Source organism: Glaciimonas sp. CA11.2 (genome assembly GCF_034314045.1).
Classification (GTDB): Bacteria; Pseudomonadota; Gammaproteobacteria; order Burkholderiales; family Burkholderiaceae_D; genus Glaciimonas.
In genome coordinates, this window is record NZ_JAVIWL010000001.1 from 922,741 (window position 1) to 1,153,426 (window position 230,686).

At 49.2% G+C, this 230,686-nt stretch carries 189 protein-coding genes, 5 tRNA genes, 3 rRNA genes, 3 pseudogenes and 1 riboswitch (2 of these 201 running past the window's edge); of the genes and pseudogenes, 87 read left to right on the forward strand and 113 right to left on the reverse strand.

The window, feature by feature from the left end; genetic code table 11:
* The 5 genes from RGU75_RS03925 to mpl form a co-directional block, all read right to left on the reverse strand.
* Positions 1 to 442, reverse strand: the 5' portion of a protein-coding gene (locus RGU75_RS03925; RefSeq protein ID WP_322240214.1) for an energy transducer TonB. The gene continues 458 nt to the left of window position 1, outside the view; 442 of the gene's 900 nt are visible here — the first part of the coding sequence; its start codon is at positions 440 to 442; the stop codon falls past the left edge of the window.
* Between the two features lie 34 nt (positions 443 to 476).
* The gene (locus RGU75_RS03930; protein ID WP_322233200.1) at positions 477 to 2,645 is read right to left on the reverse strand and encodes a ribonuclease catalytic domain-containing protein; all 2,169 of its coding nucleotides are present in this window, start codon (positions 2,643 to 2,645) and stop codon (positions 477 to 479) included.
* 295 nt (positions 2,646 to 2,940) lie between these two features.
* Positions 2,941 to 3,510 carry a chorismate--pyruvate lyase family protein gene (locus RGU75_RS03935; RefSeq protein ID WP_322233202.1) on the reverse strand — a complete coding sequence of 190 codons (570 nt, stop codon included), beginning with the start codon at positions 3,508 to 3,510 and terminating at the stop codon, positions 2,941 to 2,943.
* Entirely contained in the window at positions 3,510 to 4,103 is a 594-nt protein-coding gene (locus tag RGU75_RS03940; RefSeq protein WP_322233204.1) for a YqiA/YcfP family alpha/beta fold hydrolase, read from the reverse strand. The genes RGU75_RS03935 and RGU75_RS03940 overlap by 1 nt, the downstream gene beginning before the upstream one ends.
* Entirely contained in the window at positions 4,100 to 5,596 is a 1,497-nt protein-coding gene (mpl, locus tag RGU75_RS03945; protein ID WP_322233205.1) for a UDP-N-acetylmuramate:L-alanyl-gamma-D-glutamyl-meso-diaminopimelate ligase, read from the reverse strand. Before mpl ends, RGU75_RS03940 begins: the two co-directional genes overlap by 4 nt.
* A gap of 174 nt (positions 5,597 to 5,770) precedes the next feature.
* On the opposite strand from mpl, the gene RGU75_RS03950 reads away from it, so the two are divergent.
* From RGU75_RS03950 to RGU75_RS03995, 10 genes are all read left to right on the forward strand, one after another.
* Positions 5,771 to 6,490: a hypothetical protein gene (locus RGU75_RS03950; RefSeq protein ID WP_322233207.1), complete on the forward strand. Its 720-nt coding sequence runs from the start codon at positions 5,771 to 5,773 to the stop codon at positions 6,488 to 6,490.
* Positions 6,487 to 7,014: a TlpA disulfide reductase family protein gene (locus tag RGU75_RS03955; RefSeq protein ID WP_322233209.1), complete on the forward strand. Its 528-nt coding sequence runs from the start codon at positions 6,487 to 6,489 to the stop codon at positions 7,012 to 7,014. Before RGU75_RS03950 ends, RGU75_RS03955 begins: the two co-directional genes overlap by 4 nt.
* A 166-nt stretch (positions 7,015 to 7,180) precedes the next feature.
* A complete protein-coding gene (aroQ, locus tag RGU75_RS03960; protein WP_322233211.1) occupies positions 7,181 to 7,618 on the forward strand; it encodes a type II 3-dehydroquinate dehydratase in 438 nt (145 codons plus the stop codon).
* A gap of 116 nt (positions 7,619 to 7,734) precedes the next feature.
* A complete protein-coding gene (gene accB / locus RGU75_RS03965) occupies positions 7,735 to 8,184 on the forward strand; it encodes an acetyl-CoA carboxylase biotin carboxyl carrier protein (RefSeq protein WP_322233213.1) in 450 nt (149 codons plus the stop codon).
* Positions 8,185 to 8,378: 194 nt separating this feature from the next.
* Positions 8,379 to 9,749 (forward strand): acetyl-CoA carboxylase biotin carboxylase subunit, encoded by a 1,371-nt coding sequence (accC, locus tag RGU75_RS03970; RefSeq protein ID WP_322233215.1) that lies wholly within the window; start codon positions 8,379 to 8,381, stop codon positions 9,747 to 9,749.
* A gap of 8 nt (positions 9,750 to 9,757) precedes the next feature.
* Positions 9,758 to 10,693 carry a 50S ribosomal protein L11 methyltransferase gene (gene prmA, locus RGU75_RS03975; RefSeq protein WP_322233217.1) on the forward strand — a complete coding sequence of 312 codons (936 nt, stop codon included), beginning with the start codon at positions 9,758 to 9,760 and terminating at the stop codon, positions 10,691 to 10,693.
* A gap of 2 nt (positions 10,694 to 10,695) precedes the next feature.
* Complete coding sequence (locus tag RGU75_RS03980) at positions 10,696 to 12,183, forward strand: DUF3426 domain-containing protein (protein ID WP_322233219.1); 1,488 nt, start codon at positions 10,696 to 10,698, stop codon at positions 12,181 to 12,183.
* Between the two features lie 129 nt (positions 12,184 to 12,312).
* Positions 12,313 to 13,254, forward strand: coding sequence for a carbohydrate kinase family protein (locus RGU75_RS03985; protein ID WP_322233221.1), 942 nt, complete (start codon positions 12,313 to 12,315; stop codon positions 13,252 to 13,254).
* A 215-nt stretch (positions 13,255 to 13,469) separates the two neighbouring features.
* Entirely contained in the window at positions 13,470 to 13,796 is a 327-nt protein-coding gene (locus RGU75_RS03990) for a hypothetical protein (RefSeq protein ID WP_322233223.1), read from the forward strand.
* 93 nt (positions 13,797 to 13,889) lie between these two features.
* On the forward strand, positions 13,890 to 14,438 hold the full coding sequence (locus RGU75_RS03995; protein WP_322233225.1) for a peroxiredoxin: 549 nt from the start codon (positions 13,890 to 13,892) through the stop codon (positions 14,436 to 14,438).
* Positions 14,439 to 14,646: 208 nt separating this feature from the next.
* On the opposite strand, the gene RGU75_RS04000 is transcribed toward RGU75_RS03995, so the two are convergent.
* On the reverse strand, positions 14,647 to 15,879 hold the full coding sequence (locus tag RGU75_RS04000; protein WP_322233227.1) for an MFS transporter: 1,233 nt from the start codon (positions 15,877 to 15,879) through the stop codon (positions 14,647 to 14,649).
* A 314-nt stretch (positions 15,880 to 16,193) separates the two neighbouring features.
* On the opposite strand from RGU75_RS04000, the gene RGU75_RS04005 reads away from it, so the two are divergent.
* Positions 16,194 to 17,024, forward strand: a complete 831-nt coding sequence (locus RGU75_RS04005) for a helix-turn-helix transcriptional regulator (protein WP_322233229.1) — start codon at positions 16,194 to 16,196, stop codon at positions 17,022 to 17,024.
* A gap of 64 nt (positions 17,025 to 17,088) precedes the next feature.
* On the opposite strand, the gene RGU75_RS04010 is transcribed toward RGU75_RS04005, so the two are convergent.
* A complete protein-coding gene (locus RGU75_RS04010; protein WP_322233230.1) occupies positions 17,089 to 17,697 on the reverse strand; it encodes a glutathione S-transferase N-terminal domain-containing protein in 609 nt (202 codons plus the stop codon).
* A 304-nt stretch (positions 17,698 to 18,001) separates the two neighbouring features.
* Between RGU75_RS04010 and purB the strand changes: the two genes are divergently transcribed.
* Positions 18,002 to 19,369 (forward strand): adenylosuccinate lyase, encoded by a 1,368-nt coding sequence (gene purB, locus RGU75_RS04015; protein WP_322233232.1) that lies wholly within the window; start codon positions 18,002 to 18,004, stop codon positions 19,367 to 19,369.
* A 196-nt stretch (positions 19,370 to 19,565) separates the two neighbouring features.
* Here the strand turns inward: purB and RGU75_RS04020 are convergent, their stop codons facing one another.
* Positions 19,566 to 21,392, reverse strand: coding sequence for an ABC transporter ATP-binding protein/permease (locus RGU75_RS04020; protein WP_322233234.1), 1,827 nt, complete (start codon positions 21,390 to 21,392; stop codon positions 19,566 to 19,568).
* Positions 21,393 to 21,717: 325 nt separating this feature from the next.
* Positions 21,718 to 22,635, reverse strand: coding sequence for a LysR family transcriptional regulator (locus RGU75_RS04025; protein ID WP_322233236.1), 918 nt, complete (start codon positions 22,633 to 22,635; stop codon positions 21,718 to 21,720).
* Positions 22,636 to 22,828: 193 nt separating this feature from the next.
* Here RGU75_RS04025 and RGU75_RS04030 point away from each other — a divergent pair, with 193 nt between their 5' ends.
* From RGU75_RS04030 to RGU75_RS04040, 3 genes are all read left to right on the forward strand, one after another.
* The gene (locus tag RGU75_RS04030) at positions 22,829 to 24,127 is read left to right on the forward strand and encodes a citrate:proton symporter (protein ID WP_322233238.1); all 1,299 of its coding nucleotides are present in this window, start codon (positions 22,829 to 22,831) and stop codon (positions 24,125 to 24,127) included.
* A gap of 128 nt (positions 24,128 to 24,255) precedes the next feature.
* Complete coding sequence (locus RGU75_RS04035) at positions 24,256 to 25,590, forward strand: acyclic terpene utilization AtuA family protein (protein WP_322233240.1); 1,335 nt, start codon at positions 24,256 to 24,258, stop codon at positions 25,588 to 25,590.
* An 11-nt stretch (positions 25,591 to 25,601) separates the two neighbouring features.
* Entirely contained in the window at positions 25,602 to 25,910 is a 309-nt protein-coding gene (locus RGU75_RS04040; RefSeq protein ID WP_322233242.1) for a hypothetical protein, read from the forward strand.
* Positions 25,911 to 26,048: 138 nt separating this feature from the next.
* Here RGU75_RS04040 and secF read toward each other — a convergent pair whose 3' ends face one another.
* From secF to queA, 5 genes are all read right to left on the reverse strand, one after another.
* Complete coding sequence (gene secF, locus RGU75_RS04045; RefSeq protein ID WP_322233244.1) at positions 26,049 to 26,993, reverse strand: protein translocase subunit SecF; 945 nt, start codon at positions 26,991 to 26,993, stop codon at positions 26,049 to 26,051.
* Positions 26,994 to 27,112: 119 nt separating this feature from the next.
* On the reverse strand, positions 27,113 to 28,972 hold the full coding sequence (gene secD, locus RGU75_RS04050) for a protein translocase subunit SecD (RefSeq protein WP_322233246.1): 1,860 nt from the start codon (positions 28,970 to 28,972) through the stop codon (positions 27,113 to 27,115).
* A gap of 438 nt (positions 28,973 to 29,410) precedes the next feature.
* Positions 29,411 to 29,758 carry a preprotein translocase subunit YajC gene (yajC, locus tag RGU75_RS04055; protein ID WP_322233248.1) on the reverse strand — a complete coding sequence of 116 codons (348 nt, stop codon included), beginning with the start codon at positions 29,756 to 29,758 and terminating at the stop codon, positions 29,411 to 29,413.
* 182 nt (positions 29,759 to 29,940) lie between these two features.
* On the reverse strand, positions 29,941 to 31,068 hold the full coding sequence (tgt, locus tag RGU75_RS04060) for a tRNA guanosine(34) transglycosylase Tgt (RefSeq protein ID WP_322233250.1): 1,128 nt from the start codon (positions 31,066 to 31,068) through the stop codon (positions 29,941 to 29,943).
* 143 nt (positions 31,069 to 31,211) lie between these two features.
* Positions 31,212 to 32,279 (reverse strand): tRNA preQ1(34) S-adenosylmethionine ribosyltransferase-isomerase QueA, encoded by a 1,068-nt coding sequence (gene queA, locus RGU75_RS04065; RefSeq protein WP_322233252.1) that lies wholly within the window; start codon positions 32,277 to 32,279, stop codon positions 31,212 to 31,214.
* A 214-nt stretch (positions 32,280 to 32,493) separates the two neighbouring features.
* Here queA and recG point away from each other — a divergent pair, with 214 nt between their 5' ends.
* The 4 genes from recG to RGU75_RS04085 all read left to right on the forward strand — a co-directional run bounded on the left by recG (position 32,494) and on the right by RGU75_RS04085 (position 37,344).
* The gene (gene recG, locus RGU75_RS04070) at positions 32,494 to 34,620 is read left to right on the forward strand and encodes an ATP-dependent DNA helicase RecG (RefSeq protein ID WP_322233254.1); all 2,127 of its coding nucleotides are present in this window, start codon (positions 32,494 to 32,496) and stop codon (positions 34,618 to 34,620) included.
* Between the two features lie 223 nt (positions 34,621 to 34,843).
* Positions 34,844 to 35,791 (forward strand): LysR substrate-binding domain-containing protein, encoded by a 948-nt coding sequence (locus RGU75_RS04075; protein WP_322233256.1) that lies wholly within the window; start codon positions 34,844 to 34,846, stop codon positions 35,789 to 35,791.
* Positions 35,792 to 36,084: 293 nt separating this feature from the next.
* Entirely contained in the window at positions 36,085 to 36,939 is an 855-nt protein-coding gene (ubiA, locus tag RGU75_RS04080; protein WP_322233259.1) for a 4-hydroxybenzoate octaprenyltransferase, read from the forward strand.
* An 81-nt stretch (positions 36,940 to 37,020) separates the two neighbouring features.
* Positions 37,021 to 37,344, forward strand: coding sequence for a DUF883 family protein (locus RGU75_RS04085; RefSeq protein ID WP_322233261.1), 324 nt, complete (start codon positions 37,021 to 37,023; stop codon positions 37,342 to 37,344).
* Positions 37,345 to 37,476: 132 nt separating this feature from the next.
* On the opposite strand, the gene proC is transcribed toward RGU75_RS04085, so the two are convergent.
* Positions 37,477 to 38,301, reverse strand: a complete 825-nt coding sequence (proC, locus tag RGU75_RS04090) for a pyrroline-5-carboxylate reductase (RefSeq protein WP_322233263.1) — start codon at positions 38,299 to 38,301, stop codon at positions 37,477 to 37,479.
* Between the two features lie 114 nt (positions 38,302 to 38,415).
* Positions 38,416 to 39,117, reverse strand: coding sequence for a YggS family pyridoxal phosphate-dependent enzyme (locus tag RGU75_RS04095; RefSeq protein WP_322240216.1), 702 nt, complete (start codon positions 39,115 to 39,117; stop codon positions 38,416 to 38,418).
* 151 nt (positions 39,118 to 39,268) lie between these two features.
* On the opposite strand from RGU75_RS04095, the gene RGU75_RS04100 reads away from it, so the two are divergent.
* From RGU75_RS04100 to RGU75_RS04110, 3 genes are all read left to right on the forward strand, one after another.
* Complete coding sequence (locus RGU75_RS04100) at positions 39,269 to 40,312, forward strand: type IV pilus twitching motility protein PilT (RefSeq protein ID WP_322233265.1); 1,044 nt, start codon at positions 39,269 to 39,271, stop codon at positions 40,310 to 40,312.
* Positions 40,313 to 40,373: 61 nt separating this feature from the next.
* On the forward strand, positions 40,374 to 41,510 hold the full coding sequence (locus RGU75_RS04105; RefSeq protein WP_322233267.1) for a PilT/PilU family type 4a pilus ATPase: 1,137 nt from the start codon (positions 40,374 to 40,376) through the stop codon (positions 41,508 to 41,510).
* Positions 41,507 to 42,004 (forward strand): glutathione peroxidase, encoded by a 498-nt coding sequence (locus tag RGU75_RS04110; protein WP_322233269.1) that lies wholly within the window; start codon positions 41,507 to 41,509, stop codon positions 42,002 to 42,004. Before RGU75_RS04105 ends, RGU75_RS04110 begins: the two co-directional genes overlap by 4 nt.
* Before the next feature lie 76 nt (positions 42,005 to 42,080).
* On the opposite strand, the gene RGU75_RS04115 is transcribed toward RGU75_RS04110, so the two are convergent.
* The 6 genes from RGU75_RS04115 to RGU75_RS04140 form a co-directional block, all read right to left on the reverse strand.
* Positions 42,081 to 42,800 carry an MIP/aquaporin family protein gene (locus RGU75_RS04115; protein ID WP_322233271.1) on the reverse strand — a complete coding sequence of 240 codons (720 nt, stop codon included), beginning with the start codon at positions 42,798 to 42,800 and terminating at the stop codon, positions 42,081 to 42,083.
* A 62-nt stretch (positions 42,801 to 42,862) separates the two neighbouring features.
* On the reverse strand, positions 42,863 to 44,365 hold the full coding sequence (gene glpK, locus RGU75_RS04120) for a glycerol kinase GlpK (protein ID WP_322240217.1): 1,503 nt from the start codon (positions 44,363 to 44,365) through the stop codon (positions 42,863 to 42,865).
* A gap of 131 nt (positions 44,366 to 44,496) precedes the next feature.
* Positions 44,497 to 46,047: a glycerol-3-phosphate dehydrogenase gene (glpD, locus tag RGU75_RS04125; RefSeq protein ID WP_322233273.1), complete on the reverse strand. Its 1,551-nt coding sequence runs from the start codon at positions 46,045 to 46,047 to the stop codon at positions 44,497 to 44,499.
* Positions 46,048 to 46,400: 353 nt separating this feature from the next.
* The gene (glcF, locus tag RGU75_RS04130) at positions 46,401 to 47,651 is read right to left on the reverse strand and encodes a glycolate oxidase subunit GlcF (RefSeq protein ID WP_322233275.1); all 1,251 of its coding nucleotides are present in this window, start codon (positions 47,649 to 47,651) and stop codon (positions 46,401 to 46,403) included.
* Positions 47,652 to 47,856: 205 nt separating this feature from the next.
* Positions 47,857 to 48,909, reverse strand: a complete 1,053-nt coding sequence (gene glcE, locus RGU75_RS04135; RefSeq protein WP_322233277.1) for a glycolate oxidase subunit GlcE — start codon at positions 48,907 to 48,909, stop codon at positions 47,857 to 47,859.
* A gap of 76 nt (positions 48,910 to 48,985) precedes the next feature.
* Positions 48,986 to 50,485: an FAD-linked oxidase C-terminal domain-containing protein gene (locus tag RGU75_RS04140; protein WP_322233279.1), complete on the reverse strand. Its 1,500-nt coding sequence runs from the start codon at positions 50,483 to 50,485 to the stop codon at positions 48,986 to 48,988.
* A gap of 52 nt (positions 50,486 to 50,537) precedes the next feature.
* Between RGU75_RS04140 and RGU75_RS04145 the strand changes: the two genes are divergently transcribed.
* On the forward strand, positions 50,538 to 50,732 hold the full coding sequence (locus tag RGU75_RS04145) for a hypothetical protein (RefSeq protein WP_322233281.1): 195 nt from the start codon (positions 50,538 to 50,540) through the stop codon (positions 50,730 to 50,732).
* Between the two features lie 57 nt (positions 50,733 to 50,789).
* Here the strand turns inward: RGU75_RS04145 and RGU75_RS04150 are convergent, their stop codons facing one another.
* On the reverse strand, positions 50,790 to 51,677 hold the full coding sequence (locus RGU75_RS04150; RefSeq protein ID WP_322240219.1) for a LysR substrate-binding domain-containing protein: 888 nt from the start codon (positions 51,675 to 51,677) through the stop codon (positions 50,790 to 50,792).
* Positions 51,678 to 51,869: 192 nt separating this feature from the next.
* On the reverse strand, positions 51,870 to 53,279 hold the full coding sequence (locus RGU75_RS04155) for an FAD-binding oxidoreductase (RefSeq protein ID WP_322233283.1): 1,410 nt from the start codon (positions 53,277 to 53,279) through the stop codon (positions 51,870 to 51,872).
* Between the two features lie 123 nt (positions 53,280 to 53,402).
* Between RGU75_RS04155 and RGU75_RS04160 the strand changes: the two genes are divergently transcribed.
* Positions 53,403 to 53,960 (forward strand): cob(I)yrinic acid a,c-diamide adenosyltransferase, encoded by a 558-nt coding sequence (locus RGU75_RS04160; RefSeq protein WP_322233285.1) that lies wholly within the window; start codon positions 53,403 to 53,405, stop codon positions 53,958 to 53,960.
* Between the two features lie 270 nt (positions 53,961 to 54,230).
* Here the strand turns inward: RGU75_RS04160 and dxs are convergent, their stop codons facing one another.
* The 3 genes from dxs to RGU75_RS04175 all read right to left on the reverse strand — a co-directional run bounded on the left by dxs (position 54,231) and on the right by RGU75_RS04175 (position 57,320).
* The gene (dxs, locus tag RGU75_RS04165; protein WP_322233287.1) at positions 54,231 to 56,102 is read right to left on the reverse strand and encodes a 1-deoxy-D-xylulose-5-phosphate synthase; all 1,872 of its coding nucleotides are present in this window, start codon (positions 56,100 to 56,102) and stop codon (positions 54,231 to 54,233) included.
* A gap of 4 nt (positions 56,103 to 56,106) precedes the next feature.
* On the reverse strand, positions 56,107 to 56,976 hold the full coding sequence (locus tag RGU75_RS04170) for a farnesyl diphosphate synthase (RefSeq protein WP_322240221.1): 870 nt from the start codon (positions 56,974 to 56,976) through the stop codon (positions 56,107 to 56,109).
* Positions 56,977 to 57,059: 83 nt separating this feature from the next.
* Positions 57,060 to 57,320 carry an exodeoxyribonuclease VII small subunit gene (locus tag RGU75_RS04175; RefSeq protein WP_322233289.1) on the reverse strand — a complete coding sequence of 87 codons (261 nt, stop codon included), beginning with the start codon at positions 57,318 to 57,320 and terminating at the stop codon, positions 57,060 to 57,062.
* 387 nt (positions 57,321 to 57,707) lie between these two features.
* Between RGU75_RS04175 and RGU75_RS04180 the strand changes: the two genes are divergently transcribed.
* Together RGU75_RS04180 and RGU75_RS04185 are read left to right on the forward strand one after the other, a co-directional pair.
* Positions 57,708 to 58,826, forward strand: a complete 1,119-nt coding sequence (locus RGU75_RS04180) for an aromatic ring-hydroxylating dioxygenase subunit alpha (RefSeq protein ID WP_322233291.1) — start codon at positions 57,708 to 57,710, stop codon at positions 58,824 to 58,826.
* A gap of 507 nt (positions 58,827 to 59,333) precedes the next feature.
* Positions 59,334 to 60,200 (forward strand): sulfurtransferase, encoded by an 867-nt coding sequence (locus RGU75_RS04185; RefSeq protein WP_322233293.1) that lies wholly within the window; start codon positions 59,334 to 59,336, stop codon positions 60,198 to 60,200.
* A 141-nt stretch (positions 60,201 to 60,341) separates the two neighbouring features.
* Here the strand turns inward: RGU75_RS04185 and RGU75_RS04190 are convergent.
* Positions 60,342 to 61,196, reverse strand: a pseudogene (locus RGU75_RS04190) (dienelactone hydrolase family protein).
* A gap of 243 nt (positions 61,197 to 61,439) precedes the next feature.
* The gene (gene polA, locus RGU75_RS04195) at positions 61,440 to 64,241 is read right to left on the reverse strand and encodes a DNA polymerase I (protein WP_322233295.1); all 2,802 of its coding nucleotides are present in this window, start codon (positions 64,239 to 64,241) and stop codon (positions 61,440 to 61,442) included.
* 12 nt (positions 64,242 to 64,253) lie between these two features.
* Here polA and RGU75_RS04200 point away from each other — a divergent pair, with 12 nt between their 5' ends.
* The 4 genes from RGU75_RS04200 to RGU75_RS04215 all read left to right on the forward strand — a co-directional run bounded on the left by RGU75_RS04200 (position 64,254) and on the right by RGU75_RS04215 (position 67,680).
* Complete coding sequence (locus tag RGU75_RS04200) at positions 64,254 to 64,994, forward strand: TIGR00730 family Rossman fold protein (RefSeq protein ID WP_322233297.1); 741 nt, start codon at positions 64,254 to 64,256, stop codon at positions 64,992 to 64,994.
* A 345-nt stretch (positions 64,995 to 65,339) separates the two neighbouring features.
* The gene (locus tag RGU75_RS04205) at positions 65,340 to 65,810 is read left to right on the forward strand and encodes a hypothetical protein (protein WP_322233299.1); all 471 of its coding nucleotides are present in this window, start codon (positions 65,340 to 65,342) and stop codon (positions 65,808 to 65,810) included.
* Between the two features lie 137 nt (positions 65,811 to 65,947).
* The gene (locus RGU75_RS04210; protein ID WP_322233301.1) at positions 65,948 to 66,904 is read left to right on the forward strand and encodes a homoserine kinase; all 957 of its coding nucleotides are present in this window, start codon (positions 65,948 to 65,950) and stop codon (positions 66,902 to 66,904) included.
* Positions 66,905 to 66,909: 5 nt separating this feature from the next.
* Positions 66,910 to 67,680, forward strand: a complete 771-nt coding sequence (locus RGU75_RS04215) for a BPSS1780 family membrane protein (RefSeq protein ID WP_322233303.1) — start codon at positions 66,910 to 66,912, stop codon at positions 67,678 to 67,680.
* A 63-nt stretch (positions 67,681 to 67,743) separates the two neighbouring features.
* Here RGU75_RS04215 and RGU75_RS04220 read toward each other — a convergent pair whose 3' ends face one another.
* Positions 67,744 to 70,026, reverse strand: a complete 2,283-nt coding sequence (locus RGU75_RS04220) for a UvrD-helicase domain-containing protein (RefSeq protein ID WP_322233305.1) — start codon at positions 70,024 to 70,026, stop codon at positions 67,744 to 67,746.
* Between the two features lie 291 nt (positions 70,027 to 70,317).
* Between RGU75_RS04220 and RGU75_RS04225 the strand changes: the two genes are divergently transcribed.
* Together RGU75_RS04225 and RGU75_RS04230 are read left to right on the forward strand one after the other, a co-directional pair.
* Positions 70,318 to 71,556, forward strand: coding sequence for an MFS transporter (locus tag RGU75_RS04225; protein WP_322240223.1), 1,239 nt, complete (start codon positions 70,318 to 70,320; stop codon positions 71,554 to 71,556).
* 169 nt (positions 71,557 to 71,725) lie between these two features.
* Complete coding sequence (locus tag RGU75_RS04230; RefSeq protein ID WP_322233307.1) at positions 71,726 to 72,226, forward strand: Dps family protein; 501 nt, start codon at positions 71,726 to 71,728, stop codon at positions 72,224 to 72,226.
* A gap of 87 nt (positions 72,227 to 72,313) precedes the next feature.
* Here the strand turns inward: RGU75_RS04230 and thiE are convergent, their stop codons facing one another.
* The 5 genes from thiE to thiC all read right to left on the reverse strand — a co-directional run bounded on the left by thiE (position 72,314) and on the right by thiC (position 76,977).
* Positions 72,314 to 72,940: a thiamine phosphate synthase gene (gene thiE / locus RGU75_RS04235; RefSeq protein ID WP_322233309.1), complete on the reverse strand. Its 627-nt coding sequence runs from the start codon at positions 72,938 to 72,940 to the stop codon at positions 72,314 to 72,316.
* Positions 72,941 to 72,994: 54 nt separating this feature from the next.
* Entirely contained in the window at positions 72,995 to 73,840 is an 846-nt protein-coding gene (locus RGU75_RS04240) for a hydroxymethylpyrimidine/phosphomethylpyrimidine kinase (RefSeq protein WP_322233311.1), read from the reverse strand.
* Complete coding sequence (locus tag RGU75_RS04245; protein WP_416186849.1) at positions 73,837 to 74,643, reverse strand: thiazole synthase; 807 nt, start codon at positions 74,641 to 74,643, stop codon at positions 73,837 to 73,839. The genes RGU75_RS04240 and RGU75_RS04245 overlap by 4 nt, the downstream gene beginning before the upstream one ends.
* Before the next feature lie 211 nt (positions 74,644 to 74,854).
* Positions 74,855 to 75,055: a sulfur carrier protein ThiS gene (gene thiS, locus RGU75_RS04250; RefSeq protein WP_322240225.1), complete on the reverse strand. Its 201-nt coding sequence runs from the start codon at positions 75,053 to 75,055 to the stop codon at positions 74,855 to 74,857.
* An 8-nt stretch (positions 75,056 to 75,063) separates the two neighbouring features.
* Positions 75,064 to 76,977: a phosphomethylpyrimidine synthase ThiC gene (gene thiC, locus RGU75_RS04255; RefSeq protein WP_322233315.1), complete on the reverse strand. Its 1,914-nt coding sequence runs from the start codon at positions 76,975 to 76,977 to the stop codon at positions 75,064 to 75,066.
* A gap of 98 nt (positions 76,978 to 77,075) precedes the next feature.
* Positions 77,076 to 77,194: riboswitch (TPP riboswitch) on the reverse strand.
* A gap of 250 nt (positions 77,195 to 77,444) precedes the next feature.
* Between thiC and RGU75_RS04260 the strand changes: the two genes are divergently transcribed.
* Together RGU75_RS04260 and RGU75_RS04265 are read left to right on the forward strand one after the other, a co-directional pair.
* Positions 77,445 to 80,264 carry a valine--tRNA ligase gene (locus RGU75_RS04260; protein ID WP_322233317.1) on the forward strand — a complete coding sequence of 940 codons (2,820 nt, stop codon included), beginning with the start codon at positions 77,445 to 77,447 and terminating at the stop codon, positions 80,262 to 80,264.
* Between the two features lie 130 nt (positions 80,265 to 80,394).
* Positions 80,395 to 80,841: a DUF2147 domain-containing protein gene (locus RGU75_RS04265; RefSeq protein ID WP_416186781.1), complete on the forward strand. Its 447-nt coding sequence runs from the start codon at positions 80,395 to 80,397 to the stop codon at positions 80,839 to 80,841.
* A 158-nt stretch (positions 80,842 to 80,999) separates the two neighbouring features.
* Here RGU75_RS04265 and RGU75_RS04270 read toward each other — a convergent pair whose 3' ends face one another.
* From RGU75_RS04270 to RGU75_RS04315, 10 genes are all read right to left on the reverse strand, one after another.
* The gene (locus RGU75_RS04270) at positions 81,000 to 81,842 is read right to left on the reverse strand and encodes a 2-keto-4-pentenoate hydratase (RefSeq protein WP_322233319.1); all 843 of its coding nucleotides are present in this window, start codon (positions 81,840 to 81,842) and stop codon (positions 81,000 to 81,002) included.
* Positions 81,843 to 81,937: 95 nt separating this feature from the next.
* Positions 81,938 to 82,396 carry a YaiI/YqxD family protein gene (locus RGU75_RS04275; protein WP_322233321.1) on the reverse strand — a complete coding sequence of 153 codons (459 nt, stop codon included), beginning with the start codon at positions 82,394 to 82,396 and terminating at the stop codon, positions 81,938 to 81,940.
* Positions 82,397 to 82,430: 34 nt separating this feature from the next.
* Positions 82,431 to 83,489 carry a Holliday junction branch migration DNA helicase RuvB gene (gene ruvB, locus RGU75_RS04280; RefSeq protein ID WP_322233323.1) on the reverse strand — a complete coding sequence of 353 codons (1,059 nt, stop codon included), beginning with the start codon at positions 83,487 to 83,489 and terminating at the stop codon, positions 82,431 to 82,433.
* Between the two features lie 129 nt (positions 83,490 to 83,618).
* Positions 83,619 to 84,197 carry a Holliday junction branch migration protein RuvA gene (gene ruvA / locus RGU75_RS04285; RefSeq protein ID WP_322233325.1) on the reverse strand — a complete coding sequence of 193 codons (579 nt, stop codon included), beginning with the start codon at positions 84,195 to 84,197 and terminating at the stop codon, positions 83,619 to 83,621.
* Between the two features lie 855 nt (positions 84,198 to 85,052).
* A 5S ribosomal RNA gene (gene rrf, locus RGU75_RS04290) occupies positions 85,053 to 85,165 on the reverse strand.
* A gap of 178 nt (positions 85,166 to 85,343) precedes the next feature.
* A 23S ribosomal RNA gene (locus RGU75_RS04295) occupies positions 85,344 to 88,226 on the reverse strand.
* A gap of 359 nt (positions 88,227 to 88,585) precedes the next feature.
* A tRNA-Ala gene (locus RGU75_RS04300) sits at positions 88,586 to 88,661 on the reverse strand.
* Positions 88,662 to 88,682: 21 nt separating this feature from the next.
* Positions 88,683 to 88,759: transfer RNA gene (locus RGU75_RS04305), tRNA-Ile, on the reverse strand.
* An 89-nt stretch (positions 88,760 to 88,848) separates the two neighbouring features.
* Positions 88,849 to 90,381: ribosomal RNA gene (locus tag RGU75_RS04310) — 16S ribosomal RNA — on the reverse strand.
* Together the 16S, 23S and 5S rRNA genes with 2 tRNA genes alongside form the textbook arrangement of a ribosomal RNA operon.
* A 532-nt stretch (positions 90,382 to 90,913) precedes the next feature.
* Positions 90,914 to 91,690 (reverse strand): enoyl-CoA hydratase, encoded by a 777-nt coding sequence (locus RGU75_RS04315; protein WP_322233327.1) that lies wholly within the window; start codon positions 91,688 to 91,690, stop codon positions 90,914 to 90,916.
* Positions 91,691 to 91,933: 243 nt separating this feature from the next.
* On the opposite strand from RGU75_RS04315, the gene RGU75_RS04320 reads away from it, so the two are divergent.
* Positions 91,934 to 92,371: a universal stress protein gene (locus tag RGU75_RS04320; protein WP_322233329.1), complete on the forward strand. Its 438-nt coding sequence runs from the start codon at positions 91,934 to 91,936 to the stop codon at positions 92,369 to 92,371.
* A 138-nt stretch (positions 92,372 to 92,509) separates the two neighbouring features.
* On the opposite strand, the gene RGU75_RS04325 is transcribed toward RGU75_RS04320, so the two are convergent.
* Together RGU75_RS04325 and apaG are read right to left on the reverse strand one after the other, a co-directional pair.
* Positions 92,510 to 93,745, reverse strand: a complete 1,236-nt coding sequence (locus RGU75_RS04325; protein ID WP_322233331.1) for a murein transglycosylase A — start codon at positions 93,743 to 93,745, stop codon at positions 92,510 to 92,512.
* Between the two features lie 246 nt (positions 93,746 to 93,991).
* On the reverse strand, positions 93,992 to 94,366 hold the full coding sequence (gene apaG / locus RGU75_RS04330; RefSeq protein ID WP_322233333.1) for a Co2+/Mg2+ efflux protein ApaG: 375 nt from the start codon (positions 94,364 to 94,366) through the stop codon (positions 93,992 to 93,994).
* A gap of 205 nt (positions 94,367 to 94,571) precedes the next feature.
* On the opposite strand from apaG, the gene rpe reads away from it, so the two are divergent.
* The 7 genes from rpe to RGU75_RS04365 all read left to right on the forward strand — a co-directional run bounded on the left by rpe (position 94,572) and on the right by RGU75_RS04365 (position 102,900).
* On the forward strand, positions 94,572 to 95,246 hold the full coding sequence (gene rpe / locus RGU75_RS04335) for a ribulose-phosphate 3-epimerase (protein ID WP_322233335.1): 675 nt from the start codon (positions 94,572 to 94,574) through the stop codon (positions 95,244 to 95,246).
* Positions 95,243 to 95,959 (forward strand): phosphoglycolate phosphatase, encoded by a 717-nt coding sequence (locus tag RGU75_RS04340; RefSeq protein ID WP_416186782.1) that lies wholly within the window; start codon positions 95,243 to 95,245, stop codon positions 95,957 to 95,959. Before rpe ends, RGU75_RS04340 begins: the two co-directional genes overlap by 4 nt.
* A gap of 238 nt (positions 95,960 to 96,197) precedes the next feature.
* The gene (gene trpE, locus RGU75_RS04345; RefSeq protein WP_322233337.1) at positions 96,198 to 97,712 is read left to right on the forward strand and encodes an anthranilate synthase component I; all 1,515 of its coding nucleotides are present in this window, start codon (positions 96,198 to 96,200) and stop codon (positions 97,710 to 97,712) included.
* On the forward strand, positions 97,712 to 98,275 hold the full coding sequence (locus RGU75_RS04350) for an aminodeoxychorismate/anthranilate synthase component II (RefSeq protein WP_322233339.1): 564 nt from the start codon (positions 97,712 to 97,714) through the stop codon (positions 98,273 to 98,275). Before trpE ends, RGU75_RS04350 begins: the two co-directional genes overlap by 1 nt.
* A gap of 194 nt (positions 98,276 to 98,469) precedes the next feature.
* A complete protein-coding gene (gene trpD / locus RGU75_RS04355; protein ID WP_322233341.1) occupies positions 98,470 to 99,507 on the forward strand; it encodes an anthranilate phosphoribosyltransferase in 1,038 nt (345 codons plus the stop codon).
* A 59-nt stretch (positions 99,508 to 99,566) separates the two neighbouring features.
* Positions 99,567 to 100,370 carry an indole-3-glycerol phosphate synthase TrpC gene (gene trpC, locus RGU75_RS04360; protein WP_322233342.1) on the forward strand — a complete coding sequence of 268 codons (804 nt, stop codon included), beginning with the start codon at positions 99,567 to 99,569 and terminating at the stop codon, positions 100,368 to 100,370.
* 139 nt (positions 100,371 to 100,509) lie between these two features.
* On the forward strand, positions 100,510 to 102,900 hold the full coding sequence (locus RGU75_RS04365; RefSeq protein WP_322233344.1) for a GspE/PulE family protein: 2,391 nt from the start codon (positions 100,510 to 100,512) through the stop codon (positions 102,898 to 102,900).
* Positions 102,901 to 103,111: 211 nt separating this feature from the next.
* On the opposite strand, the gene RGU75_RS04370 is transcribed toward RGU75_RS04365, so the two are convergent.
* The 3 genes from RGU75_RS04370 to RGU75_RS04380 form a co-directional block, all read right to left on the reverse strand.
* A complete protein-coding gene (locus tag RGU75_RS04370) occupies positions 103,112 to 104,140 on the reverse strand; it encodes an aldo/keto reductase (RefSeq protein ID WP_416186783.1) in 1,029 nt (342 codons plus the stop codon).
* Complete coding sequence (locus tag RGU75_RS04375; protein WP_322233346.1) at positions 104,127 to 104,558, reverse strand: MerR family transcriptional regulator; 432 nt, start codon at positions 104,556 to 104,558, stop codon at positions 104,127 to 104,129. Before RGU75_RS04375 ends, RGU75_RS04370 begins: the two co-directional genes overlap by 14 nt.
* A 317-nt stretch (positions 104,559 to 104,875) precedes the next feature.
* A complete protein-coding gene (locus RGU75_RS04380) occupies positions 104,876 to 105,607 on the reverse strand; it encodes an SDR family oxidoreductase (protein ID WP_322233348.1) in 732 nt (243 codons plus the stop codon).
* A 200-nt stretch (positions 105,608 to 105,807) separates the two neighbouring features.
* Here RGU75_RS04380 and RGU75_RS04385 point away from each other — a divergent pair.
* Positions 105,808 to 105,883, forward strand: a tRNA-Cys gene (locus tag RGU75_RS04385).
* Here the strand turns inward: RGU75_RS04385 and RGU75_RS04390 are convergent.
* From RGU75_RS04390 to RGU75_RS04440, 11 genes and pseudogenes are all read right to left on the reverse strand, one after another.
* Positions 105,881 to 107,197 carry an MFS transporter gene (locus RGU75_RS04390; RefSeq protein ID WP_322233351.1) on the reverse strand — a complete coding sequence of 439 codons (1,317 nt, stop codon included), beginning with the start codon at positions 107,195 to 107,197 and terminating at the stop codon, positions 105,881 to 105,883. The genes RGU75_RS04385 and RGU75_RS04390 overlap by 3 nt on opposite strands.
* A gap of 109 nt (positions 107,198 to 107,306) precedes the next feature.
* Positions 107,307 to 108,446, reverse strand: a complete 1,140-nt coding sequence (tcuB, locus tag RGU75_RS04395; RefSeq protein WP_322233353.1) for a tricarballylate utilization 4Fe-4S protein TcuB — start codon at positions 108,444 to 108,446, stop codon at positions 107,307 to 107,309.
* Positions 108,433 to 109,863, reverse strand: a complete 1,431-nt coding sequence (gene tcuA, locus RGU75_RS04400; protein WP_322240233.1) for an FAD-dependent tricarballylate dehydrogenase TcuA — start codon at positions 109,861 to 109,863, stop codon at positions 108,433 to 108,435. The genes tcuB and tcuA overlap by 14 nt, the downstream gene beginning before the upstream one ends.
* Before the next feature lie 82 nt (positions 109,864 to 109,945).
* Positions 109,946 to 110,869: pseudogene (locus RGU75_RS04405) on the reverse strand (LysR substrate-binding domain-containing protein).
* Between the two features lie 205 nt (positions 110,870 to 111,074).
* Complete coding sequence (locus RGU75_RS04410; RefSeq protein ID WP_322233355.1) at positions 111,075 to 112,130, reverse strand: alpha/beta hydrolase; 1,056 nt, start codon at positions 112,128 to 112,130, stop codon at positions 111,075 to 111,077.
* A 138-nt stretch (positions 112,131 to 112,268) separates the two neighbouring features.
* Positions 112,269 to 112,940, reverse strand: a complete 672-nt coding sequence (locus RGU75_RS04415) for a carboxymuconolactone decarboxylase family protein (RefSeq protein WP_322233357.1) — start codon at positions 112,938 to 112,940, stop codon at positions 112,269 to 112,271.
* A 245-nt stretch (positions 112,941 to 113,185) separates the two neighbouring features.
* Entirely contained in the window at positions 113,186 to 115,354 is a 2,169-nt protein-coding gene (locus RGU75_RS04420; RefSeq protein ID WP_322233359.1) for an EAL domain-containing protein, read from the reverse strand.
* The gene (locus tag RGU75_RS04425) at positions 115,351 to 116,946 is read right to left on the reverse strand and encodes an ATP-binding protein (protein WP_322233361.1); all 1,596 of its coding nucleotides are present in this window, start codon (positions 116,944 to 116,946) and stop codon (positions 115,351 to 115,353) included. Before RGU75_RS04425 ends, RGU75_RS04420 begins: the two co-directional genes overlap by 4 nt.
* Entirely contained in the window at positions 116,947 to 117,510 is a 564-nt protein-coding gene (locus RGU75_RS04430) for a heme NO-binding domain-containing protein (protein WP_322233363.1), read from the reverse strand.
* 429 nt (positions 117,511 to 117,939) lie between these two features.
* Positions 117,940 to 118,368 (reverse strand): hypothetical protein, encoded by a 429-nt coding sequence (locus RGU75_RS04435; protein ID WP_322233365.1) that lies wholly within the window; start codon positions 118,366 to 118,368, stop codon positions 117,940 to 117,942.
* Between the two features lie 224 nt (positions 118,369 to 118,592).
* Positions 118,593 to 118,898 (reverse strand): hypothetical protein, encoded by a 306-nt coding sequence (locus RGU75_RS04440; protein WP_322233367.1) that lies wholly within the window; start codon positions 118,896 to 118,898, stop codon positions 118,593 to 118,595.
* Between the two features lie 1,093 nt (positions 118,899 to 119,991).
* Here RGU75_RS04440 and RGU75_RS04445 point away from each other — a divergent pair.
* The 4 genes from RGU75_RS04445 (at position 119,992) to istB (ending at position 127,030) form a co-directional block, all read left to right on the forward strand.
* Positions 119,992 to 121,767, forward strand: coding sequence for a putative bifunctional diguanylate cyclase/phosphodiesterase (locus tag RGU75_RS04445; protein WP_322233369.1), 1,776 nt, complete (start codon positions 119,992 to 119,994; stop codon positions 121,765 to 121,767).
* A gap of 1,839 nt (positions 121,768 to 123,606) precedes the next feature.
* On the forward strand, positions 123,607 to 124,560 hold the full coding sequence (locus RGU75_RS04450; RefSeq protein WP_322233371.1) for a nucleotidyltransferase domain-containing protein: 954 nt from the start codon (positions 123,607 to 123,609) through the stop codon (positions 124,558 to 124,560).
* 164 nt (positions 124,561 to 124,724) lie between these two features.
* Positions 124,725 to 126,248: an IS21 family transposase gene (istA, locus tag RGU75_RS04455; protein WP_322240175.1), complete on the forward strand. Its 1,524-nt coding sequence runs from the start codon at positions 124,725 to 124,727 to the stop codon at positions 126,246 to 126,248.
* A gap of 11 nt (positions 126,249 to 126,259) precedes the next feature.
* Positions 126,260 to 127,030: an IS21-like element helper ATPase IstB gene (gene istB / locus RGU75_RS04460; protein WP_322232626.1), complete on the forward strand. Its 771-nt coding sequence runs from the start codon at positions 126,260 to 126,262 to the stop codon at positions 127,028 to 127,030.
* A gap of 16 nt (positions 127,031 to 127,046) precedes the next feature.
* Here istB and RGU75_RS04465 read toward each other — a convergent pair whose 3' ends face one another.
* Complete coding sequence (locus tag RGU75_RS04465) at positions 127,047 to 127,193, reverse strand: hypothetical protein (protein WP_322233373.1); 147 nt, start codon at positions 127,191 to 127,193, stop codon at positions 127,047 to 127,049.
* Between the two features lie 11 nt (positions 127,194 to 127,204).
* Here RGU75_RS04465 and RGU75_RS04470 point away from each other — a divergent pair, with 11 nt between their 5' ends.
* The 3 genes from RGU75_RS04470 to RGU75_RS04480 all read left to right on the forward strand — a co-directional run bounded on the left by RGU75_RS04470 (position 127,205) and on the right by RGU75_RS04480 (position 131,647).
* Complete coding sequence (locus RGU75_RS04470) at positions 127,205 to 127,633, forward strand: hypothetical protein (RefSeq protein ID WP_322233375.1); 429 nt, start codon at positions 127,205 to 127,207, stop codon at positions 127,631 to 127,633.
* Between the two features lie 226 nt (positions 127,634 to 127,859).
* Positions 127,860 to 129,329, forward strand: coding sequence for a metallophosphoesterase (locus RGU75_RS04475; protein WP_322233377.1), 1,470 nt, complete (start codon positions 127,860 to 127,862; stop codon positions 129,327 to 129,329).
* Positions 129,326 to 131,647 carry an ATP-binding protein gene (locus RGU75_RS04480; RefSeq protein WP_322233379.1) on the forward strand — a complete coding sequence of 774 codons (2,322 nt, stop codon included), beginning with the start codon at positions 129,326 to 129,328 and terminating at the stop codon, positions 131,645 to 131,647. Before RGU75_RS04475 ends, RGU75_RS04480 begins: the two co-directional genes overlap by 4 nt.
* Before the next feature lie 199 nt (positions 131,648 to 131,846).
* Here RGU75_RS04480 and RGU75_RS04485 read toward each other — a convergent pair whose 3' ends face one another.
* Both RGU75_RS04485 and RGU75_RS04490 read right to left on the reverse strand, forming a co-directional pair.
* The gene (locus tag RGU75_RS04485; protein ID WP_322233381.1) at positions 131,847 to 132,602 is read right to left on the reverse strand and encodes a hypothetical protein; all 756 of its coding nucleotides are present in this window, start codon (positions 132,600 to 132,602) and stop codon (positions 131,847 to 131,849) included.
* A gap of 84 nt (positions 132,603 to 132,686) precedes the next feature.
* Positions 132,687 to 133,112, reverse strand: a complete 426-nt coding sequence (locus RGU75_RS04490) for a hypothetical protein (RefSeq protein WP_322233383.1) — start codon at positions 133,110 to 133,112, stop codon at positions 132,687 to 132,689.
* Positions 133,113 to 133,400: 288 nt separating this feature from the next.
* On the opposite strand from RGU75_RS04490, the gene RGU75_RS04495 reads away from it, so the two are divergent.
* The 11 genes from RGU75_RS04495 to RGU75_RS04545 all read left to right on the forward strand — a co-directional run bounded on the left by RGU75_RS04495 (position 133,401) and on the right by RGU75_RS04545 (position 151,236).
* On the forward strand, positions 133,401 to 133,664 hold the full coding sequence (locus RGU75_RS04495) for a recombinase family protein (protein WP_322233385.1): 264 nt from the start codon (positions 133,401 to 133,403) through the stop codon (positions 133,662 to 133,664).
* 566 nt (positions 133,665 to 134,230) lie between these two features.
* Entirely contained in the window at positions 134,231 to 135,133 is a 903-nt protein-coding gene (locus RGU75_RS04500; protein ID WP_322233387.1) for a WYL domain-containing protein, read from the forward strand.
* The gene (locus tag RGU75_RS04505; protein ID WP_322233389.1) at positions 135,120 to 135,710 is read left to right on the forward strand and encodes a DUF1819 family protein; all 591 of its coding nucleotides are present in this window, start codon (positions 135,120 to 135,122) and stop codon (positions 135,708 to 135,710) included. The genes RGU75_RS04500 and RGU75_RS04505 overlap by 14 nt, the downstream gene beginning before the upstream one ends.
* Positions 135,707 to 136,285, forward strand: coding sequence for a DUF1788 domain-containing protein (locus RGU75_RS04510; RefSeq protein WP_322233391.1), 579 nt, complete (start codon positions 135,707 to 135,709; stop codon positions 136,283 to 136,285). The genes RGU75_RS04505 and RGU75_RS04510 overlap by 4 nt, the downstream gene beginning before the upstream one ends.
* A gap of 14 nt (positions 136,286 to 136,299) precedes the next feature.
* Positions 136,300 to 139,938: a BREX system P-loop protein BrxC gene (gene brxC, locus RGU75_RS04515; protein WP_322233393.1), complete on the forward strand. Its 3,639-nt coding sequence runs from the start codon at positions 136,300 to 136,302 to the stop codon at positions 139,936 to 139,938.
* 22 nt (positions 139,939 to 139,960) lie between these two features.
* Positions 139,961 to 143,599, forward strand: a complete 3,639-nt coding sequence (pglX, locus tag RGU75_RS04520) for a BREX-1 system adenine-specific DNA-methyltransferase PglX (protein ID WP_322233395.1) — start codon at positions 139,961 to 139,963, stop codon at positions 143,597 to 143,599.
* Complete coding sequence (locus RGU75_RS04525; RefSeq protein ID WP_322233397.1) at positions 143,592 to 144,707, forward strand: PDDEXK nuclease domain-containing protein; 1,116 nt, start codon at positions 143,592 to 143,594, stop codon at positions 144,705 to 144,707. Before pglX ends, RGU75_RS04525 begins: the two co-directional genes overlap by 8 nt.
* On the forward strand, positions 144,704 to 147,313 hold the full coding sequence (gene pglZ / locus RGU75_RS04530; protein ID WP_322233399.1) for a BREX-1 system phosphatase PglZ type A: 2,610 nt from the start codon (positions 144,704 to 144,706) through the stop codon (positions 147,311 to 147,313). Before RGU75_RS04525 ends, pglZ begins: the two co-directional genes overlap by 4 nt.
* Positions 147,314 to 147,321: 8 nt before the next feature.
* Positions 147,322 to 149,376 (forward strand): protease Lon-related BREX system protein BrxL, encoded by a 2,055-nt coding sequence (gene brxL, locus RGU75_RS04535; protein WP_322233401.1) that lies wholly within the window; start codon positions 147,322 to 147,324, stop codon positions 149,374 to 149,376.
* Positions 149,377 to 149,592: 216 nt separating this feature from the next.
* The gene (locus RGU75_RS04540) at positions 149,593 to 150,315 is read left to right on the forward strand and encodes a hypothetical protein (protein WP_322233403.1); all 723 of its coding nucleotides are present in this window, start codon (positions 149,593 to 149,595) and stop codon (positions 150,313 to 150,315) included.
* 723 nt (positions 150,316 to 151,038) lie between these two features.
* The gene (locus tag RGU75_RS04545) at positions 151,039 to 151,236 is read left to right on the forward strand and encodes a hypothetical protein (protein WP_322233405.1); all 198 of its coding nucleotides are present in this window, start codon (positions 151,039 to 151,041) and stop codon (positions 151,234 to 151,236) included.
* 48 nt (positions 151,237 to 151,284) lie between these two features.
* Here RGU75_RS04545 and RGU75_RS04550 read toward each other — a convergent pair whose 3' ends face one another.
* The 13 genes from RGU75_RS04550 to petA form a co-directional block, all read right to left on the reverse strand.
* On the reverse strand, positions 151,285 to 152,241 hold the full coding sequence (locus tag RGU75_RS04550) for a reverse transcriptase family protein (protein WP_322233407.1): 957 nt from the start codon (positions 152,239 to 152,241) through the stop codon (positions 151,285 to 151,287).
* A 63-nt stretch (positions 152,242 to 152,304) separates the two neighbouring features.
* Positions 152,305 to 152,613 carry a helix-turn-helix transcriptional regulator gene (locus RGU75_RS04555; protein ID WP_322233409.1) on the reverse strand — a complete coding sequence of 103 codons (309 nt, stop codon included), beginning with the start codon at positions 152,611 to 152,613 and terminating at the stop codon, positions 152,305 to 152,307.
* A 1,150-nt stretch (positions 152,614 to 153,763) separates the two neighbouring features.
* The gene (locus RGU75_RS04560) at positions 153,764 to 154,036 is read right to left on the reverse strand and encodes a hypothetical protein (protein ID WP_322233411.1); all 273 of its coding nucleotides are present in this window, start codon (positions 154,034 to 154,036) and stop codon (positions 153,764 to 153,766) included.
* Between the two features lie 13 nt (positions 154,037 to 154,049).
* Positions 154,050 to 155,060, reverse strand: a complete 1,011-nt coding sequence (locus RGU75_RS04565) for a type IV secretion system protein (RefSeq protein WP_322233413.1) — start codon at positions 155,058 to 155,060, stop codon at positions 154,050 to 154,052.
* A 394-nt stretch (positions 155,061 to 155,454) separates the two neighbouring features.
* A complete protein-coding gene (locus RGU75_RS04570) occupies positions 155,455 to 156,378 on the reverse strand; it encodes a hypothetical protein (RefSeq protein ID WP_322233415.1) in 924 nt (307 codons plus the stop codon).
* 2 nt (positions 156,379 to 156,380) lie between these two features.
* Complete coding sequence (locus RGU75_RS04575; protein WP_322233417.1) at positions 156,381 to 156,614, reverse strand: plasmid-related protein; 234 nt, start codon at positions 156,612 to 156,614, stop codon at positions 156,381 to 156,383.
* A gap of 287 nt (positions 156,615 to 156,901) precedes the next feature.
* Positions 156,902 to 157,945, reverse strand: a complete 1,044-nt coding sequence (locus RGU75_RS04580) for a site-specific integrase (protein ID WP_322233419.1) — start codon at positions 157,943 to 157,945, stop codon at positions 156,902 to 156,904.
* 97 nt (positions 157,946 to 158,042) lie between these two features.
* Positions 158,043 to 158,118, reverse strand: a tRNA-Thr gene (locus RGU75_RS04585).
* Between the two features lie 25 nt (positions 158,119 to 158,143).
* Complete coding sequence (locus tag RGU75_RS04590; RefSeq protein WP_322240236.1) at positions 158,144 to 158,653, reverse strand: ClpXP protease specificity-enhancing factor; 510 nt, start codon at positions 158,651 to 158,653, stop codon at positions 158,144 to 158,146.
* A gap of 194 nt (positions 158,654 to 158,847) precedes the next feature.
* Positions 158,848 to 159,459 carry a glutathione S-transferase N-terminal domain-containing protein gene (locus RGU75_RS04595; RefSeq protein ID WP_108442713.1) on the reverse strand — a complete coding sequence of 204 codons (612 nt, stop codon included), beginning with the start codon at positions 159,457 to 159,459 and terminating at the stop codon, positions 158,848 to 158,850.
* Between the two features lie 85 nt (positions 159,460 to 159,544).
* Positions 159,545 to 160,309, reverse strand: a complete 765-nt coding sequence (locus RGU75_RS04600) for a cytochrome c1 (protein ID WP_322233424.1) — start codon at positions 160,307 to 160,309, stop codon at positions 159,545 to 159,547.
* An 18-nt stretch (positions 160,310 to 160,327) separates the two neighbouring features.
* Positions 160,328 to 161,734 (reverse strand): cytochrome bc complex cytochrome b subunit, encoded by a 1,407-nt coding sequence (locus tag RGU75_RS04605; protein ID WP_322240238.1) that lies wholly within the window; start codon positions 161,732 to 161,734, stop codon positions 160,328 to 160,330.
* Entirely contained in the window at positions 161,734 to 162,354 is a 621-nt protein-coding gene (petA, locus tag RGU75_RS04610) for a ubiquinol-cytochrome c reductase iron-sulfur subunit (protein WP_322233426.1), read from the reverse strand. The genes RGU75_RS04605 and petA overlap by 1 nt, the downstream gene beginning before the upstream one ends.
* A 296-nt stretch (positions 162,355 to 162,650) precedes the next feature.
* Here petA and mscL point away from each other — a divergent pair, with 296 nt between their 5' ends.
* The 3 genes from mscL to RGU75_RS04625 all read left to right on the forward strand — a co-directional run bounded on the left by mscL (position 162,651) and on the right by RGU75_RS04625 (position 164,665).
* On the forward strand, positions 162,651 to 163,055 hold the full coding sequence (gene mscL / locus RGU75_RS04615) for a large conductance mechanosensitive channel protein MscL (protein ID WP_322233428.1): 405 nt from the start codon (positions 162,651 to 162,653) through the stop codon (positions 163,053 to 163,055).
* 270 nt (positions 163,056 to 163,325) lie between these two features.
* On the forward strand, positions 163,326 to 163,940 hold the full coding sequence (locus RGU75_RS04620; protein ID WP_322233430.1) for an RNA polymerase sigma factor: 615 nt from the start codon (positions 163,326 to 163,328) through the stop codon (positions 163,938 to 163,940).
* Positions 163,940 to 164,665, forward strand: coding sequence for an anti-sigma factor domain-containing protein (locus RGU75_RS04625; protein ID WP_322233432.1), 726 nt, complete (start codon positions 163,940 to 163,942; stop codon positions 164,663 to 164,665). The genes RGU75_RS04620 and RGU75_RS04625 overlap by 1 nt, the downstream gene beginning before the upstream one ends.
* Before the next feature lie 128 nt (positions 164,666 to 164,793).
* Here RGU75_RS04625 and clsB read toward each other — a convergent pair whose 3' ends face one another.
* From clsB to RGU75_RS04720, 19 genes are all read right to left on the reverse strand, one after another.
* Complete coding sequence (clsB, locus tag RGU75_RS04630) at positions 164,794 to 165,957, reverse strand: cardiolipin synthase ClsB (RefSeq protein WP_322233434.1); 1,164 nt, start codon at positions 165,955 to 165,957, stop codon at positions 164,794 to 164,796.
* Between the two features lie 166 nt (positions 165,958 to 166,123).
* Entirely contained in the window at positions 166,124 to 166,942 is an 819-nt protein-coding gene (locus tag RGU75_RS04635; RefSeq protein WP_322233436.1) for an endonuclease/exonuclease/phosphatase family protein, read from the reverse strand.
* A gap of 45 nt (positions 166,943 to 166,987) precedes the next feature.
* The gene (nudB, locus tag RGU75_RS04640; protein ID WP_322233438.1) at positions 166,988 to 167,455 is read right to left on the reverse strand and encodes a dihydroneopterin triphosphate diphosphatase; all 468 of its coding nucleotides are present in this window, start codon (positions 167,453 to 167,455) and stop codon (positions 166,988 to 166,990) included.
* A 309-nt stretch (positions 167,456 to 167,764) separates the two neighbouring features.
* Positions 167,765 to 169,570: an aspartate--tRNA ligase gene (gene aspS, locus RGU75_RS04645; RefSeq protein ID WP_322233440.1), complete on the reverse strand. Its 1,806-nt coding sequence runs from the start codon at positions 169,568 to 169,570 to the stop codon at positions 167,765 to 167,767.
* 141 nt (positions 169,571 to 169,711) lie between these two features.
* Positions 169,712 to 170,335 carry a DUF502 domain-containing protein gene (locus RGU75_RS04650; RefSeq protein WP_322233443.1) on the reverse strand — a complete coding sequence of 208 codons (624 nt, stop codon included), beginning with the start codon at positions 170,333 to 170,335 and terminating at the stop codon, positions 169,712 to 169,714.
* A gap of 77 nt (positions 170,336 to 170,412) precedes the next feature.
* Positions 170,413 to 170,823, reverse strand: a complete 411-nt coding sequence (locus RGU75_RS04655; RefSeq protein ID WP_322233444.1) for an FmdB family zinc ribbon protein — start codon at positions 170,821 to 170,823, stop codon at positions 170,413 to 170,415.
* Between the two features lie 136 nt (positions 170,824 to 170,959).
* The gene (locus tag RGU75_RS04660) at positions 170,960 to 172,042 is read right to left on the reverse strand and encodes a spermidine/putrescine ABC transporter substrate-binding protein (RefSeq protein WP_322233446.1); all 1,083 of its coding nucleotides are present in this window, start codon (positions 172,040 to 172,042) and stop codon (positions 170,960 to 170,962) included.
* Between the two features lie 81 nt (positions 172,043 to 172,123).
* Positions 172,124 to 172,927, reverse strand: coding sequence for an ABC transporter permease (locus RGU75_RS04665; RefSeq protein WP_322233448.1), 804 nt, complete (start codon positions 172,925 to 172,927; stop codon positions 172,124 to 172,126).
* A 6-nt stretch (positions 172,928 to 172,933) separates the two neighbouring features.
* On the reverse strand, positions 172,934 to 173,887 hold the full coding sequence (locus RGU75_RS04670) for an ABC transporter permease (RefSeq protein ID WP_322233450.1): 954 nt from the start codon (positions 173,885 to 173,887) through the stop codon (positions 172,934 to 172,936).
* Entirely contained in the window at positions 173,884 to 174,975 is a 1,092-nt protein-coding gene (locus RGU75_RS04675; RefSeq protein WP_322233453.1) for an ABC transporter ATP-binding protein, read from the reverse strand. The genes RGU75_RS04670 and RGU75_RS04675 overlap by 4 nt, the downstream gene beginning before the upstream one ends.
* 265 nt (positions 174,976 to 175,240) lie before the next feature.
* On the reverse strand, positions 175,241 to 175,873 hold the full coding sequence (locus RGU75_RS04680) for a methyltransferase domain-containing protein (RefSeq protein WP_322233455.1): 633 nt from the start codon (positions 175,871 to 175,873) through the stop codon (positions 175,241 to 175,243).
* 218 nt (positions 175,874 to 176,091) lie between these two features.
* Entirely contained in the window at positions 176,092 to 177,672 is a 1,581-nt protein-coding gene (ubiB, locus tag RGU75_RS04685; RefSeq protein ID WP_322233457.1) for a ubiquinone biosynthesis regulatory protein kinase UbiB, read from the reverse strand.
* A 193-nt stretch (positions 177,673 to 177,865) separates the two neighbouring features.
* Positions 177,866 to 178,507 (reverse strand): sterol-binding protein, encoded by a 642-nt coding sequence (locus RGU75_RS04690; RefSeq protein WP_322233459.1) that lies wholly within the window; start codon positions 178,505 to 178,507, stop codon positions 177,866 to 177,868.
* A gap of 265 nt (positions 178,508 to 178,772) precedes the next feature.
* Positions 178,773 to 179,696: a Tim44-like domain-containing protein gene (locus RGU75_RS04695; RefSeq protein WP_322233461.1), complete on the reverse strand. Its 924-nt coding sequence runs from the start codon at positions 179,694 to 179,696 to the stop codon at positions 178,773 to 178,775.
* Positions 179,697 to 179,716: 20 nt separating this feature from the next.
* Positions 179,717 to 180,451, reverse strand: a complete 735-nt coding sequence (gene ubiE / locus RGU75_RS04700) for a bifunctional demethylmenaquinone methyltransferase/2-methoxy-6-polyprenyl-1,4-benzoquinol methylase UbiE (RefSeq protein WP_322233463.1) — start codon at positions 180,449 to 180,451, stop codon at positions 179,717 to 179,719.
* Between the two features lie 192 nt (positions 180,452 to 180,643).
* Positions 180,644 to 181,201 carry a phosphonate degradation HD-domain oxygenase gene (locus RGU75_RS04705; RefSeq protein ID WP_322233465.1) on the reverse strand — a complete coding sequence of 186 codons (558 nt, stop codon included), beginning with the start codon at positions 181,199 to 181,201 and terminating at the stop codon, positions 180,644 to 180,646.
* A gap of 187 nt (positions 181,202 to 181,388) precedes the next feature.
* Complete coding sequence (locus RGU75_RS04710; RefSeq protein WP_322233467.1) at positions 181,389 to 181,820, reverse strand: DUF971 domain-containing protein; 432 nt, start codon at positions 181,818 to 181,820, stop codon at positions 181,389 to 181,391.
* 69 nt (positions 181,821 to 181,889) lie between these two features.
* Positions 181,890 to 182,315 carry an HIT family protein gene (locus tag RGU75_RS04715; protein WP_322233469.1) on the reverse strand — a complete coding sequence of 142 codons (426 nt, stop codon included), beginning with the start codon at positions 182,313 to 182,315 and terminating at the stop codon, positions 181,890 to 181,892.
* Between the two features lie 2 nt (positions 182,316 to 182,317).
* Positions 182,318 to 186,334: an FAD/FMN-binding oxidoreductase gene (locus RGU75_RS04720; protein WP_322233471.1), complete on the reverse strand. Its 4,017-nt coding sequence runs from the start codon at positions 186,332 to 186,334 to the stop codon at positions 182,318 to 182,320.
* 434 nt (positions 186,335 to 186,768) lie between these two features.
* On the opposite strand from RGU75_RS04720, the gene RGU75_RS04725 reads away from it, so the two are divergent.
* Complete coding sequence (locus RGU75_RS04725; RefSeq protein WP_322233473.1) at positions 186,769 to 186,924, forward strand: hypothetical protein; 156 nt, start codon at positions 186,769 to 186,771, stop codon at positions 186,922 to 186,924.
* A gap of 84 nt (positions 186,925 to 187,008) precedes the next feature.
* On the opposite strand, the gene RGU75_RS04730 is transcribed toward RGU75_RS04725, so the two are convergent.
* The gene (locus tag RGU75_RS04730) at positions 187,009 to 187,500 is read right to left on the reverse strand and encodes a YqaA family protein (protein WP_322233475.1); all 492 of its coding nucleotides are present in this window, start codon (positions 187,498 to 187,500) and stop codon (positions 187,009 to 187,011) included.
* Between the two features lie 229 nt (positions 187,501 to 187,729).
* On the opposite strand from RGU75_RS04730, the gene ilvA reads away from it, so the two are divergent.
* From ilvA to rapZ, 6 genes are all read left to right on the forward strand, one after another.
* Complete coding sequence (gene ilvA / locus RGU75_RS04735; RefSeq protein WP_322233477.1) at positions 187,730 to 189,256, forward strand: threonine ammonia-lyase, biosynthetic; 1,527 nt, start codon at positions 187,730 to 187,732, stop codon at positions 189,254 to 189,256.
* 351 nt (positions 189,257 to 189,607) lie between these two features.
* A complete protein-coding gene (gene queF, locus RGU75_RS04740; protein WP_322233479.1) occupies positions 189,608 to 190,444 on the forward strand; it encodes an NADPH-dependent 7-cyano-7-deazaguanine reductase QueF in 837 nt (278 codons plus the stop codon).
* 288 nt (positions 190,445 to 190,732) lie between these two features.
* Complete coding sequence (locus tag RGU75_RS04745) at positions 190,733 to 191,278, forward strand: hypothetical protein (RefSeq protein WP_322233481.1); 546 nt, start codon at positions 190,733 to 190,735, stop codon at positions 191,276 to 191,278.
* A gap of 116 nt (positions 191,279 to 191,394) precedes the next feature.
* Complete coding sequence (locus tag RGU75_RS04750) at positions 191,395 to 191,871, forward strand: PTS sugar transporter subunit IIA (RefSeq protein WP_322233483.1); 477 nt, start codon at positions 191,395 to 191,397, stop codon at positions 191,869 to 191,871.
* Positions 191,872 to 192,194: 323 nt separating this feature from the next.
* Positions 192,195 to 193,145 carry an HPr(Ser) kinase/phosphatase gene (gene hprK, locus RGU75_RS04755; RefSeq protein ID WP_205323068.1) on the forward strand — a complete coding sequence of 317 codons (951 nt, stop codon included), beginning with the start codon at positions 192,195 to 192,197 and terminating at the stop codon, positions 193,143 to 193,145.
* A 239-nt stretch (positions 193,146 to 193,384) separates the two neighbouring features.
* On the forward strand, positions 193,385 to 194,260 hold the full coding sequence (gene rapZ / locus RGU75_RS04760) for an RNase adapter RapZ (protein ID WP_322233486.1): 876 nt from the start codon (positions 193,385 to 193,387) through the stop codon (positions 194,258 to 194,260).
* Between the two features lie 78 nt (positions 194,261 to 194,338).
* Here rapZ and mutY read toward each other — a convergent pair whose 3' ends face one another.
* Entirely contained in the window at positions 194,339 to 195,448 is a 1,110-nt protein-coding gene (gene mutY / locus RGU75_RS04765; protein WP_322240240.1) for an A/G-specific adenine glycosylase, read from the reverse strand.
* 320 nt (positions 195,449 to 195,768) lie between these two features.
* Positions 195,769 to 196,590 (reverse strand): bifunctional DNA-formamidopyrimidine glycosylase/DNA-(apurinic or apyrimidinic site) lyase, encoded by an 822-nt coding sequence (gene mutM, locus RGU75_RS04770; RefSeq protein ID WP_322233487.1) that lies wholly within the window; start codon positions 196,588 to 196,590, stop codon positions 195,769 to 195,771.
* A gap of 393 nt (positions 196,591 to 196,983) precedes the next feature.
* Between mutM and RGU75_RS04775 the strand changes: the two genes are divergently transcribed.
* The 9 genes from RGU75_RS04775 (at position 196,984) to ychF (ending at position 208,199) form a co-directional block, all read left to right on the forward strand.
* Positions 196,984 to 198,777 carry a tetratricopeptide repeat protein gene (locus tag RGU75_RS04775; RefSeq protein WP_322233489.1) on the forward strand — a complete coding sequence of 598 codons (1,794 nt, stop codon included), beginning with the start codon at positions 196,984 to 196,986 and terminating at the stop codon, positions 198,775 to 198,777.
* A gap of 35 nt (positions 198,778 to 198,812) precedes the next feature.
* Positions 198,813 to 199,529 (forward strand): outer membrane lipoprotein LolB, encoded by a 717-nt coding sequence (locus tag RGU75_RS04780; protein WP_322233491.1) that lies wholly within the window; start codon positions 198,813 to 198,815, stop codon positions 199,527 to 199,529.
* Positions 199,530 to 199,641: 112 nt separating this feature from the next.
* Complete coding sequence (gene ispE / locus RGU75_RS04785; protein ID WP_322240242.1) at positions 199,642 to 200,505, forward strand: 4-(cytidine 5'-diphospho)-2-C-methyl-D-erythritol kinase; 864 nt, start codon at positions 199,642 to 199,644, stop codon at positions 200,503 to 200,505.
* A gap of 79 nt (positions 200,506 to 200,584) precedes the next feature.
* Positions 200,585 to 200,661, forward strand: a tRNA-Gln gene (locus RGU75_RS04790).
* A gap of 231 nt (positions 200,662 to 200,892) precedes the next feature.
* Positions 200,893 to 201,846, forward strand: coding sequence for a ribose-phosphate pyrophosphokinase (locus RGU75_RS04795; protein ID WP_205323061.1), 954 nt, complete (start codon positions 200,893 to 200,895; stop codon positions 201,844 to 201,846).
* Between the two features lie 121 nt (positions 201,847 to 201,967).
* The gene (locus RGU75_RS04800; RefSeq protein WP_322233493.1) at positions 201,968 to 202,588 is read left to right on the forward strand and encodes a 50S ribosomal protein L25/general stress protein Ctc; all 621 of its coding nucleotides are present in this window, start codon (positions 201,968 to 201,970) and stop codon (positions 202,586 to 202,588) included.
* A gap of 281 nt (positions 202,589 to 202,869) precedes the next feature.
* A complete protein-coding gene (pth, locus tag RGU75_RS04805; RefSeq protein ID WP_322233495.1) occupies positions 202,870 to 203,454 on the forward strand; it encodes an aminoacyl-tRNA hydrolase in 585 nt (194 codons plus the stop codon).
* Between the two features lie 1,227 nt (positions 203,455 to 204,681).
* Positions 204,682 to 206,487, forward strand: a complete 1,806-nt coding sequence (locus tag RGU75_RS04810) for an autotransporter outer membrane beta-barrel domain-containing protein (protein WP_322240244.1) — start codon at positions 204,682 to 204,684, stop codon at positions 206,485 to 206,487.
* A gap of 620 nt (positions 206,488 to 207,107) precedes the next feature.
* Complete coding sequence (ychF, locus tag RGU75_RS04815; RefSeq protein ID WP_322233497.1) at positions 207,108 to 208,199, forward strand: redox-regulated ATPase YchF; 1,092 nt, start codon at positions 207,108 to 207,110, stop codon at positions 208,197 to 208,199.
* Between the two features lie 279 nt (positions 208,200 to 208,478).
* On the opposite strand, the gene RGU75_RS04820 is transcribed toward ychF, so the two are convergent.
* The 8 genes from RGU75_RS04820 to RGU75_RS04855 all read right to left on the reverse strand — a co-directional run bounded on the left by RGU75_RS04820 (position 208,479) and on the right by RGU75_RS04855 (position 216,613).
* A complete protein-coding gene (locus RGU75_RS04820) occupies positions 208,479 to 209,120 on the reverse strand; it encodes an FHA domain-containing protein (protein ID WP_322233499.1) in 642 nt (213 codons plus the stop codon).
* Positions 209,121 to 209,308: 188 nt separating this feature from the next.
* The gene (locus RGU75_RS04825) at positions 209,309 to 210,133 is read right to left on the reverse strand and encodes a Stp1/IreP family PP2C-type Ser/Thr phosphatase (protein ID WP_322233501.1); all 825 of its coding nucleotides are present in this window, start codon (positions 210,131 to 210,133) and stop codon (positions 209,309 to 209,311) included.
* 444 nt (positions 210,134 to 210,577) lie between these two features.
* Positions 210,578 to 211,459, reverse strand: coding sequence for a succinate--CoA ligase subunit alpha (gene sucD / locus RGU75_RS04830; protein ID WP_322233503.1), 882 nt, complete (start codon positions 211,457 to 211,459; stop codon positions 210,578 to 210,580).
* A 96-nt stretch (positions 211,460 to 211,555) separates the two neighbouring features.
* On the reverse strand, positions 211,556 to 212,746 hold the full coding sequence (gene sucC / locus RGU75_RS04835; RefSeq protein WP_322240246.1) for an ADP-forming succinate--CoA ligase subunit beta: 1,191 nt from the start codon (positions 212,744 to 212,746) through the stop codon (positions 211,556 to 211,558).
* A gap of 70 nt (positions 212,747 to 212,816) precedes the next feature.
* Entirely contained in the window at positions 212,817 to 213,449 is a 633-nt protein-coding gene (locus RGU75_RS04840; RefSeq protein ID WP_322233505.1) for a DUF2889 domain-containing protein, read from the reverse strand.
* Positions 213,450 to 213,819: 370 nt separating this feature from the next.
* Positions 213,820 to 214,311: a recombination regulator RecX gene (gene recX / locus RGU75_RS04845; RefSeq protein WP_322233507.1), complete on the reverse strand. Its 492-nt coding sequence runs from the start codon at positions 214,309 to 214,311 to the stop codon at positions 213,820 to 213,822.
* 272 nt (positions 214,312 to 214,583) lie between these two features.
* The gene (gene recA / locus RGU75_RS04850; protein ID WP_322233509.1) at positions 214,584 to 215,708 is read right to left on the reverse strand and encodes a recombinase RecA; all 1,125 of its coding nucleotides are present in this window, start codon (positions 215,706 to 215,708) and stop codon (positions 214,584 to 214,586) included.
* A gap of 329 nt (positions 215,709 to 216,037) precedes the next feature.
* Positions 216,038 to 216,613 carry an XRE family transcriptional regulator gene (locus tag RGU75_RS04855; protein WP_322233511.1) on the reverse strand — a complete coding sequence of 192 codons (576 nt, stop codon included), beginning with the start codon at positions 216,611 to 216,613 and terminating at the stop codon, positions 216,038 to 216,040.
* A gap of 395 nt (positions 216,614 to 217,008) precedes the next feature.
* Between RGU75_RS04855 and kbl the strand changes: the two genes are divergently transcribed.
* Both kbl and RGU75_RS04865 read left to right on the forward strand, forming a co-directional pair.
* Positions 217,009 to 218,217 (forward strand): glycine C-acetyltransferase, encoded by a 1,209-nt coding sequence (gene kbl, locus RGU75_RS04860; protein WP_322233513.1) that lies wholly within the window; start codon positions 217,009 to 217,011, stop codon positions 218,215 to 218,217.
* A gap of 13 nt (positions 218,218 to 218,230) precedes the next feature.
* A complete protein-coding gene (locus RGU75_RS04865; protein WP_322233515.1) occupies positions 218,231 to 219,178 on the forward strand; it encodes an NAD-dependent epimerase/dehydratase family protein in 948 nt (315 codons plus the stop codon).
* 151 nt (positions 219,179 to 219,329) lie between these two features.
* Here the strand turns inward: RGU75_RS04865 and RGU75_RS04870 are convergent, their stop codons facing one another.
* From RGU75_RS04870 to RGU75_RS04880, 3 genes and pseudogenes are all read right to left on the reverse strand, one after another.
* Positions 219,330 to 220,826 carry a M81 family metallopeptidase gene (locus tag RGU75_RS04870; protein WP_322233517.1) on the reverse strand — a complete coding sequence of 499 codons (1,497 nt, stop codon included), beginning with the start codon at positions 220,824 to 220,826 and terminating at the stop codon, positions 219,330 to 219,332.
* Between the two features lie 50 nt (positions 220,827 to 220,876).
* Positions 220,877 to 221,086, reverse strand: a pseudogene (locus RGU75_RS04875) (Zn-dependent hydrolase); the annotation flags it as partial.
* Positions 221,087 to 221,392: 306 nt separating this feature from the next.
* Complete coding sequence (locus RGU75_RS04880) at positions 221,393 to 222,712, reverse strand: aspartate aminotransferase family protein (RefSeq protein ID WP_322233519.1); 1,320 nt, start codon at positions 222,710 to 222,712, stop codon at positions 221,393 to 221,395.
* Positions 222,713 to 222,938: 226 nt separating this feature from the next.
* Between RGU75_RS04880 and RGU75_RS04885 the strand changes: the two genes are divergently transcribed.
* On the forward strand, positions 222,939 to 224,357 hold the full coding sequence (locus RGU75_RS04885; RefSeq protein WP_322233521.1) for a PLP-dependent aminotransferase family protein: 1,419 nt from the start codon (positions 222,939 to 222,941) through the stop codon (positions 224,355 to 224,357).
* Here RGU75_RS04885 and RGU75_RS04890 read toward each other — a convergent pair.
* From RGU75_RS04890 to RGU75_RS04900, 3 genes are all read right to left on the reverse strand, one after another.
* The gene (locus RGU75_RS04890) at positions 224,354 to 224,548 is read right to left on the reverse strand and encodes a hypothetical protein (protein WP_322240765.1); all 195 of its coding nucleotides are present in this window, start codon (positions 224,546 to 224,548) and stop codon (positions 224,354 to 224,356) included. The genes RGU75_RS04885 and RGU75_RS04890 overlap by 4 nt on opposite strands.
* On the reverse strand, positions 224,515 to 225,507 hold the full coding sequence (locus RGU75_RS04895) for a Tim44-like domain-containing protein (RefSeq protein ID WP_322233523.1): 993 nt from the start codon (positions 225,505 to 225,507) through the stop codon (positions 224,515 to 224,517). The genes RGU75_RS04890 and RGU75_RS04895 overlap by 34 nt, the downstream gene beginning before the upstream one ends.
* A gap of 397 nt (positions 225,508 to 225,904) precedes the next feature.
* Positions 225,905 to 226,246, reverse strand: a complete 342-nt coding sequence (locus tag RGU75_RS04900) for a hypothetical protein (RefSeq protein ID WP_322233525.1) — start codon at positions 226,244 to 226,246, stop codon at positions 225,905 to 225,907.
* A 435-nt stretch (positions 226,247 to 226,681) separates the two neighbouring features.
* Between RGU75_RS04900 and RGU75_RS04905 the strand changes: the two genes are divergently transcribed.
* The 4 genes from RGU75_RS04905 to RGU75_RS04920 form a co-directional block, all read left to right on the forward strand.
* Positions 226,682 to 227,398: a response regulator transcription factor gene (locus tag RGU75_RS04905; protein WP_322233527.1), complete on the forward strand. Its 717-nt coding sequence runs from the start codon at positions 226,682 to 226,684 to the stop codon at positions 227,396 to 227,398.
* Positions 227,399 to 227,407: 9 nt separating this feature from the next.
* On the forward strand, positions 227,408 to 229,006 hold the full coding sequence (locus tag RGU75_RS04910; protein ID WP_322233529.1) for a sensor histidine kinase: 1,599 nt from the start codon (positions 227,408 to 227,410) through the stop codon (positions 229,004 to 229,006).
* 263 nt (positions 229,007 to 229,269) lie between these two features.
* Positions 229,270 to 229,602, forward strand: coding sequence for a DUF4212 domain-containing protein (locus tag RGU75_RS04915; protein WP_322233531.1), 333 nt, complete (start codon positions 229,270 to 229,272; stop codon positions 229,600 to 229,602).
* Positions 229,592 to 230,686 carry the 5' portion of a sodium:solute symporter family protein gene (locus RGU75_RS04920; protein WP_416186784.1) on the forward strand. 957 nt of this gene lie beyond the right edge of the window, so 1,095 of the gene's 2,052 nt are visible here — the first part of the coding sequence; its start codon is at positions 229,592 to 229,594; its stop codon lies off the right edge, out of view. The genes RGU75_RS04915 and RGU75_RS04920 overlap by 11 nt, the downstream gene beginning before the upstream one ends.

Here is a 230,686-nt window from a genome sequence, read left to right on the forward strand (position 1 = left end):
CCGGCGTAAGCTCATTACCATCCTCTGTCGGCACGGCATCTGTACGGCTATCCTGAGATGTCGTTTCCGGAACCGAAAACAATGCCGCGCTCTGCATCTGTGACAACATTTGCTGCTGCTTTTTCTCTAGCGCCGCGATCCGGTGATCGGCGGTGTTGAGGCTGTCGCCATCTTCTGTTTTCAGCATATCCGGTAACGGCGACTTGGCACGACCAGCGTCGGCGTTACCACCTCCATCCAGATTTGCTTGCGCCAACGCCTCCGCTTTCACCGGCGCACTCTGCGTTTTGGCGTTCACGAGAATCACTTCTAGTGCTGGATCAGTTGGCCTGACCTTAGCCGATGCTGGCAGCGTAAAGCGAACGGCCAGCAGCGCCCCGTGCACTAAAACCGAAATAGCGATGGCGATATATAAAACCAGATTTTGAGAAAATGGTTTCACGCGCAGCAAGATTGGGCGTCCGGTCGTCAAAAGCTTAAGGCTTCATGTCGGTTGAAGCAGCGCTGCCCGCAACCACATCTGCTTTGGCATCAGTTTCCGCATCGACACCATTGACCGCGACATCTGTAACTTCACGGTCATCAATACTATTGATATTACCGTCCTCCGCGGTTCCCTCACCCTCTTTTTCTATTCCCGAATGCTCGTTCGGCAAATCCATGGCCGCATTAAGTTCGTCCACCATTTCATCATCATCCGAGGCATCATTTGGATCGCCCTGTGCCGTGGTCGCGGGCGGCGTCAACACTTCCAGCAATCGTACCTCGATACTCAAATCGATTTCGTCCCAACGAATCAAATCAAGTTTTACCGACGCGCCCCGTGCAACTTGTGGCATACCAGGTAACTTGATTACTAAAGGTATATCAATCAGACGTAAAATTTCGTCCTTCAACACAACCGCTTCAACCTGCTTCACCTGTTCCTGGCCCAGCCAACGAAGACACCAATAGCGTTCCATCGTTGACTGAAAATCACCGTAACCCGCGTAGGTTGCATCGAAAGCCGAAACAATCGCGAACAAGTCTGCATCGCGCGGTTTGAATGGCGCCACCAGTGGCGCCGTGACGCCACTCTCAACGCACGCCAAAATCTGCCATTGATTCACAAGATCGGTATAACGACGCAACGGTGAAGTACTCCATGCATATTGGTCGACGCCCAATCCCTGATGAGGCGCGGCGTGGGTTACCATGCGCACCTGCATTTTTGTCGCCCAACCACCACTGCCGCCGCCCTGTGCACGATAAATTCCCGGCACACCGTGGTCGTTCATCAATTTTCCCCAAGTACTATTGGCAAAAATCATCAGTTCAGCAACGATTTTGTCGAGTGGTGCACCACGTTTGCGACGCGCAATCGTGACAACGTCGTCATCAACATAAAAATTGAAGTCAACGCGATTATTTTGTTCGGGACGGAGGCCGAAATTTTCTCGCTTCGCCATCCGACCTTGTTCGAGTACAGAAATCCATTGCCACAAAATGGCAATATCCGCTTTATGGGGATAGTCGCCTTCACCGCTCGCCAAGTTCTCTTCGGTCACCAGCATATCGAGCGTGTTGTGGCGTAAATTAGCGGAGATCGGCACCAATTCGGCTTTAGTTTCGGTGCTGATCAAGCGCCAGTCTTGCGGGTCCAGCGTTGCGTATAACGACAACGCCGGACAGTTCTTTCCCTCATCCAAGGAGAACGCTTCGACCAACGAATCGGGCAACATGGTTATTTTGTCGCCGGGCATGTAGACCGTTGACATGCGATGACGCGCGAGCGCATCGATGGCGTCATCACGTTTGATCGCCAGTCCGGGCGCGGCGATATGGATACCGATCCGTACATTACCATCCGGCAATGTCACAACTGAGAGCGCATCGTCGATTTCAGTGGTTGTTACGTCATCGATAGAAAATGCACGGACGTCAGCCAAAGGCAAGGTTGCCGCAGTCGTAATAGTTGGCACCGGAATTTCTGGAAACCCCACCCCTTTCGGGAAAAACTCAAACAGAAACTTGGAAAAATGCAGATCCTTTGGCGATGCAATACCGCCAACCGCCAGCATTAGACGCTGCGGTGTGGTTTGCAAGGAAACGCAAGCGGCATCAAGCGCCTTGTATTCAATACTGTTTTTATCTGGTTTAAATAACAGCTGCAGAGCCAACGGCTTCATTGCATCTGGCAACTGATTTGCGATCAATTGTTCGACATACTTAGCTTGTATCAGCGCTTGCTGTCGCTTTTTTTCGACGCCAGCCTGCGCGGCTTTAAGCGACGCTTCGGGTGCGGCCTTATAGCGCCCACGGCCCTTTTTATAAAAATATATCGGTGCCGAATGTAGGCAAATCAACAATCCGGCGGCTTCAGACGGTATTGGAGCGTGACCAAAATACTCGGCACCCAGCTCTGCAAAACCAAACTCTTCCTGACCGGCAACTTCCCATAGAAAATCAACATCAACTTCTTGTGCGATATGTTTTGCGTCATCGAGCAATTGTTGCGGCGTCGGGGCGCCAAACTGTATCAATACGTCTTTTGACTTAATTTTGCTGCGCTTTCCAGTAGGCAGTTCGACCTGATAAGCCTCGCCCTGCTGTGACAAAACAGACCCTGCTTTAAAGTCGCCGGACTCTTCAAAAAATAGATTCATTGATTACGATTCATTAATTACTTTAATTATGGATTCTGAATATTGCGGTGATAACTACTTTACTATTTGATACCGCCTACATTTAATAATAATTAGGACTGACAATTAGGACTGACGCAAGATGGCGCATTAGGTTTGCTATAACATCGGCACATCATCGACAGCACATAGTGACATGCTGCCGCACCCGTCTTGCGTAAATCCCGTATCTGTTTTCAATCGATAACGGCAAAGAACAACTTTTATCACTCTAAAAAAAGGTGATGATCAATAAAATAACGCCGTATTCATTAAACTAACCCGTTAAAACATTACGTAAAAATTTGATTTCCGGAAAAAACACTTCGGTCACCAGCATCACGCCGCCTTTACGACGAAACGTCGAACGCCGCGCAAATAGCGGAGTCGGCAGTGTTGCCAAACCAGTCGCCGCGCACATCCGACGGACCAAGGGATGACCACCATACAAACGGGCATATTGCAATTGTCCCCGCGCCACAAGAGGATCGCCAAACAGTGTGGTGCCTAATGAGCGCTCACCCAATGTGCCGAAAAAGGGCCACTCTGCAGTTGTCGCGCCCAATGACAAGACAGTATGACCTAACACCACAGGATGACCATCGCAGATTAGCAATACATCCCGCTCTTGCACCACTTGCCGCTGAGGCAACAAAATTGCAGCGCATTCGTCAGCAAGACACATTGCACGATGCTGATGCAAACGCTGCACTCGAAATTGCGTGCTGTTTGCCATTAACTTATAGGTCAGCGACGCGCGATCAATCAACCAGTCGCGCATCGACGCCGTTGGGTGAACACCATTTGGATGATCATGCCAATGCGCAAAACTCGGCGAGCGCGCCATCAGCGATCACTCGGCAAAGGAGGAACGTCTACTCCGCAAAACGTCAGTATGGCATCGGCATAATCCGCAAAGTCGCTGAGACCGTGATCACCTCCATTGATAATCAATTGCTTCGTCAATGGATAGTGATCAACCATTTCGTGCCAATCGAGAACCTCGTCGCCGGTGGCTGCAACAAGGAAATAGCGTGACGGCAGCGTAATTTTCGCCGAAACAAGCACTTCAAGTTCAGCAATATATTCGCGCTTGAATTCAAAAGGTGCGTCAGAGTGATACTGCGTATGCATACCCACATATTTTTCCAGATCGCGCGGCGGCTTTACCGCAGGATTGAGCAATACCGCCCGACAACCGGTCTGTTCGGCCAGCCACGTTGCATAAAAACCGCCAAGTGAAGAACCGATTACCGTCAGATCGCCTGGGTTGACGTGCGCGATACAAGCCTGCGCGAGTTGGATCGCAGCCTGCGGTGAGGCTGGTAATTGCGGACAGATATACTTGTCTTGCAGTCCTAAACTTTGTAGTCGCTCAGCCAGAAAACGCGCCTTAAATGACGAGGGCGATGAGCGAAAGCCGTGCAAGTAAAGGATCATGATCGCGCTGGAATGATCACTGACGCCGTGGCCGATGCATTGCCAGAATGTGGCGCTGACTCTGGCAAAGAGTGTGTACCCGGATTTGCCAACGCATCCAGGATTTTTTGATGAACACCGCCAAATCCGCCATTGCTCATCACCAATATCTGATCGCCCGGGTGTGCGGCCTGCGCAACCGCGCCGATCAATCGATCCAGCACGTCGAAAGCTTGCGCCTTATTGCCTAACGGAGCCAAGGCCTGACCGAGATCCCATCCGAGCGCTTCTTTGCCATCACCTTTGGCGCCATAACCAAACACCAGATCGGCATCAATCAAACTTTCAGGCAAAGTCTCTTTCATCGCCCCAAGTTTCATCGTATTGGAACGCGGCTCCAATACAGCCAAAATGCGGGCATTACCGATTTTTTTACGTAAACCTGCAATGGTGGTGGTAATCGCCGTCGGGTGATGCGCAAAATCGTCATACACAGCAATCTGATTGACGATGCCGCGCAATTCCATCCGGCGCTTCACGTTCTCAAACCGTCCGAGTGCCTTGATAGCCTGAACGGTTGGTACGCCAACATGGCGCGCTGCAGCAATCGCCGCGATCGCATTCATGCGGTTATGCTCGCCAGTCAGCGACCACACCACGGTTCCTTGGTGATCGCCGTTGAAAATCACGTCAAAGTTGCCATCCGTATGAGTGGTCAAGGACCAGCCCAGCTGCGTCGGGTTATGTTGGGCGGCTTGTGAGTCAATCCCGAATAACTCTTGCTCGCTCCAACAGCCACGCGTCAATACGCGCTGCAAAGCGGGTTCGCGCGCGTTGACAACTAATCGACCTATTCCAGGCACGGTGCGCACCAAGTGGTGAAACTGCGTCTCTATCGCGGCAAGATCGGGGAAAATGTCGGCATGATCGTATTCGAGATTATTCAGAATTGCAGTCTTTGCGTGGTAATGCACGAACTTACTACGCTTATCGAAGAAAGCCGTATCGTATTCATCTGCTTCGATCACAAAAAAAGGAGACGCAGACGTCTCGATCCCGTTACCCGATAATCGCGCCGAAATACCAAAATTCATCGGCACGCCACCAATCAAAAAGCCCGGATTGTAACCAGCATCTTCCAATATCCACGCGAGCATTGCCGAGGTGGTGGTTTTGCCATGCGTACCGGCAACGGCCAGTACCCATTTGTCGGCCAGGATGTGCTCACCGATCCATTGGGGGCCAGAAGTGTAAGGTAAACCGCGATTAAGAATCTCTTCCATTAAAGGATTGCCACGGGAGACGACGTTGCCTATCACGAACAAATCCGGTGTCAGTGCGGTCTGCTCGGCCCCAAAGCCCTGAATTAACTGTATCCCTTGCGCTTCGAGTTGCGTACTCATTGGGGGATAGACGTTCGCATCGCAGCCTGTGACTTTATGTCCGGCTTGTTTTGCGAGAACGGCCAAACCGCCCATAAAGGTGCCACAAATACCCAGGATATGGATGTGCATTCTAAAGTGTCAACATTCGTAAAAGAAGAATAGTGAATTTTACCTGACACGCCAGCGCCGCCGCTAAAAGTCGAACGCGTATTTATCAATTATGCTTAAGTGACGCTTGTTTACACCGCTATTTCTTGGCGACCGCAAATGAGGTCTAGCAAGAAATCAGTAGCGAATAACATTATGATGATTGCTATGGCTTACAAAAAATCCTCTGAATTTAATCCATCGCATCAACTAAGATCAGAAATTGCCGTCGCCGCGGCACGTTTGATTGCAGAGGATGGGGCAGATTACGCTAGCGCCAAGCGAAAAGCCGCGCAACAGTTACTGGGCAATAGGCGAATTGATAGTGATTTCATACCAAATAATAGTCAGATAGAAGAGGAAGTGCGTTCATATAATGCATTGTTCTTGGCTGAGACCCAGCCCGTCAGGCTATTGCATTTAAGAAAAATTGCGATTGAGGTAATGTCTGAACTTTCGGCCTTTTGCCCTTATTTGACCGGGGCAGTGTGCAATGGCACCGCTGGCGAACACTCTGATATCCATTTACAGTTATTCGTTGATAGTCCTAAAGATGTGGAAATTTACCTGCTTAATAAAAATGTGCAATTCACTGTGTCCGACCTGGAGAGCGATAACCAGACCGAAAAACGCCATCGCCATCATACGGGTAACGATCCAGCTGAAATTCTTCATTTTGCCTATAAAAACGAGAGTATACACTTAGCGCTATATGAAAGTAACGCCTTACGCGGTAGTATCAGGCCGAGCCGAACACACTTATCGCGCAGCGACCGACTGGATCTGGTTGCAGCACGCTTGTTGCTTGAACAACAAATTGGCATTACTACAGAGCAAGTAAGAGCCACACTTTCAAAGACAAACGATACCGAATGAAAAAAAAATTGTTCCTATATATACCGATTGCGATCCTATTTTGCGCTATCGGCGTCTATTTCAATCTTCAACGACTGACACCATCTCCTCCTCAAGCGCCGGCTGTTGCTAATCTATTCGCTCAATCGATGGCAGACACTAGCGGTAAGCAAACGCCGTTATCCCAATGGAAAGGGAAACCGCTCATAGTGAATTTTTGGGCGACCTGGTGCGGCCCTTGCGTCGAAGAAATGCCAGAATTGAATGCATTACGCACTGAACTTGTTAAAAAAGATATTCATGTGATTGGCGTCGGTATTGACTCACAAGAGGCGATCGCTAAGTTTGCTGAGAAATATAAAATTACCTATCCTTTATATGTTGCAGGAACAGACGGCACATCTCTCTTGCGACAATTTGGTAATGCCGCTGGCGGATTGCCATTTACCGTATTGATCGGCGCTGACGGGCAGGTAAAAAAGACTTACCTTGGAAGCATTAAATTTGATGAATTACGCAAAGATTTGTCATTATTGCAGCACTAAATAGTTGATTATTAGCAATTAAAATAACTATCGTCTGCGCTGAGATAATTGGGATTTATGGACGCGAAAAAATAAACCCAATCGAACCATAACAAAATTCCGCTTGCCAGTTAAAGTCATTTAACGGCAAAATGCGCCCAACGTCGTCAAACGAAGCACGATCTCCATGGCAAAAAATTTACTTCTCCTCAATGGTCCTAACCTGAATTTGTTGGGCACGCGTGAGCCAGAAGTCTACGGATCAACTACGCTAGCAGATATTGTGCTCGCAGCGCAGGCTCAAGCAGCCGATGCTGGTGTTCGCCTGGCGCATTTTCAGAGCAACCACGAAGGTGCGCTGATTGATCGTATCCATGCCGCAAAAGCTGAAGGGGTAGATGCTATTGTTATCAACCCCGGTGGACTGACACACACCAGTGTTGCATTGAGAGATGCATTATCTGGCGTGGCAATACGCTTTGTGGAAATGCATATTTCCAATATTCACCAACGAGAAGAGTTTAGGCATCACTCTTATCTATCAGGCATTGCCGTTGGCGTCATCTGCGGGTTGGGCGTAGAGGGTTATCGCATCGCGATTTCGTTCGCAATCGATCAACTTTAGGCTTACAAACATTAATTCGTACCAAACGGATGGTTCTGCCTACTAAAAAACAAGAATGGCAGTAATTCATTCGTTAACACTTTTTATTCTTAAAACATACACTGAAGGATTGCATTATGGATTTGAGAAAACTTAAAACGTTAATCGACCTAGTCGCTGAATCGGATATCGAAGAGCTGGAAGTCACCGAGGGTGAAAGCAAAGTACGTATTGTTAAGTCATCGCACAATCAGGTCGTGATGATGCAACCGCAAGTTGCTCAACAACCGTACCAGGCGCAAATGGCGGCACCAGTCAGCGCGCCAGCGGTAGAAGTCCCTGCGGTCCCAGAAGGTCACATCGTCAAATCACCTATGGTCGGCACGTTTTATCGTTCGTCAGCTCCAGGCGCGGGAGTATTTGTAGAGGTCGGCTCGGAAATCAAGGAAGGCGAAACGTTGTGCATCATTGAAGCGATGAAGCTGCTGAATGAAATCGAAGCCGACGTTTCTGGTGTGGTGAAAAAAATTCTGGTGGAAAATGGCCAACCGGTAGAATTCGGTCAACCTTTGTTTATCATCGGTTAAGTTCGCGCCAACGGAGAGTTTATTCGGGAGAACCGAATAAACTTGCGGACGGCATTGAGCATGATACCGGCGTATTTATGTAGACAGCGGCTCTTCTCAGAAGTGTCGTCGTACGCCTTTCACGCATCTGCCGCCCGAACGCTTGATATCGTTCGAATTAACGCTTAAATACTAGCCACGGAATACCATTTACTATGTTTGAAAAAATTCTCATCGCCAATCGCGGCGAAATTGCTTTGCGAATCCAGCGCGCATGCCGCGAAATGGGCATCAAAACCGTGGTGGTCCACTCAGAAGCTGACCGCGACGCCAAATATGTGAAGTTGGCAGATGAATCAGTTTGTATCGGCCCCGCACCCTCAAGTCTTAGTTATCTAAATATGCCAGCGATTATTAGCGCGGCAGAAGTAACTGATGCTGAAGCAATTCATCCCGGCTACGGTTTCCTATCCGAAAATGCCGATTTTGCTGAACGTGTTGAACAATCCGGTTTTGTCTTTATTGGACCGCGGCCAGCAAATATCCGCTTGATGGGCGATAAAGTCTCCGCCAAACAAGCAATGATCCGTGCTGGCGTGCCATGCGTTCCAGGTTCAGAAGGCGCACTGCCAGACGATCCGAAAGAAGTAATTAAGATTGCTCGTAAAGTCGGTTATCCGGTCATTATTAAAGCATCAGGCGGTGGTGGCGGACGCGGTATGCGTGTTGTCCATACGGAAGCAGCATTGGCTAATGCCGTCACGATGACAAAAACTGAAGCTGGCGCAGCTTTCGGCAATCCAGAAGTCTATATGGAAAAATATCTGGAAAATCCGCGTCACGTGGAAATTCAGATTTTGGCCGATCAGTATAAGAATGCCATTTGGCTCGGTGAGCGCGACTGCTCCATGCAACGCCGCCACCAAAAAGTGATTGAAGAAGCACCAGCACCGGGCATCCCGCGCAAAGTCGTTGAAAAAATTGGCGATCGTTGTGCCGAAGCCTGTCGCAAGATGGATTATCGCGGCGCTGGGACGTTTGAATTTTTGTATGAAAACGGTGAGTTCTATTTCATCGAAATGAATACACGCGTCCAGGTTGAACATCCGATCACCGAAATGATTACCGGTGTTGACATCGTTCAAGAGCAAATTCATATCGCTGCAGGCGAAAAATTGCGGTATCGCCAACGCGATATTCATCTGACCGGTCATTCGATAGAATGTCGCATCAACGCCGAAGATGCGTTCAAGTTCACGCCATCGCCGGGTAAAATCCTCACGTGGCATGTCCCGGGCGGCCCTGGAATTCGGGTTGACTCGCATGCATACGCTGGCTATTACGTACCGCCACACTATGATTCAATGATCGGCAAGGTGATCTCATACGGCACTACCCGCGAACAAGCGATCAAGCGCATGCAAATTGCGCTCTCCGAGATGGTAGTCGAAGGTATTAGCACCAATATTCCACTGCATCGTGAGTTAATGATCGATGCGCGCTTTATTGAAGGCGGTACCAACATCCACTATCTGGAACATAAACTGGCCGAAAGACCGGATTTACCTAAACCTGAAAAGAAGTAAGGCTGCACATGAGCTGGACCGAAATTGTTATAGAAGTAGCGCGCAGTCACGCTGAAGCGTTGTCAGACGCATTGATGGAAGCTGGCGCATTATCGGTCTCAGTGGAAGACGCGGACGAAGGCACGGCAGCCGAACAACCTTTGTTCGGCGAACCGGGCATGGAACCGGAAGAAGCAGCATGGGAGCGGAGCCGTGTTGTCGCGTTGAGTGACGTCGACGTTGATCATGACGCCATTGTCACCGCCGCCGCATTAGCGTGCGGCTTGCAATCAGCACCGGAATACACGTTGCGCTCGGTTGGCGAGCAAGACTGGGTACGGTTAACGCAGTCACAGTTTGCTCCCATTCATATCGGTAAAAATATTTGGGTCGTGCCAAGCTGGCACGATGCGCCTGACGCAAATGGACTGATCCTGGAACTGGATCCCGGCCTCGCATTCGGCACCGGCAGCCATCCGACCACACGTTTGTGCATGGAGTGGCTAGAAACCCATCTTGGCGAACAAAAGGTGGAGTCTGTACTCGATTACGGATGCGGCTCAGGTATTTTGGCGATGGTAGCTAAAAAACTCGGCGCAGCGAGCGTCATTGGGGTGGACATTGATCCCCAGGCGATCGTGTCCGCGAGCGACAATAGCGCCCGTAATCACTGTGATATTAATTATTATTTGCCAGATGATTTCGTGAAACGCGCAGGACAAGAGACATTCGACATCGTCGTGGCAAACATTTTGTCAGGTCCGTTACAGCTGATGTCTGCGATGTTGTGCGCGCGCATTGCACTTGGCGGCAGCCTCACGTTGTCAGGCGTTTTAGCAGAGCAAGCACAGGACGTCATTGCGGCTTATGCACCGTGGATAGAGCTGACGGTCTGGCGCGAGCAGGATGGCTGGGTTGCATTGTCGGGCACTTTACCGACAGTGTCAGCTGGATTACCTAGGTAATTATGGCGCTGGCGACGCGATGCCCCCATTGTCAGACCACCTTTCGGGTCGCTAATGATCAATTGAAATTGCGCGCAGGGTTGGTCCGATGCGGCTCCTGCCGTGAAGTGTTCAATGGCATCGAACACTTGGTAAGGCCAGACCATTCAGCGCCGACCGAAATCCCTATAAGCCTAACAGCTAAAGACCATAGCGATCCGTCTCAAACGACGCCTGCATTTCAGGCCTCAACAGCTTTTCCAGATCGCACCACATTTTCAGCACCTGCGCCAATTGCTCCAGAAATAGTACTGACAAAAACCTCTTCCACTGCCATCGCCAACAGTAAGTGGTTTGGGCCGCTGGAACGTCGTCCAGTTTATTTACCTGATTCAGCACAACCGCCGTCGTCGACTTCTGAATATCTGTCCTCGGCGCTTTCGTCAACGCTATACTCTCCGCCAACTAAACCTCTCGCATTCACAGAGGGCGTGGAAGGCCATCCGTTTGAGCCAACGTTTGCGCCATCTTCAGATCAGGACGTTAAGCCAACCGAAGTAGAAGCGCCAGGCGAAGCGACCCCACAAGTTGGGGTTGACGTTCAGCATACAACTTCTGCGACTAGCAGCATAAAATTACCAGATGTGTGGCATCGTCTTCAGACCAACGAACCAGATCTAAGTGGAATAAATAGTCCGGTCGACGAGGAAGACCCGTTGCAGCGGATGACCTTATTTCAGGTAGCCTCTGGCAATTCGCCTCATGCTGAAAACGTATTCTTGCCGGACGGCACAGATACTGCTGAAGATGAAGAGCTTGATCGACTGATTGACGAGCTGCAAAATAGGCACTGGAATGGAAAAAAGAAGAATCCGCCAGAGCCAACCATTGAGAGTGGCGTAGACGTTACTTTCAAGGGCCGCAGCAATGAAACCAGTCAAGAAAACCCGCGCCAGGCCGACCAAGGCATGCACGATGTCCTAGCAGAACCGCGATTTATGCAGCAAGCAAAACGCAAACAGCGTGTCGGCGGCGTGGTTCGGACCTTCATGTGGATCGCTAGTGTGATCCTGACCGTTGGCTTGATTGGACAAACGGGTTATCGCTATCGGGATCAACTCGCGGCAAGTGTCCCCATGCTCAAACCATTACTGCAGAGCGCATGCGGCAAATTTGGATGCCAGATAAACTTACCAACCAGCATCGACGATATATCGATCGAATCTAATGAACTGCAATTAATCGCGCCTGCGCGTAATCTGTTTGCCTTAACATTGCTGATGCGTAATCGCAGCAGCACGGCGCAAGCTTGGCCAACAGTCGAACTGACATTGAATGACGCTAGCGAAAAAGCGATAGCGCGACGTGTCTTTGCGCCAAGCGACTATCTAACGACCGTGGCGGATACAGCAGATGGATTCCGCCGTAACACCGAACATCCCGTCAAATTGACGTTTGAACTGTTACAGTTAAAGCCATCCGGATATCGGGTTTACCTCTTTTACCCATAGTTTCTGCGCGTCAACTACCAAATTTTAAAGTGGGTATTCTGATCTATTTTCGGCATTATTGCTAAACTGATTACCGAACTGATTTACAACCACATTCCAACCGATTTCTCCTTATTCTGAAAACCACCTATGACATCCCTCATCTCCGGTTCATTAGCTTACGACGTCATCATGCAATATCCGGGCCGCTTTGCGGATGCCCTTCTGCCGGATCAATTGCATAAAATAAACGTGTCCTTTTTAGTACCCACCATGCGCCGGGATTTCGGCGGGTGCGCTGGCAATATTGCTTACAATTTAAAATTGCTGGGTGGCGAACCATTGATCATGGCGACCGTTGGCAATGATGCGGCCCCCTATCTGGAACGGTTGAAACAGTTGGATATTTCATGTGCCGGCATTCGCACCATCGACTCCATCTACACCGCACAATGCTTTATCACCACGGATGCAAATAACAACCAGATTACCGCTTTCCACCCAGGCGCAATGACGCACTCACACGAAGTGACCATGGCTGATTTAAGCACGCGTAGCGCTATCAAATACGCCATCGTCGCACCGGATGGTCGTGACGGGATGCTGCAACATGCTGAGCATGCGGTATCACATGGCATTCCGCTGATCTTTGATCCAGGCCAAGGTATGCCCATGTTTGACGGCGCGGAGTTGCGGCGTTTTATTGATTGGGCAACCTACATTGCGGTCAATGATTACGAGGCTGAATTACTGACTTCACGGACAGGTCTGTCGCTGTCACAAATTGCTGATCAAGTAACTGCGCTGGTGGTGACACGTGGCGAGTTAGGAGCGGATGTCTTTACCGGTGGCAACAAAGTCACGATTCCTTGCGTGGAGGCTGAACGCTTGCTAGATCCGACCGGATGCGGCGATGCTTTCCGCGCCGGAATATTATACGGACTTACAACGGGTATGGACTGGCCTACGATTACGCGACTGTCCAATTTAATGGGTAGTATAAAAATCGCGGAGCAAGGACCGCAAAATCATGCTCCAACTCGCGCAGAAATCGATGATCGTTTTCAAAAGGCATTTGGTTACCAATTGTAAAATGATAATCAAAGTTTAACCGGAAATCATGAGGGCGCTCATAACCCGAAGCTAAATTGCGCTTAAATAGCTACTATTTAAGCGAAGATCAGAATATTTCGCCCCTTATCGTGGTTCATTGCATTTTTTTCATTGTTAAGATCAATAAAAGCCGCTTATGAACTTCACCTGTCGTTCCGCGTCCAATATTGCATCACGACAAGGAAGCAGGGATCATGAAAAAAATTCTTTTATTAGGCGCCGTGGGCGCAATGCTGCTACTCGCTGGCTGTGTTGCCGTCCCTTATGACGGTTATGGAAACTCCGGCTACGGTTATGGCGGTGGCTATACGCCTTATGGTGCGGTAGATGGCGCCTATGTCGGCGGGGGCCCCGTTTACGCAGCACCAGCAGTATCGTTAGGGTTCGGATACTCTAACTTTGGGTACAGCCCGTATCGCTGGGGTAACGGTTGGCATGGTGGTCGCGGCGGCGGATGGGGTCACGGCGGGCGCGGTGGAGGTGGACGTGGCGGAGGCGGTCATTGGGGCGGCGGACGCTAAGAGTCTCCGCAGCAATCAAAATCCAGTCGACAAAGCAACGTTAAGGCCGCATGATAACCAATACTTTTAATGGTTATCTCTAAAGGAATTGACATGAGACGATGGATTGCCGCACTAGCTGGACTTGTGGTGAGCGCGACTGTAATCGTGTCTGCGCTGGCAGCACTGAAAGTTGGCGAAAAAGCGCCCAACTTCACCACCGATGCATCTTTGGGTGGCAAGGTCTTTACTTATTCTTTAGCCAATGAGCTGAAAAAGGGGCCGGTCGTATTGTATTTTTATCCCGCGGCATTCACTAAAGGCTGCACGATTGAAGCCCACTTGTTTGCTGATGCAACCGATAAATACAAGGCTCTCGGCGCGACTGTAATCGGTGTTTCCAACGACAATATTGACACACTCAATAAATTTTCTCTCAGCGAATGTCGTAGTAAATTTGCTGTTGCAGCCGATACTACCCAAAGCATCATGAAGTCATACGACTCAGTTCTGCTATCCAAGACCAGTTATGCCGATCGCGTATCTTATGTTATTGCCCCGAATGGCAATATTATTTACGAATACAGCAGCTTGAGCCCTGAAAAGCACGTTGAAAATACAATGCAGGCATTGCAGCAATGGGTCACGAACAATAAAAAATAATTTAACGTTGAGTATTGTTGCTAAAGCATACAAAAAAGCGCGCTTACGATGAGTAAGCGCGCTTTTATATTTCTAGCTTCCAAATCTGCATAAAGGTAATAGCTTCAGGTGTGGCTATCGACAGTCGTAAATTGACAATAATCTTGCTTCTCATGCCAATTATTACTGTTGACATCCTGCTGTCGCGCCACCTTGAGCGGTTAGCTTTTTAGCTAGCCACCGCTTTTTGTCTGTGCGCATCAAGATTAGGTAGAAAAGCCGCGAATAACCCAATCAAAGGGAGGAACGAACACACCTGATAAACAAAGTGAATATCGGTCATATCGGCTAATTTACCCAAAGCTGCCGCGCCAATCCCTCCCATGCCGAACGCAAATCCAAAGAATAAACCAGACACAGTACCAACTTTGCCCGGCACCAACTCCTGAGCGAATACCAAAATGGCTGAGAACGCAGAAGCCAGAATTAAGCCAATCACAACCGTCAAAATGCCGGTCCAGAACAAATTAGCATAGGGCAACATCAGCGTAAAAGGCGCAACGCCTAATATCGATACCCAAATCACCAACTTGCGCCCGACGCGGTCGCCGATTGGACCGCCCAGCATTGTGCCAGCCGCAACCGCAAACAAAAATATGAACAGATGCACTTGCGCCGACTGCACTGACAAATGAAATTTATCAATCAGGTAAAAAGTAAAATAGCTGCTCAAACTAGCCATGTAAAAATACTTAGAAAAAATGAGTAGCAGCAAAATACCAATTGAAAATAGTACTTTTTTGCGTGGTAAAGCAACGAAGACCTGATGTGCTTTGGCGCTCTTTTTTATCCGCCCCTGTTGTTTGTACCAGTTGCCAATTTGCCATAACACTGCAATGGCTAACAACGCCGCCAACGAAAACCAGGCAATGCTGGTTTGTCCGTGTGGAATAATAATCCATGCGGCCAGCAACGGTCCCATCGAGCTACCCGCATTGCCGCCGACCTGAAATATTGATTGCGCCAGACCGTGCCGCCCACCTGACGCCATACGCGCTACACGCGATGACTCTGGATGAAAGATAGATGATCCAGTACCGACCAGCGCCGCTGCGACCAATAACACCCCAAAACTTGGTGCCATTGCCAACGTTACCAACCCGACCAGCGTGAAACACATTCCTGCCGCCAACGAATACGGCTTTGGATGCTTGTCAGTGTAGAGACCAACCACTGGTTGCAAAATCGAGGCAGTAATCTGATAGGTTAAGGTAATAAGCCCGATTTCAGCAAAACTGAGGCTAAAGTTAGCCTTTAACAACGGATAAATCGCCAGAATCAGCGACTGAATCATGTCATTCAAAAAATGGGCAAAACTGATCGCGCCTAGAACGCGAAAGCCGGTTTTTTCCGAACTTTGCTCTTTCTGCGAAACGGGTAATTGATTGATAGCTGTTTGCATGGCGAGTAGAAAAAAGTATAAAAACTGATGGTGGAAGGCATAAGCTCAATAAGGCTTAGGGCCGACGGTGCCAGCAACTTGCCTCAACATTTGCTGACTTTGACTTAATCCTGATCTTGTTACGCTAATTTTCTCCCTGATAACTTTTGGATGGCCGGGCTTAACAACTCTGGTATCAGGCGAAAATCACTTTTAAAGCGAACAGATTACACCGCTACTCACTGCAGTGTAAGCAAAAACACGGCGACTGTTTTAAGATAAAATGTCATCTTCTATCGTATTTCTGCCATTCGCTCATACCGATTGCCACCATCATGCCAATTCCAATACTGACTCATACCGAGACAGACCTTAGAGATTCGGTGCCGGATCAACGTCACCCTGTTCGGATGCGAGCACGCGATCTTGCCGCATCTGCGGTATTGCACCCGCATATGCACGCTTGGGGTCAAGTCACATATGCGCCTGAAGGCACGCTTCGTGTTTCAGTCGGCAACAGCACGTGGATCGTACCGCCGCTTCGTGCAATCTGGATTCCTCCGCAAGTCGTACATGAAATCAAGACCATCGAGAAAGCACAGTTGCGTGCACTATATATCCATACCAGCGCCACACCATTTCAGGGTGATCAATGCATCGTTGTGGAAGTTTCCTCGCTGTTGCGTGAATTGATCGCTGCATTAACGTTAGTCGATGCTGACAAGGAGAGCGTGCGTGAATCGCTTCTAAGCCAACTTATTTTGAACGAACTGACGCTCGCAGAGACACAAGCGATTCGTGTCGCGTTACCGACCGAAAAACGCCTGGTGACGCTATGCAAGGCGTTGCTTAACGATCCAGGTTCTGCGATGACACTTGGTGATTGGGCACAACGGGTGGGCGCATCTGAAAGAACGTTAGCGCGTTTATTTGAGCGCGATTTAGGAATGACATTTGGACAATGGAGGCAGCAAATCAGGCTTGCGCACGCAGCACCGATGATCACCCGTGGCATGCCACTCTCTTTGGTCGCTGCCGAATTGGGCTACGCTAGCCAATCCGCATTTTCTGCAATGTTCAAGAAGACGTTTGGAGAGTCACCATCGACTTTTTTCACGACTAAAAAAAGTCAGCTACCCACTAAGATTAACCATCCGAATGAGTAGTCGAAATACTTTTACTCAGCTTTTTGCTGCGCCTTTACTGCACAATCACTGAGCTATGGTGTAATTATTGTGGCGCAGTATCTTTAAAAGATGGACGCTCTGATACTTTATCAACCAACTTCGCAAGCGTAGGATAAGTCTCGCGCCATTCGATTTCAGGAAATCTAAAGCTGATCCAGGCCAGTGCGCAACCGACAGCAACGTCCGCCAGCGTGTAATGATTACCTGAACAAAATGGCTTCTCGCCCAAACCGGCCGCCATCGCTTTCAATCCCGCATCAACCTTGCTGCGCTGACGCGCAACCCACGCTTCACTTTGATGTTCGACGGGACGTTGCAAGCGCTCCAGCCGCATTAAGATTGCCGCATCCGACACACCGTCGGCTAATGCTTCCCAGCATTTAACTTCAGCACGCTCGCGAGTGTTCACCGGAATCAATTTACCGACCGGGGTCAGGGTGTCGAGATATTCAACAATCACATGTGAGTCAAACATCGCGCCGCCATCTTCCATCACCAGGCACGGTACCTTGCCCAGTGGGTTGGATATCTGAATCGCGGTGTTATCAGACCAGACGTCCTCCAGGACAAAAGTATAGTCGAGTTTTTTTTCCGCCATGACAACGCGGACTTTACGCACGTAGGGACTACCTAGAGATCCGATCAGCTTCATATGCTACTTATAGAAATAATTGGCCCCGATTATAACTCGGGGTTTATCATTTTCGGCAACTCCCATCACTGGCCGACATGCAAAACAACAGATCATCACCCTCGCAAATGGTAAAATTCGACTCTGGTCGTGCCTGCGGCAATGCAGAAGTTGTTGGTTATCCTAGACTTCCGGATCACGCGCATCGCAGTAACATCGTACAGAACACGCAATAGCGATGGTGCTCGCTCAATTGACACCAATACAATAGTTTCGCCAAAGAAATTCTCGGCGCTTTGATTCACACTTTCTGATCTTCACTACCATGCCCCTTACCGCACTTTCTGCCTTGTCTCCGCTAGACGGTCGTTATGCCGCAAAAACCGACAAACTGCGCCCGATCTTGTCTGAGTCCGGCTTCATGCACCACCGTGTCAAAGTAGAAATATCGTGGTTGCAAGCTCTATCTAACGCTGGTTTTACCGAAATCAAACCGTTTTCGGCAATCGCAAACGCACAGTTGGATAGGATAGCCGCTGAATTTACTGAGTCAGACGCCGCGAGAATTAAAGAAATAGAAGCAGTCACCAACCACGACGTAAAAGCAGTGGAATACTGGCTTAAAGAGCAAGTCAAGGACGTGCCCGAACTCGTCGCAGCATCGGAATTCATCCATTTTGCCTGCACCTCAGAAGACATTAATAATACCTCCCACGGTATGATGTTGAAGGCAGCGCGAGACACTGTTTTGCTGCCATCGCTACAACAATTAATCGCCAAGCTCACCGCAATGGCGCACGAGAACGCCGAACTACCGATGCTGTCGCGCACGCATGGTCAACCGGCAAGTCCGACAACGCTTGGCAAGGAAATGGCAAACGTCGTCGCCCGCCTTCAGCGTGCCGCCAAGCGTATAGCTGATGTGGAAATACTGGGCAAAATGAATGGTGCAGTCGGCAACTACAACGCCCACCTTTCTGCCTACCCAACATTTGATTGGGAAGCATTCTCGAAAAATGTGATTGAACAACGCCTCGGCCTGATTTACAACCCCTACACAATTCAAATTGAGCCACACGATTACATGGCGGAACTGTTTGATGCGGTTGCCCGCACCAACACGATATTGCTCGACCTGAATCGCGATATTTGGGGCTATGTTGCCCTTGGTTATTTCAAGCAGCGCCTTAAGGCTGGTGAAATCGGCTCGTCGACAATGCCGCATAAGGTCAATCCTATTGACTTTGAAAACTCCGAAGGCAATCTGGGTATGGCCAACGCTGTACTCAAACACATGTCGGAAAAATTGCCGGTCTCGCGCTGGCAGCGTGACTTGACCGACTCCACCGTGCTGCGCAATATCGGTGTCGGACTTGGCTATTCGCTGCTGGCTTATGACAGTTGCTTGCGCGGCCTGAACAAGCTGGAAGTCAATCCATCCCGCCTGGCGGAAGACCTTGATGCAACGTGGGAAGTATTGGCAGAACCGGTCCAAACCGTGATGCGTCGCTATGGTATCGAAAATCCCTACGAGCAATTAAAGGAACTAACCCGTGGCAAAGGCATTTCCAAAGACGCATTGCGGACGTTCATTTTGACACTGGCCATTCCGCAAGAAGCAAAAGATCTTTTGCTGGCAATGACGCCAGCAAATTACATCGGCTATGCAGCTGAACTTGCGAAGAAGATTTAATAGAAACGTAGTTTAGGTTGCTGCGTTTCCCTTGCCCGACAAAAAAATGGCTACTTACGGTAGCCATTTTTTTCGACTTAATATTTTAGGACTATAAAAATAGTCGCACCATAAAAAGTATTTTGAAGCTCTTGACCCGGCGTAACCAAATCAAAAACAAAATCATTCGATTAAACTGACCGGGTGTGCAAACCCGTCAAACCACCGGTAGCAGCGGCGTTTCGGAAGCATCCAGCCAACCTTCCATCGCCCCGAGCCGCCATTTTCCACTGCCAAGCAAGACCAATTCCTGGGCGTGGAACATCGCTAAACTGCTCCTATGCCCAACGCTGACCATGATCAATTGCGGCAACGATTCGCGCATTAATTGATACATCGCATGCTCCAACCCTTCATCCATTGCCGAACTCGCCTCATCGAGAAAAACGACTTGCGGTCGACTCAATAACACGCGGCCAATTGCCAGCCGTTGTTGTTCACCTAGCGATAGTATTTGCGTCCAGTCAGCCGGATCATCGAGCCGCCCAATCAAATGTCCGAGTTGGCACTGGCGCAGCACTTCAGCTGCGCTATCATCGTTAAGCACAAGGTTTGGATAATGCAAGGCGGTACGCAGCGTACCCAAAGGAAGATACGGCTTTTGCGGTAGAAATAAAGCGTGCTCAACGTCCGGACGTACCACATCGCCCTCAACGTAAGGCCACAATCCAGAAACTGCACGCAACAATGTAGTCTTTCCGACACCCGAACGACCGCGTATTAGAAGCGACGACGCTGGCATCAAACTAAAACTTAGATTTTCTACCAACGCCACCTGCGTTGGCGTTTTGACCGTCAGCCCGTCGACGATAAACGCATTCTGTTGATAATCGATCTGAGCGCCCGGTAACTGTTGTGCGGCGTCGATCGAATCAAGGAAGCCTGTAAGGCGATTCATAATCGCCCGATAGCTTGCAAAATCATCATACGCATTACGGAAAAACGAAAGCGCATCCTGGACTTGCCCAAATGCTTGCGCCGTTTGCATCATGTCGCCCAACGTAATCTGTTTACTGAAAAAACGTGGCGCTTGAATGATTAGGGGAAACACTACCGCGATCTGACTAATGACGAGATTCAAGCCTTGAAACTTCAGGGATCGAGAAACGATCGCCCACATGTTGCCAATCAAATTGCCGAAACGGATACCCAACGTGTTGCGCTCAACATTCTCACCACGAAAAAAAGCGATACTTTCCGCATATTCGCGTATGCGGACCAATGCATAACGAAAATCCGCGTTAAATTTTTCGCTTAAGAACGCTAATCGCATCAATGGATGACCAACTTTTACTGCAAAAATTGTGGCGATCAGTACGTAAATATAAACCACAAATACCATGCCGCGCGGGATCTCAATACCAAACATTGCCAGCGCGCCAGACAAGCCCCATAAGATAATACTAAACGAGAAGAGTGAAACGACCGAATCCAGCACGCCCATCGATAAGGTCAGCGAACTTGACACAAAACCTTCTACATCCTGCTGAATACGTTGGTCGGGGTTATCGATTTTTTGCGCAACAAATTGTGTGCGGTGATAGGCTTGATTGGCCAGCCAGCGATCCACCAAATTGTTGGTAAGCCACACGCGCCAATGAATCAAAAAAGCCTGCCGCACATAAAAATTAACTAACACACGGAAAACGTGAACGGTAGCCAAGATGGAAAAAATCATCATCATGGCCCAAAACGTTTTGGCATCCAATTTTTGCAACGCACTGTAAAGACCGTTGCTCCAAAATGAAAATAGAACAGTCATTCGCACCGAAGAAAGGGTCAGAATAACAATCCCAACTAACCAGATTAATGGTTGCTTACTTCTTGCAGGATTAAAAAAATCCGCTGTTAGCCGGCTAAACTGTTTCCCCCAGGTTGTAAAACGCGCCAGAATCAGCACGATCAGGGTCAAGCAGATAATGCTGATAACGAAAGCCTTACTGATCCATATCAGGCTTTCCAGCAGCGCATTATTCCAATCCATCTTTACTCCTGTCCGCTAATCGCCAATTGGCGCATCATTTTTTTGAATATTGATTTACAACAATTCTGTACAAAAATCCAATGCCGACAATGCCAAACATTTTTTGGTGGATAGCGTTATGACGATAGGAGCACGCCTCAGTTCACGACCGATCTAATTATGCCTGTAGACTTAATATCTTGCTTTTTTATACGCTGGATCTCATTCAATAGATGTAACGGAGCGCTCTGGTTACGGCATGTCTTCTCGGCTAGCGCTACCATCATCTTCGCTGGATAATTGCCTGAAAGAGCCGATTAGCTAAACGGTCAGCGCAGAATCGAGATCATAGGTATGGATCTGGCAATGCAGGGTTTTGAAAGCTTGCCACGATCAAATCGAACATTCCCCGTGCGGCGATAGAGAGATTGCGATCCTTTTGTTTCACGATATATATCGGACGGATTACGCCCTCGGTTTCGACCGGAATCGCCTTCAGATTCAACTGTCGAAATTGGAATAAAGTGAGCGCAGGAACCAAGCTTATGCCCAAGCCGTGCTCGATTAGCCCCGCTACTGTCGCTAAATGCTCGACTTCGAATCCCGTATCGTTGACCGCTATATTGCGGATAAGAAGATCGACCTTTTGCCGCACGCTAGTGGACTTCGCCAGGTGAATCAAATCGCAGCCGGTTAAGTCGGTTAAGGCGATACTCGTTTTTTCCGCCAAAGGATGATCCCGTCGGCAAACGAGGTAAAACGGATCACTGCAAAGCGTTCTCGTCTCAAACTCCATCAAACGAGCGCCAGGTGCGGTCACCACCAGATCGACCTTTCCCAATCGCAACAATTCCAGACATTGATCGGATAGCGCGTCATAAAGCTGAACGCTAATCCCCTGAAATTGTTTTTTATACGCCGCAATCACCGCCGGTAAGCCATTGGCGGCCAACGATGGCAGTGCCGCCATGGATACCCGTCCTTTACGGCGAGCCACGTAATCGGCCATATCCGAAAATGCGGATTCGATATCAGCAACAAGACTGCGCGCCACTTCCACAAAAATTTCACCTTCTGCAGTGAGTGTGACGTTACGTGTATCGCGCTCGACCAGTTGCGTACCGACTGTCGTCTCCAATTTTTGAATCACCACGCTAAATGCCGACTGCGACAAATGGCATCGCTGCGCCGCCCGCGTAAAATGCCGGCACTCGTTGAGGGCAAGAAACGCGTGGAGTAACTTTGTGGAGATATTAGGCTGCATACGTTCGGCTCAACGATAGATTGAGAAAAGTTAGTGTTCGCTACACCCACCACTCGCATTTTGATTTGACGGTCAATTAATCTCAATTACCGATTAATTCATCTAAAAATCTAATTTTACAATATAAATAAAGCCATTCAGAATATACCCAAATGCTACCTAGATAAGCATATTTAAAAAACCTGGAGACAACATGCTGGCACTGCTCGGATTTATCACGATTATCGTATTGCTGACGATGATCCTCACCAAAAAAATGTCGCCGTTGGTGGCGCTTATTGCCATACCAATTATTGCCGCGCTGATCGGTGGCTTCGGGCTGGAAACCTCAAAATTCATTGTCGCCGGCATTACCAATATTGCGCCCGTCGCAGGAATGTTCGTATTTGCTATTTTGTTCTTCGGAATCGTCACTGACGCAGGCATGCTCGACCCCGTCATCAGCGGCATCTTGCGGGTGGTGGGAAGTCGTCCGACGCGCATTGTTCCCGGCACAGCGTTGCTGGCATTGCTGATCCATCTTGACGGCTCGGGCGCGGTAACCTTTCTGGTGACAATTCCAGCGATGCTGCCGCTGTATACGCGGCTTGGTATAGACAAACGGGTTCTCGCTTGTGTTGCATCGCTGGCAGCCGGCGTAAATTTTTTACCATGGACTGGCCCGATGATCCGTGCTTCGGCTGCGCTTCATATACCGGTAAGCGAAATTTTCACTCCATTGATACCGATTCAACTGATCGGTCTGGTATTTGTTTTCGGAGTGTCCTATTGGTTGGGCCGGAAAGAGGAAATCCGTTTAGGTCTGACCAACGGCGCGCCGATCGGATTTGTCCACAAGCATGAATTGACCGATCTCGAAAAGCAGATTCGTCGGCCTCGCAATTTCTGGATCAACATTGCACTAACAGTGATCGTCCTTGGCGTCATGATCAGCGGCAAGATTGATCCAGTGGTGATGTTTATGGTTGGCGTCGTCCTCGCGCTGATGATCAATTACCCGAACGTGGACATGCAACGCGCCCGCGTCGACGCACATGCTAAAGCGGCATTGCTGATGGCCAGCATTCTATTTGCGGCAGGCGTATTTACCGGCATCATGACCAAATCAGGCATGCTTTCGGCGATGGCAAAGGCAGCGGTCGCCTTGGTGCCACCCTCAATGGCGTCGCATATTCCTGTGGTGCTGGGATTGCTGTCGATGCCGCTCTCTTTACTGTTCGATCCCGACTCGTTTTATTTCGGCGTGCTTCCGGTAGTCGCGGAGGTCAGTCATATGCTGGGTGTGCCGCCGATCCAGGTGGCACAGGCGGCATTATTGGGTCAGATGACGACAGGATTTCCTATCAGTCCGCTGACACCAGCCACATTTTTGGTCGCAGGACTTGCCGGAATCGATCTGGCTGATCATCAAAAATACACGTTCAAATATCTATTTGCAGCATCAATTGTGATGACCATCGCTTGCGTTATTCTCGGGATTTTTCCGCTGTAACGTTAGGCCCAATGATGACCGTGACCAGTGTTATCTACGTTGGTATTTTTATATCGATAGTGCCGAATTAATAATGTCCACTTTGATGGCTGGCGTCCGAATACAGGCGCTAGGTGAAAGGAGAAATAATGAAACATATCCGTATTGGAGCCGGTGCTGGCTACTCGGGCGACCGCATTGAGCCAGCAATTGAACTGGCCGAAAAAGGCAATATCGACTATTTGATATTCGAATGCCTTGCAGAGCGCACGATTGCCTTGGCCCAACAAGCAAAAATGAAAGATCCTACGCTGGGTTACGATCCGCTGCTCGCAGACAGGATGCAGGCGGTATTGCGGATTTGCAGCGAAAAAGGGATCAAAATCATTACCAATATGGGTGCCGCAAACCCACTTGGCGCCGCCGCCAAGATTAAGGAGATTGCGTTATCACTGGGTTTGACCAAACTGAAAATTGCTGCGATTTCTGGCGATGACGTTTTGTCCATCCTTCAGCAAGGTCATTATGTAGACGAGAGTGGCAGTCCAGTGATGGCATTGGGCGAGCGCTTACTGTCTGCCAACGCTTATCTTGGCGCCCAACCGTTGGTGGATGCCTTGGCCCAAGGCGCAGACGTGATCGTCACCGGCCGTGTGGCCGATCCGGCCTTAGTTCTCGCACCGCTGATTCATGCGTTTGGATGGGAGATGGACGATTGGCATCGACTCGGGCAAGGTACGTTAGTAGGCCATTTGCTCGAATGCGCAGGGCAAATTACCGGTGGTTATTTTGCTGACCCAGGTTATAAGGACGTCCCTGACCTGGCACGGTTGGGCTTTCCGATTGGCGAGGTATCCGAGGATGGCAGCGTGATTATTACCAAGGTGGCTGGTTCTGGCGGGCGGGTCACGGCCGCGACATGCAAGGAACAACTGCTCTACGAAATTCATAATCCGGCGGCCTATTTGACGCCAGATGTCGTGGCCGACTTCTCTGCAGTAACGATCTCCGAAATCGGTACGGATCGGGTCGCCATTCATGGCGCGACAGGCCATCCAAAGACCGGCATGCTAAAGGTATCGATTGGCTACATCGATAGTTATATCGGTGAAGGACAAATGTCGTATGCCGGTCCCGGTGCCTTGGCACGCGCTCAATTCGCGCTAGATATTGTTGCTGAAAGATTGAAAACAACCGAAGTGAAAGTTGACGAAATCCGGTATGACTTAATCGGCGTCAATGCTATCCATGGCGCTGGCTTAAGTATGCCAGATTCGGAGCCGTACGAAGTCCGCATCCGCGTAGTAGCGCGTACCGACAGCCTGAAAGAAGCCATCCGCATCGGTAATGAAGTTGAGACTTTATATACCTGCGGACCAGCTGGCGGCGGCGGTGCAACCAAGGTGGCGAAAGATGTGGTTGCCGTGCGCTCAACGTTGCTGCCGGAGGCTTCGGTCATGACCTCTATTCACTATTCAGCATAAGGAGACCTGACATGAAGCTTCGCGATATTGCCCATTCTCGCGCTGGCGACAAGGGAGATATTTCTAACCTTTCGCTCATTGCTTATGATGGCAAAGACTATCCACTATTAGAAAAATATGTCACCGCCGAGGTAGTGAAAGCGCACTTCGCCGATATCGTATTTGGCGAAGTCGTCCGCTATATGCTACCCAACCTCGGCGCTATGAATTTTGTTTTGCAGAAAGCACTCGGCGGCGGCGTTACTCGCTCGCTAGCGCTTGATGCACATGGAAAATGCCTTAGTTCAGCGTTACTGAGTCTCAACATCCCTGACGCTTAAAGTGCTCAGTGGCCGCATAAATAACTGAGCAGTCATATCCATACTGATAATTGCAAAGACGTCAGCAACAGACGAAAAAAAGCCCCGTTTTTCTTAACGGGGCTGATCGGGAGTCAAACTGGGATTTCAAACTGACACTTAAACTACAGCGCCTTCAGTTTCATCTTTTTCTTTAATCGGCTTGATCAGATCTTCGCGCTTAACACCCAACCACATAGCCAGCGCAGCAGCGACAAATACCGAAGAATAAATACCAAACAGAATACCGATGGTCAGCGCAGCAGCAAAATAATGCAGCGTTGGGCCGCCGAATATCAGCATTGATAACACCATGATTTCGGTACTACCGTGAGTGATAATTGTGCGAGAGATTGTGCTTGTAATCGCGTGATTCAATACATCCGGCGTCGCCATTTTGCCGTATTTTCGGTCACGGAATGTCTCGCGAACCCGGTCAAACACCACCACCGATTCATTGACGGAATATCCCAATACGGCCAATACTGCCGCCAATACGGTAAGAGAAAATTCCCACTGGAAGAAGGCAAAAAATCCTAGAATAATCACCACATCATGCAAGTTAGCGATGATCGCTGCGACTGCGTATTTCCACTCAAAGCGAATCGCCAGATAGATAACGATACCAATAATCACGAACAGCAATGCCATCAAACCGTCATGTGCCAGTTCGTCACCAACCTGCGGCCCGACAAACTCGGTGCGTTTCAACTGAACGTCAGGATTCACGGCCTTCAACGCAGTCAAAACAGTCTCACTCTGTTGAGATGAACTGACGCCTTTTTTGGCTGGAAGGCGAATCAAGACATCCTGCGCAGTACCAAAACTTTGGATCTGATTGTCAGTAAAACCAATATCTTCGACCGTCTTGCGGATGCCGTCGATATTTGCCGGTTGACTGTACGTCAGCTCCATCACTGTACCACCGGTGAATTCGATCGATAAATGCAATCCTTTATGAAAAAGGAAAAACACGGCTAAGACAAACGTTAGCGCTGACACCGCATTCAAAATCAATGCGTGGCGCATAAACGGAATATCTTTTTTAATTCGGAAAAATTCCATCACAGACCTTTCAGTTCGACCGTGCCATCTTTCTAACCTGCACTGCAGGGAGTAAAAATTGGCACTCCGGTCATATCAACAATTACTTTAGCAATTTTTATCAGACAACAGACAAACAATTAATCGCCCGGCGTCCAGACTTTACCAATCGACAATGATGTCAGTTTCTTACGGCGGCCGTACCACAAATTGGCCAAACCACGCGAGAAGAACACCGCTGAAAACATCGAGGTCAGAATACCAAGGCAATGCACCACTGCAAAGCCGCGAATCGCACCTGAACCAAACGTCAGCAACGCAATACCGGCAATTAATGCGGTCACATTAGAGTCGAGAATGGTATGCCAGGCATGCTCGAAGCCCAAAGCAATCGCCGCTTGCGGTGAGTTCCCTTTGCGTAATTCTTCTCGTATCCGCTCGTTCACCAGCACGTTGGCATCAATTGCCATACCGAGTGTCAACGCGATCGCGGCGATACCGGGCAGCGTCAAGGTTGCTTGCAGCGTCGATAATACTGCTACCAGAAGCAACAGATTGACCGACAACGCAATCACACTAAACGCACCAAATAACAAGTAGTACGCGATCATGAAGATCGAGACCACCAGGAAGCCGTACATGGTTGAATCAAAACCTTTTTTGATATTCTCGGCACCGAGTTGCGGTCCGATGGTCCGCTCTTCAATAATTTCCATTGGTGCAGCCAGCGAACCAGCACGCATCAACAACGACAGATCGGCAGCCGCTTGTGGCGTACCCATGCCCGTAATCTGAAAGCTGGAACCCAACTCACTTTGAATTGTTGCTACCGTCAGGACTTCGCCCTTGCCTTTTTCAAACAGAACGACTGCCATCGCTTTACCGATTTTGTCGCGTGTAGCAGCGCGCATCTTGCGCCCGCCATCACCATTCAAATCAATACTCACCGCTGGCTGATGATTTTGATCAAACGACACAGACGCGTTAGAGATATAGTCGCCGGTCAGTACGGGATCTTTGTACAAAACCACCGGGGCGTTCTTGCCAATCTTGAACAATTCAGAACCAAACGGCACAGCGGCAGTTGCCTCGGTACCGCGCGTAACTGACTCATCGACCATCCGCACTTCCAGGGTGGCGGTACGACCAATAATGTCCTTGGCGCGCGCTACATCTTGCACACCCGGCAACTGCACCACGATGCGATCAGCGCCTTGGCGTTGAATGATCGGTTCGGCAACACCCAACTCGTTGACGCGCTTGGACAACGTCAGAATATTTTGCTGCACGCTCTGATCAGTGGTTGTTTTCAACACATCCGCTTTCAAGGTCGCAATCAGCTTTGGATCGGCACCAACTGGTCCATCGGTCAGCGTCAGCTCCGGCAATTGATCTGCCAGTAAGGTTTTTGCCTTGCCCAGAGTATCTTGATCGCGGAAACTGATTTCAATCGCATCACCGTTACGATCAATACCGCTATAACGTATATCCTTGTCGCGCAAAATGCTGCGAGCACTTGATTGCAAACCCTGAATGCGCTTGTTGGCGACCGCCTTAACATCAACTTGCATCAGGAAATACACTCCGCCGCGCAAATCAAGCCCAAGAAACATAGGGAACGCGTGAATACTTTGTAGCCATTGCGGCGTATTCGGGACCAGATTAAACGCGACGCTATAAGTTGGATCGGTCGGATCGGTATTTAATGCTTTTTCCAGTACGGTCTTAGCCTTGAACTGGGTGTCCGTATCCTTGAAACGCGCACGCACCGAGCCTTCGGCACCGGCATTATCAAAGATAACATTGAGGGGCGCCAGATTGGCTTGGTCCAGAACCTGTTCCACCCTCCCACTCAACGCACTATCTACCTTCAGGGTAGACTTTATGCTGCTGATTTGTACCGCAGGTGATTCGCCAAAAAAATTCGGCAGTGTGTACAGCACGCCAAACAACAGCGCGATGACGATCACAATATATTTCCAGATTGGATAGCGATTCATAGTGATTCAGCGTTTGGTGTGAGTCCGCAACTTGCAAAACGCAATTTGCAACATACTCGTACTACTAAAAATAATGCCCGATACCGATAGAAACGTCTGATAAAACAGACAGCGTCTCACTTCAGGAATCAAGGCGAGGATTCAAGGCGAAAAATTACTAAGAAAAACAAATTTTGTCGGTTTTTATGATCAATAGCGAAGCTATTGGCAAAACGGCAAAAATTTGGCTTTTCAACTTTTACGATTCAATACTCACATCCACAACCACTACTGAACCTGATGATATTAAGAACGCCTCACCGATAAAATCACAATTTATGAGAGCGAGCAATGGGTGAATAGTAAGCAACCACTATGCAACCAATAAACTCACGCTTAAAGCCCAAATCGTAAAATTATCAGTGAACGTTCTTATCACGCCAGCAATCAGCGAGGTGCTTACAGTGCTTTGATCGTGCCTTTAGGCAGCAATGTTGTCACTGCGTTTTTTTGCAGAGTAACTTCAGTGCCACTGGCGATTTCCAACGTCACGTAACCATCAGCGACTTTTACAACTTTACCCAGAATGCCGCCGGTTGTGACGACTTCGTCGCCCTTACCCAAAGCATCCATCATGGATTTTTGTTCTTTCTGACGTTTCATCTGCGGACGAATCATCAGGAAGTATAAAACGACGAACATCAAGATGATCGGCAGGAAACTAGTCAGATTGCCACCCAGACCAAAAGGGCCTGTAGATGCTGTGGCGGCGGGCGCAGTCTGCGCATGTGCAGTAGTAATAAACACGAGAATGCTCCTGATGGTTGTTTTAAAATAGCCTCGCATTTTAGCATTGGGCGGCCCAGGAATAGCATACTGCCTAAATACTAGGCAGATGCTTATGGGGCAACGCTGAGTGATTTGCGACTTCTCCCTCTTAATTACCTATTTTTTGCCAGTTTTTGGCACTTTTTTGCAGTATTTCTTCGTTAAACCCCGCGCGCGCGATCTGCATGAAATTGCTCTACAAATGCCGAAAATCCCCCGACATCGAGAGAATTACGAATGTTTTGCATTAAATCGAGGTAGTAATGCAAGTTATGAATCGTATTTAAACGCGCGCCCAGAATCTCCCCAGTGCGGTGCAAATGATGTAAATAAGCACGTGAAAAGTTTTGGCATGCATAGCAACCGCAGGTTTCATCAAGCGGTTGAATATCCTCTTTATAGCGCGCATTTTTGATTTTCACATCACCAAAACGCGTGAACAACCAACCGTTTCGCGCGTTTCGCGTCGGCATAACGCAGTCAAACATGTCAATGCCGCTTTGAACACCGGCCACCAGATCTTCCGGCGTGCCGACACCCATTAAATAATGCGGCTTGTTGGCTGGCAACTTAGGGCCGATATGTTCCAGTACGCGCATCATTTCTTCTTTTGGCTCGCCGACCGACAGACCGCCAATCGCCACGCCATGGAAATCCAGCTCGCTTAGACCCGCCAACGACTCATCGCGCAAATGTTCAAACATTCCGCCCTGGACTATGCCGAACAAAGCATTGGAGTTTTCGCCGCCAATGAACTCATCTTGCGAGCGCTTGGCCCAGCGCAAAGACATGCGCATCGACTCAGCTGCCTCAACTTGCGTGGCAGGACGACCGTCAATTTCGTACGGCGTACACTCATCAAACTGCATCACGATGTCAGAATTCAGGACTTTCTGAATTTGCATCGATACTTCCGGCGACAAAAATAACTTATCACCATTAATAGGCGATGAAAACTTGACACCTTCTTCGGTAATCTTGCGCATCGCCCCGAGAGAAAACACCTGAAATCCGCCGGAATCTGTCAAGATCGGCTTGTCCCAGCCCATAAATTTATGAAGACCACCAAACTTTTTGACGACTTCGATACCCGGGCGCAACCACAGATGAAAGGTATTACCCAAGATAATATGTGCGTCGATCTCTTTTAGTTCCAGCGGCGACATGGCCTTGACTGAACCGTATGTGCCGACTGGCATGAAAATCGGTGTTTCGACTATACCGTGATTGAGTTTAACGCGGCCTCGGCGTGCGTTTCCTTCAGTTTTAAGCAGCGTAAATTCAAGCATATGGATTCTCAATTGTATTTTTGGCACGCACTTTGGCACGCCTGACATCATCAAACGCGCCGTCACGCGCTTTGCATTTTATATTGCGGGCGATCACAGAACAAATGCTCTACAACGTAGCCCAGCATAAACGCAATATCATTTCATTTTTCGGCACCTTTACCGCTACTTCGCCGATAAGTAAGCAACATGGCATCGCCATAGCTAAAAAACCGATACTTTTGTAAAATCGCGTGCGCGTAAGCTGCCTTGATCACATCGTAACCGGCAAAAGCCGACACTAACATCAGCAATGTCGATTTCGGCAAATGGAAATTGGTAATGAGACGATCAACAGTCTTAAAGCGATAACCCGGCGTTATAAATAACGCAGTATCGGCACCGCCGGCCAGCAATTCACCGGTTTGGGAAGCTGATTCCAGCGCACGCAAGCTAGTAGTTCCCACAGCGACGACGTTACCACCAGCGGCCTTGGTCGCCCGGACTGCCTCCACAGTCGCAGAATCGATTGTGTACCACTCTGTATGCATTTTATGGTCGGCAAGGTTTTCAGTACGTACCGGCTGGAAAGTCCCGGCCCCGACGTGCAAGGTGACGTAGGCAAAACCGATGCCTTTTTCACGCAAACGCTCGAGCAACGCCAAATCGAAATGCAAGCCTGCAGTCGGCGCCGCTACGGCACCAGGTTGCTTCGCATAGACGGTCTGATAGCGCGTCTCGTCGAACGCGTCTGCCGTGTGCTCTATGTAGGGCGGCAACGGCAAGCGACCATGCGTCTCGATCAGTTCGAATACATCCGCTGGGAATATCAGTGTAAAAAACTCACCGACACGCTTGCCGACGGTGACGTCAAAAGCTTCAGCTAAACGTATCTGCGTCCCCGTTTGCGGCGATTTTGACGCGCGCACCTGCGCGTGCACGGTGCGGTTATCGATCACGCGTTCGACCAGTACCTCGACTTTGCCGCCAGTCGCTTTGACACCAAAGAAACGGGCTTTCAATACGCGGGTATCGTTGAATACCAATAAATCATCGGGTGATAGCAAATCCACCACATCCGTAAACTGGCGATCAATTAATGACGCACCATCTAATGCGCCAAACGATGCATCGTCAACATGCAATAAACGAGAGGCGCTACGCTCGCTCAACGGCAGTTGCGCAATCAATTCGGGTGGTAGGGTGAAATCGTAATCGGAAAGAGAATGCATACTTAACTAATAACTGAGTAAATAATAAGATTAAAAATATCCGATCTATCAACACTTAAGGTTTATGCACCTTACGAATGTGTCGAGTAGCCTTTACAATGGCACAACTCTAAGGACCAGGCGTTGCGCTTATATTGCATAAGTTTTGCATAAGTTCTGTATTAACCTCAAACAACCCGCTATTTTACGCCCAGCCGCCACATTTACGGCCTATATGCCTGAACCAACGCGAAAACCATCATCTGCCACCAAACTTCGTAAGCCCGCCAAAGCCCCTGCTGCGAGCAGGGAAACCAAGTTAGCACGCCTCGGCTTACGTACCGATATGGATCTGGTGTTGCATCTGCCAGCCCGCTATGAGGACGAAACCCAGGTCGTCACCATCCATCAGGCTAGTATGATGGGAACCACCGTCGCACAAGTCGAAGGCATTGTCAGCGCCTGCGACGTTCAATATCGGCCACGGCGCCAACTGGTTGTGACATTGGCAGATGACAGTGGTCAGTTGATGATGCGGTTTCTCAATTTTTACGGCAGCCAAATCACGCAATTGGCGGTCGGCACACGCGTTCGTGCGCGCGGCGAAATCCGGCACGGTTTTTTTGGTGCCGAGGTAGTCCATCCAACCTACAAAATCGTCCTTGAGGGTGCGCCGCTGCCAAGCGCATTAACGCCCGTTTATCCGTCAGGCGAAGGTTTGTCGCAACTTTTTCTGCGCAAATCAATCGCCGATGCCATGCAAAAAATAGAATGGCGTGACACTTTATCCCCGGCCCAGCTAAAAACCTATCAATTAGTCCCGTTTGAGCCAGCTGTCCGTTTATTACATAATCCACCGCCTGAAATTGACGAAGGAGCGTTGGCAGATCGTTCTCACCCTGCGTGGGTACGAATGAAATTTGATGAACTATTGGCCCAACAGTTGTCGCTAAAACGTGCGCAATTCGCACGTCGCGCCCAAAATGCGCGGGCGCTTCCGTTGATCGGCGCATTATCCGATGCTTTTTTAAAAACGTTGCCGTTCACCCTGACTGCCGCACAACAGCGGGTGATGGCAGAGATTCGCACCGATATCAAGGAGCCATTTCCGATGCAGCGCTTGCTTCAAGGCGATGTCGGCAGCGGCAAAACCGTGGTTGCCGCGCTAGCCGCTGCGCAAGCAATCGATAGCGGCTTTCAAGCAGTTTTGATGGCCCCGACGGAAATCCTGGCAGATCAGCATTTCCGTAAAATTGCTGGCTGGATGGAACCGTTAGGTATCAGCGTGGCTTGGCTAACCGGTAGTTTAAAGAAAAAAGAAAAACTCGCATCGTTGGTGCGCATTGCGTCCGGAGAGGCGCAATTGGTCATCGGCACGCATGCGTTGATCCAGGAAACCGTGCAATTTTTCAAACTTGGGCTAGTAATTGTCGATGAACAGCATCGTTTCGGTGTCGGTCAGCGCCTGACGCTAAGGCAAAAATCGACGACCGAAAGCAGTAATCCGGATGCCGTCGCATCCGAGGTAGTGCCACATCAATTGATGATGAGCGCAACGCCGATTCCGCGTACGCTAGCGATGACCTATTACGCAGATCTGGAAATTTCTGTCATCGACGAGCTCCCACCTGGACGCACCCCGATCGTAACCCGCAGCGTCGACCAGAATCGTCGTGAAGAAGTCATCCAACGCGTCCACGCCGCGGCACAGGAAGGTCGCCAGGTGTATTGGGTCTGCCCCTTGATCGAAGAGTCTGAGGCCTTGCAATTACAAACTGCGACGGATACCTATGCGATGCTGGTCGAAGCGCTGCCAGACTTGCAGATTGGCCTCGTGCACGGGCGTCTTAAGCCCGCCGAAAAGCAAGCTGTCATGGAGGCCTTCATAGCCGGTAATATTCACGTGCTGGTCGCCACAACCGTGATCGAAGTCGGTGTCGACGTACCCAATGCCTCTTTGATGGTAATCGAACACGCAGAGCGCTTTGGCTTGTCGCAATTACATCAATTACGGGGCCGGGTTGGACGTGGCCTCGCGGCCAGCGTATGTTTGTTACTATATCAAAGTCCATTAGGCCCGATTGCTAAGCAGCGTCTCATGACAATGAGAGAAACGACGGATGGCTTTGAGATTGCACGTCGTGATCTGGAAATACGCGGCCCTGGAGAATTTTTAGGAGCGCGTCAATCTGGACAAGCCATGCTGCGCTTTGCGGACTTGAGTACTGATCAATGGATCGTCGATCAGGCAAGCGCGCTCGCAGAGAGTCTTTTGCACCATTCAACGCCAGAAAACGTGATAACAGTCGAGGCACATCTGGCGCGCTGGCTTGCTGGCCGCGAAGATTTTTTGAAGGTGTAAAATCTGCTACGGTCACACGCCGTACAGTAACGTAGCGGCCATCGTATTATTGTCAGTTTTATTGTGCTGCTGCCCTGAATATATTGGATACGGTGTGCGACTTGATGCGCTGTTTGATGCATCCTTTAATGCACGCCTTGATGCCCGCTTGATGTACATCACGATGATGTCCCAATTATTCAATTGTAAAAAAACGTCTTAAAAAATATGCGAAGATAATGACATGACTCTAACCGAACTAAAATATATCGTCGCCGTAGCCCGCGTAAAACATTTTGGCCATGCAGCGGAAGCCTGCTTTGTCGCACAACCGACTCTGTCCGTTGCCATTAGAAAGCTGGAAGAGGAACTGGGTGTTGTGATTTTTGAGCGCGGTGGCAGTGAAATTTCCATCACGCCATTGGGTTTGCAAATTGTCGCGCAGGCCGAACGGGTATTGGAACAAACAGCCACCATCCGCGAGATCGCAAATCAAAATAAAGACCCGTTAGCTGGCCCGCTAAGACTTGGCATTATTTATACCGTTGGCCCTTATTTGCTACCGCCGCTGGTCAAAACCATGATCGACCGCGTCCCCCAAATGCCCTTGGTTTTGCAAGAAAATTTTACAGTGCGGCTGCTTGAATTATTACGTCAAGGGGAGTTAGACGCTGCCATCATGGCATTGCCATTTCAGGAGCACGGTCTGATGGTGCAACCGCTTTACGACGAAGAATTTGTCGTCGCGCTACCTAAGGATCACGACTGGGCCAGTCGTAAAAATATTAGTGCAGAAGATTTAAAATCAGAAACCATGCTGCTGCTTGGCAACGGCCATTGCTTCCGCGATCAGGTGTTAGAAGTGTGCCCGGAAATGTCTCGCTTCTCCACAACCGGTGACGGTATAGCCCGAACTTTTGAAGGTTCATCATTGGAAACAATCCGCCACATGGTCGCGTCCGGTATCGGCATCACTGCGTTACCACGTGCATCCGTGCCCGACATGGATACGAAAGAGGGTAACCTGCGCTACATTCCGTTTTCCTCTCCTCGTCCATCACGACGCGTCGTGATTGCGTGGCGCAAAAGTTTTACCCGACTTGCCGCAATCGAGTCAGTCCGGCAAGCGGTGCTGGCATGCGGTTTGCCAGGAGTGAGCTTTCTGCCAGATGAAAAAGTGATTGAGGGATGATTGCGGGTTAATCGCCACTTCAGAAACCATCGTTTAAATGGCAGCATCCGGCCAACTATTGGCTTACTAGCACGGAGTCTTTGGCCGACCATCAGGCAAACGGCACCAAGAGTAAAGCAGAATAAACGACATACCGACTGGAAAGTGTCACCGCTGGTTATGTAAGCTCTTTATTTATTTTTTGCATCATCAATATTTACCAAATAAAGAAACGACTGTTAGCGCGCCAGCATGTTCTTTATCTATCCAAACGCAAAGAGTGCAGATAGATAAAGACACCACGATTAGAAACCATGAACCGATTTAAACTTTACTGCCAACTCATCCGCATCGACAAACCCATCGGCATCCTGTTATTGCTGTGGCCGACTCTCATCGCTCTCTGGTTAGCGAGCGATGGCAAACCGGATTGGAAGCTAGTCTTGATTTTTGCAGTGGGCACGGTTTTGATGCGGTCCGCCGGTTGCGCCATCAACGATTATGCTGATCGCGATTTCGATAAACATGTTTCACGTACCGCTCTGCGCCCTTTAACAAGCGGCAAGATTGCCAGTTGGGAAGCATTGATGGTTGCGGCTGTGTTGGCTGTCGCGGCATTATTGCTGATCATACCCCTGAACACCTATACCAAACAACTCTCGGTCGTGGCCGTGATCATCGCTGGAACGTATCCTTATTTCAAACGTTTTTTTGCAATACCGCAAGCATATCTGGGTATCGCATTCGGCTTTGGCATACCAATGAGTTTTGCTGCCGTTCAAAATGCTGTACCACTACTAGTATGGATTTTGTTGATCTCAAATGTATTTTGGGCGATTGCCTACGACACTGAATATGCAATGGTGGATCGTGAAGATGATCTCCATATCGGCATAAAAACCTCAGCCATTACATTTGGTCGTTTTGATGTTTTAGCTGTGATGATCTGCTATGCCATCTGTTTTTTATTGCTGTTTTTTGTTGGCTGGCAGTACGGTTTGCGTGGGTGGTTCAGCGCGGGTTTATTGGTAGCAAGTTTGTTTGCAATCTATCATTACATTCTGATACGAGGTCGTGATCGAGCCCGTTGTTTCGCCGCATTCCGGCATAACAATTGGCTCGGTGCGGCACTATTTTGTGGCGTTGTACTTGACTATGCTTTACGATAATAAATCATACAATTATTCTAATTTTCCTATAGAACCATTTCGAATTAATTGTTTTGCTCACTCACATGAAAGAGGTAAATTATGGCTATTAATAACGAATCCATAAAAGACGGTCGCGAGAACTTAGGCGGCGGACTGAAATCTGTTATGCAAGATGCGCAAGACCTTATCGATGCAACAGGTGATCAGGTAGATGACCGTTTCAAAGTCGCCCGTGAGAAGCTGAAAGCAGCCTTACAGAGCGCAAAATCAGAACTCCCGAAAGTGACAAAAAAAGCGGTAGAAAAAAGCAAGCACGCCGCACATGTCACCGACGAATACGTTGGCGGGAATCCATGGAAAGCTGTCGGCGTGGCTGCGGCGATTGGTCTGCTGGCTGGCATCGTGATTGGTCGCAGCAAGTAAGAATTACATAAATTTTGGTAAAAAAAGGCGCAAACGAAAATCGTTTACGCCTTTTTAAACTGGGTCGGCCTTCCGGCAATCTTTCGTTAAGCTGTCCAGGAAGAGCAAAATATCCCTGTTTTTATCGCTTCGTTAATCACGCCCAAATTCTTCGCCTAACTCCTTGCCACGCAACGCTGCCGCTTTCGCTGCCTCGATGATGGACGCCTTTACTCCGCTCGCCTCCAAACTGTTTAAGGCTGCATAAGTGGTGCCGCCTTTTGACGTTACCCGCTCACGTAAAATCGACACCGGATCGGAAGACTCTACAGCTAACTGGGATGCGCCAACAAAGGTCGCAATCGCTAATGCGTTGCCTTGTTCAGGAGTCAACCCCAATTCCTGGGCCGCTTGCTGCATCGCCTCGATAAAGTAAAACACATAAGCCGGGCCGCTGCCGGAAATCGCGGTAACAGAATCAATCAACGCTTCATCATCCAGCCAAATAGTTGAACCAACTGCACACATAATCAAGTCGGCCATAGCGTGCTGCTGTGGGGATACTCCAGCGGTTGCGACCATGCCGGTAATTCCTTTACCGATAAGTGCGGGGGTATTGGGCATACAACGGACGATCGCATTGTGGCCATTTAACCAACGAGATAAATCCACAGCTTGAATTCCAGCAGCAATGGAAAGTATTAGCTGACCATTGACGTAAGGCAACAAAGCGGTAATTACCTGCTTCATTTGTTGCGGTTTTACGGCCAAAACGACAACATCACTGCCGCTGACGGTGGCATCGATTTCGGTCGATGTGGTGACTAAAAATCGCTGTGCAAGTTTTTGAAGCGCCGCAGAATTAACATCCACCACATGTATATTTACACCCTCGGTGACGGTCCCAGCCAAACCGCCAATCAAGGCAGTCGCCATGTTGCCACCGCCGATAAAGCTTATTTTTAGCTTCTGTTCCATCTTATTTCCCAATCATTATTAATAGGTGTTTTTTGTATAATATTGCGCATCAATCACAGCACGTGGTTTCAGCAACGATCTGGGCTGATCGATCATGATCGGCCAGAATCAGCATCAGGAATAATCCCGCTGCCCAAAAATAGCACTGCCAATACGTACAATCGTGGCGCCTTCTGCAATCGCGGAATCCATGTCAGCCGACATCCCCATTGATAAGGTATCCAATGCCAATCCGCCACCTTGTAAATGTTCAAATAATTCTCTCACCTGGCGGAATGCTGCGCGCTGCCGGACCACGTCGTCAGTAGCTTCCGGGATCGCCATCAAACCTCTTAACCTCAAACGGGGCAAAGCGGCAATGGCATGTGCTACGGTGAGCGCCTGATCGGGTGACACGCCACTTTTGCTAGCCTCACCGCTAATATTTATTTGCAGGCAAACATTCAACGGCACGCGTTCCGGCGGCCGTTGATCGGACAAACGCTGTGCAATTTTTTCACGCTCAATCGTATGGACCCAATCAAAATGCTCGGCAATAGGTCGTGTCTTATTGCTTTGAATTGGCCCAATAAAATGCCATTCAATACCGCTGGCCAATCCAGATGCACTGACCTTCACCATCTTGTCTAATGCTTCCTGCAGATAATTCTCACCAAAAGCACGTTGACCAGCGGCAATTGCCTCTAATACCGCTTCGGCACCAAATGTTTTTGATACGGCTAATAACGCCACGGTGTCGAGCGGACGCGACGCCCGGGTCGTCGCGTTCAGGATACTTTCGTGCACAGCTTGCAACTTCTGAGAGATTGAGGACATAATCGACTTGGTTGAATTTGCCGTTCGGCACATGGTCAAACGTAATACCCGTAAATACACTGCATTAATACTCATTCAAACGCGCCGGTACCGCGAGCGGACCAGCAACACTTTTCATCGTTAGCGAAACAAAATAGCTCAGGGATTATAAATGGACATTACCGAACTTCTGGCCTTTTCGGTTAAGAACAAGGCTTCCGACTTGCATTTATCTGCGGGGCTGCCACCAATGATCCGGGTAAATGGCGATGTACGCCGCATTAATCTGCCGCCGCTGGATCACAAAGCCGTTCACAGCATGATTTATGACATCATGAACGACGGCCAACGTAAAGTATATGAAGAAAATCTGGAATGCGATTTTTCGTTTGAAATTCCTGGATTAGCCCGATTTCGCGTGAATGCCTTTAATCAGGATCGCGGTGCGGCAGCGGTCATGCGGACGATTCCGTCCAAAATTCTTTCTCTTGAACAACTTAATACACCGCGTATTTTTACTGAGCTTGCGTTGAAACCGCGTGGTTTGGTGTTGGTTACGGGGCCGACCGGTTCTGGCAAATCCACTACGCTGGCAGCGATGGTTAATCACGTCAATGAAAACGAATATGCCCACATTCTGACGATTGAAGATCCGATTGAATTTGTTCATCAGTCGAATAAATGTCTGATCAATCAACGCGAAGTCGGGCCGCACACCCACTCGTTCGACAATGCACTGCGATCAGCATTGCGGGAAGATCCAGATGTCATTCTGGTCGGCGAATTACGCGATCTGGAAACCATCCGACTGGCCCTGACAGCGGCTGAAACCGGTCATTTGGTGTTCGGTACATTGCACACCTCTTCCGCAGCCAAGACCATTGACCGCATAGTCGACGTATTTCCGGGCGAGGAAAAAGAAATGGTGAGGGCGATGCTGTCTGAATCCTTGCAAGCTGTGATTTCGCAAACACTTCTTAAAACAAAAGACGGCACCGGTCGCGTCGCTGCCCATGAAATCATGCTGGGAACCCCAGCGATCCGTAGTCTGATTCGCGATAGCAAAATTGCACAGATGTATTCAACCATTCAAACGAGCAGCAACGTTGGCATGCAAACACTTGATAGTAATCTGACCGATCTGGTAAAACGCAATATTATCTCCGTGGCCACGGCCCGCGCTGCGGCGAAGACGCCAGATAATTTTCCAGGTTAGTATTTAAAAAATTACTCCTTATCCACTATTCGCACTATTTTTTTTGTTAGGCAAAAGTATTATGGAACGGGATCAGGCTACCAAATTCATGCACGACCTGCTGCGCTTGATGGTTAGTAAGCGCGGCTCCGACCTGTTCATCACAGCGGACTTTCCGCCAGCCTTCAAAATCGATGGCAAAATCACACCGGTATCGAATCAACCGCTGAGCACGGCGCACACGATGGAGCTCGCGCGCGCGATCATGAATGACAAGCAAGCAGCAGATTTTGAGGCGTCAAAAGAGTGCAATTTTGCGATTACCCCGACTGGAGTCGGACGCTTTCGGGTATCTGCGTTTATACAACAAGGACGCGTGGGAATGGTACTTCGAATGATCACCACGGAGATTCCAAACTTCGACGACCTTGGCTTACCCGAATCGTTAAAAGAAATCGCGATGACCAAGCGCGGTCTGGTGATCATGGTCGGCGCTACCGGATCCGGCAAATCGACCACGTTAGCGGCGATGATCGGCTTTCGTAACGAGAACAGTCACGGTCACATCATCACGCTGGAGGACCCGGTCGAATACGTGCATCCACACAAGAACTGCATCATCACACAGCGTGAGATCGGTGTGGATACTGAAAGTTGGGGCGTCGCGCTGAAGAATACATTACGTCAAGCGCCAGACGTCATTTTAATCGGCGAAATTCGCGACCGCGAGACCATGGATTATGCGATTTCTTTTGCTGAGACTGGTCATTTGTGCCTGGCAACATTACATGCCAATAGCGCGAACCAGGCACTGGATCGCATCATCAACTTTTTCCCCGAAGAGCGGCGCGCACAATTATTGATGGATCTTTCTTTAAATTTAAAAGGCGTCGTATCGCAACGATTAATTCCTCTGAAAAAGACCAAGGGACGCTGTCTTGCTGTGGAAATTATGCTTAATTCACCACTGATTTCTGAATTAATTTTTAAGGGTGATGTACTCGAAATTAAAGAAATCATGAAGAAATCACGTGAACTCGGCATGCAAACTTTTGATCAGGCGTTGTTCGATTTGTACGAAGCGGATAAAATTACCTATGAAGATGCGTTGCGCAATGCCGACTCGCTCAACGATCTTCGACTAGCCATCAAGTTACGCAGCAAAGATGCCAACACGCGCGACTTAAGTGCGGGCACCGAACATTTGGGAATAATATGAATCATCAACCGACCAACATCTACGATTTCGCCGTTGAGCGACTCGACGGCACACCCACAACATTGGCAGACTACCGCGGCAAGGTGGTACTCATCGTCAATACCGCCAGCAAATGCGGATTCACGCCCCAATACAAAGGGCTTGAAGAACTGTATGATAAATATCACTCTCAGGGATTTGAGGTACTTGGTTTCCCCTGTAATCAGTTCGGGTCGCAAGAGCCAGGAACCGCAGAGGAAATCGGTGCATTTTGCGAAAAAAACTTCGGCGTGAACTTTCCACTTTTCGCCAAAATCGACGTCAATGGAGATCACGCTGCACCGCTTTTCCAATATCTGAAAAATTCCGCGCCAGGCTTACTCGGAAGTGAAGGAATCAAATGGAATTTCACCAAATTTCTAATCAACAAAGACGGTACGGTATTTGATCGTTACGCACCACAAACAAAACCCGAAGCACTAACGACAGACATTGAAAAATTGCTGGCACTGTAAACTTACCAATACGATAAAAAAAGCGCAACCGAAAGGCTGCGCAAAGGGACTGCGGAGAGAACCTTTCACGATGGCTTTAATGCGTCATCGTAGAACCTAAACCATATAACAATGCCGCCAGGACGCCACCTGCAATGGAACCAAACACCGGCACAAAAGCATAACCCCAGTCACTGTCACGTTTGCCCGGGATGGGTAACAAAGCATGCATCAGACGCGGCCCCAGATCGCGTGCCGGGTTAATCGCATAGCCGGTAGTACCGCCTAACGAAACACCGATACTCATTACCAGCAACGCGACTGGCAACGCATCGAGCGCACCCAGTCCAAATTTTGGTGAAGCAATACTTAATACGCCAAATACCAGGACAAATGTCCCGACAATCTCGGATATCAAATTGCCAAAGATGTTGCGTATCGCTGGCCCCGTACAAAATACGGCGAGCTTGGTATCGCCATCTGTCGTCTGTTCAAAATGCTTTCGATATACTAACCAGACTAAAAAAGCACCCGTCATGCCACCTAACATTTGGGCCGCAATATATCCCGGCACACTTCCCCACGGAAATTTTCCGGCGACCGCCAAAGCGACTGTCACAGCAGGATTAAGATGCGCGCCGCTAGCCGAAGCTACGGTAAAAACACCGACAAAAACCGCCATTGCCCAACCAACAGTAATCACGATCAATCCGCCGCCATGACCTTTTGTTTTACTCAAGATGACATTGGCAACGACGCCATTTCCCAGCAAGACAACCAACGTTGTCCCCACAAATTCACCTAATAAGGGATGCATAGAAAATCTTTCGAATAACAAGGTCCGACATTGAATAGCGCAACGCCACCATAAATTATGTTTTAGGTACGATCATCGGCCCAAGCGATAGCGGCTACGATGGCACGTTGCCAGCCTTTGATATTGGCCTTGACCTCGTCAATCGGCATCTCGGAATGAAAGCGTTTGTCTAGCTGCCATTGACCGCGCACTTCGTCAATGCTGCTCCAATACCCGACAGCCAGACCCGCAAGATACGCTGCGCCTAGTGCCGTGGTTTCGGTGACTGTTGGGCGAACCACGTCGACGCCTAGAATGTCCGACTGAAATTGCATCAGTAAATTATTTGCAGTCGCGCCACCATCAACGCGCAATTCAGGAATAACAATTCCTGAATCCGCTTCCATGGCCTTTAATACGTCCATCGTCTGATAGGCGATACTGTCCAGCGCCGCGCGGGCGTAATGAGCGGAGGTGGTGCCACGCGTCACACCAAATACGGTGCCGCGTGCATGCGGATTCCAATGTGGCGCACCCAGACCGGCGAACGCTGGTACCAGATAGACACCGTCTGTATTCTTGACACTGCGCGCCAGACCCTCAACTTCGCTGGATTTTTTGATGATTCCTAACCCATCACGTAACCATTGCACGACAGCGCCGCCGATAAAAATACTGCCCTCTAACGCATAATTTACTTCATCACCGATTTTCCATGCGACGGTCGTGAGTAAGTTATTTTTGGAAACGATAGGCTTAGTGCCGGTGTTCATCACCATGAAACAACCCGTACCGTAGGTGTTTTTCACCATCCCCGGTTCTGTACACATTTGCCCGAACAGCGCCGCTTGCTGATCACCGGCAATACCAGCGATCGGAATTTCGGCACCGAAGCCTGATTTTTCAGTATGACCATACACTTCGCTGGATGATTTTACCGTCGGCAACATACTGCGCGGGACGCCGATAATATTCAAAAGTTCGTCGTCCCAATCCAGCGTATGAATGTTAAACAACATAGTGCGAGAGGCATTCGACACATCAGTAATGTGAAGTTTGCCACGCGTCATATTCCAGACTAGCCAGGTATCAACAGTGCCGAACGCCAGACGACCTTGATCCGCCAGTTGTCGCGCACCGTCGACATTATCCAGAATCCAGCGTATTTTAGTACCCGAAAAATATGAGTCTACTAATAGTCCGGTTTTTTCACGAATTTGATCTGCCAGACCCTGACGCTTTAGGTCGTCGCAAAATAAAGCAGTCCGGCGATCCTGCCAAACGATGGCGTTATAAATTGCTTTGCCGGTTTCGCGATCCCAGACTATCGTTGTTTCGCGCTGATTGGTAATGCCGATAGCGGCGATTGAAGCACCATTCAAACCAACGCTAGTCGTCGCTTCGGCGGCCACGCCAACCTGCGTCGACCAGATTTCCTGCGGATCATGCTCAACCCAACCTGGTTGCGGATAGATTTGGTGGAATTCTTTCTGGGCAGATGAAACGATGTTTCCTTGCCGGTCAAAAAGGATCGCACGCGAACTGGTAGTGCCTTGATCCAAGGCCAATATATATTTATCTTTCAACTGTCTACTCCAAGGTTGGAGGCGCATAGATGCGCCATTATTTTTATCCCTAAAACTGCTGACCAATCACAGTAACGTTGACTAGTTAAGAATGAACCGTCGCCTGCTTTGTCACTGGATTTTCCAGTGGTTCAAATACCTTCTGTGCATTCAATGGTCGGCGCACTAATGTTCACGCTATTTTGAGTTTGCAACCATGCGGTTAATCGTGCGACTTCAGCAGCATTTAAACGTAAACCCAACTTGGAACGACGCCAGATAATATCTTCTGCTGTAAGCGCCCACTCATGTTCAATAAGATAGCGCACCTCGACCTCGTACAGATCAGCTCCGAATAATTCGCCGAGCTCCGTCACATCGTGGATACCGTCCAACAACATGTCTACGCGGGTCCCATACGCATGCGCGTAACGCTTGGCGGTCACCACTGGCAACCAAGGGCAACGTTGCCGAAATTGCGTCAGGAACCGCGCAAAATCTGCATTTTCAATATCTCCACCTGGTAATGGCGCGTGTGCCGTCCAGTCTTCTGTTTCCATATAGCTGAACAACGGCTGCAACTTTTCCATCGCCTCTTCCGCCAAACGCCGGTAGGTGGTGATTTTTCCGCCAAACACAGATAACACCGGGGCGAGATTGTTTTCAGCCGTCAGGTCCAGACGATAGTCTCGGGTCACGGCAGAAGGATTCGCAACTTCTTCCTCAAGCAATGGGCGAACGCCGGACCACGACCAGACAACTTGCGATGGCGATACAGGGATATCGAAATAGCGATTCACCGATTCGCATAGATAAGCTGTTTCTTCTTCCGAAATATCAACCTTGCTTGGGTCGCCGCTGTATTCGACATCGGTCGTACCAATTGCGGTGAAATCGTTTTCGTAAGGAATCGCGAACACGATCCGTTTATCCGGATTTTGAAAAATATAAGCGTGATCATGATCAAACAACCGTTTTGTCACGATATGGCTACCCTTAACCAGGCGGACATGGTGTCGTGCCGAGGTATTCAATGCACCGCTTAGCAAACTCCCGACCCAAGGCCCCGCTGCGTTGACAACACAGCGCGCTTGCACGAGCGTGGTTTCGCCGTTAAGCGTCGACTGCAACGTCGCATCCCAATGTTGCGGTCCTTGCTTTGCTGCAATCAAGCGTGTTTTAGTGAGAATGGTCGCGCCACGCTCCCGCGCATCCATCGCATTGAGAACTACTAGGCGCGCATCCTGCACTGCGGCGTCTGAATAGACAAAACCTTTTTTCAACGACTTTTTTAACGGTCCGCCAGAGATATGCGTGCGGAAATCAATGCCATGTGAACCAGGTAATACTTCACGTTTGCTCAGATGGTCATACAAAAATAAGCCCGCACGGATCATCCATGCTGGCCGCAGGCTGGAGACATGCGGCATAACGAAGCGCAAAGGTGAAATGATATGCGGTGCGAGACGCAGCAATATTTCCCGCTCTTGTAATGCCTTGCGCACGAGACTAAATTCGTAGTGTTCTAAATAGCGAAGGCCACCGTGGATCAGCTTTGTGCTGGCGGAGGACGTGTGCGCGGCCAAATCGTCCTGCTCGCACAGAAACACGCTTAGACCTCGCCCGGCAGCATCTCGCGCAATGCCTGCGCCATTAACACCGCCACCCACCACTAACAAATCAACAATTTTTCCTGCGCTCACAATTTCCCCTCGATTTCGTCTACTGATAATCGTCAACTATTTACCGTTAATTGACTCAAGTTGGGCACTTTAGTTGCAAATGGACATTAAATATTTACATTCGAAATTATAATGTTCGAATTCGAACATTGAAAGGCAAATTTTTTTATAGACATTTATTGTGCGATAGCAATATTATTTTGCCAAAATATATTTAAATAAATAACAATAAACTTGTTAAATTTGTCTTTTTTAATAAGCATATTTATTTTAATAAGCCTCTTCAAACCGCACGAAAATAAAGATTCTGATGCAAAAAAAAGGCCGCCATAGCATTGCATGGCGACCACATTAGCGTGAAAGGTGCAACTTGTTTAATGCACCGCAGGCTGCCCTAAAGCCTGATCCAACAGCTCAATCCAATGCTTCACAGGCGTCTGCGTTCCCGACTGTAAATGCGTCAGACAACCAATGTTGGCAGATACGATCATCTCAGGCTGCGTAGCTTCCAGATTACGCAATTTGTTATCCCGCAACTGATGCGAGAGTTCTGGTTGCAACACAGAATAAGTCCCGGCCGAACCGCAACACAGGTGACTGTCAGCACACAGTTGCACGTCAACGCCAGCGCCACGTAGCAAACCCTCTACCTTGCCGCGAATTTGTTGACCATGCTGCAAAGTGCACGGCGGATGAAAGACAACACGCTTACTGATTTTCCCTTTTAATTTAGCGAGTAACGGCGTCTCAAGCTCAGGCAAAATCTCACTTAAATCACGTGTCAGCGCAGAGATTTTTTGCGCTTTTTCGGCGTACTCAGCATCGGCAGCCAACAAGTGTCCGTATTCTTTGACGGTAGTGCCGCAACCCGATGCAGTCATCACAATCGCCTCAATCTTTTGACCATTGCTACCATCGACATACGGCCACCATGCGTCGATATTGCGGCGCATATCATCAAGGCCGCCTTCGTGGTCGTTAAGGTGATAACGAATCGCCCCGCAACAACCTGCTTTGGGGGCAATTAATACTTGTACTTCCAGCGCGTCCAATACTCGCGCGGTTGCGCTATTGATATTGGGTGCCATCGCTGGTTGCACGCAGCCATCGAGAAGTAACATTTTGCGTGCATGCTGGCGTTGCGGCCAGCTTCCGGCCGCCTGTTTTGCCGGTAATTTTTCTTTCAGTTTTTGCGGCATCCAGGAACGCAAAGCTTGCCCCGTTTTAAACGCAGGCGTGAATAGCCATTTGCGCGGTAGCAGTTGTTTCAATGCCGTCCGTGTGATGCGCTGCTCTAATGATCTTGGTACTTGATCGTCAACAACCTTGCGACCAATATCCAGTAGCCGGCCGTATTCCACACCGGATGGGCAAGTCGATTCGCAATTGCGGCATGTCAGGCAGCGATCCAAATGCAGCTGTGTCTTGGCCGTGGCGGGTTGTCCTTCCAGAACTTGCTTGATGAGATAAATCCGTCCACGCGGTCCATCCAGCTCATCACCCAAAATCTGATAGGTGGGACAGGTGGCAGTGCAAAATCCGCAATGCACACAGGCGCGCAAAATTGCCTCGGCCTCCTGGCCTTCGCGGGTATCTTTGATGAATGGCGCTAAATTGGTTTGCATAGAATCCTGAGGTTCAGTTATTGGCTTGCATCGAGAGTTGGCAAATATCCTTGCGGGGAAATTCACTACCCTTCTCTATGCTGGCGTGCTAACAATTGCGCATGCCTGACGCAGTCGGTGCATTAAATTAAACGCAAAAAAATGTGTCGTAGAAAACGCGTCACTTGTATCGCACAATGACCATTCGCAAAAAAACATTTTTATCTTATAAATCCTGATACATTCGTCCGCGATTAAAAATTCTGGCCGGATCAAACGTCGCTTTCAAATTATGATGAATTTTTGAGACTGCTGGCGCTAACGGCTGGAATACGCCGACATTCTTATCGCCACCGCGATACAGAGTCGCGTGTCCTCCGACTGCACTGGCAGCGGCCCGTATATCCAAAGGATTGGCATCAGTGAGCAACCAGCGTTGCGCGCCGCCCCACTCAATCATTGACGTTCCTGATAACGCAAGCGGAGGTGTTACAGATGGCACCGACAAACGCCAAATTGGCGATTGTGTATCAAAAAATGCATGCGTTTGCTCACGTACTCCCTGCCAGAAAGCGTCGGCATCGGACACTGCTTCGCCGCCCATTTTTTTCTCTGCTGCGCTGACCGCAGCTTGTGCGCCGGCTAATCGAACGGTCAATACGCCATCACACCAGCAACTGGCAGAAATCGGCAATGGTTGACCACCCCATTCGTTCAACCAACGTAGCGCTTCAGCCTCGGCGACCATAAAACGGCGACTGCTGCTCGCAATTGCGCGTGGCAGCACTTTGATAGACGCTTCAAGTATCAAACCCAGCGTACCCATCGATCCGGTTAATAAACGTGAGACATCATAACCAGCAACGTTCTTCATGACTTGACCGCCAAAATGCAGCACATCGCCTTTGCCATCCATCAACACCACGCCTAATACATAATCGCGTAAAGCGCCAACCGACTGCCGAGAAGGACCAGATAATCCACTCGCCACCATACCGCCGACGGTGGCATTTGCGCCAAAGTGCGGAGGCTCAAATGCAAGCGCCTGACCGCGTTCTGCGAGTGCGGTCTCAATGTCTGCCAAGGGCGTGCCGCAACGTGCGGTAATCACTAGTTCGGTAGGCTCGTAATCGATGATGCCGCTGTGTTCGCGGGTGTCAAGCACCGCGCCTTGCGGCGTTTGGCCGTACCAATCTTTGGTCCCGCCGCCGCGAATTTGCAGCGCACTTCCTGTGCTGTTGGCGGAAAGGATCTGATCCTTAAATTTTTGATTATCCATCGTCTCGTTTCTGGTCTCGCTTTTGGCCTGATTTCCAGACCTGTTTTCATTTTTTCTGGCAACGTCGCACTATTTTTTAGAACCGCGGTAAATCCGGGAATTTTAGTTGACCACGCTTTACGTGCATTTTCCCGTATTCGGCACATCGTTGTAACGTCGGGATTGCCTTATCGGGGTTGAGCAAAAACGCCGTGTCAAACGCTCGCTTTACGCCAAAGAATGCCTCACGCTCGAGTGGCGAAAACTGCACACACATCGAATTAATTTTTTCAATTCCAACACCATGTTCACCGGTAATCGTGCCACCGACTTCGACACACAACTCCAGAATTTCAGCGCCAAAAGCTTCAGCACGATGAAACTCGCCCGGCACGTTTGCATCGAACAAAATCAAAGGGTGCAAATTACCATCACCGGCATGGAACACGTTAGCGCAACGTAAGCCATGTTTGGTTTCCATTTCTTCAATCCGCAGCAATACTTGCGCCAGATTTTTCCTTGGAATCGTCCCGTCCATACAATAATAATCAGGTGAAATACGCCCTGCCGCCGGGAACGCATTTTTGCGTCCAGACCAAAACCGCAGTCGCTCAGCTTCCGATTGCGACACCTCAATCCGGGTCGCGCCGCTGGCATCAAGTACCGCGCTCATACGACCGATTTCTTCCTCTACTTCTTCCGTTGTACCGTCCGACTCGCATAGCAAAATTGCGGCGGCATCAATGTCGTAACCGGCTTTGACAAACGGTTCAACCATGCGCGAACTGGTTTTATCCATCATCTCCAAACCGGCGGGAATAATCCCGGCGGCAATCACGTTGGCAACAGCATTGCCGCTTTTTACGACATCGTCGAACGACGCCATAATGACGCGAGCCAGTTGTGGTTTTGGAATGAGCTTGACGGTGACTTCAGTGACGATACCGAGCATGCCTTCGGAGCCGACAAAAACGGAAAGCAAATCGAGGCCCGGTGCGTCCAGCGACGCGCCGCCCAGTTCGACGATCTCACCATCAATCGTAACCATACGCACGCGCATGACGTTATGCACCGTGAGGCCGTATTTCAGGCAATGAACGCCGCCCGAGTTTTCTGCAACGTTACCACCTATCGTGCAGGCAATCTGCGATGACGGGTCTGGTGCGTAATACAAATTATGTGCCGCCGCAGCGTCAGAAATGGCTAGATTACGCACGCCCGGCTGGACAACCGCGGTACGGGAATAGGCGTCCATTTTGACGATACGGTTAAGTTTGGCCGTCGACACTACAACGCCATCGGCAATCGGCATTGCCCCACCGGACAAGCCCGTTCCCGCGCCGCGTGGCACGATCGGTACTTTCAGATCACGGCAAATCTTGAGAATCGCGGCAACTTGCGCCTCGTTTTCCGGCAACGCGACGACCATTGGTAATTGCCGATACGCGGCCAAACCATCACACTCGTAGGGGCGCGTGTCCTCCTCATTGAATAGCACTGAATGCGTCGGCAGAACAGCACGCAACGCAGCAGCAACCTGACGTTGCCGTTCAGCAGTAAAAGAAGGTGTAATTGAAGTCTCTGCGGGGGCGTTCATGCGATTCCTATGCGAGATAACTGTAAGGTAGTAACGTGCTGTCGGAGGCTAAATGACAAACTTTAATTCAGACTTTAAGAGAGAAGGGAATCAGTTACCTGACTTTAACCATGCCGAACAGGCCATGAATACGCCATCACTCTCGCCCGCCCGCGCACGCTTTGTAGTGCAGAGTATAGCGAAAATGTCATTGTCAGGCGGCGCTTATGTAACATCTGCGGCTGAAACTCTTTTGCTGTGCGGATGAATTTTTTTCACGTGTTTCAAAACCGCTCGAGTAAGACAGGCTACGCAAATCGATTTTTTAAAGTCGTTTGAAGGTTTTTTTCATCCAGGCAATGAAAATCGTCACTTCCGGACGTTCATAGGGCTTTTGCTCGTACACCAGATAATAAGCATGCGGCGGAGAAGTCAGACTCACGTCAAACAATTGCACCAACTCTCCATCTGCGATCATTTTTTGTGCAAAGTGTTTGCGCGTCAATCCGACGCCAAATCCATTTCGAATCAACTCAAGCAGCAATCCTAAATCGTCTGCGCGCAATCCCGACGCAGGCTCCGGCCAATCCAATCCGGCTGCCTCAAACCAAGGCTGCCAAGGCTCTAAAGCAGAGCGTAATAGTGTTGCCTTGCGCAAATCGGCAGGCGTATCAATACCACCGATTTGACGCAAATAATCCGGCGTAGCAACGGCAAACGCAGGTTCCTCGAAGAGTTTTTCGGTCGTGGTGTTGGGATATCTGCCAGCGCCAAAACGCACTTCAATATCACTTTCCGAAAGACTTAAGTCGTACAGCGGAACCGACAAGAATATTTCTACAACTATGTCCGGATGCTCTGCGATAAAACTGCCTAAATGCGGAATCAGCAAATAGCGTGCAAAGGTGGGTGGCACTGTTATTTTGATCCGCGGCTGCGCCTGAGAAGCGCGATGCGGCATCGGAAACTCAATTAACGTGCGCAAAGCATTGCGTACCACGTCCAGATACCGGCGGCCAAATTCCGACAAAGTGACGGTGCGCCCTTCACGACTAAACAGCCGCTCACCGACGAAATCCTCAAGCAAGCGAATCCGGTGCGACAGCGCCGAAGGCGTAATGCATAACTCATCGGCAGCGAGTGCAAATGAGTTATGGCGCGCTGCGGCCTCGAACGCCGACAGGGCGTGGACCGGTGGCAATCGGGTCGCGATGGAGGACTTGTTTAGCATATTCCGTATGAGGCAATTTTCATTCGATATCCGAAAGTGCGATTTAGTGATTCACTGATCTGATGTTGCAATCACTGAACGCTGTAGCATACCGCGCTGCAACGCTTAGGGCCGAAGATACTTTTAGGACTAACTGAAAGTATCCATTTTGCTTTTATAGATAGTCGTATCGCCCTACCAACGAATAATTTTACCGGGATTAAGAATATTCTTCGGATCAAAAGCATGCTTCAGCACCCGCATAGTCTCAATCGCGGCGTCGCCATGTTCAGCGATCAAAAAATCCATCTTATGCAAGCCGACACCATGTTCACCGGTGCAAGTTCCATCCATCGAAATCGCTAACGCCACCATGCGACTATTAATACCTTCGGCGCAAGCAATCTCCTCCGCATTATCTGGATCAACCAGCATTTGCACATGAAAATTGCCATCACCAACATGGCCTAATATCGAATAAATCATGCCGTGAGCATCGCAATCTGCTTTGGTCGACAACATGCATTCTGCTAAGCGCGAAATCGGCACGCAACAATCGGTTGATATGGCGCGAGATCCCGGACGCAACTGCAAGAGCGAAAAAAAAGCGTTATGTCGCGCAGCCCACAAACGTGAACGATCTTCAGGCTGCGTCGCCCATTCGAAGCCAATTGCGTGGAACTCATTGACCACGGACTGGACCACTTCGGCTTGTTCTTTCACGCCGTTTTCGCTGCCGTGAAACTCAAATAGTAATAATGGTTTTTCTGGCAAGCCTAATTTAGCATTGGCATTAATCGCCTTGACACTATTTTCATCGAGAAATTCGACCCGCGCAATCGGTACACCAAGCTGAATAATCTGAATCACTGAGGTGACGGCGTCACCGATAGTCTCGAACGAACACACCGCCGCAGAAATAGCTTCGGGCTGCGGATATAGCCGAACGGTCACCTCTGTAATAATGCCCAACGTCCCTTCACTACCGACAAATATGCGCGTCAGATCATAGCCAGCGGAAGATTTTTTAGCGCGCGTGCCGGTTTTGATAATACGGCCATCCGATGTGACGACGGTCAGCGCCAAAGTGTTCTCACGCATGGTGCCGTAACGCACGGCGTTAGTCCCGGACGCACGCGTCGCGGCCATGCCACCAAGCGACGCATCAGCACCCGGATCAATGGGGAAAAACAGTCCGCTATCTTTGATTTCGTGATTGATCTGCTTGCGCGTCACACCGGCCTGAACCGTAGCGGTCATATCTTCAGCGTGCACCGCCAACAGACGATTCATGCGTGACAAGTCGATCGAAATACCGCCTTGCAAGGCCAATATATGGCCTTCCAGAGATGTCCCGCAACCGTACGGAATGAGCGGTATTTGATATTCACTGCACAATTTGACGGTCGCCGCGACATCTTCGGTCGACTCAGCAAACACCACGGCATCAGGCAACATCGGATCGTAGGACGATTCGTCACTACCGTGATGCGCGCGCATGGCATGCGTAGTGGAGAAGCGGTCCCCAAATAAGGTTTTGAGTACAACAAGCAACGCGTCAGGCAGCGGCTTTTTTAATGCTGCCAATGTGGCGATATGATTCATAAGAGTCTCCGTTTTGTTAAGATTTTACTCTTCGATAGCGATTGCCGGGAATTTGTCACGGCATTGGGCCACTAGTGTAAAGTAATCGCCTATCTCACTATAATTTCACTATATACAACCAACATGGGTAATCGACTCTCAAAAATAGCTACGCGCACGGGCGACAACGGCACAACTGGCCTTGGCGACGGTAGCCGCACAGACAAAGATAGTCTGCGGATTCACGCAATCGGCGATGTCGATGAACTGAACTCACATCTCGGTGTTTTACTCTGCGAGGTATTACCGACTACTTTGCGCGATGATCTGCTGACGATTCAGCATGATTTATTCGATCTCGGTGGCGAGTTGTGTATTCCGGGTTACGTGATGATCAAGGAGTCACAAGTGGCGCGACTTGACGCATTGCTCGAAAAATATAATGCAGACTTGCCACCGTTACGGGAATTTATTTTACCTGGCGGAGCACGCACAGCGGCGCTGGCACATGTTTGCCGGACAGTGTGTCGCCGCGCTGAGCGCAGTATCATCACGCTGGGCAAGAGTGAAACGGTCAACGTTCCTGTGCGGCTTTACGTCAATCGACTATCGGATTTGTTGTTTGTTTTGTCGCGGGTGTTAAATCGGTTGGATGGCGGCAGCGATGTTTTGTGGAAAAATGTCGGGCGCAGTGACGTTTGAGCCGCTTTGATCGCTATTGCGCTATTGATGAGACCTGAGCGTTGACAAGATTTTAGCGTCGATGGTGATCTGGATCGGTTGCGTAATGCGTTCCTTTTCTGCTTCGGGCAGATGCTCCAACAAAGCAAATCAGACTGCACCGATGAAGACTTTTTTATTGGCCGGATCGTCCACTAATGCACTCACTACGGTCTTTGTAAATTACCTATCGAAGACCGTAGCTGACAACACACTTAATCACCCATCATCAGAGGGAATCAAAAACCCAATCTAATTCTGCATAGCCACCAAATGCAATACCTCTTTGCCAAATCGTTGACGAATACTCGCCGCAATTCCTTCTGCATTCAAACCACACATCGCCAATAACTGTGTAGCGTCACCATGATCGATAAAACGATCGGGCAAACCCAGATTCAGAAGCGGTTTGACACATCCTGCCGCCGCCAAAGCTTCTGCCACCGCGGCGCCAGCGCCACCCATGATCGAACCTTCTTCTACAGTGACAATTGCCTCGTGCGAATTTGCCAGTTCGAGTAACAGCGCAACATCCAGCGGTTTAATGAAGCGCATATTAGCGACGGTCGCATTCAATGCTTCGGCCGCTTCAAGACTTGGCGCAACCATCGTACCAAAGGCCAAAATCGCTATTCCCTTACCTTCGCGCCGAATCTCGCCTTTGCCAAATGGCAACCCAACTAATGCCTGATCAATCACTGCGCCAACACCACTGCCACGGGGATAGCGCACGGCGGCTGGCCCTTTGTAGAGATAAGCTGTCGACAACATCTGGCGACATTCGTTTTCGTCAGACGCAGCCATGACCACCATGTTGGGAATACAACGCAAGAAAGCGATGTCATAATTGCCAGCGTGAGTCGCGCCATCAGCTCCGACCAGACCAGCACGATCAAGCGCAAAGGTGACATCCAGATTTTGCAGCGCGACATCATGTATCAATTGATCATAAGCACGTTGCAAGAAGGTCGAATAAATCGCCACAACTGGCTTGAGGCCTTCGCAAGCAAGGCCAGCGGCAAAAGTCACCGCGTGTTGCTCGGCGATACCAACATCGTAGTAACGCTCTGGAAAGCGCTGCTCAAACTCCACCAATCCAGAGCCGCCCGCCATTGCTGGCGTAATACCGATTAGTTTTTCATCTTGCGCTGCCATATCGCATAGCCAGTCACTGAAAACTTGTGTATACGTCATCTTGCTGGACGTCGCTGGCTTGATGCCGACGGCTGGATTAAACTTTCCGGGCCCGTGATAAAGCACGGGATCGGCCTCAGCCAACTTATAACCCTGACCTTTTTTTGTTACCACGTGCAAAAATTGCGGACCTTTCAAATGCTTCAGATTTTGCAACGTTGGAATCAGCGATTCCAAATCATGCCCATCAATGGGGCCGATGTAATTGAAACCTAATTCCTCAAACATGGTGGCAGGTACAATCATGCCTTTGGCGTGCTCTTCAAACCGCTTGGCCAATTGCAACACTGGTCCCGGCAGCATCGATTTGCCGACATTTTTGGCCTTGGCATAAAATTGACCGGACATCAAGCGCGCCAGATAACGATTCAATGCGCCGACCGGTGGAGAGATCGACATATCGTTGTCATTTAAGATAACCAACATATTGATGTCGTCATACACGCCAGCGTTGTTCATCGCCTCAAAAACCATACCGGCGGTCATTGCACCGTCACCGATCACTGCGACAGCGTGACGATCCTTTTCACCTTTGGTCTTGGCGGCCAAGGCCATGCCCAGCGCTGCCGAAATCGATGTTGAGGAATGCGCCGTCCCAAAGGTATCGTATTCACTCTCGTCACGACGAGGAAATCCCGAAATACCTTCAAACTGACGCAAGGTTTTCATTTGATCACGACGACCTGTCAGTATTTTGTGCGGGTAGGTTTGGTGACCTACGTCCCATACGATACGATCTTCGGGCGTATTAAAAACGTAATGCAGCGCGATTGTCAGTTCAACGGTTCCTAAATTTGACGACAAATGGCCGCCAGTCTGGGACACGGAATCAATAACGAATTCGCGTAGTTCATCAGCCAGCGGTCGCAATTGCGCACGCGTTAAAAGGCGCAAGTCGGCCGGGCTGTTTATTGTATTAAGTAAATTCATGGGACTAAGCTTTCCGCTGCACAATCAAATCTGCCAATTCACGCAGGCGACGGGCTTTATTTCCAAAGGGCGCAATCGCCGCGTGAGCGTCGTTACGCAACTTATCTGCCAATACCTGCGATTCCGTCAACCCGATGATCGATACATAGGTTGGTTTATTATTCGCTGCGTCCTTGCCCGCTGTCTTGCCTAAAGTTGCTGAATCGGCAGTCGCATCAAGGATATCGTCGACCACCTGAAACGCCAACCCAATCGCCGTACCGTATGCTTCTAATGCTTGCACTTCCGTAAACGATAACGTCTTGCCGCTGGTGGCCCCCAATAGGACTGAGGCGCGTAGTAAGGCGCCGGTCTTCAATCGATGCATCAACTCCAGCGCATCCAGAGATAGCTGCAAACCGACACTATCCAAATCAATTGCCTGACCGCCGCACATACCGAAAGACCCGGACGCCGCCGCCAGCAAGCGCAACATCATCATCTGGCGCACCGGATCAACAGTCTCGACATTGGCAGACAACACAATAAACGCTTGCGACTGCAATGCATCGCCAACTAATAATGCGGTTGGTTCATCATATTGCACATGCACGGTCGGTTTACCGCGGCGTAGTGCGTCGTCGTCCATACACGGCATATCGTCATGCACCAGCGAATACGCATGAATCATTTCGACTGCTGCTGCTGCGCGTTCCAACATAGGTTGAGGTGCTCCGAACAGCTCACCAGCCGCGAATACCAAAAGAGGCCGTATCCGCTTGCCGCCATCTAAAACCGCATAACGCATAGCCTGGTGCAAGCGTACCGGAACATCCGTAGGCAAGGGCAAAAATGTTGTCAATGCAGCTTCAGTTACTGACTGAATCTGCCGCATCCATTCAGAAAACCCAGCAATATCATCCGGCACTCCAATTGCGTGAAGCGACTCTATAGCTTCCGTCGTATTGTCAGCACCCGTCATGCATCGCTTCCATCGGACTGATCAGCGGGCGCGGCGAAAGGTTTCAACATATCTCCCTCCAGAACTTTTACCTGACTATCAACTTTATCGAGTTGTACTGCGCAAAATTTAACCAGTTCTGAGCCGCGTTTATAAGCCGCTACCGACGCCTCCAACGGTAACTCACCGGCTTCCATCTGGGCAACAAGTTGCTCCAATTCAGCCATTGCCTGTTCAAATGATGCCGGATTACTGGCAGAAAGTGCGTTCTTTGCCATAATTGTTAAAGCCTGTTCAAAATAATGTTGCCTTACCATCAGTCATTGGCCAGCCTGCACGGTGTCGTCGTTGATCTGAATCAATACCAAGCCGAGCACTGCAGATGGTAACGCCTGATTGCGGGGAAGCAAAAGCTAAAGTCAGAAACTCTAGGCGAGTGCTTAATTGTGGTGTCCGCTATTTTAGTGCAAACAGTTATAACCCGTTGAATTTCTGAGGGATTATCCGGCAATTTATGGTCAAATAGAGAAAAGCAAGTCTAGCTGTGGCATAATAGTAGGTTATGTCCGAAACTTCCGCTTCATATTAATTTTATATTATTTGAATACAGATTTTTACGGATTCTTTCTCTCTTAGGTTGGTGCAGATTAATTTGGGGGACGGGAATGTCCGATCTGGCTATTTTTGCCACGCTGGCGCGGTCTGATGCGCAACTTCCAGTCGACGTCTATTTTGACGAAACACTGTTAAAACGCGAAATACAACAGCTATTTCAAAGTGGTCCACGTTATGTTGGCCACGAGTTAATGGTACCCAATGTTGGCGATTACGCCACAATGGCATCCGAAAATGAAGGCCGCATGTTAGTGCGCAATCCTGAGGGCATTGTGCTAGTTTCTAACGTCTGTCGTCATCGTCAAGCGAAGATGCTCGACGGTCATGGCAACGCCCGCACTATCGTCTGTCCGCTACATCGCTGGACTTATGACCTCAAAGGTGAACTCATCGGAGCGCCGCATTTCGGCGAAACTCCATGTATGAACCTGTCTCAAACACCGCTGCAAAGCTGGAACGGCTTACTGTTTGAAGAAAACGGCTTTAATGTCGGGGAAAAACTCAACAAGTTAGGGGTGTCGAAAGACCTTGATTTCAGCAACTATTTGTTTGATCACGTTGAAGTGCATGAATGCGATTACAACTGGAAAACTTTTATTGAGGTTTATCTGGAGGATTATCACGTTGAGCCGTTTCACCCCGGATTGGGTAGTTTTGTCAGTTGCGACGATCTCACGTGGGAATTCAGCAAGGATTACAGCGTACAAACAGTCGGTGTCAATCATGGTCTGGCAAAATCCGGATCACCGGCTTACAAAAAATGGCAAGAACAGGTTCTCAAATTTGGCAACGGCAAACCACCAAAATTCGGTGCAATTTGGCTAACAATATATCCAAACATCATGGTCGAATGGTATCCCCACGTATTGGTGGTATCCACTTTGTGGCCAAGGGGGCCTCAAAAGACAACGAATGTGGTTGAGTTCTACTACCCTGAAGAAATCGCGTTATTCGAGCGCGAAATGGTAGAGGCCGAACGCGCTGCATACATGGAAACCTGTGTCGAAGATGATGAAATTGCGCTACGCATGGACGCTGGCCGCAGTATTTTAATGGCGCGAGGCGTAAGCGAAGTCGGGCCATATCAATCACCGATGGAGGATGGTATGCAGCATTTCCACGAATGGTATCGCAGCCAGATGGACCTACCAAAAACTAACGTCGACTAACACCCGCTGATCAATTACTTTAATCTGTACGACTTCGAAAAATCAGTCGTTCAGATTCATTCTTCTCTTCCTTTCTTCTCCCTCGTTTTTGAATTATCGCTCGTACTCCCGCGCTTTTCAACTTGATTATGGCTGAAACACCATCAAATTTGTTCCTCGCAGCGATAAGTGCGCCATCAAAGATTAGCAGCGCTTTGTGGCATTTAGTCCGCATCAACTGCGACATTTACTGAGATAGTTGCTTTATCTTATTTTCCAAGTTTGATGATTTTTTTGTAATCCCCTTTATGTGGTCGCTACCGCCATTAATTATCAACGGCTGATCGACAACAACGCTCTATAATTAAAGTGAACATTCTCGACTGCTAAATCGCTTATCGCCTCAAAAGCGAGCGATAAACCAAGTATCAAATGTGAGATTGAATTTCAAGGCACTATTGCGAACTTAAATGGCAAGCTTGGGTACAATATACTCGCTGCTACATGCAAGAACTACAGGAGATCGCTATGCCAAACAAACATCCTTACACCACGCTGATTTCAGCTGCCAACCTGTTGCAAAATGCGCCGCAAGCGAACTGGGTCATAATCGATTGCCGTCACGATTTGGCCGATCTGGATGCTGGCCGCGCAGCCTATACTTCTGGCCATATTCCTATGGCGCAATTCGCGCATCTCGATCAAGATTTATCTGGTGCCAAGCTAGCTGCAGATGGCGTTTTCAAAGGACGCCATCCGTTACCAGAACAAGATGCCCTGATCGCGACTTTGCGCCAATGGGGTATCAATGACGATACGCAGGTCGTTGCTTACGATGCGCAAGGCGGCATCTTTGCTGCGCGACTTTGGTGGCTGCTGCGCTCAATTGGTCATGCCTCCGTAGCGGTGCTTGATGGTGGATTAGCGGCTTGGCTAGCAGAAGGGCAAACGCTATCAACCACAGTCACTACAAACGTGAAGGGTACTATCAGCATCAAACCCGCGTTAGTCACCAACGTTGATGCGCAGGATGTTTTAAATAATTTAACCAATCCACAACGTACTGTGGTCGATGCCCGCGCACCGGACCGCTTCCGTGGCGAAAACGAGACCATAGACCCCATCGGCGGTCATATTCCTGGTGCAAAAAATCGCTTCTTTAAAAATAATTTACAAGCCGATGGACGCTTTAAACCGGGTCATCAACTGCACGAAGAGTTTAGTAACATTATCAGTGCATCCCAGGCTGCAGTGATGCAATGCGGATCTGGCGTAACTGCATGTCACAACTTGCTGGCTTTGGAAATTGCTGGCTTGCACGGCGCAGCGTTGTATCCTGGATCGTGGAGCGAATGGTGCGCAGATCCAAGTCGCCCGATTGCCACCGGTGCTTGATATTCCTTCCAAACAGCGCTGGCGGTAGTAAATAAAAGAGTGTTTGGTTAGTCGCAAAGGCAACTGACCTACACACTCTTCCGACGATGCGCGTCACTCAAATTGCACTACTCTAACGAGAGCAACGCCGTTCAATTCAGCTCAACTAACACCGTGGCTTTTAAACCATTCCAGGGCGCGTTTCCAGCCATCCTTGGCGTCAGCTTCAACATAACTCGAACGATAATCCGCGTTAAACGCGTGGCCTGAGTTTGGATACACGACAAAGGTCGATTTGCTGCTGCCCTTTGCAAGTGCAGCCTTCATTTGCTGAATACTATCTTGCGTAATTCCCTCATCTTTGCCGCCATATAAACCGAGTACCGGCACTTTCAATGCGGCTGCGATATCGACCGGTTGATGGGGATTGAGCGCGCTCTTATCGCCGACCAGACGGCCGTACCATGCCGCTCCCGCTGTGACTTTAGGATTGTGGGCACAGTACAATCACGTAATGCGACCGCCCCAACAAAATCCGTTAATGGCAAGCTTATCGATATTTCCACCATTTTCTTTGGCCCAAGCTACGCAGGCATCCAAATCCCCAAGTACCTGATCGTCCGGCACCTTCGAAATCACTTCTTTTTGCAGTTCCGCAATCGAGGCGAAGGCCGCCGGATTTCCCTGACGAATAAACAAATCGGGTGCGATAGCCAGATAGCCAAGCTTCGCAAAACGTCGTGCCACGTCCGCGATATGTTCATGTACACCAAAAATTTCGGAGATTACCAGCACTACCGGCAAGTTGCGCTTACCTTCCGGTTGGGCCCGGTATATTGGCACGGTCAGACCATTGATTTGTACTTCAACAGTACCGGCGGTCAATCCAATGGTATCGGTCTTAATCACAGTCTGTGCGCAGACCGGCAAAACCGCAGCCGCAAAGCCGGTGCCCAGGGCGGTCTTAATAAAGGTCCTGCGATCAACGTCGTCGGATAACCGCACTTTTCCTACCAGGCTATCAAAATCATCTTTTCAGTTCGGCACTCAGATTCTCCTAAAAAGTGGTGAAACTATCGTGGGTCAAGTTGTCGTCGTGAAAGCGATGAAATACACATGGAATTATTTAAAAAACGGTTAAGACTGTCTAACCACGTCTAACTCCTTTGCATGAACTGCTCTCAGCATTTGTACGCTGAGAGCGACATCAACACGATACAAACCGTCGCATCGTTCATACAGACTCAATTCAAACCAGCATCAATGTGCTTCATCCCAATTTTTTCCAACCCCGACTTCGGCAATCAGCGGGACCCGTAACTTTGCTACGCTAGCCATCAGTTCAGGCAACTTTACGCGAACTAATTCCAACTCTTCTTGCGGCACTTCAAGCACCAATTCATCATGGACCTGCATCACCATTTTGGATTTTAGCTGTTCTGCCTCAAGCCAGCCCTGCACGGCAATCATGGACAACTTAATCAAGTCGGCAGCGGTGCCTTGCATCGGTGCGTTAATCGCAGCGCGCTCTGCACCTTGGCGGCGTGGTCCGTTTGGCGAGTTGATTTCTGGCAACCATAAACGACGGCCGAAAACCGTTTCAACGTAACCTTGCGCTTTGGCCTGCAAGCGGGTGTTGTCCATAAACAATTTGACGCCGGAAAAGCGCATAAAATATTTTTCGATATACATTTGCGCCGCCGCCCGCTCGATACCCAGATTACCTGCCAGACCGAACGCGCTCATGCCATAAATCAAACCGAAGTTAATCACCTTGGCGTAACGACGCTGCTCGCTACTGACATCCGAAGCTGTTACACCGAAAATTTCGGCCCCGGTTGCGCGGTGAATATCAATACCATCAGCAAACGCCCGCAACATGTTTTCATCGCCGGAAATGTGCGCCATGATACGTAGTTCAATTTGCGAATAATCAGCCGAGACGATCACGCTATTTTCAGGCGCAACGAACGCCTCCCTGATACGACGCCCTTCGGCGGTGCGGATGGGAATGTTTTGTAAATTCGGATCGTTCGAAGCCAATCGCCCCGTCACCGCCACCGCCTGTGCGTAGTTGGTATGCACCCGTCCAGTAGACTGATTGACCATTTTCGGCAACTTGTCAGTATAGGTCGACTTCAACTTTGAAAGACTACGATAATCGAGCAAAATCTTCGGTAGCGGATAGTCTTCCGCTAGCTTTTGCAGTACTTCTTCATCGGTCGACGGTGCACCGGAAGGCGTTTTCTTGATGATTGGTAATTGCAGCTTTTCAAAGAAAATTTCTCCCAATTGTTTAGGAGAATTAAGATTGAATGGCTGACCCGCCAGGATATAAGCTTGCTGTTCAATTTCCAACAGGCGTTTACCTATTTCATTCGATTGGGTCTTCAACAAACCCGCATCGATCAAGACGCCATTGCGTTCAATTTTTTGTAAAACAACCGCGGTTGGGACTTCGATACTTTCGTAAATAAAACGCAGCTTTTCGTCGCTCTCAATATGCGGCCACATAGTCTGATGCAAGCGCAAAGTGACGTCAGCATCTTCCGCGGCATATTCAGTGGCACGTGCAATCTCGACTTCATCGAAACAAATTTGTGACGCGCCTTTTCCGCAGACCTCTTGAAAAGTAATCGTTTTATGTCCAAGATGGCGCAACGCCATGCTGTCCATGTCATGCGGACGGTGGGATTCGAAAACATACGATTCCAGCATCGTATCGTGCTCGATGCCGCGTAGTGTCACGCCTTGATTGGCAAAAATATGACTGTCGTATTTTAAATTTTGGCCGACTTTTAACTTAATTGGATCTTCCAGCCAGGATTTCATTTTTCCCAATACAAATTCCAACGATAGCTGTTGCGCGCCGTCTTGCGTCCGATGCGCTACTGGAATATACGCGGCCACGCCTATAGTGCAACTGAGCGAAATACCGACTAATTGTGCAGTCATCGGATCAAGCGAGGTTGTCTCAGTATCGACCGAGGTTAATGGCGCATCGGCAATGACGGTCATCCAGTGATCAAGTTGCTGTTCGGTCGTGACGGCCTCATAATTTGTTACCGCCCGCGGAAACAAACTACTTTGCCCCAGACTTTCCACTGCCGTCGTGACGGCATCGATCAGGCCGACTTTTTCATCGCCATCCACTTTACTGGTATTTTCTACTTTGGCCGTTGCAGCCACACTGCTAGCCACACTACTACTAAGCTCACGTAGCCATGTTTTAAAATTGTAACGCGTATAAAGCGAGATCAATGTTTCACTATCTTGCGGCAAAATAGCCAGTGAATCTGGAAATAAGCCCATGTGTTCGCTAAGATCGCAATCGGTCTTAACGGTAACCAGCGCTTTAGCCTGAGGTAGCCAATCGACCGCCTTCCGCAGATTTTCGCCCACCGCGCCACCGATGTTTGCGGCATTGGCAATCACTTGATCCACCGTATCGTATTGGGCCAGCCATTTCACCGCGGTTTTCGGACCAACTTTAGAGACGCCGGGAATATTATCGACCGTATCACCGATCAAGGTCAGGTAGTCAACAATACGGTCTGGGGGAACGCCAAATTTGGCAATTACCCCCGGCGGATCCAATTTCTCATTATTCATCGTGTTAATCAGTGTCACGTGCTGATTAACCAGTTGCGCCAGGTCCTTGTCGCCGGTGGAAACCACCGCGGTCATCCCGTGCGCGACCGCCTGAACTGTCAAGGTACCGATGACATCGTCGGCTTCAACACCTTCAACCATTAAAATAGGCCATCCCATAGCGCGCACTGCAGCGTGAATAGGCGTAATCTGTTTAACTAGGTCTTCCGGCATTGAAGCGCGTGTAGCCTTGTACTCGGTATACATATCGTCACGAAACGTTTTCCCTTTTGCATCGAACACGCAGGCAATGTAAGCTGCAGGGTAATCAAGACGTAAACGACGAAGCATATTTAAAATACCGTACAACGCGCCGGTCGGCTCGTTGTCGGCATTGCGCATATCGGGCAGAGCATGAAAAGCCCGATAAAGGTAACTGGAACCATCAACTAACAGCAGGGTTTTTTGCATATGGAATCGAACTTGAACGGAAAAAATGTACCGCGGTTGCGGCAAGTGACGGACATCGAACGTGCTACCTCCAAGAAGGCGCGCGAATCATGGCATATGTTCACAATTATGGCAGAGTTTATCGAGTCGACCGAACGTCTGTCTGAGTTACATCCTGCAGTCTCCATCTTTGGCTCGGCGCGGATTAAAGAAGATAACCCGTATTACGAACAATGTTCGGATATTGCACGACGCTTTTCGGACGCTGGATTCGCGGTTATTTCAGGCGGCGGTCCTGGTTTGATGGAAGCGGCCAATAAGGGCGCGTTTGAAGGAAAGTCACCCTCGATTGGCCTCAATATTGAGCTACCACACGAGCAAAGCAGTAATAAGTGGCAAGATATTTCGTTAAGTTTCCGCCACTTTTTTGCGCGTAAGGTTGCCTTCGTACGGCATGCGGATGCCTATATCGTATTACCCGGCGGCTTTGGCACCATGGATGAGCTAACCGAGGTCCTGACCTTGATTCAGACCGGGAAATGTCGAAAGATTCCGATCATTTTAGTCGGCAGTACGTTCTGGGAAGGCCTGCTGGAGTGGTTCCGTACGACGTTGGTTACCACTGGAATGATCGGCGCAAAAGACCTTGATCTGATTCAGGTTATCGACGATCCTGCGCTGATTGTAGATGCCGTCTTCGACTTTTATGACAAAGGTGAAACATCGCTGGCAGATTCTGTAGACCGTCATACCGACACCGGCGCATTGTTGTAATTTTTACCCGCACTACAACGGGATCGACATATAAAGTGTCGGTCCTGCCTATGGCCAGGATAGCTGGATTTGGACGATTTCGTCCGATTCCTATTGGCTTCGCTTAAACAAGATTAAGCGCTGACTTTCCAGCCTGCCGGTCGACAGCGTTGCGCTATGAATGGCAGTGACATCGCCAAGCAACAACAACAGCCCCAAAAAGGTGCGATTTATCTGTGCTAATTGGGCTTGATCTACGACTTGTGCCCTATCGTTACGGCCGGTTTGCTACAATGGAACCATTGCATCTAACTAGATTTTTTTACTAGTTCGATACCAACGAACAACTATGGCATCCAAAAAACCATGAATAACCTTAAAGTCTGGCCAGTGGCAACGTTATCAGCGCTTTTAATTGCTGCGGTTGGTGTAATGACGACATCAATGGTGCAGGCACAGCAGCAGACGAATACGCCGCGGCCTGCAAATCTGGCACCGCCGCCGCCCGAACTACAGAATCTGGAAGAGGGTGAAAAACCTGCCATTACCACTCAAAAAAACGAGAAAGCGCCGGAAGACACCATCACGCAGCAGCGCCAGCAAGGCGTTGTCACGGACATCAAGGTTAACAGCGGCGGCAGTACTTATCACATCGTACCTAGAACAGCCGGCACGTCGTTGCCGGGCGATACGCCAAGTGCACCAGCGAACGGTGCGCGATGGGTGATTAAGGAGTTCGATTGGGGCCAAAAGAAAGAAAAGCCAGCAACTCCCGGCCAAGAACAGGCTGTTGATAGTAAAACAGCGCCAATGCCACCTACCACGCCAGCCCAATAAGGCGGCTTTTCTGGTGCTTTTTGTAGCCCTGCGGCAAATGTTGATGAGAGATTCAAATGTTGGGTCTTTTTTCTACATTCTCACAAATAGCGTGACCTTTCGACTTTTTCCGAAATCTCTTTTTTTAAATTTTTCTCATGGCAGTATTTACCCCGGTCAGCCTCGATGACCTTAGCCAATGGCTTTCACAATTTCCCTTAGGCAAAGCACTGGCGATCAAAGGTATTTCGTCCGGTATCGAAAATAGTAATTTTTTCATCAATACCGAGGCCGGCGAATACGTGCTGACAGTTTTTGAAAAACTGACGTTCGAACAATTGCCTTTTTACCTTGAACTTATGCGTCACCTGGCGCAGCGTGGCGTGGCGGTGCCTGCTCCCATAGCCAATCAGCATGGCGCGCTTATTAATGCACTACACGGCAAACCCGCTGCGATCGTTAGCAAACTGCGTGGCGAATCCGAAATGTCGCCGGGTCCTGTGCATTGCCGCGAAGTCGGGGTCATGCTGGCAAAAATGCATCTGGCGGCACAAGATTTTCCGATTTATCAGCCTAACTTGCGTGGACTCGCATGGTGGCGGGACACAGCACCTGCCGTGCTGCCATTTTTGCCTGCAGAGATTAAACAGCTGCTCGGTTCCGAAATTAAGTTTCAGGAGGATTTTGCGGTAACTGCCACTTATCAAAGCCTGTCCAAAGGGCCCGTGCATGCCGATCTTTTCCGCAATAATGTGATGTTTGACGGCGATAAATTATCGGGCTTTTTCGACTTTTATTTTGCTGGATGCGATACTTGGCTATTCGATCTTGCCGTCACCGTTAACGATTGGTGTATCGACGTCGATACAGGAGAACTTGACGAGGTGCGCGTAGCGGCAATGCTGGACGGCTACCGCTCAGTGCAAGCGTTTAGTAGTGATGATCAAACCGCCTGGCAACCCATGTTACGCGCCGCCGCATTGCGCTTCTGGCTATCTCGTCTTTATGACTTTTACTTACCTCGCGCAGCAGAAATGCTGACGCCGCATGATCCGGCGCATTTTGAACGGATCTTGCGACAACGCATCGCTCACCCGGCTCCGGCCCTGCTCTGAATATAATGGAAAAATTACCTGCAAAAACTGGTTGGATCTGGGTAAAAAGTGGCTTTGCGTTATTCCGCAAACAACCAGCTGAAATCTCGACTCTTTTCCTTGCCTATATGTTCCTGATGCTGGCTGTCGGTATCGTACCTGTATTGGGTCAACTGCTACCGCTGATACTGATACCTGTATTTTCAATGGCGTTCATGCAGGCCTGTGTGCAAATTGAGAACGACAAACGCGTTTTCCCAAATTTACTGCTGACGGGATTTCGTTCGCCTGCAGTGAAAAATCTGTTACTACTTGGGTGCTTATACTTACTCGCCGCAATGATCGCCATTGGCGCCTCGGCATTGATTGATGGCGGCGTTTTCTGGGAAGCTATGACCGGACAGATTCCACTTGATGCCAAAACGGCGCAAGAATCGAATATGACATTAGCCATGATGTTCTCTGCCGCCGTGTACGTGCCCTTTGCCATGGGATTCTGGTACGCGGCTCCTCTTATTGCGTGGCAAAAAATGAGCGTATTCAAGGCGATTTTTTATAGCTTTTTCGCGGTTCAGCGTGAGACAAAAGCGTTTATGGTGTACGGACTTTCATGGGTCGTTTTCGGCGTATTGTTCCCTGCCATTATCAGCGTGATCGTCGCGCTGTTAGTAGGTAATGCATCGATTACGCTTATGGTGCTGTTGCCACTGTCGATCCTGCTAACAGTCGTCATGTATTGCTCGTTTTATCCCACCTACAAGCAGGTATTTGGCGAGCCGGAACCCTCTGAAAAGTAAACTCTTGTAGCTTGTTCACTTCCCCGGTCTCCCCGGAGAAGTGAATTATAAGAGATCTGATGCCTACACCTTATCCAGCTTGGCGATCGTTAAGTCCAGCAATTTCATTCCATGCTTGCCAAAGTTAATTTGCGCGCGGGCGTTTCCACCACCACCTTCGATATTGACAATCACGCCTTCACCGAATTTTTGATGGGCGACATTTTCCCCAATGCGCCAACCCACATCCTGTTTCGTGATTTTGTTTGCAATGGCATTGGCGCCATATTGGGGCTCATCAACCCATGCCGCTTTCGGGTGCGCAAACCAGCTTTGTTGCTGTGGTTGTATTTTGGGTGACAACCACTTGAGCGAGTCTTCAGGCAACTCATCGAAGAATCGTGACCGCAGGTTATAACGCGTCTGCCCGTGCAGCATTCGCGTCTGCGAGAAACTCATGTAAAGGCGCTTTTTAGCACGCGTGATAGCGACATACATCAGACGCCGCTCTTCTTCCACGCCAGAGTCTTCTTTTTGGGAATTCTCATGGGGAAACAATCCCTCTTCCAGCCCTGTAATAAATACCGCTTCAAACTCCAGACCTTTGGATGAATGCACCGTCATTAGCTGCAAGGCGTCTTGCCCGGTTTTAGCCTGATTATCTCCCGCCTCTAACGAGGCATGTGACAAAAATGCTGACAACGGCGACATGATGAACGACAGCCGTGCGTCCGCATCAATAATTTCAATCCCATCCGCGGTCGTAATAGAGGCCGCTGCCAACACATCGGCTTGCGGGCCGAGCAATGCCGGCGCTTCTACTCCAAATCCTTCTTCTGAGACGAATAAGGTCGCAGCGTTGACCAATTGCTCCAGATTTTCGATGCGGTCGGCGCCCTCGCGCTCGGTACCGTAATGCGTTATTAGCCCACTCATGCCGAGCATAATCTGCACCATTTCTGGCAACGGCAAATGCTGCGTTTCAAAGCGTGCACCTTCAATTAACTTGAGAAATGCGCCGAGAGAGGTGCCGGCCTTTCCCGCCACGTACGGTACCGCTGCATACAGCGAAATACCTTGCTGACGTGCGGCATCCTGTAGGTGTTCGAGAGAACGCGCGCCAATACCGCGTGTTGGAAAATTCACGACGCGCAAAAATGCTGAATCGTTATGGGGATTGTCCATCAGTTGCAAATACGCGATTGCATGCTTGACTTCTGCACGCTCAAAATAGCGTTGACCGCCATACACCCGATACGGAATGCCAGCTGAAAATAACGCATGCTCAATCACCCGCGATTGCGCGTTTGAACGATACAGGATCGCTATTTCGCTACGCGTTGCACCCTCATTGATCAGGCTCTTGGCTTCCTCGATAATCCACTGGGCTTCGAGTAAATCACTGGTTGACTCGTAAATTCTCACCGGCTCGCCGTGCCCAGCATCGGTACGCAAGTTTTTACCCAGACGCTTGCTATTATTAGCGATTAGCGTATTGGCAGAGTCTAGAATATGACCTTGCGAGCGATAGTTTTGCTCCAGCTTGATCAAATTTTCGACCTGAAATTCACGCTGAAAGGTACTCATGTTGCCGACATTCGCGCCGCGAAATGCATAAATACTTTGATCGTCATCGCCAACGGCAAACACCGCGCCGCCTTGCCCTGCCATCAACTTTAACCATTTATATTGAAGATCGTTGGTATCTTGAAATTCGTCCACCAAAATATGTTTAAAACGGGCTTGATAATGCTCACGCAAAGGCTGATTTCTGACCATCAATTCATAGGTGCGCAATAATAGTTCGGCAAAATCAACGACCCCTTCGCGCTGGCATTGCTGATCATAAAGGGCGTATAACTCGACAAATTTGCGATTGTAGTCATCGTTAGCTTCGACATCGTGCGCACGCAAACCCTGATCTTTTGCACCATTGATAAAGTACATCAAGTTACGCGGCGGATACTTCTCATCATCGATGCTCAATGATTTAAGCAACCGTTTGATCGCCGATAACTGATCTTGCGAATCAAGAATCTGAAACGTCGGCGTCAGCGCGGCATCCTTGTGATGCGCACGTAGCAGGCGGTTGCAGAGGCCGTGGAACGTCCCTATCCACATCCCGCGTGTATTAATCGGCAACATCGCTGATAATCGCATCATCATTTCTTTGGCCGCCTTATTGGTAAAGGTGACGGCTAGTACGCCTGACGGTGAAACTTGTCCGGTTTGAATAAGCCACGCAATGCGGGTGATCAGTACGCGCGTCTTACCGGATCCGGCACCGGCGAGAATCAAGGCTGGTTGAGCGGGCAAAGTGACTGCGGCGAGTTGTTCGGGATTGAGATTCTGAAGAAGATTTTGCATCCCATCATTATAACTGCGCGGCTATAAAAGAAGCGCGTTCCACGAGAGTGCCGAGACTGTTAGGAAGGGTATACGCTATAACATCGGCACACGGCAAGCAATAATTCACTCCAAAGAGTAAAATACTGCGTTGCAGCAAAGCAAAAATCCTGTCTGCGTTGACCTCTTAGGTTACATCCTGGTTACACCGCTTTTTGTCGATTACTCTCGCTTCCTCATCTTTCTACGTTAACTACCATGTCCGAACCAGCCCGCTTCAACCGCGGTAAGCCGTCCACTTCCGAACCTGGCATGTCGCCTGCGCCTGATTTACAGCAAGCGTCAAAGCTAGACGCGCAGCCCCTTTCAGAGGGTGCCGTTAGCTTCCATATTATCGCCACTTCTTTTTTTACTTTTATTTGCTACCTGTCAATTGGCCTGCCATTGGCGGTATTGCCTGGCTACGTCCATGTAGATTTAGGCTACAGTTCGGTGCTAGCTGGCCTCGCCATCAGTATTCAATATCTGGCCACCATGCTAAGCCGCCCGCGCGCTGGCCGCATTGCTGATTCAGTCGGTCCCAAAACATCGGTGTTGTATGGCTTAATTGGATGTACGGCAAGTGGAGCAATATTAATTGTCGCGGCATTATTGCCATCCATCCCATGGCTCAGCTTGGTTATATTGATGCTTAGCAGGTTAGTGCTCGGTTACTCGGAAAGTCTGGTTGGTACCGGGGCCATTGCCTGGGGCATTGGTCGCGTTGGATCTCAACATACCGCACGCATGATTTCGTGGAACGGCATTGCTACCTACGGCGCACTTGCAGTGGGAGCGCCATTGGGCGTCGTGATCGTTCACGCATGGGGTTTGGCATGGGTCGGCGTTGCCATTATCGGGCTGGGCGGGCTTGGTTACTATCTAGCCCGGCGCAAACAAGCCACCGCAGTGATTAAAGGTGATCACCTTCCGTTTAGAAACGTGTTGCGCCGCGTGTTGCCGCATGGTCTCGGGCTGGCCCTTGGGTCAGTCGGATTTGGATCAATTGCTACTTTTATTACCCTCTTTTATGCGAGCCATCATTGGTCTAACGCCGCCTTCGCTCTCACATTATTTGGTGGCTTTTTTGTGGGTGCCCGGCTCTTATTTGGTTCGGTGATTACACGATTTGGCGGCTTTCGCGTGGCAGTTGCCTGCTTTGCAGTCGAGGCAGTGGGATTGCTGTTGCTTGGCTTCTCCACCGCTTCTTGGGTCGCGTTATGCGGAGCGGCCCTAACCGGCTGTGGCTTTGCGCTGGTTTTTCCTGCACTAGGTGTCGAGGCCGTGCGCAGGGTGCCGCAGCATAATCGCGGAAGTGCGCTAGGCGCTTACTCCATGTTTTTAGACGTGGCGCTCGGCATTACCGGACCGTTAGCGGGATTAATCGCCACCGCATTTGGTTATCCCGAAGTATTCCTGTTCGCTGCCCTGGCTGCGCTTGCAGGTGTTGCCTTAACGATCACTCTGTATAGACGCTCGGAACAGTCGATGGGAAATATGTCGATTGAGTGATTGGTTAACAGCGCGTCCTACACGATTGAACGTAACTTCAATCGTGACAAGGCAATCGGATTTAGACGTCTGGTGTCGCTATGCATCAAATTGACATAGAATAGTTGCAAACAAACATATAAGTATTTTGGCAATTCCAAAACCCGTAGCCCACAGAAGGAGTCATCCAATGGCAAAGATAGCCGCAAAGAAAAACGTCGCAGTCATCAACATCGGCATCAACGATAAAGACCGCAAGAAAATTGCAGACGGCCTCAGCAAATTACTCGCCGACACGTACACGTTATATCTGAAAACGCACAATTTCCATTGGAATGTGACCGGTCCAATGTTCAACACATTGCATTTGATGTTTGAAGGTCAGTACACAGAACTCTCGCTTGCCGTTGACCTGATTGCTGAACGCATCCGCGCATTGGGTTACCCGGCACCTGGTTCATATGCTGCGTTTGCTAAATTATCGACAATCGCCGAGGCAGTTGGCGTCCCGACCGCAACAGAAATGATTCAACAACTCGTCGCAGGACAAGAGTCCGTCACACGCACTGCTCGCTCAATTTTCCCAGTAGTCGACGCCGCATCTGATGAGCCAACGGCGGATCTTTTGACGCAACGCATGCAGCTGCATGAAAAAAATGCATGGATGTTGCGTAGTTTGCTAGAGGGCTAATTTTTAGGTCGTGGCCAATCGTATGAAGATATTAAAACGGCGCAATCAGCGCCGTTTTTTTTCACCGTCGTGAGCAATTTCGAAGTGCTAACGCGTAAACAGAGCGACGAATTCACGCGCTGCTGCGACCGGATCATCAGCCAGATAAACACTACTAATCGCCGCCACCATATCAGCGCCAGCCGCCACTAATGGCATCGCATTTTGTGCCGTCATGCCGCCGATAACGACATTTGGTAACGCGATCTCAGTTTTAGCGATTGTCATGATTGACGCTTGCGTCGTCACGTCGTATTTTTTTACTTTGGATGGATAGAATCCACCGAATGCAACATAACTAGCACCACAACGTACAGCATCGTGCGCCAGTTCCAGGCTGCCGTAACAGGATGTACCAACGATTTTATCTGGACCGACTTTGGCACGTATTTCCGCCACGCTGGCGTCCGTGCCACCAACATGAATGCCGTCCGCGTCCAAAGCCAGACAAAGATCAACATGATCATTGATGATGAACGGTCGCTGGTAGCGACGACACAATGCAAATAACAATGCGGCTTGTTCCTGACGTAACGCGGCATCTGCGGTCTTATGACGATACTGTAGTAACGTCGCACCGCCTTGCAATGCTTGCTCGCTTACCGCGAGCAATTTGGCCGTATCATCCCAGTCCGGCGTGACAATATAGAGGCCTTTCAGGTTAAACGTTTTCATAACGACTCCTTCGTATTCTAAAAAAATGCCGACGCCAAAGTTAGCCGATGTGGGTTAAGCAAGTTGCTTTAAACGATTCGGTATGCGCTGCCCATCGGCGATGCCGTATGACGATGTCAACGTTTGCTGACAATACGTCTGCGCAGCGCTGATCGCTTGTTCCATCGACATTCCCTGCGCCAACAATGCTGCCAAAGCTGCTGCGAGAGTGCAACCGCTACCATGAAACTCTCCCTGCAAGCGTGGCCAACGCCAGCTCTGCTGGTGTTCGCGGGTGTACCACCGATTCAATACGTGATCCTGCTCGGGGCCATGTCCACCCTTCAACAATACATGCTGACACCCACGCGCCAACAATTGCTGCGCCTGAACATCGGGATCATGATCCGCGCTAGATGGAGAGCCGCATAACCGGTTCGCCTCAATCCGGTTCGGCGTAATCACCGTTGCCAAGGCAAACAATGGTGCTAGCGCGGCAATTGGGTCTTCCGTCGACAAGGTGTCGCCCGCACCGTTTGCCAACACGGGGTCAAACACCACTGGCAAGTCAGGCTGGCATGCACGCAGTTGGCGTATGATGGCGGCGATCACGTCGGCGTTGGCGCGATTGCCCACAATGCCGAGTTTGACGGCTGCGATCTCGATCCTGTCCACCAAGACTTGCGCCTGTTGATGAACCAGATCAGCCGCCACCGGATAAACCCCGAAGACACGCTGGTTATCCTGGACAGTGAGGACCGTCACGACCGACATCGGGTGCGCACCAAGTCCGGCAATGGCGGTGATGTCGGCTTGCAAACCGGCACCACCGCTAGGATCAGAACCCGAGAAGACCAAAACGCACGGAGGCGTTGAGCGCTCTGTAGTCGATTCTGAAAGACTGGATTGTCTCCCCGTCACTTTACACGCCCAGCCATAGGCGACGAGGGGGACGCTGCAAAGCGCTTAGGAATTCTCCCCGCCAGATAAGCTTCACGACCGGCTTCAACCGCCAAGCGCATCGCTCGCGCCATGCGAATCGGGTCACGCGCGCCAGCAATCGCCGTATTCATCAACACGCCATCACAGCCCAACTCCATCGCAATCGCGGCGTCGGAAGCAGTGCCAACTCCGGCATCAACTAACACCGGCACTTTAGCCTGATCGATAATCAGCGATAAATTCCAAGGGTTCAAAATCCCCATTCCGGACCCAATTAATGAAGCCAGTGGCATGATGGCAACGCAACCGATTTCCTCGAGAATACGCGCCTGAATCGGATCATCGCTGCAATACACCATGACATCAAAACCATCTTTGACGAGTATTTCTGCTGCTTTCAAGGTCTCGGGCATATTGGGAAACAAAGTCTTTTCGTCGCCGAGTACTTCCAGCTTTGCCAACTTGTGACCGCCCAGTAATTCACGGCCTAATTGCAACGTATACACGGCATCTTTCGCCGTATAGCAACCGGCAGAATTGGGCAATATCGTATAGCGCGACTGCGGCACAACATCTAGCAGATTAGGCGCGTCTGGGTCTTGGCCGATATTGACCCGACGAATCGCGACCGTAATAATTTCTGCACCGCTGGCTTCAGTCGCGTCACGCGTTTGGTCCAGATCGCGGTATTTCCCACTACCGACTAGCAGCCGCGAACGGTAGGTTTTCCCTGCGATAATCAAGCCACTATCCTGTTGGCTTTCTGAGAGGGCATTGTGCATGTTCATGATTTTTCCTTTCGAATTGCTTTGATGGTTCGGTAACGCTCAGCGCTACCGAACCAATATCGTTGCAAACAGTTGCATTTGGCAGGCAAGACATTCGCAGCATAAATTGACGTAAGGACAGCTTATGGTCTGCGTGATGGCAGAGATCGCCAGCACCCAACTTCACACCCCGCCTTACGCTCGCTTTATGCCAGTTACGCCAACCTTAACCGCCCCCGATAGCCCGCACCACGTCGACCTTATCATGTGACTGCAAGACATGCTGCGCCCATAAGTGGGACGGTACCACCTGACGATTGACCGCCACGGCAATCGCCTTGCCGGACATCGCCAGCGCCGCTACCAACTGCTGCAACGTCTGATGATCGTCGAGCTGATGCGGCGCACCGTTAAGTTCGATTTCCATCATCACGCTCACTGTTTTCTATAAATTTCCGCACCGCTTTTGATGAATTCGATGGACTTCACTTCCATCCCTTTCTTCAACGCAGCGATCTCGGTGATACCTTGCTTGGCAGCGTATTCCCGCACTTCCTGTGTGATTTTCATGGAGCAGAAATGGGGCCCACACATCGAGCAAAAATGCGCCACTTTGGCAGAATCCTTCGGCAACGTTTCATCGTGAAATTCGCGTGCTTTATCTGGATCAAGACCAATATTAAACTGGTCATCCCAACGGAATTCGAACCGTGCTTTAGACAATGCATTGTCACGAATCTGAGCACCGGGATGGCCCTTCGCCAAATCCGCGACGTGCGCTGCAATTTTGTAGGTGATGATGCCGTCCTTCACATCAGCTTTGTTCGGCAAGCCCAAATGCTCCTTTGGCGTGACGTAACACAACATCGCGGTGCCATACCAACCGATCGTGGCCGCGCCGATGCCGGACGTGATGTGATCGTAACCCGGTGCAATGTCAGTGGTCAGCGGTCCCAATGTGTAAAACGGTGCTTCGTCACATTGCTCAAGTTGCAGATCCATGTTTTCTTCGATCAAATGCAGCGGCACGTGGCCCGGCCCTTCGATCATTACCTGCACATCATGCTTCCACGCAATTTGGGTGAGCTCACCCAGCGTTTTCAATTCGGCCAGTTGTGCCTCGTCGTTGGCATCATAGATCGATCCTGGACGCAATCCATCACCCAGACTGAACGAGACGTCATACGCTTTCATGATCTCGCAGATGTCCTCGAAATGGTCATACAGGAACGATTCCTGATGATGTGCAAGACACCATTTCGCCATAATCGAACCACCGCGCGAAACGATTCCGGTTAGCCGCTTGGCAGTCATCGGCACGTATTGCAAACGCACACCGGCGTGAATCGTAAAGTAGTCAACGCCCTGCTCGGCTTGCTCAATCAGTGTGTCACGGAAAATTTCCCACGTCAGATCTTCGGCCTTGCCGTTGACCTTTTCCAACGCCTGATAAATCGGTACAGTGCCAATTGGCACAGGTGAATTACGGATGATCCATTCGCGGGTTTCATGAATGTGTTTGCCAGTCGACAAATCCATGACGTTATCGCCGCCCCAACGAATCGCCCAAGTCATTTTCTCGACTTCTTCACCAATCGATGACGTGACCGCTGAGTTACCGATATTGGCGTTAATCTTCACCAGGAAGTTGCGCCCGATAATCATCGGCTCGACTTCAGGATGATTGATGTTGGCTGGAATAATGGCACGGCCACGCGCTATTTCTGAGCGGACAAATTCTGGCGTGATTTCTGCTGGAATACTTGCACCAAACGATTGCCCCGGATGTTGACGGCCCATCAAATCGGCGAGACGATTGCCCATTGGGCCGGACGCTTTTAACTCTTCCAGATATTCCTGACGACGCATATTTTCGCGGATAGCGACGTATTCCATTTCCGGCGTCACGATGCCTTGACGCGCATAATGCATTTGCGAGACATTTTTACCTACTTTGGCACGGCGAGGTTTGCGTTGCAAGTTGAAACGCAATTCTGTCAACTTTGGATCGTTTAAGCGCTCAATCCCATATTCCGAGCTTGGTCCAGATAGCTCGTCGGTATCTTCCCGCTCGGTGATCCAAGGTGTGCGTGGTGTCGACAATCCGGACCGAATGTCAATTTTGACGTCCGGGTCGGAATACGGTCCCGAAGTGTCATAGACATAAATGGGGGGATTTTTTTCGGCACCGAACGACGCTTCGGTGTCGGATTGGGTAATTTGGCGCATCGGCACACGAATATCCGGCCGCGATCCTGTGACATAGATCTTGCGGGAATTCGGTAGTGGCTGAATGGCTGCTTCATCCACCGTGGCGGTGGCAGATAGAAATTTTGGATTTGCGTTCATTTTGGCTCCTTTGCGTGGTTGTCTCGGCGTGGAGCCAGCAAAGGAGTTTTCGAGAATGCGGCGGAATAACGGCGTGAAGCGTTATGAAATAAGGCCAACAACAAACTCGACGGCTTCCCTTCGCTGGCATTACCCAGATCAGGTTCAGAGGGTGTTTCTCACCCGACTATCAGTGTTAATAAATTAACGCTGATAGTCAGGACCCCTAGCATTTTGCTAACTTGGCGTAATTTCAAGCTAGCGAACTGAATTCTAACACCGACAATCCAGATCGCGCGAAGATATTGTTGATCAGACTATTTACTCTGATCAACAATAAATATTCTGACAAAAAATGATCTTTGCCCCCTCAAAGTAGGGCATTTGACCATTTTATAGTCACGTTCCTTAAATATGTCTGGCCTATGTGCCGAAGCAAACGTGTCGTCCTTTATAATCATTGTTTTAGCAAAAAACACCACTAAATCATGGAATTAGCCAAGTCTTTCGACCCTGCCGAGATTGAACAATTTTGGCGTAGCGAGTGGGAAAAACGCGGGTACTATGCCGCGACCACCGATGCCAGCAAACCATCGTTCAGCATTCAGTTACCGCCACCAAATGTTACCGGCACCTTGCACATGGGCCACGCATTCAATCAGACCATCATGGATGGCCTGGTGCGCTACCACCGCATGCGTGGCTTCAATACCGCATGGATACCGGGAACCGACCACGCCGGCATAGCGACCCAAATTGTGGTCGAGCGTCAACTCGATGCGCAAAAAATATCGCGTCACGATCTAGGCCGTGAAAAATTTATCGAAAAAGTCTGGGAGTGGAAAGAAAAATCTGGCTCTGCGATTACCGCCCAGATGCGTCGCCTTGGATCATCCGCCGATTGGGATCGTGAGTATTTCACGATGGACACCGACTTATCCGGGACCGTGACCGAGGTCTTTGTCAGACTATTCGAACAAGGTTTAATTTATCGCGGAAAACGTCTGGTCAACTGGGACCCGATGCTCGGCACGGCAGTTTCTGATCTCGAAGTGGTATCGGAAGAAGAAGACGGTTCGATGTGGTACATCCGCTATCCGCTGGTCGATGGCAGCGGTCATTTGACCGTGGCCACCACGCGCCCGGAAACCATGCTCGGCGATGCCGCCGTTGCCGTCGACCCAACCGATGAGCGTTATCGTCATCTGGTCGGCAAGAGGCTGACGTTACCATTGTGCGGTCGCGAAATTCCGATCATCGCCGATGAATACGTGGATAAAGAGTTCGGTACCGGCTGCGTGAAGATCACGCCAGCGCATGACTTTAATGATTATGCGGTGGGTCAGCGTCATAATCTGGACAAAATCAGCATCCTGACACTCAATGCAAAAATCAACGAGGAAGCGCCACAACAATATCAGGGCATGGACCGGTTTGTCGCACGTAAACAAATCGTCGCCGACCTTGATGCACTCGGTCTGCTCGAATCGGTTAAGCCGCATAAATTGATGGTCCCACGTGGAGACCGCACTGGCGTTGTGATTGAGCCAATGTTGACCGATCAATGGTTTGTGGCGATGAGCAAACCGGCACCAGAAGGCACGCATTTCCCAGGCAAATCGATTGCCGAAGTCGCGCTGGAAAAAGTCGCTAATGGTGAAATCAAGATGGTGCCAGAGAACTGGAACACCACTTACAATCAATGGCTCAACAATATTCAGGATTGGTGTGTTTCGCGTCAATTGTGGTGGGGCCATCAGATTCCCGCCTGGTACGACGAAGACGGAAAGATCTACGTCGCGCGTACTGAAGCGGAAGCGCAGACTCAAGCTGGCAACAAAGTTATCAGACGCGATGATGACGTCCTCGATACCTGGTTCTCTTCTGCGCTGATACCTTTTTCAACGCTTGGTTGGCCTGAAGAAACGCCTGATTACAAAATGTTCTTACCATCATCAGTGCTGGTGACCGGCTTTGACATTATCTTCTTTTGGGTTGCACGGATGGTCATGATGACTACCCACTTCACCGGCAAAGTGCCGTTCGGGACCGTATACGTGCATGGTCTGGTACGCGATGGTAGCGGCCAAAAAATGTCTAAATCCAAAGGAAATACGCTCGATCCAATCGACCTGATCGATGGCATTGACGTCGAAACATTGGTCACAAAACGCACCACGGGTCTGATGAACCCAAAGCAGGCAGATAGCATCGCCAAGGCTACGCGCAAAGAATTTGCCGATGGCATTCCCGCTTTTGGCACCGATGCGCTGAGGTTCACCTTTGCGTCACTAGCGACGCTTGGTCGCAATATTAATTTTGACCTGAGCCGTTGCGATGGTTACCGGAATTTCTGCAACAAATTGTGGAACGCTACCCGCTTTGTTCTGATGAATACCGAAGGTAAGGATTGCGGATTTGAAGGTCATACAGCTGGCGAGTGCAACAAAGAGAAGCTGGATTTCTCTTATGCAGACCGTTGGATTGTTTCTCAATTACAACGCACCGAAATTGACATCGCGAAGGGTTTCACCGACTATCGTTTCGATAATATTTCATCCGCTATCTATAAATTCGTATGGGATGAATATTGCGATTGGTATTTGGAAGTCGCAAAAATTCAGATACAAAACGGCAGCCCGGCACAACAGCAAGCTACGCGTCGAACGTTATTACGGGTGCTGGAAACTATTTTGCGTCTGGCCCATCCGATCATTCCTTTTGTGACTGAGGCATTGTGGCAAAGCGTTGCACCATTGACTGGCCACGTGATGGATCCAGCTGGCGATTCGATCATGCGTCAATCTTACCCAGAAGCACGCCCTGACAAAATCGATGAAAAAGCGGAAGCATGGATGACAGAATTGAAATCCCTGACTGACGCCTGTCGTAATCTGCGGGGTGAAATGCAGCTGTCGCCAGCATTGCGGATACCACTGATTATTGCTGGTGATGCATCAAATCAAGCGGCTCTGAAAGCATTCGCGCCATACTTGCAAGGACTAGCAAAATTATCGGAAGTGCAAGTATTAGAGGATTTCCCCGAGTCTCCGGCACCTATTTCCATCGTCGGTAATGCTAAGCTAATGCTGAAGGTAGAAATTGATGTTGCCGCCGAGCGTGAGCGCCTTACCAAGGAGATCACCCGTTTGGAAGCAGAAATTACAAAAGCACAGGCGAAACTAAGCAATGACAGCTTTGTAGCTCGGGCACCCGCGCAAGTGGTTGCGCAGGAACAAGAGCGCGTGGCTAGTTTTACCGCCATCTTGGTTAAACTAAACGAACAGTTTGCCAAACTGAAGGACTAGAAACGCATCACAAAGCCTCATTGCATTATGAAACCCTGTAAATCAATGTGCGTAGGCGGGTAAATTAAGTGGCTAAAGTAAGTTGTTAAATAAATCGCTTACGCACAACAAAAAAATAAGGGAGACATGCATGAAAAAAAGTTCAATGAGTATCCTCGCGGCTGGTTTGCTCCTAGCATTTTGCGCCACGGCGCAAACTACATCTCCAGTTGGATTATGGAAAAATATTGACGACTCTACCGGCAAGCCCAAAGCGTTGATTCGGATAACTGAATCTGGTGGTGAGTTGTCAGGAAAGATCGAAAAATTATTTCGTGAGCCCAACGAAGAAGCTAATCCGAAGTGTGTCAAATGCGAAGGCGACAATAAGGACAAGCCAATTGTTGGCCTGACAATGCTGCAAGGTATGAAGGCTGATGGCGCTGAGTACAGTGGTGGGACTATTCTGGACCCAGCAAACGGTAAGGTCTACAAAAGCAAGATGTCACTTCTTGATGACGGTAAAAAATTAAGCGTACGCGGATATATCGGGGTGCCCTTGCTTGGACGCTCACAAACCTGGGTGCGTGAAGAATAAGGTTAACTACTTCAGTACGCTTATTGAGGTTTTAAAGCTCTTGGTAAGGTTATTAAGCCTAAATTAATGTGATGAAAATATGCCACACAATGTTGACGTTGCGTGGCATTTTTGCATTCGACCCTCATTAGATGGATGAGGGTTGAGTTGTTTTTTAGCTATATAAATGACAATGTTAAGCCAGGAAGGGCTACCCCAGAAAATGCCGTCACCCACGTTTGCCCCCGTTGGACTGGATATGCATCAGTCCAGGTCCCCGTTGTAATTACCTCACCAGCGGAGAGCGGTGAAAATTGTGGCTGGGTTTTAAGTAACTGATGTAAATGCCATACGGCGTGTAACGGGCTATCAAGCACATCGCTACCAAATCCAGCACCGCATAAAGTCACGGAATCCTCGGTACAACAAGACAATGAAACGCTCGCATTGGCTAATATATCTCCCAAATTACGTCGCGTAGCGGTCGACAGGACGTGTGGCTCTCCGATGATCAGAGTGCCGTGCAAACCGAATGCGGCGATGGCATCTGCAGCCTCAAATTTCCAATCAGGGAATGGGCACACAACGATCTCAAACGCATGCGCCATCCACTCAATACAATCGGCCAACTCACTGAGACTTGCATCCGGACTTGGAGTGGTTCCCAATTTGAATACGATTTCGGGTTCGATTCGTGGTTGTACCGCGCCTTCTAGACTTTGGATTCCTCGGTTGTCTTCAGCAAAACGCACGGTGCTATCAAAAATATGCGCCCACATGAGTGACTCAATGGGTTGATTAACCCCATACTTGGGCCATAAAGTACGATTGGTGAAACCTAATTTACGCCCTTTTGGAATCTCTCCACGACTAATGCTCGCGTCAAGAATTCGCTTGGAAATATCATAGCCATCTACCGGCAATAACGCCTCGCCGTTGGAAAATGGGGGTAACAATCGAGCGCTGGCTCTGGCATCGATGAGTTGATGCGCGTACCGATTAGCTTTTGTTGACATGAGCATGGTTCGCTTTCACAAATTGGTGACGACTATCGCATTGTCTGTGACGTTTAATTTTTACACAAGCATCGCCTTGACGAATATGCGTTTCTTCCTTGTTAAATAGACGCTTTTTGTAAATGCCGATCTAATTGCGCGGCAAAATGATGGCGATCACTCTGGCTAAATATTGCTGGTCCGCCAGTATCGACACCCGATCCGCGCAACTCCTCCAACCATTTTCTCATAGCTAAATGCTGTTGAATATTATCGAGATTATAAAACTCGCCACGAGGATTTAGTGCGTCGCCGCCACAATCAAGGACTTGTGCTGCCAGCGGAATATCGGCCGTAATGACTAAATCTCCCGGATGCAACAAACGTATTATTTCCTGATCTGCAACATCAAATCCCGCTGGCACTTGAATTGCCTTGATAAAACGAGAGGGTGGGGTTCGCAATAACTTGTTGGCTACCAACGTAATCGTCATGTGACGCCGTTCTGCAACGCGAAATAAAATTTCTTTAATCGCATTGGGACAAGCGTCAGCGTCAATCCATATCTGGAAAGTTGACATTTTTGCGCCGGAAGCATCTCCGCCCGAGGGGTTGTTAATTTTGGCCCCAAAGTTCGCCGTTGGGACCGGTCTGCGGCGCACTAACACCAAAGTGCGCATAGGCAGCAGGAGTCGCGATCCTACCTCGCGGCGTCCGCTGCAAGAAGCCTTGCTGTATCAAATAGGGCTCCAGCACGTCTTCAATAGTGTCACGCTCTTCGCCTATTGCTGCGGCCAAATTATCAAGACCAACCGGGCCACCACCAAATTTAAAGAGCACAGCTTCGAGCAATTTACGATCCATTACATCGAATCCGACTGGATCAACATCTAGCATAACTAACGCGGCATCGGCGATGGCTTTAGTTATTTCACCATTTCCCTTTACCTCGGCATAGTCTCGAACACGTCTTAAAAGTCGATTGGCGATACGTGGCGTACCACGGCTGCGCTTAGCAATTTCAAACGCGCCATCCCCGACTATTGGCGCGTTGAGTAAAGCCGAACTGCGCGTAACAATTCTGGTTAATTCTTCCGGCGTATAAAATTCCAATCTGGCAACGATGCCAAAACGATCCCGCAGCGGATTTGTTAACATTCCCGCACGAGTCGTCGCACCAACCAACGTAAAAGGTTGCAAGTCGAGCCGGACGGAGCGTGCGGCTGGACCTTCTCCGATCATAATATCTATTTGATAATCCTCAAGAGCAGGATAAAGAATTTCCTCTACGACCGGTGAAAGCCGATGAATTTCGTCAATAAAAAGAACATCATTTGCTTCGAGATTCGTCAATAACGCAGCTAAATCTCCCGCTCGCTCAAGGACCGGACCTGATGTTTGGCGTAAATTAACACCCATTTCACGGGCGATGATGTGGGCTAGAGTAGTTTTTCCCAGCCCTGGAGGTCCAAACAGCAAGGTATGATCCAATGCCTCTTTACGTTGGCGAGCAGCAGTAATAAAAATTTCCAACTGCTCACGAATTTTTTGCTGCCCTACATATTCATCTAAATGCTTTGGTCGCAGCGCACGTTCAATTGCCTCTTCGTTTGGAGAGGCCGGAGTGGCCGCGATAATTCGCTGCTCGGTAAAGTCGTCGGTTTGAATGCTCATGATCGAATTGTAGCCGGACTGAAAGGTTTAGATGTCGTAGTTTAGATAAGCTTGCTACGGCCATATCTGAATGAGGGAAAATTTGATACTCATCGGCTTATTGCGAAAATTAGCATTAATAAAATAACATTACAATTTGGATAACGCCTTCAGTGCCAATTTAATACCGTCGGATACTGTAATGTCCTCTGGTATTTGCTTTAAAGCTAGCGATGCCTCTTTATCGGAATAACCTAACGCAACCAACGCATTCAAAATATCACCCGTCACAACGTTAACGGGGTGTCCTCCGACCGCGCCAATATCAGCACCTAGTTTTCCTTTTAACTCCAGCAATAAACGTTCTGCAGTTTTTTTGCCAATGCCAGGAACCTTGGTCAAGCGTCCCGCCTCTTGCAACGTGATCGCCTGTGCTAAGTCGTGAACTGACATTCCAGACAAAATTGAGAGCGCCATACGCGCACCTACTCCACTAATTTTGATTAGTTGTTTAAAAACGTTGCGCTCTTCCGCGGTGCCGAATCCAAACAGTACATGCGCATCTTCTCGTATGGCCAAATGTGTCAATAAGACGACCCTTTCTCCAATTGCGGGAAGATTGTAAAAGGTGCTCATGGGTACTCCTACTTCATAGCCGACGCCATTGCAATCAACTATTAATTGCGGCGGATTTTTCTCAAGTAAAATCCCGGAGAGACGACCTATCATCTTAGTAGCACCTTAGTCTTAATTTATACGAAATCATACAGGACAACTGGTTAAAAACCCAGTAGTTGTCTGTTTGTTGTTTTGCTTAGTAGCGTATTTTGGATATAGATATTCTAGGCATTGCTATTTAACTGGATGACGTCATTGCTCATGCGGTTCACACGTTGGCGAAAATATGCTGTCTCTTAATGCTCTCGTAAATTTTTTTTACATAAACGATGCCTCCACAGGATCGTCGGGCGCTAAGTAACTTATAAGGCATTATTATCAGGGTAGATTATTGTGCGCAAAGTTGTCTTTCGGGATTTCCAAGAAAAATGCATGACAATTTCGCGATGTTAACTTACAAATCAAACCAGAATGACGAGACATTGATCGATTGGGTTTAAAGAATGATCGTAAAGTAAAGTTTGGTGAAGGCAGGCTTGATCAAAGGGCGGTGACAGATATCTTTCCAAACACGGCGGGAGGCAATTATTTTGGTGTAGTGGGATGTGACTTAATGGCTTATGGCCCAGTGATTACCGGTTGGTGGCTATAGTTTTTATAAAAAAATCGTTACCACTATAAATAGGACGAGATTGCTTACCTAAGTATCTCAAGATTGGGAGAGCGTGGCGAAATGTGAGGCTGTAGGGTTGAGTTTGACTGTTGGCACTGAGGGAATTTGTCTTGCAGACTACATCTTATCGGCGCGCGGGGTGATGATGCGTAGTTAATGTTGGTGTGTGTTGGTGTGTGTTGGTGTGTGTTGGTTGGGTGTTGGGTGTTGGGTGTTGGGTGTTGTCATTGCATAAATCGTTTCTGCAAAGCAAAAACCCTCCCCGATTACTCGGGGAGGGTTTTCTAATAAGAGCCTGACGATGACCTACTTTCACACTGGTTGCAGCACTATCATCGGCGCAAAGTCGTTTCACGGTCCTGTTCGGGATGGGAAGGGGTGGTACCAACTCGCTATGGTCATCAGGCATAAACTGTAGTGTCGTGTGTTCCCAATGGGGCAACAAACAACGCAATCTAGAAGAAGTAAAGTTTTGTATTACTGCAGTGCAGTGACAAGGGTGTGTCACCGCACTGCTGGGTATGATTGCACTTTTCAGGCAAACACATATCTCATTAGCTTAATCTATAACCTGCTAAGGTTATAGGGACAAGCCTCACGGGCAATTAGTACTGGTTAGCTTAACGTATTACTACGCTTCCACACCCAGCCTATCAACGTCCTGGTCTCGAACGACCCTTTAGGGGAATCTAGTTCCCGGGAAATATCATCTCAAGGCAAGTTTCCCGCTTAGATGCTTTCAGCGGTTATCTCTTCCGAACTTAGCTACCCGGCAATGCCACTGGCGTGACAACCGGTACACCAGAGGTTCGTCCACTCCGGTCCTCTCGTACTAGGAGCAGCCCCCTTCAAATTTCCAACGCCCACGGCAGATAGGGACCAAACTGTCTCACGACGTTTTAAACCCAGCTCACGTACCACTTTAAATGGCGAACAGCCATACCCTTGGGACCGGCTACAGCCCCAGGATGTGATGAGCCGACATCGAGGTGCCAAACTCCCCCGTCGATATGAACTCTTGGGAGGAATCAGCCTGTTATCCCCAGAGTACCTTTTATCCGTTGAGCGATGGCCCTTCCATACAGAACCACCGGATCACTATGTCCTACTTTCGTACCTGCTCGACTTGTCAGTCTCGCAGTTAAGCACGCTTATGCCATTGCACTAACAGCACGATGTCCGACCGTACCTAGCGTACCTTCGAACTCCTCCGTTACACTTTGGGAGGAGACCGCCCCAGTCAAACTGCCTACCATGCACTGTCCCCGATCCGGATAACGGACCAAGGTTAGAATCTCAAACAAACCAGGGTGGTATTTCAAGGTTGGCTCCACGCAAACTAGCGTTCACGCTTCAAAGCCTCCCACCTATCCTACACAGATTGGTTCAAAATTCAATGCAAAGCTACAGTAAAGGTTCATGGGGTCTTTCCGTCTAGCCGCGGGTAGATTGCATCATCACAAACATTTCAACTTCGCTGAGTCTCGGGAGGAGACAGTGTGGCCATCGTTACTCCATTCGTGCAGGTCGGAACTTACCCGACAAGGAATTTCGCTACCTTAGGACCGTTATAGTTACGGCCGCCGTTTACTGGGACTTCAATCAAGAGCTTGCACCCCATCATTTAATCTTCCAGCACCGGGCAGGAGTCACACCATATACGTCCACTTTCGTGTTTGCATAGTGCTGTGTTTTTATTAAACAGTCGCAGCCACCTTTTTATTGCAGCCCTTTCACCCTTCTGGCGCGAGCCAGTCAAGCTACCGGGGCGTACCTTATCCCGAAGTTACGGTACAAATTTGCCGAGTTCCTTCTCCCGAGTTCTCTCAAGCGCCTTAGAATACTCATCTCGCCCACCTGTGTCGGTTTGCGGTACGGTCTCGTGTGACTGAAGCTTAGAGGCTTTTCTTGGAACCACTTCCGATTGCTTCATGAATAAATTCACTCGTCTCAACCCCTTGAATTACGCTGCCGGATTTGCCTAACAGCCTTCTCTGAGCCAAAAACCGACTATTCCAACAGTCGGACAACCTTCCGCGATCCGTCCCCCCATCGCATCACACGACGGTGCAGGAATATTAACCTGCTTCCCATCAGCTACGCATCTCTGCCTCGCCTTAGGGGCCGACTCACCCTGCTCCGATGAACGTTGAACAGGAAACCTTGGGCTTACGGCGTGGAGGCTTTTCACCCCCATTATCGCTACTCATGTCAGCATTCGCACTTCTGATACCTCCAGCATCCTTTACAAGACACCTTCGCAGGCTTACAGAACGCTCTCCTACCATATGACCTATAAATAGGTACATATCCGCAGCTTCGGTGACTGGCTTAGCCCCGTTACATCTTCCGCGCAGGACGACTCGATCAGTGAGCTATTACGCTTTCTTTAAAGGATGGCTGCTTCTAAGCCAACCTCCTGACTGTTTTAGCCTTCCCACTTCGTTTGCCACTTAGCCAATCTTTGGGACCTTAGCTGGCGGTCTGGGTTGTTTCCCTCTTGACGTCGGACGTTAGCACCCGGCGTCTGTCTCCCAAGCTCGCACTCATCGGTATTCGGAGTTTGCAATGGGTTGGTAATTCGCAATGAACCCCTAGCCATAACAGTGCTCTACCCCCGATGGTGATACTTGAGGCACTACCTAAATAGTTTTCGGAGAGAACCAGCTATTTCCAAGTTTGTTTAGCCTTTCACCCCTACCCACAGCTCATCCCCTAATTTTTCAACATTAGTGGGTTCGGACCTCCAGTGCGTGTTACCGCACCTTCATCCTGGCCATGAGTAGATCACTTGGTTTCGGGTCTACACCCAGCGACTGAACGCCCTATTCGGACTCGATTTCTCTACGCCTTCCCTATACGGTTAAGCTTGCCACTGAATGTAAGTCGCTGACCCATTATACAAAAGGTACGCAGTCACGGAACAAGTCCGCTCCTACTGTTTGTATGCACACGGTTTCAGGATCTATTTCACTCCCCTTCCGGGGTTCTTTTCGCCTTTCCCTCACGGTACTGGTTCACTATCGGTCGATTACGAGTATTTAGCCTTGGAGGATGGTCCCCCCATGTTCAGACAGGATTACACGTGTCCCGCCCTACTTGTCGCACACTTAGTTCCACACCACCGATTTCATGTAAGGGGCTATCACCCTCTATGGCCACTATTTCCAGAGTGTTCCATTATCGCTGATGCTAAATCGTGCAGGCTGTTCCCATTTCGCTCGCCACTACTCTGGGAATCTCGGTTGATTTCTTTTCCTGTAGCTACTTAGATGTTTCAGTTCGCCACGTTCGCCTTGCATACCTATGTATTCAGTATGCAATACCCATAAAGGGTGGGTTTCCCCATTCGGAAATCTGCGGATCAAAGCCTGTTTGCTGGCTCCCCGCAGCTTATCGCAAGCTACTACGTCCTTCATCGCCTGTAATCGCCAAGGCATCCACCATGTGCACTTATTCACTTGTCCCTATAACGTTAGCCTCTGATCGCGTTCACGACCAAAAACCGGTTATAGGATATTACTTATGAGTATTACTTTAGCGTTTGCCGTATCCAAAGTGTTATCGCATTTGCATACTTACGTATGCTCTTTTGAGAACTCTTTAATACTTTTTGATTTGATACAATCATACCCATCCACACTACTGTCGTAGCGCAGACGAATCTTTACTTCTTCTAAATTGTTAAAGAACAAACAGCCAATGATCTTAAAAAGATCAAACCTAAATCGCTTTTATTTCACGCTACTACCCCGCGCAAATACTGACTTAGGTTTGATTTTTTACGCTTACTTTATGCACCAGGCGGTGTGCCCGGAAAAGTAAATGGTGGAGGCTAACGGGATCGAACCGATGACCCCCTGCTTGCAAAGCAGGTGCTCTCCCAGCTGAGCTAAGCCCCCCTTAAATCGTACCTCTATAACTGGTGGGTCTGGTTGGGCTCGAACCAACGACCCCCGCGTTATCAACACGGTGCTCTAACCAACTGAGCTACAGACCCGTCCTGATTAGCACGTTCCTAATATGACTGTTCTTCTTCTAACTAACACACCGATAAGTGTGGACGCTTAATGTCCGGGCAAACTCTAGAAAGGAGGTGATCCAGCCGCACCTTCCGATACGGCTACCTTGTTACGACTTCACCCCAGTCACGAATCCCACCGTGGTAAGCGCCCTCCTTACGGTTAGGCTACCTACTTCTGGTGAAACCCGCTCCCATGGTGTGACGGGCGGTGTGTACAAGACCCGGGAACGTATTCACCGCGACATGCTGATCCGCGATTACTAGCGATTCCAACTTCATGTAGTCGAGTTGCAGACTACAATCCGGACTACGATACACTTTCTGGGATTAGCTCCCCCTCGCGGGTTGGCGGCCCTCTGTATGTACCATTGTATGACGTGTGAAGCCCTACCCATAAGGGCCATGAGGACTTGACGTCATCCCCACCTTCCTCCGGTTTGTCACCGGCAGTCTCATTAGAGTGCCCTTTCGTAGCAACTAATGACAAGGGTTGCGCTCGTTGCGGGACTTAACCCAACATCTCACGACACGAGCTGACGACAGCCATGCAGCACCTGTGTACTGGTTCTCTTTCAAGCACTCCCTGATCTCTCAAGGATTCCAGCCATGTCAAGGGTAGGTAAGGTTTTTCGCGTTGCATCGAATTAATCCACATCATCCACCGCTTGTGCGGGTCCCCGTCAATTCCTTTGAGTTTTAATCTTGCGACCGTACTCCCCAGGCGGTCTACTTCACGCGTTAGCTGCGTTACCAAGTCAATTAAGACCCGACAACTAGTAGACATCGTTTAGGGCGTGGACTACCAGGGTATCTAATCCTGTTTGCTCCCCACGCTTTCGTGCATGAGCGTCAGTGTTATCCCAGGGGGCTGCCTTCGCCATCGGTATTCCTCCACATCTCTACGCATTTCACTGCTACACGTGGAATTCTACCCCCCTCTGACACACTCTAGCCTTCCAGTCACAAATGCCATTCCCAGGTTAAGCCCGGGGATTTCACACCTGTCTTAAAAAACCGCCTGCGCACGCTTTACGCCCAGTAATTCCGATTAACGCTTGCACCCTACGTATTACCGCGGCTGCTGGCACGTAGTTAGCCGGTGCTTATTCTTCAGGTACCGTCATTAGCCCCAGGTATTAACCAAGACCGTTTCTTCCCTGACAAAAGAGCTTTACAACCCGAAGGCCTTCTTCACTCACGCGGCATTGCTGGATCAGGCTTGCGCCCATTGTCCAAAATTCCCCACTGCTGCCTCCCGTAGGAGTCTGGGCCGTGTCTCAGTCCCAGTGTGGCTGGTCGTCCTCTCAGACCAGCTACTGATCGAAGCCTTGGTGAGCCTTTACCTCACCAACTAGCTAATCAGATATCGGCCGCTCTGATAACGAGAGGTTCTTGCGAATCCCCCTCTTTCCCCCGTAGGGCGTATGCGGTATTAGCTAATCTTTCGACTAGTTGTCCCCCATTACCAGGCACGTTCCGATATATTACTCACCCGTTCGCCACTCGTCAGCGGAGCAAGCTCCCTGTTACCGTTCGACTTGCATGTGTAAGGCATGCCGCCAGCGTTCAATCTGAGCCAGGATCAAACTCTTCAGTTTAATCTCTGTTTTGTGGCATTGCTGCCTAGCATCGCTGCTATCGCTCACTCAAAATACTGACAGGCTATCTCCCCAATTTGACTCAGGCAAATATCCTATTTTCTTCTTTTGTGAACATTTAATGTTTTAAGTTATACGCAAACCACCGAAGTAGTTCACGCTGCACTTTCATTAAACGCCCACACTTATCGGCTGTTAATTGTTAAAGAACTGTCTCTGTTTGGCGTCACACCCAACCTTACGCTCGGTGTTCGCAGCGCTGACAAAGCGTTTTGTTTGTCAGCAGCAGAGAGATGAGATTATGTGGCACTTCGAACTTTTCGTCAACTTCTTTTTAAATCATTTTAGAAACAATTTAAAACCAAATCAACTCACAACTACCGCTCAAAACACCCCACTTTACAACCTCGTTTCCGCCTCCAATTTCGCCCTTCGCACCGCTTGCGCCGTACTCAGTATTTCGCGTCGTTTTCAACAGAGGCCGAACTATAGCAACACATCTCAACACTGGCAAGCAATTTTATAAACAATTTTAAACATTTTTAAAAACAGGTGAACGCTTCTCTAAAAATGCCTGCATTCCCTCTTTTTGATCTTCTGTGGCGAAGGTGCTATGAAACAATCTACGCTCAAAGTGAATGCCTTCTGCCAAGGTGGTTTCATAAGCACGATTAACCGACTCTTTGACCATCATTACCGCTGGAAGCGACATATTGGCAATGACAGTTGCTGCTGCCAAGGTTTCGGCCATCAATTGATCCAGAGGCACGACCCGTGACACAAGTCCGGCGCGCTCAGCTTCAACCGCATCCATCATCCGAGCTGTCAGGCACATATCCATTGCCTTAGCTTTTGATATCGCGCGTGGCAAACGCTGCGTTCCACCAGCACCTGGAATCACACCCAATTTAATTTCGGGCTGACCGAACTTCGCATTGTCCGCTGCAATGATGAAATCACACATCATTGCCAACTCACATCCACCTCCTAGAGCAAAACCGGCTACTGCTGCAATAACAGGCTTACGAACACGGCGTATTTCCTCCCAGTTACGCGTGATGTAGTCACCTTTGTACGCATCCATGTAAGAGTAATTGGCCATTGCGCCGATATCGGCACCGGCTGCGAATGCTTTTTCACTTCCGGTAATAACGATGCATCCGATTGCGTCATCGCTATCGAACGCCAACAGCGCCCGCCCTAGCTCAGTCATCAGCTGCTCATTCAAAGCGTTCAAGGCTTTCGGGCGGTTTAGCCGAATCAGTCCGACTTTTCCTTGTGTCTCAACCAAAATTGCTTCGTATGGCATTGTGTCTCCGTGTCAGTAGGTGTTATGAAAGATTAATTGTAGCCTCTTAAAGATAACAGATACGATGATCTCGCAGGAAGCGCATTACATTTTTAACACTCATAATTAGGGCTTCGATTAGATGAGGAATTTATCAGACAGTAATGTGTCCAATTATTGCGTCTAACTATCGCCCTAAGAAGTATTATTGCAATGGCGACATCTTGAAAACGTCACAATTTCTTCATTAACAAAGGGGACATAATGTTCAAAACCATATTGGTACCGACAGATGGCTCAGTGTTGTCGGATAAGGCAATTTCCGCAGCCATCGAATTTGCAAAATTTGGCAACGGCAAGGTAATTGGTTTGTCAGTGGCTGAACCTTATCCATTTTCGCCCATGGCAGAGAGCACTATGGCGGCAGATCCCGGAACTTATGAAGAGAATATGCTGGCTCTCGCACAATTACATGTTCAAAAAGTTGCCGATGCGGCTAAGGCGGCAGGAGTGGAATGTGAAATACTTACCGCTCAAGCATTCAATCCAGATGAAGAAATTATCAATGCGGCGGAAAAATACGGTTGTGACGTTATTTTTATGGCTTCACATGGTCGAAGCGGCTTAAGTCGCCTGTTTCTAGGCAGCAAAACTCAAAGGGTCCTGGCTCACTCTACAATCCCAGTACTGGTGTTACGCTAATATAAGGCGGCAGAGCGCACGTCTACATACACACAATTAGATGCTTATCTATTTAGGTAGGTGCATATATATAGTGAAAGCCTCAACGCCAGTTGGCGTTGAGTTTGCAAGAAAATCCACTAAAGACTCCGCTGCCAATCAACGTCCGGCTATAACAGACAACTTCGGCAGCAAAACCCACATTGCGCCTCGTTGCTTCATTTTTCCTGCCTTCTCTCCGGCATCATTACCAAAACCCCAGAAAAAATCTGCCCGCACAGCACCCTTAATCGCGCCACCAGTATCTTGCGCAACGACCAACTGCTGGAGCGGCTTAGTACTATTTGGCTGAGTCGTCGCCAAAAATACAGGAACGCCGAGAGGAATAAAATGAGGATCAACCGCAATCGAACGCTGAGCGGTCAAAGGGACACCTTGGGCGCCTTTCGGCCCTTGACTCGGATCCAACACTTTCTCCTCCTTAAAAAAGACATAACTCGGATTCGAATTCAATAACTCCTGCCGCCGCGAAGGATTTGCCACCAACCAGGCTTTAATTCCTTGCGCCGAAGCCTGCGCCAGCGTCAACTCACCTTTATCAATCAAATAACGACCGATCGATCTATAAGGATAGCCATTTTGATCGGCGTAAGCTACGCGCAAAATTTCCCCATTCGCCATCTGGACACGCCCTGAACCTTGCACTTGCAGGAAAAATGCATCGACAGGGTCATCTACCCACACAATTTCTTTCCCGCTAAGACTGCCTGTTTTGTCCAGTTCAGCGCGATTTGGATAGGGCACCACCTTATTGCCAACGATGCGACCACGTAAACGCAGTCCTTTTAGCTCAGGATAAACGCTAGCCAAATCTATTGTTAATAAATCATCTGGCGCATGATAAAGGGGCGTCTGGTAGACACCCCCGCGCTTGCGGGAACCGCGTAATAGCGGCTCGTAATATCCTGTAATCAAACCATTATCGGTACCATCGGCGTTAATTACTTGATACGGGGCAAAAAATGCCTCAAAAAATGTACGAACAACGCTTTCACTGGTCGCATCCAAATCACGTGCGATAGTACAAGGCTCCGTCCAGCCAACTCTTCTCACCATGGTTGAACACGACGTCAAGAACGCCGGTAGCGCCTGACGTACATCGTCATTAAGCCAACCCGGCAAGGCAGAAAAGGTACTTAACCTCAAGGTACCAGCAGGTACCTTCATATCTGGCAAGGGTCCGACGTAAGCTGACGGAGGGGGTTTAATTTCAGGCGATTTAGGTGTGATTGATGATGACAGTGGCGGAGAAGTAGAGCACGCTGCCAGACTGAGAGCAACAATTAGAGCTGAGATACGGGCTGAAACGGGTAGACTTATGCGCTTGAATGACATTGAGGATTCTTTATGTGGTTATTGATACTTGAGGCGAGCGTTGCCTTCTTCTTATTTGTGTTTATTGTATGGTGGACTATGTCGGGCCGAAAACCGGACCAGACACCATCACGTAAAGCGCCGCCACAGAAACAAAGTGGCGATCAACATACTAAGTAAGTAACGACTAGATAACATTTACAGGAAGTAACGCCACATTTTTCAATGACGCGTTATGCGATACAACCTGGCCTTATACAACGTACATTAATGCAACGTCCGTGGCAGCGATAAAACGAATTCTGGAATTCGCGACTCGAATTGCTCGCCATCCTCTGCCACGCAGAAAAATTCGCCAAACATAGATCCTTGTGGTGTTGCCAACGATGTTCCGCTGGAATACTCAAAGCTTTCACCAGGTTGCAGCAAAGGTTGATGGCCTATCACGCCAAGCCCGCGGACTTCCTGTACTTCATTGTTAGCATTCGTAATCACCCAATGGCGAGAAATCAGTTGCGCAGCGACTTTACCAGTATTTTTAATGGTAATTGCATAGGCAAAAACATAGTGATTGCGATCCGGTTCGGATTGCTCTTCAAGATATTGGGTTTTGACAGTGACGGTAAATTCATAAGCGGACATGCAGTTTTCCTCTATTTAAACCATTAGTTCAGTGGAACCACTGAACAAGCCGACGGACAACTTCAGCGCGACGCTCTCGGATCCATGGATTCCCGCAGATCATTGCACACGAAATTATCAACTGATGCAAGTACAACTCCGCCCAGACAGCATGCGCGGAGTAAAATAGCGCATCTTTTACGCATCATCTCATTTAGTGACCGCCATGCCAAACAAACCAACCTACCGAATCGCCCCAAGTATTCTATCTGCCGACTTTGCCCGTCTCGGCGAAGAAGTGCGCAATGTTGTCAGCGCTGGCGCAGATATGATTCACTTTGACGTCATGGATAACCATTACGTTCCCAATCTCACCATTGGACCGCTGGTCTGCCAAGCAATTCGTCCTCATGTACAAGTACCGATTGACGTTCACCTTATGGTCAAGCCGGTGGATCGTATTATTCCGGATTTTGCCAAAGCTGGCGCAAACATCATCACATTTCATCCAGAAGCATCAGAACATATTGATCGATCCTTGCAATTGATTCGCGACCATGGCTGTAAAGCGGGCTTGGTGTTCAATCCAGCGACCTCTTTAGACTATCTTGAGCATGTCATGGACAAACTCGACATTATCCTGATTATGTCGGTCAACCCAGGCTTCGGCGGCCAGTCTTTCATTCTTGAAGCACTGCGCAAAATCGCCATAGTGCGTCGCTTGATCGACGATTCCGGCCGCAATATCATGCTAGAAGTCGACGGCGGTATCAAAATAGAAAATATCGCCCAAGCCGCCGCCGCCGGCGCAGACACTTTCGTCGCTGGTTCAGCCATCTTTGGAAAGCCTGATTACAAAACAGTGATTGATGCAATGCGTGGTGAATTGGCAAAAGTATGACTTTGCCTAGCGCCGAAGTGACGACTAGTATGCGCAGCGTCATGCTGACCGGCATTAAAGCGGTCATCATCGATTTGGACGGCACCATGCTCGATACGGCCCCGGACTTCCACGTCGCCATCAATCGCATGCGTGCTGATTTTGATCTGGCACCGCTGCCGCTGCAAACCATTAGCAACTTCGTCGGCAAAGGGTCGGAAAATCTGATCCGCCGCGTCTTAGGCGCAGATTATCCTCCAGCGCAGGTCGAAACGCATTTCGACGCAGCACTAGCCTCTTATCAACACCATTATCTGGCGATCAATGGCCATTACGCGACACTGTACCCAGATGTCATCGCAGGACTTCAATCCATGCGCGCATCGGGCTTGCGTCTGGCTTGTGTCACAAACAAACCCATTGCATTTGCGCTACCGCTAATGGAAACCACCGGATTACGCGATTTTTTTGAACTGGTCTACGGCGGCGACTCGTTTTCCAGAAAAAAACCTGACCCGATGCCGTTTCTGGAGGTTTTTCGGCAATTCAAGTTGGCGCCAGCACAAGTCGTAGCTATTGGTGACTCCTCAAATGACGCAATAGCAGCCCGCGCAGCCGGATGCCGCGTATTGAGTGTTCCGTATGGCTACAATCATGGCGAGCCTATACAAGACGTCGATTCGGATGGTATAGTATCCACGCTGCTTTCCGCGGCGCACTACATTTCCAGCTAAGTTCAAACGTCTTAGCTAAAAAACTCTTAAACAAAATTCTCAAATGATGTTTCTCGAAAAAAAACGTATTGTCCCATTAGCCGCCGCTGAGGCCTGGCTCTGGCGACGCTGGCAATCCTGGGCTAAGTAACCCGCTGATCGCCGCTGTCCGACTTTTCGCCTTTTTATAAAGACGATCACCGACAACGTTTTTTGTAGTCGACCCCCGCTGTTTTACAATAGCGGTCTGGAGAGAAACATGACCGAACTCGAATTCAAATCGCTGGCCGCACAAGGCTATAATCGCATCCCACTGATCGCCGAAGCATTGGCAGATCTCGAAACCCCTTTGACGCTGTATCTAAAGCTTGCGCAGACCCAGCAAACTGGCAAAAATACCTTTTTGCTAGAGTCGGTCGTCGGTGGAGAGCGCTTTGGGCGCTACTCATTTATCGGCTTGCCAGCATCAACGCTGTTGCGCAGTTTTGGCACACGGATCGAAGTCGTCAAAAATGACAAGATCATCGAAAGCCTTGAAGGCAATCCGCTCGATTTCATCGGCGAATTCCAATCGCGCTACAAAGTAGCAATCCGCCCTGGTATGCCACGCTTTTGCGGCGGTCTGGCGGGTTACTTTGGCTATGACACCGTACGCCACATCGAAAAACGGCTGGCAAACACCACGCCCAGAGATGATTTGGGCTTGCCTGACATTCAATTGCTGCTCACGGAAGAACTCGCGGTAATCGACAATCTGTCAGGCAAACTATATCTAATCGTCTACACCGATCCAACCCAGCCGGAAGCGTTTTCCAAGGGCCGCCAACGCCTGAAAGAGTTACGCATGATGTTACGCCGTCCTGCGGACGCTCCTGTAACATCTGCCTCGGTACGGACAGAAACAATTCGCGAATTCAAAAAAGAGGATTACCTCAAAGCGGTGGCCAAAGCCAAAGACTACGTCATGGCCGGTGATTTGATGCAAGTACAAATTGGCCAACGCATCAAAAAACCGTACGTCGATTCACCGCTCATGCTGTATCGCGCATTGCGGTCATTAAATCCGTCTCCGTACATGTATTTCTACAATTTCGGTGATATGCAGATTGTCGGCTCATCACCCGAAATACTGGTCCGCAACGAGCAAACTGCTGCGCCGACGCCCACCTCTGACGGAAAACGTAAAGTCACCATCCGCCCACTGGCTGGTACGCGTCCACGCGGCTCGACACCGGAACGTGACGAACAACTGGCAATCGAATTGCTAGCCGATCCAAAAGAGATAGCAGAGCACGTCATGCTGATTGATCTGGCGCGCAACGATATTGGTCGCATTGCCGAAACCGGCAGCGTCAAAGTCACCGACCAGATGGTCATCGAAAAATATTCTCACGTGCAACATATTGTCTCAAACGTAGAAGGCGTGCTGAAATCCGGCCTATCCAATCTTGACGTCCTGAAGGCAACCTTCCCCGCTGGCACCCTTTCCGGTGCACCAAAAGTGCGGGCGATGGAAGTCATCGATGAACTAGAACTCACCAAGCGCGGCATTTATGGCGGCGCTTGCGGTTATTTGTCATTCGGTGGCGAAATGGATGTCGCTATTGCCATCCGCACCGGTGTCATTAAAGACGGCATGCTATATGTACAAGCCGCCGCCGGTATCGTCGCTGACTCGGTGCCAGAGACCGAATGGGAAGAAACCGAAAATAAAGCCCGCGCAGTATTGCGCGCAGCCGAACAAGTACAAGATGGCCTGGATGGAGAAATCTGATGCTACTGATGATCGATAACTATGACTCCTTCACCTATAACCTGGTCCAATACTTCGGTGAACTGGGTGAAGATGTCCGCACCTTCCGTAACGACGAAATTTCATTCGCTGAAATCGCGGCATTGAATCCCGACCGTATCTGTTTATCGCCCGGTCCCTGTAGCCCAAAAGAGGCGGGCATTTGCGTTGAGCTATTGCAAAAGTTAGGCGGCACGCTGCCAATCCTCGGCGTCTGTCTGGGACATCAGGCAATTGGCGAGGCATTCGGCGGTGAAGTGATTCGTGCACAACAAGTTATGCATGGCAAAACGTCGCTCATTAATCATACCGGCGTTGGCGTGTTCAAGGATTTACCCAACCCGTTTAATGTCACGCGCTATCATTCGCTGGCGATCGAACGCGCATCCTTACCCGATTGCCTGGAAATCACAGCGTGGACCGATGACGGTGAAATTATGGGGGTGCGCCATAAGACGCTTGATATTGAAGGCGTCCAATTTCATCCGGAATCCATTTTGTCCGAACATGGTCACGCTCTGCTTAAAAATTTCTTACAGCGTTAATGTTGCCGGGCGCTTTTCGATCTGACATTCGATCCAGATGCCTGCGGAACGCTAACTCAACCATTCAGATATACCCTAATCCAGCAACACGTAGCGGCCATCCAGCCGTTGCGCGCTAACATTACCCATGTATTCAGGATACGATGGCATTGGTATTAAAGATGTCGTCCACGTAAAGCCTCAAGAGGAAGTTCATGCCGATTACTGACCAAGAAGCACTCTTGCGCTGCATTGAGCATCGCGAAATTTTCCACGATGAAATGTTGCATCTCTTTCGCAAAATCATGAGGGGTGAAATGTCGCCAGTCATGATCGCAGCATTGACCATGGGGTTACGCGTTAAAAAAGAAACAATCGGTGAAATTGCCGCTGCTGCACAAGTGATGCGGGAATTTGCAACCCCGGTTCCGACCACAAATACCAGCAATCTACTCGATATTGTCGGAACCGGCGGTGACGGTGCACAGACTTTTAATATTTCTACAGCAACCATGTTCGTCGCCGCAGCCGCTGGTGCACGCATTGCGAAACATGGCGGCCGGAGTGTTTCTTCTTCGTCCGGCAGCGCTGATGTACTCGAATCATTGGGTGCCAACATCAACCTGACACCGGAGCAAGTTTCGCGCTCGATAGACCAAACCGGCATCGGCTTCATGTTTGCGCCAAACCATCATGCGGCGATGAAATATGCGGCACCGGTGCGTAAAGAGCTAGGCGTGCGGACGATTTTCAATATTTTAGGCCCGCTCACTAATCCCGCTGGCGCACCGAATATCCTGATGGGCGTGTTCCATTCTGATCTGGTAGGAATCCAGGTGCGCGTGTTGCAGCGCCTTGGTGCGCAGCGTGCAATCGTTGTTTGGGGCCGCGACAATATGGATGAAGTGTCGCTCGGCGCAGCAACGCTGGTGGGTGAATTGATCGATGGCGAAATCCGCGAATACGAAATACATCCGGAGGATTTCGGGCTACAAATGATCGCTAGCCGCAATTTAAAGGTCGCCAATTCGCACGAGTCAAAAGAAAAAATATTCGAAGCGCTCGATGACGTACCGGGCCCTGCTCGGGATATCGTCGCCCTCAACGCTGGCACCGCTCTCTATGCTGCGGGCATTACCAATTCAATTGCCGATGGTTTGATTAAAGCACGCGCAGTCATGGCTTCAGGTGCTGCGCGCCGCAAACTGGAACAGTTTGTGCAAGCCACGCAATCGCTTGGTGCCAACACCTAGTTAAATACATTCCAATCCGCGAGAATACGCGCATTCAGAATACGAAATGGAAATCCGCTATGTCCGATATATTAAATAAAATTCTCGACGTCAAAGCAGACGAAATCACCGCTGCCAAAAAACAGCGTGACCTAGCCAGTCTGCGACGTGAGGTCGAAACCGATTCCGATGCCCGATTACAGTTGCGTGACTTCGAGGCCGCACTGAGAACCAAAGTCGATGCTGGTAATGCTGGCATCATCGCTGAAATCAAAAAAGCATCGCCATCAAAAGGTATCATTCGTGCTGATTTCCGCCCCGCTGATATCGCTATCAGCTACGCGACGCATGGCGCTGCGTGTTTATCCGTACTCACTGATGAGAAATTTTTTCAAGGGTCGCCGGAATACATGAAACAAGCGCGGTCGGCTTGCGCACTTCCGGTCTTGCGTAAAGATTTCATGATTGATCCGTATCAAATTTATCAGGCGCGTTATTGGGGTGCCGATGCTATTTTGCTGATCGTTGCGGCTCTTGATCATGGCTTAATGGCAGAAATGGAAGCCATCGCGCTAGAGCTTGGGATGAGCGTGCTGGTTGAAGTACATAACGCAGAAGAACTCACCGCTGCCCTCAAACTAAAAACAGCGCTATTAGGCATTAACAACCGCAATCTGCGTACCTTTGAAACGTCGCTGGAAAATACGCTGGTTTTGCTACCGCATATTTCTCCCGACAAGCTGGTCGTGACCGAATCCGGTATTCGAACAGCAGAAGACGTAAAGCAAATGCGCGACGCCAACGTACACTCTTTTTTGATAGGTGAAACATTTATGCGCGCGCCAGAACCTGGTCTGGAATTGGCAAATCTGTTTAAGAATTAACTAGAGAGTTTCATATAAGTTAGGAGTGGCAAAAAAGCGGATGTATTCTTCCGGCGGGTACGCATGACAATTTCAAGCACGACACCCTGAACGTCATCAGAACGTAACAGGGGGCTTTTGAACTTAAATGGAGAAACCAATGGAATTCGATTTGGAATGGCCCACACCCGCTCACTTCGAGGTAATAGCGACCACTCCGCCAGCAGAAAATAACCACATCGTGCCGTGCGTCGTGACCTTGCACGATGGGCGCCAAAAAGTCGGCGAGCTAATACGTTTTAATCTCGACGCAGCCCAATTGGAGTTTCACCCTGAACGTGCAGGTGAAAACATTCACATCGGATTTTCAGCCATAAAAAGTATCCGTCTGACCAATCCGGTTACGCTCCAAAGATTGTCCCTACCGTTAGCAGCGGGATTGCACGAGGCACCTTCCGCCTCCGTTAAGCAAAAATGCATTATTTCCTTCAATGATGGCGAGCGCCTGATTACTGAAACCGTCGCCTTCGTTCCGCACGAAACGGGGCTTTTCCTTTTTCTTTCCACAGTCGGCAATAACGTATTGCGCTGGTTCATTCCAGCTGGATCGATTGCTAACTATCAAATTGGCGAAAAGCTGGGAAAGATACTTGTAGACGAAAAAATTGTCTCTGCCGATGCGTTAGATGCCGGACTAAAAAGACAAAATGAACTCCGTGCATCCAAATTAGGCGATTACCTGCAACAGGAAAATCTAGTCACGGAGTTGCAAGTTGAAACAGCTTTACAAAGACAAAAGTCAATACCGCATCTAAGACTTGGGGAGGCGCTGATTCAAGAGCGCCTTATCACGGAAGATCAATTGGTACAGGCGCTCCAGCGTCAGGCCTCGGATCGGCGAATACATTTAGGCGATATTCTATGTGATATGGGTGTGGTCAACAAAGACACTATCAAGAGAGTCCTCGCACAAAAACTGGGCATCCCCTTTGTCACTTTGCTGAAGTTCCAGTTTGATCTGGAACTGATCAAAATAGTCCCCGGTGATCTCGTCCGCCGCTATAGAGTCATGCCGTTATACCGTGCGCAAACCCGGATGGTGGTTGCAATGGAAGACCCGCTTTCATCGGACGCTTTAAAAGCACTAACGGTCTACACGAAACATACTATTGATCCTGTCATGGCATCCGAGGCCGACCTCGCATCCGTGATTTCCAAGTTTTATGGCACGCAAGGTGAACGCCAGAATATTGCAGATTTTGTTTCCAAACTGGATGATAGTAGCGGCTCCGTCACCAACGAGCCCGCCGATGACGTGATCACCGAGTCCGATAACACCATGGTTCGCCTGGTGAATAAAATCATCATGGACGCCTATGAACAAGGGGCTTCTGACATCCATATTGAAACCATGAAGGGACATGAACCAACGCGCGTGAGATTTCGTAAAGATGGCGCAATGAAGGATTATTCCAACATTCCGGCAAACTTCCGAAATGCATTAATTTCCCGCCTCAAAATCATGAGCCGACTGGACATATCCGAGAAACGGCGCTCGCAAGATGGAAAAATGAACTTTGAGCAGTTCGGTCCAGCCAAAATCGAACTTCGGGTCGTCACTATGCCAACAACCGAAGGCCTCGAAGACATCGTCATGCGCATATTGGCAGCACCGCAGGCATTATCTTTGGATGCATTGGGTCTGTCACCGATGGTGTTAGAGGGCCTTCAGAAACTGGCACTCAAACCGCATGGTCTTTTATTCGTCTGCGGCCCGACCGGTTCCGGCAAGACCACTACTTTACATTCGCTGGTCAGTTATATCAATACGCCCGAGCGCAAAATTTGGACGGTCGAAGACCCCATTGAAATTACCCAAAAAGGCCTTCGGCAGGTGCAGGTTCAGGCGAAAATCGACTGGACTTTTGCCACCATATTACGCAGCTTCTTGCGTGCAGATCCAGACGTGATCATGGTCGGTGAAACGCGTGATCCCGAAACTGCCCGAACGGTGATTGAGGCTTCATTAACCGGCCATCTGGTATTTTCCACCATGCATACCAATAGCGCAGTCGAAAGCGCAGTGCGGCTTTTGGATCTCGGTCTGGATCCCTTCAATTTTGCCGATGCATTATTGGGCGTCGTCGGTCAACGACTTACGCGCAAATTATGTACCAATTGCTGCCAAAATTATGAAGCCACCGATGCGCAAATCGATATGCTTGCTTTCGAATATTGTCACGAAACAAAGCTCCAACCAGCCGATGTCATTGCTGACTGGCAGAGACGCTATAACAAAGATTACCATGCCTTCATATTACGCAAGGCAACTGGATGTGAAAAATGCGACAAAAGCGGCTACAAAGGTCGATTAGGCGTCCATGAATTGTTGCTTAATAGCGCTGCCATCAAAAGAAAAATTCATGCCAAAGCAAACGTCCCCGACATTTTAGAAACAGCAATCGGAGAAGGTATGCGAACTTTAAAACAAGATGGAATAGATAAAATATTCCAGGGCCTGACCGATTGGGAGCAAATTAGAATGCTCTAAAGGAGGCCATTTTCTGACGCTTAAAAGAATACAGCGATAGATGAAAACATCTATCGCTGAGCGCTGATTTTGTATCCGATATATCCTCAAGAAGCCATATTGCCGCACCAAAAAACTAATTGATGTCGGCTAAATTAGCCAATGAATTACGCTGAATTAGCCACATCAATCTGCCGATGTAGCCATTTTTTTTCAGCGCAATAACACGCTCTTATCCGTTCAGCAGTTTCATACTGCTCTCAACATATCGAGTGCCGCTCGCCACCCCTAATGGGAAGATCGCGTCGAGCTCTGCCAACTCGCTCTTACCCAATGTCACACCAACGGCATTCACATTTTCTTCCAGATAGGCGCGGCGTTTGGTACCAGGAATCGGAACAATATCATTCCCCTGCGCCAATACCCAAGCCAGTGCTAGTTGCCCGGGAGTGCAGCCGTTACGCACCGCGAGTTCTTTCACCTTATCAACCAGCAGCAGATTTTTTGCAAAATTGTCGCCTTGGAAACGTGGCGTGTTACGACGATAATCATCCTCGGCGAACTGCTCTGGCTTGGTGATCGCACCGGTCAAAAATCCGCGACCCAACGGGCTGTAAGGAACAAACCCAATGCCCAGTTTGCGGCAGGTGGCCAGTACACCTTGTTCCGGATCGCGCGTCCAAAGAGAATATTCACTTTGAAGTGCTGTGATTGGATGCGTTTTGTGCGCCCTCTCCAACGTTTCTGACGATGCTTCGGATAAACCGATATAGCGTATTTTCCCCGCTTTCACCAAATCAGCCAAGGTGCCGATCGTGTCTTCGATGGGCGTATTCGGATCGATGCGATGCTGATAGTAAAGATCAATGGTTTCCACCCCAAGCCGTTTAAGACTTCCCTCAACGGCACGACGAATATACTCAGGACTGCCATTGACTCCCCGTGCGTTGACGTCAGTGCTATCGCGGACGAAACCGAATTTGGTCGCGATAAAAACTTGATCGCGCTTGCCTTTAATCGCTTTAGCAATAAGCTCCTCATTCGTGTACGGACCGTACATATCGGCAGTATCGAAATAGTTAATACCCAATTCGAGGGCACGATGAATAGTCGCAATCGACTCCACATCATCCCGATTTGCATAAAAATCACTCATACCCATGCAACCTAAGCCGATAGTAGAAACTGTCGGGCCATTCACGCCGAGTGTGCGCGTGGTCATCCGCGTCATCGATGTGGTCGTAGTGTTAGTTGTGCTCATGTCCAAGTTCCCTCTCAAAAGTGTTAATCGCCGGGCGCGCATTCAAAGTCGTTTCAATGTCGGCATACATCGCAATTTTTTTGTACAAGACAGCCAAATTGCTTTGCAACTCTGCGAGCGTTGCTTCTAGCGATAATGTATGTTGCTCCAATAGCATCTTCCGTTCCGATACACTTGCCTGTTGGTTGCCCAATCTGCGCAATTCCGCATACCGTAACATTTTCCGAATGGGCAATCCTGTTGAACGTAACTTCAGCAAAAAACCAATCCAAACGATGTCTTCATCACGATAAAGTCGGTGTTGATTGTCCTGCCGTGGAATGGGATCAATCAAACCTATCCGCTCGTAATATCGCAGCGTATGCGCGGTCAGTCCGGTGGCTACCGCAGCTTGTTGAATCGTCAGGGAAGATGTCATGGCATTGAGTGTAGTAGTTAGAGTGCGCTCGAAGTCAAGCACGTTCAGACATCTTTCGCTGCAACAATACCGCGTGTCCGAAGTGGTGATGCCCTATATTGTCGAGAATATAACGGCAACTGGAGCGAATAGTGTAGCCCGAGGATCGCGACTTGGCGAGTGAGTCTGAAATCTAAACCAAACCTTTACGTCGATCAATCTCGGTATTCTGATATTGCCATCAATCAATATATTGACAGATAGCTGGGGATTGATTCTGAAGGCCCATAACCAACGCCCTGTCACGACGTTCGAGTCAATGGTTTCTTGCGTTGCAACTAAGGTGCGACTTGCAATACGGGGCGGATCAAAATCTCTTCAACCAACACATTTCCAGGTTGCGCAAATGCATATACCAACGCCTGAGCGATGTTTTCGGAGGTCAAAGCATTTAATTGCTCACGCCGTTGGTTCAACGCTGTGCTGACATTTTCGCCAAATTCGGTCCACACAGCACCGGGTTCAATCACCGTTACCCGAATACGCTCTGGACCCAGTTCCTTACGCAGTGCATCGTGAAAGCCTACCACAGCGTATTTGGTGGCGCTATACACCGACCAGTTTTCCACACCATACCGCCCGCCAACACTGGACACTGAGCAGATCATTGCGCCTTCGCGACCACGCAAATGAGGAATAGCCGCCTGCGTACAATTCAAAACACCGTACAGGTTTGCATCGATCATTTTTTTCCAGTCATCCGGTTGACTGGATTCAAACTTTGCATGAATACCCAAACCCGCATTATTAAAAAGCAGGTCAAGCCCACCGAACCGTTCGCCAACATATTTAAACAATGCTCCCACCTGAACGCTATCAGCAACGTCGGCTTCCATAATAGATGCAGCCTCACCGAGTTCGGCAGCGAGGGCCTCCAGACGCTGACGGCGTCGCGCGACCAGCACAACATGCACCCCTTCCTGAACTAAAAGGCGCGCAGTCGCCTCACCAATACCGCTTGAAGCACCCGTCACTACCGCGACCTTACCGGTAAGATCTTGCATTTTCATAAATTTCCTAACAATTAATAAAACTCAACCTGCTTCAACCTGCTCCAACTAATTTTACGCGAATTGCCAATTGGCATTTTTTTCGACGAGAAAATCCATGTCGCGAAGAGAAATACCAAAGTCCCAACAGCTAAAAAAAGCGCTAAACACAGACAGTCCGTCGTACCCTAACAAAAACGAAGGGCCATAAATTGCCACTTGAAAAAGTAGCAAAGTGGTTATGCAGCGGCCTGCAAAGCCGTCTACGTCAGTGAGATCCTGATCTCCGATTTTTCACATTGGACGTACGGCAATGTGCTTTTCTACCTGCGCACCCTTACCGTTATAAAGAATCAGCGTCGCCATAAGTCCGCACACCGCGGCGAAGCTCATCCAGTACGCTGGCGCAGCCTTGTCACCCGTGATTTGAATAAGGAACGTCGATACGGCAGGCGTCGATCCGCCAAAGACGGCGGTAGCCAGACTAAAGGCCAGCGAAAAACCAGCCACCCGCACGTTCACCGGCATTACTTCTGTTAAGGCCGCCACCATTGCGCCGTTATAGACGCCGAAGAAAAACGAATACCACAACAATACGATGAGCATGCGCCCAAAACTAGGAGCGCTCACCAGCCAGGATAAGGTCGGATAGGCGGTAAAAATCGCCAGTACGGTGATAGCAACCAAAATAGGTCGTCGACCGATTCGATCCGACAATGCGCCACCAATTGGTAGCCAGATAAAATTCGAAATACCGACGCATAACGTCACCAATAAACTATCCGATGTACTCAGCTTAAGCACGGACCGGCCAAACGTCGGCGTGTACACGGTGATCAAATAAAACGTCGTGGTCGTCATCGCCACCAGCAAAGTACCGGCAGCAACCGTACGCCAGTTCTGCACCATTGAACTGAATACTTCACGCGTGCTCGGATGATGTTTGCGTGCGCTAAACTCTGCGGTTTCCTGCAACGACTGACGCAGAAAAAAGATAAACGGCACGATGGCGCAACCAATAAAAAACGGAATACGCCAACCCCAGTCGACAATGGCGGAAGCCGACATCCAGGCGTTCAATCCATATCCGAGTCCGGCGGCAACTACGATAGCCACTTGCTGACTGGCAGATTGCCAGCTGGTATAAAAACCCTTGTTGCCGGGAGTCGCCATTTCCGACAAGTAAACGGAGACGCCACCCAGTTCAGCGCCAGCAGAAAAACCTTGCAATAAACGACCGATCAACACCAACAACGGCGCAACAAGACCGATGGTTGCATAACCTGGCACACACGCGATCAGAATGGTCCCGCTGGCCATAATCGCTAGCGTCACGATCAATCCCTTGCGGCGGCCCACTTTGTCAATATAAGCACCCAGTACGATCGCGCCAACCGGACGCATCAGGAAACCTGCTCCAAAGACTGCGAACGTCAACATGAGAGACGCGAATTCACTCCCCGCAGGAAAAAATGTTTTAGCAATTTGCGAGGCGTAAAAGCCAAATAAGAAAAAATCGAATTGCTCAAGAAAATTGCCACTAGTGACGCGTAAGACCGCGCCCCATTTAGAGGATGATTTCCCCGATGCATCTGTTGTCGGCACGGTCATGACTTGTCTCCTGAAAAGGATGTTGAATAATTTTTTGTAGGTATTTTTGTTTGGGTAATACCGAGATGATTAAATGAACAAAAATCTCGTTGCACGTCTTGATGCCACGTCATTCATCACCCGTTTGCAATTTGGTTGGTTGACGCTTTTCAATCGCCCATTTAAGCAATGCGGCGCTACGATAAATACCATGCGCAAACTTACCGTACGGCAGCGTCAAAAACAGTGCCATTACCACGCCCAGATGAATTGCCAACAGCAACGCCATTGCGCCGGTATCACGCCAGATCAACAAGGCCAGACCGGTTCCGCTCGTCAGCAAAAGCAACGCAATGAAGCCACGGTCCATCGGCTTTTGCGCTTGATCTCCATGCATTGGATGGCGTCGTAAATTGAGCCATAACAATCCCGCTGGCCCAATTAATAATCCTATACCGCCGGCGATCCCGAGTAAAACAGGCAAGCTCAGCACAGGATAAGGTGCGTGCAAATCGAACAGAAAATGATACAGCGTCGCAACGCACGTCGCCGCAAAACAGAGCGTAAAACCATAAAAAGTGAAATGGTGAAAGCGCCGTCGCCACAAGGTAAAAGCATCGTCGGCGTTATTGCACCCTTCTCCATGTCCACCGCCCAGATAGGTCAATTGCAATACGTTGCCGGTTGCTTCTGCAACGGCGCTACCCGAAGTTGGCCCGGGCGACTCGGAGCGCCAAAAGCGTCGCACGCCGATTCCCAACGCCAGCATCGCAAACAGAAACACGCTCCCAAACATTAACGCCAAGGTATTATGGGGAAAAATCGCGTAGAAATTTCCCGCCAGCGGCGTAAATAAAAGCGTTCCTCTTAATAACATGGTCAGTGCCAGAAACAGCGCCAGCGCGCCAGCTGCGGCCAGCGCAAGCGTCAACCCATTACGCTGATATAACACACCCAATGCAGGCGGCCACGCATAATCGGTGTAAGTCTGCAAACGCACTTGCGCCATGGCCTTCGGTACATTGACCGCAAATTCATGCGGCAACGCGTACTGACACGCGTGCAGACAAGCGCCGCAGTTGTGGCACAAATTAGCGAGAAAATGAATATCGGATTTGCCGAACTCAAGACGCCGGGCCATTGCAGGAAAGACTGGGCAGAAACCTTCGCAATAGCGGCAAGAGTTGCAAATTGTCATCACACGATCAACTTCGATTTCGTTAGTCGCCAGCCCTCGCGCATCGTTGATCAAAACTTCAAGCAGCTCCATGGCGCACTTTCTTTTCGTTATTCTGGTACTTCTTTGAAACCCCGGCAGCATGCGCCGCCTCAGTGCCAGCAATCCTCCCAAAGGCGGTGCCAATCGCCATTCCCACCCCAGCGGTATAGCCTTTGCCCAGCACGTTGCCAGCCATCATTTCACCGGCAACAAACAAATTTTGGCTCGGTTTGCCATTAAAGTGCACCGTCGAACGCTCGTCGACTTTCAAGCCAAGGTAGGTAAACGTGATACCAGGCCGCAGCGCATAAGCATAAAACGGCGCTTTATCGATGGGCTGCGCCCAGTGTGTTTTTGGCGGTACCAAGCCCTCGGTATGACAATCGTCAAGGATACCGTGATCGAAAGTCCCCACGCGACACGCGGCGTTATACCCTTCGATTATTCGCACAAAAGCCACTGGATCAAGGCCGACCAGCACAGCTAACTCGTGCAAAGTGTTCGCTTTAGTGCCAGGAAAAACTGGTGGCATAAAACGTCCTATCGCTTTTGAGTCAATCACGGAGTAACCGATTTGCCCCGGTTGATGCGCTACCAGACGTCCCCAGATCGCATACCGCTTAGGCCAAAAATCTTCACCCTCGTCATAAAAACGTTCAGCATTTTTATTGAGCATCACGCCCAGCGAGACGCAATCGATACGGGTACAAATACCGCCATCGTAAAGCGGCGCCCGCGCATCAATTGCCACACAGTGCGACTGCGAAGGATCACCGATCATGTCGGCTCCCGCATCTTGCATGAATTTCAGCAACACGCCCATGTTGAAACGCGTACCGCGAATGAGAAAATTGTCGGCGACCCATTCTCCATTTATCTGGCCCCAAGCCTCGCGCAACCATTCGCGATTCGACTCGAAACCACCGGCAGCCAACACGCAACTGCGCGCTTCAATCCGCTCCGTGCCGATCCTCGCTGCCAGAAATCGGCCTTCGCTATCGAGATCAAGCGCATCAACGGCGGCGTTATAGCGAATCGTAATGCCCAGCTTTTCGGCGCTGCGGTAATAAGCATTCACCAGCGCCTTACCGCCGCCCATAAAAAATGCGTTGGTGCGGGCGACGTGGAGTGTGCCGGAGATAGGTGCCTGAAAATGCACGCCATGACTACGCATCCAGTCCCGACAAGTGGCTGATGCGCGTATCGTCAGACGGGCGAGTTTTTCGTCGGTAAGACCGCCAGTGACCTTCAACAAATCCTGCCAGTATTCCTCTTCAGGGTAAGCATCAATCAACACGTCTTGCGGTGCGTCGTGCATGCAACGTAAATTGCGTGTGTGTTGAGAATTGCCGCCACGCCATTCGCGCGGGGCCGATTCGAGCAGTAAAACTGATGCGCCCTGCTCGCGCGCCATCAAAGCGGCACAAAGTGCAGCATTTCCACCGCCGATTACTAATACATCAAACATCAAGATTGTCTCCCCAATATTTGAAGGACTATAGCCGTCAAGGTCTTCACGCACTAGCGGCAGATCAGACAAGAGGTCTTCACTATTTGTGAATAGTCGCACCCGGCCAACGGCCTTCAGATACCAGAGACCGCGTCACATCGGCCAGCACCACGCGCGCAGCCAAGCCCGATGGCGATAGCTCATTGTCAGATAAACTGACCAGCATATTGGAGCGAATCGCGTGCGTATCCGAAATATGCACCGCGGTCAGTCGCTCGCTATCACCACGCGCAAGCGCTGCGCCGGGTTGAATCGTCGCACCGAAACCAGCACGTACCGCATCCATTAACATCGCCAGACCATCAATCTACGCCACGATATGCGGTGTGCATTTGGCGCGTGCGAATGCAGCGTTGAGCATTGAACGCAGACCGTGCGGTCCGCTAGGAAGAATCAAGGGCAGGTTTGCCAGCTGCGCCAACCGCACCCGTTTGCCGGTAGGAAGGTCGGCAAGATCACTTGCACCGATGACAAACAGGCGCTCCTCCAACAACGGCATGACGCTCCAGCGCTGGGCAGGATCGGCATGGAACAGAATCGCAAGATCAATTTGCCTCGCACCGAGCATCGTTGTCAAATGACCCGACAGACTCTCCACCATATGCAGTCGAACGTCGGGATAGCGTTCACGCATCGCGCACATGAAAGGCAAACCGAGGACGCCGGTAGTGCTTGGTGCCATACCGACGCTGACATGGCCCGACAGCCGAGCTTGCTGCGCCGCACGCGCCGCATCATCAACATGACGCAATGCAAGCTGAGCCTGATGCAAGAACGCAAGTCCGGCATCAGTAGGCGTGACACCGCTCGACGTGCGCTGCAATAAACGCGTCGATAGTTCGCTTTCAAGCCGACTTATTTGCTGACTGAGCGCAGAAGTGACGACGCCAAGTTCACGGGCAGCGCGCCCCATGCTGCCTTGCTCGACGACGCGAACAAAATAGCGTAGCTGCCGAAGTTCCATAGCGGTTCCCAAAATAGGATGATAGTTGCGCGGCAATTAATCAGGCGCGTACCCACATAAATAAAAATTCAGAGGATTCGCTGACCCGACTTTGCCCATCTGAACCAAGGCGTCACTATTCTACTATTCTACTATTTCACCATTCCACCATTCCACCATTCCACCATGACGCCATGCACCCAGGCTGTGCGTTTTACATTAACTTTCACAGATCAGGTTTGATATCCTCATCCAGAAATCCCTGCACCGCCTGAAACAATTGCATGCGATTCTTTTCCATGATGATCGTATGCGTCCCCTCACCAATTTCTACATAGCGCTTATAAGGAACGTTCGTCAGCTTTGCAAAATACGCGTGCAACATGTAACTAGGAAGGTCGGCGTCCCACTCCGCATGCGCCAAAAATGTCGGTACCCGAATCAGGCCAGGATCGTAAAGCGGCTTCCCTACCGACCAAAACTCGCGAGAATCTTGCACTGTGCCGTTTGGCGCACGCAAAACCGGTTTGCTTTGACTCGCACCCACCGTGTCGGTCGCCAGTGTCGCCTGCGCCCATTGCTCATACCAACCGGCTGGAATCAACGACTCCTTTTTGTTTTCCGGCACGCCCGTTAGCCAGCGCTTTTTGGCGGAATCCATCGACACCGAACGGTACGCGCCCAACTTGCCACCCGTATCGGTCAGCGAGGCGTCGTTGCGCAACCATTGTGGCGCGTATAAAACCAGCTTATTTACTTTATCGTTATTTTGCGAGGTATACCAGCCCATCGTGCTCGTACCCCAAGACCAGCCCAGCAAATCAAGCTTCGGCGATCCGGTACGCTTGAGAATAAAGTCGACCGCTGCACCAACATCCTTCACCGCCGTTTCGGTTCGCACAAGCGGCGCATTTTGATCCGCTGCCTGCGACATTTCTGGCGGTCGCGTCGAGCGTCCATAACCACGCAGATCAACCAGATAGACGTCGTAGCCATGCTGCGCAATATAATCCATCCAGGACATACCATTGAGTGGCAAGTCGAAGGCCGTCTCTGATGGATAAGTTGAACCGTGGACATATAAAAGAATTTTATTTTGACCAAATTTTTTAATACTTTGCAGATGCTTATTGCGCACATACAGTTGAATGCCAGGATCGGCAGAAGGCACCATAAACTCCTGCATCACAATCTTTTCACCATCTGCTGCGGCTGACATACCCGCAGATGCCATCATCAGTAATCCCATTAAAACCTTTACTATCTTTACGAAAATCTTCACCTAGTCTCCCTTGATTATTATGGTTATTGCCAGATCAGTATCACACGTTTCGGCGCACCGGCTTTTACAAATGACAAAACGCGCATCATCGCCTGGCACCGGTTCGCTGCACTAAAAATTAATACGTGTGCCGCACGCTCAGCGACCTTTTTCTGGAAAAGGTAACGTTTTGTTCGCCGCCACCGACTCCTCACCCAGACTAAGCAACATTGCCACGGTCACGTAAGTACCGCTGACGGCCACGAGATCGACCAATTGTTGCTCACCCAAAATGGCCTTGGCGCGATTAAACAGCGCATCGCTGATTTCGTGATGCTCACTGATGGTCATGCAGACGTCGTACACAACTTCTTCATCGGGTTGCATTCCTCGAGGGCGAATATTAGCTTTGAGATCATCCGCCACCGACGCAGGCAAACCTGCTTTCAGCGCTAAAGGATAATGGGCGAACCATTCAACTTGAGACGTCCACAAGCGTCCCTGAATAAGAATCGCAAATTCATTAAGGCGCTTCGGCAGCGACGTTTCGAATCGTAGATAATCCAGCAGTCGCTTCATGCGATCGGCGAACACCGGACTGCGCAGCATGACGTTGTAAGGACCCGACAGGCCGACGCTCGATATGGCCACGATCTCCTCGGCAAGAACCTTCGATTGTGGCGAAATATTTTCCATCGTCAATTGCGGAAAGCGTTTTGGCTGGTGATCGTCCCTCTCCTGAGCGACAGCCACCGCAGTAAATCCACTTAATAAAAAAACTAACGTATTGCGTGCAAAACTGAAACGTTTACGCGAACAAATCCTAAACATTGTTATCTCCCTATTTTTATTAAATATGCTTTTTTATGTTGATGTCGTTCTTACTAACGTCCAATGACGGAGTTGCAAAAACGATAATGACTTTACCAGAAAGCAAGGAGACTTGCTGACCATGGATGTAGAAGATAGGATGAAACCAAACGTACAACGGCAGAAGGAAAGCAGCAACTTTGCTTTCGGTACAACATGCCATGTATCGGCAAGACTGCAAAGCCGAAGCAAGGGTCAATTTCGTACTAAACCGCCCCAACGCGACCCGGACTAACCTGATCTTGGAGTAGCAATTGTTCAAATTGCTCAGGCATTACCGGCCGTGAATATAGATATCCTTGCGCATAATCGCAACCGGCGGCGAGCAGAAAATCTTTTTGTTCAACCGTCTCCACGCCTTCGGCAATGACCTTCAACCCCAACTTATGTGCCATCACGATAATAGCCGTTGAGATCGCCCTATCGTTGGCATCGGAGGCGAGATTGGAAATGAATGATCTGTCGATTTTCAGGTAATCGATATCGAGTTTTTTCAGATACGACAAGGATGAGTAACCGGTGCCAAAATCATCTATTGCCATCTGCATACCGGCCGTTCGATACTGGCATAACTTATTTGCTATTTTTGAATTTTCTCCAAGCAGCAAACCCTCGGTTATTTCAAGTACAACATGGTTACCTGAAAGATCTATCTCATCCAGATGCGCCAACCATTCTTGCTCCTGCCGATTACCTTCTTTTTTCAATTGCACTGGAGAGATGTTAATGCTGACCTGAAGACCGTGCGGCCGCTGCTCGGCCCAACGCTTAGTCCAGAGAACTGCCTCTCTAAAAACCCAGTCGCCCAGTTCTATGATCAGCCCCGTTTCCTCCGCCACGGGGATAAATTCAATTGGCCCCAAGATACCGCGTTCCGGATGACGCCAACGCACCAATGCCTCGGCCTTGTGGATGCGACCACTTGCCATCTCTACAATGGGTTGAAAATGAAGCAGGAACTGATTGGTCTGAATCGCAGTACGCAGATCGTTGATCAGACTTCTGCGGCGCAACGCCGCCTCTTGCAAGAAGGGAGTGAAATAGTTGAAACAATTACCACCTTTTTGTTTGGCCAGGTACATCGCCTGATCCGCATTATTCAGCAGTTGAGCAGTGCTTGTGACGCTATCGGAATAAAGCGAAATTCCGATACTCGCCGAAATGTAGGCAACGTCTACACCCAAAATATAAGGCTGCGCTAATTGATCGATAATCTGCTGCGAAATCCGCTCAACGGGACTAGTTTTACCCATCTGCGTCAACACCACGACAAATTCATCCCCGCCAAGGCGTGCAACGATATCCGAAGCGCGCGTCAAAGCGGTAAGACGACGCCCGGTTTCCTTCAAAAGAAGATCACCGGCAGCGTGCCCGAGCGTATCGTTTATTTCCTTGAAGTGATCGAGATCAATAAATAACAACGCCATAAAGCGACCAGCGCGATGATGATTCTTTATTTCCTGCTGCAAGCGCGCGCTAAACATGCGGCGGTTGGGTAACCCGGTCAATTCGTCGAAGTTAGCTTGCTTCCATATGACGTCTTCAGATTTCTTTTTGTCAGTAATGTCGGAAAACAACGTGACATAGCCTTGCAACGATCCATCCTCATTTTTGAGCGTATTAATCACCATCCACTTGGCGTAAGTCTCACCATTTTTCCGCCGGCCCCAGAACTCTCCGTCCCAGTAGCCCACCACTCTTAACGCCTCTAACATGTTCAGATACGGTGTACTCTCCCGCGACTCTTTGCTAAACAAACCCGATGCGCGACCTTCAACCTCATCAAAACTATATCCGGTGATTCTGGAAAATGCAGGATTAATTGCCACCGTCCGGAGCGCAATGTCCGATACCAGCATTCCTTCCCCGCTATTCTGATATACCAACGCGGCTATCCGCATTCTTTCGGTAAGTCGTTCCCGTTGCGTAATCGCTTCCTGCAATGCCGTATTTTGTATGGATAATTGTCGATGAATTGCCTGTACGCGAAGTTGCGTATGGATCCGTACAAATACCTCCTCAATTTGAAATGGCTTGGTAATGTAGTCGACACCACCAGCATTAAAACCTTCCACCTTGCTCATGGTACCCGTCATCGCCGTCATAAAAATTACCGGGATATCCGCAATGCTATCGATAGCTTTCATACGGCGACAGGTTTCAAACCCATCCATACCGACCATCATCACATCCAGTAAAATCAGATCAGGATGTACGAACTGCGCCCGTTTCAACGCCTCCTCCCCATCTTGGGCGGTCAGCACGTCGAATTCCAATTCCTCCAAATAATCTACCAGAACCCTCAAGTTTGCCGGGGTGTCGTCGACGATCAAAATAGTCTGATTCCGCAAAGCGGGGTCTACAATCGGCATCATGTACTCTCTTTACCCGACAGATGCTGTTCAATCAATTTCAAGATTGCTTTGGTTTGATAGTCTTTAGCCAGAAAACACAGCTTTTCAACAAACCCGCTATAGCGCGGATCTAACTCCATCAGTTTTTTAGCGTACTGATTAATTTTCCGAATATTGCCGACCAAGGCGAGCTGATACAGCTTTTCGATTTCATCGGGCGGTGGAATCGTCATGCATTCCTGCGGAACCAGCGACAATTCACCTCCGAACGGTTCTGGTATCAACACCTTATCGCGTTCGGAATCGGTCACGTCCGCTATTAACTCGAACCAAAAAATACTTCCTTCCCCGACTTTACTTTCGACATAAATGGTGCTCTTCATCATGTGTATTAGCTGCGTACTGATGGATAGCCCCAAACCGGTTCCACCAAATTGATTTTGGGTTGCAGCGACCTGTTCAAAGGGCCGAAAAATTGCCTCCAGTTGATCTGAGTGAATACCGATACCGCTATCCTGGACCTCGAACCGCAGGCGCGCTTGACCACGCGCAAACGGCTCACTGCCCACTCTAAGGGTGACCTGCCCTTTCTCGGTAAACTTGATCGCATTACTTAATAGATTAAGTAAAATCTGGCGCAATCGCAGTTCATCAAGACGTACCTTTTGGGGAAGATCAGGCGCCATCTCCACCGTAAATATCAAGTATTTTTGCTGCGCGCGCACGCTGATCATTTTAGTAATGGCTTGCAAGAATCCACACAAATTAAACGTTCTTACATTTAACTCAAATTTACCGGCCTCGATTTTTCCTAAATCGAGTAAGTCATTAATAATCGTCAATAAATGTTCGCCGCTCTCGTAAATCGTGTGCAAGCCAGCCAACTGACGCTGATTGAGATTCTGATCGGTTTGAAGGATTTGGGTATAGCCCAATATTGCATTGAGCGGCGTACGTAACTCATGACTCATATTGGAGAGAAAACTACTCTTTGCCTTATTCGCCACTTCGGCCCTGTTTTTCTGGACCGCCAACTCTGTGGTACGCTCCCTGACCCGTTGTTCAAGTTTCTCATTCATGACTTGCAATGCTTGCTCGGCCTCATAGCGTACTTGCACTTCAAGCTTGAGACGCTCAGCGAGATTGCGTAAATCCTGCATCATGCGTGCTTTTGCTTCTATCAAAAACAGGAAATCTACCGTCGAATCATGCAACGCGAAATCATTGAAGGACAAACCGAGGCCCTTCACGCCTTGCACATCGCTGACAAATGGTGAGCAAAGGAAAAGCATCAAATCTCCCTCAAGGCGATTCCACACCAACATTTGTCCCTTGATGATATGCCGGGTTTGGAGGCACTCCACAAAAAATACTGAAAACAATTGACTCGCAATCGAGTCAAAATTCATGAGCAATCCAGTCGGCGTGACAACCTGAAACAGGTCTTGAACGCTGGCACCGCATGCAAGCGATGGCACAAGCCGTGACATTTTTTCGCCATGCTGAACAATCTGCCCCTTGCAATCAAAGGCAAGATGAAACGGAAATACCTCCTGCATCAGTGCAGGCGGTATGCCATACAACAGCGCTGGGGAGGAGATTTCCTTCGTCATCTACAATACTTCTGGCTGCGCACGAGGAGCATAGCAAACTGCAAATTCCTCAAAGTTTAATCCTTGTTCGGCCCCACGCACGTGCTCAATACTGACATCGGTGTTGAAGCGCTCACCTAAACCTTTTAGCAAACCCTTTACCATTGGTGCATAGCCGCTACGTGATGAACGATACTGAAGCTTAAAAGCGCCACGCGTTTCATCAGTAACAAGAAATGATGGTGGCTTCAGGTCTGGCATCCAAAGACCAATCCGCGCATGCATGTTGTTCAGATTTTTTATGAACGCCAAAAAATCTTGCCCTGACATATCCAAAACATAGTCATAGTTTCGGCTAGCAAATCCCACCCAATACTCACCAAAACCCGCCAAAATTTCGCTGGCGCTCGTATGCAAAATAGCGCTCGCTGCCTTCACCAATTTATCCGTCAGATCTTCAGGATATTGATCCAAGGAAACAAACACATCCACAACGCCTGCCTCTGATCGAATTTTCCCCCACATGGCTTCGCCATATCCCTCGATCACCATTTCCTTCACTGCCTGATTGACAAGCCCGTACATTCCTTATCCCTCACGATTTAATTGATTTCATGTACGCAATACCGAGAGCGATATCAGCAGAAAGACCAGGCTTACACCACCTCGGCATCATGCAGTGGGGCAGACTGCGCTGCCATCGCGCCGCAGAAATTCAGATAGGCATATCGGCTGGCCAAGTTCTGTTTTCCCATCTTACACAGCAGATTATAAAAATGCAATATAGAAATATTTCTATAAAATATTATGTTAAAAATGAATAATTTTACTCATCAATACACAGACGAATCTCAATAATTCCCAAAGGAAATTCGAAGGGAATGTTACGATAAATTACCACGCTCACGTCGCCGATAACCGAGTTCATTGACCCGGGGAACTCATCAATGTGCCGCTGAGAAAGTCAGCATAGTGATCAAAAAAACGTGACCGCTCCATCAACGCGACCGTTGTTTATTTGAATCGCAGTTGCCTTGTTTTGCCAACCACCGGCGGAGGAATGGCATACGCGAGATGATCTTCAGAAGGATGGTCTACTTTCGAGCGCCGACCCTCTTGCTGCATCCGTTGATGCGCTTCCATCCAGACCGGCACAAAGACAGAAATTTGATTCCAGTGAACGACTGACGCCTCATCGCACCAATGTAAAAGTTTGGGCATGACCTGGCGATGCGAGCCGCTGGTCATGAAGAGCCGCATTGCGGACTCGCTTTGCCATAAAGTGATAGTCCAGAAAGTACTCTTTTGATCCCGTAAAAGGCGCACATCAAGGCTGCCTGTTGAGCGCGATGCCTGAATGGACGATAGCAGAGCATGAATGAAGAAAAATGGCAAATAACGCACAGACCTGACTCGCAAACGTGTGACGGATACAAACACCATTATTTTTCCCGGACAATCCTTTTAACCAGAATCAAACCGACATGCAAAGTCGGGCGTTTAACGACAGATGGAATGTCACTTTGCTATAGCGACCTTCCATCTTGCCAGACAAGAAAAATGCACGCAATCAGGTAAATAAGGAAGTCGTTAGACGATCTAAAATACGTGCAGAATTAAATAGAAGCGCACGTTACTCTTCACCTTTGCTGGCGCGGGTATTTCTTCTATCGATTGAGCCTATCGATGCGAGCGGCGGCAAGTTCTGCCAGCATCTGAGACGACGTTAAAGCAAGACCAAACAAGCGATCCGTGTCAACGATGTTCAGCATTGGCATCGTATCGCTAACGTCCCCATCGCGATCCATCGTGCTGAAGTGAGTCAGATCAATACAGGTTTGTATACCTTGGCAGACATCCATCGTCAGAGCATAAAATTGAGCGGGTCCATCCGTTCTATATTTAAGAGGCAACCAAGAAAATGGCTGATGGACAGCGTCTGTTCCTGATGTTGACGCGGTGGGGTTTCTCATGCTGGCATCTCCCCGACAGGGCATGGGCCTCCTCCCGAAAAATCGGTCGTGAACAACGCCATATAGCTAGAAACAGCTTGATCGGATTTGGTTTTCGTCAGCGCTGAATCTGCTGACAAATGTGGTGAAAAACGGGAAGAAAAACGGGAGGATGTAGACGTACTCGTACTAGACATGCTTCGTTCCTTTCTTGCGGTTAAACCGCTTCCCGCGACTAAACGGGGTGCGCGGCAAATGACAGGGTTAGTCGACTGGTGCAAAAAAGAAAACCAGCAAGCACGAAGGCTTCCCTGCCGCCGCCCATTAAGGACGAACCAAGGCAGACACACATAAAAATACCGCATTACGCGGTCTGTGCGCTTTTTTTGCATTCAGGCGACTAAACCCGTTCCCTTTTTTTTCAGGGATCGGCAGAAGATAACGAGTTTTCCGATTAGCGCAAATTTAAAAAAGGGGACGCGTTCATGATTTACACATAGGATTATCGAGGCGTTGTTTTAATTAAAACGTTGCTTAACGAAGGCTATGTCGAGGCGGTAAGAATATGCGAAGGTCTGCTAATGTCCGGCGCTCAGATGCGATCGACGAACTTCGGCGATGTCCGATATTGCCGTAAATCTTAATATTTAATAAATTTTTATCAATCTTTCTCAATCTTTCTACGATAGCGTCCAACGATTAGATGGGTGACCGATAGTTTCCAGCTAATTTTTTCCGTGGAGCAACGTTCTGATTTCTTTCGTGCAATCAAATCACAGAGGGCGCTATAATTGCCTTTGCACCGTTCAAGGCCACTTTAGGCAGTAAGCCGATGCCGGCCTGAAATTTTGATACTTTCTACCGTTATGTTGTCCATTAGCGCAAAAACATAGAATAACCAACATTTATCTTGAGTGACTATCGGAACACGATCCATTGCACTGTTACTTGCTCTGCACGTTACTCGAACAGGTTAAAAAATGAGCAAGGCACGATTCAGATTACTCCCGCAGCATATCGGCCGCCTCTTAGCGCCTCCGTCGGCGAAACTCGGACAAGGATTAGTATGTCCACGTCTCTGCTCCAGTGAACGACTAGAAAGAGGGCGCATCATATGAAAGAGTTGTCGGAATTAGCGGAACTCGTCATTGCCAACAAAGAACTCGCCTTTCAAAACCAAGAAAAAGGAAAACGGGCAGCCGAGCTCGTCATTGCCAACAAAGAACTGGCCTTTCAAAATAAAGAAAAAGAAAATCGCGCGGCAGAGCTAGCCATTGCCAACAAAGAACTCGCCTTTCAAAACCAAGAAAAAGAAAATCGTGCCGCAGAATTAGCGATTGCCAACAAAGAACTCGCCTTTCAAAACCAAGAAAAAGAAAATCGCGCCGCGGAACTAGCCATTGCCAACAAAGAACTCGCCTTTCAAAACCAAGAAAAAGAAAAACGCGCCGCGGAATTAGCGATTGCCAACAAAGAACTCGCCTTTCAAAATAAAGAGAAAGAAAAAAGGGTGGCGGAGCTTGTCGTTGCCAACAAAGAACTCGCCTTTCAAAATGAACAGAAAGGAATGCTCGCAACAGAGCTTAATAACTTAGCCTTTTACGATACGCTCACTGGTCTGCCCAACCGACGGCTTTTGCTAGATCGTCTCCATCACGCATTCGCCTCTAGTGAGCGCAGTGGTCGGGACGGTGTGTTGATGTTCATTGATCTGGACAAGTTCAAGGATCTCAACGACACGCTTGGCCATGACTTCGGTGACTTACTGCTACAACAGACAGCGCTACGTCTGGAGTCTTGTATGCGCGAAAACGACACCGTGGCGCGACTTGGTGGAGATGAGTTTGTCGTCATGCTGGGAGACCTGAGTGAACACCCGATTGAAGCCGCTATACAGGCTCAAGCCGTCGGCGATAAAATTCTCGCTACGCTCAATCAGCCTTACTTGCTTGCCACGCACGAATATCACAGCACGCCCAGTATCGGCGCGGCGCTTTTTAAAGATCAGGGCAAGTCTGCGGAAGAACTGCTGAAACGTGCTGACATCGCCATGTATCAGGCCAAGAAAGCAGGCCGCAACACCCTGAGATTCTTTAACCCGAAAATGCAGGAAGTCATTAACGCCCGCACTTCGCTTGAGGCCGACTTACGCAAAGCAATGGAAAACCAGCAATTTCAGTTGTATTACCAAATTCAGGTGGATAGTTCGCACAGTCCATTTGGCGTGGAGGCTTTGATTCGCTGGATACATCCAGATCGCGGTTTGGTACCTCCCGCTCAATTTATTCCGCTAGCGGAAGAATCTGGTTTAATCCTGCCCATTGGGCAATGGGTGCTGGAGACGGCCTGTCACCGGCTCAAGATATGGAGGCATGATGCGCGAACCCGCGATCTGGTTCTGGCGGTGAACATTAGTGCCGTTCAATTTCACCAGGCTGATTTTGTCGCACTCGTCGAATCGTTAGTAAAACGCCATGGCATCGACCCAACGCGTCTCAAGCTGGAAATCACCGAAAGCTTGTTGCTGAAGAACGTCGAAAACGCCATTGCCATCATGAGTGCATTAAAAGCAATCGGCGTCCGCTTCTCACTGGACGACTTTGGCACTGGCTATTCATCCTTGCAATACCTCAAGCGCCTCCCGATCTCTGAGCTAAAAATTGACCAGTCGTTCATACGCGACATCGCCACCGATAGCAGCGATAAAGCGATTGTGTGTGCCATTATAGCCATGGCACACAGTCTGAACCTGGACGTTATTGCTGAAGGCGTCGAAACGGAAGATCAACGACAATTCCTCTTGGATAAACGCTGCACGCATTACCAGGGATATTTATTTGGTCAACCGTTACCGATTGAAAAGTTTAAGGCGTTACTGGAGCAGGTTTGAAATACTTAATGAGTGGAATATCGGTATCTGCTAATAAAGCGGAGCATCCATTAACCTGGTGTGCGCTGCGGTCTCGCTTCGATACAACACGCAGGCGTATATCTATTAAAAATAGAGGCTTTCGGTTTTGAGAACTGCGGGAGATGGCGGGGACTGACAATAACGGTTGTATACCTCAATATCAGCTGGGACATGCTACAGCGACTATGACAGCACGCTACGTCCGATATCGCAGAGGAAAGCTGGTTTAGCCAACAAAATGAGGTTTTGCGGAACAAATGAAAAAGGCCCACATGACTGTGGGCCTTTTAAATATTGGTGCTGGCTGCAGGACTTGAACCCGCCACCCCCTGATTACAAGTTAGCAACTATTATTGTAAGTCTTTGATATTTAAGGAAAACCTACCGTAAGCTAAAGTAATCAAAAAGAGTTTAGAATCAGTAACTTAGCGTAATTTGGCGGAGACAAGAAAAACGGATGGATGTACTGCAATCGTACTGAATTTAAAATTGCCGACGCCGAGATTGACGACGATTTCTCAAGTAACGAAGATGAATTCGACGTTGTACATATGCAACACCTCGAAAAGACTTCCACAAATTACTCGCAAATATCACCTTAAAACGTGCACCGCGCCGAGCTCGATTCCTTGATGATAGTGCTGCCAAGAAGACCGTTCGGATTGGTGAAAATAGATAATAACGTATCTGTTAAATCGTTGATTTAAAAAGTATTTGATGATTTCTAATATTTGTTATCTTCTGCATCAAATAACAAAATTAACCGTTCATCCGCCTTTTGTCGCTTGCTATCGGGCAAATGTTTCTGGCGTCGTCGAGCCACGATGCCGGCAGTTTTGTTCGCGCCAAGGCAAGCGGTTAGTTGCGATCCGGGGGATGAACCAAAATTTTTCGAGAAAAACCGATGCCCCCGGGGGCGTGCTTACGCAGAGGTCGCACCGAGGGCTTGCGATATTCGCATAGTACGTCAAAAGAGTTGGCCTGCGTGTGCCACGGTGTGCCCTCCTATCTTGTTCTCCCTGAGCGTCCACGGCTACCGAAGCGAAAACCGTTATCTGGTATTTGAGTATCTGGAACGTACACTGGGACTTAAGCCCTTAAACACAGGTCGTGGCGTTGCTCCCCTCCCACCAGTTAGCCCATATTATTGAAGTGATTAGCAATGATCGTCTTCATATATGTATATTTCCTTCCGATTGCGCTTGGTTTCGCTTGGTTGAGTCATAACAGTCAGGGAAAAATGGGTGCAAGCTGCATGGAAAAAAAATGCGCCACGCGCGCGGCGTAGGAGTGGAGCACGGTGTAGCGCTCCCGATTCTCTTCGTCAACCACCACGCGAGCGGCTCAGAAACAAATAAAGTATCCCCAGCCATGCATGCAGCTTAGAAGAGGGTCACGGGGTAGCGATCCCGGTCCTCTTCGTCAACCGCCACTTGCGCGGCTTAGAAGCTTCTGCGAATTGCATTGAAAATCAAACAACCCATTTCCCGCTGTACACGACAAGCGACTGCTGCTAAGGAATCGGAATTAACGATAATAGTTTGGATAGGAAAGTCATGTCCTTAATTTGAACATCAAAGGAATGTCTTTTTTGTAGACGCGATGGAAACCTACTATTGATAAACACACTGCTCAATAGTGACTTTATGTGTCATCCACTTCACGAATGATTGGCTTAAAAATACCTATATTGGGTATTAATATGCCCATTATCGGCATTTACACAGACAGCGAGTGTTGGCCGTGCTGTGTGGCCAGTCACATCGGTCGTTTTACGCCAACGAAATTATTGGGTTGGCCACAATAGGTTCTGGTGCCGTGCACAGCGAACTAGCGCGGCTGGAAGCGTCGGCCTTGGTGACCGTGCGGCGAGTGGGAAATCAAAAGCATTATCAGGCAAACCACGAAGCACCAATATTTAAAGAGCTACGCAGTATTGTTCTAAAAACGTTCGGTGCGGCGGATGGGGAGAAATTTTTCCCAATTGCCCAACAAGTTGTGCAGGTTACCCACATTCATATTCATACAACCGTGTGCGATAACCCGAAGTTAATCGTATTTTTTGGTTTCTTTGGCAAGCGCACGCTAGTGCATGTTAGGAGACCCGCACCGGAAGCTGTTGTGTTTTGGGGTGCGGGAGCACGCATGCCGTTCACGCCATGCATGATTGGTTCGACAATACCTATATTGGGCACTAATATGCCCGTTATGGGTATTTACGCAGACGCATTATTTACGAAGACGCAACAGCGGGTGCTGGCGGTACTATTTGGCCAGTCACAGCGGTCGTTCTATGCCAATGAAATTATTGGGTTGGCTGCGTCGGGTTCTGGCGCCGTGCAGCGGGAGTTAGCACGGTTGGAAGCGTCTGCCTTGGTCACCGTGCGGCGAGTGGGAAATCAAAAGCATTACCAGGCAAACCACGAAGCACCAATATTTGAAGAGCTACGCGGTATTGTTCTGAAAACGTTTGGTGTGGCGGATGTATTGCGCGCAGCGCTTCACTCAGTGTGGCCGCTAGTGGATCTGGCGTTTATCTACGGCTCACTGGCTAAGGGTACTGAGCGTGCTAGCAGTGACGTTGATTTGATGGTGATTGGAGTAGTGCCGTCAAATGCAGAATTACTTGAAACGCTATTGCCAGCTCAAGCGCAGCTGGGCCGCGTTGTGAACCCAACTCTCTACACACCGGATGAGTTTGCCCTGGGTATTCTGGCCGATCGTGACCACCGATTCTGGTCTATCGTGACCGACCATTCTGGCGCATCGTGACCGCTCATTCCGGTCTATCGTGACCGATTTCAAGCCCGACCAGAATCGGCGGTCACGATAGCAGAATCATCGGTCACGATACCGGAATGGTGTCGTACAGCACCGTGATGATGTTACGCATAGAGCAACCGAACGGGTACGCTTCCAGTTTGTCTGGAGACAACGTGCCCGTACAAAGGATCACTATGCGTAAGATAAAAGACGTATTACGTTTAAAACTGGATGCCAAACTATCGCACCAGCAGATTGCCGCAGCACTGGGGATTTCAAAAGGAGTCGTCACCAAGTATGTCGGCCTGGCCGCCGTTGCCGGTTTGGACTGGTCGGCGGTGCAAGATGTAGACGACACCGAGTTGGCGCACCGGCTTTTGGTCACGCCAGAACGGACCCGAGACCATGTCCAGCCAGATTACGCCAGGCTGCATCACGAACTGCGGCGCAAGGGGATGACGCTGATGTTGCTATGGGAAGAGTATCGTGCCGATTATGCCCAGCACCAGACCTATGCCTACTCACAGTTCTGCGTGAATTACCGGCAGTTTGCCAAACAGCTCAAACGCTCTATGCGCCAGATTCACCGGGCTGGCGAGAAACTGTTCATTGATTATGCTGGTCCGACTATCGGTCTCACTGATGGTAGCCGTGCCCACATCTTCGTCGCTGCTCTGGGCGCATCGAGCTACACCTATGCCTGTGCTACGCCGCGTGAGACGATGGCCGACTGGCTCACTTCGACAGCGCGTGCGCTGCGCTTCTTCGGCGGGGTACCGCAGTTGATTGTTCCCGATAATCCGAAGGCTATGATCGCCGACGCCAATCGCTACGAACCACGCAGTAACGACACCGTACGCGATTTTGCGCGCCACTACGGCACCTCCATCTTGCCAGCCCGTCCGCGTCATCCTCAGGATAAAGCGAAGGCCGAATCAGCAGTGCAGATCGTCGAGCGCTGGATCATGGCGCGTCTGCGACATCAGCAATTTAGCAGCGTCCACGAGGTCGATGTCGCCATCGCACCGCTGCTGAGCGTACTTAACGATAAGCCGTTTCAGAAGCTACCCGGTAGTCGCGCCAGTGCGTTTGCCCAACTCGATGTCCCGGCGCTACGGCCTTTGCCATTGCAATGTTATGAGATGGCGCATTTCAAGACTGTCAGGGTGCATAACGATTACCACGTTGAGATCGGCCGCCATCACTACAGTGTGCCGCAAGCCCTGGTCGGTCAGGTGCTGGAAGCCCGGATGACAGCGACGACAGTGGAAATCCTGCATCGCGGTCAACGTGTCGCCAGTCATCCGCGCAACAGTGGCGAAGGCGGGTTCACCACCGACACCCTGCATATGCCGGTGGCGCATCGTGCGCAATTGGAATGGACGCCACAGCGACTGATTCACTGGGGACAGACCATCGGTACGGCGACAGCGGAGGCGGTGACGCGTCTGATGGCCGAGAACAGACATCCCGAGCACGGCTACCGTGCCTGTCTTGGTCTGCTGTCATTGGCCAAGCGCTACGGCAAGCCACGTCTTGAAGCAGGATGCATGCTGGCCTTACAGCTCGGTGCCTGCCAATACCGCCACGTCCGTGACATTCTCAAAAATAACCGTGATCGCACACCGTGTGCCCCAGTTGGCGATTGGGTCAGTCCTGACCATGCCCATGTGCGTGGCCCTGATTACTATCAATGAGGATGTCAACGATGATGATGCATACCACTCTGGCCCAATTGCGGACCTTAAAACTCGATGGCTTAGCGACCGGACTGGAGGAACAATTGACGCAGGCCAGTATGGCGGCGATGAGTTTCGAGGAACGTCTGGCACTCTTGGTTGATCGCGAAGTCCATTGCCGCAATGACCGCAAGCTCCTGCGCCTGCTTAAGAACGCCCACCTGAAATACGCACAAGCGGCGATTGAAGACATTGATGCCCGCTCGGGGCGTGGCATCGACCGCCGTGAAGTGATGAGTCTGGCGCTGGGAGATTGGGTCAGTGCTGGCCACAGCATTCTCATTACCGGACCGACCGGTGCTGGCAAATCGTGGCTGGCCTGCGCACTGGCACAGTACGCCTGTCGGCGCGGATACTCTGCTGTTTATCAACGCGTACCCCGTCTACAGGAAGAACTACGCATCCGGCACGGCAGCGGCAGCTTTGGGAAATGGCTGCTCCAACTCGCCAAGATCGATGTCTTGGTACTTGATGACTGGGGCATGGGCGCGATCGACAGCACGACCCGTTCCGACTTGCTGGAGATGATTGACGACCGGGCGGCAAACAGAGCGACGATTATTACCAGTCAACTTCCTGTTGACCATTGGCATGCCTGGATTGGCGACGCCACTATTGCCGACGCCATCCTGGACCGCATTCTGCAGCGCAATCATCGGCTGACACTGACCGGCGATTCACTGCGTGGCGCAGAACGACCTAAAACCAGCAAAAAGGAGAAAACTATCGACCCATCGTGACCGCAGACATTACAATTTAACCGCGTAACAACATCGCAGGCGCAGCGGTCACGATCGGCCAGAATGAGCGGTCACGTTGACCAGAATACGCATTTGCCCAACGCGTGCGCGATGGTCGGTCATTCATCGTCCGGGTACTGGAGCAACCTAAAATCTTTGTCAAAGGGTCCGAACATGATATTACCCGCCTCGGCAGCGCTAGCTAATTTGGCGCGCATCGGTAAACTCAAAGCGGAACCGCCCGATGCACGGGAGCGGGCTGACTTGTTGCGTTCTGCCAGCGTGCGCTTGCTAGATGCCAGACAACCTATGCTTTCATTGGAAAGCCGTTTTGATCTTGCCTACAATGCCGCACATGCTGCCGCGTTGTCCGCCCTGCGAGCCCATGGCTACCGTAGCGAAAACCGTTTCCTGGTCTTCCAATGTCTAGAGCATACCCTTGGATACAAACCGGAGCAGTGGCTGTTGCTTAACCACGCTCACAAAAAACGTAACTTGGCCGAATATGAAGGTGACCTCGATGTTACGGATGGCTTTGTAGCGGAACTGATCGAGCATGTCGCAAACTTGATCATGCCTGCGCAGGCGCTTGACACGAAATGACGCTGAAAAATGTCTCACCCGCAGGTCGCCAACGTTAATAGAAGTGTATCAATAAACAATAATCGTAAATATTACGATGGAAGTTAAAAATAGCATTATCAACAATAAATAATACAGAAAAGGCAAGATAATGCATCGGCTAACGAGTATGCTATGGAGGGTAAGTAAATCATCGAAAATTGCCACACTCCCTAGAATTGACTCCCACCTACGATCGTGACGGTAAATGTTTTCTATTCTGCATATTTCTGACCTCCATCGTTCTGCCACTGATCCAATTTCAAATGATGAATTAATTTCCGCCCTTGTTAGCGATCGCGATAGGTACACACAAGAGACAATCTCGATAGCCGCTCCGCAAGCAATCATTATTAGCGGAGACATCATTCAAGGTGTTCCTTTGAATACCCCAGATTTTGAGAATATCCTTGCGGAGCAATATGAGGTCGCAGAAGACTTTCTTAACAAATTATGTTGTCGTTTCTTAAACGGAGATCGATCGAAAGTGATCATTGTTCCAGGAAACCACGACATTTCTTGGAACATCGCCCGCGCATCCATGACGGTCGTCACAGATGAAAATATTTTAAAAGATATTGCGAAGCAGCTTTTTTCCAGCAATTCAAAATTCCGCTGGGACTGGAATGATCTCTCTTTATTTCAAATTACAGATCCAGATTTGTACAAAAGTCGATTAGATCCATTCAGGGATTTTTTCGCACGCTTTTATAAGGGGGTCGATGGGCTCTTTAAGGTTTCAGCGAACTCCGATGCCAATATATTCCTTCTCGATAGCGAGCGCATTGCCGTTGCGGCCTTCAATTCCTGCGATCGAAATGACTGTTTTTCAATGCAAGGTGCCATAAGCAAGGATGAATTAGCACGTTGTCATTTAGATTTGCACGATAGCGGAAAGACTTTTGCCCTGAGAATCGCGGTGTGGCATCACAATATTGAAGGTCCCCCACATCGATCTGATTACATGGACGTCGATACCGTTCGCAGTATGATCGGAAAGAATTTCAGGCTGGGGCTTCACGGACACCAACACAAAGCACAAGCTGAACCACAGCACATCTATTTACCGGATCGAGAAACGATGGCGGTGGTAAGTGCTGGCTCATTATGCGCGGGGGAGAAAGAGCTTCCACGAGGAGTGAATCGCCAGTACAACATTATCGAAATAGATGACGACTATCTGGCAGCAACTGTACACATTCGCGAAATGGGTATCGTGAATGTATTCAATCCCGCACTCTTGCACTCTCTGGGTGGGGTAAGTTACGTAAAGATTCAATGGGGCACTCCTAAAACATCAGTAGGAAGCATGGCACATCCAATTGTTGAAATGGAACAACAATTAATACAAAACGCTGAACGAATGTTAATGACAGGAAACCCGCTTGCAGCAATAGATTTATTAACACCGATGAAGGAGAGCATAAATGGTTATGCACGCCGCCTCTATGTTCAAGCAGCCAGTGAGGCAAAAATGTGGGCTGAAATCATTGCGGTTACAGCAATACCGCAATCGATAGAAGAACTAGCGATTCGGATTGAAGCTTGTAATAAATCTGGAAAATTTGACCAAGCCAAAATAGCGCTAGACCAGTTCGGAGCGCAATTACACGCTCCCGCAGCGCTAGTGAGAGACCTTAAATCGAAGATCAACGCAGAACAGGCAATGAGATCATGAGCGACAATTTAGAAAAAATTCCTTTTTCGATAGAAATTAGTCGAATCATAGAGGTTTTAGCTTCGCAAATTTATCCATCGCCGCTCGCTTTGCTGCGCGAAAATACTCAGAATTCCTACGACGCTATTCTTTTACGAAAACACGCTGGCCAACAGTTTAATCCTCTCATAGAAATCACTATATCTGCTTCGCAAATAAAAGTTTCAGATAACGGTATTGGCATGACTAAAGAGGATCTTCGAAATCACTATTGGAGAGCCGGATCAAGTAGCAAAAATAATCCAGAGGCAAAATCTGCAGGTGTTGTAGGTACTTTTGGTATTGGTGCGATGGCTAATTTTGGAATCGCGGAAGAGCTAACGGTTACAACAGAAAGTGCATTAAGCGGGGCACGAACACGTAGTGAAGCTAAGCGATCGACCTTGTCTGCAACAGAAAATTGCATCCCCTTTATCAATGAAGAAAGTACCGGCTCACCCGGCACTACAGTTACGGCCTTTATTCTTCCAGAGAAAGCTCTGAGCGTAGAACAAGCAATTACATATATTAGTGAGTTTGTTTCATTTTTGCCAATTCGCGTACTGGTCAACGGGCAACTAGCTAGCCAAAAGGATTTAGCTGCGGCGGTATCAGAACTACCTCAAGTCTGGCAGTTTACCGAAGAAAAAAAGGAAATTGGGGGCGGATTCAAAGCCGACGTCAATATTAGTGGCGCCGCATCGGGTGAAGTTCGAATCGCTCTTTCGAAACTATATCAGGGCGATAAATTTCTTGACGGTAGACTAATCTTGCGTCAAGGAGTCGGGACGCTACGAACTTTTCGTAGTGGTTTTGGACTGGCCAATACAAGCGTTCATTCAGCCTATCAATTCGGTGGGATTGCCGATTTTTTGTTTCTACAACCTACTGCAGGGCGTGAAGCACTTACCACTGAAAGCATTCAACTCTTGCAAACAATCATGCCGAGGATAGACGAACTTGTGTCAAGAAAATTGGCCGAATATCCTGAAAGCGGGAATAACACCAATTTCATGACTTGGGTTATTCAACATGCTCAATACCAACTTCTAACGCATCTAAAAGTGCAACTGGAACCTGGAACGGCAACACAATTATCGGAAATTAGTATCCGATCAAAAGAAAATCCATACTTAATATATGGCGGCAATGATCCCTCTACCATAAGCCATGCATCCGAGGACCGTCCACTTATTATTCTCACCCGTAGTAATCCACGTCGGCAATGCGAGCATGAATATCTGAAACGGTTTTGTAGCATAGAAGAAATTTCGGATAATCCAGTAGTCCAAAAGACTAAATCTCGGGATCAGTGGTCAATGCCGGAGTCTGCTTTGTCATACCGCTTGTCTTCAATTTTGGCCTCGGACTATTTCTTAAGTTCAAACTTCTCATTTGGAAAAATTTCGCATGGTTTACCTATCTTGGTAACTAAGCAGTCCGAGCCGGTCGAGATATGCCTGGATCCAGATGGAACGACAACCAAATTGCTACTGACCCTATACAAGACTAATTTTTCTGCTTTCGACGGAATGGTGAAAGATTTTGTGCGAAATATAGTCTTTCCACGTGTGTCTGACCTTGTCCCCAGCAGCACGCGGCAAGGAGCAGAGGCTTTCTTAAAGACTCTGCAAAGAAACCGTGAATTTTTCGAATATGAATCAGCAGATTCGGATAGCATTTATTCCGTTTGGCAAGATTACAATGACGGTAAGCTCACTCAGGAGGAGGCTGCTGCCAAGTCCAGTACGATTGCTGCACAGAGTTTCCAAGTTATAGATAGTTCGGCTGCAGCCTCCGTCCGTGATGTTGTGCCGGATATCATTGACAATGAAGCGGCGTTGCAGCAAGACGAGAGTCCTGGGGAGGACACACAAAAATTTGAAGCGCTTCCACCAATACTTCGTACTCAGACTCTGACCCATCTTAAACTTCTGACAATCCCGGACGATGAAAGTGATTTGAAAGGGTTCCGATGTTTTATAGCGATCAGTGAAAGAGTTCGCGAAGCTAGTGGCGACTTTTTCTTACAGCCCCATCGGACGTCTGTCGTTTGGGGCGGGCAGAAAGTTCTATTTATTTTTGAACATCACTCTGGGAAGTTTGGACTTTACTACGATGTTCAAACTCAAGAATTAGTTAATGAGGTCTCCGGTGGACGGTCATTTCAGACATGCACGATAGTACTCAAAAATAAGATATTTATACCTGTCCCGCCCGAACTACAGGCCAGTTTTCTTCCACGGGGAATTGAAAAAAAACGGCTGGAAATTCGTTCTGAGATTCTCTACATTGAATAAATTAATTATTATGATATTTAAACCTTGTTGAAAAACTCTAATTGGAATGCTCCATTGCATTTCAACAAGTACACAAGGTAAATGGGCTCGCTTTCCTTACGAGCCTAACTAATATCCACGTTGCAAATTTTTATTGGGGTAGTTTGTTGCAGCACGGACACTACTACCCATCCAGCCATCATTGCGTGAACAGCCATATCTACATGTTTATTATTTTTGGCAAATTTGAAACAATGTTTTCTACCCACTTTTTGAATTGATTCTTTTTTTGATAGAGATGAATGTCATACTCCTCTGGAAACATAGATTTAAATTTTTTAATGTACCTATCCACTGATGAAGTCTCGTTCACTTGCGATTTGATCGCCAAGAATTTTTCTTGTATTTCACGATCAATGTAAGGCTTGTCTTTTAGTGGTGGGCCAACTTCACAACCAAATCTTTTCAATCGATCATATGCAACTTTTCTCACGTCATAAATTTTATCGCACTCAACTATGCCGCGCAGAACAGTTATAGATTGTTCGCATTTAAACTTACCTAGTTTGTTCGCAGCCTCGATTCGTTTTTCGAAACTTGCTTTATCCTTTATTTGAACGATGATATCTTCAATATTTTCCGGGGTTTCTTCAGTGAATTTTGGCTGCGTTGTATTGATGGCATTGAGGGCTTCATCGAGATCTTCCCCTTTTGCATACTGATTCCTATAATTTTTAAATTTATTAAGTAGGTATTTTCGAGGATGAGGCATTGGGTGGCTTTTTCCTTCTGGAGTTAGCCGTTCATGAGCCTCGTAACGTTTTACTATTTTTACCCAATCTTCAGGAAACAACTCTTCAAATTTGCTGACCAGAAAATCATCTGAGCAATTTTTCTCTAGTTCTTGCAACGTCTTAATAATTTTTTCATCTTGCTTTTGAAAAACTTTCCCTTTTGGAACTCGCTGTCTGCTCATGAGTTTTCCTTTGTGAACATAATGTTTAAATTGAACGGCCCGCGCGGTTTTTCGCACAGGTCCGCCCGAATAATGGCTTGGCCTCTAGCCATTTGTGCCTGAACACCAAAGACGGAAAGAAAAAAGATCGGGTTCATCTGCTGGCGTAACGCCGAGATCAGCGCGTATAGCCAGCATAAGTTGATTGAGCTTTCGGTCGTGATCTTCGACTGAAGGATTCGGATTGCTCCGTCCGATTGAGTCCTGAAATTTCCAGAGGGAAGTAAGAACAAGCTGAGATGCTACCAGTCCAATAGTGTTCACTGCTCTAGCCCAGCGTCGGTGCCCATCGGGAGTCGCGTCTGTACCAACGGTTCCACTCAAGGCGTCGAGAAACTCGCGGTAGTGTTCGAGTTTTTGTTTCCGCCATTCGGCCTCACGTTCTTTTCGCTTGGTAAGCAAGAATGTGATTGCCGCAACGACAAGGCTCGCTGCTGCGGATATGACGGCGACGAGTATGGGAGTGTCCATTATGAAGAGGCCAAACTAAATGTAGACACCCGAACTGTCGGAAAATTTCCCAACAAATTTGCACTCGCAATCCTTCTTTTCATTTTATTCTTTTAATAATAATTGGCTGACTGACTTTAGCACACTGGAACGCGAAAACACAAACGCACCTTGCCGGTGTAATTTCTGTCGCACGACACAATGACCACCTCTGGCCCAGCGTGTGTAAAAAACATAAAAATTCGTTGGTACAATCAATGACACAGAAGGCATGCTCAACGACCGCCATCAAAGTCATCAGAACGGCTTATGCTGACGAGTTTTTCTTATTGCAGCACAAACTATTTTTTGAATGGCGGTCTCAAAACCGCTGCAGACCTACAGCGCGACGCACTGACCAACGCCAGATGCGTTGAAATCTATGAGGAAAAAGCCCGCGGAAAAAGTGCAGATAGGCCCGAGCTTGGTCAGTGTTTACGTGGACTGCGTACGAGCGATACGTTCGTTTTCTGGCGACTAGATCGGCTCCGTCGTTCGCTTCCTGATTTGTTTAAAATCATTGTCGACTTGTAAGCGCGCGGGGTGGCCGTTGTGAGCCACTAAGTGAAAAATTGACACCAGTAGCGCGGCCGGTCGTGTGGTGTTGCACTTTTTCGCTATGCTCCAAATACGAGCGTAACCTGATACGCGAGCGAACACGCGTCGGCCTCGATGCGGCAGGCGCAAAGGGGGCGGAAGGCCACCGAAGCTAGACGCCAAGCAGATTCGGGAGACTCTCGCCCTGCTAGTTTACCCACAAGTACGTGCGTATTAGTATTACTGACATAGCCAAACGTTACAGCGTGTCGCGTGCGACGCTTTACAACATGCCGGTACCGTTCGTCCGAAGAATTAAAAGTTCCCCCTTAATACGAACAAAATATTTCGTATTTGACCAAAATAAATTTTTACCCAGAACGTGCCACTAACGTCGTCATTTTTCAACCTTATTTCATCCCCTATTTAATGCATACCCGTTTTTTGCGACGATAAACGTTCTAATATAGCATAGACTACTGTATCAAAATGATACGCATATGCTATCCTTGATCATTGAATAAATTTAAAACACTACCGAGCGTGTTCGCGAGGAAATTAATTTGAAAACATCGATTTTGGAGCTCTCACAAACTCAAAAGGAGAGGCTCGCATTCCTCGAAATGCGAGCCTTTTTCACAGGTGAATTGAAACGAGCGGACATTGAGGCGCGCTTTGGCGTGAAGCCCGCTGCGGCCTCGCGCGACTTGACGGCTTATCGCGAAATCGCAGAATTGAACCTTGAATACGATCAGACGACCCGCTGCTATCGGCCGACAGCTGAGTTTAATCCTGTATTCGAATTTTCAACCGAGCGGGTATTGAGCTGGCTGCTTCAAGGGTTCGGCGATGGTCTTGACCTGCGCTTACGGAAAGCTGCGCCTTGCGAAGGGCCGGGCAACCTGGTTAAGCCCAACCTCGAAGTCTTGGCGGCGATCGTCCGCGCCCTCTGCGCGAAACGCCCGGTTCGAGTGAGCTACTTGTCTCTTTCATCTGGTTCGAGCACTCGGGAAATTGTTCCGGTAGCCATCGCCGACAATGGTCTTCGTTGGCATGTCAGGGCATTCGATCGCGAGAAAAAAAGGTTTTCCGATTTTGTCTTGACGCGCATAGCGAAGGTGGAAGACCTGTCCGAGAATGCATTGGAGCATGAGCTTCTAGGCGCTGATGAGCAGTGGGCCAGAATAGTAGAGCTTGAGCTCGTGCCGCATCCCGGCGTGAAGTGGCCTGAAGCCATTGACGCTGACTATGGGATGGAAAACGGTGCGCTTCGGCTGCGAGCCCGCGCGGCATTGGCGGGTTACGTTTTGCGAAGGTGGAATATCGATTGCTCAAGCGATCATAGCTTGGATGCAAGCGCGCATCATCTTTGGCTTCGGAATACGCCCACGCTCTATGGCGTTGAAAGCGCCACGCTTGCACCGGGCTACGCAACGGGTATCGGGGGAATGAATGGGTCTTTATAACGCCGAAATCTCCGCCGGATCGCTCATGCTCCCCGAGAGTCGACGGATCGCCAAGCTCCTGCTCACGCATCCATCCGACGCGCAGTGGGACTCGGCATTAAAGGATGAGAACCTCCTACAGAAGAAACCGGGTACCGCGCGACGCCAGGCGCGCCTTATTCGGAATCGCCTCGACACGCTCGACGAAACGGGATGGAAACTGGTGGCGGAGGGAGATGGCGAATTGGCCAGCCAAATATTGATGGCTGCCAGTATTCGGCATAGCCGATTGATGGGGGACTTCCTGCGCGATGTGTATGCCCTTGACATTCGAAGACTCGAGACCTCCCTGAACCACCGTCAATGGGAAGGCTTCCTGGCTGAGTGCGAGCATAGGGACGCGCTCGTACGGGAATGGGCGGTCTCGACAAAAGAAAAGCTGTTCCAAGTCATCGTGAGGATACTTGTAGAGGCTAAATTTCTCGACTCATCCCGGAAATTGGGGCTTACCCCGCCCATGCTGCATCCTACGTTGATCGACTATTTAAAGCGGCTGGGCGACACGGAAACGCTCGCGTACATGGACTTTCACCAATGACCAAAAATTTTGAAGAGCGTTTGAACCAGATACTGACTCGACTGACTTCGCCGGAGCTACTCAAAAATCAAGGCTTGGGTAACGAGATTGGATTCTGGATATTTGATTATCCAGCCGAGCGGGAATTGGAGATGCGAGCATTCCGCAAGGATGTAATCGAACCCAATCTTGCGCGGATGAAGCCGGAACTGCGTTTTGCCTCGGTCAACCTATTCGACTTCGTGATCGAGTTATTAGAGGAGCGAGGTTTGTTGGAAAAAGCTTTCGCCAAGCAACGGGATTTTGGCGATGAAGCGCTGCTCGCATCACTACGCCCCATCCTTAAAGAAGACAAACTCGCACCGCGCTTAGTCGAAAAGACCCGCGTGGAGGAGCTGGATCTGTTGATTCTGCATGGGGTCGGCGCCGTCTACCCGTTGCTACGCACCCACACCTTGCTGTCGGCACTTCACCCGTACATGCGTGAGACGCCGCTGCTGATGCTTTATCCGGGAATCTACGATGGCATGAAGCTGAAATTGTTCAACCAACTCACTGACGACAACTACTATCGAGCCTTTAGTCTCGTGTCATGAATCAAGGGATAAAAATGAAAATCAAAGACCTGTTTGTCAAGTCGATCGAGCGGCCGATCAATGGCGTCATCAAGGCTGATCAACGCGATGAAGAAAGCATCTGGCAGGAGCTTGACGAATATGTCGTCACCAAACATATCACTGAATACCTGCGAAAATTTTTCGATGCTTACCTGGCGGCAATTGATAATCAAAACGATCCTGCGATCGTCGCGCGCATGGGCGTATGGGTATCCGGTTTCTTTGGCTCGGGTAAGTCGCACTTTATCAAGATATTGTCCTACCTGCTCTCCAATCTTGAGGCTCATAAGCCGGGAAGCACAGAGCAGCGCAAAGCGATCCAGTTCTTCGATTCGAAAATCAAAAATGACACACTACTTCTCGCCGATATTCGCCGCGCGGTTGCCGGCAAGACAGATGTGGTGCTCTTCAACATCGACTCCAAAGCTGACGCCAAGACAGATCGAGACGCCATCCTTCAAGTGTTCCTACGCGTCTTCAATGAAATGCAAGGCCTCTCTGGCGACGCGCCACACATCGCCGAAATGGAGCGCTACTTAATCAGCAAAGGCGTCTATGAGGATTTCAAGACCGCATTCAAAGAACAGCATGGCAATAGCTGGGAGACCGAGCGTGATGCAGTCGACTTCCTGCGTGATGATGTGATTCACGCCCTGGGCAAATCGCTCAAGATGTCCGAAGATTCTGCCGGCAAGTATTTTGATACCGCCCGCGACACCTACAAGATCAACATCGAGAGTTTCGCCGACCTGGTGCGCAAGTATCTGGATGCCAAGGGCGCAGGACATCGCGTGATTTTCCTGGTCGATGAGGTCGGTCAGTTCATTGGCAAGAACGCACAACTTATGCTGAATATGCAAACCATCACCGAAGAGCTGGGTACGCTCTGCAAGGGCCGGGCATGGGTGATCGTGACCAGCCAGGAGGACATTGATGCGACGCTGGGCGAGGCCAATCAAGCCAAATCCAACGATTTTTCGAAAATTACGGGACGTTTTCATACTCGTCTGTCACTGTCGAGTTCCAACACCGACGAGGTCATTGCCAAGCGCTTGCTTGAAAAGAAGCCTGGTGCGCGGGAGGAGCTCGAAGCCATTTGGAAGTCCAAGGGCGATATCCTCAACAACCAACTGTCCTTCGCCAACAATGCCGTTACACTTCGGGGATTCAAGGACGCCGCGGATTTTGCTATCCATTACCCTTTCGTACCTTATCAGTTCCAGCTTCTGCAAAAAGTCTTCGAGTCGATTCGCAAGGTCGGGGCTACTGGCCGCCATTTGGCGCGCGGGGAGCGCTCGATGCTTGACGCTTTCCAGACTGCGGCGCGGAGAAATAGCGAGCGCGGATTGGATGCGCTAGTCCCGCTTTACGACTTTTACCCTTCAATTGAAAGCTTCCTTGATTCGTCAGTCAAGCGCGCAATCGACCAAGCCTCTGAAAATGCGGCACTAGAACCCTACGATATCAAGCTTCTGCGCGTACTGTTCCTGATCCGCTACATCCCCGATACCGTCAAGTCGTCCATCGAGAATCTGGCGACGCTGTGCATCGATCAGATCGATGCGGACAAGCTGGCCTTGAAGCGGCAAATCGAAGCCAGCTTGAATCGTCTTGAGCGTCAAAATCTGGTGAGTCGTAATGGCGAATTCTGGTTCTTTCTGACGAATGAAGAGCGCGATGTCTCCCAAGAAATCAAGGCGGTTGAGGTCTCTTCGACGGAAATTGCCAAAGTGGTTGCCGAGCTACTCTTCGACGAAATTCTTGATGGGAAAACCAAGGTTCGCCATCGTGAAACAAAAAGTGACTACGAATTCAATCGTCTTCTGGATGGAACGCCTTGGCGACAGGCCAACCAAGAGCTCACGTTTGAGGTTTTGTCGCCGATAGGTGCCGATTACGACATGCTCTCCGAGGCACGCTGCATTGGTCGCAGCGCCGAGTCGGGCGGACGTGCGATTTTGCGCATGGCGACCGATGCCCGCATCGATGTCGAGATCAAGAACTACGTCCAGATCGAAAAATACATCCTCAGTCCAAAGGCCGCATCACCTGCGCCATCGCTGAAACGTATCCTGGAAAACCGCAAAGACGAGAATCGGGAGCGCAAAGGCCGGCTGCTAATTCAGTTGGCCGAAATGATGTCTGCTGGCGATTTCTATGCTTTGGGTCAGAAGCATCAACTTAAACCGTTAAGCCCATCCAGCCTTCTTGATGAAATCGTCAATTACCTGGTCTCGAACACTTATACCAAGCTCACCTATATCAAGGTCCGACAGGTCGATCCGATCGCCGAAATCCGCGCGGTGCTATCCGCCGATACGATAGGCCAGAAGAACATTGCCTTAGATGGGGCTGACGGCAACGCTCTTGCGTTGGCCGAGATGCGCCAATATCTGCATGTGGCCGCCAGTGCTAGCCGCGTGCCGCTATCTGACATCGTTGAGAAATTCGCGCGCGCGCCATGGGGATGGAAGCCGGAGTGGGAAACAGTTCTGCTGATTTCTCGGCTTTTCATGGCCGGTGAGATCAAGCTTGTACTGGAAGGCTCAGATCTTGATGCCAGAAGCGCAATTGAACCCCTGACCAAGTCCGCTCGTTTCAAGCAGGTCTCGATCCTGCGGCGTAAAACGTCGGATGCCGCTACACGAGCGCAGGCGCGTGATCTTCATCGCGACCTGTTTTCTTTGATCGCTCGTGAAGATGAGGATGGTTTGGTCGGATCCTGCCGAGAAAATTTTGGCAAACTAAAAGCTGAGCTGGAACGTGCCCGCGTCAAAGCTGAACAAAAGCATTACCCTGGCGCCCACAACATCGCCAAAGCACTGTCACAGATCGACAAACAATTGGCAATCCGCGATCCATTTGAGTTCCTTGGTGCTCTGTCCGAAGGAAAAAAAGACTGGCTTGACCTCGCGGAGGATACGCACGACGTTTTGAGCTTTTACAAAACGCAAACGATAGTGTGGGAGCGCATGCTTGTTGGCTTTGCCAGTTTTGCCGATAACCGTGAAGCCTTAGTGAAGGATGCGACAGCAGCAGCCGGCTTGACTGAGCTTGAAACGATTAGAGCCAACGCTAATCCTTACGGCCAGATCAGCCGGATCGATGCGCTCGTGTCCGCAGTCGAAGCCGTCAATGATGCGCTGGCGTCTGAAAAGCGCTCTAAAGCGCTACTGTCCATCGATAACAAGATTGAAGAAGTCCAGGCGGCACTCAGCGTAGCACAGGCAGATTCCGACCTAAGTAATAGAGTGTTGAAGCCACTGCAAGACTTGAAGGCACAACTGGCAGGATTGGTGAGCATTCCGCGGATACTCTTCTTGCAAGGACGTGGCGGCGAGCTGTTGGACGAGGCGATGGACCGAATTGCTGCCGCAGCCGCAGCTAAAGCCAAGGCGCAAGTGAAACCGATCACGCCGCCATCTTCAAGTGGAGCCTCTGCATCGGCAACGACCACATCTATTTCTACCTTGCCAGCCCCGGTGGCCAAGCCGATCCGGGTCATAAAGCTTGCCGAGTTGTCCAGCAAGTCCTACCTCGAAACCGATGACGAGGTGGAAGACTACGTGGCGAAGCTCAAAACTGAGCTGTTGGCGGTTATCGCGTCCGGACACCGTGCGCGGATTCAATAATTGAACAGGAAATAACAAGAATATGAACAAGGCCAACCTTAAAGCCTATGCACCTCAAGCCCGTCGAGACTTCATCGCGGCGGTGACTGCGCGCGCCAACTTGCTGGGTGTCTCGGCCAAGGCGACTGCCACATCCGAGCTGCGCGGTGACATCGCGATTATCGAAGGCCGGGAATGGCCCGCAAAAGTGGCCGTCCAGCGGGACAAGTTGATTGCGCGCATCAAGAAAGACGGTTTCGAACAAACCGTTGATAGCGTTGCCTATACCTGGTTTAACCGCTTTGCCGCCTTGCGCTATATGGAACTGCACGACTATCTTGGTCATGGTTGGCGGGTGTTATCCAGCCGAGATGGGGGGGCGCCTGAAATATTGAGCCACGCCTCTGACACAAACCTTTCCGGGTTAGACAACGCGAAAGCGCGTGAATTGCAGCTGGCCGGCAACCAGGACAATGAACTCTACAAGATGCTGCTGGTGGCGCAATGTAACGAACTGTCGCGGTCGATGCCTTTCTTGTTTGAACACATCGACGACGAGACAGAGCTACTGTTGCCCGAGAACCTGCTGCGCACCGACTCCATCGTCGCCAAGCTGGTCGCGGCTGTGCCGGATGAGGACTGGGCGCAGGTTGAAGTTATCGGCTGGCTCTACCAGTTCTACATCAGTGAGAAAAAGGACGAAGTCATTGGCAAGGTGGTCAAGAGTGAGGACATCCCCGCAGCGACACAGCTTTTTACGCCGAACTGGATTGTTCAGTATTTGGTTCAAAATAGTGTCGGGCGATTATGGCTGATGGCGAATCCGGCCTCGACGCTCAAGAGCCAATGGCCTTATTACATTGAGCCGGCTGAACAAACACTTGAAGTTCAAGCTCAACTCAATGATTTGATCCAGACGCGTATGGCCGACGATGGCGGCAGCCTCAACCCCGAGACGATTACGATTCTTGATCCGGCTTGCGGATCGGGTCATATTCTGGTTGAGGCCTATGAGGTGCTCAAAGCCATATATCTCGAACGGGGTTATCGGTTGCGAGACATCCCCCGGCTGATCCTGGAAAAAAACCTGTTCGGCCTCGACATCGACGACCGCGCGGCGCAACTGGCGGGGTTCGCACTGTTGATGAAAGCGCGGGCGGATGACCGGCGCTTGTTTGAGGCGCCGGTGCGGATGAATATGATGGCGTTGCAGGAAAGTCAGGGTGTTGATGCGGCGGTGCTGGCGGAGACGGTGTTTGCTGCGGCCATAGTGATCGCGGGTGGGGATGCAATATCGAACGGGGAACTATTTGGAGGCAATCTGCAGGTTACTCAGCATGCGAGCGGTCTGAAGGTTGATGACTTGCGCGAGTTGATTCAATTTTTTGCGCAGGCTAAAACTTTCGGGTCGTTGCTCATTGTGCCGGATGCGTTGTATGTAAAGCTCGGCAAGCTCGACGAATTACTACAACAGGTAGTAGAAATGGGTAATACGCTGGCGAAGTCTTATGCAAATCAAATTCGTGAACAGTATTTGTTGCCGGCGAGGGTTTTAGCGAAACAATATGACGCGGTGATTGCCAATCCTCCGTATATGGGACGAAGTTACTTAACGTCAATCCTGAAAGATTTTTTGAAAACTAATTACAAGGGTTTTGAAAAAGACCTGTTTTCTGCTTTCATGATCCGAAATTTGAGGTTTTCCAAGGAAGCTGGACAACTTGGGTTTATGTCACCGTTCGTTTGGATGTTCATTGCGACGTATGAAGAACTCCGTCGGAATTTTATCGAAAACTCCACCTTGAACAGCTTAGTGCAACTTGAATACTCGGGCTTTGATGGAGCAACGGTTCCGATTTGTACATTTATATTGAGTAAGTTTCATATTTCTGATTTTAATGGCTCATACATTCGACTTTCCGATTTTCGAGGCGCTGATCTCCAAGGTCCGAAAACTTTGGAAGCCATAAAAAATCCAAAATGTGGTTGGCTCTTTGAAGCAAAGCCTGACGATTTCAATAAAATTCCCGGCAGCCCCATAGCTTTTTGGGCAAACAAGAAAATAAGAGAGATATTTTGTGAATATCCAAAACTAGGCGATGTGGCGGAAACTAAGCAGGGATTGGCAACTACCAATAACGCATTATTTTTACGACTATGGTTTGAAGTCGATTTATCAAAAATTGGTTTCGGAATTTTAAGTTGCAGCGAAGCGTTAGAATCAAATAGAAAATGGTTTCCTGTAAACAAAGGCGGAGGTTATAAAAAATGGTACGGGAATAATCACTACATAATTAATTTTGAAAACGACGGAAAAACTATATGCGACTACATTGACAATACGCCTGGCGTCAACGTGAAATCAAATGGCCGAGTAATAAACAGAGCTTCTTACTTCAAGTCAGGGCTAACGTGGGGGAATTTGTCTTCAGGCGGATTTAGTATGCGATACAGTCCCCCGGGCTTCATTTTCGAAACGAAAGGTGCGATGTGTTTCCCGAAGAATGGACATAACACTTTCGGCTTACTCGCCTTGTTGAACTCAAAATTAATTGACAAGTTTTTAACATACATTTGCCCAACGCTGGATTATCATGAAGGCCCACTTAAACTAATCCCGGTAGCTCCAATGGTTTGTGACTTAGTTGCTGAAAGCGCAAAGCGGGCTGTAGATCTTACGCTGCAGGATTGCTCATTTGATGAGTCAAGTTATGATTTTCTTAAAATTCCATTAGTCGAAAAGTTAGCTGAAGAAAAATCTTTGGGCTTCGCCTGGGAAAATTGGTTTCAGAAATCAACAAATTTCAGATGTGAGTTACGTACAATTGAAGAGAGGAATAATACGATTTTCGTCGAAGCCTACGGCCTTGAAACGGAGGTTTCTGCACATGTTCCCGAAACCCAAATCACCCTAACACGTGCCGACCGTGAAAAAGACTCCCAACGCCTGATCTCCTATGCCATCGGCTGCATGATGGGCCGCTACAGCCTCGATGCCCCTGGACTGATCTACGCGCACGCCGGCAATATCGGCTTCGTCCCCACCCGCTACCCCAGCTTTCCGGCTGACGTCGACGGCATCCTGCCGCTAACCGACGAGCTCTGGTTCGACGACGATGCTGCCAACCGTGTTCGCGAGTTTCTTCTCGCTGTCTGGGGTACTGAAACGCTGGACGAGAACATGGGCTGGCTTGCAGAAAGCCTGGGATCAAAGGTAAATGAAACACCCGCAGAAACCATACGCCGCTATGTCTCTGCAAATTTCTACAAAGGCCATCTTCAAACTTACAAGAAACGCCCGATCTACTGGTTGTTTTCCAGCGGGAAGCAAGGGGCCTTCCAAGCCCTGGTCTATCTTCATCGCTACAACGAAGGCACTCTCTCACGCATGCGTGCTGAATATGTAGTACCACTGACCGCCAAAATCGCAGCACGGATCGAATTGCTCACCAAAGACGCAGAACGATCCAGTTCAGCGGCCGCTCGCTCCAAGCTTCAAAAGTTAATCGAAGTCCTGCGCAAGAAGCAGGCCGAGCTACTGTCCTACGATGAGAAGCTGCGCCACTTCGCCGACATGCGAATCAAACTTGATCTGGATGATGGAGTGAAAGTGAATTACGGTAAATTTGGCGATTTGCTGGCCGAGGTAAAGGCCGTGACAGGGGGCGCTGGAGATGACTAAGCTGCTTGCCGAGGCTGATTTACCTGCTGATTACGCTCATTGGCTCTCCAGTCTCAAGCAGCGCATCCAGTCCGCGCAACAGCGCGCGGTGCTGGCGGTCAACCACGAACTGGTGCTGCTTTATTGGCAGATTGGTCGGGACATTTTAGAGCGGCAGCAGGCACAGGGCTGGGGCGCAAAGGTCATTGATCGACTGGCGAAAGACCTCAGTGCGGCGTTTCCTGAAATGAAAGGTTTTGCTCCCCGCAGCCTCAAATACATGCGGGCGTTTGCTCAAGCTTGGCCTGAGCCTGAATTTGTGCAAGAGGTGCTTGCACAATTGCCGTGGTATCACCAACTCACCTTGCTTGATAAGCTTAAGAGCCGTAAGGAACGAGAGTGGTATGTGGTTCGGGCCATTGAACACGGCTGGTCCCGCAATATATTGGTGATGCAGATCGAAACCAAGCTGCACCAACGCCAAGGTGCTGCACAAACCAATTTTGCCAACCGGCTACCTGCTGTGCAATCCGACTTGGCACGTAACACGCTCAAAGATCCCTATATTTTTGATTTTCTCGGTTTAGGCGAAGAGGCACAAGAGCGCGACATCGAATTGGCCTTAGTCCAGCATGTGACCAAGTTTTTGCTGGAACTGGGTGCGGGCTTTGCTTTTGTCGGCAGGCAGTATCGCTTAACTGTGGGCGATGAAGAGTTTTACATTGATCTGCTGTTTTATCACCTCAAGCTGCGTTGTTATGTGGTGGTGGAGCTCAAGGCCACACCCTTTAAGCCAGAATATGCAGGACAACTCAATTTTTATCTATCTGCCATTGATGCCGATGTGAAAGCCAAGGATGACAACCCAACGATAGGCTTGCTGCTATGCAAGGACCATAACCGCACCGTGGCGGAATACGCTCTGCGTGGCATGGATAAACCGATGGGTATTGCTAATTATCAGCTGGTGCGCGCAATCCCTGAGAATTTGGCAACCAACTTGCCAACCATCGAACAAATTGAAATGGAATTACAGTGGTCTGGCGATGATGATAATTCTGTGCCGCAAGATGCTGACGGTGCTTCTGATGATGTGGACAAAACAGACCATCCAGGAGATGCCACATGAGCACTAGCCGTATCGCCGAGTCGCTGAATACGCTATTTACCCAACAACCGATCGTATTTTGGAACGACGCGGACGCAGAATTCGCGTCCCAAGTGGATCAGCTGGATCTGCCAGATGTCCAACTGATCCGTCTCGACCAAACACCGGCTCTTCAAGCCAAGCTGATGATTGAGCGGGAAACGGGCGATAAACGATGGCTGATCTATGCGCCCAATGAAGAGCCGGAAGCTGCCCAAGATTGGCTGCTCGACGTGCGTCTGCGTGGCAAGCCTTTCCGGGCCGACTCAACCTCGATTCTGCTCGAAGAGCTAGGGCTGGCCAGCCACGCGCTGCGAGATCATTTGAAGCTGCGCGGCAAGTTCCTGCGCGCGAAGGACCGCATCGAGCGGCTCAAGCGTTGGGTTGAGCCGCATGACAGCGCCGATGATATCGACCGCAAGATGATGGCCGTGGTGACGCGGGCAGAGAATGCCGAAGCGGCTTCCATTTTCTTGAAAGTATTCTCCGCTTTGGTGTCTGAAGGGTCTGGGGACTTGGGTGCGTTACCCAAGCCGCTCGCAGAGATCGGCATCAACGAGCTTGAGGAAGCGTTTTGGATCTTGGCAGAACGCAAGTTTGGCTATTGCGACGCGACGCCTTCGTTGCGCGGGCTCTTGTTTGCCATCTTCGCGAGCGATTTCTCCCAAGGTATCGGTGTCGTACCCGCTCAATTGAGCCATTTCCTGATTTCGAATCGAGCCAAGGCTGCGAGTGCCTCCGTCTTCGTCAGCCGCTGGCGTTCCGACATGGCCAATTACGGCAGCTACGACGCGCTGTCGAACCAAGTCTCGGACGAGTTGCGCATCATGGACATCCTCGGACCGATGAATGCGGATCGTTTGGCCGACGCGATGACCTTCGAGGCCATCGAAAAGCGGATTATTGCCGACTTGAAAGGGCGAATCATCGTCGGACATGGTGCGAACATGGATTCGGTTCGGACGCTGATCGCGCGCCGGCGCGATGGACATTGGGCCAACATGCTGCTGGCAGGGGCTAACGATTCCACCCGTGCATTATCGGCCAGCTACGACGCTTTGGAAGCGGCCGCCGGATTTTTCGAATTGCAGGCCAAGTACGCTAAAGGATTTAGTTTCGCCAACGCCAAGGAGGCCTTTACAGCTTACGCGTCTGAGATTCATCGCTTCGATCAGCTTTACCGCTGGTTCATGAAAGCGGCCGAGTCAGTGGAGCCGATGGGCTGGTCGCTGCTGCATGAGCTACGCGACCGGATGGAGGATGCTTATTCGGGCTGGTTCTTGAGTCAGCTCACTTCGGCCTGGGGTTCTGTCATCGAGGGCACATTCGGCTTGCTCGCCAAGTGGCGACTGGACGGCGTGGTGAACCAGCAAGACTTTTATACCCGCTATGTCGCTCCAGCCTTCAACGGAGGCGCCAAGCGTGTTTTCGTGGTGATTTCGGACGCCTTCCGTTATGAGGCCGCAGCGGAATTGGTTGGCGAACTCAATACGCGCAGCCGGATGAAAGCCAGCGTCGAGACCATGTTGGGCGTACTGCCAAGCTACACCTCCTTAGGCATGGCTAGCCTTCTTCCTCACGAACGACTTGCCTACAAAACTAATACGAACCTGGATGTTTTGGTGGATGGCCAGTCATCATCGACTGTGGAGCAAAGATCGTCGATCCTGGCTGCGCATGGCGGCGTGGCCATCAAGCGAGAGGAGCTGATGGAGAAAGGCCGGGAAAACGGTCGCGAGTTCGTGAAGCCCCACAAGCTCGTCTACGTCTACCACGATCTGATTGACATGATCGGCGACAAGCAAGGATCGGAAACCCAAACTTTCGACGCGACAGCGAGAGCGATCAAGGAGTTGTCCGACCTGGTCGGATTTATCGTCAACAACCTGAATGGCTCGACGGTGTTCATCACCGCAGATCATGGCTTCCTCTATCAGGAATCGGCGATGGATGAATCGAACCGGTCGGCGCTCGATGAAAAACCGGATGGTGCCATCAAGTCGAAAAAGCGTTACATCATTGGACGGAATCTGGGTAGTTCCTCCAAGGCGTGGTCGGGCAACACCGCTGACACTGCCGGAACCGATGTAGGCGAAGGCAGCATGGATTTTTTGGTGCCGAAAGGCACAGGCCGATTCCATTTTGCAGGGGGTGCGCGCTTCGTGCATGGCAGTGCGATGCCGCAAGAGATAGTCATCCCGGTCATCGCAGTGAAGGAAAGCGAGTCAGAGATGGCCAAGACGAAGACGGTAGAAGTGAGTCTGCTTGGATCTAGCAATAAAGTGGTCACAAACAAACAGCGTTTTGAGTTCATCCAAACCGAGGCAGTATCTGAACGGGTTCTGCCGGTTACGCTGTTGGTTTCGATTAGAGATGGAGAGAAGCTGGTAAGTGACGAGCAAGCCGTGACTTTCGACAGCACCTCGCAAATGCTTGATGACCGTAAGCGTTCAGTCATGCTGACTATCGGCGCGGGTAGTTACGACCGAGCTCAAGATTATTTTTTGGTGGCGCGCGATGCCAAAACCAAGGCGGAAGCCTGGCGTGCGGCGCTTAAGATCGATTTAGCATTCAGTAATGATTTTTAAGGGCCGCTATGGTTGATATAGAAAATATCCCGGAAGGTGCTCTCGACTCAGGACTTGATAAACTGCTGAACGAGCGGTTTGCGGGTCGAGTTGTTCGCAAGGACTTGACCAAACTCATCAAAGAAGGCGCCAATGTTCCGGTCTATGTGCTTGAATACTTGCTTGGCATGTATTGCGCATCCGATGATGACGAGACAATTAAGGCTGGGCTTGAAACAGTCAAGAATATTCTAGCTGAGAATTATGTACGACCCGACGAAGCGGAGAAGGTCAAGAGCAAGATACGAGAGCGCGGATCCTTTAAGGTGATCGATAAAGTTACTGTCAAACTCAATGAAAATCGTGATGCATATGAAGCTTTGCTGTCCAACCTTGGGATCAAGAACGCCGAGGTGCCTGACTCCTACGTAAAACAGTTTGAAAAGCTGTTGGTGGGTGGTATTTGGTGCATCGTAACTATCCAATACCGTTTCGAAGAGAACCAGAGGACATCGCCGTTCATGGTCTCAGACCTGAAGCCGATTCAGATGCCTAACATGGATATGGAGGAACTTTTCTCGGCCCGGAAAGGGTTTTCCGACGAGCAATGGATCGACGCGCTGCTGAGATCGACCGGCATGGAGCCGACTTGCTTCAAAGAACGGGTTAAATGGCATCTTCTGGCCCGCATGATTCCCTTGGTTGAAAACAATTACAATCTGTGCGAACTTGGCCCCCGTGGTACAGGGAAGAGCCACATTTACAAAGAAATCAGTCCCAACTCGATTTTGGTCTCTGGTGGGCAGACAACCGTCGCCAACCTGTTCTATAACATGGCCGCTCGTAAGGTCGGACTGGTAGGTGTGTGGGATGTGGTAGCGTTCGATGAGGTCGCTGGGATAAATTTTAAAGACCACGACGGCGTCCAGATTATGAAGGATTACATGGCTTCTGGTTCGTTCAGCCGTGGTCGAGAATCCATCAGTGCCAGCGCTGCTATGGTCTTCGTTGGGAACTTACCGCAGGGCCAAACTGTAGAAGCGCTTGTGAAGACCAGCCATCTGTTCAGTCCGTTTCCGGAGGTTATGATCGATTCGGCGTTCTTCGATCGCTTTCATGCCTACGTGCCTGGGTGGGAAATTCCGAAGATGCGTCCGGAGTTCTTTACCAATCAATATGGTCTTATCGTGGACTATCTTGCCGAGTGGGTTCGCGAAATGCGTAAACGTAGCTTCGCCGACGCGATCGATAAATGGTTTAAGCTCGGCAACAACCTCAATCAACGCGATACCATTGCCGTGCGCAAAACGGTATCGGGCCTATTGAAGTTGATCAGTCCGGATGGCAGCTATACCAAAGATACCGTTCGCAAGTGCCTCGAATATGCGCTAGAGACAAGGCGCCGGGTAAAGGAGCAGCTGAAGAAAATCGGCGGCATGGAATTCTATGACGTTCATTTTTCATACATCGACCTTGATGACCAACAGGAAAGATTCATTAGTGTGCCAGAACAGGGCGGGGGCGGACTCATTCCAGATGGGCGTCTTAATCCAGGTGTCCTTCACACGGTAGCCATGGGAACCAATGGCATGCCAGGTATTTATCGCATGGAGATCCAAGCGATTGCCGGTGGAGGCAAACTGTCCGTATCTGGATCATTGGCGCGCGAACCGGTGCGTGTCGCATTCGATTATTTCAAAGCCAACGCCTCCCGAGTTAGTGCATCGATTCACCCTACGGAGAAGGACTTTCATCTTCATCTCGTTGAGCTCCAAAATTCTGGAATACCAGAGTACATCACCCTGGCCAGCTTGATCGCATTGTGCTCGTCAGCTCTTGGTAAACCCATTCAAAGTCAGATGGTCATCATGGGCGATATGTCACTCGGTGGGACGATCACGCAGACCCGTAATTTAGCCGACAGCCTTCAAGTGGCGTTTGACGCCGGCGCAAAGCGGATCCTTTTACCGATGTCGAGCGTAACGGACATTCCATCTGTTCCTGGTGAACTTTTCGCAAAATTCCAAACCAGCTTTTACTCTGATCCGGTCGATGCAGTATTCAAGGCATTGGGGGTCGAGTGAGCGTGAAAAAATCTGGGGAGACTTTCTCCGTCGACAATACTATTCTGCACGTGCGGGTAAGCATCCGGCAAAAGCAGGCTTTGATCTCAATGATTTCAAACGTTTTTTTCTGCACACGTTCAAAAGCTTGGACGGAAATCTACATTGTCGGCGATTACATCGCGACCTGACGCCATCGACTGTTGGCGTCACTCTTCAATAGAACGGAAAATCACAATGTCGTTACCTGGATATGACGAAACACTCACACGATTTTGTTTAGGTAAATTGAAGGCCGGAGTCGACCTCCAACTCACTAAAAGTGGTGATATAGCGTTAACAAGGGACGGAGATTTACAAGCGGGAAATACTCAAATCAATGCGCTGTTTAGGCTTGTAGAGAGATGGCGTCAGAGCGAATCTACTGTAAGCGATCTATTCGCACCAATGCTTCGCGCATCACAGCAACTTGAGGAATTGTCAAAAACAAGGGCATTGGATAAAGGGCCATCGCTAAGCATGAATCCTAAGGATTATCATGATGTAACAGAATCCATTCTTGAGTACCAGTCCGTATCTTCAGTTCTGGCTGGTTCAATTCTTCTTGTTTTAAACAACCTTTTACAGCGACTCAAGAAGGACTTGAATGCCTCAGACGACGAATGGAAATTGGCAGGTACAAAAATCAACAATAATTCTATTGGCGTAATTTTCACTGCTGCAGCTGCAAATTTTAGACATCATGATGAATGGGCATGTGCCAAAAGACCAAACACTCAGCAACTCCAATCTATGGAAGTACTTTGCAAGGGCCTTAATTTGCCGGTGCTGACTCATGGATTTCCTACGATTCGCACAAATGTATGCGGACAGATCCTAATGAGCCTTAGCCATGGATCGGTGGACCACCTCCACCAGATAACGTTTGAGTACGCAAAAGCTCTCAGCAAGTACCAGTAGTTGTCTGATAGCAGCAGCGCATCGCAGCTGGTTGCCCCAACCAACTGCTAAATATCTTGTCGAAGTTATGACATACCCAGCCCTTTCCATTTTTGATGCTGGCGTGAGCTGGCCAGCATCATGTGCCATCGCGACAAGGATCCAAGAAACCAGTTGGATAAAGCACCACCTTCACTTCATCAGCTCGCACATTTTTAGCACCGGCTTTGTAACCCAAATTTATATGACTCTCCCCGTAACAAGGTAACGAGTAAGATCCGAAGTTTCCTCTTGACGAAATGAGAACCATGCAAGGTGGACCACCTTGCCGACGCTCGTCTATCCTGCATTAGCTAGTATCGCCTTCATTTTTTTCGTCATGACGAAAAAACGCATCAACTTCTACGGAAAACAAAACTTCAGCAAGGAAGTTTTTATCTACGCATCGTTTCAATATTAACGATGCCCTATGAATAATTTATATCGGAAGTTATGCAAGGTATCGGCACGTAAGCTATTCTGGCCGTAGGAAAAATGGATCACCATGCCGAGGAAATCATACATTTTCAAAGACGTTGTAACGGCCAATAACGTGCCGATAACGTGCCGATATATGGGTCAGGCACTTATGCGTATCGGCGTTATCACAGTTAAGAGATAATCTTCACAGCGATAGATAAATAACATATGAAAAATCTGGGAACCGATAGTCAAGAACAGCGGTAGCCCCGCCGATCGCCACGATTGCTGCCACCCCGCCCTTCATCTACCGCCATGTCGCCCGAAGACGCCATTGTCAACGAACAGGCGCGAGAGCGGAAGGACGCGCTGGTTCGCGGCGTCACGTCAATACAGGCAATGCGCGAGGGGATCAAGCGCGCGGGTCGCGCCCCTCCCCATCTATACTTGTCGCCGCAATCGCCGTTGGACGAGTCCATCTAACGCGGGATTTCGTCTAGCGAGGAGAAATGTTTCGAATTCCCAGCGACATCAATAGTGAGGAACCAGAACAATATCGTCGATCGTTTTAGCAATTAACTGCTTTTTTCGTGCCTTTGCAGTTTTCAAAACTGACTTCGCCACTCTATCGTCGGTTATCATTTTCCAATCATCTTTATACTTGATCAGAACGTTCTGCCGCTTTACCTTATAACAGGGGTCGATATATTCGGCTTCAGACAACCGACCAATCAAGCCCGCCAAAAGTTTAGCTTTCAGCCTCACATCAGTAGTCAAGTTTAAAGTTTCTTCAAACGAGCGAATTAACTTGGCTCGAGCATGCGGGAGCTTAATTTTTCCATTATCGACTATCAATCCGGTAATCGTTGCAGGAGTACCTTGGTATGACTGGTATTTATGGGAAGAAAAACCATTCTTTGCAATTTCACTGGCTATGGCTAACATAAGCGCAGGACGAGCCTCGTGACCAGATACGGTTATGTCGTCAACATACAGCGTAAATACGCAAGAAAACCGGCTACATAACTGGTCGATGGAATCAAACATATTTCTACAAGCCAAGAACGAAAGAATAGGACTGATACAGCTTCCGGTGGGCAGATGTACCCCGTGCTCATGGGTCTCGACCGTACATATTTTAGCTAGAATAGTTGCAATATCAATCGAGCATTCAAGTTCGAGTAAAAAGAAATTGTAAACATGCGCAAATTTTACTGAACAATAAAATTTAACGATGTCGACTTTAAAAACGTTTTGCCCGCCCAAATGCGCCTCCGCATTTGTTTTGTATGATCTTTTTTTAATTGCAGAGTGTAAAAATTGCGGGGTCTCAATTCTACTCAGCAGTTTCAAAAGTTGACGCTGCAACGAAAGAAGCCTCCCAAAAGGCTCTTGAATATCCCGATCGCTAGATTCATCGACATATTTTTTATATTCCAAATGAATTTTTGAGGTATTTAAAAATAAATCCGAAACAGCAACCTTCAACAAACTGGCAAGTTTTTTTTTGTTTGAAAGTTGAAATAGGGGGAACTTACCAGCTTATATTTCTTAGGCTTCGTTAATATTTTTTTCGTCCACATCGGAAATCCATTCTAGGATTTTTAACATTTTTTTTGAAATAAATGCGCGAGCTTTACTCTTACTTTGAGTACCATCCAAGGTTTCAGAAAATACTACGAGCGACGAAAGTGGGACATTAAATTCTGCTGCATACTTGTGCAGAAGCTCAAGAGTTGGCTCTTTCTTTCCAGCTTCCAATTCGGATAAATAAGAATTAGAAATAGAAAGATTTTTTGCCAACTGAATCTGCGACATGTGGTGGTACTGTCTAACCACCTTCAATGCATTATTGATCATAATAATTTCCTCAAAAATGGAAGGGTGTAAAGTTAAAAGATGTCATGAACGTAAGAAATTGCTTCCTTTGCCCACATTGCAACCGCTGCAATAGCGTCCGGCAAATGAACGATAGCCCAACGAAAAACAACTGGACGTTTCAAAACGAATGCCAAACACGTCTTAATGATCTTTACAGACCTAGACTGTTGCTTACAACGTGGCGAAACCTCAAATTTAATCTTGGCCCCACCCTTTTCACTGCACTTTGACACCTCTGTAGCACTTTTACGCATGTTATTTCCTTTAAAAGACATTAACTGGGATAGTTAATGCTCCTCGCGCTCTTAAAGGACAGAGATAGGTGTCAACCCCTTCATTCCACAATTTGACTGATCGACGTCCTCGTCGATCAGGTATGCACATCGGACTGTCAAAGACGGAGACCGTGGCAAGGTTTGCTCGCATCGCTGCGGAGCACGAGCAGAGCTCAATCACTACTTCGAGGCTTTCTCTGATTTCATACTACAGGTACGAGTATATCCACGAACGAAGCGATTTACAAGAATTAATTTCGCTGTCAGCGAATTTAATTCTCTCTTTGGATGACAACGCCGTTGCACCCGCGGGCCAGGATAGGCAGATCAGAATTGTTTTCGGAAAGAAATTTGTACAGCGAATGTCAGATTAAATTTGAGGTATTACCAATAACAACAATTACTATTTGGAAGCGATTTTGTTAAAACGGTTATGGGTACGTTTCAGTATGAAATTGAATGAGGAAAGTATTTATTTGTTGAAATCAATACCTACCATTAATTGGCAGTAAATAAATAATGATCGAGGTCATTCAATGGTCGACGTAGGCGTGTCACAAAGCCGAAGGTGCTGCACCTTGACCACGCTCGTCTATCCTGCATTAGCTACTATCCTCTCAGAATTTTTCGTCATGACGAAAAAATGCGTATTTCGACTACGGAAAAAGAAAGTTGGCGGCGATTAATTTGCATTATTCATGGTGGGAAAACCATCTCTTAAATGCCTAATGTTAGTTTCAGCTAGGCGCATCGCCGTAATCAAAATACCCGAGAAAGCCCAGCAAATATCTGCTGGCTGAAAACCATCGGCGCTCAAGTAGTATTAATGGCTATCGAGGCGGGGGAAGATCAGATTAAACCATAACGATGAGCTGGAATCCGTCTGGTGCAACCAGCATGATCAGCACGTCATACAACCATAAAACAGCAGTCATTCCGAGGTCAATCCATAGAAAGGCAAATAGCGGCGTGGTTTCTTGCCGCATGAATGTGAAAATAAATAGAGTGCAAAAAAGTGAAATTCCGGCGATACCACCACAGCCGACGCGAATAACTGGCCGAACGAATAGCAACGCTGTGAACAAAATAAACTTGAGCGTGTGAATAAGCGATTGAAATATGTTCATCTTTATATCTCCATTAATTCGACGATATGCTGTTGCGATTACGCGCCTTGTAAGCGCTATAAGCCCGGCCACCCGTAGCGCTCCACCCTACTCGCGCGGCCTTTTTGGTACCAGCTGCGGCGGCTTGTTTTCCGCCCCGATAACCGGCGCTTGCCAAATCACGCCCCGGACGTGAGAAGACCGATAAACCTAGACGCCCCATTCCATAAGACGACATTGATACACCTCCGGCAAGACCTGCGGCGATGCTGGTAATTTGCGCTAGTACGAGGCAGCTAATTATTCCAGACGCAACCATGGGAATAAGCTGATCGATAGAGCCGGTTTGCTGCTGGGCCGCGATCCCTGAAAATCGCTCAAAAATCTTTAGTACAAATGCGTTGGCCGCGATGATCAATACGTTCACCATTCCATAATTTGTTATCTGCTGAATCCAGGAATTGAAGAAATTTGCGGTCGACTGAAAAAGCAGTGAAAGGATAAACAATGGGCCAACGGATATCAATAACGCGAGCGCCACCTTGCTCAAGATTAGCAAGAAGCAAGTGTAGGCGGTAACAGCAAGGGTTATGCCCCACGTGCAAAACGCCGCAATATAGAGCCCAAAGTCACCGCTTAGTATTCCTCCCTTGTCATACATTTGTTTGCCTGCAATAAAACCCTTCATAAGCAAACTATCAAGGAGCGAAGAAACGGTTCCGCTTGAGTTGCCACCAATGGCGTTTGCCAAGTCCTGTGGCGCGTCCCAGGCATTCTGAATGACGTAGGTTGAGTATGTTGCGACGTTTAAAGCTATACCGAATATGAATGCGATTTTAAGCATCCTAACGGCCATGTCTGTAATAGGCTCTTGAATCATGCCACGCATGCTTGTGAGTCCCCATATGATGACGTACACACCCAGAAGGGAGTACGCGGCTGGGGCAATGGCAGATGCCACGACCTCCACTTTTTGACCAACAAATTCAATACATGCCGCATCTACAAATTGAATAACATCCTGGTACACCATTGCCATTTTCATTTCCTTTCCGTACTAGTGTTTGTCCGTAGTAGCGCGGTATTCCGTCAAGAAGACGCTATTGTCGATAGTGCCCATCCGCTGGTATCCAAGGTTAAGAACGGCGAAATATTAGGCACATCCAGAAGTGCATCGAGAACGTGATCGATTGAGCGGAAATAATGCGGACTGCCATCGCATCGTACGACTGAGTAGGACTCTGATCCCAAAGTGATTTTTAGCGAAAATCCATGTTGAGTACTGGCAGAAACTAGGGGTTCTGCAATCATATCGTCGCGGTCGCACAGTCTCGATATGTGGTCAAACGTTATAATACTTAAAGCCATTTCGGACCCCTATAAGGTTCGGTTCTGGTCAGGGTGCAATCTGGTGTCCGCCAGTTTGCATCCGCTCCATATTAATTACGGGTGTTGGGCTTGCTCAAAATTGCTCGAGACATTTCGAGATGGGCATGCGCAACTTTCGGACTGATATCGATTGATCGTTCTATCTCGCTATTCAACAAGGAACGTTTTCGACGGTCTCCGATACGCAGGCCTGCCGCTGGAACAAAAGTGCCGGCTCGATAAATTTTCACTAAGCCGTGCAAATAATTGACGGGCGACGTTTTTATCTTTTTGCCTTCTGCCATTACTCCGGCCAATTCATCCAGCAACTGCTGCGCCATATCGAGCGACAAGCTTGCCAAAAGAGTCGTTACGTTATGTATTTCTGTTACTGAGAGGGCATGCGGGAAGTCTAATTTTTCGTTAGTAGTAGTGTTAGAGATAGAGTTACCGTTAGTAGTAACGTTACCCGCCTCTCTATCGATAGGGTACGGATAGGGTATGGCTACCTTATCTTCATGAGAATTTACGATGCCCAACTCGCTTTCGATGAGGGCTCTTAAATTTTTTACTTCACCCTGTTTGTTTTGTGCGCGAGTGGGAAGGCGCGTGACGAAATCTGTCACGAAATCATCACGCCACTCGTCTGGTATTTGGGAAATTTGCTCGAAGGTATTTTGCCGGAGTGTCGTGGCGACGGCCATCTTTGCGGAGTTGTGGTCCCACCATACATGTACCCAGACAAAACCAGATTCGGGATCAAATTCAATAAACTTCGCCTCAGCCAGACGCTTCAAAACAGGAACAAGTTGTGAGTCAGAGTCCCATCCCATTTCCGATGCCGCAATTCTTGGAACGATCGGATAAACGCCGATAATATTGCTATACGGTCCGGTTAAAAGGTAGAAGAGCACCGCCCTATCTTCCTGCGTCCGTCCGGCCATTTTGGGAGAGCGCCAGAATTCGGTGTCGTTGATAGTCCGCTGCCGTCCCATAATTAAGCCACTCCAACAGTTGGGACTCCAAGCGACAGCGCTTGGATGACTTGCTCTGTGCGAAAGTAAACACGACGGCCTAATTTAACGCGCGAGGGTTTTAACAGCCGGGAGATTTCATTCTCCGAGCACAATGTGATGCGCAAACCTTCTGCGCTTCGATGGAGTATTTCGGCCAACTGACCAATTGTCATGTATGGGCCAAACTTGCCGAGCAAAAGTTCTTCTGTAGTCATAGCCTTGGTTACCGTAATGTTTCGTTTTATTACGAATGTACAAGGCATAATTTATAGACCTTCACCACCACCTGTCAAATGCAAGTCATTGATTTAAAAGACAAATTTTAACTTCTTGTATCGACAATTTTGCGAGTTTTGTAGCGACAATTTTTAATGTCTTGTTGACCGGTTTTTAGGAAAACTCAATTAAATCAATCACAAAGAGAAAATAGGGGCATTTGTTTCCCCCTCCGATTTAAGGCGGAATTATTGTTTTGTATCAATTTGTAACAGGCGGTTTATCCTTATTCATCTTGCAATCTATCGAGTTTTTTCACCAAATCTTCCGCGCGTAAATGCGTATATCTCCGCAACATTTGCATAGACTTGTGACCGCTTATCGATGCCACTTCCTGATCGCTTAGTCCTGCTTCAACTAATCTGCTGACGGCCTCATGCCGTAAATCGTGAAAATGGAGATCTACAAATCCAAGCGATTTCTTGATATCTCCCCATATTTTTTTAAATTGGTACGGGCTTCGCTTGCCATCCTTACCAGGCTCACCAAAAAATACCAAGTCGATACCGCTAGGACGAAGGGGATTTTCCAACGCTGTTTTGAAGACTTCAGTTGCGACGCGAGTGAGTGGCACAGTGCGGGACGAATCATTTTTTGTATCGCTCAGACGCACTACACGCCGTTTAAGATCGACGTGGGAATGGCGTATGCCGAGAATTTCTGACTGTCGCATACCGGTTTCTATCGCGATCATTACGATCCATCCCAGCATGGGGTTGCTGTGCTGTTTGACGGTGTTGAGTAACTGCTCCTGCTCCATGACTGTTAAGCGCCGATCACGCCCTTCTCCGGGGCTTGGCTTGCGAATATTTACCACCGGGTTGTATGTGATACCGAGCCCCCATTCTTGGGTGGCAATCGTAAATAGATGACTTAACAGGGCGAGCTCAATGCGTACCGTATTGTTTGCCTTCCCGTCAGCGAGTCGCTGATCTCTGTAAGACGCGACCAGCTCACTGCTTACGGCTGCGAGAGAATATTTACCAAAGAATTTATCCAGATGTTTTGCGGAGCCGGCCTCACTACTTTGGGTCTTCAGCTTTTTCGTCGTGGAGACTTCAGCGATATAACGTTTGAGCGCCGCGCCAAAGGTCATTCGTTCAGAGGGTGATCGAGAAATAAAAACGCCACGCACCATTTCATCTTCGGTCCGACGCGACCAGTCATCGGCGTCGCGCTTTGTGCGGAAAGTCTTGGAAGTAGTTGGCCAGCCGATCTTGCGAATGAGTGCCTTCCAGGTACCGGAAGGGGTCTTAACGATGGTTGCCATTTGGCCTTTGCGGATGCTGAGTGTACTGATACTGTACTTTTAGCGTTCCACAAAAGCAAATGCCTCCCGTAAAATCTACGGGAGGCATTGTGTGTATTGGTGCTGGCTGCAGGACTTGAACCCGCCACCCCCTGATTACAAGTCAGGTGCTCTACCAGATGAGCTAAGCCAGCAAATGTGCGAGAACAGAATTATACATTACTTAATTCGCGTTAGGGTGGGTCTTCCACCTTTTTTTGGTGGTTCCGGATCTTTTTCTGGATCAGCGCTATTTTCTTTGTCGCCAGAGTTTGTACTTGGCGATGGAACCGATGTCAATGCAGGAAATCCAGCGCTTGATGCGGGCTTGGTTTGCGCATTTTGATCGTCCGGGTTGACTGGCTTTTGCTCCGCTAACTTGGTTACTTCAAACGCCATGCCTTGTCCGTTTTCACGGGCATAAATCGCGATGACATTTTCTACCGGGACCGAAATTTCACGGGAGACGCCGCCGAACCGTGCATTGAAATTAACGAATTCATTGTCCATTTTAAGGCTGCTGGTCGCCTCGAAACTGATGTTGAGTACGATCTCACCATTTTTTACGAACTGCTGCGGGACGCGCGTGTTGGCATCGACCTTGGCCGCCAGATAAGGGGTGAAGCCGTTGTCGGTACACCATTCGTAAATGGCGCGTAGCAAGTAGGGTTTAGTAGAAGTTTCGGACATCATCAATACGAAGGAAATACAAATGTGAACTGAAGATTTGGTATGTGCGCTAAATCAAGTGCGTAACATGCGATAAAAATAAAGCAAATTACGAGGTAATCTGAAAGATTGGCCAAATACAAAAATCGTGCAGCTGCTGGGCCAGCAACTGCACAATATAACCTATTTTTATACAGGCTATTTAAATCCGTCGATTAACGACGCATTACTTTCTCTGACGGGGTCAGCGCTTCGATGTAGGCTGGACGCGAGAAAATGCGCTCAGCGTACTTCATCAACGGCGCTGCGGTCTTCGACAACTCGATACCGTAGTGATCCAAACGCCATAGTAATGGGGCAATAGCGACATCCAACATCGAGAACTCATCACCCAACATGTACTTGTTCTTTAAGAACAAAGGTGCCAGCGTCGTCAGGCGATCGCGAATTTCTGCGCGTGCGACTTGATGACTTTTTTCTGCGCCCTTGGTTTTTTCATTTTCCAAGACGTGTACGTGAACAAACAATTCTTTTTCAAAATTGAATAACATCAGACGTGCACGTGCGCGCATCAACGGATCAGCTGGCATCAGTTGTGGATGCGGAAAGCGCTCATCAATGTATTCGTTGATGATATTCGACTCATACAAAATCAGATCGCGCTCAACCAAAATAGGCACTTGGCCGTATGGGTTCATCGTCGAGATATCTTCCGGCTTGTTGAATAGATCAACATCACGGATTTCAAAGTCCATGCCTTTCTCAAACAAAACGAGACGGCAACGTTGCGAAAATGGGCAGGTTGTACCTGAATAGAGAACCATCATTTTATAGTTCCTTAAAAACAAAGGGGTGAGGCGCGGTACGGCTCACCCGAAAACGCATACCCGCAAAAACGCGAGCATGAAATTGTTATTTCACTTCTTTCCAGTACGACGCATTTAGACGCCATGCCACGACGAAAAATAATCCGAGGAAGAGTAGAACCCATACACCCAGACGCTTACGCGTGTTTTGTGTTGGCTCGCCCATCCATTCAAGATATGACACTAGGTTAGCAACTGCAACGTCATACTCCAAACGTGTCATTTTTCCTGGTGTGACTTGCTCGAACTTAGAAAACTTATGTTCAATTTTGCCTTCTTCTTCGGGGTCCTTGACGTCTTCGAACTTGGCAGTACGAATACCTTCCAACTCCCACAACACGTGTGGCATTGCGACATTGGGGTATACCATGTTGTTCCAGCCAGTTGGACGCGTATCATCCTTGTAGAAAGTACGCAGATAGGTATAGAGCCAATCCGGACCAGAACCTGCCTCAGACGCTTTAGCACGCGCAATCACCGACAAATCCGGTGGTGCGGCGCCAAACCATTCTTTGGCATCCTTCGGCGACATGGCGACGTGCATCAAATCACCCACTTTGTCGCTTGTAAACAGCAAGTTGGCTTTGATCTGATCTTCGGTCAATCCGATATCGCGCAGACGGTTATAACGCATCGACGACGCAGAGTGGCAATTCAAGCAATAGTTAACAAATAGCTTGGCACCACTTTGCAGAGCCGACATGTCTTTGGTGCGATCCGGTGCCTTATCGAGCGGATAACCGCCTTCGCTGGCAAAAGCCAACGCTGGCAGCAGCACAAGAGTCGCAATCAAACTTTTTAGCAATTTCATGTATGTCCTCTTTACGACTTAATGCGGATGATAAGTAACGCGATCAGGCACTTGCTTGAACGTGCCCATTGCGCTCCACCATGGCATCAACAGGAAGAAGCCAAAGTAAATGAAAGTACAAACCTTCGACACCACTCCCCCCAAGGCCGATGGCGGTTGTACGCCAAGGTATCCGAGAATCACAAAAGTAATCCCGAACAAGATGTAGACATATTTATGCCAGTCAGGACGATAACGTATCGACTTGACCTTTGAGTGATCCAACCATGGCAATCCGGCAAGAATGACAACCGATACGCCCATCGCAACTACACCGAAGAATTTTGCATCAAGGACAAACATCGCCACAATGATTGCCAAACCGATCACCGTTGCAATGAGTTTTACAATCGATGTAAGACTCGACCGCAACCATATCAAAGCAACAAAAGCAGCAATGCCGGCTTGCAGGTAAATAATAAAGTCGGATGTCACTGCGCGCAAAATCGAATAATACGGCGTGAAGTACCAAACTGGTGCGATATGCGGCGGCGTTTTCAGCGAGTCAGCAGGAACAAAGTTGTTGTACTCAAGGAAGTAACCGCCCATTTCTGGGCCGAAGAACACGACAGTACTAAAGACAATCAGGAACACAGCAACTGCCATGACATCATGTACCGAGTAGTAAGGATGGAACGGAATACCATCCAGCGGAATACCATTGGCATCCACAGTGTCTTTGATTTCAACACCATCCGGATTATTTGATCCAACTTCATGCAACGCAATGATATGCGCAACAACGAGGCCAATCAATACCAGAGGAATAGCAATCACATGGAACGCGAAGAAGCGATTCAGGGTTGCATCTGAGACAACGTAATCACCACGAATCCATAACGACAAATCAGGACCGATAAACGGGATTGCACCGAACAAGTTGACGATAACTTGCGCGCCCCAATAGGACATTTGGCCCCATGGCAACAAATAGCCCATGAATGCTTCGCCCATCAGACACAAGAAAATACCGACGCCGAATAGCCAGACCAGTTCACGCGGTTTGCGATAAGAGCCGTACATCAGGCCACGCACCATATGTAGATAGACGACGATGAAAAATGCCGATGCACCGGTCGAGTGCATGTAACGCACTAACCAGCCCCACGGCACGTCACGCATGATGTACTCAACAGAAGCAAATGCCAGCGTTGCGTCCGGTTTGTAGTGCATGACCAGAAAAATGCCGGTTACGATCTGAATCACTAATACTAACAACGCAAGCGAACCGAAGGCGTACCAAAAGTTAAAGTTCTTAGGTGCGTAGTATTCGGAAAGATGAGCCTTCCAGGTGGAAGTGAGCGGAAAACGGGAATCAACCCAGTTCAACGCTTTGTCGGCAATCGGCGCATTAGCCGGTAGCTTCTTTTCGTGGAATGCCATGATTAAGCCTCACCTTTCTCGTCTTTACCAATCAGAATCCTGGTATCCGACAAATACATATGACGCGGAACATCAAGATTGTTTGGAGCAGGCTTGTTCTTAAATACACGGCCAGCCAAATCGAAAGTCGAGCCATGGCATGGACATAGGAAACCACCTTCCCAGTCATCTGGCAGCGAAGGTTGTGCACCTGGCGCGAACTTGGATGACGGCGAGCAACCGAGATGCGGGCAAATACCAACCAGCACCAATGTGGATTCATGGCCGACGTGACCACGATTATTTGCTTTGTTTTTACAATAGTCGGGAAGATCCATTGTATAGGGCTTGAGCGATTCCGGATCGGCGACTTCAGAAGCGGTATGTTCGAGTCCCTTCATTTGCTCCGGCGTACGTTTCATGATCCACACTGGCTTACCGCGCCATTCGAACACTTTCATCTCTCCGGGGTTAATACCGGAAATATCTACTTCTACTGGTGCTCCTGCGGCTTTAGCGCGCTCAGACGGCTGGAAGGTAGACACAAAGGCCCCCGCTGTGGCCAAACCTGCCACACCACCCACCGCACACGTAGCGACGAGCAAACCACGTCGACTTGAATCGACCTGCTTTTCGATACTCATACCAACCCCAATCAGTCAAAATACGAAACCTGCATGAAACTTCTAGCAACCCTAGATTATAACGAAGCTGACCGCTGTTTTAAAGGAAATAGATACTTTGTCACTTAAATTCACGGAACTTTTTTTTATTTCTAAGTAGAAATGGCAAAATCGGCCTGACTTTTCCCCTCTGAAACATGGTTTTGCCGCAGCATAGCGGTGTATATGGCAAAAAAGTCACATTCTGATAACCCACCAAGTTCTCAACGCGATATAAAATAGCACTTTATTAAAAGATTATCCGGGAGAAACCCATCATGAGCATGCTTGAAGAATTTAAGGCATTTGCAGTCAAGGGGAACGTGATTGATCTTGCTGTCGGTGTGATTATTGGCGGAGCCTTCGGAAAAATTGTGGATTCTCTAGTGCAGGACATAATCATGCCGATCATCGGCAGGATTTTTGGCGGCCTCGACTTTTCTAATTACTACGTCGCCCTGAACGGGCAGGCAGCGTCGATGACATTAGTCGAAGCGAAAAAAGCTGGCGCTGTATTGGCGTATGGCAATTTCATCACTATTTTGCTGAACTTCCTTATCTTAGCCTTCATCATTTTTCAGATGGTACGATTGGTCAACAAGGTCAGAACCGCAACGCCACCCGCTGCTGATCCTGAAAGCACCGTGTTGCTAAGAGAAATTCGCGACTCTCTCAAAAAATAAATTGCGCAAGACACAATCCCTTGCTCAACTGATCCTTCAATTATTTTGAAGCGCGCTGATTTAAAGCCCGTTGCATTGACGGGCTTTTTATTGGGAACAAAAGGAAAAGTACAGATACAAAAACAACAGTGAAAAGTTGCCGCGTGAACAAGTTTGCGCTAACCTATTCCTCAGAAAGTCTCATCAACACGCACTTTAATAATTCCTGATTGCTCCGTAAAGGGCTGTTACCTTGTCCAGGCGTACCTCCGGATATTAAGCACATGCTGAATGACCCAATATCTTGCGAAGGAAATCGAATTGTCTTCTACTGAACTACAACCGGCGCAACTGAAAATCTGGCTTGCCGCCGTTGCCCAAAAAGACGCCAGCGCCTTCCGTTCTCTCTACGACGCAACATCATCGAAACTGTTTGGCTTCGCGCTACGTATATTAGTTAAGCGTGAAGCGGCAGAAGAGGTTTTACAAGAAAGTTTCATCAACATTTGGAACAGTGCCGGTAGTTATCAACCCGGCCTTGCGGCTCCCATGACGTGGATGACGACAATCGTACGCAATAAAGCCTTCGATATTTTGCGCCGCACTGACCATGACGTTGAAATTGATGCGGATACTTTTGACAAAGAGGTCATTACCGCCATGGAAAGTGCAGATCCAACGCCGTTAGAAGCGCTGCAGCTGAGCGCCGATTCAAAAGCGCTCGCGGGCTGCCTGGCAAAACTCGAGGGCTTGCACCGACAAGCGATAGCATTATCTTTTTTTCATGATCTCTCGCACAGCGAGGTAGCAGATCAAATGAAGCTCCCCATCGGGACCATTAAAACTTGGATCCGGCGAGGATTAGAGCGATTACGGACCTGCCTAGGCAAGCTGGAGCAAAATTAATGAATATTCTTCAAAACCAAGCATTATTAGAGAAGTTAGCAGCAGAGTTTGTGCTTGGCACACTACGCGGCGGGGCACGCCGACGCTTTGAAAGCTATTTGCTCGACAGTGCAGCGCTGCGACTGACGGTGGCGGAATGGCAAGACCGTTTGTATCCAATGGCAGAAATGACTCCGGCGAGTAAGCCATCGGTAAGCGTATGGCTCACCATTGAAAAACGCCTTGGACTACAAATACTCGCAGCGCGCAAACGCAAAGCATCATTCTGGCTATCACTACGAGAAGATCTGAGTTTCTGGCGCGGGCTTGGCTTGGTGTCTACCACCGCAGCTTTGATTTTGGTATCGCTGCTAATGACTAAACAACTGGCACCCATTCCGGTTGCACCGGTCACGTCTTACGTCGCGATGTTGAGCGATGATAAAGCAACACCCATTGCCGTGGTGACTGCGGCACAGAATGGTCAGATGGTTGTGAAAGTGATCGCAGCGCAATCGGTGGCGGCTGATAAGAGTCTCGAATTGTGGGCGGTTCCAAAAGAGGGTCCACCACGTTCGCTGGGTCTGGTTGCAGCCAATGGCAGTGTGACATTGCCTCTACCTGCGAATGCTACGCCACAATCGATACCAATATTGGCTGTAACGTTGGAGCCAAAAGGAGGCTCACCGAATCCAAACGGACCAACAGGACCGGTCGTATTCAAGGGAGCGTGGGTTCAAATATAAGCGAGTTAGTTAGCGCCGTATCGTAAGATGCAGCGTTAATTCACCTACATAATTTGATGAGCGATCAGGCCCGAATGAGGCTGAGGGATAAAAATGAGGACCGAACGATTGTTCGGTCCTTTTGCTTTTTAGTGATTATTACCTATCGTCATAATTCGCATCGCAAAGCGATAGACGAAAAAAGCTGATCCGTACCACAGCCGCCGACTCCACGATCTGTGCCCGAATTCAGCTGATTGCACCTCTACACCATCCGCGATACCCGCTTCGATTTTCTGGCGCAACAAATCTGCAAATTTTGCATCTCGAATGACGACATTCGCCTCCTGATTCACCAATAGACTCAAACCGTCGTAATTACTCGATCCCACGGTGGCCCATTCGTCATCCACCACAGCGACTTTAGCGTGTAGCGCGGTCTTGCGATATTCGACGATTCTGACGCCCGCTTTGAGTAACTTGGGATAATACGAGTGCGTCACCGCATCCTGCAGACGATAATGTCCGACGCCGAGTAGCAAAGTCACCTTGACACCGCGCTGTGCAGCAGAAACTAAGGCCTGGCGTAATTTACGGCCCGGTGCAAAGTAAGGATTCGCTAACAAAGCGCTTTCGCGTGCATGCCCCAATGCCTGCATGTAAGCACGTTGAATCGTTCGTCGATTGCGTAAATTGTCGCGAATGACTAACCCTGCCGATGCGGCCCCATGCGACGCCATGTTTATCTTTACGCGTGCACGCTTAAACTCATCCCACCGTGCACGTAATTTTATCCCACCCATACGCATCCATTGTGCCTCCAATTCGGCATGTATTGTTGGCACAAGAGGCCCCACAATGCGGATAGAAAAATCCCAGCGCGGGGCAGGCAATGGCAAATGTCGCGCATCATCGGTGAACATATCGTCATTAATATTAATGCCGCCGACGAACGCGATCTGGTGATCGACCACGCACAATTTACGATGAGTGCGCACCACCCCGCGACGGAACCAAGGGTTAAAGATGCGATGTTTGATGGGCGTGCCAAGAAACTCTTCCGTTAATAAAGTGTTATGTGCACGCCCAGTGCCAAGCCAGTCGGTCACCACTCTGACCGCAACGCCTCTTTTTGCTGCTTCCATCAACGCCGCCTTAACCCGTTGGGCGGTGGCATCGGCCGCAAAAATATACGTTTCCAGATAGACCTCGTCGCGCGCGCCGTTAATGGCCGCGATTAAAGCCGGGAAAAATTCCGCGCCACTTTGCAACAGGTCAATATGATTGTCAGCGGTAAAATTTACCGCGCGCATAGGCTACACAAAAAACAGATCGTCATGAGATATGCCGGTTAAGGGTTATGCGCTACATTATTGACGACATTCACGACGATATTGCCGCTCATTAGCTTTGATGATTTGCTTGGGATTGGTTTGGTATTGCCTTGACATTAGTCCTGCAATACCGACGATAAAGAGTCTACTTCAACCGTAACGTCGCCACAATCGGAGCGTGATCCGATAACTTAGCCCACGCCGGTCCATGTAATACATGTGCTGATTCTACGGCAAAGCCGCGTAGATAGATGCGATCCAGGCGCAGCCAAGGAAGCGCGGCAGGAAATGTGCGGGCCGGTTTAATTTTGGCGGTGGACGCCGATTTGATGCCTGGCTCGCGTCCCATCAGTTTACGTAAATAATATCCCACCCCGTGCGCCGCAATCCGCTCGTCAAAAATCTCCGAGACACCGAGACGCACGCGCAACAATTCACTTAGTCGATTTCCCCAATCATTGAAGTCACCGGCAATAATCAATGGCGCATCTGGCGGTGACGAACTACGCACCGCCTCGATTAATGCCGCCGTTTGTCGGCGCCGACCGCCGCCAAACAAACCCAAATGAACGACGTAACAATGGACGTCTGCCTGAGGGGTTTTTATCACGCAATGCAAAATGCCACGCGCCTCGTATGCATGATCCGACACATCCTGATTGGTCTGCGAAGCAATCTCAAAGCGACTTAATAATGCATTTCCGTGATGACCATGGTCATACACTGCATTCATTCCATACGCAGCATGATGAGAATCACCAGCGAGAAAGTCTTGCTGGGATTGTTCCGGCCAATGAGCGGAGTGACGCGCAGCCATTAAATCATGCCGCCCTTGCACTTCTTGCAAGAAGAAGACGTCGGCTTCCATCAATGCCAGCGCTTGCTTTAGAGCATGGACACGTGGACGACTTCCGATAGAGGAGACGCCTTTGTGGATGTTATAGGTCGCAATTCGTATTTTCATCGCTTTTGATCCACGTGAAATAAAAGCGTCATAGCGCGGAAACAACTACCTTTTAACATCCCGTAGTCGGTGAGGAAGTTGCAATATCGCCTCTGCGTTTGATGGAGAAAAACACAAGTCCGCAGCCTCTCTGTGCGGCATCCAGCGATACTCGACATGTTCGCGCGGTGCTAAAACAATGTGAATTTCTGCAGGCACTTCGAGACTAAAAACGTGCTCAGTGTTAGTGGTCACACCCGGCGCATAACGATGACGCCACATAGGATAAATGTCATAGACGTTGGAAAGTTGCCAGTCACGTAAATGCGACATTGGTACCTGACCATCGGACACAATAATGCCCGTTTCTTCGGCTACCTCACGAATGGCAGTCTGAACCAAAGACTCGTCAGGCGTATCTTTAGATCCGGTCACAGATTGCCAAAAATCGACGTTATCGGTGCGCGAAATCATTAAAACCTGCAAATCAATCGTATGGATGACAACAAGAACAGATTCGGGAATTTTATCCATGCACACACTATAAAAATAGCAAACAATTATTGAGGAACAATATAAGAAGCCAGACCGGATGGCACACGTTTTTTTATCATCCATTAATCTACCAAGTCGGCCGACTAATACGGACGACCATGGAACATAAAAAACAGATGGTGTTGCTAAGAATAAAGCCCGTTTCAATCACAAATTCGGACCTAAACCTTACTATAGACTGATTTGATCGAGACATAAAAAAAGCGCGGAAAACCGCGCTTTTGAATACTATCTATTGTACAAGCGACTCACTCTTAATAAACAAAGTTGATCGCACGGCAGTCAACCTTAAGAAACCACTTTGGCTTCTGGCGCACGCAGACGAATGTGTAGTTCTTTCAACTGTTTTTCTTCAACTACCGATGGCGCCTGAGTTAACAGACATTGTGCCCGCTGGGTTTTTGGAAAAGCGATCACATCGCGAATAGATTCGGCACCGGTCATCATGGTGACGATACGATCCAGGCCGAAGGCCAGACCACCATGCGGAGGCGCGCCGTATTGCAACGCGTCTAACAAGAAACCGAACTTCAGTTGCGCTTCTTCCGCATCAATCTTCAACGCGCGGAAGACTTTACTTTGCACTTCAGCACGATGGATACGGATTGATCCGCCGCCTAGTTCCCAACCGTTCAATACCATGTCATAGGCTTTAGCAATACACTTGCCTGGATCGGTTTCAAGATAGTCTTCATGACCATCTTTTGGGGCCGTGAACGGATGATGGCAAGCACTCCAACGCTCGCCAGCTTCGTCGTATTCAAACATTGGGAAGTCAACCACCCATAGCGGACGCCATGTATCGTCAAACAGGCCGACCTTTTTACCGAACTCGCTATGACCGATCTTGACGCGCAATGCACCGATAGCGTCGTTGACCACTTTCGCCTTGTCAGCACCAAAGAAAATCAGATCGCCATCTTGCGCGCCGGTTTGCGCAAGAATTTGTGCCAATGCGACGTCGTGCAAGTTTTTGACGATAGGCGATTGCAAGCCATCGCGGCCCTTAGCGGTTTCGTTAACTTTGATATACGCCAAACCACGTGCGCCATAAATAGCAACGAATTGCGTGTAAGCATCAATTTCGGAGCGCGGCATGGCAGCGCCACCGGGAACGCGCAAACCAACCACGCGACCGTTTTCCATATTGGCAGCGCCCGAGAATACTTTGAAATCAACATCCTTCATGACCGCGGTCAGGTCCGTGAATTCGAGCTTCACGCGCATATCCGGCTTGTCGGAACCGTACATTGCCATTGCAGTGGCAAAGTCCATCACAGGGAACGGATTTGGCAAATCGATATCTAGTGCGTTCTTGAATACCAGGCGGATCATGCCTTCGAACATATCGCGGATTTCTTGCTCGGACATGAACGATGTTTCGCAATCGATCTGCGTAAATTCAGGCTGGCGATCAGCGCGTAAATCTTCGTCGCGGAAGCATTTTACAATTTGATAATAGCGGTCAAAGTTTGCCACCATCAACAATTGCTTAAACAATTGCGGCGATTGCGGAAGCGCGAAGAAATGGCCTGCGTTCACGCGCGACGGGACCAGGTAATCACGCGCGCCTTCTGGCGTTGACTTGGTCAACATCGGCGTTTCGATATCAATGAAGCCGTTTGCATCCAAAAATTTACGCACTTCCATCGTTACTTTGTAACGCAGGCGCAGATTGTTTTGCATTTGGGGACGACGCAAATCCAGCACCCGATGCGTCAGACGTGTGGTTTCCGACAGATTGTCGTCATCCAACTGGAACGGCGGCGTCACGGACGCATTCAGCACTTCCAGCGTATGGGCCAATACTTCGATTTGGCCCGACTTCAGGTTTTTGTTGACGGTGCCGTCTGGACGGTTACGCACCACACCAGTGATACGCAGGCAAAACTCATTGCGCACGACTTCGGCATTTTTGAAAACATCTACGCGATCAGGATCACACACAATTTGCACAAGACCTTCGCGGTCGCGCAAGTCGATAAAAATCACGCCGCCATGGTCGCGACGACGATGTACCCAGCCGCACAGGCTGACGGTCTGATCGAGAAGTGCCTCGGTGGTGAGGCCGCAATAGTGGGTTCGCATGGACATATTCAATTCTTCCGAAGTTCAGGTGTTAAGTTCAATGTTACTGAGAGTAACTATCAGTGGGTCTTGGGGTCTTGTTTGCGTCTGCGGTGCGTCTATTTTTACTTGCAACAGTCAATAAACCGTCATAGCGCATCGAATCGTCTAAACAGGATCATTAATGCGTTTTTTTTCTACATGATCAGGCGGTGATACGACGCCCATCGAAATGATGTATTTCAGTGCTTCGTCAACGCTCATACTCAGCTCTACTGTATCGGCACGCGGCACCATCAGAAAAAATCCTGAAGTTGGATTCGGGGTCGTCGGTATATACACACTGACGTAATCACCTTCCAGATGATTTTTTACATCACCGCCAGGAACGCCGGTCAGGAATGCGATGGTCCATGATCCCCGACGCGGATATTCCACCAACAATGCCTTGCGGAAAGCATTTCCTGAGGATGAAAATAACGTATCTGATACTTGCTTGACGCTGGAATAAATCGAGTTGACGACCGGAATGCGCGTTAATACTGCTTCCCACAACGCCACGACCTGACGCCCAATAAAGTTGTGCGTTGCCAATCCCGTGAAGAATATGATCAACAACGTCAAAATAGTGCCGAGACCGGGAATATTAAAGCCTATCAGCGCTTTTGGACGCCACTCTACCGGTAGGAACAATAATGACTGATCCATTGTTCCAATGATCAGATTCAGTACCCATAGCGTAATCGCCAGAGGAACCAAAACCAGTAAACCGGTAATGAAATATTTGCGCATGGTTTTCTTCAACGGGGCGAACCGCGATTGGCAGTTCGGCCCAAGACAGTTTAGTTAAAATTCGTGCCGCAGCGCTGTCAGGTCGCCGTGGAAGAGGATGTTTTGCTGGCTGTGGTATTGCCAGCGCTCGTACTTGTAGTACTTCCACTACTTGCACTTGCCGCAGTGCTAGCCGGTGCACTATTCGATGACGCTGGAGCGCTGGTCGATGCCGCCGCCGCTGGCGTCGCCGCAACCGCGCTATCGGTAGCAGTTGAAGTGCCGCCTTCCTCGCTCGCGCCGGTCGCTGATTTGCCAGTCGCCGCACCGCCGCGGAAATCGGTGACGTACCAACCCGTCCCTTTTAGCTGAAAACCGGCAGCAGTCACTTGTTTCTTAAAGGACTCTTGATGGCATGTTGGGCACACAGTTAGCTGCGCGTCCGACATTTTTTGCAATACATCTTTAGCAAAACCACAAGCTTCGCAGCGATAGGCGTAAATTGGCATGGTAAAACTCCGCGAAAAGCGTGTAAAACCCTGAATTATAAAGGTTTTTGCGGAATCCACACCGTTACGCTACTACAGGAGTTATATCTGCTCAGCATGAAAGGTCTCTCTTGTGCGCGTAGAACAGATAAACGGCTCAACGGGCGCGAATTTCAGTCCACAAGCGGTTCAATGCGCGGCGCTGTTTGCCATCAAGATCCTTCAACATTTCCAATTTAGCAACTGTGGCCTTTGTCGGGAAAATCGCTGTATTTTTTGCAATTTCGGGATTGATGTATTGTGCGGCCTCAGCATTCGGATTGCCGGTTCCGATCAAATTGGTCAATTCGGCTGCATTTTTTCCATCTAGCATAAAGTTAATAAACTTCAGCGCCAGATCTGGACGCGGCGCATCCTTGTGGATCACCATGCTGTCGAGCGCCAATACTGCACCTTCTTTTGGCAATGCCGCCCGAATACGGAATTTTCGACCGGCCTTCTGAGCGTCTACATCAGCTTGAAAAATATCACTCGAATAACCATGCACTACCCACACGTTCCCAACGGTGAGTTCCTTGATATAACTACTTCCATTGAACGCCGCCCAATACGGTTTTGCGCGCAGAATCACATTCTTCGCCTCCTCCCAATGCTTTTCGTCTGTATCGTTAGCAGAATAGCCACGATATTTCATGGCGGCTGCGATCAACTCATTGGCAGAATCCAGGACGGTCACTTTGCCTTTGATCTTGGCCAGAATGGCGGGATCAAAAATAGTCGCCCAACTATCGACCGGAATACCCAGTTCTTTTATTTTTTGCTCGTTGTAGCCCAACAACGTGATCGTATAAGCATAAGGCACTGAATAAACATTGCCCTTATCGAAATCCTTATTCATGTATGCCGAATTTATATTCTTCAAATTCGGCAGTTGCGATTTATCTAAAGGCTTCAACGCCTTTTGCTTGATCAAAGCATCCAGCGCATTTCCGGTGGGCACAATAATGTCATAACCCTTGGCTCCTGCCGCAAGCTTAGCCAGCATTTCTTCATTGTCACCATAGTAAGTCTGCACCACTTTGCATTTACAAGAGGCTTCAAAGCGCTGCACGGTTTCAGGCGCGATATAGTTATTCCAGTTATACAAATGCAATTCGTCGGCCGCTTGCGCTGAAACAGCCGTAGTGACACCGGCAATACTGACAACGAGCAGCGCTAACATGGAAAACAATTTTTTCATGGCAATCCTTGAGGAATGATGATGTGGATGAAATTAAGAAGGCAATAAAGCACGCAATTGAGCACGCAAATGGGTACGCAATTAAGACGACGAGCGCAGTGCGCTAGGAGCTAACTTCGCAGCCACAATAATAAGAAATAGCGTCAGCACCATTAACAGGGTTGAGACCGCATTCACTTCGGGCGTAACCGCAATCTTGATCATGGAATAAATTTGTAACGGCAACGTTGAGGCATTCGCACCCGCGGTAAAAAAAGTGATGACAAAATCATCGATTGACAACGTAAACGCCATCAACGCGCCAGCTAGAACGCCGGGCATAATTAACGGAAGCGTCACCAGACGGAAAGCCTGAAGCGGTGTCGCACCACAATCCCGTGCCGCTTCAGTCAGGCTTTCATCCATACCAGACAAGCGCGAGCGCACCACGATAGCGACAAAACCAATACAGAAGGCAATATGCGCTAACGTGATCGATACCAACCCTAACGTGATATTGAGCATTACAAAGAAAATCAGCAGCGACACGCCAATAAGGATTTCGGGAATCGCAATCGGCGTCAGCACCAATAAAGGCAGTAACTTCAACTTATACCGGTGCATCGCAAAACCAGCCATCGTTCCAAGCACTGTCGCGACTGCGCTTGAAACCAGGGCAATCATCAGCGAGTTTCCGGCAGCGCTTAACATCTCGTGGTCATTAAACAGCTTGCGATACCAATCAAAAGTGAATCCGACCCATTCTGCGTTGAGTTGGGAGTCATTAAATGAATACACCATCACAATAATCAACGGCACGTACAAAAAACCAAATACCAACACCGCTACTGCCCATAACGCGATGGTGCGTTTATTGATGCCATCAAGTCGATGAACATTCACCATATTTTTCTATCCTTGTCGTCTTGGTCTTGATGCGAGCATAGCCACGCCCGCCACCGCTAGTGCGGCGACCGTCAACACAATCGACAACACGCTCCCAAATGGCCAATCGCGGGTTTCCAAAAATTGTTGCTTGATGACATTACCAATCATCATGCCGCCTGTTCCGCCAAGTATGTCCGACACCGCAAAAATCCCCAACGCCGGAATGAAAACCAGCGCCGCGCCAGCATAAACACCGGGTAGCGATAACGGAAAAGTAATCCGCCAAAAACGCTGCCACGCCGACGCACCCAAATCCTGCGCGGCGTCCAGCAATGCCGGATCATGTTTTTCCAAATTAGCATAGAGCGGCAAGACCATGAAAGGTAAGTGAACATAGACCAGACCAACGATCACCGAAAACGCGGTAAATAACAGCGTCACCGGCTGCACGCCAACCAATCCCAATACGTAATTGAGCGCACGGGTCAAACCCGATTGCGGCCCCAAAATAATCATCCAGGCGTATACCCGGATCAAAAAATTACTCCAGAATGGCAGGATCACCAACAGAATCAATAAATCGCGATATTTTTTGGCGCTTCGGGCGATGAGTATCGCCACCGGATACGCCATGATCAGACAGCAAAAAGTGGTGATCAATGCGTACATCAAGGATTTCAAAAAAATCGCTGTATAGATAAAGTCGGACGCAAACCGCGTATAGCTTTCGATCGTCAGATTAAGCTTACCCGCCGCGTCGAAGATGGGTTCTAGTCCACCGTAATCGCCAGCGTAGCGAAACGATGCAAACACCATGATCAGGCTAGGAATCGCAAAAAATATCAGCAGATAGACCAACGGCGGCCCGCTAATCAACCAGCGTGCTAATCGTCCGCGCGGGCTTGGGCTTGGGCTTGGGCTTGGGCTTGGGCTTGGGCTTGGGCGTGGTGACGGTAACAAGGGTACGGCCTCACTCATACAGAATCATACAAAAAATGTCCTGCCTCGAAACTCCACGCCACATCAACAGCATCGCCGACTTCAAAGAACTTGGCGCGCCCGGCAGCCGAATTGGCTAGCAGTGCTTCTATCGCCGCCCCACCTTCGGTTTGCACAATGTAGACCGTCACGTCACCGAGATATAGAAGTTCTTTCACGTAGCCCTTAAAATGATTTTCCGCACTGTGGCCGCTAACTGCGGCACTGATTAGAATCTTTTCAGGGCGCAACGCCAGCGTTCCTTTTCGACCAATCACCGCATCAGGTGGTAACGCTGCCGTGACTTGACCCAGTCCCGCGACATCAAGATGCATCGTGGCTTCGTCGATGCTCTCGATAACACCATCTAATAAATTACATGTGCCAATAAAATCGGCAACAAAACGGGTTTTGGGATAACTATAGATGCGTGATGGCTCGTCCAACTGCTCAACTTGACCGTGATTCAAGACCGCGATGCGATGCGACAAGGCCAATGCTTCGGTTTGGTCGTGGGTTACATAGACAAAGGTAATACCCACTTCTTTTTGCAAATTGATGAGTTCAATCTGCATCTGCTCGCGCAACTTCGCGTCCATCGCTGACAACGGTTCGTCCAGCAACAGCAATTTCGGTCGGGATACAAGCGCACGCGCGACCGCGACACGCTGCCGCTGACCACCAGACAATTCGTGCGGGTAGCGCGCACCAAAACCGACCAGCCGCACATCTTCCAGCGCTTCAACTACTTTTTGTTTGATTTCTGCTGGCGGAAGTTTTGCCATTTTTAACGGGAAGGCGATATTAGCGCTCACCGTCATGTGTGGGAACAACGCGTAATTCTGAAACACGGTGCAGACAGGACGTTGCTCGGGCGGAATGCCTACGAGATCAACGCCATCCAGCATTATTTGGCCCGCATTGGGTAAATCGAACCCGGCGATCATGCGAAGTAAAGTGGTTTTGCCGCAACCTGACGGGCCCAGCAACGTAAAGAATTCACCGGCCTCAATCGACAAACTGATGTTATTAACCGCGGTGAAGTCACCGAAGAAGCGACTAACGTTACGAATTTCGAGCAAAGCCATGGATGTTGCCCCGGAAAGCAAAAGCGCAGATTGTAGCAAAAAAGCACTTATTTACGCGAACTTACCATGCCCCGGCAAAGAAATAAGTTTTGCCTCACAGCGTTTTGGTCTGAAGTTCATGCGACCATTAACATTCGCAAGCACGCTCTGTTTTATGACTGTCGCAATGGTTTCCAAAAGCATCCGCACGAAGATAGTGCGACTGCGCCATTAAAGATACATCGGAGAACTAGTCATCCTCGACGCAATCCACCGTTTTGGCTTTCTAAAGACGCCTCCGCCATACTTGCCAGCGCTCTTTATCAACAAATGCCGGAATAGAATCGGTGACAGGATGATCCTCAATCAACTCAAAATACGGTAGCAATAACTGTTCCAAGTCTGGCCGATCAATACCGAAAGGCGGCCCTTTTGGACTATCCCCAAAAAAGAAAAATCCAGCTAGCGTCGCACCCGGCAATAGCAATGCCGCCCAGCGCTCAACGATGGCCGGGCGCATCGCTGGCGGTAACGCGCAGAAAAAAGCCCGTTCGTAGATCAATCCTAAAGGCTTCACTGGATTGAACGTAAAGAAATCGGCTTGGACAACGCGAGAACCCAAACTACCAAGTGTCGCCTGAGCCGCGCTAACCGCCGCTTCAGAAAAATCAATGGCAGTCACATCCCAACCTGCGCTAGCGAAACAGGCAACTTCGTATCCAACGCCACACCCTGGAATCAGCGTCACCGTCGGTACAGATCGATTGATGTAATCCTCCAACGCCGAAGGCACACCGCCTTTATCCCAAGGCGTGAAGGCCGACTGAAAACGTTCACTCCAAAAATCGGGCTTAGCCGAATCACGCGTCGTGAATGATGGAATGCCTGTCGGTGTCTGATTGGATATCGGTGTTGTCATGGCGAAATAATTTCTCAATCAAAAGAGGAACACACAATTAAATGCTGGATAAACGAATCTTTAAATCACATTCTGAAGGTCAATATGTATACCCGCGTTCAATGACTACTTGCGCAGACAAATGCAGCGCTGATAATCACATAATCAAGCGCGACGTTGAAGCGTCAGGTGTAAAGGTGAGACAACCAAACCAGAATTTTCTCCGTCTGAATCTTTTATTAGGCGCCGAAATATAAATATCCCCAACGCTGAAAGATCAGGGTCAGCAATATTCCCCCCATCAATCCACCGCCAAAATACACCAGGATACCGAGTAAATGATTGGTTCTTCTTTGTTCCGCAAGCGCTAATAACAGCAGCTTTTCATCCTGACCTTTAGGTCCATCTACGACTTGAGACAGAACCTGATGTATCAGGCGCGGCAACTGCGGCAATAATTTGCTGTATCGCGGTGCTTCAATTTTCAAATGTTGCACCAAGCCGCGCCAACCTATTTGCTCGCTCATCCAACGCTCAAGATAAGGCTTTGCAGTTTTCCACAAATCCAGTTCGGGGTCTAATTGACGCCCAAGGCCTTCGACGTTCAGAAGCGTCTTCTGCAATAAGACGAGCTGTGGTTGCACTTCTACATTAAAGCGGCGCGAAGTCTGAAACAGTCTTAACAGTACCTGACCGAAAGAAATGTCTTTCAACGGGCGATCAAAAATCGGTTCGCAACAAGCGCGCACTGCCGATTCCAACTCATCCACCCGCGTCTCTTTCGGTGCCCAGCCAGACTCGATATGCGCTTCGGCGACGCGTTTATAATCGCGCTGAAAAAATGCTAGAAAATTTTGCGAGAGATAATCTTTATCAAAATCGTTAAGTGTTCCGACAATGCCGAAATCGAGCGCGATATAACGACCAAATGTAGCGGGCGCAACCGACACTAAAATATTGCCCGGGTGCATATCAGCGTGGAAAAAGCCGTCTCTGAACACTTGCGTGAAGAAAATTTCCACACCATCACTAGATAACTTTTGCATGTCGACACCGGCCGCCCGCAAACGATCCAGCTGCGAAATCGGAATGCCGTGCATGCGCTCCATTACGATGACAGATGATGAGCAATAATCCCAAAACATCTCGGGGACCATTAACAGATCAGAGTCGGCAAAATTCCGGCGTAACTGACTGCCGTTAGCGGCCTCACGCATCAGGTCAAGTTCGTCGTGTAAATACTTATCAAACTCGCCGACCACTTCACGTGCCTTCAGCCGTTTGCCGTCAGCCCATAATTTTTCGACCAGTTCAGCGGCTAAATGCATCAACGCCACATCTTCATCGATAGATTTTTTCATGCCAGGACGCAGCACTTTCACCGCGACCTCGCGTCCATTTTTGAGCATCGCAAAATGAACTTGCGCAATGGAAGCGGAGGCGACAGGTTGGCGATCAAAACTGGCGAAAAGTTGATCTGGATGGGCCTTAAGCGATTTCTGAATTTGTGCGATTGCAAGGTCAGAACTAAACGGCGGTACCCGATCTTGTAAGCCCGCCAGTTCATCGACGATGTCACCCGGCAGCAAGTCGCGGCGAGTCGACAATACCTGACCGAATTTAACGAATATAGGGCCCAACTCTTCGAGCGACTTGCGTAAGCGCTCGCCACGGGGAGCAGACAAATCGCGCCAAAATAACAGCGTATTGATTAACTTAGAAATACGCGGCTTATCAAATCCTGACATCACAATATCGTCTAAACCATAACGAATGGCGACGCGTGCAATTTTTATAACCCGTAAAAATTTTAGAATCATTGGTGCCCGGCCTTCAACATAGTATTTTGCATTTGACCTCTTTCAAAAACTGACGCACGGTACGACGGCTGCACTGTCCAATGTGCTAAGCGGCGCTAGCCATTCTGATACTGGCAATCTTTCTGTTTTTAGAGACCATTCTATTCGCTGCGCTATTACTCCCAATCATCTACACACCTAGATGCTACGGTTTCTAGGCAGAACCGGCATTTATGCGTTCAATACGCTCAATTCGTTTGATCAACCGCTCGACGTCATCGCGTAATATCGTGACCTCTTGCGTAAAATCAGAAACCGCATGCGGGCGTACTAGCAACGGTTTTTCCTCAAGGAAATATTCGGCCACGTTTTCTGCCAACTTTTTGTGCGTCGTCTGCACTGTCTGTAACGTTGACTTTGCCATCGAGACCAGGCGCGTGGCGGCAATATCACCGAACAACTTACTCAGGTCTTGTTCAGCATCCCACCGCAAACCTAAGCCAACTTGAGAAATCGCATTAGCGAAGTCTGCATCGCCTTCAATAGTGACATAAGAAAATGCTCGTTCGGGATTTTGCGCCATTAATGGCAAATCCGACAATTTCATCCGTATGGTGACATTTGGGGCCAAAATGGATGCTGATGCTGATGCTGATGCTGATGCTGATGCTGATGCCGATTCCACTTTCGTAACTGGTGCCTGCAAGAAGCCGTCTGGCGTAATTTGCCACTTCAGCACTATTGCACCACTATCGATGTAAGCGATCTTGTCAGCATGCGCGGCAAGTTTACGTTGAGCCCAAGGTTCTTGGGTAAGCAAATGGTTAACAGCTGCGGTAAGAGGCGTAAAGTTCAAGGGAAAAGTCCTGGTCACAAAACAAAACCGCCCGTGACAATTCACGGGCGGTCTAAGTTTATCAGAAGCTGTTTAAAACTGACGGCGCATCTCGCATCAGAGTGCTACTTATAGGAAAACGCTTAACCAAAAACGTCTCCGTCCATTCAGGCGGGTCTTCCGTCAATACGTCATCGGTACATCGCTGCGCGGCGTATTGGGCGTACAACAGTGCAAAAAACCATAATGTCCCTGAATCCGTATTGCACCGTTCTAAACAACGCACTTAATTGACTTGCTGAATCCCCGCCAAAATCCAACCGCCCGGCCCCGACACTGGCTTCGATAGATTCCAGACTTCTGTGAACGGCTCGGCTGACGCTTCCGGTGCTTCTTTAATCAAGCCACTGAATTTAACGCTGGCAAGATAATGATCATTCACCGTTTCGATGCCCATTAGCTCGCCATCGAGTTGCACCACGTCCGTGTTATTGGCTGACGCGCCGCGTTCTTGCAGTTGCATTTTTAACTCGCCGAACATTTCTGGCGAAGTAAACTCTCGTATATCACTGGTGTCAGCTTTATCCCACGCGGCTTGCAGACGGATGAAATAGGTTTTTGCACTCCGCACGAAGCCAGGAACGTCGAAATCTGCTGGAACGCCCCAAGGGGCGCTAGCATGTCCGGCGACCGGCGTGTCAGTTTGAAACGCCGCTGGTCGCGCCGGTTCGAGGCGTGAGCCTATTTCCGGCGTGAAACCTGTATTGTTATTATCGTTAGCGGCACGCGTACTTCCAGGGCTATCGGAATAGGCATTTGGATAGGCTGGCGCGGGATCGCTATTTCGGCGCATTACCATGCGGACCACAAAAATCACAACAAACGCTAATAAAATGATCATCAGGAATGATCCGCCAACACCGCCCATACCAAAATGGGACATCAAAGCGCCCAAACCCAAGCCTAACAATGCGCCGCCGATGATGCCTCTCAATGGACTGGCAGGTTTAGGGGCTACGCCGGGCGCTGCCGCTGGTGCAGCAGGGCGAGCGAAATTTTGTTGCGATGGACTACTCGGCACTGAGCGTGAAATCCCGGAAGACTGTTTGCCGAACGAACCGCCACCGCCCAATCGTCGAGCTTCTGCACTTGATATCGTCAGCGACAACGCACTGACAATCAACATTAATATCACTAATAATTTTTTCATGCTGCCTCCTGGCAGAGTACTTACAGTTTGATCCCGGTGTGCAACGCAGCCACACCAGCGGTTAAATTAAAATACTGGACACGCGCAAGTCCCGCATCCTGCATCATTTTTTTCAGCGTTTCCTGATCTGGATGCATACGGATTGACTCGGCCAGATAGCGGTAACTTTCAGCGTCGTTGGCAATTTTTTTGCCCAACCAGGGTAATACTGAAAACGAATACACGTCATAAGGCTTTTTCAATTGCTCACAGACTTTCGAAAATTCCAGCACCAACAGTTTGCCGCCCGGCTTAAGAACACGGCGCATTTCTGACAACGCCACATCCTTATGGGTCATATTGCGCAAACCAAAGGCAACTGACACGCGATCAAAGTAATTGTCCGGAAATGGCAATTTCTCGGCATCACAAAGCAAAGTGGGGGTTGATAACCCAGTATTCAAGACGCGATCGCGTCCAACTCGCAGCATTGACTCATTGATGTCGGTTAACCAAACTTCACCGCTCGGCCCAGCGCGTTTAGCGAAGGCTTTAGCCAGATCGCCGGTTCCACCAGCAATATCCAACACTTTAAATCCGGGACGTATGGCAGCCTGCGCGATTGTGAACGCTTTCCATAGCCGATGCATGCCAGCCGACATCAAATCGTTCATGACGTCGTATTTAGCCGCGACCGAATGAAAAACTTCGGCGACTTTATGCACCTTGTCTTCTTCAGCGACAGTTTTGTAACCGAAATGGGTAGTATTGGTCATATCGATAACCTTATTAAGACAGGGTTGCATTATACAAGCCCGCTGTAGATGTTGTTGTCAAAGAGAGAATCGAAGACAATTACTTGTAGTGGCAGTTTCCTACCCGAAGCGAGGTCGTGCAGCTTAATCAATAGGCTTAAACACCCTCTGGTCCAGACATGCGTTCCATCCGCTTTAGGGAACATCGCGCCATTAGCTGGTAACTTTAGTTAATGCGCAATCAGCCATCAACGTAGCAAAATAAGGCATCGCTGGCGTTACCATATCAGCGTCCTTAGCCAAATCATCCCACAAACGCAAGCTAACGGCATCTGCGGCGTAAGGGCGCGCGATAAACTCTGCCGCGGCGTGGGTGGAAAATACGCCGCCTTGCAGGGCAAGACTCCGCTTGGAATCGTCCGATAGCTGGTCGTAATAGGTTGAATCGATCGCACACAAATAGCGTTTGGCATCCACGTGCATGCGAATCGGCTCTAACACCGCAGGGCTAAACAAACCCCGCAAATAAGGAATGGCAAAATATTGATGGGTATCGTCGATTCCACGTTCCGATGGTGTCTCGCCCTGAGGGTTGAGCAAGTGTCCCAGATCGTGCAGTAAAGCGGCGCAGATCAGTTCTGACGTTGCACCGGCCTGTGCCGCAAGTGTTGCCGTTTGCAAAGCATGTTCACGCTGCGATACCGGTTCGCCCGAATACATAGCGTGGCCTCCGTCTTCAAACAGCCCGCAAATTTCTGGTATCGACAGCATTGAATTTAGCCTCAGTGAGTACACAGCTACACGAAAATATCTTCAAATAATATTCGTCCTGAATGGCCAATTTGTACGAACATGCCCTCCTTGGCAACACTATTTTAAGCCTCGTCGCGATACATTGCTGCCGCTAAGCCTAACGGTAGCAGGACCAATAACTGTATTGGCATGCAATCGTTAAGACTTAACCGCAACCATGGCCGCCTGCCTTTTTGGCAGTCATCGATAAATCCCGCCCCGCATCACGTCCGTGCCCGGCATCGTCCAAACGACGCAAATATTCTTCCCAGAGCGCATCTTGTTCCTGACCTAATTTATATAAATAGGCCCACGTAAAAATACCGCTTTCATGACCATCCGAAAAGGTCGGTTTAACGGCGTAGTTACCAACCGGATCAAGCGCTGCCAAGGTAATACCGCGCTTGCCTGTTTGCAATGTTTCCTGACCTTCGCCGTGACCTTGTACATCGGCCGAAGGCGAATAGACGCGCATCATTTCAAACGGCAACGAGAACGTCTTACCGTCATCAAAAACGACTTCCAATACGCCTGATTTTTGATGGGCGGTAAATGATACGGGAATCGGAGTAGGAGCAGATTGTTTGGAGCCGAGCATGGTGTATCCGTATATAAATTAAAGTGCGACGTATTAATGTGAAAATTAATGCAAACCAAAAGGTGCGTATTAAAGTTGCAAAAGCGCTGCTCGCAATGACGGCAATAACGCCTGACGGGCGGCCAGCACAGCCGAGGGTGTCGTTTGTTGAATCGTTCCCCATACTGGTTGCGGGAAATGCACGTCATCCAAATAGCGCGGAATCACATGCCAATGCACATGCGGCGTCATGTTGCCGAAGCAAGCAAGATTGATTTTTTCCGGCTGCATGACCGCCCTTATCGCCTGCTCAACTCGCCATATAGCGCGCATCAAACCATCACGATCGTCAGCGGACAAATCGGTCATTTCCTTCACATGCGCATGCCAGATAACCCGACAAAATCCTGGATATTGGGCATCATCGACCAATACCACGCGATATTTGTCGTTACGAGAGAGCACTTCTCCGCCCTCGCTTGCGCACAATTCACAACCCGCAGAACTGGCCGTCATGGTTATACCAACACGCGTTCTATGCCGCCGCTATTGGCGCGGTTGACGTAATCCGGCAACCAGTTTTCGCCCAATAAATGCTTCGCCATTTCGACCACGATGTAATCTGCAGTCGTGCCGGAGTCATCGTTGTAACGCGTTAGCCCTTGCAAACAAGATGGGCACGATGTCAGAATTTTGACTTCGCCGGTGAAACCATCCGCGCGCACTTTATCCGCACCGCTGATCATCTCTTCTTCCTTGCGGAAGCGCACTTGCGTTGATACGTCCGGACGGCTCACGCCAAAAGTACCGGATTCACCACAGCAGCGATCATTTTTCTCGATCTTCTGATTGTCTATAGTCGTGATTAACGCATTCACGGTTTTCAGTGGGTCTTGCAACTTCATCGGCGAATGGCAAGGGTCGTGATACATATAACGCGTGCCGTTAACACCTTCCAGTTTAAGATTTTTTTCCAGCAAATATTCATGGATATCGATGATGCGACAGCCGGGGAATATTTTCTCAAACTCATAACCCTGAAGTTGATCATAGCAAGTACCGCAAGACACGATGACAGTTTTGATGTCGAGGTAATTTAAGGTGTTCGCCATCCGATGAAACAACACCCGATTATCGGTGATGATCTTCTCGGCTTTGTCGAAATCGCCAGAACCACGTTGCGGGTAACCACAGCACAAATAGCCAGGTGGCAACACCGTTTGTACGCCAACGTGCCACAACATTGCTTGCGTCGCCAGACCAACTTGCGAGAACAGGCGTTCCGAACCGCAACCGGGGAAGTAAAACACTGCTTCGGTTTCGGCCGTCGTTGTCTGCGGGTCCCGAATGATCGGAATCACTTTATCGTCTTCAATATCCAGTAACGCGCGCGCGGTCTTCTTCGGCAAATTACCTGGCATTTTCTTGTTAATAAAGTGAATGACCTGTTCTTTAATTGGTGCTTTGCCAATCGTTGACGGTGGCGCTTTAGTCTGCTTTTTGGCAAACTTTTTCAGCACTTCGTTACCTAGTCGTTGTGCCTTAAAGCCCCAATCGGTCATCACTTTGCGGGTCATGTTGATCGTCGCAGGATCTTTGGCATTCAGGAAAAACATCGCCGCTGTCGTGCCCGGATTAAACGATTTTTTGTCCATCTTACGCAGCAGATTACGCATGTTCATCGACACTTCACCAAAGTCGATATCGACCGGACAAGGCGTCAAACACTTGTGACAGACGGTGCAATGATCCGCGACGTCTTCAAACTCTTCCCAATGCTTGATCGAAATGCCGCGCCGTGTCTGCTCTTCATATAAGAAGGCTTCGACCAGCAACGAAGTCGCCAGAATCTTATTGCGAGGCGAGTACAGCAAGTTGGCGCGAGGCACGTGCGTTGCACAAACCGGCTTGCACTTACCGCAGCGCAAGCAATCCTTGATACTGGTAGCAATCGCGCCGATGTCGCTTTGCTGCATGATCAGCGATTCGTGTCCCATCAAGCCGAACGACGGCGTGTAAGCATTGCTTAAATCAGCTTCAAGGCCCGGCAAATTCAGTAATTTACCTTTGTTAAAACGTCCTTCTGGATCGACGCGTAATTTGTAATCGCGGAAATCCTTGATTTCATCTTCGGTCAAAAACTCCAGCTTGGTAATGCCGATGCCATGCTCACCCGAAATCACGCCATCCAGCGAACGCGCCAACTTCATAATGCGCGCAACTGCAGCGTGTGCGTCCTGCAACATGTCGTAGTGATCGGAGTTCACCGGCAAGTTGGTATGGACATTGCCATCACCGGCGTGCATGTGAAGCGCGACAAATACACGGCCACGCAATACTGTTTTATGAATAGCCGTGCATTCGTCCAATATCAACTTGAACGCGCCACCATTGAAAATCTGGCGCAATTGCGCACGGACTTCCTGCTTCCAGGAGATGCTGACGGTGCGGTCCTGAACCACGTCAAATAAACGTGCATCGGGTTGCTGAATCAAGCGCTGCTCAAACACCGCACTTAATTTATCCAGACCCAATGCTGCTAATTCCGCCTTTACGTCGGCCAGCGGTGCATCCAGTTGCTGCAAAAGATACGTCCAGCGCAGCTTCGCCTTTGCCAGCAAATCCTGCGCTTGAGGAACCCGTTGTTCCATCAACTCTGCGCCAGCGATATCATCGCCATCGGACTCTTCGCTTTTACCCAAAGGCAAATTACCTTTGGCAAAAAAGACTTGCAATTGATCTAACAACTGCAACTTGTTTTTGATCGATAACTCAATATTGATGCGTTCGATACCGTCGGTGTATTCGCCCATCCGATTGAGCGGAATGACCACGTCTTCATTAATTTTAAAGGCGTTGGTATGCTTGGAAATAGCCGCGGTACGTGAGCGATCGAGCCAGAATTTCTTCCGCGCTTCTGGACTAACGGCAACAAACCCTTCACCAACACGGTTATTCGCCAGACGCACGACTTCCGACGCTGCGTGTGCGACAGCGTTTTCATCGTCACCCACAATGTCGCCAAACAAGGCCATTTTCGGCAACACGCCGCGCTTGGACTTGGTCGAATAACCGACTGCGCGCAAATACCGCTCATCGAGATGTTCAAGACCGGCGAGGCGAATCGACGTAAATCCTTCGCCTTTTGCGGGAAGACCGTCGAGATAGTTTTTGATCTCAACGATCGATGGAATCGCATCGCGTGCCTGACCGAAAAACTCCAGACAGACGGTACGGGTGAACTTTGGCATTTTATGCAAAATCCACACGCCGGACGTGATCAGCCCGTCGCAACCTTCCTTTTGAATACCAGGCAAACCGGCTAAAAATTTATCCGTAACATCCTTGCCTAAACCCTCCTTGCGGAAAGTGCCGCCGGGTATTTCAAGAATTTCAGTCTTGAACGTCGCTTCTGCCGGATGTCCTTTTGCCGCCGGATGCCGCCATTCCAGTTTAAAACGCGCTAAAGGCGTGTCATGAATTTTGCCAAGATTGTGATCCAGTCGCGTGACATCCAGCCAATCGCCGTTTGGATCGACCATGCGCCAGCTTGCCAAATTATCAATGGCAGTGCCCCATAACAAGGCCTTTTTACCACCCGCATTCATGGCAATATTGCCGCCGATGCAGGATGCGGATGCCGAGGTTGGGTCAACCGCAAAAACGAAACCGGCCTTTTCAGCCGCATCCGCTACGCGCTTGGTTACTACACCAGCGCCGGAGAAAATAGTCGCGTATTCCGTTTGCAGACCTGGCAATACAGCCATTTCCACTTCGCCGAGTTGTTCCAGCTTTTCGGTATTGATTACTGCTGAAAACGGTGTGAGCGGAATCGCACCGCCCGTGTAACCGGTGCCGCCGCCACGCGGAATAATGGTCAGACCGAGTTCGATACAACCTTTGACCAGTCCCGCCATCTCATCTTCGCTGTCGGGTGTCAGGACCACAAACGGATACTCAACGCGCCAGTCGGTAGCATCTGTTACGTGCGATACACGTGACAGTCCGTCGAACTTGATGTTGTCTTTGGCGGTATAGCGCCCCAAAATTTTATTGGTGCGTTTACGCAAATCATAAGTCTGACGGAACTCGTCCGAAAATTTGCTAATAGCCAAACGTGCAGCCTCGACCAATGCTTCCACCTTGGCGCTACGGCGGATCGCGTCGTCGTCATGATCTTGCGCGTGTGCGATATCCAGACGACGCTTATCGACTTCTGCCAAACGATGGTTCAGCGCGTCAATCAGCGCCTGCCGACGTTTTGGATTGTCGAGCATATCGTCTTGCAAATAGGGATTGCGACGTACGACCCAAATATCGCCCAAGACTTCGTACAGCATACGTGCTGAGCGACCGGTCTGACGTTTGGAACGTAATTCATCGAGCAACGCCCACGAAGCTTCACCGAGGAGCCGAATGACAATTTCACGATCTGAAAAAGAGGTGTAATTGTAGGGAATCTCGCGCACGCGCGTAGGGGTTGCACCGTGTGGTGCATCTGATACTAGAGCTTGGATTTGTACTGGGGCGTTCATTTATATAGAGAGTGTAGGCTGCCGCTGAGTAAGCATTTTAGCCTATAGCGAAGAGTCGCGACGACAAGCTAGTGTTTGTGCGACATCAATTTGTGCATGGCCGCAATTTCAGCATCAAAATCCGTAGATTAGAATGGTTAAAATGATAACTAAAATCGCATTTGTGAAAAATTATATCTTTACAAAAATAATAGATTGCGTCATAGCAATAAGCAATTGAATCGATAAAAACAATCAACTATTAATAATTAATAGTTTTATTTTATAATTAATGTATCGCACAATCATACGAAAGCAATTATGTGGCATCAATTTATGATCGTCATCTTCGACAACGTTGCTGTCACACTCGCCGAATACGCCGAGTGCAAAGGCTAGCAGTCGGCTTATTCAGCTTAGCGCTATAACCTTTCTCATTGAACTGGAGTCTAAACATGCGCACTCGTCATCAAGTACTTACCAATCGCTACTCTGGCCTTTCTCACTTGCTAAGCGCACAACCTTGGCAAGTCCGTATCGTGCCGCCACTGGTCATGTTGTTGATCACTCCCGCATTGGCTGGCATCTTTCTGCATGGACTTATTGTATAAACAATCCGTTTCATCTGGTTAGCAATGCGTGATACGTATTATTTATACACCAGAATTACGCCATTAATTCAGAATATGGCGCTGTTAAAACAGCCAGTGCGCGAGCTGCCGCCAGAATCCATCCGGTAATGACATAAGTATCCATGTCATAGCGATATAACGTAAAAATTTGCCGATTGCCATATACATGACGCTTGGCCAGAACGACAAATGCAACCAACCTGCCAAAGTGCAAATGGGGTCGCCGATAATCGGTAACCAGCTCAATAGCATCGTTTTTGGGCCGTAATGCTCCAACCAATGGAACCAACGACTTTTGCGTTCGCGTGCAAATGCCTGCTTGGCGCTGTACCCCATCCAATAGTCCAATGCGCCACCGAGTGTATTCCCAGCGGTGGCGACCACGATGACGGACCAATAAAGCGCACCGTTAGCTTTGATGACCGCAAACACGGCGGGCTCTGAGCCCATTGGTAACAAAGTGGCGGATACAAAACTGACGATGAACACCGACCATAACCCAACGGTCGGTATCGCAAGCACGCCTAACGCCCATACAACAGCTGATTCAATCATAAAAATTTAAAAAGAAGGGGTTAAAAAAGGGCGCATGCTTTTAAAACAAGTGCCGAATACCTACCGAAATAACGACTAAATAGCAGCTTATAAAGCCATTCACGCCAACACGCAAAGCGGTCCATTATAATGATCGGCTGTCTACATTTCGGATAGACCTTAAACTTGACCTGGCGCTAGCGATTCAGGAGCTTCCTAATCTGCCGCAGCGCGCTAATTTGACCTGACCATGACTACAGATTATTTGCAGCAAATCTTGACCGCCCGCGTCTATGACGTCGCGCAGGAAACGCCACTTGAACTGGCGCGGACGCTGTCTCTGAAGATGGAGAACCAGATTTATTTCAAGCGCGAAGATATGCATAGCGTGTTTAGTTTTAAATTGCGCGGCGCATATAACAAAATGGCGAGCTTGACTCCGCAGCAACTCAAACGCGGCGTCATTTGTGCGTCCGCGGGTAATCATGCCCAAGGTCTGGCTTTGTCGGCATCTAAACTTGGTTGTCGCGCCATGATCGTTATGCCGACCACAACACCTCTGGTCAAGGTCGATGCTGTACGCGCCCGTGGCGGCGAAGTAGTGCTGTTTGGAGATTCGTACACCGAAGCCTATAACCACGCATTAACGCTGCAGAAAAAACATAAGCTGACCTTTGTGCATCCATTTGATGACCCACACGTCATTGCAGGTCAGGGTACAGTCGGCATGGAAATTCTGCGCCAGCATGCAGCACCAATTCACGCAATTTTCGTCCCTATTGGTGGCGGTGGCTTGATTGCAGGAATCGCCGCCTACGTCAAAGCGGTGCGGCCCGAAATCAAGGTGATCGGCGTCCAGACGGTCGATTCGGATGCGATGGCGCGCAGTCTTAAAGCGGGTCGCCGGATTACTTTAGCCGATGTAGGGCTATTTGCCGACGGCACTGCCGTCAAACTTGTCGGGGAAGAAACGTTTCGTCTCGCCAAACTGTATGTCGATGAAGTCATTCTGGTCGACACATTCGCAGTTTGTACCGCCATTAAAGATGTATTTCAGGACACGCGAAGTATTCTAGAACCATCCGGAGCGTTGTCAGTAGCCGGTGCCAAAGCCTATATCGAGCGCGCTAAAGGCACCCGCAAGCCGATTAAAAATCAAGTGCTGATTACCATCGCTTCCGGTGCCAATATGAACTTTGATCGGTTGCGATTCGTCTCTGAAATGGCAGATATCGGCCAATCGCGCGAAGCGGTATTTGCCGTCACGATACCAGAGGAACGCGGAAGTTTCGGTCGTTTTTGCAAATTGGTTGGTGATCGCAACGTCACTGAATTCAACTATCGCATCAGTGACGAAAAAGCTGCGCACGTTTTTGTCGGCGTGCAAACCTCAACGTACGATGAGTCTGGACAGATCGCCAAAAATTTCGAGAAGCATGGTTTCAGCACGCTTGATCTGACCCATGATGAACTAGCCAAAGTACATATCCGCCATCTGGTTGGTGGCAAAAGTGCGCTGGCGCATGATGAGTTGTTATATCGCTTTGAATTTCCTGAGCGTCCGGGCGCGCTGACGCGCTTTCTTGACTGTATGGCACCAAACTGGAATATAAGCCTATTCCATTATCGGAGCCAAGGTGGCGACGTTGGCCGTATCTTAATTGGCCTGCAAGTGCCGAAAAAGGAAATGAAAGCATTCCGTGGCTTCCTGGATAATCTAGGTTATCGCTATTGGGATGAAAGTGAGAACCCTGTCTATAAACTGTTTTTGGGATAAACTATATCTGGAATAAAGTGTCGTGATGGAAAATAATTCGGATCACTACGCAATCCCTTCATCAAAGAAATACAACGTATTTTGTTAACTATTTTTGACCTTAACCAAGGTTCATGTCTGTATGTTTATTGACCGCCAAGCTTATGTCCTGGCGGTCAAACGGTGAGTCGTTGAATCATTATGCTCGATCATTGCGTTTGATCGTTACTATCAGACCGACAACGACTACCCCGTTGATAGCGCTTCGATAAAGTTTTTTTCAATCTATATTTTCTCAAAATTCTCCATGCCACACTGGAGTTCTGGCTTTGCCGGCAATCGACGAATACGCATTTACGCACCATCAAAATCATGAACGCTCCCATTACGCCAGAATTCTCGCCGTTAGGAAAAGTTGCCACTTACACAGCTGAATACGACCCAACGTTATTGTTTTCTATCGCACGCGCTGGCAAGCGCGAAGAAATCGGGATTCGCGGCGCATTGCCGTTTTTCGGTGTCGATATCTGGAATGCGTATGAAGTATCGTGGCTCAATTTGCGTGGTAAACCGCAAGTAGCCATCGCAACCATCACGGCACCGGCGGACTCCCCGAACATCATCGAATCGAAGTCTTTCAAGCTATATCTGAACTCCTTCAATCAGACAAAATTAGCCGATACCGATGCATTGCTGGCGTTATTGCGTGCCGATTTATCGCTTGGATTTGGTACTACCGTACAGGTAATGCTGACCACAGCGGATGCATTTGCCGCTCAAATGATCAAGGAGCCGCAAGGAATATTGCTAGATCGACTAGATATTGACGTCACCGACTATCAGCCAAAACCATCTTTATTAAAAACCGACCGACATGCCATCCCCGTCAATGAAACACTTATATCGCATTTGCTCAAGTCGAATTGCTTGGTCACCGGGCAACCGGATTGGGGCAGCGTACAAATTCAATATGTCGGTACGCCCATCGATCAGGAAGGCTTACTACAGTACTTAATCAGTTTTCGCGATCACAATGAATTTCATGAACAATGCGTCGAACGCATTTTTATGGACATCATGCAACAGTGCTCGCCTCAAAAATTATCCGTTTATGCGCGTTACACCCGTCGAGGCGGATTGGATATTAATCCTTGGCGTTGCAACTTTTCAGGTCCACCACCATCCAATCGTCGTCTCGCACGTCAGTAGCATCTATTTTTCTTCTATGTACACCTTTGATTGCTCATTGTCGAATCCGCAACTGATGCATCACCTAAATGCATCGTTTAAGGCATAGAACAGTCGCTTCGCCGAAGCACTGTTTTTTGCACCAACACCTGAACAAAAATAAAAACCGATCATCATCGTTATTTTTGCATCCAAAAAATGACGTTGCCGAGTGGGAAATGTTGCTTCCACTTTTTTGCTATTTTTAATGAGTCCCTTATGGTACAAAAAAACTACTTATATTATATAAAAGCTACGATTACTCTGATCATGATGCTTTGCTTTACCACCTCTTACGCCCAAGAAGCACAAGAAACCAGCGACAGCGCCGGTTGGTGGCAACAAACTAAAAACCGTCTTGGCAACATTACCGACAATGGCGCAGAGGAAGTGTATTTATCCGGCTACGCCTATCATGGTCGGAATACCTACACTGCCGAACGGATCAGGGAGTTGAACGAAAAAGCATGGGGCATAGGCGGTGGGCGCACATTCCGCAATGCTGATGGAAATGACGAATCACTGTATTTTTTCGGGATTCGTGATTCGCACTTTAAACCACAATTAATGGCTGGATACGCCTACGAATGGGTCTTTAATGTGCCAAAAACGCCAATCGAATTTAGCGCTGGTTACACTGCTATGTTAGTCAGTCGCCAAGATTATTTCGGTGGTTTCCCGTTTCCACTGCCTTTGCCAATTGCCGGAATCGGGACAAAAAAAGCGAAATTGATGGCCTCGTATATTCCACGCTTATCCAGCAACAAGGGTAATGGCGATGTACTGTTGTTGTTTGCTCGCTTTGAGGTCGACTAAATAGCTGCTTAAAATATAACGTTTACGTCAACCAATGCGGCAACTAGGTGCTACGAGTCAGATTCAGGCCTATAATTCTGCACAACATCACTACAGTGCAGAAACTGATTCGTAAAATGACTAATCTCGCAAAAATCCTGCCATTACAAAACGTTGTACTGGATCTGGAAGTTTCCAGTAAAAAACGTGCTTTCGAACAAGCTGGACTCATGTTCGAAAACAATTGCGGCATTGCGCGCTCGACCGTCTCAGACAACCTGTTTGCGCGCGAAAGACTCGGCTCAACCGGGCTTGGTCACGGTGTTGCAGTACCGCACGGACGTGTCAAAGGTTTGAAGGCGCCGCTCGCTGCTTTTGTGCGGTTAGCCCAGCCGATTCCGTTTGAATCACCCGACGGTGAGCCAGTCGGTTTGCTGGTATTTTTGCTCGTCCCGGATCATGCGACGCAACACCATCTTGAAATCCTATCGGAAGTAGCAGAAATGTTTTCCAGCGATACTTTTAGGGAGATACTGAATACCGATCCTGATCCGCTTTCAATTCATGCAAAGCTCATTGGATGGCAGCCAATGAGCGCCGAAAATGCGACCTAAAAGGATGCAAAATAGGCCATGATTAAATGAGATTAAAAAAATAACAATAAATAAACAAGCCTCGATACGCAGTTATAAGGACTTACACAAATTGTACACGCCGGGCATGCAGACGAAAACAATCCTAAGATAAGTCTAATAAAAGAATGTGAAGGCACTGGCAGCACGAAAGACAGTACAAAATATCATGATTTATTTGTAAAAACCGGCGTATTGGGGTGAGCGCATGCAACTCCCGATTGTAGTTAATTCGCGGCGACATCCAGATTAATCGCAGGCGGTCACTCAATGCGCAGCCCTTTAACTGTTCAAACTGCCCTCCTATGCCCTCAAGTACGCCTTTATCCATTCAACAACTATACGAAGACAATCGCGAGTCGCTACAACTCGGCTGGTTTGCCGGTTTTCCGGGCGGCGAACGCCTGATTTCAGGAGATGCGGCATCGGCAGCCGATCAAGTCGGCCATTTGAATCTGATCCATCCCGGACGAATTCAGGTTTTTGGTCATCAGGAAACGCAATACTACAAACGCCTGTCTGAGACGTCACGCGCGTATCAAACGTCAGAGTTGGTCGCTGGTGCGCCACCGGCATTTATCATCGCGCAAGGACTGGCCACGCCGCCCGACATTCTGGATATTTGCGACGAAAAAAATATACCTTTATTCTCGACACCGCTGCCGGCCGCGCAGGTAATCGATTATTTACGCGTCTATTTATCAAAAAAATTAGCACAACGCATCACCATGCATGGCGTATTTATGGACGTACTCGGCGTTGGTGTACTCATTACCGGCGAATCCGGCCTCGGCAAAAGCGAACTTGGGCTTGAACTAATCTCGCGTAGTCACGGCCTGGTGGCTGACGATGCGGTCGAATTTGCCCGCATTGCGCCAAATATGATCGAAGGTCGCTGCCCGCCATTGCTACAAAACCTTTTAGAAGTGCGCGGCTTGGGTCTGCTAGATATCAAAACGATCTTTGGTGAAACTGCGGTCCGCCGCAAAATGCGCCTGAAACTGATCGTCCATCTGGTGCGTCGCGCCACTTTGGAAGAAAACTATGAACGCCTGCCGCTTGATGCGCATTACGATGATGTCCTGGGACTCCCAGTGCGCAAAGTGATCATACCGGTCGCCGCCGGTCGCAATATAGCGGTACTACTCGAAGCGGCGGTGCGCAATACCATTTTGCAATTGCGCGGCATCGACACGCTTAAAGACTTCATCGCGCGCCAACGCGCAGTCATGGACAGCGAAAGCGATATTTATTAAAGTAGTATTCGGGCAAAATAAGCACACGTGAAACGTTGGCGTGCCTCTGCACGCATTCCAAATGTGAAATTATTTCGCCAGATATGTTATGTTTCCCTACCAGACCACGTCCAACAGGGTTGACGCAACCGGTTTCGACGACTCTGATTGGCGCTGTATTGACGCCTGCTTGACCCTTATTTTGCACAAGCATCTTTAGCAATTTCGGTAAAAACACGACTCATGCGACCTATTAGACTATGCGAATAATTCTCATCACTGGCATTTCCGGCTCCGGAAAATCTGTCGCCCTTCGCGTTTTAGAGGATGCTGGCTACTTCTGCGTCGACAATTTGCCACCGACTTTATTACGGGAATTGGTCGCAACCCGCGTCGACGAGGACATCCAAATGCTCGCAGTTGCCACCGACGCACGTAGCGCCGATTCGTTGGCACGGCTTCCTTCCGATATTAAACAGCTAAAAGCCCAAGGTCATGACGTCAAAGTTATTTTTCTGACCGCCCAAACCGAAGCATTGATCGCACGCTTTTCTGAGACTCGCCGTAGTCATCCGTTATCGCATCGCTTACGTCCCGGCCAGAATCCCTCAGACCGTATGACGCTGACCGAATGCATCATTGGGGAACGTGAGTTGCTGGTAGACATTGAAGGTCTTGGTCATATCATCGACACGTCTGATTTGAGTACCAACAAACTACGCGGCTGGATCAAAGATCTGGTCGATACCGAACACGCCCCGCTGACGTTGCTGTTCGAATCGTTCGCTTTCAAGCATGGCGTGCCACTCGATGCGGATCTGGTGTTTGACGTCCGCATGCTGCCCAATCCACACTACGATCCGGTCCTGCGCCCGTTGAACGGTCGCGATCAACCGGTCATCGATTTTCTTGACGAGTTGCCGCAGGTCGCGGAGTTACTGCACGACATAGCAGGCTTCATCAGCAAATGGCTTCCGTCCTTTAAACAAGACAATCGTAGCTATCTAACGGTCGCGATCGGTTGTACCGGCGGACAACATCGGTCCGTTTATATGGTCGAACATCTTGCCCAACATTTTGAAACGACCGAGCATGTAGTCCGGCGTCATCGACAACTTAGCCACGTTGTCAGTTAATTGAGCGACCTATGTCGTTCAATTAATATCTGATCAGGTTTGATGACGCAGTGGCGCATTAAACATTTCGTAGTGCGCTTACACAAAAAGATCAGCCTGGCGAAACACTGCCAGCAATAATTTTTTGACTGGCGCTGGCAACGGTGCATCTGCTAATTTTTCTGCCGAATACCAAACATACGCTGATTGCGCCGCCATATTAAGTCGGCGTTCAAGCCGGATTTCATAAGGGGAAATCTGAAGCTTGAAATGGGTGAAAACATGCAGGAAAGACTGTAATGGCTCACACGAAGCCACCGTACCAAAGGGGGCTGTCAGCCGCGTCACTGATGATTCAATATCATGCTCCATATCGAACTCTGGCAGCGATAATAATCCGCCCCAAATACCGCTATCTGGTCGTTGCTCCAGAAGTACCTGGTTTCCATCAACAATCACCAACATACACGTTTGCTTCTCTGGAATTGTCTTTTTCGGCTTACGCACAGGCAACTCCGCCACTCTATTAGTCGCCAGCGCAACGCAACGTTGCGCCAAGGGACAAGCCATACAAGACGGTTTGCTGCGCGTGCAAAGTGTTGCTCCTAAATCCATCAGGCCTTGAGTATAAGATTCGACACCTTGCTCCGGCAACAAATCCACAGCCCGACGCCACATGGGTAACTCAATTTGCTTAGCGCCGGGGTAACCGTCAATACCGAATACGCGAGCGAATACGCGTTTGACATTACCATCCAAAATAGCTGCGCGCACACCGTAGGAAAACGCAACGATGGCCGCAGCGGTCGACCGTCCGATGCCAGGCAAATCTTCTAGCAATAAGGGATCGCTGGGAAATACACCACCGTACTCCGCCACAACGCGCTGCGCGCAGCGATGCAAATTGCGGGCGCGCGTGTAGTAACCCAATCCAGCCCAATGCGCCATCACATCTTCACTCGGCGCTTCTGCCAGACTGTGCAGGCTTGGAAAGCGCACCATAAACTTTTGATAATAAGGAATTACCGCTGTCACTTGTGTCTGCTGAAGCATGATTTCCGAGAGCCAGACACGATAGGGATCACGCGTATTTTGCCAAGGTAACGCGTGCCGTCCGTGCTGTTTCTGCCATCTAATCACAGCATCAGAAAACGTGGGATCAACGTAATGGACGAGGTGCTGATTGTTGTCTGATAGGGTCTTGCTCACGTCCGCGGCAACGACACCTTCAGCACTATTGGCAGCGATATTATTCGCAATAAGGACGCCATCACTGGCAAGAGAATTCTTCACGACACGCTTCATTTATACGGCTACTTTCAACGATTGTTTTGTGGGTTAAGCCCATCTGGCGGCGCTTATTTATGCGAAGTCAGCCTCAATTTTGCCCCATTCAACGCATTTGCCTCACTCCGATGCAGATTCGATTTTCTATTTAAAACTAGCAATCGGTAACTTCTGGTCTTCGAATAAAGGTCAGTATAGTAAGCGGCTCCGATACGCCGCAGATTAATTGCCATTACTTAATTTTATTTTTGACACGTTTTACAATAAAAAGTCGAACGCTGCCCTTGCTTCATTTGCTCGATCAACGAACCGCAGACCCGACAAGGCTCTCCGGCACGATCATAGACAAAATAACTCTGTTGAAAATAGCCAGAGCGGCCATCAGCACCAACAAAATCCCGCAAAGTGCTGCCGCCTTTTTCGATAGCACGCGCGAGAATATCGCGGATCGCGCTGGCTAATTTAGCATACCGCGCCTTGCCGATCCTCTGTGCGGCAGTCTTTGGATTGATGCCCGCCTCAAATAAACTTTCACACGCATAAATATTGCCAACACCAACAACAATATCTCCAGCCAACAATACCTGCTTGATCGGTGCGCTGCGATGACGTGTTTGGGCGTACAAAATATCGCCTGAAAAAACATCTTCTAACGGTTCCAGTCCAAGCTTGGCCAACAAGACATGCTGCGCAACCGGGCCGTCTTCCATAGCATGCCAGAGTACTGCGCCAAAACGACGTGGGTCGTTCATCCGCATCAACTGCTGACCAACAACTAAATCGAAATGATCATGCTTTTTGGGGAGCGTTGCCAGTGGCAAAATACGCAAATTTCCTGACATGCCAAGGTGAACGATCAAGGTACCATGATCAAAATGAATCAATAAATATTTACCACGTCGGCCCGTACCGCGAACCGTGCGACCGCTCAGACTTAACGACAGTTCCAAGGGAAAAGGCCAACGCAGTCCACTCCGCCGTAACACTACTTCGGTAACCATCTTGCCTTCAATATAAGGCGCGACCCCACGTCTCGTCACTTCAACTTCTGGGAGTTCTGGCATAACGTACACGCATTCAAAAAAGTTAGATGATGATAACCCGATGATATCACTTTGAAAATCAGCCCATTATCTTACTGCGTAGTCACGAGTGACCATCGATTTGGCGCTCACTTCGCAATAAACACACGAACACACCTCAAAATGCCGGGTGCATTTCAGCTATGCCGTTTTTTACGCGACGTTATTGTGAACTTGGAATAGACCAGCGCCGTTAAGGCCGCAAATAGTAAGCGGATTCTAAGATAACGCGTAAACTGCAATCCCGTGGGGCAGTCGCACATTCCGCTCTGGTTGGGCGTAAAATCAAGGCTAACTTTAAAAAGTTTAGCTGCAGCAAACACTGATTTTATTAGAACTGCCCTACAACTCTGCTTTGCTAGTCAGGATAATGCCTTGAAAAAAGCTCTTGCCATTGTAACGCTCTCGACCTTGTTGTCTGCATGTGCAGGCCTGGCGCCAACCAATAGCACCGGTGATACGAAAGATACGCCCACCGAAAAAATGGCGTCGTCTGCGCCAAAATCGGATGACGACACATCCGATGCCAACGTTAAGAAGGCCGATGAGCACCTACCGTTGGTCGAATTAACCAGTGAAATTTTGTTCAAAGAGTTGAGCTCTGAGATCGCATTTCAGCGCGGCAACTGGCAATCAGCCTACGTCACATTAATGAGTGTGGCTAAACAGACCCGCGATCCGCGTCCGGCCCGTCGCGCTGCCGAAATGGCACTCAGCGCCAAACAAGCCGGCGACGCATTGGTCGCCATTCGCTTGTGGCGTGAACTTGCCCCCGATTCAGAAGAGGCAACACAGTATTTTCTCGGCTTCATCATACTGAGCAATAATCTGGCAGAAGCACAGCCAATTTTGGAACAGCGAGTGGCGAATGCCACGCCGCAAACGCGCGGATTGATCATCTTCCAAATTCAGCGTCTGTTAAGTCGCGCGCAAGACAAAGTCGCTGCCATGCGGATGCTCGAAACCATTGTAGCGCCGTATTTAAGCATGCCGGAAGCGCATCTGGCGCTGGCGCAATCAGCTTTCTCGAATGGCGACAGTCCTCGCGCAATCGAAGAAGCCAATCTCGGATTGCAACTGAAACCGGATTCTGAGCTGGCGATCCTGACTGTGGCGCAAGTCGCACCAGACAAAGTAATTGCAGGCAAAGCACTAACCGATTTTCTCGCGTCCCACCCTAAAGCGCGTGAAGTCCGCATCGCCTATGCACGCACTTTGGTCGAACAAAAAGAATACGATAAGGCCCGCGCTCAATTTGAAATATTACTTAAAACTGACAAAGAGGATTTGACCACGCTGTTGGCCCTCGGTTTGCTTAACGCCCAAATTGGCGACACCAAAACGGCCGAAAAATACCTCACCCAATATGTTGATAAACTCGAAACGCATCCAGACGAAAATCGCGATAACACCCAAGCGCTTCAGATTTTGGCCCAAATGGCTGCAGAGCGAAATGATATTGACGGCGCACTCAAATGGCTCGCCAAGGTTGGTCCGGGTGAAGCTTACCTTGACACCCAGTTAAGACGCGCGCAATTAATAGCGAAACGTGGCGATATCGATGGCGCTAGAAAAGTTCTGGCACAAATCGAAACCAATGGCGAGGGCGAAGAAGTTCAGGTTACACAAGTCGACGCACAATTCTTGCGCGATGCGAATCGCAATATAGAAGCGCTACACGTTCTCGAAGTCGCGCTCAAACACTATCCAAAAAATACCGATCTGTTGTACGACTATGCCATGGTGGCGGAGAAACTCGACAAAGTTGCTGTCATGGAGACATCGCTGCGCAAATTGATCGAAATTGCACCTAATAGCCAGCAAGCGTACAACGCACTGGGTTACTCGCTCGCCGAGCGCAATATTCGGCTCCCGGAAGCGTTGGTTCTTATTAAGAAAGCGCTGTCACTTGCCCCTCAAGACCCATTTATTCTCGATAGCATGGGATGGGTAGAATTTCGGATGGGCAATCTGACAGAGGCAGAAGTCCACCTGCGCGCGGCTTACGGTAAATTACCCGATGTTGAAATCGGCGTTCATTTAGGGGAAGTCTTATGGACTACCGGAAAAAAAGAAGAAGCACAAAAGATATGGCGCGAACTCCGGGCCAAAGATCCTAAAAACGCCGCATTAACCAGCACGCTGACACGCCTGCACGTCCGCCTATGATAATGCCTTGGATTGTCCGCCTTTGGCAGCAGAGGATGAGCACAGACATCCCGTCAGGGTTGAATGCGTTGATTTCCAGCGGCGGACTGGGATTTCATCGGAAATTAGCGCAGTTGACAAAGCGCACTACTTTTACCGCCATTAGCCTGGCTGCCGCTTTGACGATCAGCGGTTGCGCGGCACTCACAACGCCTGCGCCACCACCCGCTTCAGCTATTAATGGCGTTAGTCGTTCGTATCATCAGGCGATTGATTTAAGTGGGCGGTTGTCGGTCCGCTATCAACAGGATGGCAAAGAACAAGCGCTGCACGGCAGCTTCACCTGGGCGCAAACTAGCCAGCACACGCTCGTTACGTTGCTTTCCCCGCTGGGTCAAACTTTGGCGACCATTGATATAACACCCAAACAATCAACTCTTCATCAAGCCGGTCAGCCATCACGCACGGCAGCAGATGTCGATCTATTGACCGCGCAAGCACTGGGATGGCCACTGCCCATTGCGGGTCTGCGGGACTGGTTGCAGGGCTTTGGTACTGATGTCAATAGCAAACCCTTTAACGTCAATCCGGCCAGCGATAACGGGGTGACAACCGTTACTACCACCGATCACTGGTCCATTCAATATGCTAGTTGGCAGCCTGCAGAAGGCGCCGCCAACCCCCTGCCGAAACGCATTGATCTGACGCGCAATACCGCGCAAGCTGGCGACGTGGCTATCCGTATCGTGATTGATAGCGCGCAGCCGCACTAAATCGTGCCATTGCATTCTTACAGACCAAAGCGGTCAGTGAGATTGCGAATGGATGGCCTTAATTCAGCATGTGCGCCATTTTCGGCGCTTATTACCCGCACCTTTATCCGTTATGACCCGTACGCTTAAAAACTGCCCTGCTCCTGCCAAATTAAACCTTTTCCTGCACGTTAATGGGCGGCGCGCAGACGGATATCATCTATTGCAGACAGTGTTTCAATTGCTTGATTACTGTGATCTGCTGGACTTCGAAACACGGGACGACGGGATCATTCAACGTATTACCGACATTCCAGGTATACCGGCGGAAACTGACCTGATCGTGCGCGCGGCAAAATTGCTACAAACGGCGATGCAAAAAAAATTAGGTCAACCACCACCCGGCGCCAACATTACCGTAAACAAAATATTGCCGATGGGCGGTGGTCTGGGAGGCGGCTCATCGGATGCCGCAACGACACTAATGGCACTAAATCACCTATGGGACGGTGGTTTCAGCCGCGCAGAGTTAATGGTGATCGGGCTGCAATTAGGAGCGGATGTACCATTTTTTATATTCGGTCAAAATGCATTTGCCGAGGGTGTTGGCGAGACGCTGATGCCAGTCGATACCCGGGATTACTGGTACATCGTCATCGAACCCGGCGTTCAAATTTCCACTTCGTTAATATTTTCGTCAGAAGAATTGACACGGACGACAAAATTGGTCAAAATAGCGGACTTTTCAGGGCATCAGGATTGCTTCGGAAAGAATGATTTACAAATCGTTGCTACCAAGCTTTTTCCAGCTGTTGCCGAAGTCATTAATTGGCTGAACGCATATGGAAATGCGCGGATGACCGGTTCTGGTGCATGCGTCTTCTGCGCCTTTGAACAGGAAAGTCAAGCCGATGAAGTACTGAAATTAGTACCTCAACGTTGGAAAGTGTGGAAAGCTAAAGGAATAAGCTTCCATCCTTTAAAAGATTTGCTATAATCTGGTCCCTAATTCGTTGGTCATGAAATGCAAGCGCTAGATTAGCGCATTGACGATTTTGATCGACAACAAGTTGCGTAGGGGAGTCGCCAAGTTGGTTAAGGCACTGGATTTTGATTCCAGCATTCGAAGGTTCGAGTCCTTCCTCCCCTGCCATAAAGTTCTTGTGCTATCCGTATCTGTTGGTAGTACAAAATAATTAACACCAAGGCAGCAAGAGAAACAGCGTTTTATGTGGCAGCAACACCGCCCGTAGCATCGCGAAAAATACGACAATACAAGAACAAGCCGCCAACGCAAGACTGTCGCAGTCGGGCATTGTCGGCTTTTTAACTTGGATTTTCAACTTGGCTTTTTAACTTTTAACGACTGTACTCAGGGATCTCCATGGCACTCGAAAACCTTATGGTTTTTACCGGCAACGCAAACCCGGAACTAGCTATTGGAGTTGCCAAACAGCTCGGCATTCCGTTGGGCAAAGCGAACGTCACCAAATTCTCTGATGGTGAAATAGCCGTCGAAATTAACGAAAATGTCCGTGGTAAAGACGTCTTCGTTCTGCAATCGACCTGCGCGCCGACCAACGACAGCTTAATGGAAATCATGTTGATGGTTGATGCACTTAAACGTGCTTCTGCTGGTCGCATTACTGCGGCAATTCCTTACTTTGGTTATGCTCGCCAGGATCGCCGTCCGCGCTCAGCGCGCGTTGCGATTTCGGCAAAAGTGGTTGCCAATATGTTGCAGGAAGCTGGCGTTGAACGTGTATTGATTATGGATCTGCATGCAGACCAAATTCAGGGATTTTTCGACATCCCTGTTGACAATATCTACGCGTCGCCCATTTTATTGGGTGACCTGGTAAGCAAAAATTATGATGATCTGCTGGTCGTTTCTCCAGATGTCGGCGGCGTAGTACGTGCTCGGGCTCTGGCAAAACGTCTGAATTGCGATCTGGCTATTATCGATAAACGTCGTCCAAAAGCCAACGTTTCCGAAGTCATGAACATCATCGGTGAAGTCGAAGGCCGTAACTGCGTGATTATGGATGACATGGTCGATACCGCCGGCACCCTGACCAAAGCAGCTGAAGTATTGAAAGAACGCGGCGCGAAGAAGGTCGTTGCTTATTGTACGCACCCGGTATTGTCCGGTCCGGCCCTCGAGCGCATCGTCAATTCTCCGCTAGACGAATTAGTGGTAGTCGACACGATTCCACTTTCTGCCGAAGCAAAAGCCTGCGGCAAGATTCGCCAATTGTCATGCGCAGAGTTGCTAGCCGAGACATTCAAGCGCATTAGCAGAGGCGACTCAGTCATGTCGCTATTTGCTGAATCGTAATATTTTTTAAGAATTTATACCCCCCGAACTGGGATTTTCCCTTTCGGTGGTGTACTTAAATCCCCTGGTCGCGGGAGATTTTTACCGCAAGATGCAAATCTTGCAAACATGGAGTTTCAAAATGAAAGTTATCGCATTTGTTCGCAAAGAGCTGGGTACCGGAGCGAGCCGCCGCCTGCGCATTGCTGGCCAAACACCAGGAATCGTATACGGTGGTTCTGACGCGCCAGTTAACCTGTCGCTCGATCACAACGCGCTTTACCACGCGCTGAAGAAAGAAGCATTCCACTCTTCGATCCTTGATCTGGAAATCGACGGCGCTGTGCAAAAAGTGTTGTTGCGCGACTTCCAAGTCCACGCATACAAACAGTTAGTCTTGCACGCAGATTTCCAACGCGTAGACGCGACACACGCGATCCACGTTAAAGTCCCACTGCATTTCATCAACGCAGACGTTTCGCCAGCAGTGAAATTGTCGGCTGGTATCATCAGCCACGTTATCACTGACCTGGACATTTCTTGCTTGCCTAAAGACTTGCCAGAGTTCGTCGAAGTTGATCTGTCCGCTCTGGATGTGGGTCACTCGATTCACTTGGTCGACCTGAAGTTGCCTAATGGCGTGACAGTTGTCAGCCAGGAAAATCTGACAATCGCAACTGCTGCGATTCCAGCTGGTAAGGTTGAAGCTGAAGTACCTGCTTCCGTTGTTGCCGCTGCTGCTCCTGCTGCAGAAAAAAAATAATGTAATTAGTCAGCATGTTTTGTGACGAGAGAACCCGCCCCTTGTGGCGGGTTTTTTTTATTACCATCCTTATACCCAACTAATCCACGATCCCTAACCAGCTATCGGACGATCCCAATCACGATAGTCGTAACATTGACGGTGAACTAACCAGATTGCAACAGTTGGGTATTTACCCCTAAAATCGATACAAGAGCGTAAAGCTGCCTAATGGGATGTAAGCAAAATGCCATTCGCGTTTATATCGCCTCAAATCCACCGCACGCTTTATTCGGAATCTCATGTCTATTCGCCTCATCGTTGGCCTCGGTAATCCCGGCCCGGAATACGAGCAAACACGCCATAACGCCGGCTTCTGGCTAGTCGACAATCTGGCGCAAGATCTCGGCTGCAGCCTTCAGCGCAAAGCTGATTTCAAAGCACTCATGGTAAAAACAAGAATTAATGCGCAAGAAGTATGGCTTCTTGAACCGCAAACCTTCATGAATCGTTCCGGCCAATCCGTCGGCGCATTAGCGCGCTTTTATAAAATTTCTCCTGAGGAAGTTTTAGTGGTACATGACGAACTGGATTTGTTACCAGGCATCGCCAAACTAAAAAAAGGCGGTTCATCCGGTGGTCACAATGGCCTAAAAGATATTACCGCTGCACTCGGAACGCAAGACTACTGGCGCTTGCGCATCGGCATCGGACACCCGCGCACCTTAAATTTACAACAGGCTGTGGCTGACTTTGTCTTGCATCGACCACGTAAAGAAGAACAACCACTCCTTGATGAGGCCATCGCAGAAAGCCTAAAAGTCATCCCAATGCTGTGCGACGGCAAATTTTCTGAAGCAACCATGCTATTGCATACCGCCAAATAAGCTCCGCTGATGCGTTGCGCCATTAGATCAAGAGAGAAATTCAGCTTCATTTGGACGCTAATCGACCCATTTTAAGACGCATTTAATATAAAAACATTGTCAACCAATTCAATTTGATAGCGTTTTGATATCGTACCGCTGCCCATGCGGTTAACACTTCAACCACTAGAAGGAGTGAAAATGAAAAAGCTACTTTGCCTTGTGGCACTTGTCCTGGGATGTATTCCGTTCGCGCAAGCACAAGATCACCGTCCAATGATGCGCCACCATCACCATCATCATTACTCTCAACACCACCACAGACCTCATCATTATCGTTAATGCGTTGTGAAGCCTCCTTTTTGTGAGGCCATCATAGTGAATGCGATGTTCTAGCTGAGATAAGGAAGCCAATATGCGTAAGCTAGGGCAATCACATCTAGGCTTATGACAATTAACGCTATCAGGATGGAATAAAGACGCTTCTAACGTTCTGCGCTTCGAGCAACTCTCGTTCGAAGCGCGTTTTCTCCCCAACCTCCATCACCGCTCGCCCTTTGCTATAAAAATGGTGTCCAATGCCCGTGTCCTACGGACTTTTATTGTCCAACAGCCCAAAAAACCTACATCCACAGTTTCGAACTAAAAAAGGGGCACGATTCGACCTTCGCCAACCAATCCAAATATCAGGAAATGTAGAGATTCGTAGAATTATCAATGTATTTTCTTGGCATGATGAGATAATCAAAATAGAAAAAATAACAACATTTCTACCGTTGTTTGAAAATGGTTATGCATACTTGCCGAGCGCATTAGCCGCTTCACACTGTATTAATGGCCGTTGTGCCTAAATGAACAGTGATGTTCTCACTGCGCGCAACACCAGATTAGGAGGAAATAATGTTTTTTCTGCGCCTGTTTTATTTTCAGAAGTATTCGGTAAAAAAATAGATGATTGCTTACAGTCTCAGCCGGAAAACAAGAGCAATCGAAATGTAGTCCGAACTACCCAAAAAAATACGGATTGCCCCTATCACTGCAGACACAAAATACATCAATTATCTTAGGAGAATTTCTTTGGCACTGCTCCCGTTTGCACTCTCACGTCGCGCTTCTTTTTTTTCAACACTACTTTCTCTGCGCCCGGAATGCCAAGCTCGCAGAACTGGGTGGACTCTCGCTATCAGCGCCAGTATTGGGATAGGCCTGTGCATAGCGCCCGTCGCGTCTGCCTCGAATTTTTCACAAATGGTTTTTTTTGGCGATTCCTTAATGGATAGCGGCTTTTATACCGGTGTCGGTCAACAGCCATCTTTTACGACCAATCCTGATTTGATCTGGACGCAATTACTGGCACATAAAAATGGCCTGACTGCCGACCCAGCTTATGTGCTGACGCCGAATGGCGTGGTACCGTTGAGCGGAACAAATTACGCTGTTGGCGGCGCGCAAACAAGCCAGGCCTCTTTGGATCCGGCGAGTGGATACTTGACTCCCTCTATCACCGATCAGGTGAATGGTTATTTAGCCAGCCACCCTAAAGTGGATAAAAATGCCCTTTACACCGTATGGGCGGGCTCCAACGACGTTTTTGCTTATACAACCCTGAATCAGGCGGGACTAGGAGACCCAGATCCTGCGGTGCAAGCAGCCACCGCACAAACGATCGTCGGACTAGTCGCGGGTGAAGCCGTTAACGTTGCAGGATTGGTGGGCGCGTTGCAACACGCTGGCGCAGGAAAAGCAATGGTATTGAATTTGCCCGATATCGGAAATACGCCACTGGCGGCTCAACTCGGATTACAGCAATTATGGACGGCTTCGACCTACACATTTAATCAAACCTTGAATCAAAGTCTGAACAAGTTAGGCGGCAATATTGTTGCATTAGATGTCTTCAGTCTGCTGGATGAAGTAATCCGCAATCCGACGCTATACGGTTTTAAAAATGTCATATCAGCGGCATGTACAACACCCGATTCTGGCACTTGCACGGCAGCTACCTTAGTAGAGCCGAACGCAAATATGACCTACCTATTCGCCGATAGCGTGCATCCCAGCGGCGCAGCGCAGGCAATCCTCGCCCAATATGCGCAGTCGGTATTGTTAGCACCAACGCAGATTAGTATGCTGGCTTCAGCGCCGTTAGTCGGCACACAAGCCCAAACGCTCGCCATCGATAATCGTTTGCGTTTATTCGGCCTGGCACCAGCAAACGTAGGCAAGCCAGAAGCCTACGCGGTAGTTGGCAATACCCAGCGTAACTACAGCAGAACCGATAATATGCAGGGCCTGGATGGTTCCGCCACGAGTGCCACAGTGGGAATTGATTACGCGATTAATCGGCAGTGGATGATTGGAACCGCGTTTGGATACGGTCAAAATAAAGAAAATTTTGGCAGCAATACCGGACACTTCAAGCTGGATCAAACCATGATCTCAGCCTATACCCAATACCGTGATGGCGCATGGGCTGTCAATGCTATCGGCTTAGCCGGTTTGCTCGACTATAACAATGTCACCCGAAGTATCTTGCTGGGTCAGGCTTTACGTAACGAAAACGGTAAGACTTCAGGTGATCAAGTACTTCTGCGCTTAGGCGCTCAATATGACTTCACACTAGGCGCCGCCGTATTGAGTCCTCTGGTTAATTTGACCTGGCAACAGATAAAGGTCGATGCATATGATGAACTGGGTAACGACAGCACAGCCATGCACTTTGACGCGCAAACACGTACATCGCTAGTATCCAGCGTTGGGCTGCAATTAACCTCCAATCAAACTATGTGGGGCTTTACGATCCAACCATTTGCCAAACTAGCGTGGGACAGAGAATTGAAAAATACGCCGGATGATGTCCGTGCGCATGTGGTCGGAATGGGTGGCAGTTTTGGGATGCCAGGGTATCAAAGCGCGGCAAACACAACCCATCTTGATCTGGGTGCGAACATCAAACTGGCAGCCGATACAACTGCCTTTGCAAATTATAGCGGTCAGTTCGCGAGTGGAAATAAAGCCAATACATTCCAGCTCGGCGTCGCTAAAATATTTTAAGTTCTGATCAAACATAAAAAAGCAAGCGCCGTTCCCTAGCACCGGAACGGCGCACCCTCTTCTACTTCTGATATTCAGGCGCGGCAAATCACAACTTTATATAAGCTCATGATAGTGAGTGACACATCATCGCCGAATCGACAAGAAATGGTCCGCTCATGACTACGCATTTTTACTCCAGGTGCGGGTGGTTCTGATTGCAACGCACGCAAGACTATTTACAGCAATTCAGCCGAACGTACCTGTTCACCGACAAAATGCATCTGAAAACCTTTACACCGCGCCTATGTTGCGTGAAAGTCGCGCTATTTGCACACAAAACCGATGTAAAGCAGGATCTCGCAGATATCCAGCCGTTTTAGGTCAGCGCCGTTGGCAGAAGACCTTCCGAGAGAGTTACAATAGGCATCTTTTTGAACAAAGTCTCGATAAAATTGGTGAACGTCACCCAAGTTTGTTGGTACTGTTGCAAGTCTGTTGTGCATCCTCGTTGTGAATCTTCGTTACGCGTCCTGGCTTATTGGCACTTCGAATCGCCGACGCGCATTTAACCTGACACTGCGCCGGACCGCTTCATCTGTAACTGTTCCTGTGTAACCTATTGATCTAGAAAGATTTTCATGAGTCTCAAGTGCGGCATCGTCGGCCTACCTAACGTTGGCAAATCTACCCTGTTTAATGCACTGACTAAAGCAGGCATTCCAGCAGAAAATTATCCATTCTGCACTATCGAACCGAATGTCGGCATGGTGGAAGTACCAGACCCGCGCTTGACGTCGCTAGCCGAAATTGTCAAGCCAGAGCGGATTCTGCCTGCGACGGTTGAGTTTGTGGACATCGCTGGTCTGGTAGCCGGCGCTTCCAAAGGCGAAGGCCTTGGTAATCAGTTTCTAGCCCATATCCGCGAAACAGACGCCATCGTCAATGTAGTACGCTGCTTTGAAGATGACAATGTCATCCACGTTGCTGGCAAAGTCAGCCCGCTAGACGATATCGAAGTTATCCAGACCGAATTAGCGCTAGCCGACATGGGAACGGTCGAGAAAGCGATTCATCGCGAAAACAAAAAGGCCCGATCCGGCGACAAGGATGCAGCCAAGCTAGTCGCAGTATTAGAACGTTTGATGCCGGAATTGAACCAGGCCAAGCCAGTACGCGCTTGTGGCCTTGATGAAGAAGAAATGGCGCTGATCAAGCCACTTTGTTTGATTACGGCAAAGCCCGCGATGTATGTTGCCAATGTTTCAGATACCGGCTTCACAAACAATCCATTGCTCGATCAATTAACCGCGTACGCCGCGTCGCAAAACGCACCGATGGTACCAATTTGCGCATCAATTGAATCTGAAATTTCAGACCTCGATGAAGCCGACAAACACGAGTTTCTGGCAGACATGGGCATGGAAGAGCCGGGTCTGGATCGTCTGATTCGTGCTGCATTTAAGTTGCTCGGTCTGCAAACCTATTTCACTGCGGGCGTGAAAGAAGTCCGCGCCTGGACCATCCACGTCGGTGATACCGGGCCCCAAGCAGCAGGCGTTATTCATACTGACTTCGAACGCGGTTTCATTCGCGCACAAACAATCGCTTACGATGATTTCATTACGTATAAGGGTGAGGCTGGCGCTAAGGAAGCTGGCAAGATGCGCGCTGAAGGTAAAGAGTATGTAGTGAAAGATGGCGACGTTTTGAACTTCTTGTTTAACGTTTAGCATCTAATCTCTGAATCTGAATCGCCAACCAAAAAATGGCTGGCGATTCATTTGCCTCAAGAGATGCTCCTTACTCATTTGTTCGGTAAGGACATCCTGACCGAATGCAAAGTCATTCTCCCTTCGTCAGCCCAAAAATAAGAAAACCAAATCGTTATCCGCTAAAGACGCCATGCGTTTCAGTTTTTTTAACGTTTGGTCAATTAATATCTATGGCTTTATGACGCTTTGGTCCGGGTATCTCTGGAGCGCGCAGCATTAAGCGTCGCGATCAGTTAATCACCGCTTACCGGTTGTATTGATTTTTTGATATCCATTCCGAGGTTTCCAGGAAAACTGCATAGTCATTCCTGCAATATCAATTACATCCCCATCTGATAGCGACCATGCCCCCACCTTCAGCGGTGCACCGTTGACACGCGTGTAGGTATTTCCCTCAACGTGCGTCAGCTCATAACCGTGCGCTCTACGCGCCACAATGGCAACTTGAACACCAGGACGGCCAATTGTCGTCAGTACTTTCACCAACGCCAGTTTCTTGCCAGCACCGGGGCCGTCAATCACGGTAACGATCGCATCAGGACGCAGCGACGGAAACATCTTCAGATGGTGGTCCTCGCTGATATCCTCAACCGCGTCGACGAGATACACCAGTTTGTACTTCGCCATCTGTATGACGTCGTTGTGCTGTAAAAAATGTTTTGTAACGGCATGCCCGTTGACTTGCGTGCCGTTAGTGCTGCTCAGGTCTTCCAAAAACGAATCATTATAGATAGTGATGATGACAGCATGTTCACCGCTAACAGCGGGGCTGTCGATCACCAGGTCATTGTGAGGGCGCCGACCGATGGTAGTGCGCTCCTTATGGAGGACCATTTCCTGAACGACATTGTCCCCTTCGGTTAATACAATCTTCGCCATTCCTATCTCTCTCGTTTTATGTGGACAACTGGAGAAATATTATTTTAAATACATTTTCTCAGGATTGATATCAATTTCTACTCGTTTTTCCCTGTTGAGAAAATTAAAAACGTTGATGCTACAAGTGCAATTATGAGCGCTCGGGTCCCAGCGCTTTGTGAGTGAATCACCATGGGTATCCATAGGTGTTAATGACTCGGCTTTAATTGCTCTGCGGCACTGCATTGGGAGTCATTCTGGGCATCATTATTAACAACTTTTATTAACACTACAGAAATATTATCTTGCCCACCGCCTTCATTAGCGGCTTTTATCAGGAGTTCACATGCTGCTTTCGAATCATCGCTTGTGGCGTTGATAATGTTTTTAATTTGCAGTGGTGAAAGGCGGTCTGATAAGCCGTCAGAACACAACAAAAAAAGATCGCCGACCTCCACCGCTTGCTCTTGCACGTCGACTACCAGTTGATGCTCTACACCTACTGCGCGCGTAATCACATTACGATTCATGGCGAATGCTGCTTGTTCTTGCGTTAAAAGCCCTGCAGAAATTTGCTCTTGTACCAGAGAATGATCTCGCGTTAATTGCGCCAACTCGCCATTGCGCAACACATAGGCGCGTGAATCACCAACATGTGCAATGCTTACGCAATCACCCTGAAACCACGCCAGCACCACCGTCGTCCCCATTCCGCGATATTCAGGATGTTGGCGGGCAGTCTCGATAATTGTGCTGTTGGCCTTTCGAACAGCCTGAATTAAACACAGACGCCTAACCGCTGGCTGATCATCTGGATGACTATATTGGTTTTCACGTTGATGCCGCTCTACCGCATGCTGAATTGTCACCGTGGCGATGCCACTTGCCACTTCGCCCGCGTTATAGCCGCCCATCCCATCCGCCAAAATAGCCAGTTGCAAAACCTCGCTTATCGCAATAGCATCCTCATTTTCTGGTCGCACCATGCCAACATCGGTCTTGGCAAAAAAATCAAATCGTAAAGGAATGGACATTTTCAGTAGCGATCAAAAGAGTATAGATATCAGGCAAATGCTGATCTAAATGTATTTTCGTTGGTTAATAGAACGACAGCAACATAAAAAAAGGCGAAAAACTAGATATTTCTTGATGACGTACATGGTTGTTTGGCGAAGCCGTTCAAACACCTTAACTCCCAAGAGAAATCTTAACTTATCTATTGTGTAGTGAATCATCGCAGTCCATGTAGATAACGAAATCGTCTGGCATCTCATCCATCCAAAGTCCTCGAAGGCCCACTCTGAAAAAGCCTCGTAGCCATGTCATTGCTGAGGGAAGCAACATAAAACTTGCGATTTTCGGTAGCGTAGAAAATAGCCGACATAACAAAATCAGCACTAGACGGTTAACGACTGACCACAAAAAAGGAGCCGAAGCTCCTTTTTATTCATTCAATTACAATCAGGCAAGTAGCCGGATTACAACATCGCCATCAACAAACGCGCCATCTCAGACGGATTCTTAGTGGTTTTGATACCGCAAGCTTCCATGATGTCGAGTTTTGCTTGTGCTGTATCAGCACCGCCAGAAATCAACGCACCGGCATGACCCATACGTTTGCCCGGAGGCGCTGTAACGCCAGCGATAAAGTTAACGACCGGCTTTTTCATGTTGTCTTTGATCCAGTAAGCTGCATTAGCCTCATCAGGACCGCCGATTTCACCGATCATGATGACCGCATCGGTATCAGGATCGTCATTGAACATCTTCATGATATCGATATGTTTCAGGCCGTTGATTGGATCGCCGCCGATACCAACTGCCGATGATTGACCCAGACCCAGCGCGGTCAACTGACCGACTGCTTCATACGTCAATGTACCCGAACGCGATACCACACCGATACGGCCTCGCTTGTGAATATGGCCTGGCATGATACCAATTTTGATTTCGTCCGGCGTGATCAGACCTGGGCAATTTGGTCCTAGAAGCAAAGTCTTGCTACCGGATTTAGCCATACGGTCTTTCAATGCCAGCATATCGCGGACAGGAATACCTTCCGTGATACAGATCGCCAGATCCAGTTCTGCTTCAACCGCTTCCCAAATCGCTGCTGCCGCGCCTGCTGGCGGCACATAAATCACTGAAACGTTAGCGCCGGTAGCGGCCTTGGCTTCTCCGACGTTAGCGAAAATAGGAATGCCTTCGAAATCTTCACCGGCTCTTTTAGGGTTCACGCCAGCGACAAAAGCTTCTTTGCCATTTGCATAATCACGGCAACCGCGCGTGTGGTATTGACCGGTTTTGCCAGTGATACCTTGGGTGACGACTTTTGTATCTTTGTTAATCAGGATCGACATGTTTGTTCCTTGCCTTATTTTTGAGCGTGAATCAATTCGTCAACGTAAGTGCAAATTGATCGTCGCTAAATTCTCAGATCGCTAAAACCAATGCGATTATTGACCGTTAGCTGCAGCAACAACTTTCTGCGCCGCTTCTTCCATGCTGTCGGCAGCAATGATAGGCAAGCCCGATTCCGCCAGCAATTTTTTGCCGATTTCTTCGTTGGTACCCTTCATGCGCACGACAAGTGGCACGCTCAATGAAACCGCCTTCGATGCAGCGATCACGCCTTCAGCGATCACGTCACAACGCATGATACCGCCGAAAATATTGACCAGAATTGCCTTCAAACTTGGATTCTTCAGCATGATCTTAAATGCTTCAGTCACTTTTTCTGCTGTAGCACCACCGCCTACATCAAGGAAGTTCGCTGGCTCGCCGCCGAACAATTTGATCGTGTCCATCGTGGCCATCGCCAGACCAGCGCCATTTACCAGGCAACCGATGTTACCGTCGAGTGAGATGTATGCCAGATCAAATTTCGATGCTTCGACTTCTGCTGGGTCTTCTTCGTCCAGATCGCGATAAGCAACGATTTCAGGTTGGCGATACAAAGCGTTAGGATCAAAGTTAAACTTCGCGTCCAAAGCAATAATTTTGCCAGAGCCAGTGACGATCAGCGGGTTGATTTCGGCCAATGAGCAATCGGTATCCCAATAAGCTTTGTATAGACCTTGCAGTTGTACCCGAGCGTCAGCAATAGAACCCGCTGGTACGCCGATTTTTGCGGAAATACTGTCCGCTTCTGCGTCAGTGAGTCCTGTCGATGGATCAATGACGACCTGATGAATTTTTTCCGGATGACTTTCCGCAACTTCTTCAATGTCCATGCCGCCTTCGCTCGATGCCATCAGCACCACGCGTTGACTAACACGGTCAGTTACCATACTGACGTATAGTTCTTGCTTGATGTCTGCGCCCTCTTCGATCAACAAACGACGCACTTTTTGACCTTCTGGGCCAGTTTGATGCGTGATCAGCTGCATGCCCAGGATTTCATTAGCGTATTCGCGAACTTGTTCAAGCGATTTAGCCACTTTCACGCCGCCGCCTTTACCGCGACCACCTGCATGAATTTGTGCCTTCACGACCCATACCGAACCGCCGAGAGTTTCAGCAGCTTTAACTGCCTCATCGACGCTCAGGCACGGAATACCGCGCGGTGTTGTTACCCCAAATTTACGGAGAATTTCTTTGCCCTGATACTCATGGATTTTCATGCGAGCTTCCCTTCTGACGCTGATTTAAATTAACTTGCTGGTTGGACTAGATAAATGCACTAAGAATTAAATTACAACAAAATCATTAACGACACTAACGGGGTTCGGACTGTATGTCCGGGGGCTTACTAACTGGCATGTTGGATTGTGTCTCAGGAATTTCTGGCCGCGCGGACGCCCACTTTGGATAAAATTGCGCGACAACCGCTCCATCCCTCCGCAGCGCGTAGCAACTTCCTACCTGAAATGGTTTTTTGTCTCCTGTACTCAACCGTGTCGGTGCCGTGCTGCCAACACTCGTTTCACCAGAAAACGCTTGAAGCGCAACAGTCGGCAATATTTGAGCAAGCTCAGTCAGATGAGTGCAAGCCAGCGCACCACCGACACGCTCTTTCAACGTATAGCGAAATCCTTTTAACAGATTCAGGCCAACTAATTGATTGTAGGCAGGGGAGACGGTATTGCAATGTCCGGGATAAGGCATGGCCTCAGAATGCACCGCGACCTCGGTAATGGTGTAGAGATTGTCTAGCGTTAAACGCAGCCATAAATCGTGCACAGCCTCGCCGGCTGGCAAAATTCCGTGCGGCAACTCAAGATCACTGGCTTTAATATCGGTAATGTGCGCGTCCAACTCCCATAAGCCATCGTCACGAATAAACGCGTCGACTTGTATGGTGCGCGTATGTGTCAGCGCCCTGCGAGAAGTAGGAGGTAATAGGGACATTTTTTTGGTCTGCTTTGCTTATCGCTACTACAGTTTCTATAGTAGCTGCCGCTCCTGCGGTTTGCAAAAAACCACAAAAGTGTAGCACAGATGTAGTGAATAGGTGAGTTTGTGTGCGTTGCAACAATCTCACAGTATGACCTAGTTACGGTAAATTTGCATGGCCGCCCGCGTATGGGCGATTTAAGCTGTTTAAATCACGTATATGAAAGAATGTGCGAGGATGTACAGGCATGTACAAGGATTGTACGAGGATCGTCGAAAATCCACTCTATTAGACGCATCAGACGTCTTCGGCATCATAAGAACCAAATTAGGTTAAGGCCCAAATTAGGACCGAACCGGTGGCAATAATATGTTGATGTCCGCCCTAAACAATCCCATCTTCATCAGATTCAACGGGCTCGAACGCATCGTCATCACCAACGCTGTTAATCGCAGCTTGCACCGCCCGATGAGAAAATCCGCGCTGCAATAAAAACCGCATCTGTTTGCCGCGTTCGATAGCATTAAGCGGTTGACGCCCAAATTTCCTCACCCACACTTCGCGGGCGCGGGCAAATTCGCCTTCTGCAAGCTGTGATTTAACCGCACTAATCGCATCGGCGGCGATACCGTGACTTTTTAATTCCATCACGATGCGGCTATTGCCATAACGTCCAGAGCGCCGATTAATAAGAGATTCGGAGAAGCGTTCTTGAGATAAAAATTTAGACTCCTCAAGCCAATCGAGCAAAACCTCTATGTCATCGCCCTCTTCGACGTAACGCGATAACTTACGCTTTAACTCGATACGGCTATGCTCACGCATCGATAAGTAACGAAGCGCCCTGCCCTTCAGACTGACTGTTGGTTTTGCCATTACTGGATGCGGGTCAGGTAACACGGCCCGCCTTATTAAAAAATATTTCCCAAAAACAAAACGTTACAAAACGTTGGGTTCGCTTTTACGACAGCACATTAAGTTTGCAGCGTCGCAACCTTGTTTAAAACGCAATCTTAAAAGCACATAAGGAGTCAGGAGAAAGCTATAACCTCACTTAACACTCATCACACTTATTTTGCACTCATCAAGAACAAAATAAAAATCGGACGAGGAGCCATGCGCCACCCGACCGATTCACTTTTCTTTGATTACTCTACTTTTGCGGCTAACGCTGCGGCTTCTTTGGCTGCTGCTTTTTCAGCGGCTTTTGCTGCTTTCTCAGCGGCTTTGTCGGTTTCTGTCGACACTGCGCCCTCTAGTAATGGTACGCCTAGTGATGCACGTACTTTGTTTTCGATTTCACGTGCCAGTTCTGGACGCTCTTTCAGGTAGTTACGGGCGTTGTCTTTACCTTGACCAATACGCTCGCCGTTATAACTGTACCAGGCACCTGATTTTTCAACGATTTTGGCATCCGATCCAAGATCCAGAATTTCGCCTTCACGCGAAGTACCTGTACCGTACAGAATGTCGAAATGCGCTTCCTTAAACGGTGGTGCGATTTTGTTCTTCACAACTTTTACACGTGTTTCGTTACCGATCACTTCGTCGCCTGATTTAATTGAGCCAGTACGACGAATATCCAGGCGGACCGAAGCGTAAAACTTCAGTGCGTTACCGCCGGTTGTTGTTTCCGGATTACCAAACATGACACCAATCTTCATCCGAATCTGGTTAATAAAAATCACCAGTGTATTCGTGCGATTAATGCTGCCAGTCAATTTACGCAATGCTTGTGACATCAGACGCGCTTGCAAGCCCGGCAAGGAATCGCCCATGTCGCCTTCGATTTCGGCGCGTGGCGTCAATGCGGCAACGGAATCGATAACAATCAGATCTACACCGCCGGAACGGACCAGCGCATCGGTAATTTCAAGCGCCTGTTCACCAGTATCCGGTTGTGAAATCAGCAGGTCTGCCAGATTGATCCCAAGCTTTTGAGCGTAACCGACGTCAAGCGCATGTTCTGCATCAATAAACGCACAGGTGCCGCCCAGCTTTTGCATTTCAGCAATGGTTTGCAGGGTCAGCGTGGTTTTACCGGATGATTCAGGGCCATAGATTTCGACCACACGACCGCGCGGCAATCCGCCAACGCCTAGCGCAATATCAAGACCTAATGAACCAGTGGAAACGACCTGGACCTCTTCGACCACGGCACCATCTTCCATGCGCATGATCGAACCCTTGCCGAATTGCTTTTCGATTTGTGCCAATGCTGCGGCAAGTGCCTTGCTTTTATCAGGATTTGCTGCGGATTTTTTATCGTCCATGGATTTTCTTTCGGCAAAAGGGGTGTAAGACTGTATTAATAGACAGTACTGTATAAAAAAACAGTGCGAATTGCAAGCGTTGTAAACTTAAAGTTAGATAATGTTGCAAACCAGCTGCAACCACTTTCTTTACCCGCATTGTAAACCCGTGTGGAATTTTGGTTGAAATCTTGATGCAAGAGGATACAAACTAACCGTCCTAGCAACGGGCTTGCCAACCCTGCCGACGCAGACAGTACGCCAGTACCGGGGCTAGCAGCGGCAAGGAAAGCAAAACGCGGCCAGGAGAGCAAAACGCCGCTTGGGCGATTTGCGTAAGCCCTCTGGATTTATCGGTGAATCACTACCAATAGAGCTCTCGCCTCGGTTTTTCCTGTGTTACGTATCACATGATTTTTGTCGGCGGGGTAGCGTGCAGTGCCACCAATTTTCAGCTTTTTCTTCACGCCATCCACGACGACCTCGACACCACCATTCAACAACGTTAAATGCTCCATCGTGCCAGGATCGTGCGGTGTGGAAACTAATGCCCCTTCCGGTGCCAACGTCAATTCGTACCATTCATATTTGCCGGCCAATTCCATCGGCCCGAGAATGCGCAGGACGTAACCAGCGTGAAGACCAGGCAAAGTAGGCGTTTCGTGCGGTTCCATGATGTGAATAGCTTCCCGTTCCGACGTTTCGGTAGCGAGCAATTCTTCTATACCAATACCTAAAGCGTTGGCCAATCGCCATGTCACCGCTATGGTCGGATTCGCTTTTTCACGTTCAATTTGCGACAGCATGGATTTAGACACGCCGGCCGCACGCGACAAATCGTCAAGCGTCAGACCGCGCTTAAGCCGTAGCCGTTGAAGCGTCGCGCCGACTTCGGGTGGTGTGTTGTGAGCAATAGGTGAATGCATAAATTTACTTGCTATGTTTAATGGCAGTCGTTAATATCCACTATATTGAATATTTGTTCGATATAGTGGATTCATATCTTTATATTGAACTTCATAGTAACAGATGCAACAGTCGATAATAGATCAAATAGGTCCCAATACCCCACTAGGTGTTAAGCGTAGGCCGACGCCGTTTGCTAAAGCGTTCCGCTACCGGATTTTACAGCCACATTTATGGTTACAAAATTGACAAAAGACATAAGACTCAAAACGATAAATGGGGCCGTCATTTGGCCTTGGGCAACCGCTCACAATACGAAAATGCACACGATCGCCGTACAAGTTTTAAGATAGATAGTGAACATTAAAACCGTGGGTATTAAAACCGTCTGCATAAAAAACGACAAGGAATTGAAATGACGCCGACATCCTCAAAAGCAAGCTTCTTCGCCAGTCTCGACACCAACCTGAACGCTCTGCGCGAGCAAGGACTTTATAAGCCGGAACGCGTTATCAATTCGCGTCAGGGCGCCGAAGTTGTCTGCGACGACGGCCGCACTCTAATCAATCTTTGTGCGAACAATTATCTCGGCCTCTCCGGCGAAGAAAAATTGGTTCAGGCGTCGATTGATGCCACCAAGCAATATGGTTACGGTTTATCCTCGGTACGCTTTATTTGCGGCACGCAAACCGTGCACAAGCAATTGGAGCAAGCCTTGTCTAGATTCCTCGGGATGGAAGACACGATCTTGTACGCGGCGGCATTTGATGCCAACGGCGGCTTGTTCGAGCCATTATTTGACGAGCAAGACGCGATCATCTCAGACACACTGAATCACGCATCAATCATTGATGGCATTCGTCTGTGCAAGGCCGCGCGTTTTCGGTACACCCATAACGACATGACCGATCTCGAAATTCAGTTGCAGGCGGCTGGCGACAAGCGTCATAAGGTCATTGTCACTGACGGTGTATTTTCGATGGATGGCACGATTGCACAGCTCGACAAAATCTGCGATCTGGCTGACAAATACGGCGCACTGGTGATGATCGATGAATGCCACGCGTCGGGCTTCATGGGTTCGACCGGACGCGGTACGCACGAGCATCATCATGTGATGGGTCGGATAGATATCATCACCGGAACGCTCGGTAAAGCACTCGGCGGTGCAATGGGTGGTTTTACCGCTGCACGGCGTGAAGTGATTGAAACATTGCGGCAAAAATCTCGCCCCTATTTGTTTTCCAACACGTTGGCACCATCCATAGCAGGGACCTCGTTGACGGTATTAAATATGCTTTCAAACTCGACCGAGTTACGTGATCGTTTGCAGGCAAACACGGAGCATTTCCGGCGCGAAATCACTCAGTTGGGCTTCACCATCAAACCGGGTACGCATCCGATTGTGCCGGTGATGCTATTCGATGCGCCGATAGCCCAACAATTTGCGCAACGCTTGTATGCATTGGGCATTCTGGTTACCGGCTTTTTCTATCCGGTCGTACCAATGGGCCAGGCGCGGGTGCGCGTACAAATGTCGGCCGCCCACAGCACGCAACAACTCGATCTGGCATTAGCAGCATTTGCGCAAGTCGGCCATGAGCTCGGCCTCTTGAAACATTAAGACGGAAAACAAAATGGAAAAGATTCTGGTCATTGGTGCTAACGGTCAAATTGGCAGCGAGTTAGTGGATGCGCTCGTAGAAAAACATGGTGCCGCCAATATCATCGCGGCCGATATCAGCCCTTCCAGTTCGTATGGCGCGGCTTGCTACGAGCGTCTCGACGTACTCAATAGCAATCTGCTTGCAGAAGTCATCAACCGTTATGAGATTACACAGGTCTACCAATTGGCCGCGATGTTATCGGTCACCGGCGAGCAAGCACCGTTGAAAGCATGGACATTAAATATCAATGGCTTACTCAACATTTTAGAACTGGCGCGGGAACGCAATCAGGTCGGTAAACCTTTACGGATATTTTGGCCATCCTCAATCGCCGCATTTGGGCCAAATACGCCAGCCATCAATACGCCGCAAATGACGATCATGGACCCAACCACCATTTACGGCATCAGTAAACAAGCCGGTGAAAGACTGTGCGAGTACTATTTCAGCAAGTTCGATATTGATGTCCGCAGCATCCGCTATCCGGGTATCATCAGCTTCAAATCGCCTCCCGGCGGGGGCACGACTGACTATGCAATCGCTATTTTTCATGCTGCCAAACGTGCTGAACAATATCAATGTTTTCTTTATCCGGAAACCACCTTGCCGATGATTTATATGCCCGATGCCATTCGGGCTACTATCGAACTGATGGAGGCACCAGCAGCGCAAGTGCGGATACGGTCGGCCTATAATGTGGCTGGATTGAGCTTCAACCCAGCGCAGTTAGCGCAAGCCATCAGGCAACAGTTGCCGCAGTTCGAGATCGTTTATCAACCGGATGATCGACAAGATATCGCCGACAGTTGGCCGCAGAGTCTGGACGATACGCAAGCACGCACCGACTGGAACTGGCATGCCGAAATTGGTCTGGATCAAATGGTGCGGGATATGCTAGAAAATATTCACGCAAAATAGTGAATGATGCATTAACCGGGACGATGAAGCGAATTGATGAATGCGCCTTTCAGTAAGCCGCTACTTCGCTTTACCGACATCCGTCACTGTCTTTATCACTCTTCTAGCATTGACTCGGCACTCTTCAGGACTTTTGCACCATGTAGTGCGTTCACTGCCAACGCGTATCCATATCCAGCGGATAAATGGGGCGGCGTACATTCTTGATGGGAAATAACGCAAAATTCGAACTGGTCGGACCGCCAGTATCGGAGTCGCACTCCTCCAAGCCTTTACTAATCGGTCCGAATACCGGACGACAATACATACGCGATTTCAGCAACAAGAACGTTTTTTTAACTGGATCAAGGCCCATACTAGTAAAGACGCCAAGGTCGTAAGGTTCCACCCGCTCTTCGGTCACAACGATTTGTGCCACGCCAATATCGAACAGGACACTTTTCCCCATTTGTATGGTGGAACCAGTATAGATAGGACCGGTTACCGAAAATTGTCCATCCGTTATCGCTAACACTTGGCCAGTCAAGGTTAGCGGTGTTTTAGTAATGCCTTGTTTGGTGAGGGCGACCTTGTTGCCTAGCGTAACGGTGACGGTCGCGCCGATACCCGCAGCGACCAATTTTGAGACCGCTTCTGGATCACTGATTGGTCCGACACCGATGTCTGTAAGACCTTCGGCCATGGCGACTTCAAGCACATCGAGCGTGTTGCACGTGCCGCCAGACATGACATTATCGCTATGATCAAGCAATAACACTGGTCCGGCACCGTCACCTGCGGCCATCTCTTTTGCGTTCGCCAGCGACTGCTTTAAGGGCTTGCTGTCATACACAAAACCATCACGCTCGCACCACATCGAACGGGCAATTTTTTCTGCTACCTGATTGGCAAGAACCACATCGTTTTCGGTCACCACTACTACCGACATCCCTGCATCGCGGAAATCCGACAACGGAAAACCGGCGAAGATCGATACCGCCAAGACACCCGTTTCAGATTCCGCAGCGATCGCGGCTTGCACTGCACGCTGCATCGCGCTGGTCGATGTGTCGCTAGTCAGTGAGGCCGACAGCAATGGCAACTGACACCACCCGACTACCGGATGACTTTTTTGTTGCAACATATCAACCAGCAAACGACCGGCATGCTCGCCAGCTTCGTACATGTCGATGTGTGGATAGGTCTTGAAGCTGACAATAATATCCGCGTTATCTATTATTTTTTGTGTAATGTTGCCATGCAGATCAAGGGCGACGCACAGAGGGGTATCAGGCGCTATCTCGCGTATTTTTTGGAGTAGCGAACCTTCACCATCTTCAGCGTTTTCCGCTACCATCGCGCCGTGAAGATCCAGCATGATCGCATCGCAACCCACGCTGATGGCCCGCAAGATAGCGTCATTCATCAGCGTGTAAGCATCTGCAGCGACGGCCGCGCTTGGATTGGCCATGGCCGCGATTGGTGTCACTATCGTAGCGCCCAACCCGTCCGCAATATCCAGAAATGCACCCATGGCGGTACGTGCCCCTTTCTGATCACGATAGGCCGCCTCATCCCATTGCGGCGCGAAAGCATCCAGCGGCGTAGTGATAGGAGAAAACGTATTTGTCTCGTGATTCAGTCGCGCGACAACGATTTTCAATAGCATTTTCTTATTCCTCAAAAATTCATTACCAGATTAATTCAGCCTATTCTTAATTAATCAGCGATACGAATTGCGCTGTTTAATATGGCGTGCAGCAAGACGTTCGCACCCGCTTTCAGATGTTCTGATTTAGCATCCTCGATTTCATTGTGGCTGACGCCATCTTTGCACGGCACAAAAATCATTCCGGACGACGCAACGCGAGCAGTATAAATCGCATTGTGACCGGCACCGAATACCACGTCCATCTTCGCGTATCCAAGAAAATCCTCAGCGAAGCCGATAAAAAATAATGGCATGAGATTACTCATGCCATTATTTTGCGTAATTATTTTTTCGCATTCCAGATTACTTCATTTTCTGAAATGCAAACTTGACACCCCAACTAGCGGTATTCGGCCGAGGTTGCATGACTGCTATCGGCGACATGAAAAAACGTAGTGCTGACTGCAGCAATCGCTGCAACGACTTCCTACGCGATACCGAGAACGACTTGTGCAACTGGTTTGCCGAGCGTGGCATTAAAAACGTCGGCATAACTTGGTGCAAACCCAGTTCTTATTTTTGGCTCAATCCAAGGTTTTTAAAATACCGGATAGTTTGCCGATCAGTTCATCGATATGCGTTTTTTCGAATACTAACGGTGGCGATAACGCGATGATGTCGCCTGTGGTGCGAATTAGAATGCCATCATCAAACGCCTGTTTGAAAGCATCAAAAGCGCGCGCGCCGGGCTTGCCCACAATCGAGGTGAGTTCGATCCCTGCGATCAAACCAATGGTTCGGATGTCAACAACGTGCGGAAGGCCTTTCAACGAATGCACTGCATCTTCCCAATATCTGGCGATGCTCTTTGCGTGATCCAGAATGCCATCGTTTTCAAAGATATCCAAAGACGCCAGTCCGGCGGCACAGGCCAGCGGATGACCAGAATAGGTGTAACCATGGAACAGTTCGATTCCAGTCGGGCCGTCCATGAACGCATCGTAAATATGTTGCTTTACAAATACTGCGCCCATCGGTACCACGCCATTGGTCAAACCTTTTGCTGTCGTCACCAGATCCGGTTCAACGCCAAAGTAATCAAACGCAAATGGCGTCGTGAGACGACCAAAACCAGTGATCACCTCATCAAATATAAGCAGGATGCCGTGCTTGGTACATATTTCACGCAAGCGTTTCAGATAACCTTTTGGCGGGACCAAAATGCCGGTTGATCCAGCCACCGGCTCAACAATAACGGCGACGATATTTGAGGCGTCATGCAAAGCCACAATGCGTTCAAGATCGTCCGCCAGATGACCGCCCCATTCCGGCTCTCCTTTGGTGTAAGCATTTTGTTCAAGATTATGAGTGTGCGGCATATGGTCGACACCCACTAACAGCGACCCGAAGGATTTGCGATTACCTGAAATGCCGCCGACCGAGATACCACCGAAGCCAACGCCGTGATAGCCACGCTCGCGGCCGATCAAGCGAGTGCGCGTACCGTCACCACGCGCACGGTGATAGGCAATTGCCATTTTCAACGCAGTATCAACCGATTCGGAGCCGGAATTGGTGAAGAACACTTTGCTGTAGCGGTTATTAGTGTATTGCTTCAAACGGTCGGCCAACTCAAAAGCGGACGGATGCCCCATCTGAAATGTAGGCGCAAAGTCCAGTTTGGCAACCATGTCCTGTACCGCTTTGACAATTTTTGGCTGCGCGTGTCCCAGCGGGACACACCACAAACCGGCAGTGCCGTCCAAAATCTTGCGCCCTTTCACATCTTTATAGTACACACCGGATGCCGATTCCAACAGGCGTGGCGCTTCTTTAAAGTCGCGATTTGCAGTGAAAGGCATCCAGAAAGCAGACATATCAGCATGGCTGGTGTTAGTTGTCATTGCGCGCACCTCAGGTAGGATTGTTAATCATTCATATTAATAACTGATTATTACGGGACACGCCCAGTATTGTTAGATACACTTTTGCTTTAGTTGAAAAACTGTATTGCTCGGACAAAGTGTTTTTAGGTTGCTTTTTTAATACCTTTTCTGCCTCGCTCTTTGGACTGCGCAATTATTGTCGAACTAGTTGTCGAAATTTTATCTAAAATCGCCAGGAATTGTCATGAAACAAGCACGCGCCAAATCCATCCAGTTATCGCTGGACCGCGCTTCCCCCATCGGTTTGGTCGATCAGATTGCCACGAATCTTGCGCAATTAATTGCCCAAGGCATGCTCCGTTCAGGCGAACAGTTACCATCCGTACGCCAATTCGGTATTGATCAGGGCATTGGAACGTCAACGGTCGTGGAAGCCTATGAACGGCTTGTAGCGCGCGGCTTGGTGGCGGCGCGCCGTGGCGCTGGCTTTTTCATCGCTTATCAATCCACGCAGACACAACCAATACCCACCTTTAATCCGCCTGAGCCGGTGATCGATTCTGCCTGGTTGTTATCCGAAATGTTTGCAGATGAGCGTGTTCCGATCAAAGCGGGATGCGGATGGTTGCCGGGAAAATGGCTGGACGACGATGGTCTGCATCAGGCCGAACGGCGCATCATCCGAGCGCCTGGCGCGCAGCAAGTTGGCTACGGTCATCCTTACGGCTATGCGCCACTACGGCTGACTATTAGTCAATTTTTGGCACAATGGTCGCTTGAGGTGCCGATTGACCACATCCTTACGACACATGGCGCGACGCAAGCGCTTGATCTGATTATCAGAACTATGGTCAAGCGCGGTGATACCGTGTTGGTCGACGATCCTAGTTATTGTAATTTAATCGCGATGTTGAGGATGGCGGATGTGAACGTGATCGGCATCCCGCGCACACCAAGCGGGGTTAATACCGAGCAACTGGAGATATTAGCCAGGACACATAAACCCGTGTTGTACTTCACGACCAGTGTGTTGCACAATCCAACGGGCACTTCCTATACGCCCGCTTGTGCCATGAGGGTTTTGCAGGCGGCAGAGCGAAACGGATTTTGGGTGGTCGAGGACGATATTTTTCGGGAGTTAGGCCAACCAAACGATCCGATGCTGGCCGCGCTTGATGGCTTGCAGCGGGTGATCTACGTTGGTAGCTTTTCCAAAACAGTCGCACCTTCGCTTCGACTGGGATACATCGCCTGCCAGCGTGAATTAGCGCGACAATTGGTCCATACCAAAATGGTACTTACACTCACTAACTCGGAAATTACCGAGCGGTTGGTACACAGCGCATTGACTGAAGGTCATCACCGTCGTCACGTTGAGAACCTTTCTGCCGCTTTGTTAAATGCGCAAGCGCGCGTCAATGCGCGACTGATCGAAGCTGGATTGACGCCATTTGCCACACCACGCGGGGGTATGTTTTCTTGGGCAAAATTTGAACATACTGATTTATCGGCCCGTGATATTGCCGACCTTGCCCGACAAAAAGGAATTTGGCTTGCGCCGGGAGACTTTTTTCATCTAGCTGCACCAGCGCAACCTTGGTTTCGCTTCAACGTAGCGTATTCAGACGTGCCTGAATTGGTGAGTTTCTTCCAGAGCATTTAAGCTTGAGGCACGCATTGACGCATTACCTCTTTTCCCATCATACAAGCAGGTAAAAATAATAAAAAACCGCGTGCAATTTCTCGCAGACGGTTTTTTATTTTCAGCTCAGCAAGACCTGCGTTCACCGTCAAGTGAGCGCCATCAAAGGTTTTATAACTTAGGCCACTTGCTCTATACCAGCCAAAGTCCATCCACCATTGCCGTTGATAGGCTTGGTTAGATTCCAGATTTCATTGAACGGCTCTGCCAGTGCTGTTGGATCGTCCTTGATCATGCCCGAGAATTTGACGCCAGCCATGTAGTCGTTACCAATGGTTTCCAAGCCGAGGAATTCAGCATCAATCGTGATCACGTCCGTCTTGTTGGCCGATTGACCACGTTCCTGTAATTGCATTTTCAATTCGGCAAACATTTCAGGTGTAGTGAAATCACGGATATCATCGGTATCACCCTTATCCCACGCCGCTTGCAAACGGATAAAGTTGGTTTTTGAATGGCGCACAAAACCCGCTGTATCGAAATCTGCCGGTACATCAATCGCATTGCTGCCCGCCGCTGAAGATGCGCTTGCAGCGCCAAAAGCAGTGCCAGTCGTTGCACCGGTACTGGTTGGCGCATCAAATGTGTTTGAGTCAAATGTGGTCTTTTGCGCTGGTTCCACATTTGACATACGTGACGCAATTTCCGGCGTAAAGCTTGCGCTGCGAACGTTATTCATCGGGCCAGATCCGGAGAATGCTGGCTTCATGCCATTGTTGCTATCCATTTTCCGACGCACCATGCGGTAGATGAACATACCCGCCACCGCTAACAAGCCCACCATTAAAATAGTGCTGATCATACTGGCCATCGCCCCGCCAAGACCCATGCTCGACAACAACGCACCAAGACCTAAGCCCAACAACGCGCCGCCCAGCATTCCTTTCCATGCGCTGGACTTGGCTGCGCCACCAACTGCTGCTGCGGCCGCAGCAGGTGGAGCGGCTTTAGCAGCTGCCTGATTTTGTGCTGGCGTGGCCTGTTGACGATTCATGCTTTGGGATTTTTTCCCAAACGAACCACCGCCGCCCATACGTTTTGCTTCTACCGATGAAACGCCGACTGACAACGTCATCGCAACGACCATCAGCGCAATAAACATTTTTTTCATGCTAACTCCCGAGATTTAAATCAGTGTGAAATAGGGCCACTTGAAGGGCCATACTCGCTAAAAACTTCCTGACTTTCCTCGCTTAGCGGTTGTTACCCACGTAAGCTAGTCTGCCATCAGGTGAAAATCTTGCAATTAATTGACAATGCAAATAACAACGTAGCGCCCCTTGCGACCTTTAACTCACCATTGCACTAAACACTAATTGATGCGACCGGATGATGAAACCAGGTGGCGTACATTAGCGGCTGCGCGAACGTGTAGCGACAAGCAGGATCGCAGAACAACTAAAAATGAAGATTTACAGAAATAGAGCGTGAAATATACGCATTAAGCCGATAACAATTCGGCCAACGCATATTGCTGACTAACCGAAAACGCAGTTAGCCAACAGTGTTTATGCTCGAGGTGGAGGAGAAATGAGGGGTAAGAAAGGCGGTTCACGCATGCCGTCATTGCCGTGCGCCGCGGCTAACGGAGATGAATTTGGTCTGAAGTTGAAGCCAAGTGCTGGCACTGGTTCGTCGCTCAGGTCGGCATGCAAATTGAGTTCAGCTGAATCTTCATCATCACCGAACGAGCAACAATCTTCACTCATGCTTTTTTGATACGCCATCACATCGGCGATATCAAGAAATTGCGATTGTTGCTGTAGCTGCTCATGTTGTACCAATGCATGATTGTCTTGCGCCAGTGCGAACTTAATATGCGCGTCTACACCGCTTGCAAATACTTGCATAGGCAGCAAAAACGTCAAGAAAAGTATCAACACTCGGATCATGAATAATCGCAATAATAAATTTCAAAGGAACAACTTCTTTATTATACCAAAAGTGCCGGGTCGTCGCCTCAATCGGCCGCACCATTAGCCACTTACCCCAAATCTCAGATTAATTTGTGAATAAAGTGCACGCTAAAGATACACTCAGTAACCGATGGTCTTAAATAGTTACAACGCTTGCCGCTATGGCGGAAACGCCCTAGACTATGCTTGAGACAAAAGTAACAATAAAGTAACAAGTATTATTAGCAACGCGCAACCGAAAACACTGACCGACGCTGAATGTAGCCGACGAATAAAGCCCAGAATGTAAGCCGACGACGATAGCTGCTGAAAACAATCATAACCAGCGCCATATCCCGATCATAGAACATCCAAAAGGCAAACTTAGCCATGCGTATTTTACTCGCTGAAGATGATAGTGTTTTAGCCGACGGACTCACCCGTTCATTACGCCAATCCGGTTACGCGACCGACTGCGTGCTGAACGGTATGGAAGCTGACTCGGCATTATCGACACAAGATTTCGATCTGTTGATCCTTGATTTAGGACTGCCGAAAATGGCTGGTCTGGAAGTACTACGCCGCCTGCGCGCACGTAACTCACGTTTGCCGGTGCTGATATTAACCGCAGCAGACTCCATCGAACAGCGCGTCAAAGGGCTTGATCTGGGCGCCGATGATTACATGGCCAAGCCATTTGCGCTCTCGGAACTCGAAGCGCGCGTGCGCGCGCTTACGCGCAGAGGTGCTGGCGGTGGCCCGACCGTGATCAAACATGGTCCGTTATCTTACGATCAGGTTGGCCGGATCGCCTATATCAGCGATCAGATGCTGGATTTATCCGCGCGAGAAATCGGATTACTGGAAGTGTTGCTGCAACGGACCGGTCGTCTGGTATCGAAGGAACAGTTGGTCGATCACTTGTGTGAGTGGGGTGAAGAAGTCAGCAATAATGCCATTGAAGTCTACGTACACCGGTTACGCAAAAAAATCGAAGTCGGCGGTGTGCGGATTGCGACTGTGCGCGGATTGGGTTATTGCCTCGAAAAAATTGCTGAGGTGCCTGCCCCGCAAACGCCGCCAGCTACCTTCTCCAGTACAAAATAATTTCCTCAGATGCGTGACGACCAAATCATGGCCGCGCAGGCTTCCAGCATACCCCTCTCGGATCGGGATCATATAGTCGAATCCGAGATCGGTCTCGATCTCGGATTCGACCCGAGCGTGGCGTTAGAAAGTGAATCGAAAGAACGCATTCAACGCTCACTATTCGGCGAGATTCTTGACTGGATGTTGGTGCCATTGCTATTACTATGGCCGATGAGTATCGCCATCACGTATTTAGTGGCTAAGTCCATTGCCAACCAGCCATTTGACCGCGCATTGGATGATAGCGTCACAGTCTTATCACAACAGGTTAGTCAAGCCAACGGTAAGGTCGTTACCCGCTTATCGGGTGCAGCGCGCGATTTTTTGCGTGCCGATGATATCGACAATATCTATTTTTTGATCACCGGCCCCAAGGGTGAATATGTCGACGGCGACCGGGAAATGCCAGCGATTGCCCCGGATGAGGATCCACCGCATGCAGGCACCGTACAATTTCATAATGGATCGATGCATGGCACCGACGTGCGGGTGGCGTACACGTATGTCGATTTGCGTAACGATGCAGCTAGCGCCAACATCAATGATCCGGCGCCGCCGATGGCGTTGGTGCAAGTAGGGGAAACGCTGGAAAAACGTGCACAGTTAGCCAATGAAATCATCAAGGGAGTGATCTTGCCGCAGTTTTTGATTCTGCCGATCGCACTCGCACTCGTCTGGTTTGCCTTGTCGCGCGGTTTATCACCGCTATCCGAATTGCAGCAACGGATAAGAGCTCGACGACCTGATGACTTAAGCCCCATTGATTCCGGTCAGGTTCCCGAGGAAATATCGCCTTTAGTACGCTCGCTCAACGACATGCTCTCACGTCTTTCACAGACGATACAAACCCAAAAACGTTTTATCGCTGACGCCGCGCATCAAATGAAAACGCCGTTGGCGGGCATGCGCATGCAATCCGAACTGGCGCTGCGCCAAACGGACGGTCACGATATTCGTCGGTCCCTTGAGCAATTGGCGAAGAGTTCAGATTCTGCCACGCGCCTTGTAAATCAACTGCTCTCGTTAGCGCGTGCAGAAAATCAAACCCAGGAAAATACCGCTCTCATTCCTATTGAATTGTCAGAGTTGGCACGCAACGTCGTGGGCGACTGGGTACAAGCATCGTTTACACAGCGTATCGATCTGGGCTTCGAAGAAGCGCCACAACCTCTCCTTGTCATCGGCAATCCAATGATGCTGCGAGAGTTGATGAGCAATTTGATTGATAACGCGTTGCATTACACGCCGCCAGAAGGCCACGTGACGGTGCGCATTCGTGCCGGAGAAAATAAGCAAGAGGCAATTCTGGAAGTAGAAGATACCGGCCCAGGTATCCCGCCAGCGGAGCGTGAACGTGTGTTCGAGCGTTTCTATCGCATACTTGACAGCAATCGGAGCGGAAGCGGTTTAGGGCTCGCTATCGTGCGGGAAATAGCCCAACAACATGACGCTGACGTCAGTATTTTTTACAATCCTCGTTGCGACGATCAAAAGCTGCCAGGGTGTTTATTTCGCGTCACATTCAAGCAAACTTCCCCAGCTAATTTTCGTGATGAATATCGCTAAAAGCGTATTGCAGTTTAGCGGTTGCGTGAGTAAAAAATATGATTAAAAAGCCAGTGTAAGAAGTCTGTAATACAGGAAAAAATAAGCAGAGGAAAGTCGCAAGTCAGTAGAAAATAAGCACAGAAAATGTTAAATAAATGCAGCTTACTGCCTCCGCAATCTTGAGGTTCAAAGGTAAAGGAGCTGCATAAAAAGTCCCTTAAAGTACTCGCCAGATTGTAGCGCGTTCAATGTTTTTGATTCTTTGATTGTTGACTAAAACCATGGCCCAATCCGTCCCTCAGAATATCGCTGCTCGCAATGCCAGACACTGGCGCAGGACCAAAAAACTGACTTTCAGCCTGTTACTGATTTGGTTTTCGGTCACGTTTCTTGTGATTTTCTTTGCGCGAGAATTATCAAGCGTTACCGTGTTCGGATGGCCCTTATCTTTTTATATGGCCGCACAAGGATTGGTCGTGATTTACCTCCTACTCGTCGGTATATATACCTGGCAAATGGGACGATTTGACCGTGATGCCGATATGACTTTGCCCGATCCAAAGCTGCGCGCAATGAAGTCGTCTCAACTGGCTGAACTCAATAATGAAAAGTAAGTCATTCTTATCGCGTTTGACGCGCTATTACGCTTGGTACACCGCAGGCTTCATTGGCTTTCTGATCATTCTCGCCATCCTCGAAAAAGAAGGATTTCCACGCTCCTGGATTGGTTATATGTTCATGTTCGCTACCATCGCCCTGTATGCGGGCATTGGCGTCGTTAGCCGGACATCCGACGTGTCGGAATATTACGTTGCGGGAAGACGTGTACCGGGAATTTTTAACGGCATGGCAACGGCTGCCGACTGGATTTCGGCAGCAACTTTCATCAGCTTGGCCGGGGGCTTATATTTGCAGGGCTTTGATGGTCTCGCCTATATCATTGGCTGGACCGGCGGCTACTGTCTGGTTGCGCTCCTCATTGCGCCTTATTTACGCAAATTCGGTCAGTACACTATTCCGGACTTTTTGGCCGCACGCTACAGCGGCCGCATTGGTGGTCGGTATGGCGGCAATCCAGTTCGCATTTTGGCGGTAATCGCCACTGTACTCATCTCATTTACATACGTGGTGGCACAAATTTATGGTGTCGGACTTATCACGTCGCGCTTCACTGGCGTCGATTTTTCCGTTGGCATTTTTCTCGGTCTTGCCAGCATTTTGGTTTGTTCATTTTTAGGTGGAATGCGCGCGATTACGTGGACGCAAGTGGCGCAGTACATCATCATTCTTTTTGCCTACTTGATTCCCGTCATCTGGCTATCAGCCAAACATACACATAATCCAATTCCGCAATTTGCATATGGCTCGGTCATGACGCAATTAAGCAATATTGAAAAAACGTTGAGCGATGATCCCAAAGAATTAGAGGTGCGGAGTATTTACAAAGCACGTGCCGAAGCATTCGACAAGCGCTTGAACAATTTGCCTCAATCCTGGACGCAAGGTCGGATCGAAGCACAGCGCGAACTTAAAGCCTTAAAACATAGCAGTGACACTTCGCTGATCGACATTCGCGTTGCCAATCGTAAGTTGAGCGAATATCCAAAATCACCGGAAGAAGCCCAGCAGAGATGGAGAGATGCCAAAGCCCTCAATCTGGCGCACGCCGAGCCACCCACGCCACAAGCAACCCCATTT

Coding starts and splice junctions, on each gene's coding strand:
- RGU75_RS04425 (WP_322233361.1), bottom strand. CDS start 116,946: ATGACGAAGGAAATCTCCTCCCCAGCGCTGTTGTATGGCATACCGCCT.
- RGU75_RS04485 (WP_322233381.1), bottom strand. CDS start 132,602: ATGAGCAGACAGCGAGTTCCAAAAGGGAAAGTTTTTCAAAAGCAAGAT.
- RGU75_RS04025 (WP_322233236.1), bottom strand. CDS start 22,635: ATGCAGCCTAATATCTCCACAAAGTTACTCCACGCGTTTCTTGCCCTC.
- RGU75_RS04030 (WP_322233238.1), top strand. CDS start 22,829: ATGCTGGCACTGCTCGGATTTATCACGATTATCGTATTGCTGACGATG.
- RGU75_RS04510 (WP_322233391.1), top strand. CDS start 135,707: ATGACCAAAAATTTTGAAGAGCGTTTGAACCAGATACTGACTCGACTG.
- RGU75_RS04105 (WP_322233267.1), top strand. CDS start 40,374: ATGGAACGGGATCAGGCTACCAAATTCATGCACGACCTGCTGCGCTTG.
- ruvA (WP_322233325.1), bottom strand. CDS start 84,197: ATGATAGGTCGTCTCTCCGGGATTTTACTTGAGAAAAATCCGCCGCAA.
- RGU75_RS04010 (WP_322233230.1), bottom strand. CDS start 17,697: ATGAAGCTGATCGGATCTCTAGGTAGTCCCTACGTGCGTAAAGTCCGC.
- clsB (WP_322233434.1), bottom strand. CDS start 165,957: ATGCGCGCGGTAAATTTTACCGCTGACAATCATATTGACCTGTTGCAA.
- RGU75_RS04895 (WP_322233523.1), bottom strand. CDS start 225,507: ATGAAAAAAATGTTTATTGCGCTGATGGTCGTTGCGATGACGTTGTCA.
- proC (WP_322233263.1), bottom strand. CDS start 38,301: ATGGAACAGAAGCTAAAAATAAGCTTTATCGGCGGTGGCAACATGGCG.
- RGU75_RS04180 (WP_322233291.1), top strand. CDS start 57,708: ATGTCCGATCTGGCTATTTTTGCCACGCTGGCGCGGTCTGATGCGCAA.
- RGU75_RS04490 (WP_322233383.1), bottom strand. CDS start 133,112: ATGGACACTCCCATACTCGTCGCCGTCATATCCGCAGCAGCGAGCCTT.
- RGU75_RS04340 (WP_416186782.1), top strand. CDS start 95,243: ATGACTTTGCCTAGCGCCGAAGTGACGACTAGTATGCGCAGCGTCATG.
- tcuA (WP_322240233.1), bottom strand. CDS start 109,863: ATGTTTGATGTATTAGTAATCGGCGGTGGAAATGCTGCACTTTGTGCC.
- tgt (WP_322233250.1), bottom strand. CDS start 31,068: ATGCTTGAATTTACGCTGCTTAAAACTGAAGGAAACGCACGCCGAGGC.
- thiS (WP_322240225.1), bottom strand. CDS start 75,055: ATGGAAATCGAACTTAACGGTGCGCCGCATCAGCTCGACGATCATCAG.
- secD (WP_322233246.1), bottom strand. CDS start 28,972: ATGAATCGCTATCCAATCTGGAAATATATTGTGATCGTCATCGCGCTG.
- RGU75_RS04670 (WP_322233450.1), bottom strand. CDS start 173,887: ATGAGTGAGGCCGTACCCTTGTTACCGTCACCACGCCCAAGCCCAAGC.
- RGU75_RS03950 (WP_322233207.1), top strand. CDS start 5,771: ATGATGATTGCTATGGCTTACAAAAAATCCTCTGAATTTAATCCATCG.
- nudB (WP_322233438.1), bottom strand. CDS start 167,455: ATGGATAAAATTCCCGAATCTGTTCTTGTTGTCATCCATACGATTGAT.
- ruvB (WP_322233323.1), bottom strand. CDS start 83,489: ATGAGCATTCAAACCGACGACTTTACCGAGCAGCGAATTATCGCGGCC.
- mscL (WP_322233428.1), top strand. CDS start 162,651: ATGAGCATGCTTGAAGAATTTAAGGCATTTGCAGTCAAGGGGAACGTG.
- RGU75_RS04715 (WP_322233469.1), bottom strand. CDS start 182,315: ATGACGGCCAGTTCTGCGGGTTGTGAATTGTGCGCAAGCGAGGGCGGA.
- kbl (WP_322233513.1), top strand. CDS start 217,009: ATGACGCCGACATCCTCAAAAGCAAGCTTCTTCGCCAGTCTCGACACC.
- RGU75_RS04185 (WP_322233293.1), top strand. CDS start 59,334: ATGCCAAACAAACATCCTTACACCACGCTGATTTCAGCTGCCAACCTG.
- RGU75_RS04660 (WP_322233446.1), bottom strand. CDS start 172,042: ATGAAAAAATTGTTTTCCATGTTAGCGCTGCTCGTTGTCAGTATTGCC.
- RGU75_RS04780 (WP_322233491.1), top strand. CDS start 198,813: ATGAGCACAGACATCCCGTCAGGGTTGAATGCGTTGATTTCCAGCGGC.
- brxL (WP_322233401.1), top strand. CDS start 147,322: ATGGTTGATATAGAAAATATCCCGGAAGGTGCTCTCGACTCAGGACTT.
- mpl (WP_322233205.1), bottom strand. CDS start 5,596: ATGCACATCCATATCCTGGGTATTTGTGGCACCTTTATGGGCGGTTTG.
- polA (WP_322233295.1), bottom strand. CDS start 64,241: ATGCAAAAAACCCTGCTGTTAGTTGATGGTTCCAGTTACCTTTATCGG.
- RGU75_RS04540 (WP_322233403.1), top strand. CDS start 149,593: ATGTCGTTACCTGGATATGACGAAACACTCACACGATTTTGTTTAGGT.
- RGU75_RS04880 (WP_322233519.1), bottom strand. CDS start 222,712: ATGACAACTAACACCAGCCATGCTGATATGTCTGCTTTCTGGATGCCT.
- RGU75_RS04525 (WP_322233397.1), top strand. CDS start 143,592: ATGACTAAGCTGCTTGCCGAGGCTGATTTACCTGCTGATTACGCTCAT.
- RGU75_RS04725 (WP_322233473.1), top strand. CDS start 186,769: ATGCGCACTCGTCATCAAGTACTTACCAATCGCTACTCTGGCCTTTCT.
- RGU75_RS04325 (WP_322233331.1), bottom strand. CDS start 93,745: ATGTCATTCAAGCGCATAAGTCTACCCGTTTCAGCCCGTATCTCAGCT.
- ubiE (WP_322233463.1), bottom strand. CDS start 180,451: ATGACCAATACTACCCATTTCGGTTACAAAACTGTCGCTGAAGAAGAC.
- RGU75_RS04415 (WP_322233357.1), bottom strand. CDS start 112,940: ATGTTTAGGATTTGTTCGCGTAAACGTTTCAGTTTTGCACGCAATACG.
- pglX (WP_322233395.1), top strand. CDS start 139,961: ATGAACAAGGCCAACCTTAAAGCCTATGCACCTCAAGCCCGTCGAGAC.
- istB (WP_322232626.1), top strand. CDS start 126,260: ATGATGATGCATACCACTCTGGCCCAATTGCGGACCTTAAAACTCGAT.
- RGU75_RS04085 (WP_322233261.1), top strand. CDS start 37,021: ATGGCTATTAATAACGAATCCATAAAAGACGGTCGCGAGAACTTAGGC.
- ispE (WP_322240242.1), top strand. CDS start 199,642: ATGACCCGTACGCTTAAAAACTGCCCTGCTCCTGCCAAATTAAACCTT.
- RGU75_RS04915 (WP_322233531.1), top strand. CDS start 229,270: ATGGCCCAATCCGTCCCTCAGAATATCGCTGCTCGCAATGCCAGACAC.
- RGU75_RS04350 (WP_322233339.1), top strand. CDS start 97,712: ATGCTACTGATGATCGATAACTATGACTCCTTCACCTATAACCTGGTC.
- secF (WP_322233244.1), bottom strand. CDS start 26,993: ATGGAATTTTTCCGAATTAAAAAAGATATTCCGTTTATGCGCCACGCA.
- RGU75_RS04270 (WP_322233319.1), bottom strand. CDS start 81,842: ATGCTCATGTCAACAAAAGCTAATCGGTACGCGCATCAACTCATCGAT.
- rapZ (WP_322233486.1), top strand. CDS start 193,385: ATGCGAATAATTCTCATCACTGGCATTTCCGGCTCCGGAAAATCTGTC.
- RGU75_RS04720 (WP_322233471.1), bottom strand. CDS start 186,334: ATGAACGCCCCAGTACAAATCCAAGCTCTAGTATCAGATGCACCACAC.
- RGU75_RS04275 (WP_322233321.1), bottom strand. CDS start 82,396: ATGTCAACTTTCCAGATATGGATTGACGCTGACGCTTGTCCCAATGCG.
- brxC (WP_322233393.1), top strand. CDS start 136,300: ATGAAAATCAAAGACCTGTTTGTCAAGTCGATCGAGCGGCCGATCAAT.
- RGU75_RS03930 (WP_322233200.1), bottom strand. CDS start 2,645: ATGAATCTATTTTTTGAAGAGTCCGGCGACTTTAAAGCAGGGTCTGTT.
- ychF (WP_322233497.1), top strand. CDS start 207,108: ATGAGTCTCAAGTGCGGCATCGTCGGCCTACCTAACGTTGGCAAATCT.
- RGU75_RS04115 (WP_322233271.1), bottom strand. CDS start 42,800: ATGCATCCCTTATTAGGTGAATTTGTGGGGACAACGTTGGTTGTCTTG.
- RGU75_RS04745 (WP_322233481.1), top strand. CDS start 190,733: ATGATGCTTTGCTTTACCACCTCTTACGCCCAAGAAGCACAAGAAACC.
- RGU75_RS04620 (WP_322233430.1), top strand. CDS start 163,326: ATGACCCAATATCTTGCGAAGGAAATCGAATTGTCTTCTACTGAACTA.
- RGU75_RS03980 (WP_322233219.1), top strand. CDS start 10,696: ATGGCGCTGGCGACGCGATGCCCCCATTGTCAGACCACCTTTCGGGTC.
- RGU75_RS04575 (WP_322233417.1), bottom strand. CDS start 156,614: ATGACTACAGAAGAACTTTTGCTCGGCAAGTTTGGCCCATACATGACA.
- RGU75_RS04020 (WP_322233234.1), bottom strand. CDS start 21,392: ATGGATTGGAATAATGCGCTGCTGGAAAGCCTGATATGGATCAGTAAG.
- ilvA (WP_322233477.1), top strand. CDS start 187,730: ATGACTACAGATTATTTGCAGCAAATCTTGACCGCCCGCGTCTATGAC.
- RGU75_RS04095 (WP_322240216.1), bottom strand. CDS start 39,117: ATGTCCTCAATCTCTCAGAAGTTGCAAGCTGTGCACGAAAGTATCCTG.
- RGU75_RS04110 (WP_322233269.1), top strand. CDS start 41,507: ATGAATCATCAACCGACCAACATCTACGATTTCGCCGTTGAGCGACTC.
- RGU75_RS04230 (WP_322233307.1), top strand. CDS start 71,726: ATGGCAAAGATAGCCGCAAAGAAAAACGTCGCAGTCATCAACATCGGC.
- RGU75_RS04260 (WP_322233317.1), top strand. CDS start 77,445: ATGGAATTAGCCAAGTCTTTCGACCCTGCCGAGATTGAACAATTTTGG.
- apaG (WP_322233333.1), bottom strand. CDS start 94,366: ATGTCCGCTTATGAATTTACCGTCACTGTCAAAACCCAATATCTTGAA.
- dxs (WP_322233287.1), bottom strand. CDS start 56,102: ATGAATTTACTTAATACAATAAACAGCCCGGCCGACTTGCGCCTTTTA.
- RGU75_RS04480 (WP_322233379.1), top strand. CDS start 129,326: ATGAGCGACAATTTAGAAAAAATTCCTTTTTCGATAGAAATTAGTCGA.
- RGU75_RS04225 (WP_322240223.1), top strand. CDS start 70,318: ATGTCGCCTGCGCCTGATTTACAGCAAGCGTCAAAGCTAGACGCGCAG.
- RGU75_RS04705 (WP_322233465.1), bottom strand. CDS start 181,201: ATGCTGTCGATACCAGAAATTTGCGGGCTGTTTGAAGACGGAGGCCAC.
- RGU75_RS04175 (WP_322233289.1), bottom strand. CDS start 57,320: ATGGCAAAGAACGCACTTTCTGCCAGTAATCCGGCATCATTTGAACAG.
- RGU75_RS03985 (WP_322233221.1), top strand. CDS start 12,313: ATGACATCCCTCATCTCCGGTTCATTAGCTTACGACGTCATCATGCAA.
- RGU75_RS04580 (WP_322233419.1), bottom strand. CDS start 157,945: ATGGCAACCATCGTTAAGACCCCTTCCGGTACCTGGAAGGCACTCATT.
- recX (WP_322233507.1), bottom strand. CDS start 214,311: ATGGCAAAACCAACAGTCAGTCTGAAGGGCAGGGCGCTTCGTTACTTA.
- RGU75_RS03935 (WP_322233202.1), bottom strand. CDS start 3,510: ATGGCGCGCTCGCCGAGTTTTGCGCATTGGCATGATCATCCAAATGGT.
- RGU75_RS04035 (WP_322233240.1), top strand. CDS start 24,256: ATGAAACATATCCGTATTGGAGCCGGTGCTGGCTACTCGGGCGACCGC.
- RGU75_RS04170 (WP_322240221.1), bottom strand. CDS start 56,976: ATGCGGCAGATTCAGTCAGTAACTGAAGCTGCATTGACAACATTTTTG.
- RGU75_RS04625 (WP_322233432.1), top strand. CDS start 163,940: ATGAATATTCTTCAAAACCAAGCATTATTAGAGAAGTTAGCAGCAGAG.
- RGU75_RS04635 (WP_322233436.1), bottom strand. CDS start 166,942: ATGAAAATACGAATTGCGACCTATAACATCCACAAAGGCGTCTCCTCT.
- RGU75_RS04680 (WP_322233455.1), bottom strand. CDS start 175,873: ATGACAACACCGATATCCAATCAGACACCGACAGGCATTCCATCATTC.
- RGU75_RS04265 (WP_416186781.1), top strand. CDS start 80,395: ATGAAAAAAAGTTCAATGAGTATCCTCGCGGCTGGTTTGCTCCTAGCA.
- RGU75_RS03940 (WP_322233204.1), bottom strand. CDS start 4,103: ATGATCCTTTACTTGCACGGCTTTCGCTCATCGCCCTCGTCATTTAAG.
- RGU75_RS04695 (WP_322233461.1), bottom strand. CDS start 179,696: ATGAAAAAATTATTAGTGATATTAATGTTGATTGTCAGTGCGTTGTCG.
- accC (WP_322233215.1), top strand. CDS start 8,379: ATGTTTGAAAAAATTCTCATCGCCAATCGCGGCGAAATTGCTTTGCGA.
- ubiB (WP_322233457.1), bottom strand. CDS start 177,672: ATGATTCTAAAATTTTTACGGGTTATAAAAATTGCACGCGTCGCCATT.
- RGU75_RS04570 (WP_322233415.1), bottom strand. CDS start 156,378: ATGGGACGGCAGCGGACTATCAACGACACCGAATTCTGGCGCTCTCCC.
- RGU75_RS04505 (WP_322233389.1), top strand. CDS start 135,120: ATGGGTCTTTATAACGCCGAAATCTCCGCCGGATCGCTCATGCTCCCC.
- RGU75_RS04375 (WP_322233346.1), bottom strand. CDS start 104,558: ATGACATCTTCCCTGACGATTCAACAAGCTGCGGTAGCCACCGGACTG.
- pth (WP_322233495.1), top strand. CDS start 202,870: ATGTCTATTCGCCTCATCGTTGGCCTCGGTAATCCCGGCCCGGAATAC.
- RGU75_RS04005 (WP_322233229.1), top strand. CDS start 16,194: ATGCCAATTCCAATACTGACTCATACCGAGACAGACCTTAGAGATTCG.
- RGU75_RS04145 (WP_322233281.1), top strand. CDS start 50,538: ATGACAAACTTTAATTCAGACTTTAAGAGAGAAGGGAATCAGTTACCT.
- sucD (WP_322233503.1), bottom strand. CDS start 211,459: ATGTCGATCCTGATTAACAAAGATACAAAAGTCGTCACCCAAGGTATC.
- thiC (WP_322233315.1), bottom strand. CDS start 76,977: ATGAACGCAAATCCAAAATTTCTATCTGCCACCGCCACGGTGGATGAA.
- mutM (WP_322233487.1), bottom strand. CDS start 196,590: ATGCCAGAACTCCCAGAAGTTGAAGTGACGAGACGTGGGGTCGCGCCT.
- ubiA (WP_322233259.1), top strand. CDS start 36,085: ATGAACCGATTTAAACTTTACTGCCAACTCATCCGCATCGACAAACCC.
- aspS (WP_322233440.1), bottom strand. CDS start 169,570: ATGTCCATGCGAACCCACTATTGCGGCCTCACCACCGAGGCACTTCTC.
- RGU75_RS04470 (WP_322233375.1), top strand. CDS start 127,205: ATGATATTACCCGCCTCGGCAGCGCTAGCTAATTTGGCGCGCATCGGT.
- RGU75_RS04910 (WP_322233529.1), top strand. CDS start 227,408: ATGCGTGACGACCAAATCATGGCCGCGCAGGCTTCCAGCATACCCCTC.
- RGU75_RS04495 (WP_322233385.1), top strand. CDS start 133,401: ATGCTGACGAGTTTTTCTTATTGCAGCACAAACTATTTTTTGAATGGC.
- RGU75_RS04825 (WP_322233501.1), bottom strand. CDS start 210,133: ATGTCCATTCCTTTACGATTTGATTTTTTTGCCAAGACCGATGTTGGC.
- RGU75_RS04430 (WP_322233363.1), bottom strand. CDS start 117,510: ATGTACGGGCTTGTCAATCAGGCAGTGAAGGAAATGGTGATCGAGGGA.
- RGU75_RS04730 (WP_322233475.1), bottom strand. CDS start 187,500: ATGATTGAATCAGCTGTTGTATGGGCGTTAGGCGTGCTTGCGATACCG.
- glcE (WP_322233277.1), bottom strand. CDS start 48,909: ATGGATAATCAAAAATTTAAGGATCAGATCCTTTCCGCCAACAGCACA.
- RGU75_RS04075 (WP_322233256.1), top strand. CDS start 34,844: ATGACTCTAACCGAACTAAAATATATCGTCGCCGTAGCCCGCGTAAAA.
- RGU75_RS04440 (WP_322233367.1), bottom strand. CDS start 118,898: ATGAGAAACCCCACCGCGTCAACATCAGGAACAGACGCTGTCCATCAG.
- accB (WP_322233213.1), top strand. CDS start 7,735: ATGGATTTGAGAAAACTTAAAACGTTAATCGACCTAGTCGCTGAATCG.
- RGU75_RS04810 (WP_322240244.1), top strand. CDS start 204,682: ATGGTTTTTTTTGGCGATTCCTTAATGGATAGCGGCTTTTATACCGGT.
- RGU75_RS04140 (WP_322233279.1), bottom strand. CDS start 50,485: ATGAACGCCCCCGCAGAGACTTCAATTACACCTTCTTTTACTGCTGAA.
- RGU75_RS04160 (WP_322233285.1), top strand. CDS start 53,403: ATGGGTAATCGACTCTCAAAAATAGCTACGCGCACGGGCGACAACGGC.
- RGU75_RS04100 (WP_322233265.1), top strand. CDS start 39,269: ATGGACATTACCGAACTTCTGGCCTTTTCGGTTAAGAACAAGGCTTCC.
- RGU75_RS04905 (WP_322233527.1), top strand. CDS start 226,682: ATGCGTATTTTACTCGCTGAAGATGATAGTGTTTTAGCCGACGGACTC.
- tcuB (WP_322233353.1), bottom strand. CDS start 108,446: ATGGAGCTGCTTGAAGTTTTGATCAACGATGCGCGAGGGCTGGCGACT.
- RGU75_RS04390 (WP_322233351.1), bottom strand. CDS start 107,197: ATGACCGTGCCGACAACAGATGCATCGGGGAAATCATCCTCTAAATGG.
- RGU75_RS04370 (WP_416186783.1), bottom strand. CDS start 104,140: ATGAGCACAACTAACACTACGACCACATCGATGACGCGGATGACCACG.
- RGU75_RS04590 (WP_322240236.1), bottom strand. CDS start 158,653: ATGTCCGAAACTTCTACTAAACCCTACTTGCTACGCGCCATTTACGAA.
- RGU75_RS04205 (WP_322233299.1), top strand. CDS start 65,340: ATGAATAACCTTAAAGTCTGGCCAGTGGCAACGTTATCAGCGCTTTTA.
- RGU75_RS04650 (WP_322233443.1), bottom strand. CDS start 170,335: ATGCGCAAATATTTCATTACCGGTTTACTGGTTTTGGTTCCTCTGGCG.
- trpE (WP_322233337.1), top strand. CDS start 96,198: ATGACCGAACTCGAATTCAAATCGCTGGCCGCACAAGGCTATAATCGC.
- RGU75_RS04820 (WP_322233499.1), bottom strand. CDS start 209,120: ATGGCGAAGATTGTATTAACCGAAGGGGACAATGTCGTTCAGGAAATG.
- RGU75_RS04840 (WP_322233505.1), bottom strand. CDS start 213,449: ATGTCCCTATTACCTCCTACTTCTCGCAGGGCGCTGACACATACGCGC.
- RGU75_RS03995 (WP_322233225.1), top strand. CDS start 13,890: ATGAGACGATGGATTGCCGCACTAGCTGGACTTGTGGTGAGCGCGACT.
- RGU75_RS04565 (WP_322233413.1), bottom strand. CDS start 155,060: ATGAAAATGGCAATGGTGTACCAGGATGTTATTCAATTTGTAGATGCG.
- aroQ (WP_322233211.1), top strand. CDS start 7,181: ATGGCAAAAAATTTACTTCTCCTCAATGGTCCTAACCTGAATTTGTTG.
- RGU75_RS04865 (WP_322233515.1), top strand. CDS start 218,231: ATGGAAAAGATTCTGGTCATTGGTGCTAACGGTCAAATTGGCAGCGAG.
- RGU75_RS04655 (WP_322233444.1), bottom strand. CDS start 170,823: ATGCCAATTTACGCCTATCGCTGCGAAGCTTGTGGTTTTGCTAAAGAT.
- RGU75_RS04600 (WP_322233424.1), bottom strand. CDS start 160,309: ATGAAATTGCTAAAAAGTTTGATTGCGACTCTTGTGCTGCTGCCAGCG.
- RGU75_RS04380 (WP_322233348.1), bottom strand. CDS start 105,607: ATGAAAATGCAAGATCTTACCGGTAAGGTCGCGGTAGTGACGGGTGCT.
- queA (WP_322233252.1), bottom strand. CDS start 32,279: ATGCATTCTCTTTCCGATTACGATTTCACCCTACCACCCGAATTGATT.
- RGU75_RS04560 (WP_322233411.1), bottom strand. CDS start 154,036: ATGAACATATTTCAATCGCTTATTCACACGCTCAAGTTTATTTTGTTC.
- recG (WP_322233254.1), top strand. CDS start 32,494: ATGCCTGAACCAACGCGAAAACCATCATCTGCCACCAAACTTCGTAAG.
- RGU75_RS04595 (WP_108442713.1), bottom strand. CDS start 159,459: ATGATGGTTCTCTATTCAGGTACAACCTGCCCATTTTCGCAACGTTGC.
- prmA (WP_322233217.1), top strand. CDS start 9,758: ATGAGCTGGACCGAAATTGTTATAGAAGTAGCGCGCAGTCACGCTGAA.
- RGU75_RS04445 (WP_322233369.1), top strand. CDS start 119,992: ATGAAAGAGTTGTCGGAATTAGCGGAACTCGTCATTGCCAACAAAGAA.
- purB (WP_322233232.1), top strand. CDS start 18,002: ATGCCCCTTACCGCACTTTCTGCCTTGTCTCCGCTAGACGGTCGTTAT.
- RGU75_RS04320 (WP_322233329.1), top strand. CDS start 91,934: ATGTTCAAAACCATATTGGTACCGACAGATGGCTCAGTGTTGTCGGAT.
- RGU75_RS04890 (WP_322240765.1), bottom strand. CDS start 224,548: ATGGACTTTGGCTGGTATAGAGCAAGTGGCCTAAGTTATAAAACCTTT.
- RGU75_RS04475 (WP_322233377.1), top strand. CDS start 127,860: ATGTTTTCTATTCTGCATATTTCTGACCTCCATCGTTCTGCCACTGAT.
- RGU75_RS04435 (WP_322233365.1), bottom strand. CDS start 118,368: ATGGTGTTTGTATCCGTCACACGTTTGCGAGTCAGGTCTGTGCGTTAT.
- RGU75_RS04710 (WP_322233467.1), bottom strand. CDS start 181,820: ATGCTCGGCTCCAAACAATCTGCTCCTACTCCGATTCCCGTATCATTT.
- RGU75_RS04245 (WP_416186849.1), bottom strand. CDS start 74,643: ATGCACAATGCCCTCTCAGAAAGCCAACAGGATAGTGGCTTGATTATC.
- RGU75_RS04870 (WP_322233517.1), bottom strand. CDS start 220,826: ATGCTATTGAAAATCGTTGTCGCGCGACTGAATCACGAGACAAATACG.
- RGU75_RS04665 (WP_322233448.1), bottom strand. CDS start 172,927: ATGGTGAATGTTCATCGACTTGATGGCATCAATAAACGCACCATCGCG.
- petA (WP_322233426.1), bottom strand. CDS start 162,354: ATGAGTATCGAAAAGCAGGTCGATTCAAGTCGACGTGGTTTGCTCGTC.
- recA (WP_322233509.1), bottom strand. CDS start 215,708: ATGGACGATAAAAAATCCGCAGCAAATCCTGATAAAAGCAAGGCACTT.
- RGU75_RS04900 (WP_322233525.1), bottom strand. CDS start 226,246: ATGCAAGTATTTGCAAGCGGTGTAGACGCGCATATTAAGTTCGCACTG.
- RGU75_RS04750 (WP_322233483.1), top strand. CDS start 191,395: ATGACTAATCTCGCAAAAATCCTGCCATTACAAAACGTTGTACTGGAT.
- RGU75_RS04420 (WP_322233359.1), bottom strand. CDS start 115,354: ATGATGCCGATTGTAGACCCCGCTTTGCGGAATCAGACTATTTTGATC.
- hprK (WP_205323068.1), top strand. CDS start 192,195: ATGCCCTCAAGTACGCCTTTATCCATTCAACAACTATACGAAGACAAT.
- RGU75_RS04000 (WP_322233227.1), bottom strand. CDS start 15,879: ATGCAAACAGCTATCAATCAATTACCCGTTTCGCAGAAAGAGCAAAGT.
- RGU75_RS03990 (WP_322233223.1), top strand. CDS start 13,470: ATGAAAAAAATTCTTTTATTAGGCGCCGTGGGCGCAATGCTGCTACTC.
- RGU75_RS04040 (WP_322233242.1), top strand. CDS start 25,602: ATGAAGCTTCGCGATATTGCCCATTCTCGCGCTGGCGACAAGGGAGAT.
- RGU75_RS04210 (WP_322233301.1), top strand. CDS start 65,948: ATGGCAGTATTTACCCCGGTCAGCCTCGATGACCTTAGCCAATGGCTT.
- trpC (WP_322233342.1), top strand. CDS start 99,567: ATGTCCGATATATTAAATAAAATTCTCGACGTCAAAGCAGACGAAATC.
- RGU75_RS04315 (WP_322233327.1), bottom strand. CDS start 91,690: ATGCCATACGAAGCAATTTTGGTTGAGACACAAGGAAAAGTCGGACTG.
- RGU75_RS04675 (WP_322233453.1), bottom strand. CDS start 174,975: ATGGCTTTGCTCGAAATTCGTAACGTTAGTCGCTTCTTCGGTGACTTC.
- RGU75_RS04795 (WP_205323061.1), top strand. CDS start 200,893: ATGGCACTCGAAAACCTTATGGTTTTTACCGGCAACGCAAACCCGGAA.
- pglZ (WP_322233399.1), top strand. CDS start 144,704: ATGAGCACTAGCCGTATCGCCGAGTCGCTGAATACGCTATTTACCCAA.
- RGU75_RS04155 (WP_322233283.1), bottom strand. CDS start 53,279: ATGAATCATATCGCCACATTGGCAGCATTAAAAAAGCCGCTGCCTGAC.
- RGU75_RS04215 (WP_322233303.1), top strand. CDS start 66,910: ATGGAAAAATTACCTGCAAAAACTGGTTGGATCTGGGTAAAAAGTGGC.
- thiE (WP_322233309.1), bottom strand. CDS start 72,940: ATGAAAACGTTTAACCTGAAAGGCCTCTATATTGTCACGCCGGACTGG.
- RGU75_RS03955 (WP_322233209.1), top strand. CDS start 6,487: ATGAAAAAAAAATTGTTCCTATATATACCGATTGCGATCCTATTTTGC.
- rpe (WP_322233335.1), top strand. CDS start 94,572: ATGCCAAACAAACCAACCTACCGAATCGCCCCAAGTATTCTATCTGCC.
- queF (WP_322233479.1), top strand. CDS start 189,608: ATGAACGCTCCCATTACGCCAGAATTCTCGCCGTTAGGAAAAGTTGCC.
- RGU75_RS04555 (WP_322233409.1), bottom strand. CDS start 152,613: ATGATCAATAATGCATTGAAGGTGGTTAGACAGTACCACCACATGTCG.
- glcF (WP_322233275.1), bottom strand. CDS start 47,651: ATGCAAACCAATTTAGCGCCATTCATCAAAGATACCCGCGAAGGCCAG.
- RGU75_RS04885 (WP_322233521.1), top strand. CDS start 222,939: ATGAAACAAGCACGCGCCAAATCCATCCAGTTATCGCTGGACCGCGCT.
- trpD (WP_322233341.1), top strand. CDS start 98,470: ATGCCGATTACTGACCAAGAAGCACTCTTGCGCTGCATTGAGCATCGC.
- RGU75_RS04365 (WP_322233344.1), top strand. CDS start 100,510: ATGGAATTCGATTTGGAATGGCCCACACCCGCTCACTTCGAGGTAATA.
- RGU75_RS04800 (WP_322233493.1), top strand. CDS start 201,968: ATGAAAGTTATCGCATTTGTTCGCAAAGAGCTGGGTACCGGAGCGAGC.
- RGU75_RS04855 (WP_322233511.1), bottom strand. CDS start 216,613: ATGCATTCACCTATTGCTCACAACACACCACCCGAAGTCGGCGCGACG.
- RGU75_RS04220 (WP_322233305.1), bottom strand. CDS start 70,026: ATGCAAAATCTTCTTCAGAATCTCAATCCCGAACAACTCGCCGCAGTC.